188 protein-coding genes, 5 tRNA genes, 1 other RNA gene and 1 pseudogene (2 of these 195 cut by a window edge) are annotated in these 230,686 nt (G+C 50.3%); 113 read left to right on the forward strand and 82 right to left on the reverse strand.

Going from position 1 to position 230,686, the window contains the following annotated elements:
• Nucleotides 1–1,652, reverse strand: the 5' portion of a protein-coding gene (locus BUB27_RS08785) for a DNA gyrase/topoisomerase IV subunit A (RefSeq protein WP_143183437.1). Its footprint begins 343 nt before the window's first position; 1,652 of the gene's 1,995 nt are visible here — the first part of the coding sequence; its start codon is at nucleotides 1,650–1,652; its stop codon lies off the left edge, out of view.
• 131 nt (nucleotides 1,653–1,783) lie between these two features.
• Between BUB27_RS08785 and BUB27_RS08790 the strand changes: the two genes are divergently transcribed.
• Nucleotides 1,784–2,992, forward strand: a complete 1,209-nt coding sequence (locus BUB27_RS08790; RefSeq protein ID WP_143183438.1) for an AI-2E family transporter — start codon at nucleotides 1,784–1,786, stop codon at nucleotides 2,990–2,992.
• On the opposite strand, the gene BUB27_RS08795 is transcribed toward BUB27_RS08790, so the two are convergent.
• The 5 genes from BUB27_RS08795 to rnpB all read right to left on the reverse strand — a co-directional run bounded on the left by BUB27_RS08795 (nucleotide 2,979) and on the right by rnpB (nucleotide 6,857).
• A complete protein-coding gene (locus BUB27_RS08795; RefSeq protein WP_143183439.1) occupies nucleotides 2,979–3,659 on the reverse strand; it encodes a phytanoyl-CoA dioxygenase family protein in 681 nt (226 codons plus the stop codon). The genes BUB27_RS08790 and BUB27_RS08795 overlap by 14 nt on opposite strands.
• Nucleotides 3,660–3,666: 7 nt before the next feature.
• Nucleotides 3,667–4,593, reverse strand: coding sequence for a bifunctional riboflavin kinase/FAD synthetase (locus BUB27_RS08800; RefSeq protein ID WP_143183440.1), 927 nt, complete (start codon nucleotides 4,591–4,593; stop codon nucleotides 3,667–3,669).
• A 12-nt stretch (nucleotides 4,594–4,605) separates the two neighbouring features.
• Nucleotides 4,606–5,328: a tRNA pseudouridine(55) synthase TruB gene (gene truB / locus BUB27_RS08805; RefSeq protein ID WP_143183441.1), complete on the reverse strand. Its 723-nt coding sequence runs from the start codon at nucleotides 5,326–5,328 to the stop codon at nucleotides 4,606–4,608.
• A 45-nt stretch (nucleotides 5,329–5,373) separates the two neighbouring features.
• Nucleotides 5,374–6,297 (reverse strand): DHH family phosphoesterase, encoded by a 924-nt coding sequence (locus BUB27_RS08810; RefSeq protein ID WP_159434883.1) that lies wholly within the window; start codon nucleotides 6,295–6,297, stop codon nucleotides 5,374–5,376.
• Nucleotides 6,298–6,458: 161 nt separating this feature from the next.
• An RNA gene (rnpB, locus tag BUB27_RS08815) (RNase P RNA component class A) lies at nucleotides 6,459–6,857 on the reverse strand.
• A gap of 257 nt (nucleotides 6,858–7,114) precedes the next feature.
• Between rnpB and BUB27_RS08820 the strand changes: the two genes are divergently transcribed.
• Complete coding sequence (locus tag BUB27_RS08820) at nucleotides 7,115–8,485, forward strand: DEAD/DEAH box helicase (protein ID WP_143183443.1); 1,371 nt, start codon at nucleotides 7,115–7,117, stop codon at nucleotides 8,483–8,485.
• Between the two features lie 31 nt (nucleotides 8,486–8,516).
• Here the strand turns inward: BUB27_RS08820 and BUB27_RS08825 are convergent, their stop codons facing one another.
• A complete protein-coding gene (locus tag BUB27_RS08825) occupies nucleotides 8,517–9,095 on the reverse strand; it encodes a hypothetical protein (protein ID WP_143183444.1) in 579 nt (192 codons plus the stop codon).
• A 148-nt stretch (nucleotides 9,096–9,243) separates the two neighbouring features.
• On the opposite strand from BUB27_RS08825, the gene BUB27_RS08830 reads away from it, so the two are divergent.
• Nucleotides 9,244–9,918 carry a 2OG-Fe(II) oxygenase gene (locus BUB27_RS08830; protein WP_143183445.1) on the forward strand — a complete coding sequence of 225 codons (675 nt, stop codon included), beginning with the start codon at nucleotides 9,244–9,246 and terminating at the stop codon, nucleotides 9,916–9,918.
• A gap of 49 nt (nucleotides 9,919–9,967) precedes the next feature.
• The gene (locus tag BUB27_RS08835) at nucleotides 9,968–11,011 is read left to right on the forward strand and encodes an Lnb N-terminal periplasmic domain-containing protein (protein ID WP_143183446.1); all 1,044 of its coding nucleotides are present in this window, start codon (nucleotides 9,968–9,970) and stop codon (nucleotides 11,009–11,011) included.
• On the opposite strand, the gene BUB27_RS08840 is transcribed toward BUB27_RS08835, so the two are convergent.
• On the reverse strand, nucleotides 10,987–11,580 hold the full coding sequence (locus BUB27_RS08840; RefSeq protein ID WP_143183447.1) for a GNAT family N-acetyltransferase: 594 nt from the start codon (nucleotides 11,578–11,580) through the stop codon (nucleotides 10,987–10,989). The genes BUB27_RS08835 and BUB27_RS08840 overlap by 25 nt on opposite strands.
• A gap of 219 nt (nucleotides 11,581–11,799) precedes the next feature.
• Here BUB27_RS08840 and BUB27_RS08845 point away from each other — a divergent pair, with 219 nt between their 5' ends.
• The 6 genes from BUB27_RS08845 to BUB27_RS19035 all read left to right on the forward strand — a co-directional run bounded on the left by BUB27_RS08845 (nucleotide 11,800) and on the right by BUB27_RS19035 (nucleotide 19,810).
• The gene (locus tag BUB27_RS08845; protein ID WP_143183448.1) at nucleotides 11,800–12,954 is read left to right on the forward strand and encodes a TlpA family protein disulfide reductase; all 1,155 of its coding nucleotides are present in this window, start codon (nucleotides 11,800–11,802) and stop codon (nucleotides 12,952–12,954) included.
• Nucleotides 12,955–13,131: 177 nt separating this feature from the next.
• Entirely contained in the window at nucleotides 13,132–13,428 is a 297-nt protein-coding gene (locus BUB27_RS08850; protein ID WP_143183449.1) for a hypothetical protein, read from the forward strand.
• A 220-nt stretch (nucleotides 13,429–13,648) separates the two neighbouring features.
• Entirely contained in the window at nucleotides 13,649–14,953 is a 1,305-nt protein-coding gene (locus BUB27_RS08855; RefSeq protein WP_143183450.1) for a TolC family protein, read from the forward strand.
• Nucleotides 14,954–14,972: 19 nt separating this feature from the next.
• Complete coding sequence (locus tag BUB27_RS08860) at nucleotides 14,973–16,079, forward strand: efflux RND transporter periplasmic adaptor subunit (RefSeq protein ID WP_143183451.1); 1,107 nt, start codon at nucleotides 14,973–14,975, stop codon at nucleotides 16,077–16,079.
• 21 nt (nucleotides 16,080–16,100) lie between these two features.
• Entirely contained in the window at nucleotides 16,101–19,226 is a 3,126-nt protein-coding gene (locus BUB27_RS08865) for an efflux RND transporter permease subunit (RefSeq protein WP_143183452.1), read from the forward strand.
• 20 nt (nucleotides 19,227–19,246) lie between these two features.
• Nucleotides 19,247–19,810, forward strand: a complete 564-nt coding sequence (locus tag BUB27_RS19035) for a hypothetical protein (protein WP_200797093.1) — start codon at nucleotides 19,247–19,249, stop codon at nucleotides 19,808–19,810.
• 48 nt (nucleotides 19,811–19,858) lie between these two features.
• Here the strand turns inward: BUB27_RS19035 and BUB27_RS08875 are convergent, their stop codons facing one another.
• Both BUB27_RS08875 and dinB read right to left on the reverse strand, forming a co-directional pair.
• Nucleotides 19,859–20,362, reverse strand: a complete 504-nt coding sequence (locus BUB27_RS08875) for a ferritin (protein ID WP_143183453.1) — start codon at nucleotides 20,360–20,362, stop codon at nucleotides 19,859–19,861.
• A 46-nt stretch (nucleotides 20,363–20,408) separates the two neighbouring features.
• A complete protein-coding gene (dinB, locus tag BUB27_RS08880; protein WP_143183731.1) occupies nucleotides 20,409–21,446 on the reverse strand; it encodes a DNA polymerase IV in 1,038 nt (345 codons plus the stop codon).
• 65 nt (nucleotides 21,447–21,511) lie between these two features.
• Here dinB and BUB27_RS08885 point away from each other — a divergent pair, with 65 nt between their 5' ends.
• From BUB27_RS08885 to BUB27_RS08895, 3 genes are all read left to right on the forward strand, one after another.
• Nucleotides 21,512–22,153, forward strand: coding sequence for a peptidylprolyl isomerase (locus BUB27_RS08885; protein WP_143183454.1), 642 nt, complete (start codon nucleotides 21,512–21,514; stop codon nucleotides 22,151–22,153).
• Between the two features lie 165 nt (nucleotides 22,154–22,318).
• Nucleotides 22,319–23,047 carry a glycerol-3-phosphate 1-O-acyltransferase PlsY gene (plsY, locus tag BUB27_RS08890; RefSeq protein WP_143183455.1) on the forward strand — a complete coding sequence of 243 codons (729 nt, stop codon included), beginning with the start codon at nucleotides 22,319–22,321 and terminating at the stop codon, nucleotides 23,045–23,047.
• Nucleotides 23,048–23,055: 8 nt separating this feature from the next.
• The gene (locus tag BUB27_RS08895; RefSeq protein ID WP_143183456.1) at nucleotides 23,056–24,069 is read left to right on the forward strand and encodes an NAD(P)H-dependent glycerol-3-phosphate dehydrogenase; all 1,014 of its coding nucleotides are present in this window, start codon (nucleotides 23,056–23,058) and stop codon (nucleotides 24,067–24,069) included.
• Here the strand turns inward: BUB27_RS08895 and BUB27_RS08900 are convergent.
• Nucleotides 24,066–25,031, reverse strand: coding sequence for a hypothetical protein (locus tag BUB27_RS08900; protein WP_143183457.1), 966 nt, complete (start codon nucleotides 25,029–25,031; stop codon nucleotides 24,066–24,068). The genes BUB27_RS08895 and BUB27_RS08900 overlap by 4 nt on opposite strands.
• Before the next feature lie 24 nt (nucleotides 25,032–25,055).
• Nucleotides 25,056–25,313 carry a hypothetical protein gene (locus BUB27_RS08905; protein WP_143183458.1) on the reverse strand — a complete coding sequence of 86 codons (258 nt, stop codon included), beginning with the start codon at nucleotides 25,311–25,313 and terminating at the stop codon, nucleotides 25,056–25,058.
• Between the two features lie 104 nt (nucleotides 25,314–25,417).
• Here BUB27_RS08905 and BUB27_RS08910 point away from each other — a divergent pair, with 104 nt between their 5' ends.
• Nucleotides 25,418–26,419: a beta-ketoacyl-ACP synthase III gene (locus BUB27_RS08910; RefSeq protein ID WP_143183459.1), complete on the forward strand. Its 1,002-nt coding sequence runs from the start codon at nucleotides 25,418–25,420 to the stop codon at nucleotides 26,417–26,419.
• A gap of 105 nt (nucleotides 26,420–26,524) precedes the next feature.
• Nucleotides 26,525–27,349, forward strand: a complete 825-nt coding sequence (locus BUB27_RS08915) for a hypothetical protein (RefSeq protein WP_143183460.1) — start codon at nucleotides 26,525–26,527, stop codon at nucleotides 27,347–27,349.
• Nucleotides 27,350–27,352: 3 nt separating this feature from the next.
• Here BUB27_RS08915 and BUB27_RS08920 read toward each other — a convergent pair whose 3' ends face one another.
• The 12 genes from BUB27_RS08920 to BUB27_RS08975 all read right to left on the reverse strand — a co-directional run bounded on the left by BUB27_RS08920 (nucleotide 27,353) and on the right by BUB27_RS08975 (nucleotide 38,837).
• Nucleotides 27,353–28,624, reverse strand: a complete 1,272-nt coding sequence (locus tag BUB27_RS08920; protein WP_143183461.1) for a valine--pyruvate transaminase — start codon at nucleotides 28,622–28,624, stop codon at nucleotides 27,353–27,355.
• An 84-nt stretch (nucleotides 28,625–28,708) separates the two neighbouring features.
• Entirely contained in the window at nucleotides 28,709–30,064 is a 1,356-nt protein-coding gene (locus tag BUB27_RS08925; protein ID WP_143183462.1) for a tetratricopeptide repeat protein, read from the reverse strand.
• Nucleotides 30,061–30,759 carry a hypothetical protein gene (locus BUB27_RS08930; RefSeq protein ID WP_143183463.1) on the reverse strand — a complete coding sequence of 233 codons (699 nt, stop codon included), beginning with the start codon at nucleotides 30,757–30,759 and terminating at the stop codon, nucleotides 30,061–30,063. The genes BUB27_RS08925 and BUB27_RS08930 overlap by 4 nt, the downstream gene beginning before the upstream one ends.
• A 6-nt stretch (nucleotides 30,760–30,765) precedes the next feature.
• Nucleotides 30,766–31,173, reverse strand: a complete 408-nt coding sequence (locus BUB27_RS08935; RefSeq protein WP_143183464.1) for an ExbD/TolR family protein — start codon at nucleotides 31,171–31,173, stop codon at nucleotides 30,766–30,768.
• The gene (locus BUB27_RS08940) at nucleotides 31,170–31,724 is read right to left on the reverse strand and encodes a MotA/TolQ/ExbB proton channel family protein (protein ID WP_143183465.1); all 555 of its coding nucleotides are present in this window, start codon (nucleotides 31,722–31,724) and stop codon (nucleotides 31,170–31,172) included. The genes BUB27_RS08935 and BUB27_RS08940 overlap by 4 nt, the downstream gene beginning before the upstream one ends.
• A 7-nt stretch (nucleotides 31,725–31,731) precedes the next feature.
• A complete protein-coding gene (locus BUB27_RS08945; protein WP_143183466.1) occupies nucleotides 31,732–33,081 on the reverse strand; it encodes a MotA/TolQ/ExbB proton channel family protein in 1,350 nt (449 codons plus the stop codon).
• Nucleotides 33,078–33,836 carry a DUF3450 family protein gene (locus BUB27_RS08950; protein ID WP_159434884.1) on the reverse strand — a complete coding sequence of 253 codons (759 nt, stop codon included), beginning with the start codon at nucleotides 33,834–33,836 and terminating at the stop codon, nucleotides 33,078–33,080. The genes BUB27_RS08945 and BUB27_RS08950 overlap by 4 nt, the downstream gene beginning before the upstream one ends.
• A gap of 193 nt (nucleotides 33,837–34,029) precedes the next feature.
• Nucleotides 34,030–34,944, reverse strand: a complete 915-nt coding sequence (locus BUB27_RS08955) for a metal ABC transporter permease (protein WP_200797095.1) — start codon at nucleotides 34,942–34,944, stop codon at nucleotides 34,030–34,032.
• On the reverse strand, nucleotides 34,941–36,275 hold the full coding sequence (locus BUB27_RS08960) for a metal ABC transporter permease (RefSeq protein ID WP_143183733.1): 1,335 nt from the start codon (nucleotides 36,273–36,275) through the stop codon (nucleotides 34,941–34,943). The genes BUB27_RS08955 and BUB27_RS08960 overlap by 4 nt, the downstream gene beginning before the upstream one ends.
• Nucleotides 36,275–37,063, reverse strand: a complete 789-nt coding sequence (locus BUB27_RS08965) for a metal ABC transporter ATP-binding protein (RefSeq protein WP_143183468.1) — start codon at nucleotides 37,061–37,063, stop codon at nucleotides 36,275–36,277. The genes BUB27_RS08960 and BUB27_RS08965 overlap by 1 nt, the downstream gene beginning before the upstream one ends.
• A gap of 5 nt (nucleotides 37,064–37,068) precedes the next feature.
• Nucleotides 37,069–37,857: a transporter gene (locus tag BUB27_RS08970; protein ID WP_143183469.1), complete on the reverse strand. Its 789-nt coding sequence runs from the start codon at nucleotides 37,855–37,857 to the stop codon at nucleotides 37,069–37,071.
• A 26-nt stretch (nucleotides 37,858–37,883) separates the two neighbouring features.
• Nucleotides 37,884–38,837, reverse strand: a complete 954-nt coding sequence (locus tag BUB27_RS08975; RefSeq protein ID WP_143183470.1) for a metal ABC transporter solute-binding protein, Zn/Mn family — start codon at nucleotides 38,835–38,837, stop codon at nucleotides 37,884–37,886.
• Nucleotides 38,838–38,994: 157 nt separating this feature from the next.
• Here BUB27_RS08975 and BUB27_RS08980 point away from each other — a divergent pair, with 157 nt between their 5' ends.
• The 4 genes from BUB27_RS08980 (at nucleotide 38,995) to BUB27_RS08995 (ending at nucleotide 44,074) form a co-directional block, all read left to right on the forward strand.
• Nucleotides 38,995–40,194, forward strand: coding sequence for a bifunctional 3,4-dihydroxy-2-butanone-4-phosphate synthase/GTP cyclohydrolase II (locus tag BUB27_RS08980; RefSeq protein WP_143183471.1), 1,200 nt, complete (start codon nucleotides 38,995–38,997; stop codon nucleotides 40,192–40,194).
• A gap of 17 nt (nucleotides 40,195–40,211) precedes the next feature.
• Nucleotides 40,212–41,459 carry a M28 family peptidase gene (locus BUB27_RS08985; protein WP_234991720.1) on the forward strand — a complete coding sequence of 416 codons (1,248 nt, stop codon included), beginning with the start codon at nucleotides 40,212–40,214 and terminating at the stop codon, nucleotides 41,457–41,459.
• 194 nt (nucleotides 41,460–41,653) lie between these two features.
• The gene (locus BUB27_RS08990) at nucleotides 41,654–42,454 is read left to right on the forward strand and encodes a PEP-CTERM sorting domain-containing protein (RefSeq protein ID WP_143183472.1); all 801 of its coding nucleotides are present in this window, start codon (nucleotides 41,654–41,656) and stop codon (nucleotides 42,452–42,454) included.
• Nucleotides 42,455–42,634: 180 nt separating this feature from the next.
• Complete coding sequence (locus BUB27_RS08995; protein WP_159434885.1) at nucleotides 42,635–44,074, forward strand: MFS transporter; 1,440 nt, start codon at nucleotides 42,635–42,637, stop codon at nucleotides 44,072–44,074.
• A 24-nt stretch (nucleotides 44,075–44,098) separates the two neighbouring features.
• Here BUB27_RS08995 and BUB27_RS09000 read toward each other — a convergent pair whose 3' ends face one another.
• A complete protein-coding gene (locus tag BUB27_RS09000; RefSeq protein ID WP_143183474.1) occupies nucleotides 44,099–45,274 on the reverse strand; it encodes an AraC family transcriptional regulator in 1,176 nt (391 codons plus the stop codon).
• Nucleotides 45,275–45,454: 180 nt separating this feature from the next.
• On the opposite strand from BUB27_RS09000, the gene BUB27_RS09005 reads away from it, so the two are divergent.
• From BUB27_RS09005 to BUB27_RS09050, 10 genes are all read left to right on the forward strand, one after another.
• Nucleotides 45,455–47,761 carry a GH39 family glycosyl hydrolase gene (locus BUB27_RS09005; protein ID WP_143183475.1) on the forward strand — a complete coding sequence of 769 codons (2,307 nt, stop codon included), beginning with the start codon at nucleotides 45,455–45,457 and terminating at the stop codon, nucleotides 47,759–47,761.
• Nucleotides 47,762–47,765: 4 nt separating this feature from the next.
• Nucleotides 47,766–49,214: a sulfatase gene (locus BUB27_RS09010; protein ID WP_143183476.1), complete on the forward strand. Its 1,449-nt coding sequence runs from the start codon at nucleotides 47,766–47,768 to the stop codon at nucleotides 49,212–49,214.
• 11 nt (nucleotides 49,215–49,225) lie between these two features.
• Nucleotides 49,226–50,770, forward strand: coding sequence for a sulfatase (locus tag BUB27_RS09015; RefSeq protein ID WP_143183477.1), 1,545 nt, complete (start codon nucleotides 49,226–49,228; stop codon nucleotides 50,768–50,770).
• 20 nt (nucleotides 50,771–50,790) lie between these two features.
• Nucleotides 50,791–52,338 (forward strand): sulfatase, encoded by a 1,548-nt coding sequence (locus BUB27_RS09020; protein ID WP_143183478.1) that lies wholly within the window; start codon nucleotides 50,791–50,793, stop codon nucleotides 52,336–52,338.
• Between the two features lie 145 nt (nucleotides 52,339–52,483).
• On the forward strand, nucleotides 52,484–54,091 hold the full coding sequence (locus BUB27_RS09025) for a sulfatase family protein (protein WP_143183479.1): 1,608 nt from the start codon (nucleotides 52,484–52,486) through the stop codon (nucleotides 54,089–54,091).
• Nucleotides 54,092–54,143: 52 nt separating this feature from the next.
• On the forward strand, nucleotides 54,144–56,573 hold the full coding sequence (locus tag BUB27_RS09030) for a glycoside hydrolase family 94 protein (protein WP_143183480.1): 2,430 nt from the start codon (nucleotides 54,144–54,146) through the stop codon (nucleotides 56,571–56,573).
• Nucleotides 56,574–56,856: 283 nt separating this feature from the next.
• Nucleotides 56,857–59,295 (forward strand): glycoside hydrolase family 94 protein, encoded by a 2,439-nt coding sequence (locus BUB27_RS09035; protein ID WP_143183481.1) that lies wholly within the window; start codon nucleotides 56,857–56,859, stop codon nucleotides 59,293–59,295.
• Nucleotides 59,296–59,610: 315 nt separating this feature from the next.
• Nucleotides 59,611–63,249 carry a PilW family protein gene (locus tag BUB27_RS09040; protein WP_143183482.1) on the forward strand — a complete coding sequence of 1,213 codons (3,639 nt, stop codon included), beginning with the start codon at nucleotides 59,611–59,613 and terminating at the stop codon, nucleotides 63,247–63,249.
• A gap of 33 nt (nucleotides 63,250–63,282) precedes the next feature.
• Nucleotides 63,283–64,203: a hypothetical protein gene (locus BUB27_RS09045; protein WP_143183483.1), complete on the forward strand. Its 921-nt coding sequence runs from the start codon at nucleotides 63,283–63,285 to the stop codon at nucleotides 64,201–64,203.
• A 72-nt stretch (nucleotides 64,204–64,275) separates the two neighbouring features.
• A complete protein-coding gene (locus BUB27_RS09050) occupies nucleotides 64,276–64,848 on the forward strand; it encodes a carbohydrate binding domain-containing protein (RefSeq protein ID WP_159434886.1) in 573 nt (190 codons plus the stop codon).
• Between the two features lie 6 nt (nucleotides 64,849–64,854).
• Here the strand turns inward: BUB27_RS09050 and BUB27_RS09055 are convergent, their stop codons facing one another.
• The 5 genes from BUB27_RS09055 to BUB27_RS09075 form a co-directional block, all read right to left on the reverse strand.
• Nucleotides 64,855–65,658, reverse strand: coding sequence for a TIGR03943 family putative permease subunit (locus BUB27_RS09055; protein WP_143183485.1), 804 nt, complete (start codon nucleotides 65,656–65,658; stop codon nucleotides 64,855–64,857).
• Nucleotides 65,655–66,761, reverse strand: a complete 1,107-nt coding sequence (locus BUB27_RS09060; RefSeq protein WP_143183486.1) for a permease — start codon at nucleotides 66,759–66,761, stop codon at nucleotides 65,655–65,657. Before BUB27_RS09060 ends, BUB27_RS09055 begins: the two co-directional genes overlap by 4 nt.
• A gap of 56 nt (nucleotides 66,762–66,817) precedes the next feature.
• Nucleotides 66,818–67,759 (reverse strand): FAD:protein FMN transferase, encoded by a 942-nt coding sequence (locus BUB27_RS09065; RefSeq protein WP_159434887.1) that lies wholly within the window; start codon nucleotides 67,757–67,759, stop codon nucleotides 66,818–66,820.
• A gap of 74 nt (nucleotides 67,760–67,833) precedes the next feature.
• On the reverse strand, nucleotides 67,834–69,120 hold the full coding sequence (locus BUB27_RS09070) for a formylglycine-generating enzyme family protein (protein WP_200797096.1): 1,287 nt from the start codon (nucleotides 69,118–69,120) through the stop codon (nucleotides 67,834–67,836).
• Between the two features lie 88 nt (nucleotides 69,121–69,208).
• Nucleotides 69,209–70,459 (reverse strand): formylglycine-generating enzyme family protein, encoded by a 1,251-nt coding sequence (locus BUB27_RS09075; protein ID WP_159434888.1) that lies wholly within the window; start codon nucleotides 70,457–70,459, stop codon nucleotides 69,209–69,211.
• A gap of 295 nt (nucleotides 70,460–70,754) precedes the next feature.
• On the opposite strand from BUB27_RS09075, the gene BUB27_RS09080 reads away from it, so the two are divergent.
• Entirely contained in the window at nucleotides 70,755–71,888 is a 1,134-nt protein-coding gene (locus BUB27_RS09080) for a hypothetical protein (RefSeq protein ID WP_143183489.1), read from the forward strand.
• A gap of 7 nt (nucleotides 71,889–71,895) precedes the next feature.
• On the opposite strand, the gene BUB27_RS09085 is transcribed toward BUB27_RS09080, so the two are convergent.
• Nucleotides 71,896–72,756: a phosphoenolpyruvate hydrolase family protein gene (locus BUB27_RS09085; RefSeq protein WP_143183490.1), complete on the reverse strand. Its 861-nt coding sequence runs from the start codon at nucleotides 72,754–72,756 to the stop codon at nucleotides 71,896–71,898.
• Nucleotides 72,757–72,892: 136 nt separating this feature from the next.
• On the opposite strand from BUB27_RS09085, the gene BUB27_RS09090 reads away from it, so the two are divergent.
• Both BUB27_RS09090 and BUB27_RS09095 read left to right on the forward strand, forming a co-directional pair.
• Nucleotides 72,893–73,801, forward strand: coding sequence for a helix-turn-helix transcriptional regulator (locus BUB27_RS09090; protein WP_143183491.1), 909 nt, complete (start codon nucleotides 72,893–72,895; stop codon nucleotides 73,799–73,801).
• A gap of 102 nt (nucleotides 73,802–73,903) precedes the next feature.
• A complete protein-coding gene (locus BUB27_RS09095; RefSeq protein ID WP_143183492.1) occupies nucleotides 73,904–77,506 on the forward strand; it encodes a PVC-type heme-binding CxxCH protein in 3,603 nt (1,200 codons plus the stop codon).
• Here the strand turns inward: BUB27_RS09095 and xseA are convergent, their stop codons facing one another.
• Complete coding sequence (gene xseA / locus BUB27_RS09100; protein ID WP_143183493.1) at nucleotides 77,507–78,847, reverse strand: exodeoxyribonuclease VII large subunit; 1,341 nt, start codon at nucleotides 78,845–78,847, stop codon at nucleotides 77,507–77,509.
• Nucleotides 78,848–78,884: 37 nt separating this feature from the next.
• Nucleotides 78,885–79,811 (reverse strand): LysR family transcriptional regulator, encoded by a 927-nt coding sequence (locus BUB27_RS09105; RefSeq protein ID WP_143183494.1) that lies wholly within the window; start codon nucleotides 79,809–79,811, stop codon nucleotides 78,885–78,887.
• Nucleotides 79,812–79,911: 100 nt separating this feature from the next.
• Between BUB27_RS09105 and metE the strand changes: the two genes are divergently transcribed.
• From metE to BUB27_RS09125, 4 genes are all read left to right on the forward strand, one after another.
• Nucleotides 79,912–82,212 (forward strand): 5-methyltetrahydropteroyltriglutamate--homocysteine S-methyltransferase, encoded by a 2,301-nt coding sequence (gene metE / locus BUB27_RS09110; protein WP_143183736.1) that lies wholly within the window; start codon nucleotides 79,912–79,914, stop codon nucleotides 82,210–82,212.
• A gap of 107 nt (nucleotides 82,213–82,319) precedes the next feature.
• A complete protein-coding gene (locus tag BUB27_RS09115; RefSeq protein WP_143183737.1) occupies nucleotides 82,320–83,330 on the forward strand; it encodes a zinc-binding alcohol dehydrogenase family protein in 1,011 nt (336 codons plus the stop codon).
• Between the two features lie 166 nt (nucleotides 83,331–83,496).
• Nucleotides 83,497–85,089, forward strand: a complete 1,593-nt coding sequence (locus BUB27_RS09120) for a glycine--tRNA ligase (protein ID WP_143183495.1) — start codon at nucleotides 83,497–83,499, stop codon at nucleotides 85,087–85,089.
• Between the two features lie 148 nt (nucleotides 85,090–85,237).
• Nucleotides 85,238–87,070: a sulfatase family protein gene (locus BUB27_RS09125; protein ID WP_143183496.1), complete on the forward strand. Its 1,833-nt coding sequence runs from the start codon at nucleotides 85,238–85,240 to the stop codon at nucleotides 87,068–87,070.
• Nucleotides 87,071–87,153: 83 nt separating this feature from the next.
• On the opposite strand, the gene BUB27_RS09130 is transcribed toward BUB27_RS09125, so the two are convergent.
• Together BUB27_RS09130 and BUB27_RS09135 are read right to left on the reverse strand one after the other, a co-directional pair.
• On the reverse strand, nucleotides 87,154–88,935 hold the full coding sequence (locus BUB27_RS09130; RefSeq protein ID WP_143183497.1) for a M24 family metallopeptidase: 1,782 nt from the start codon (nucleotides 88,933–88,935) through the stop codon (nucleotides 87,154–87,156).
• Between the two features lie 87 nt (nucleotides 88,936–89,022).
• Nucleotides 89,023–90,321 carry a DUF2254 domain-containing protein gene (locus BUB27_RS09135; protein WP_143183498.1) on the reverse strand — a complete coding sequence of 433 codons (1,299 nt, stop codon included), beginning with the start codon at nucleotides 90,319–90,321 and terminating at the stop codon, nucleotides 89,023–89,025.
• Between the two features lie 123 nt (nucleotides 90,322–90,444).
• On the opposite strand from BUB27_RS09135, the gene BUB27_RS09140 reads away from it, so the two are divergent.
• Nucleotides 90,445–92,640 carry a bifunctional alpha,alpha-trehalose-phosphate synthase (UDP-forming)/trehalose-phosphatase gene (locus BUB27_RS09140; protein WP_143183499.1) on the forward strand — a complete coding sequence of 732 codons (2,196 nt, stop codon included), beginning with the start codon at nucleotides 90,445–90,447 and terminating at the stop codon, nucleotides 92,638–92,640.
• Between the two features lie 27 nt (nucleotides 92,641–92,667).
• Nucleotides 92,668–94,512, forward strand: a complete 1,845-nt coding sequence (locus BUB27_RS09145) for a glycoside hydrolase family 15 protein (RefSeq protein WP_143183500.1) — start codon at nucleotides 92,668–92,670, stop codon at nucleotides 94,510–94,512.
• A 58-nt stretch (nucleotides 94,513–94,570) separates the two neighbouring features.
• Here BUB27_RS09145 and gnd read toward each other — a convergent pair whose 3' ends face one another.
• On the reverse strand, nucleotides 94,571–96,004 hold the full coding sequence (gene gnd, locus BUB27_RS09150; protein WP_143183501.1) for a decarboxylating NADP(+)-dependent phosphogluconate dehydrogenase: 1,434 nt from the start codon (nucleotides 96,002–96,004) through the stop codon (nucleotides 94,571–94,573).
• A 159-nt stretch (nucleotides 96,005–96,163) separates the two neighbouring features.
• Between gnd and pgsA the strand changes: the two genes are divergently transcribed.
• Nucleotides 96,164–96,748 (forward strand): CDP-diacylglycerol--glycerol-3-phosphate 3-phosphatidyltransferase, encoded by a 585-nt coding sequence (gene pgsA / locus BUB27_RS09155; protein ID WP_143183502.1) that lies wholly within the window; start codon nucleotides 96,164–96,166, stop codon nucleotides 96,746–96,748.
• Between the two features lie 16 nt (nucleotides 96,749–96,764).
• On the forward strand, nucleotides 96,765–97,907 hold the full coding sequence (nagA, locus tag BUB27_RS09160; RefSeq protein WP_143183503.1) for an N-acetylglucosamine-6-phosphate deacetylase: 1,143 nt from the start codon (nucleotides 96,765–96,767) through the stop codon (nucleotides 97,905–97,907).
• A gap of 257 nt (nucleotides 97,908–98,164) precedes the next feature.
• Here nagA and BUB27_RS09165 read toward each other — a convergent pair whose 3' ends face one another.
• The 11 genes from BUB27_RS09165 to nusA form a co-directional block, all read right to left on the reverse strand.
• Nucleotides 98,165–99,025: a PEP-CTERM sorting domain-containing protein gene (locus BUB27_RS09165; RefSeq protein WP_143183504.1), complete on the reverse strand. Its 861-nt coding sequence runs from the start codon at nucleotides 99,023–99,025 to the stop codon at nucleotides 98,165–98,167.
• 20 nt (nucleotides 99,026–99,045) lie between these two features.
• On the reverse strand, nucleotides 99,046–100,605 hold the full coding sequence (locus BUB27_RS09170) for a LamG-like jellyroll fold domain-containing protein (RefSeq protein ID WP_143183505.1): 1,560 nt from the start codon (nucleotides 100,603–100,605) through the stop codon (nucleotides 99,046–99,048).
• Nucleotides 100,602–101,138 (reverse strand): sigma-70 family RNA polymerase sigma factor, encoded by a 537-nt coding sequence (locus tag BUB27_RS19275; protein ID WP_143183506.1) that lies wholly within the window; start codon nucleotides 101,136–101,138, stop codon nucleotides 100,602–100,604. Before BUB27_RS19275 ends, BUB27_RS09170 begins: the two co-directional genes overlap by 4 nt.
• A gap of 177 nt (nucleotides 101,139–101,315) precedes the next feature.
• Nucleotides 101,316–101,390: transfer RNA gene (locus tag BUB27_RS09180), tRNA-Asn, on the reverse strand.
• Between the two features lie 102 nt (nucleotides 101,391–101,492).
• On the reverse strand, nucleotides 101,493–101,879 hold the full coding sequence (gene acpS / locus BUB27_RS09185; RefSeq protein WP_143183507.1) for a holo-ACP synthase: 387 nt from the start codon (nucleotides 101,877–101,879) through the stop codon (nucleotides 101,493–101,495).
• Nucleotides 101,880–101,884: 5 nt separating this feature from the next.
• Nucleotides 101,885–102,631, reverse strand: coding sequence for a pyridoxine 5'-phosphate synthase (locus BUB27_RS09190; RefSeq protein ID WP_143183508.1), 747 nt, complete (start codon nucleotides 102,629–102,631; stop codon nucleotides 101,885–101,887).
• Between the two features lie 33 nt (nucleotides 102,632–102,664).
• Nucleotides 102,665–103,288, reverse strand: coding sequence for a phosphatase PAP2 family protein (locus BUB27_RS09195; protein ID WP_143183509.1), 624 nt, complete (start codon nucleotides 103,286–103,288; stop codon nucleotides 102,665–102,667).
• A 14-nt stretch (nucleotides 103,289–103,302) separates the two neighbouring features.
• Nucleotides 103,303–103,824 (reverse strand): DUF3592 domain-containing protein, encoded by a 522-nt coding sequence (locus BUB27_RS09200; RefSeq protein WP_143183510.1) that lies wholly within the window; start codon nucleotides 103,822–103,824, stop codon nucleotides 103,303–103,305.
• 50 nt (nucleotides 103,825–103,874) lie between these two features.
• Entirely contained in the window at nucleotides 103,875–104,237 is a 363-nt protein-coding gene (rbfA, locus tag BUB27_RS09205; protein ID WP_143183511.1) for a 30S ribosome-binding factor RbfA, read from the reverse strand.
• Nucleotides 104,238–104,323: 86 nt separating this feature from the next.
• Complete coding sequence (infB, locus tag BUB27_RS09210; protein ID WP_143183512.1) at nucleotides 104,324–106,447, reverse strand: translation initiation factor IF-2; 2,124 nt, start codon at nucleotides 106,445–106,447, stop codon at nucleotides 104,324–104,326.
• Nucleotides 106,448–106,520: 73 nt separating this feature from the next.
• A complete protein-coding gene (gene nusA / locus BUB27_RS09215) occupies nucleotides 106,521–107,789 on the reverse strand; it encodes a transcription termination factor NusA (protein ID WP_143183513.1) in 1,269 nt (422 codons plus the stop codon).
• A gap of 380 nt (nucleotides 107,790–108,169) precedes the next feature.
• Here nusA and BUB27_RS09220 point away from each other — a divergent pair.
• A tRNA-Lys gene (locus BUB27_RS09220) sits at nucleotides 108,170–108,242 on the forward strand.
• Nucleotides 108,243–108,348: 106 nt separating this feature from the next.
• Here BUB27_RS09220 and BUB27_RS09225 read toward each other — a convergent pair.
• Complete coding sequence (locus BUB27_RS09225; protein ID WP_143183514.1) at nucleotides 108,349–109,056, reverse strand: hypothetical protein; 708 nt, start codon at nucleotides 109,054–109,056, stop codon at nucleotides 108,349–108,351.
• 335 nt (nucleotides 109,057–109,391) lie between these two features.
• On the opposite strand from BUB27_RS09225, the pseudogene selD reads away from it, so the two are divergent.
• The 4 genes and pseudogenes from selD to BUB27_RS09245 form a co-directional block, all read left to right on the forward strand.
• Nucleotides 109,392–110,375 (forward strand): annotated as a pseudogene (gene selD / locus BUB27_RS09230) (selenide, water dikinase SelD); the annotation flags it as partial.
• Between the two features lie 165 nt (nucleotides 110,376–110,540).
• Entirely contained in the window at nucleotides 110,541–111,668 is a 1,128-nt protein-coding gene (locus BUB27_RS09235; protein ID WP_143183516.1) for a DNA-directed RNA polymerase subunit alpha, read from the forward strand.
• Nucleotides 111,669–111,688: 20 nt separating this feature from the next.
• Entirely contained in the window at nucleotides 111,689–112,087 is a 399-nt protein-coding gene (rplQ, locus tag BUB27_RS09240) for a 50S ribosomal protein L17 (protein ID WP_143183517.1), read from the forward strand.
• 77 nt (nucleotides 112,088–112,164) lie between these two features.
• Complete coding sequence (locus tag BUB27_RS09245; protein ID WP_143183518.1) at nucleotides 112,165–112,656, forward strand: metal-dependent hydrolase; 492 nt, start codon at nucleotides 112,165–112,167, stop codon at nucleotides 112,654–112,656.
• On the opposite strand, the gene BUB27_RS09250 is transcribed toward BUB27_RS09245, so the two are convergent.
• The 5 genes from BUB27_RS09250 to BUB27_RS09270 form a co-directional block, all read right to left on the reverse strand.
• Nucleotides 112,653–113,327 (reverse strand): ubiquinone/menaquinone biosynthesis methyltransferase, encoded by a 675-nt coding sequence (locus BUB27_RS09250; RefSeq protein WP_143183519.1) that lies wholly within the window; start codon nucleotides 113,325–113,327, stop codon nucleotides 112,653–112,655. The genes BUB27_RS09245 and BUB27_RS09250 overlap by 4 nt on opposite strands.
• Nucleotides 113,328–113,333: 6 nt before the next feature.
• Entirely contained in the window at nucleotides 113,334–113,807 is a 474-nt protein-coding gene (locus BUB27_RS09255; RefSeq protein WP_143183520.1) for a GNAT family N-acetyltransferase, read from the reverse strand.
• Between the two features lie 37 nt (nucleotides 113,808–113,844).
• Nucleotides 113,845–114,495, reverse strand: a complete 651-nt coding sequence (bioD, locus tag BUB27_RS09260; RefSeq protein ID WP_143183521.1) for a dethiobiotin synthase — start codon at nucleotides 114,493–114,495, stop codon at nucleotides 113,845–113,847.
• Between the two features lie 136 nt (nucleotides 114,496–114,631).
• Entirely contained in the window at nucleotides 114,632–115,474 is an 843-nt protein-coding gene (gene cdaA / locus BUB27_RS09265; RefSeq protein ID WP_143183522.1) for a diadenylate cyclase CdaA, read from the reverse strand.
• A gap of 166 nt (nucleotides 115,475–115,640) precedes the next feature.
• Nucleotides 115,641–116,249 (reverse strand): OmpH/Skp family outer membrane protein, encoded by a 609-nt coding sequence (locus BUB27_RS09270; RefSeq protein WP_143183523.1) that lies wholly within the window; start codon nucleotides 116,247–116,249, stop codon nucleotides 115,641–115,643.
• 134 nt (nucleotides 116,250–116,383) lie between these two features.
• Between BUB27_RS09270 and panC the strand changes: the two genes are divergently transcribed.
• Together panC and nadB are read left to right on the forward strand one after the other, a co-directional pair.
• Nucleotides 116,384–117,238, forward strand: a complete 855-nt coding sequence (panC, locus tag BUB27_RS09275) for a pantoate--beta-alanine ligase (protein WP_143183524.1) — start codon at nucleotides 116,384–116,386, stop codon at nucleotides 117,236–117,238.
• 18 nt (nucleotides 117,239–117,256) lie between these two features.
• The gene (nadB, locus tag BUB27_RS09280; protein WP_143183525.1) at nucleotides 117,257–118,879 is read left to right on the forward strand and encodes an L-aspartate oxidase; all 1,623 of its coding nucleotides are present in this window, start codon (nucleotides 117,257–117,259) and stop codon (nucleotides 118,877–118,879) included.
• A 6-nt stretch (nucleotides 118,880–118,885) separates the two neighbouring features.
• Here the strand turns inward: nadB and BUB27_RS09285 are convergent, their stop codons facing one another.
• Entirely contained in the window at nucleotides 118,886–120,127 is a 1,242-nt protein-coding gene (locus tag BUB27_RS09285; RefSeq protein ID WP_143183526.1) for a hypothetical protein, read from the reverse strand.
• A gap of 133 nt (nucleotides 120,128–120,260) precedes the next feature.
• Here BUB27_RS09285 and BUB27_RS09290 point away from each other — a divergent pair, with 133 nt between their 5' ends.
• The 12 genes from BUB27_RS09290 (at nucleotide 120,261) to BUB27_RS09345 (ending at nucleotide 132,413) form a co-directional block, all read left to right on the forward strand.
• A complete protein-coding gene (locus tag BUB27_RS09290) occupies nucleotides 120,261–121,517 on the forward strand; it encodes a hydroxymethylglutaryl-CoA reductase (protein ID WP_143183527.1) in 1,257 nt (418 codons plus the stop codon).
• A gap of 87 nt (nucleotides 121,518–121,604) precedes the next feature.
• Nucleotides 121,605–122,534, forward strand: a complete 930-nt coding sequence (locus tag BUB27_RS09295) for a UbiA family prenyltransferase (RefSeq protein ID WP_200797098.1) — start codon at nucleotides 121,605–121,607, stop codon at nucleotides 122,532–122,534.
• Nucleotides 122,531–125,065, forward strand: coding sequence for a PEP/pyruvate-binding domain-containing protein (locus BUB27_RS09300; protein WP_143183528.1), 2,535 nt, complete (start codon nucleotides 122,531–122,533; stop codon nucleotides 125,063–125,065). The genes BUB27_RS09295 and BUB27_RS09300 overlap by 4 nt, the downstream gene beginning before the upstream one ends.
• Before the next feature lie 46 nt (nucleotides 125,066–125,111).
• On the forward strand, nucleotides 125,112–125,534 hold the full coding sequence (locus BUB27_RS09305) for a hypothetical protein (RefSeq protein ID WP_143183529.1): 423 nt from the start codon (nucleotides 125,112–125,114) through the stop codon (nucleotides 125,532–125,534).
• A gap of 128 nt (nucleotides 125,535–125,662) precedes the next feature.
• Entirely contained in the window at nucleotides 125,663–127,084 is a 1,422-nt protein-coding gene (locus tag BUB27_RS09310; RefSeq protein WP_159434891.1) for an efflux RND transporter periplasmic adaptor subunit, read from the forward strand.
• Entirely contained in the window at nucleotides 127,081–127,773 is a 693-nt protein-coding gene (locus tag BUB27_RS09315; RefSeq protein WP_143183531.1) for an ABC transporter ATP-binding protein, read from the forward strand. The genes BUB27_RS09310 and BUB27_RS09315 overlap by 4 nt, the downstream gene beginning before the upstream one ends.
• Nucleotides 127,770–128,906 (forward strand): ABC transporter permease, encoded by a 1,137-nt coding sequence (locus tag BUB27_RS09320; protein WP_143183532.1) that lies wholly within the window; start codon nucleotides 127,770–127,772, stop codon nucleotides 128,904–128,906. Before BUB27_RS09315 ends, BUB27_RS09320 begins: the two co-directional genes overlap by 4 nt.
• A gap of 4 nt (nucleotides 128,907–128,910) precedes the next feature.
• Nucleotides 128,911–130,059 carry an ABC transporter permease gene (locus tag BUB27_RS09325; RefSeq protein WP_143183533.1) on the forward strand — a complete coding sequence of 383 codons (1,149 nt, stop codon included), beginning with the start codon at nucleotides 128,911–128,913 and terminating at the stop codon, nucleotides 130,057–130,059.
• Between the two features lie 14 nt (nucleotides 130,060–130,073).
• A complete protein-coding gene (locus tag BUB27_RS09330) occupies nucleotides 130,074–130,616 on the forward strand; it encodes a hypothetical protein (RefSeq protein WP_143183534.1) in 543 nt (180 codons plus the stop codon).
• A 69-nt stretch (nucleotides 130,617–130,685) separates the two neighbouring features.
• Nucleotides 130,686–131,753, forward strand: coding sequence for a permease (locus tag BUB27_RS09335; protein WP_143183535.1), 1,068 nt, complete (start codon nucleotides 130,686–130,688; stop codon nucleotides 131,751–131,753).
• Between the two features lie 57 nt (nucleotides 131,754–131,810).
• Nucleotides 131,811–132,185 (forward strand): hypothetical protein, encoded by a 375-nt coding sequence (locus tag BUB27_RS09340; protein ID WP_143183536.1) that lies wholly within the window; start codon nucleotides 131,811–131,813, stop codon nucleotides 132,183–132,185.
• A gap of 21 nt (nucleotides 132,186–132,206) precedes the next feature.
• Nucleotides 132,207–132,413, forward strand: a complete 207-nt coding sequence (locus BUB27_RS09345; RefSeq protein WP_143183537.1) for a hypothetical protein — start codon at nucleotides 132,207–132,209, stop codon at nucleotides 132,411–132,413.
• Nucleotides 132,414–132,732: 319 nt separating this feature from the next.
• Here BUB27_RS09345 and BUB27_RS09350 read toward each other — a convergent pair whose 3' ends face one another.
• The 4 genes from BUB27_RS09350 to bioA form a co-directional block, all read right to left on the reverse strand.
• On the reverse strand, nucleotides 132,733–135,015 hold the full coding sequence (locus tag BUB27_RS09350; protein ID WP_143183538.1) for a TonB-dependent receptor: 2,283 nt from the start codon (nucleotides 135,013–135,015) through the stop codon (nucleotides 132,733–132,735).
• 282 nt (nucleotides 135,016–135,297) lie between these two features.
• Nucleotides 135,298–135,681: a hypothetical protein gene (locus BUB27_RS09355; RefSeq protein WP_143183539.1), complete on the reverse strand. Its 384-nt coding sequence runs from the start codon at nucleotides 135,679–135,681 to the stop codon at nucleotides 135,298–135,300.
• A 130-nt stretch (nucleotides 135,682–135,811) separates the two neighbouring features.
• A tRNA-Cys gene (locus tag BUB27_RS09360) sits at nucleotides 135,812–135,888 on the reverse strand.
• Nucleotides 135,889–135,986: 98 nt separating this feature from the next.
• Nucleotides 135,987–137,273, reverse strand: a complete 1,287-nt coding sequence (bioA, locus tag BUB27_RS09365; protein ID WP_234991721.1) for an adenosylmethionine--8-amino-7-oxononanoate transaminase — start codon at nucleotides 137,271–137,273, stop codon at nucleotides 135,987–135,989.
• Between the two features lie 182 nt (nucleotides 137,274–137,455).
• On the opposite strand from bioA, the gene BUB27_RS09370 reads away from it, so the two are divergent.
• The 14 genes from BUB27_RS09370 to BUB27_RS09435 all read left to right on the forward strand — a co-directional run bounded on the left by BUB27_RS09370 (nucleotide 137,456) and on the right by BUB27_RS09435 (nucleotide 160,001).
• Nucleotides 137,456–138,733, forward strand: a complete 1,278-nt coding sequence (locus tag BUB27_RS09370; RefSeq protein ID WP_143183541.1) for a Gfo/Idh/MocA family protein — start codon at nucleotides 137,456–137,458, stop codon at nucleotides 138,731–138,733.
• A 122-nt stretch (nucleotides 138,734–138,855) separates the two neighbouring features.
• On the forward strand, nucleotides 138,856–145,761 hold the full coding sequence (locus BUB27_RS09375) for a hypothetical protein (protein ID WP_143183542.1): 6,906 nt from the start codon (nucleotides 138,856–138,858) through the stop codon (nucleotides 145,759–145,761).
• A gap of 19 nt (nucleotides 145,762–145,780) precedes the next feature.
• Nucleotides 145,781–146,740 carry an ABC transporter ATP-binding protein gene (locus BUB27_RS09380; protein ID WP_143183543.1) on the forward strand — a complete coding sequence of 320 codons (960 nt, stop codon included), beginning with the start codon at nucleotides 145,781–145,783 and terminating at the stop codon, nucleotides 146,738–146,740.
• 23 nt (nucleotides 146,741–146,763) lie between these two features.
• Complete coding sequence (locus tag BUB27_RS09385) at nucleotides 146,764–148,485, forward strand: hypothetical protein (RefSeq protein WP_143183544.1); 1,722 nt, start codon at nucleotides 146,764–146,766, stop codon at nucleotides 148,483–148,485.
• Nucleotides 148,486–148,569: 84 nt separating this feature from the next.
• Nucleotides 148,570–149,010 (forward strand): thioredoxin family protein, encoded by a 441-nt coding sequence (locus BUB27_RS09390; protein ID WP_143183545.1) that lies wholly within the window; start codon nucleotides 148,570–148,572, stop codon nucleotides 149,008–149,010.
• 155 nt (nucleotides 149,011–149,165) lie between these two features.
• Complete coding sequence (dnaB, locus tag BUB27_RS09395; protein ID WP_143183546.1) at nucleotides 149,166–150,605, forward strand: replicative DNA helicase; 1,440 nt, start codon at nucleotides 149,166–149,168, stop codon at nucleotides 150,603–150,605.
• Between the two features lie 294 nt (nucleotides 150,606–150,899).
• Nucleotides 150,900–152,438 (forward strand): RtcB family protein, encoded by a 1,539-nt coding sequence (locus BUB27_RS09400; RefSeq protein WP_143183547.1) that lies wholly within the window; start codon nucleotides 150,900–150,902, stop codon nucleotides 152,436–152,438.
• A 194-nt stretch (nucleotides 152,439–152,632) separates the two neighbouring features.
• Nucleotides 152,633–153,016 (forward strand): Hsp20/alpha crystallin family protein, encoded by a 384-nt coding sequence (locus BUB27_RS09405; RefSeq protein WP_159434892.1) that lies wholly within the window; start codon nucleotides 152,633–152,635, stop codon nucleotides 153,014–153,016.
• A gap of 38 nt (nucleotides 153,017–153,054) precedes the next feature.
• Nucleotides 153,055–153,483 (forward strand): Hsp20/alpha crystallin family protein, encoded by a 429-nt coding sequence (locus BUB27_RS09410; protein WP_143183549.1) that lies wholly within the window; start codon nucleotides 153,055–153,057, stop codon nucleotides 153,481–153,483.
• Between the two features lie 243 nt (nucleotides 153,484–153,726).
• Entirely contained in the window at nucleotides 153,727–154,485 is a 759-nt protein-coding gene (locus BUB27_RS09415) for an Hsp33 family molecular chaperone HslO (protein ID WP_143183550.1), read from the forward strand.
• A 42-nt stretch (nucleotides 154,486–154,527) separates the two neighbouring features.
• On the forward strand, nucleotides 154,528–155,781 hold the full coding sequence (locus tag BUB27_RS09420) for an aspartate aminotransferase family protein (RefSeq protein WP_143183551.1): 1,254 nt from the start codon (nucleotides 154,528–154,530) through the stop codon (nucleotides 155,779–155,781).
• A gap of 254 nt (nucleotides 155,782–156,035) precedes the next feature.
• The gene (locus BUB27_RS09425; protein ID WP_143183552.1) at nucleotides 156,036–158,054 is read left to right on the forward strand and encodes a discoidin domain-containing protein; all 2,019 of its coding nucleotides are present in this window, start codon (nucleotides 156,036–156,038) and stop codon (nucleotides 158,052–158,054) included.
• Between the two features lie 33 nt (nucleotides 158,055–158,087).
• A complete protein-coding gene (locus tag BUB27_RS09430; protein WP_143183553.1) occupies nucleotides 158,088–159,476 on the forward strand; it encodes a discoidin domain-containing protein in 1,389 nt (462 codons plus the stop codon).
• Nucleotides 159,477–159,518: 42 nt separating this feature from the next.
• Nucleotides 159,519–160,001 carry a DUF2059 domain-containing protein gene (locus BUB27_RS09435; RefSeq protein WP_143183554.1) on the forward strand — a complete coding sequence of 161 codons (483 nt, stop codon included), beginning with the start codon at nucleotides 159,519–159,521 and terminating at the stop codon, nucleotides 159,999–160,001.
• A gap of 177 nt (nucleotides 160,002–160,178) precedes the next feature.
• Here the strand turns inward: BUB27_RS09435 and BUB27_RS09440 are convergent, their stop codons facing one another.
• Nucleotides 160,179–162,953, reverse strand: coding sequence for a bifunctional aconitate hydratase 2/2-methylisocitrate dehydratase (locus BUB27_RS09440; protein ID WP_143183555.1), 2,775 nt, complete (start codon nucleotides 162,951–162,953; stop codon nucleotides 160,179–160,181).
• Between the two features lie 177 nt (nucleotides 162,954–163,130).
• Between BUB27_RS09440 and acnA the strand changes: the two genes are divergently transcribed.
• The 3 genes from acnA (at nucleotide 163,131) to BUB27_RS09455 (ending at nucleotide 170,269) form a co-directional block, all read left to right on the forward strand.
• Nucleotides 163,131–166,001 (forward strand): aconitate hydratase, encoded by a 2,871-nt coding sequence (gene acnA, locus BUB27_RS09445; RefSeq protein ID WP_143183556.1) that lies wholly within the window; start codon nucleotides 163,131–163,133, stop codon nucleotides 165,999–166,001.
• 334 nt (nucleotides 166,002–166,335) lie between these two features.
• Nucleotides 166,336–169,458: a sulfatase-like hydrolase/transferase gene (locus BUB27_RS09450; protein WP_143183557.1), complete on the forward strand. Its 3,123-nt coding sequence runs from the start codon at nucleotides 166,336–166,338 to the stop codon at nucleotides 169,456–169,458.
• A 52-nt stretch (nucleotides 169,459–169,510) separates the two neighbouring features.
• Entirely contained in the window at nucleotides 169,511–170,269 is a 759-nt protein-coding gene (locus BUB27_RS09455) for an NYN domain-containing protein (protein WP_143183558.1), read from the forward strand.
• Nucleotides 170,270–170,277: 8 nt separating this feature from the next.
• Here BUB27_RS09455 and BUB27_RS09460 read toward each other — a convergent pair whose 3' ends face one another.
• Nucleotides 170,278–171,297: an ABC transporter permease subunit gene (locus BUB27_RS09460; protein WP_143183559.1), complete on the reverse strand. Its 1,020-nt coding sequence runs from the start codon at nucleotides 171,295–171,297 to the stop codon at nucleotides 170,278–170,280.
• A gap of 18 nt (nucleotides 171,298–171,315) precedes the next feature.
• Complete coding sequence (locus BUB27_RS09465; RefSeq protein WP_143183560.1) at nucleotides 171,316–172,263, reverse strand: ABC transporter ATP-binding protein; 948 nt, start codon at nucleotides 172,261–172,263, stop codon at nucleotides 171,316–171,318.
• A gap of 105 nt (nucleotides 172,264–172,368) precedes the next feature.
• On the opposite strand from BUB27_RS09465, the gene BUB27_RS09470 reads away from it, so the two are divergent.
• Complete coding sequence (locus tag BUB27_RS09470) at nucleotides 172,369–173,160, forward strand: M48 family metallopeptidase (protein ID WP_143183561.1); 792 nt, start codon at nucleotides 172,369–172,371, stop codon at nucleotides 173,158–173,160.
• Between the two features lie 111 nt (nucleotides 173,161–173,271).
• Nucleotides 173,272–173,850, forward strand: a complete 579-nt coding sequence (gene msrA / locus BUB27_RS09475) for a peptide-methionine (S)-S-oxide reductase MsrA (RefSeq protein ID WP_234991722.1) — start codon at nucleotides 173,272–173,274, stop codon at nucleotides 173,848–173,850.
• Nucleotides 173,851–173,910: 60 nt separating this feature from the next.
• On the opposite strand, the gene BUB27_RS09480 is transcribed toward msrA, so the two are convergent.
• Nucleotides 173,911–174,696 (reverse strand): thiazole synthase, encoded by a 786-nt coding sequence (locus BUB27_RS09480; protein WP_143183562.1) that lies wholly within the window; start codon nucleotides 174,694–174,696, stop codon nucleotides 173,911–173,913.
• Nucleotides 174,697–174,972: 276 nt separating this feature from the next.
• Between BUB27_RS09480 and BUB27_RS09485 the strand changes: the two genes are divergently transcribed.
• Both BUB27_RS09485 and BUB27_RS09490 read left to right on the forward strand, forming a co-directional pair.
• Entirely contained in the window at nucleotides 174,973–175,890 is a 918-nt protein-coding gene (locus BUB27_RS09485; protein ID WP_143183563.1) for a lytic transglycosylase, read from the forward strand.
• Nucleotides 175,891–175,996: 106 nt separating this feature from the next.
• Entirely contained in the window at nucleotides 175,997–176,413 is a 417-nt protein-coding gene (locus BUB27_RS09490; RefSeq protein ID WP_143183564.1) for an HIT domain-containing protein, read from the forward strand.
• Nucleotides 176,414–176,468: 55 nt separating this feature from the next.
• Here BUB27_RS09490 and BUB27_RS09495 read toward each other — a convergent pair whose 3' ends face one another.
• Both BUB27_RS09495 and BUB27_RS09500 read right to left on the reverse strand, forming a co-directional pair.
• Nucleotides 176,469–177,803, reverse strand: a complete 1,335-nt coding sequence (locus BUB27_RS09495; RefSeq protein WP_143183565.1) for a dipeptidase — start codon at nucleotides 177,801–177,803, stop codon at nucleotides 176,469–176,471.
• 168 nt (nucleotides 177,804–177,971) lie between these two features.
• A complete protein-coding gene (locus BUB27_RS09500) occupies nucleotides 177,972–178,400 on the reverse strand; it encodes a YlbF/YmcA family competence regulator (protein WP_143183566.1) in 429 nt (142 codons plus the stop codon).
• Nucleotides 178,401–178,598: 198 nt separating this feature from the next.
• On the opposite strand from BUB27_RS09500, the gene nuoD reads away from it, so the two are divergent.
• The 14 genes from nuoD to BUB27_RS09570 are packed head-to-tail and all read left to right on the forward strand — an operon-like array spanning nucleotide 178,599 to nucleotide 192,635.
• Nucleotides 178,599–179,861, forward strand: coding sequence for an NADH dehydrogenase (quinone) subunit D (gene nuoD / locus BUB27_RS09505; RefSeq protein ID WP_143183567.1), 1,263 nt, complete (start codon nucleotides 178,599–178,601; stop codon nucleotides 179,859–179,861).
• Between the two features lie 40 nt (nucleotides 179,862–179,901).
• Nucleotides 179,902–180,477: an NADH-quinone oxidoreductase subunit NuoE family protein gene (locus BUB27_RS09510; protein WP_143183568.1), complete on the forward strand. Its 576-nt coding sequence runs from the start codon at nucleotides 179,902–179,904 to the stop codon at nucleotides 180,475–180,477.
• Between the two features lie 18 nt (nucleotides 180,478–180,495).
• The gene (gene nuoF, locus BUB27_RS09515; RefSeq protein WP_143183569.1) at nucleotides 180,496–181,890 is read left to right on the forward strand and encodes an NADH-quinone oxidoreductase subunit NuoF; all 1,395 of its coding nucleotides are present in this window, start codon (nucleotides 180,496–180,498) and stop codon (nucleotides 181,888–181,890) included.
• 55 nt (nucleotides 181,891–181,945) lie between these two features.
• Nucleotides 181,946–182,302 (forward strand): four helix bundle protein, encoded by a 357-nt coding sequence (locus BUB27_RS09520; RefSeq protein ID WP_143183570.1) that lies wholly within the window; start codon nucleotides 181,946–181,948, stop codon nucleotides 182,300–182,302.
• Between the two features lie 46 nt (nucleotides 182,303–182,348).
• Entirely contained in the window at nucleotides 182,349–184,091 is a 1,743-nt protein-coding gene (locus BUB27_RS09525; protein WP_143183571.1) for an NADH-quinone oxidoreductase subunit G, read from the forward strand.
• A 49-nt stretch (nucleotides 184,092–184,140) separates the two neighbouring features.
• Nucleotides 184,141–185,436, forward strand: a complete 1,296-nt coding sequence (locus BUB27_RS09530; RefSeq protein WP_143183572.1) for a complex I subunit 1/NuoH family protein — start codon at nucleotides 184,141–184,143, stop codon at nucleotides 185,434–185,436.
• 14 nt (nucleotides 185,437–185,450) lie between these two features.
• Entirely contained in the window at nucleotides 185,451–185,825 is a 375-nt protein-coding gene (locus tag BUB27_RS09535) for a four helix bundle protein (protein WP_143183573.1), read from the forward strand.
• A gap of 33 nt (nucleotides 185,826–185,858) precedes the next feature.
• Nucleotides 185,859–186,428 (forward strand): NuoI/complex I 23 kDa subunit family protein, encoded by a 570-nt coding sequence (locus BUB27_RS09540; protein WP_143183574.1) that lies wholly within the window; start codon nucleotides 185,859–185,861, stop codon nucleotides 186,426–186,428.
• A gap of 60 nt (nucleotides 186,429–186,488) precedes the next feature.
• The gene (locus tag BUB27_RS09545) at nucleotides 186,489–186,899 is read left to right on the forward strand and encodes a four helix bundle protein (protein ID WP_143183575.1); all 411 of its coding nucleotides are present in this window, start codon (nucleotides 186,489–186,491) and stop codon (nucleotides 186,897–186,899) included.
• 38 nt (nucleotides 186,900–186,937) lie between these two features.
• Nucleotides 186,938–187,504, forward strand: coding sequence for an NADH-quinone oxidoreductase subunit J family protein (locus BUB27_RS09550; protein WP_143183576.1), 567 nt, complete (start codon nucleotides 186,938–186,940; stop codon nucleotides 187,502–187,504).
• Nucleotides 187,505–187,534: 30 nt separating this feature from the next.
• Nucleotides 187,535–187,858: an NADH-quinone oxidoreductase subunit NuoK gene (gene nuoK, locus BUB27_RS09555; protein ID WP_143183577.1), complete on the forward strand. Its 324-nt coding sequence runs from the start codon at nucleotides 187,535–187,537 to the stop codon at nucleotides 187,856–187,858.
• Between the two features lie 37 nt (nucleotides 187,859–187,895).
• Nucleotides 187,896–189,713 (forward strand): NADH-quinone oxidoreductase subunit L, encoded by a 1,818-nt coding sequence (gene nuoL / locus BUB27_RS09560; RefSeq protein WP_143183578.1) that lies wholly within the window; start codon nucleotides 187,896–187,898, stop codon nucleotides 189,711–189,713.
• A 20-nt stretch (nucleotides 189,714–189,733) separates the two neighbouring features.
• Nucleotides 189,734–191,179 (forward strand): complex I subunit 4 family protein, encoded by a 1,446-nt coding sequence (locus BUB27_RS09565; RefSeq protein WP_143183579.1) that lies wholly within the window; start codon nucleotides 189,734–189,736, stop codon nucleotides 191,177–191,179.
• Between the two features lie 19 nt (nucleotides 191,180–191,198).
• Nucleotides 191,199–192,635, forward strand: a complete 1,437-nt coding sequence (locus BUB27_RS09570; RefSeq protein WP_143183580.1) for an NADH-quinone oxidoreductase subunit N — start codon at nucleotides 191,199–191,201, stop codon at nucleotides 192,633–192,635.
• A gap of 82 nt (nucleotides 192,636–192,717) precedes the next feature.
• On the opposite strand, the gene BUB27_RS09575 is transcribed toward BUB27_RS09570, so the two are convergent.
• Nucleotides 192,718–193,146: a hypothetical protein gene (locus tag BUB27_RS09575; protein WP_143183581.1), complete on the reverse strand. Its 429-nt coding sequence runs from the start codon at nucleotides 193,144–193,146 to the stop codon at nucleotides 192,718–192,720.
• A 198-nt stretch (nucleotides 193,147–193,344) separates the two neighbouring features.
• Between BUB27_RS09575 and BUB27_RS09580 the strand changes: the two genes are divergently transcribed.
• Complete coding sequence (locus tag BUB27_RS09580; protein WP_143183582.1) at nucleotides 193,345–194,028, forward strand: succinate dehydrogenase cytochrome b subunit; 684 nt, start codon at nucleotides 193,345–193,347, stop codon at nucleotides 194,026–194,028.
• A 36-nt stretch (nucleotides 194,029–194,064) separates the two neighbouring features.
• Entirely contained in the window at nucleotides 194,065–196,035 is a 1,971-nt protein-coding gene (locus BUB27_RS09585) for a fumarate reductase/succinate dehydrogenase flavoprotein subunit (RefSeq protein ID WP_143183583.1), read from the forward strand.
• Between the two features lie 75 nt (nucleotides 196,036–196,110).
• Here the strand turns inward: BUB27_RS09585 and BUB27_RS09590 are convergent, their stop codons facing one another.
• From BUB27_RS09590 to BUB27_RS09600, 3 genes are all read right to left on the reverse strand, one after another.
• Nucleotides 196,111–196,965, reverse strand: a complete 855-nt coding sequence (locus tag BUB27_RS09590; protein WP_143183584.1) for a DUF6263 family protein — start codon at nucleotides 196,963–196,965, stop codon at nucleotides 196,111–196,113.
• Nucleotides 196,966–197,095: 130 nt separating this feature from the next.
• Nucleotides 197,096–201,343 carry a S8 family serine peptidase gene (locus BUB27_RS09595; protein WP_159434893.1) on the reverse strand — a complete coding sequence of 1,416 codons (4,248 nt, stop codon included), beginning with the start codon at nucleotides 201,341–201,343 and terminating at the stop codon, nucleotides 197,096–197,098.
• A gap of 326 nt (nucleotides 201,344–201,669) precedes the next feature.
• Entirely contained in the window at nucleotides 201,670–202,599 is a 930-nt protein-coding gene (locus BUB27_RS09600) for a D-alanyl-D-alanine carboxypeptidase family protein (protein ID WP_159434894.1), read from the reverse strand.
• 400 nt (nucleotides 202,600–202,999) lie between these two features.
• On the opposite strand from BUB27_RS09600, the gene BUB27_RS09605 reads away from it, so the two are divergent.
• The 3 genes from BUB27_RS09605 to alr all read left to right on the forward strand — a co-directional run bounded on the left by BUB27_RS09605 (nucleotide 203,000) and on the right by alr (nucleotide 205,751).
• Nucleotides 203,000–203,608: an RNA recognition motif domain-containing protein gene (locus BUB27_RS09605; RefSeq protein ID WP_143183587.1), complete on the forward strand. Its 609-nt coding sequence runs from the start codon at nucleotides 203,000–203,002 to the stop codon at nucleotides 203,606–203,608.
• 112 nt (nucleotides 203,609–203,720) lie between these two features.
• Nucleotides 203,721–204,632, forward strand: coding sequence for a tRNA (adenosine(37)-N6)-dimethylallyltransferase MiaA (gene miaA, locus BUB27_RS09610; protein ID WP_143183588.1), 912 nt, complete (start codon nucleotides 203,721–203,723; stop codon nucleotides 204,630–204,632).
• 33 nt (nucleotides 204,633–204,665) lie between these two features.
• Nucleotides 204,666–205,751: an alanine racemase gene (gene alr, locus BUB27_RS09615; protein ID WP_234991723.1), complete on the forward strand. Its 1,086-nt coding sequence runs from the start codon at nucleotides 204,666–204,668 to the stop codon at nucleotides 205,749–205,751.
• Here the strand turns inward: alr and BUB27_RS09620 are convergent.
• The 3 genes from BUB27_RS09620 to BUB27_RS09630 form a co-directional block, all read right to left on the reverse strand.
• On the reverse strand, nucleotides 205,748–206,428 hold the full coding sequence (locus BUB27_RS09620) for a DUF3109 family protein (RefSeq protein WP_143183589.1): 681 nt from the start codon (nucleotides 206,426–206,428) through the stop codon (nucleotides 205,748–205,750). The two genes, alr and BUB27_RS09620, sit on opposite strands and share 4 nt — an antisense overlap.
• Before the next feature lie 5 nt (nucleotides 206,429–206,433).
• On the reverse strand, nucleotides 206,434–206,922 hold the full coding sequence (locus BUB27_RS09625; protein ID WP_159434895.1) for a rhodanese-like domain-containing protein: 489 nt from the start codon (nucleotides 206,920–206,922) through the stop codon (nucleotides 206,434–206,436).
• Nucleotides 206,923–206,987: 65 nt separating this feature from the next.
• The gene (locus BUB27_RS09630) at nucleotides 206,988–207,641 is read right to left on the reverse strand and encodes a helix-turn-helix transcriptional regulator (protein ID WP_234991724.1); all 654 of its coding nucleotides are present in this window, start codon (nucleotides 207,639–207,641) and stop codon (nucleotides 206,988–206,990) included.
• Nucleotides 207,642–207,743: 102 nt separating this feature from the next.
• On the opposite strand from BUB27_RS09630, the gene BUB27_RS09635 reads away from it, so the two are divergent.
• From BUB27_RS09635 to BUB27_RS09660, 6 genes are all read left to right on the forward strand, one after another.
• Nucleotides 207,744–208,109 carry a HesB/IscA family protein gene (locus BUB27_RS09635; RefSeq protein WP_143183591.1) on the forward strand — a complete coding sequence of 122 codons (366 nt, stop codon included), beginning with the start codon at nucleotides 207,744–207,746 and terminating at the stop codon, nucleotides 208,107–208,109.
• Nucleotides 208,110–208,140: 31 nt separating this feature from the next.
• Nucleotides 208,141–208,917 carry a hypothetical protein gene (locus BUB27_RS09640; RefSeq protein ID WP_143183592.1) on the forward strand — a complete coding sequence of 259 codons (777 nt, stop codon included), beginning with the start codon at nucleotides 208,141–208,143 and terminating at the stop codon, nucleotides 208,915–208,917.
• 7 nt (nucleotides 208,918–208,924) lie between these two features.
• Nucleotides 208,925–209,962: a DUF5685 family protein gene (locus BUB27_RS09645; protein WP_143183593.1), complete on the forward strand. Its 1,038-nt coding sequence runs from the start codon at nucleotides 208,925–208,927 to the stop codon at nucleotides 209,960–209,962.
• A gap of 42 nt (nucleotides 209,963–210,004) precedes the next feature.
• The gene (locus BUB27_RS09650) at nucleotides 210,005–210,763 is read left to right on the forward strand and encodes an exodeoxyribonuclease III (RefSeq protein ID WP_143183594.1); all 759 of its coding nucleotides are present in this window, start codon (nucleotides 210,005–210,007) and stop codon (nucleotides 210,761–210,763) included.
• Between the two features lie 23 nt (nucleotides 210,764–210,786).
• A complete protein-coding gene (locus BUB27_RS09655; RefSeq protein WP_143183595.1) occupies nucleotides 210,787–211,317 on the forward strand; it encodes a hypothetical protein in 531 nt (176 codons plus the stop codon).
• 176 nt (nucleotides 211,318–211,493) lie between these two features.
• Nucleotides 211,494–211,919 (forward strand): hypothetical protein, encoded by a 426-nt coding sequence (locus tag BUB27_RS09660; protein ID WP_143183596.1) that lies wholly within the window; start codon nucleotides 211,494–211,496, stop codon nucleotides 211,917–211,919.
• Nucleotide 211,920: 1 nt separating this feature from the next.
• Here the strand turns inward: BUB27_RS09660 and BUB27_RS09665 are convergent, their stop codons facing one another.
• From BUB27_RS09665 to BUB27_RS09700, 8 genes are all read right to left on the reverse strand, one after another.
• The gene (locus tag BUB27_RS09665; protein WP_143183597.1) at nucleotides 211,921–212,847 is read right to left on the reverse strand and encodes a TIGR01777 family oxidoreductase; all 927 of its coding nucleotides are present in this window, start codon (nucleotides 212,845–212,847) and stop codon (nucleotides 211,921–211,923) included.
• Nucleotides 212,847–213,770, reverse strand: a complete 924-nt coding sequence (locus BUB27_RS09670; protein ID WP_143183598.1) for a wax synthase family protein — start codon at nucleotides 213,768–213,770, stop codon at nucleotides 212,847–212,849. Before BUB27_RS09670 ends, BUB27_RS09665 begins: the two co-directional genes overlap by 1 nt.
• Nucleotides 213,767–214,189, reverse strand: coding sequence for a hypothetical protein (locus BUB27_RS09675; protein ID WP_143183599.1), 423 nt, complete (start codon nucleotides 214,187–214,189; stop codon nucleotides 213,767–213,769). Before BUB27_RS09675 ends, BUB27_RS09670 begins: the two co-directional genes overlap by 4 nt.
• Nucleotides 214,186–214,599, reverse strand: coding sequence for a hypothetical protein (locus tag BUB27_RS09680; RefSeq protein ID WP_143183600.1), 414 nt, complete (start codon nucleotides 214,597–214,599; stop codon nucleotides 214,186–214,188). Before BUB27_RS09680 ends, BUB27_RS09675 begins: the two co-directional genes overlap by 4 nt.
• A complete protein-coding gene (locus BUB27_RS09685) occupies nucleotides 214,596–215,120 on the reverse strand; it encodes an SRPBCC family protein (protein ID WP_143183601.1) in 525 nt (174 codons plus the stop codon). Before BUB27_RS09685 ends, BUB27_RS09680 begins: the two co-directional genes overlap by 4 nt.
• 2 nt (nucleotides 215,121–215,122) lie before the next feature.
• Nucleotides 215,123–215,590 (reverse strand): thiol-disulfide oxidoreductase DCC family protein, encoded by a 468-nt coding sequence (locus BUB27_RS09690; RefSeq protein ID WP_143183602.1) that lies wholly within the window; start codon nucleotides 215,588–215,590, stop codon nucleotides 215,123–215,125.
• A gap of 55 nt (nucleotides 215,591–215,645) precedes the next feature.
• On the reverse strand, nucleotides 215,646–216,029 hold the full coding sequence (locus BUB27_RS09695) for a hypothetical protein (RefSeq protein ID WP_143183603.1): 384 nt from the start codon (nucleotides 216,027–216,029) through the stop codon (nucleotides 215,646–215,648).
• Between the two features lie 219 nt (nucleotides 216,030–216,248).
• Nucleotides 216,249–216,770: a GbsR/MarR family transcriptional regulator gene (locus BUB27_RS09700; RefSeq protein WP_143183604.1), complete on the reverse strand. Its 522-nt coding sequence runs from the start codon at nucleotides 216,768–216,770 to the stop codon at nucleotides 216,249–216,251.
• 178 nt (nucleotides 216,771–216,948) lie between these two features.
• Here BUB27_RS09700 and BUB27_RS09705 point away from each other — a divergent pair, with 178 nt between their 5' ends.
• The 3 genes from BUB27_RS09705 (at nucleotide 216,949) to BUB27_RS09715 (ending at nucleotide 218,324) form a co-directional block, all read left to right on the forward strand.
• A complete protein-coding gene (locus BUB27_RS09705; protein WP_159434896.1) occupies nucleotides 216,949–217,959 on the forward strand; it encodes a class I SAM-dependent methyltransferase in 1,011 nt (336 codons plus the stop codon).
• A gap of 161 nt (nucleotides 217,960–218,120) precedes the next feature.
• A tRNA-Arg gene (locus BUB27_RS09710) sits at nucleotides 218,121–218,197 on the forward strand.
• A gap of 50 nt (nucleotides 218,198–218,247) precedes the next feature.
• A tRNA-Arg gene (locus BUB27_RS09715) sits at nucleotides 218,248–218,324 on the forward strand.
• Nucleotides 218,325–218,382: 58 nt separating this feature from the next.
• Here BUB27_RS09715 and BUB27_RS09720 read toward each other — a convergent pair.
• Nucleotides 218,383–219,345, reverse strand: coding sequence for a histone deacetylase family protein (locus BUB27_RS09720; RefSeq protein ID WP_159434897.1), 963 nt, complete (start codon nucleotides 219,343–219,345; stop codon nucleotides 218,383–218,385).
• A gap of 123 nt (nucleotides 219,346–219,468) precedes the next feature.
• Between BUB27_RS09720 and BUB27_RS09725 the strand changes: the two genes are divergently transcribed.
• The 3 genes from BUB27_RS09725 to xerA are packed head-to-tail and all read left to right on the forward strand — an operon-like array spanning nucleotide 219,469 to nucleotide 221,318.
• A complete protein-coding gene (locus BUB27_RS09725; protein ID WP_143183607.1) occupies nucleotides 219,469–219,981 on the forward strand; it encodes a hypothetical protein in 513 nt (170 codons plus the stop codon).
• A gap of 15 nt (nucleotides 219,982–219,996) precedes the next feature.
• Complete coding sequence (locus BUB27_RS09730) at nucleotides 219,997–220,425, forward strand: Fur family transcriptional regulator (RefSeq protein ID WP_143183608.1); 429 nt, start codon at nucleotides 219,997–219,999, stop codon at nucleotides 220,423–220,425.
• A gap of 5 nt (nucleotides 220,426–220,430) precedes the next feature.
• Nucleotides 220,431–221,318, forward strand: a complete 888-nt coding sequence (xerA, locus tag BUB27_RS09735) for a site-specific tyrosine recombinase/integron integrase (protein WP_143183609.1) — start codon at nucleotides 220,431–220,433, stop codon at nucleotides 221,316–221,318.
• Between the two features lie 10 nt (nucleotides 221,319–221,328).
• On the opposite strand, the gene BUB27_RS19040 is transcribed toward xerA, so the two are convergent.
• Both BUB27_RS19040 and BUB27_RS09745 read right to left on the reverse strand, forming a co-directional pair.
• Entirely contained in the window at nucleotides 221,329–222,399 is a 1,071-nt protein-coding gene (locus tag BUB27_RS19040) for an alpha/beta hydrolase-fold protein (RefSeq protein WP_200797099.1), read from the reverse strand.
• Nucleotides 222,400–222,454: 55 nt separating this feature from the next.
• Entirely contained in the window at nucleotides 222,455–223,822 is a 1,368-nt protein-coding gene (locus BUB27_RS09745; RefSeq protein WP_143183610.1) for a hypothetical protein, read from the reverse strand.
• Between the two features lie 237 nt (nucleotides 223,823–224,059).
• On the opposite strand from BUB27_RS09745, the gene BUB27_RS09750 reads away from it, so the two are divergent.
• Together BUB27_RS09750 and BUB27_RS09755 are read left to right on the forward strand one after the other, a co-directional pair.
• Nucleotides 224,060–229,780: an alpha-2-macroglobulin family protein gene (locus BUB27_RS09750; RefSeq protein ID WP_143183611.1), complete on the forward strand. Its 5,721-nt coding sequence runs from the start codon at nucleotides 224,060–224,062 to the stop codon at nucleotides 229,778–229,780.
• 25 nt (nucleotides 229,781–229,805) lie between these two features.
• Nucleotides 229,806–230,686, forward strand: partial view of a transglycosylase domain-containing protein gene (locus BUB27_RS09755; protein WP_143183612.1) — the 5' end (the start) only. Its footprint extends 1,432 nt past the window's final position; only the first 881 of its 2,313 coding nucleotides appear in the window; its start codon is at nucleotides 229,806–229,808; its stop codon lies beyond the right edge, outside the window.

Genomic DNA, 230,686 nt, shown 5'->3' on the forward strand with positions numbered 1-230,686 from the left:
ATCATTGAGTAAATTTTCTCCTCATCTTTACGGAAGACGGCTATGTGAAGTGGACGCTTACCGACGAAAAACTTCTCGGCAACCTTCATCACCTTCATCACTCCGTCAGAGTTGAAGACCACAACATCGTCAAGTTCCGAGCATTTTTCGACAGCTTCCTCCTTCTTCAGGCCAAAACCAGCAAAACCATTCTTGCGATCTACGTAAAGAGTCTCGTTGGCGATCACAACCTGGGTACGATCAACAACCTCGAACTCCTGCAGAACCGTCTTTCGCTCACGCCCTTTACCGAACTTCTTCTTGAGGTTTTCGAAGTACCTGATGGTGAAGCGAGTCAAGTTACGCAGATTCTTTTCTACTTCTTCAATATTTTCCTCCAAGACTCTGATGGCTTCATCTGCCTTGAAGCTGTCGTATTTGGAAATCCGCTTAATCCTGATTTCGGTAAGACGAACAATGTCATCCTGGGTAACCTCACGCTTGAGCAGTTTCTTGAATGGCTTGAGCCCCTTGTCGATGGCCTCAATGACAGCCTCCCAAGTTTCACACTCCTCGATGTCGCGATAGATGCGATTCTCAATAAAGATCTTCTCCAAGGAGCTGAAATGCCACTTGTCATTGAGCTCACCCAATTTGATCTCAAGCTCCTGCTGTAACAAATCCTTGGTCAGGTAAGCGCTGTGCTTAAGGATGTCATTGACCCCCATGAAGCGTGGTTTACCATCGATAATCACACAGGCATTCGGCGAGATGCTGACACCGCAATCCGTAAAGGCATAGAGGGCATCCCTTGTAATCTCTGGATCCGCACCTGCAGGCAAATGCACCAAGATGTCTGCGTTCGCTGCAGTATTGTCCTCAATCTTGGAGATCTTGATTTTGCCCTTTTCATTAGCCGCGACGATACTGTCCATCAATCCGCCGGTTGTAACACCGAATGGCACCTCGGTAATCCTAAGCAACTTCTTGCTGTCGATGTCCACCTTCGCTCTGACTCGTATCTTCCCACCACGTAGGCCTTCACGATAATCGCTGGCGTCCATGATTCCACCAGTCGGGAAATCTGGATACAGGGAATATGGTTCCTTACGTAGAGCTGAAATGCTCGCATCGATCAGCTCTATGAAGTTATGAGGCAAAATTTTACACGCCAAGCCCACGGCAATCCCCTCGACCCCTTGGGCAAGAAGCAAAGGAAACTTCATGGACAATGCAACCGGCTCTTTATTTCGCCCGTCATAACTCGGCGTCCAGTCCGTAGTCTTTGGGTTAAAGCTGATCTCCTTGGCAAATGGAGTTAGTCGGGCCTCAATATATCGAGGAGCTGCAGCTCGGTCGCCCGTGAGAACGTTACCCCAGTTACCCTGGGTATCGATCAATAAGTCTTTCTGACCTAAGCCCACCATGGCATCCCCAATGGAAGCGTCACCATGCGGATGGTACTTCATGGTATTCCCAACGATGTTCGCAACTTTGTTGTAGCGGCCATCATCCATCTCATCCATGGAGTGCAATATACGGCGCTGCACTGGCTTCAAACCGTCGTCAATATGAGGCACCGCGCGCTCAAGTATTACATAACTCGCGTAATCCAGGAAATAGTCTGAGTACATATCACGCAAACTCACTTCCGGCATTTCTTCCTGACTCATATGATAACTGATCGATTAATTGGTTAACTTAGGTTAAATATCGCTGCCAACCCCCACTGGCGTCAAGGTGATTTCCTAAATCACCTCGCTGCTTGGCAAAGCAGAAAAACAGATCATACTAGCAATTGCAAATGAGTAACGACAACCAGAGCGATTTCATACCTAGTGAGGAAGAGGACGAACACAAGGCTTCGTTACGTGATAGTATTAGAAGGATGACTAACGTGCAGCTTGGCATCTTGTTACTCGCTGGTGCTTACACGCTCTACTTTGTCCGCCCTGTGCTCCTCCCGGTCATACTAGCACTCCTCATAACACTCATTCTCAACCCTATACAAAAGTTTCTACACGAAAAACTTCACATCCTATCTCCAGTAGCCGCGTTAATGATTCTTATGATGGTTACCTCAGGAGTGGGTGCTGCCATCATCTATTTATCCGAGCCTGCTTATGAGTATTCGGAAAAACTCCGTGATGATATCGTAAAACAGAGACTGAAAAACGTCTTTCAGCCGCTCTCAGACATTCAGTCAGGCCTCAACAAGGTTGCCACCGAGGTGGAAAAAATCACCACACCTAAGGAACCTGAGGTAGAAGACGAATTCGCCCCTCCAGAATCTATTGCGCGGCCCGGGATTGAGAAGGAAGTATCTCCACCTCTTGAGACACCTGCTACTGTGCTAGATGACATCAAGGACAATAAGCCTGTGCGCGTAAAAGTCGGCAAAAGTCCGGTGGACGAACTCATCAAAACGGTGAAGTCAGTCGGCTACCACCTTGTCATCACCTTCATCCTTGTGTTTTTCCTGCTGGCCTATGGCGAAAACATGATCAAGCACATCACTGAAGTGGAAGCTACAGCCGCACTGATGGACCAATTGACCACAGAAGTATCGCGCTACATGCTCACAATTACTGTCATTAATTCGCTGCTTGGAGTCATCACGGGACTCGCAATGTGGGCACTGGGCATGCCGAACCCCATACTCTGGGGGGTCATGGCAGGCACTCTGAATTTCATCCCCTACATCGGGGCCATTATTGGTGCTGTGATTGTATTCCTGGTGGCAGCGACCCACTTTGACAATCAGCTCGCTGTAATACTTGTGCCCGCAGTTTACTACATGCTCACGATCATCGAGGGCAACTTTCTCACTCCAGCCATTTTAGGGAAAAGTTTCACGGTGAACCCTATTGTGATCTTTATATGGGTCATGGCTTGGGGCGCTCTATGGGGCATCCCTGGGATGCTTATCGGACTTCCGATCCTCATGGTGGTTAGAATCAGCCTCTCAAAGTTCCCCATGTTCAATCGCTTGGAGAGAATTATTTCCGCTTAATGGCTGACTCATGCCACTCCAGAGCGGCATCTAGAGTGTTAGCTTGGGCATATTCAATGTGAATTATACGCCGCCGGCTTGGCTTCTGCGACTTGTGGGAAGCGTGCAGAATTAATGGGGACATGACTAACAAATCCCCAGCCAAGCATTCACAAACATGCTCTCCTGAATTCACCATTGCAGGAATAAGTGCTGAATTAATCTTACCCTTCAGATGTGAGCCCGGCATTACCCGCAACGCCCCATTCGAGGCAGGCGTATCATCCAAGTGTAGTCGGATAGTTATCATGTTCTGAAGAACTTGATCGGGGGCGTGGACATGTATGACCCCATCTTTCTCTGACCATGGACCGTAGCCGGAGACCTCCTCATACCCCTTCAATGCTATGGTTAAATCTTGATGCCATGCCACTGGCCAATTCATTGCCTTATTCTTATCGAATAAAATACTACGGACCGGCAGCCAGTTTGCACCGAGCAGATCGCGAACCTGATCAGAAAAGGCAAACTCCTCGACGATATCAGATTTTGAGCGCAAGTGCCTGACACAGATCGATGCTTCACTCTCAGACACCTTATCCATTTCAGTGCGAAATTTCTGCACCACATCAGCATCAGCAAATCCTTTGATTATGGCAAAGCCGCGTTCTTGATAGCTGCCCAGCATCTTCTTGTTAAATGATAGACTTCACTTTGTTGACATCATCTTCTATCTGAGCCTTGAGAGCCTCAATAGATTCGAATTTCTTCTCAGGTCTGATATAGTCGAGGAATTCTGCCTCGATCACCTGACCGTAGATATCTTCATCAAATCCAAACACATGAACTTCTAACAGGCGTCTGGCGCCTTCCATTTCAACGGTAGGCCTTCGACCAAGATTGCCTATCGCCTGATAGGACTTGCCATTCACTTCCACCTTGAGTGCCCAAACTCCATCGGGAGGCAACTGCTCGTTGTGAGCAACAACATTGGCAGTAGGGAAACCCAAGCTGCGAGCAAGCTTGCGCCCTTCAATGACAGTACCAACCACAGTGTATTGTCTGCCCAACATATCATGCGCAGCCTGTAGGTTGCCATCACGGATCGCCTGACGAATACGGGTACTACTCACACGCTCGCCGTCCACCATAACAGGAGCCGCGGCATCAACAACAAAGCCCAGTTCTCCACCCCACTCGCGAAGCTTGTGGATATTCCCACTACGGCCACGACCAAACACCCAATCTTCACCTACGGCCACACGCTTGAGTTCATCGGCGTAGTAGGCTAAATCAGCGATGAATTCCTCTGCATTACGGGCAGCAAAGTCCTTATCAAACTTCTGCACACAGACGAAATCTACACCGATGTCCTTGAGTAATTCGATTTTGTGATCAATCGATGCCAAGATACGGCGCGGTGCGCGCTCAGGCGCCAATACACGTATCGGATGTGGCTCAAAGGTGAGCACTCCACTCAATCCACCCTGAGACCTCGCACCCTCCACGGCCAGGCCAATCACCTCCTGGTGCCCAACGTGCACGCCGTCAAAAACACCAAGTGCTAAATGCAGAGGCGCATCCAACTCTGTAAGTTCACGGATGTCCTGAAATACACGCATATGATAGACTTATCACTTACTGAGGATTTCTGCAATCTCCTCCAGCCCAATCAGCTTCTCCATGATCTCCTCGCGCGTGGCCTTCATGAGATCGGATGCCTTGATCGCACGGCTGAGATCGAAATGACCGGAGCGCGTACGCCGTAGAGCAGTTAGGTGAGCACCGCAGCCAAGATATTGTCCAATGTCGTGCGCGTAAGTGCGCACATAGAAACCTTTTGAGCAATGCACGGTGAAGTCCACTTCAGGGAGTTCAATACGTGAAATGCTATAATCACTCACTTTTACAGCACGTGGTTTACGCTCCACGACCTTACCTTTCCTGGCAAGTTTGTAGAGAGGTACCCCGTCCTTTTTGATCGCGCTGACCATCGGAGGAATCTGTTCAAAATCGCCGACGAAATGGTTGAAGGCTGCCTCGACTTCCTCATCAGAGAAAGCTGGCACCTCTTTGGTCTCCTCGATCTCACCCTCTCTGTCCTGTGAATTAGTCGTTTCACCGAATTTCAAGGAGCCCTCATAGACCTTGTCCTCACACATCAGCCTATCTTGAAGCTTTGTTGCCTTTCCGATGACCAACATAAGAACACCCGTAGCCATAGGATCCAGGGTGCCGCAGTGACCAATCTTCTTGAACTTAAGCTGGCGTCTGGTGATCGCCACCAGATCATGCGAAGTCATGTTCGGCTCTTTGTCTACGACAAGAACGCCGCTAGGTGAGAAATCGGTTTCCATAGCTGATGCTTTAAAATAGCGGTTAAACTGTGAACCTCAAGAGGCCTAGCCCTTGGCTTGATCTACTTTCTTTCTGAGCGCTGCGAGAACCTTCTCACGAGCCTCAGACATAGGGCCTTCCATACGAATGCCTGCGGCCAAAGCATGGCCTCCACCATGGAATTCCTTGGCAACCTCACAGACGTTCACCTTAAGATCCTTAGAGCGCATACTTACGCGGACAGTACCGCCCTTAAGCTCTTCAAAGAAGACCGCTACAGTCACCCCTTTGACGGCACGGATAATATCGATGAGTCCCTCGCTATCCTCAGGCTTGAGCTCCAGCTCTTCCTTAACGTGATATTCAAGCTGCCAATCCGCAATCTCTCCGTCATCGGTACGGACGAGCGTGTTGAGCAAATGCCTCAGAAGCTCTACACGGCGGTATGGATTGCTGTCGTATGTCAAAGCATTGATCTTACCCACATCTAGGCCACGGCGTACTAGGTCGGCGGCCATTTCGTAGGTTTCTACCGTGGTGCCACTGTACTGGAAAGACCCGGTATCCGTGGAGACAGCCACGTAGATGGCATCACGTGTTACCGCGCTAAGAGGAAGGTCTTCTTTCGTGATCAAATTGTAGAGAATCTGCCCTGTAGCAGGTGACGTGGAGTCGATATGATTCAGATCTCCGTAGCGAGGGTTAGAAATGTGGTGATCGATATTAATCCAGAGTTTTGCGTTAGAGGCAGCCTTGAGTGCGTTCTCGCCCAAGCGTGGCTTGGTTGCACAATCAACGGCAATCGCCACTTCCACATCCAGCACTTCTCCCTTAGGCTGAACAATACGGTCTGCGTGTGGCAGGAAATCCAGATTCTCAGGAAGTCCGTCCTCATTGACATAATAGACAGTCTTCCCCATTTCCTCCAGAGCATGACCCAGTGCCAACTGAGAGCCGATGGCATCACCATCAGGACGCACGTGGCTCATTATGATAAAGGAGTTATGATCGCGAAAAGCTTGGGAAATTTCTGAGAAGGAGTTGTTTTCCATGGTAAAAAATCGATATTCTTGAGGTTTCAGAACGGAAAGATGCCGATACACGGTCAACAAGCAAGGCCATTCATTGTCTAATCATGAATCTAAAAAAGGCTCATCGCTCTCCTGTAAGCCGGATTCTGTCCATCCCGCGAGCGGGACTGTGTGATCATTTGTCTTCCTGCCGAGACAGGACGCTGCCGGAGCAGTCGTGCGACTATTACCCGGGGATCCTACTCGGGCGGGCGACCCTTCCCCTGTTATGTCTTGCACCATGCGGGGTTTACCGTGCCCCAGCGGTTACCCTCTGGGCGGTGGGCTCTTACCCCACCCTTTCACCCTTACCTGTGATCCGGAGATCCATCGGCGGTCTACTCTCTGCTGCACTTTCCGTCTATCAAGGCTTGAGCCTTGATATCCCCCGTTCTTCACGAGGCGCACTGCCCTCTGGTGTCCGGACTTTCCTCGACTACTGACATTACTGCCGCAGCCGCGATCACCCGGAGAGCGATGAGGGCGCAAGCTACTCCTGTAGAGCCAAGCATCCAAGCTAAAAATGCTCTTCATGACTTTGTGAAGCTTTGGTCCGACCATGGACCGCACGTGAAGAAATTGGAGATTTCCCTATCATTCCTGAAAATCTAGACTAGTCTGCGCCCAGATCGAGCGACCTACACTTTCAAACTGTTCATTGTCTCAGATCAAAGCCGCGCCATTTTCCTGGCCCAATCCGAGGCCCTGCGCGTGCTAAAACACAACAACATTTGAAATGAAATCATTCGACTCGCTCGGCCTCGCCGAACCAATTCTTCGTGCCGTCAAAGAGAAAGGCTACACCACCCCTTCACCGATTCAGGCCAAGGTAATTCCTCCTATTTTAAAAGGGAAAGACGTCCTTGCAGCAGCTCAAACCGGCACCGGTAAGACGGCTGGATTCACACTTCCTTCTCTGCATCTTTTAGCCAAGCGAACCGGCGGACGTCGCCACATCAGAACGCTTGTCCTAACCCCCACAAGAGAACTTGCTGCCCAGGTTCAGGACAACATTGAGGCATACTCCAAACATCTGGACCTCCAGAGCTGTGTGGTATTCGGCGGCGTAGGTATGCGTCCTCAAATTAACCAGCTAAAGCGTGGAGTAGACATCCTCGTAGCCACACCGGGAAGGCTCATTGATCTCTGTGATCAGGGAGTCTGCGACCTCTCCAAAGTGGAAATGCTCGTTCTTGATGAGGCTGACCGCATGCTAGACATGGGCTTCATTCAGCCTATTCGCAAGATCGTCAGCAAAATCCCAAGCAAGCGCCAAAATCTACTCTTCTCCGCCACGTTCTCCAAAGAAATCCGTGCACTTACCAAAGAGTTCCTCAAGAATCCTGTATCCGTAGAAGTCACTCCAGAGAACACTACTGCTCAGACTGTCGACCAGCTCGCCTATCGCTGTGATCAAAAAACAAAGACGGAGCTTACCATCCACTTGATCAAACAAGGTAATTGGGATCAGGTACTTATCTTTACCCGTACAAAACACGGAGCGAACAGACTGAGTGAGAAACTGAATAAAGCGGGAATCACCGCCAGTGCCATCCACGGAAACAAGTCTCAGGGCTCCCGCACCAAATCTCTGGAAGGGTTTAAGAAATCAAAGATTCAAGTGCTCGTAGCCACGGACATCGCCGCACGCGGCATCGATATCGCCCAACTGCCGCATGTGATCAATTTTGAACTGCCAAACGTACCTGCTGATTACGTACACCGCATCGGAAGGACTGGACGAGCAGGCAAAGAAGGACAAGCCGTATCGCTAGTCTGTAATGATGAACGTCCTTTCCTAAGTGGCATCGAGAAATTGATCAGCAAGAAAATCAAACTTCTGACCGAGGAGGGCTTTGAGCCCAATCAGTGGACCGACCGAGCCCCAACAGCCAGCGAAGTACTGAAAGCGGATGCAGCCCGCAAGGCAGAAGCGAGAAAAGCGCGTGGTCCTAGAAAGAGCAACCCGAAGAAACCTCAGGCTAAATCCAAGGCAAAGTCCCAAGAGACATCATCTGGCCAAAAGAGTAGCTTGAATGAAAGCAAGGGCGGTAAAATACGACGCCGCAGACGCAACTACAGAAGTAGAAACCGTCAGTCCGCTTAATTCTCACGCGGCACAGCAGATTAGTCGCTAGTCATTCCTTTAACCGAATGACTAGCCGCCCAGGCTGGACCGAAATAGACTCGATACCGGGCAGGGAGCTTTCTCCAAGCATCTGAGCCAGCAGATTCTTACCTTTCAGTCCTCCGAGCCAGTCATTGGGCAAGGACACGGCCCAGACTGTTACATCGTCCAGCACAAGCTCTGGAGGCACTCCCGCCTCATGCTTCACAATGAAACGAGCTTTCGCTTTCAATCTTCTTCCGCCCACAATAGGCATCCCCTCATCCAGATCACTCTCGACCCGAGCGTGTATGGCATCATCTTCGAGCTCAAACTGCAACTGGTCGCCATAGGGCGTCTTCTGGCTAAGCAGTCCATTCAGTTCACGCTCTGTAAACACAATCTCCTTTGCTCCGGGCTGGTAACTTGATGTTTTTACCGCTTCCACTTTCTCTTCCACCTGCTGGATCTCTTGGTCCGTGAGCTTCACAGGTTCGATGGGTCTATTCACCCACCACCAAGTGACACCGATACTCACGACGAGAAGCAAGAAGAGCACGAGAAAAACTCTCAGACAGGACCGTTTGGAATGCTTGGATGTTTTAGTCATTGTAAGGATCTTTAGAGCTTAGACTGAAAACCCAATCAGAGCAACCAAACCACTTGAATAAGAGGAATTAAAAAATAGCTGCGGCACAACAAATTTTCTTGCCTGCTTTCCCCGCAAAACAGCATATCATGGCACGACTGACAACTCTATGAACGACATACTGCGCCCCGCTATGGGTGATTACTCGTGTCCAGATAAATGGCTCGATCGGATAGCTGAAGGTTTATCCTCGCCAGGCTTTTTACACCTCAAAAACGCCCTTCATCCAGATTTCTTAGAGAGACTGGTGGGCCTATTGGAAGCCAAAGAAGATGCGGACAAGCTGGAACGAGCTGGCGTAGGCAAAGGTGCGGCTCTCGAAGTACGCTCGGAGATCAGGTCAGATTCCATCTTCTGGCTGGAGCCCGAAGACTCGTCAGCAGTCACCAAAGATTGGCTCGAATTCATGGATGAAATCATCTCATTTCTAAGAAGAGCTCTTTTCTTGCCGTTAGAGTCCTATGAAGGACATCTGGCTCGCTATCCTGAAGGGGGCTTCTACAAACCGCACCTGGATCAGCATAGAGTCAGCCCAACTAGGCAGGTCACCCTGATCACCTATCTGAACAAGGATTGGGATGAGGCGAATGGTGGCCAATTGAGGCTCTATACAGACATCGAAAAAGGCATCCACGGACCCTATATCGATATTCTCCCTGAGTATGGTTCCGTAGTCATCTTCCGAAGTGCAGATTTCTGGCATGAAGTACTTCCCGCCAGACAACCACGTCTTAGCTTAACCGGTTGGTTCCGCGGCCGGGAGGACAACCCAGCCTTGGTCTGAAACAGCAATCTTCTTGCCGTTTCAGGGTCCAAGCGGGCATGATGATGGCGTGCCCATACGTCTCCAAGCAATCAGACATCCCTGGCTTGCCAAAGCCTTAAGCTGGCTATGCCTCCTGCTTGGCATCTACGCCTTTGGGGCCATTATCTATGATGGCCCGTTTGCCTCAGCCTCCTTAAGTAACACCCTCCTTTCCCTGTGCTGGGTTACCTGTATATGGTTTATCACCAAACGATACGGGGATAAAATCGCTCCACAATGGATCTCACTAGCCTTCATTGCTGTGGTACTCATACCCTGGTCATTCATTATGCCCTCTAACGACCGAGACTGGGCTCCGGAGTTTAGCAAGACTGGATGGGTAGAGATAGAGGGAGATCAAATCACATTCCATCACTTTCGCAACTTCGACTACGGACTTGATGGAGCCATTACTGAGAAGTGGGAAACACGTGTAGTCCATCTCTCTAAGCTCAGACACATCGACTATTTCCATGATGATTTTGGGGGCAAATTGATGGGCCATCCTATGCTATCTTTCGATTTTGGAGATGAGGGCCGCATCTGCCTGTCCATTGAAACTCGCCGAGAGAAAGATGAGCATTTTACTCCTTTGGGTGGGCTCTACAAAATGTACGAGCTGCAGTATATTTTTGGATCCGAAGAGGACATCATCAGACTTCGCACGAATATTCGTAAAGAGAAGGTCTACCTCTATCGCTTTGACTTCACACCAGAGAAAAACAGAGAAATCTTTTTAGCCTCAGTAAAGACTCAGAACGAGCTACATGAGAATCCACGCTTCTATCACATCCTCAGAGCCAACTGTACAACGAGCCTGCGGAACCAAGCCTCTCCAAAGGATCAGGAAACTCTCAAAGACTGGAGAATGCTCGCCAATGGTCAACTCGATGCCATGGTGAAAGAAAAAGGCTGGATTAAAGGAGATAGCCTAAGTTTTAAAGACCTGAGAAAGCAGGCTCTCATTACGGATGACGCCCAAAAACTGCATGACTCAGATGAGTTTTCAGAGGCTATTCGTGCAGGACGCAAGGGTTTTGAAGATACCTATTCAAATTCACCGCGTAGTTGATCCAGCCAAACAAGTAATTCCTGGCGTTTCTCAGTCTGGATATCCTCTGACTCATCCAGAAGCAGATCTATCTCACAAATCCCCTTCTGCTCTACAGCCCTGCCGCCAAGGTGAACCAACCATTGGATAGCTCGCGCGTTCTCAGGCAACACATTAGCTCTCAGCATATTGATGCCGAGTTTTTCTGCTAATATCCAAAGTACAGCTAACAGCAAAGTACCAATCCCCCTGCTTTGATACTCATCCAGAACGGTGAAGGATATCTCAGCCATCTGTGGATCATCTTCATAGCGCCAGATCGAGGCCGCTCCAAATCCTGGGTTCTCATCATTATCCGGATCAAGTGCGCACCACACCAAATGATTAATCTGATCTGCACGTGTAAGACGATCCAGCATCGAATCACTCAGCTCTAAAAGGTCATTCCAAAATCGAAAATACACCGACTCGACACTCAATTTCTCGAAACCGGCAAGTGCTCGCTCTCGATCGGATGGGCGCACCTCACGAAGCAGCACTTTCTGGCCGTCCTCCAGGCGAACTGTGATCGATTCGGGAATAAAGTGCATCGGTATCTACTCTGAAACCATAGAAACACAGGTTGCATCCAGTTTAAAATGATATGAAACAGCATTTAAATCACCCGCAAATAAGTTATTGCATATCCGATTTCTTCGGTGATTTCTCGCAAAGATATTGCTAGAAAGCCCCTAATAAGGCTATATGTAGCTTCGTTTAAAGAGCTATTGCTCCTCGGCCTCAGCGCCCAAACACCAACTCTTAATTTTATGAAACTAAAGAAAAACGCCACCATCGCCTGTCTCGCCATGGGAATGGCCTCCTTGAACACGCTCGCATACGCTCAAGCCGAAGCACCAGCAGAGGCTCCAGCTGAAGAGGCGGCAGAAGCAAAGCAATCACTCAAAGTTGGTGATAAAGCACCAGCCTTTGAAGGTGTTGAGTGGCTGAAAGGCGGCCCCATTGAAAAGCTAGATGAAAAAGGCAAAGTCTACCTCATCGAGTGCTGGGCTACCTGGTGCGGTCCTTGTATTCAAGTAATCCCTCACGTGAACGACCTCCACAAAAAATATGGCAGTAAAGGCCTTGTGGTCATCGGGGTTGATGTTTTTGAGGAGAGTAGCGATGCCGCAAAAGCATTCGTGGAGAAACAAGGTGATAAAATGTCCTATCCTGTTGCCTATTGGGGCGGAGAAGACGCAGCATTCAGTAAAAACTGGCTCAATGCAGCAGGTGTAGAGGGAATTCCACACAGCTTCATCGTCAAAGACGGCGTTATCCAGTTGATGACCCACCCAGCAGGCATCGACGAAAAACTCATCGAATCACTCTTGGACGGAAGTTTCGATGCAGCCAAATATGCAGCGGAGCAAGAAGCCGAGCAAAAAGCGGAAGAAGAGTTCCGCGCCAAGCTCATGCCTCTCATGCAAGCCGGTGAATGGGACAAAGTGATTGAGTTCGCCAAGACTCTTAAAGAGGACGACACCAGGAAACCTCAGATTATCATTGCAGCTTTGACCAACAAGAAGGATTGGAAGGCTCTGCTTGAATTCCGTAAAGAGACCGCAGCTGAGAAGTATAAAGATTTCACTACTGAGTATGTGGACACAGCAGCCATGCTTCAACTCGAAGCGGGCGAAGGTTCCGAAGAATACGCTAAAACTGCCCTAGAAACCTTTAAAGCGACTCCTGAAGATTCGGATCAACTCAAGCGCACCGAGGACGGTGTTCTCAGATCTCGCCTCCGTTTCCTCGCCGGTGACAAGGAAGCTGCAGTCAAAGAACTGGAGGAACTCAAAGGAGCTCTGGACAAGATCGAAGATGAGAATGCCAAAGCACAATTTGGAAAACTCATCGACAAAGCCCTTGCCAAAATCAAGGACGATAGTTCCTTCCCACCAGTCTACTCCCTTTTCAACGAATAAAGACTCTCTATAAAGTGGCCCTCAACATTGCTTGAGGGCCGCCTTTTAGCATTGAAATAATCCCTCTTGAAGTAATCCTTCATTACACTATTCTCCTTCCAGTGAAATTTCTCGTCGCCATAATTGCCCTCATGGGGCTGATCACACCACTTGCCTCCATGGCTTGTGAGCATGATCATGGCGACAGTTTACATGCGTGCAACAGCTCGCATCAACATCTTCACATATCTGGCCACAGCCACGGGCAGGAGGATGCGATCTCCGGATTCGAAGATCATATTGATCACTGGTCCTCCCATAGACACCAAGACGGATCTCCGTGCAGCTGCTATGACCAAGCTCCTTCAGAGTCACATACGAGTAGCTTGCCAAATCCTCCAGTTAGACTCCCCCTCTTTTCACTTGCTGAAGTCACTCCACTTGTGCGAGTCGACCTCCGAATTCCTCCAGCACAAGCACCTCCTCTTGAGCTGAAGCTTTCCCTTTCCCCCTATTCTGCACGCATTTCCCAAGAGATCTGCGTCTTTCTTCTCTGATTTCCCGCTTGTGGGAAAACCGTGTCCGGACATCACCTCCACATCCTTTGTGGCCCCGTCACTTTTTATGTCCACAGAACGAGCACATCTCAGTGCAGTCTAATTTCAGCATGACCTAACAGGTCGACACACCTTTCAAATCTTCATTTTAAGTCAGTATGAAACCATACATCACCTTATGCCTTGCCTGGATTCCCCTCGCGGTATCTTGTAGCAACCAAAGTGAACCATTCATTACCGCGACAGCAGAGTTCCCTGCGGATTATCTGGGAAAAAGCACTCCTCTAAACACCTCCAAAGAGGTCAGTTTGGCCGAGTTGGCAAACCGCGTTGCCAGTAACAATCCCCAGCTCAGAGCTGCTCGTATGCGGATCAGAGAAGCTCAGGGTCAAGTCGTCCAGTCAGGACGACTCAGCAACCCGGAATTAGGGGTAGGTCTGAACAAATCCATTCCAGGCTCTGAGGGAGGCATGGAAGTCAGCTTTTCACAAAGATTCCCCGTCACAAACCGTTTGGCTCTTGAGAAACGAATCTCAAAGCAGCAGCTAGCTATCGCTGCCGAGGAGGTCAAAACAGCTGAGCGCGACCTCGTCGCCAAAGCGCAGGAAATCGCCGTTGAGATCATACTTCTCAGACAAAAGCGTAGCGAACTCAACAAGCAGGCAAGCCTACTCGAAACGCTGGCAAACTTCATCACTGAGGCTGCCAACCGAGGTGAACTTTCTCCACTAGATGCCAATCAGGCTCAAGTCGAAGCGTCGTCCATCAAATCTAAGATGAACCAGCTTCAGTCTGAAGAAAATATTCTTCTCGGTAAACTAAGAGCCTATATTGGTCTCTCCGCAGGATCGCCCTTAAGTCTCTCCGGATCGTTACCGAGTGCCCGAATTCCATCACAAGCCCTGGCGTTACAAAATCTCTCTGAGTACCGGGCCAAGCAACTTGAAATTGAGCAAGCACAGCAGGCCATCGCCCTAGCAAAAGCCAATCGCTATGAGGACGTTGAGGCGTCTACATTTGCTAGCATCGACAGAGAGGAAGATGCCCCTGAGGGACTCGAAACCGAAGGCGTCATCGGAATCGGTGTCAAAATCCCTCTTCAATTCTACAACAGAAACGAAGGTAATATCGCATCGGCACGAGCACGGGCGGCACGGATCACACTGGAGAAGGATGCCCTAGCACTGGAACTCAAACAAAACGCGGCGAACTTCCGTACTGAGATGAATGGTTGGATTTCTCAAAATGAAAACATCACTTCCAGCCTTATTCCTCTGGCTCAAAAGAACTCAAAGCAACTGGAGACAGCCTATCGAAACGGACAGGCCCCCTTCACCTCATTGCTGAAAGCGAGAAACCAAGAGCTCGATCTTGAAAACACCAAACTTGAGAACCTTGCGGCTTTTCACAAAGCCAGAGTTCGCTACTTCGCCGCCATCGGCAAAACATCATCAACCTTTTAAGTCATTCATTATCTAGACAATGAAAGCTATATTTATCATTTTTGCATTAACGATCTCTTCTCTTGTAGCCGAGGAGAAGAACTTCGTCGGTCTCACCCCTCAGAGTGTCAAAAACCTCGGCATCAAAACAGTAAGGGTTCAAAAGACCGAATTTGAGCGTACCGTTTTCGCGATCGGCCACATCAAACCCATCCCTAACAAACACGCTGTCATCAGCACCCGCTTTCCTGGACGTGTTGTACAAACACCACCGATTGTCGGTGATATTGTAGAGAAAGACCAAGTACTGCTCAAGGTTGAGTCCAGACAACCTGGATCCCCTCCTCCTGTCATCAGCGTGACAGCACCAAGTAACGGAGTGATTTTCAAGAGTCACGTGACACTGGGGCAACCCGTTGAGCCAGCCGAGGAACTCATGGATATCGTAGACCTGAGCCAAGTCTGGGCCGTCGCAAACATCCCTGAATCCCAAATGGCCAATATCAGGATCGGCAGCATTGCCCGCATCCGCGTGACCTCTCTCGGGGATACGGTCTTTAATGGTGAGCTCATTCGTATGGGCACTGAGGCTAACCCTACTGCCGGTACCGTGGAGGCTATCTTCTTGCTGGATAACCCTGACCTCAAACTGCGCCCCAACATGCGTGCCGAATTCTCGGTGATTACCAGTACCCGTAAAGATGTTGTCTCTGTTCCGCGCAAAGCCATCCAGGGCGATGCAGCCTCTCCATTTGTGTTTGTGAAGCACTTCGATATACCTAACGGTTTTGAAAAAGCTCCTGTGGTAATCGGTGAGAAGAATGACCGATTTGTTGAGATCATTAAAGGAGTCACCAGAGTCGATGAGGTCGTCACCGATGGTTCCTACTTCCTCGGCTTTGCTCAAGGTGGCGGAGTTTCACTCAAAGAGGCTCTGGATGCTGCCCACGGGCATGAACACAACGAGGACGGCTCTGAAATGACTGCTGAGCAGAAACGAGCCAAAGAAAAGGAACAGTCTGGAGATGCAGCCGGGATGTCCGGCAATCTATCTTGGAGTTCACCTATTGTCCTCTTCTTGATTGTTTCGAATGCGGTTACTCTGGTTCTTCTAACCATAGTTACCTTCAAGAAGAGCGCGAAGTAAGCATTAACTCTCACTTTCATTATGCTGAATAAACTTATTCGCTTATCTTTGGCTCACCGAGCCCTGGTGATTGCTGCGGCCTTACTGATCATAGGTCTTGGCTTCATGCAGACACGGAAGCTCCCTGTAGAGGTACTACCTGACCTCACTAAGCCTACTGTAACCATCCTCACAGAAGCCCCTGGGCTCGCGCCTGAGGAAGTCGAGCAGCGTATCACTGTACCTCTTGAGCGCGCCCTTATCGGCGTGAATGGTGTGACTCGTGTACGCTCCAAATCAGACGTAGCACTCTCACTGGTTTTCGTGGAGTTCGAATGGGACACGGATATCTACAAGGCTAGGCAGTTTGTCCAAGAGAGGATGCAAACTGTCGAGATGGCTGAAGGGATTACCCCCTACATGACCCCGGTAGCTTCCCTCATGGGAGAAATTATGCTGGTTGGCCTCACCTCGGACAATCCAGATATTTCACCCAGCGATCTCCGCACTTATGCGGACTGGACTGTTAGACGTCAGCTTCAATCGCAGCCGGGCATTGCGGAAGTTTTGTCCATGGGTGGAGGCATCAAACAAATCCAGATTCAACCTGATCCGAACAAACTGCTCAGCCATGGAGTGACTTTCACCGAATTGCGGGAAGCAGCTTCTCAGGCAGCTTCAACTTCTACAGGTGGCTTTGTAAGCTCAGACTCCAAAGAAGTCATGATCAGAAACTTGGCCATGACCACGGACCTGGATCAAATAGGGAAAACAGTGGTCAAGGATATCGATGACAGGCCAGTAACAATAGCCGATGTAGCTGAAGTTAAATGGGGAATCGAACCGATGCGCGGTGATGCCGCGGTAGACGGCAAAGCCGGCGTAATCATGAGTGTCACCAAATCCCCTGGCTTTGACACGATCAAACTCACTGAAAAAGTAGAGGAGATGCTAGAGGAGCTCCAGCGCCAAGCGCCAGAGGGAGTCACGCTGAAACCGCTCTTCAGGCAACAGAGCTTTATTGATCTGGCCATTGATAATCTCAAGGAAGCTATCCGGGATGGAGCCATCATGGTGATCGTGATTCTCTTCCTCTTCCTATTTAATATCAGGACAACCTTGATTACCTTGACGGCCATTCCGCTGTCATTTGCCATCACAGCAATCGTCTTTTCGGCAGCCGAACTCAGTGTCAACTCCATGACCTTGGGAGGCATCGCTGTGGCCATTGGTATTGTGGTGGATGATGCGATCGTTGACGTGGAAAACGTCTTCAGGCGATTGCGTGAGAATGCATCTTCTTTAAACCCCAAGCCACGGCTTGAGGTCATTGCGAATGCGTCCGGAGAAGTTCGAAATTCGATCCTCTACGCCACCTTGTTTATCATCTTGGTTTTCGTGCCACTCCTCAGTCTGAGCGGAGTTGAGGGAAGACTCTTCACTCCGATAGCTATCGCTACCATGGTCAGTATGGGTGCCTCTTTTGTGGTTTCACTTACAGTGATCCCGGTTCTTTGCTCGCTCTTCCTGAGACCAAAGGCCGGCAAAGAGCACAAGGACGGCTTTCTTGTGCACGGCATGAAGTGGTTATTTACCAAAACCTTTCTCTTCCTGTCGCTGCGCACACCCGCACTTGTGGTTGCTGTCGCCCTCATGCTACTGACTGCTGCTGCCCTACTCTATCCTATGCTTGGTAAAGAGTTCTTACCCGAGTTCAAGGAGGAGACCGTCGTGGTCGCGACCGCTGCCACTCCGGGAACCTCGCTGCAGCAGACATCACAGATCTCCCATGCCATTGATAAGGCTTTGCTTGAGTTACCCGATGTCGCCTCTGTGGGTCATCGAGTAGGCCGTGCCGAACGAGGTGATCACGTGGTTCCTGTCTCTACCGTTGAATTTGATATCGAACTCAAAAAGAGCGATCGGCCACGGTCTGAAGTCATCAAGGACATTGCAGAAACTGTGAATGCGAAGAACTTCCCCGGCACCTTCTCCGTAGTCAGCGGCCCCTTAAAAGACCGTATTGGCCACATGCTCTCTGGAGTACCAGCTAAAGTAGCCGTCAAGGTCTATGGCCCGGATCTCGATACCATACGAGAAATCGGCACCAAGATCCAAGAAATCTGCATGCAGATACCAGGCCTCGAAACAGCAAAAGTCGAGCAACAAGCCCCCATCCCCCAGCTCCGTATCGAGGTGGACCGCGATAGAGCCAAAGCCTATGGATTCCGGCCCGACCAAATTAACGACCACCTCTCGGCTCTGTTAGACGGCGAACATGCCGCACTGCTTTACGAAGGAGAGCGCACCATCGATTTGGTAGTTCGACTTCCTGAATCCTGGAGGGAGTCCCCAGACAAACTGGGAGAAATCATGCTGACCAATGATCATGGACAGCGTGTACCATTGAAGGTGATAGCTGACTTACGGTCTGCCAAGGGACCTAACGTAATTGTTAGAGAGAATACTGAGCGACGATTTGTCGTGAGTATCAATCCGTCTGAACGAGATCTGCAAGGCATGATTACCGAACTCGACAAACAAATCGATGAGCAGATTCGAAACAATCCAGAGTACAAAAATAATCGAGTCGAAATCGAAGGTGAGTATCAGGCCCAGCAGGAAGCATCCAAGAGAATCGGCATCGCAGCCGGCGTTGTTCTTCTGATTATTGCACTGCTTCTCTACACTTATTTCGGCACGGCCACCTTTGCCCTCCAAGTGATTTGTGACATCCCATTGGCGCTGATCGGCGGCTTGGTCTTCACCTGGATGACCATCAACAACATCAGCATTGCCACCCTGGTAGGCTTTATCGCTGTAGCTGGTATTGCAGCCAGAAATAGCATCATGCTGATCTCACACTACCTACACCTTATGAAACATGAGGGAGAAGGATTCACTAAGGAGATGATTATCCGAGGAACTCAAGAACGCCTCGTCCCAGTACTCATGACAGCTCTCTCGGCTGGCCTTGCTCTGATCCCACTGGTCACGGCTGGAGAAGACCCCGGCAAAGAAATCCTCCACCCCGTGGCGATCGTGATCACAGGCGGCCTCGTGTCCTCCACCTTCTTAGGCCTAGCGGTCACACCGGCAGTCTTTTACCTGTTTGGTAGAAGAGCCGCTGAAAAATCCATCTCAATCAACGCCCCTGCAGCGGGATAAAATCAAACAACAAAAACAACATGAAAATAAAATACACCGTAACAACACTACTGGCCATCGGTCTACCCCTCCTCAGCTCATGCAACGACAAAAACGCAGAAGCCAAGGGCGGCCATGAAGGTCACGATCATGCTTCACATGAAGGCCACGATCACGGGAGTCATGACGGACACGATCATGGGGATCACGAAGGACACGATCATGGAAGTCACGAAGGACATGATCATGCCGTGGCTGGCCCTAATAATGGGCGCATGATCAAGGAGTCTCAGGCTGAATTCCTGGTTACTGACTCTCGGAACGTCCAGATCACATTCTTCAATGAGTCCAATGAAGCGCAATCACCAGAAGGTAAGACCGTGCTTGTGCTTACAGGTGATCGGAGCAACCCAGTAGAAATGACCTTCAAGGTCAATGGAATTCATTTGGTCTCAGAACAAACAATTCCTGAGGGTAACAACTTCCCGACAGCTGTCGAAATCAACCTCGGTGGCGGAAAGAAATTTGAAGATAAATTTACACTAAATCTCAGTGACTGCCCAACATGCGACAATAAAGAATACGCATGTGAGTGCCATCACTAAACAGTCTAAACATACCGGGTCACTCCAAGTGGCCCGGTATTCCTAGGTCTATTCGGTGATCTCGGCTTTCCTGGCTGCCAGTTTATCGTCTAGATAGAGCAAGCCCGCTGTATCGTCCCCGATTCGTTCAAGCAGAGCGATAATATCTTCAACACTCTTCTCCTCCTCAACCTGCTCATCAATAAACCACTGGAGATGGCTTTTGGTAGCATAGTCGTTTAGTTTTGAGGCTAATTCATAGAGTTTATTGATCGACTCTGTGTTCTTCTGTTCTTGCTTCAATGAAATCTCGAAGGCTTCCAACGGACCACTGAATTCGCATTGTGGGCTCTCAATCGTTTCTAACTTCACCAGCCCCCCTCTATCCTGCAGGTACCTGAGCAACTTCATGCCATGCTCCATTTCTTCGCCATGTTGCATGCGCATCCAGTTCGCGAATCCATCCAGGTTCTTGGCATCAAAATAGATCGCCATACCGAGATAGTTATAAGCTGCAGTAAACTCTTGGTTGATCTGATGATTGAGCGCTTCCTGTAATTCGGCTTTAATCATTCTATAAGCTCAACCCAGCATCCATAATGTCAAGGCGGCAGCTCGCTCAAAAGATCTCCAATTGCTCTTCCCCTTCTTCATCAGCCAGCCTCACCCCCGCTCCAAGAAGTCTCACAGATTTACCACAGCCTCTTTCAAAGCCTTCTGCGAGAAGTTCACGTGCTAGATCCTCATCTATCTCAACTGCAGCTCTCTCCACGGTCGTTCGCGTGAAATCTGCAAACTTCAACTTCACGACGACACTCTTGATTTTACGATCCAGATAGCGCTCTTCGTAGCTTTCCCTAACCTCAACCAACAAGTCACGAAGCACTCTCAGCAAGACCTCGACTTGATTGATATCCTCTGAGAAGGTTGTCTCTTTACTGATCGATTTACGGGATCGATGTGAAGTGACAGCCCGGTGATCAATTCCTCGACATTGCTCATACAACTCTAGTCCCCATCTTGCGAAACGCTTCGCCATCTGGATCTTGTTGAGCTTTTGCATATCAGAGCAGGTTCTAATACCTTGCCGCTCTAACTTTTCCTGCATGCGTTTACCTACCCCCCAGAGTTTGGATACAGGAAGGTCCCTCATGAATCCCTCAACCTCCTCAGGCTGGATCACAAACTGCCCATTAGGTTTGTTCAAATCGCTGGCAATCTTTGCGAGCAATTTATTGGGAGCCACCCCAGCTGAAGCGGTGAGGCCTGTTTCCTCATAGATCTGTCTCCTGATCTCACTAGCGATTGAAGATCCAGAAGTAGACCAATGCGAGACATCTAGGTAAGCTTCATCGAGCGACAAAGGCTCGATCTCATTTGCAAACCTACCAAAGATTGCCCTGATTTGCGCAGAGACTGACTGATAAACATCGAAACGTGTGGGAACGATGATTAGCTGCGGACATAATTCCATGGCCTTGAAGACTGGCATCGCTGAGCGGCACCCATACTCCCGAGCCTCATAACTAGCTGTACAGAGCACTCCTCGACGGCTACTGCCGCCAACAGCTATGGGCTTCCCTCTCAATTCAGGAAAATCGCGCTGTTCGATGGCAGCATAGAAACAATCCATATCAATATGGATAATCTTTCTCATTTCCTGTTCCTCCGTCGCCATCGTTCTCTTGCAAGTAAGCTCATGCTGGGCTAAATGTCCATACGATGAAATTGTTCAGCACTATCTTACTAACCGTGTTCCTGCCATTCGTGACAGCGTGTGGTCAAAGCTCAGAAGAAGCCAAGGCTCCTGAGAAAGACATCCGCATCGTGATGAAGACTAGCAAGGGAGATATCGAAGCGACACTCTATGCTTCCAAGACACCTGTTACCGTAGCCAACTTTTTGAATCTGGCTAAGCGCGGTTACTATGATGGCATTCATTTCCACCGTGTCATTCCTAAGTTCATGATCCAAGGCGGTGACCCTACCGAAACTGGACGTGGTAATCCAGGCTACCGATTTGAAGATGAATTCAATGATGACCTCAAGCACGATGGCCCAGGTGTCTTCTCCATGGCCAACGCTGGTCCAGGCACCAACGGTTCACAGTTCTTCATTACCCATGTTGCTACCCCTCACCTGAACAAAAGACACACTGTCTTTGGCAAGGTGACCAAAGGTCAAGATGTGGTGGACAGCATCGTCGGTAAACTTTCCGGGCCCGGCTGGAAGACTGATGGCAAAGGAGACAAGATCATCTCCATCAAGATTCTCGACTCAACGGACGAACTCTTCAAACTCCAAAAGGAACGTATCGATGACTGGAACAAGGTCCTCGATAAGCGCTACCCTGTGAAGAAGTAAACTTGTACCATAAGACAGATCACTTAGCCCCGGAGTTGTTCGCTTCGGGGCTTTTTCTTTGTCCTGCATGATCTTCAGGAAGACTTAGCATTGCCACATTGCCCTGCTTATCCTAGGCTTCGCCTGTGGAGAAACTGAGCTTTTGCCACCCCACCAAAAACTATCATGACTCTTTGGTTACCAGCGATTATCGCATTTCTACTAGGATCTATCCCCTTCGGGCTACTCATTGCGAAGTCCAAAGGCATCAATATCCGTGAACATGGATCTGGCAACATTGGTGCCACCAATGTCCTCCGTGTTGTCGGCAAAAAATACGGGATTACCTGCTTCTTCCTCGATTTCCTCAAAGGCTTGGTCCCAGCGATGCTAGGAATCACACTAGTTCGTTTTAGCTCTCAAAACAACCCGATGGAGCTGACGTTCCTGAGCGACTGGGCCACTACCTTACCTGATACTGAACAAACCAAAGTTCAAATCATCCAGGTCATCACCGGTCTCTGTGCTGTACTCGGCCACAACTACTCCCCATGGGTTGGCTTCAAAGGAGGCAAAGGCATCGCTACCTCTGCCGGAGTTCTGACTGCCTTCATGCCAGCTGCGCTGATACTACTTATCCCGATTTGGGCCGCGGTATTCTTCACTACCAAGTATGTTTCTCTCGCTAGTATTGTTGCGGCTCTATCACTGCCTATTCTCACGCACTGGGGAGCACGCTTTCATCACGTTAACGGTGACAAAACTCAACCCACCCTCTGGGAAGCTGGCACTTGGAATAAACCTCTCTTTTTCTTCGCCACCTTCATCGCTCTGATGGCAGTGTGGAAACACCGGGCAAACATCAAACGACTTCTTGCGGGTACAGAGAACCGCTTTGGCTCCAAAAAGAACTAACTCAAGGCATGGCATTCGATTCTTCACAAACTGTAGCTGTCCTAGGAGCTGGTTCTTGGGGGTCCGCGTTGGCAATCCTGGTGTCGGAGCATTTCCAAAAAGTCATACTCGTTGGCCGTGATCCTGAGCAAATTGCGGAAATAAACGCATTCCACACCAACAGAAACTATCTACCCAAGATCAAGCTTCCTACGAACATCGAAGCTACCACCGACTATAACGAAGTAGCTGAGGCAGCCTTGATTCTCTCTGTACTCCCTACCTCTGCCACTCGTGAGGGCGCTGAAGCTCTCAAAAAAGTGGGTATCAAGGCGAACGTCCCAGTTGTTTCTTGTGCCAAAGGCATTGAGAGAAACACAGGCCGCAGAATGAGTGAGATCATCGCAGAGCTACTTCCTGAGAACCCAATCGCCGTACTTTCTGGCCCCAACCACGCGGAGGAAGTTTCAGCCAAAATGGCTACCTGCGCGGTAGTGGGATGCTCTGATGAAGAGCTGGCAGCAGACCTCCAGTCTGTCTTTACGGCCAACTATTTCCGTACTTATACCAGTGATGACATCGCCGGCATAGAGTTGGGTGGCGCACTCAAGAACGTCTTTGCCATCGCCGCAGGTATTGTGGCAGGCATCGGTCTGGGTGATAACGCGATTGCAGCACTCGTCACCCGAGGATTGACCGAGATGACTCGCCTTGGAGTAGCCCTAGGAGGTCGCCAAGAAACCTTCTCTGGCCTCTCTGGCATTGGCGACCTGATGGCTACTTGCTACTCACCGCATTCTCGTAACAACCGCGTAGGTAAGGCTCTAGGTAGTGGTGAGACCCTTCAGGAGGCCACTGATCGCCTTGGCATGGTCGCCGAAGGCGTACCTAACACCCTATCCATCTACGAAGCTGCTAGAAAAGCGGGAATCGAGACACCTCTCATCGATGCTGTCTACCAGGTGCTCTACGAGGATAAACCTGCTCAGGAAGCCCTGGTTGAACTCCTGACAAGGGAGCCCAAGCCAGAGCACGTCGATTAATTGCTGCTTTTCATGGCCTTGGGATATTCATCCCACTTGTGCGGCTGCAACTGCTTTTCATGAGCGTTGTTTGCCAAGCGGATATAGCTGGCAACTGAGGTCGTCTTTGTAGTGCCCCTATGGAGATTGGATTTCAGCTCATGCAGCGAGCGACTGCCCAGAGAAACCCACTCCAGCGATTGAAAGCTCTCATTTTGCTTATTCCAGACGGCTTTACCTATCAGCTTTCCACTGTAGCCTGATTGGTTCCACTGACTATTTGCCTCCATCTGAATAGCACCCTCGTAGGTCAAGTAGACCAGATCACCCTCAAGTTTGATCACTTGAACCTGAATGTCTGCCTTCTTGATGTGCTCTTTCCACCACGCTGGACATCCAAACATCAAATGCCCATGCAGTAACAGCCTCTCTGAAACTGTCACACTGAGCGCAGCCCGGGAGCCAAGCGTCAAGGTGGAGGGCAATAGCCCTTTAGCTTCATCGGCCGAAAACCACAACGAGTCCCGCTTACTATATTGAGGATGCCTTGCATCAAACAACTCCATTTCCTTAAAAGGATAATGACGAGCGTAAGTAACCAACTTGACTCCCTTCACATTACGGTTTGCCTCTCTCGCCTTATAGCTGCGATCACGCTCACTTAAGGGCGTATCCTTCAGGCGATTTTCTCTCTTCAGGCCATCGTACTTCACCTTGGCCATTTTCAAATTCTCCAGGCTCTTCACCGGGTCGTAGGTCGGCCACCCTGTGTCAATCTTAGCCAGAAACCTGCCGGATGGCGTAACAGCATAGACTCCTTGATGAATGCGAGCTCCTCCATCTGCTAGCGACTGATGCAAGAAGCGATACTCCCCTTTTGCCTTAGCGGCATCTGACAAGTGGTTATAAGCGACATCGTCGGAGGCTACCCCCACGAAATGATTTGCGATGTATTGAATGAACTCCGGATTATTGAAAAGCAACTGCCTTGTCTTAAATCCGTTCTGTCAGCAATTACCGAGAGGCCCACCAAAATACAGCCATAGCAAGATCGGCTTATCCTCCTTCTGCCCCTTCATTTGACCATCCAGCACGCTATTTTCCCACGGCACACTCAGATAGAGTTGATCGTGCTGGTCACCGACAACATAGGCTTCCACGGACTCCATCTCACTCAGTGTCAGGTCACTAGGTGGAATAGATTGCGCTGACACACTCCTAAGCGCCGTGATCAGGGAGATTAGCAAGAAAAAGAATCCTTTCATGATTAACTAAAATTAAGGAAAAGACCCACCAAAGTTACAAAAGTCGTCACAGAATAGGTCGAAATAGTTGACCCAGCCTTGGCTTGCGTCTATCACCACCTGTGATGAGCCAGCACGCTTCAGAAATTCCAGTCACAATCGCCGGAACAGGCAGCTATGTCCCTGAAAAAATCCTGACCAATGCGGATCTCGAGAAAATCGTGGACACCACGGATGAATGGATCACCTCACGCACTGGCATCAAGGAGAGACATATCGCCGCTGAAGGCGAGAACACCTCAGACTTAGCAACCAAGGCCGCAGAGCGCGCTCTCGAGCAAGCCCAGATGAAAGGCGAAGACTTGGACCTCATCATCGTAGCGACTATCTCACCAGACACCATTACCCCGGCTACCGCTTGCTATGTGCAGCACAACTTAGGTGCCACCAAAGCGGTCGCTTTCGATATTTCTGCCGCCTGCTCAGGTTTCCTTTATGCCATGAAGCTGGCAAAGCGCATGATTTCTGACGGAGCCTTTTCTAATGCCCTCATCATTGGCGCCGAAAAGCTCTCTGCATTTGTAAACTGGGAAGACCGCAATACTTGCGTACTCTTCGGCGATGGCGCGGGTGCAGCCGTTCTCAGAAAATCCGAAGATGGTGAAGGCCGCATCCTGGCTACCGAAATGGGAACCGATGGCGCCCAAACTGGCATCCTGAATATTCCAGGTGGTGGATCAGCCTGCCCGATCACCGTAGATAATGCCTCGGAAAAACTGGCATCTCTCAACATGCAAGGCCGCGAGGTCTTCAAACTGGCAGTCAATGCCATGAAACGTGCTTCCGAAACAGCCATTGAGCGAGCAGGTCTCACTCCTGATGACATCAAACTCGTGATCCCACACCAGGCGAACCTGAGAATCATCGATGCCATTGCCGACCGTCTCACCGTACCAAATGAGAAAGTCTTCGTGAACCTGCATAAATATGGCAACACCTCAGCAGCCGCAGTAGCGATCGCCTTGGATGAAGCCCATCGCGAAGGTAAATTTGAACGAGGAGACAATATCGTTCTGGTCGTGTTTGGAGCCGGACTCACTTGGGCAGCTACTGCCATTCAGTGGTAGGATCAGTCGTTCCACAACGACACTCACTCGAAAAGGCAAACTCACAGGGTTTGCCTTTTTTGTTGGCACATTGCCCAGATCAACTAGATTGAGTATTCCGTGATTATGTTTTTGCGAACTCTACTGTCTGCCGTTTTTTTAAGCACCTTAACAGCTCTCTGTGCTGATGAGGTGATTCGCGTGCCTAACCCGAATGCTGAAGCTATTAATCAAGTCGGCATCAATAAAAAAGGTTGCGGCCCAGTCAGCCAACTGAATTCCTATGCCTTCAGCTCAGAAAAGTGGCGTACTGTCACAGACAAGATTCCAGGAGACACGGAAGGCAAACGCTTTGTCTACTTGGTAAAAAAGCACGGCATGAAGTTCTCTAGACATATGCATGGGCGACTTCGTTGGGACTACAAGTCGGGCATGAGTTCACTTGATCTTCTGGATTACATGAATGATTTCCATGCTCAGGCCAGGCTACCTAAGATTGATCTCGAGACACTATTTATCGAAGACAAAGAATCTCATGAGGATCTTCTTCAGCGCACCCACAAGCACCTTAAGAAGTCACTCAATAAAGGATTTCCTCCAATCATGGACCTAAGACGCTTTGCCAAGATAAGGCAGAAGGCAGGTTATCATTGGCGCAGTGTCTATGGCCACTTTGTCGTGGTTTACGAAATACCAGCGCAGCTCCCACAAAATGCGCAGTCCATGACCATCAAATATATCGATCCATGGGGCGGTAAAATCCGTACAGGAACCCTACGTATACCTTCCGGCGATTTTTTCGCGAACAACAATAATGACCGAGCTGACTACAAACTCAGAAAAACCCCCTGTCTGGAAGCCGATTTTCCCGGCTGCTATGTAGGGCGACAAACCCTCAAGTCCGGAGTGGAAAATGTTCTCATCCTCTCCGCAACTCTGGGTGATTTCTAAGTTCTATGCCTTCTCCACATAGGCTTTCTGCACCTCTTCAGCGATGATACGAATCCCATCTCTGACGGTACCTTCATCCATCGTGTAGGTGACACGAATGCACTCACGCCTGTGTCTCCACTCATCATCACCGAGACCAAAGAAGAAATAGTTCCCTGGCACCACGAGAACGTTACGCGCTTTGAGACGTTCGTAGAGCTCACGTGCTGTGATTGGCATATCCTCGAACCACATCCAGAGGAATAGCGCCCCCTCACTGACATGGTAACGATATGGCAAAGTATCCTCGAAAAACTCGGAAACCCAGCCCTGAGCCTGCTTAGACTTCTCTAGATAGAATGGTCTCACGACCTCATTGCTAAGCTCCAAAATCTTACCACTACGCACGAGTGGCTCCATAATGGCTTGTCCTACATTATTGTTCGCCAAATCTACAATGGCACTCATGGAGGCGATCGCAGAAGCGATTTCCTCAGGGGCGATCACGATACCCGTGCGTGTACCAGGCAAACCAATTTTAGAGAGGCTTAATGTGAGAATCGTATTGTCATCAAACAACGGGTTCGCATCAGCAAAGAAAATATTCGGGAAAGGTGCCCCGTAAGCATTATCAATAATCAATGGTACACCATTTTCTTTGGCGAGCTTGGCCAACTTAGCCATTTCATTGTCAGTAAGCACATTGCCGGAAGGGTTGGTCGGACGAGATACACAAATAGCGGAAATCTCCTCAGTCACCTCCAAGGCATCAAAATCAACTCGATACTTGAACTGATGATCGCCTAGCTTTTCGATTTTAGGCTTATAGGCTTTGAAAAAGTCAGCGCCGACCGATTGATTTGCATAACCAATGTACTCTGGCACCAAGGGAAGAAGGATCTTCTTGCGACGACCATCTTCGAAACGGCCCGCGAGTGCATTAAAGATAAAGAAGAAGGCTGACTGACCACCTGGCGTGATGGCCAAGTTCTTCTCCGTAATGTTCCAGCCGAATTTTTCACGGAACATCTGAGCTACTGAGCTCAAAAATTTTGGATTCCCTCGTGGAGGGTCGTAATTACAGAGCACCTTTTCCATCGCACCTGGCTCGTCCAGGATCTCCTGTAGACGCTCACGCCAGATGGCGTTCATTTCTGGAATACTACCAGGCTGACCGCCTCCAAGCATTTTCGTATCAGGTCCACCCGTCGCTAGAGCGTGCCCGAGGTCATCCATCAATTCCTCAATACCACTACCGCCGCATAACCGTTTTCCGAACAATGAATAGTCTACCATAAATGTACCTTTGTGCGTTGCGGCTCCGCTATACGCCCCTGTGACGAGAAACGCAAAGGAAATTAATAAATTTAACCACTTACGTCAATTGGCAGAGACTAAATTCTCCACGGCTTTAATATACTTGGCTAGATTTGCATTCGTTTCCCCTTCTGCCGCCCTCCTGAGCAGCGGTAGTGCTGGCTCGAAGCGCTTCTGATCCACAAGCATGCGCCCATGGTTCAGGTATGCCCGTTTGGCATATTCAGGAAGTTTGGCAGCACGGTCATACTGAAGCGCTGCCAGCTCATACTTCTTCCGTGACTGATACCAAGTCCCCATCAAGAGGAGAGCTTCACCATCATTAGGATTCATGCGCAGGATCTCATCCAATAAAGTCTTGGCCCTATCCTCCCCTTTTTGAACGGACAATATAGCCGTCATGCGCTTGCTCAAGATCTGCATATCATTTCCTTTCAGCTGCCAGCCCTTGGTCAAGCCCAGCATCATCTCTGCCAGCTCCCAATGCTGTCTGTGTAGGACCTGCTCTGCGGCCTTGAGAAATGCCTGGTAAGATTCCGGCTGAATACGCTTGGAAACTTCCTGATACAACTCTCCTGCCAAACGAAGGTCTCCTTGAGCGACATACATATTGCCAAGGCTAATCAAGCTATTGGCCGGCAAGAGACCCTTCCGTCTGAGCCACTCAAGTCCAGCCATGGAAGCATCCATCTTGCCCATCCGGTATTGGATGTCTGAAAGCAGCAGCTGATAGGCTACATGATCAGGCTTGCTCTCCGTCACTTCCAAAATGAGTTTTTCAGCCTCCTCCATCTGATTGAGTTCACCCAAGCATTGAGCTGCACCCATTTTCCAGTCCACGACATCGGGCTGGGTAAGAAGCGCAGACCTATATGCCTGCAAAGCGGACGCATATTTTTCCTGCTGAAGGTAGCAATAGCCTAACAAGCCCATCGTGGTGCCATCCTGATCCCCTAGAGAAACCGCTTCAAGAATCGGTGGGAGAGCTTTTTCATAGTCATCTGCTCTCACATAGCACAAAGCCAAATTACGGTGCGCTCTTCGAAATGATGGATACTCCTTGAGCGCGGCCTTGAAGCTCTCAATGGCTTCCTCAAGCTTACCTAACTCAAATTGAATATTTCCCACGTTAAACATCAGCGCAGGCGATCCTTTTGTCAGACCACTTGATTGAAGAATTTTTAGAGCATTCTCACGATTGCCCTTCTTCATTTCCTCCTGCACCTTCACCAAGAGGGCACGCTCTTCCCCCGAGAGGCTGGGTTCAATTCTAGCATTGATTCTGTAGGAACCATTGAAAGAACTCACAAATGCCGGATCTTTCCAAAATTCTTTAGAAACAGGCAATGGGTCAACTGCGTGAGCCAGCGTGCCAATCATCAGAAGCAAAGCAGAACTAATAGAGCATTTCAAATTCATGGTTTATTCAATGTTAGAGGTAAATCGAAGCGGGATTTAGTCGGTTTCCCTCCCCTGGTTGGTACTGTGTAACGATATCCAGCAAGCACTCGCTTCAAGGTATCCTCACTAAAATTCTTATTGGAGATGGATCTGACTTTTATGAGACTAACTCGTCCTTTCTCGTCTAACTCCACGTACAAAACGGTTTTGACCTGATTATCCCGGACATTGCGGGGCCAACGAAAGTTGCCTTTTCTGATCTGTCTGGGTATCGCATCCAAATCACTGGGATTATAGTAACTTCTCGCCTGTGGCCGCCCTTTTGGCGCTGAAGGTCTCGGCGGAGTTGGTTTGGCTACAGGCTTTGGGGCGACTTTAGCAACAGGAATCTCAGCTGGAGCGATATCCGAGGAGAACATCTCTACTTCCATCGTAGGGTCAAAGCGCGCTTCAGAATGCGGTATTGCTGGTACATCGAAATCAACCACCGTAGAGAGACTCTCAAACGACGGAGGAGGCGGTGGCGCTAGCTCCTGCTTCACTTCATCTGGTGGATCAACTGGCTCTGGAGGTGCATCCAGTGATATGGGCTCCAATTTGTTGAGCACAAAAACTTCTTCCTCGAGCTTCACCTCCATCAACCGGGTCACGCCCAAAACCACCACTAAGATGGCTGTGACTGCGATACCTACGATGAGAGTTCTGAGCTGCATAAAAGTCTACTTGGCTGTGGCACTGAAGATGGACTTTGCACCACCAATTTGAGCTGCATCCGTTACTTTCATAATGACCCCGTGCTTGGCTTCTTTATCCCCCTGGATCACAACTGGGAGATCTGGATCTTCAACTAGTAAAGAACTCACGATACTGGACACCCCGTCGACCCCGATGTTTCGTCCACCATGATAAACATCCCCATCTGAGGTGACTGCCAGCAGAATGGAGTTCTTTTCCATTTCACTCGCTGTCGCCGCTCTAGGTTTGTTGATCTCAACACCTGGATCATCGACGAACACCGTCGTAACGATAAAGAAAATCAAAAGGATAAAGACGATATCAATCAAAGGAGACATATTGATCTCCGAGCTGGTGTCTGATTCCGAGGTGAAATGTCTGAATCTTCTCATGCCATTTTCTCCTTACTGTAATGGTTCGCCAAGGTTGAATGAAGTTGTCTCTCTAGCAGCTGATGCACAGCCTGCACCTGACTTCTGATGATTGCAAAGATCAAGGCTGCTGGAATGGCAAAGAGCAAACCAGCCTGAGTCGTGATCATGGCTTCTGATATACCTACGGATATTTTCTCGATGGGATCGATGGCAGCTTGCGATGCCAATCCGCTGAATGTCACCAGCATTCCTGACACGGTGCCTAACAGGCCACCTAGCGTACACACCCCAATCATCACACCAATGACAGGCATACGGCGATCTAACCAAGCAAGCTGATCTAGCTCAAACACCGCAAAGTCTCTAACGATCTCACGCCTATTGTCACTGACTACATCAGCAATAGATTCTTGCTTGATCCTTCTTTGCAGCTGAACCAAAACCACCCAAGTGGCGCACAGCATCGCATAGAGCAAGACTCCCACTGCAAGTATCGCCCACAGAACCACTCCACCGTGTTCAAGCACGGCCCAGCATTCCTTCCAGACTTTGTAGAGCGAATCCTGCATCCTTGTATTATCCCTGATTCATCTTACGCAGGCCATTGACCAAAGTAAGACCCAGCTTTTCCGTATTCTGCACCACCCCGTTACTTCTTCTTGATAGCAATGTATGGATAATCAGAGCAGGTATCGCCACGATCAGACCAAACAAGGTAGTGACCAGAGCCTCAGAAATTCCTCCGGCCATTGGCTTCACATCACCAGTACCAGTCACTGTGATCACATTAAACATGCGGATCATACCGGACACGGTGCCTAAAAGACCTAGTAAAGGAGCTGTAGCTGCTGTAACCGCGATAAATGGCAACCAGCTCTGCAACTTGCCCTGCACACCAATGAGCTGCTCGTAAATCACTTCCTCTACGACATCAGCTCCGGCAGACGTATATTGAAGAGCATTTTTAAGCAACTCTCCCGCAGGATGCTTGGCACTAGCAGCAATCTCCTCGGCATCCTCTCTGCGGCCATCACGTAAGGCGGAGAGAATTTCTGATACCCAGCCTTCTCGTGGTGATTTAATCTGCATGAGTTGCAGTAGTTTGATCACACCACAAATGGCGGATAGTAATGCAATGCCCAAGATCGGCATGAGCCAGACTCCCCCCTTTTTCAACAATTGTCCAAACCCGCTCTGGATTTCAGCGATCGCACGCGCCTTGCCACCCGTAACATCAATCGAAAGGTCAACCTCTTTCCCTCCCAGCAAAGCCGCGATAGCTTCTTTATCTCCATCCAACACCTTGACGCTTTTTGCGCCTACATCAGACAGCACAGGCCCGGCAACACTACCATCATTGGCTGCAAACCAGGTAGCCGGTCCAAGGTGCGCAAACTCTCCTGCTAGAACCTGATCTTGTTCAGTGACTGCATTACCCTGCGTTTTAAAGCCTCCCAGCAATTGCTCAAGACGGTCCACTCCTTTACTGAGGGCATCAACTTGGCTATCTAGATCCTGGTCTTGGCCTCGATTGGCAATTTGCTCGAGCACCTGACTGTATTCACCGTTCTCTCCTGGCAACAACTGAGTCCCCATCACCACAGCATGCTGCTTCATCTGAGCACTGAGGTAATTGGCGTCCTGAGTGTAGATCGCATGGTTCTTACGCAAGGCCTTCATATCATTGAGACGGCCTTCTGCACTCATTCGTGCCAGGCGTTGCTGACGTCTCAAGAGAATTAATTCCTGCTCCAGATCTGCTATCTTCTTTCCAAGTAGAGGCTTCTCCTCGGCAATCTTTGCACGCACCTCCCCCAGTTCGGTCAACGACTTCTGCAAATCCGTCTTCAGTTCCTCCTCTGTAGAGGCATGTAGCAAGGTGGATGAGAAGACTCCTACGATGATTGCTCTGGCAATACTCCTCATGGCTTCACCTCCACGGGTAACTTGACCAAACCTGCCTGTGAGGATTTCTTGAATACGCGAATCGTAGTCTTCACCCGGTTATCAATTCCTTCTCGAATACTCCACTGCCATCCATCTGCACCCGGCATCCCAACACCAGCCTTGTCGCCACTGACAAAGTAGGCTCTCCCAAGCCCAAGGTAGAGCACTTGTAACTGCCGCTTCTCCCCATCTTCCAGGGCTTGCATTTCCTCAGAAAAATAGACCGCGCGATTAAATCTGCCCGCCTCTTTCAAAATATTGGCTAAAGCCACCACACCATCCCGCATCTGTGTCTCATCTTCCACTGACTCCAGCGTGTACAGATCCGCAGACAAGAGATCTTTCAGAGGCTTGGGAAATCTAGCAGAGACTTCTAGCATGCGTTTGGAAATGTCTCTCACCTTGAGACCCAGCTTACGCCGATCCGCTCTCATTTGCTTCACTTCTGACTCAAGAGTCGCTTTTTCCTTATCCAGCTCCACATGGCTTTCCCCTGCCTTCTCAACCTCATCCTTGAGAAGTGCCATTTCAGTCTCATACAACTTGATCAAGTCATTGAGCTGCTCTCGCTCGATCTTCCAATCCGCTTTTTCTTCCGTGATCATGCGTTCGGTTTGGACCCATTGTTGAATCAAGGCACGCGCCTCGCTAGGCGTGAGTTTATCTGCACCAGCTTCCTGACCGAGAACACTCCCGGACAAAGCCATGCTGATGGCTATTGTTGTACATAACATAGTTAGAGCTTTCATTTGCATACTTCCAGCAGTTGCCCGGCACTTCAATCCATTCTTCACGGATTCCACTCAAAGGCCATTCAGGCAGGGCATTTCCTAACCTGCGCTCAGCTAACTGCGCTCTCGATACGTACCCTTGGACTATCGATCAAGAACTTTATTGAGAAAGAGTCTCAATAAGAAAATCGCATGGTCAAATATTGACCTTTCTTCGATGCCAAGCCTTGGAGACTACACCATCAGCGGGACCAAAGAGCCAGGCTAAGATAAACAAAGCAAGGCCAGCCACAACCGTGGCCGCACTCTGGCTACCGTTGATCCAAACGTTAATGTAGATACCTGCCACAGAGGCAATCAAGGCGTGAAGCCCAGCCAGCACGAGTAGAAGCTTCATCGAATGCGTGCACAGATAAGCGGTAGCCCCTGGCAGAATAAGCAGAGCAATCACCAGGATGGCTCCCACAGCCTGAAAGGCTGCTACGACCACGACTGACAAAAATCCCATAAGGCAATAGTGCACGATAGCGGGCCTGTATCCAAACGAGGCTGCGAGACCGGAATCAAAAGAGGTCAAAAGAAGTACACGGTAAAAAACAGCCACCAAGAGTAATGTAAGTAGGCACACCACCGTCATGGTCACGATTGGTTCTGGCACAGTATAGCCCAAGACGACAGGTCCATCGTAGTTCAGCACATCACCGATCTGCCCCTCCAAGATGCATTGTGCATCCAGATGGATTTTCTTCAGATAAACATTAAGCATCACGACCCCCAAGGCAAACAGACTGGTAAACGCGATACCGATAGCAGAATCCTGTTTAATCCGTGTCCGTCGGTGGATTTGCTCAATGATCACCGTGACGAGTAGGCCGGCAAAAGCCGCTCCGATCAGCAGCCAGGGTGAGGCCAAATCACCGACAAACATGAAGGCGATAACGATCCCTGGCAGCACGCTATGGCTGATTGCATCGCCTACCAGCGACATCCGCCTCATCACCAGAAACGCACCCAGCTGTGAGCACGGAAGAGCAACAAGGAAGCACATCAGAGCCAACCAGACAGCTCCTATCCCAAAATAGTCCCATGGCATGGTCCAATATTCACTCATCCTCCGTACCCCGTTTCTTGTTTCGTAGTTCTTGAGCCCTCCAGCTGCACATCTCGAGTCACAACAGGAATTGGTTTACCGTGAGGATCGAGCTGAGGAAAATCCAACTCACGCTCAAGCTTCCTGACAGTTTCAGCACCCAGCAAATGCTCTATCACCTCAGCATCATCATGCACGTGATCCTCTTCATAATCGGCCAAATTGGTCAGGTAAAGTTCCCAAAGTCGGTGGTTACGTACGATTTCCGCAGCTCTCCTCCACCCTGTTGGGGTGAGATAAATAGCACTCTTTCCCTCTTCATAGGTCGCCTCTCCAGATTTCACGAGAAGCTTTGCCTGTTTCATGGCATCCTCCAAGGGGCAACGTCTCACTTCAGCAAGCACAGCAATACTAATTCCGCTATCTGAGAATCCCTCGACCTCCAGCTGTTTATAAATGGCTTTAAGGATATTTTCACGTAAAACACGTTGCCTTCCACGTAGGTGGCGAATCAACTTGGACAGGATGCCATGCTTTGGCGCAAAGAAGTACACAAGCCCAAACACAAAGGCTCCAGTTAGTGAGATGACAGGCCCTGGTGCCAAGCCACTCCGCTGAGAAGAAACATACCACCCCACAGTGCAAGCAATGCACCCGAAGATTACCGAGTAGATCATCATCCGCTCCAAACGGTCCGTCAAAAGATAGGCTGTAGCCGCCGGTGTGATCAGCATGGCGGATACGAGTACCACTCCCACAGCCTGCAGGGCAACAACCACAGAAAAGGTCAGCAGACCAAAGAAAATAAAATTGAGGATTTTTACTGGATAGCCAAGCCCAACCGCAAATCCTTCATCAAAGCTGAGCACCTGGAACGGTCTAAGTAAAAGCAGGATCGCGACTGTCACCAAGACGGCCGCAGCAAACATCAACCACAAGTCCGTGGAGTCGATGGTCGAGAGATTGCCAAACAAGAAGCTCTTCACCCCACTCTGCTGCTTGGTGGAATTCCACAGAAGGCCAATACCAAAAAAGGAGGCCAACACGATTCCCAGTGCGGCATCATCCTTCACACGTGTGGTCTGAACGATCGCCCGAACCATCATAACCCCAAGTAGGCCAGCCACCAGTGCACAGCCAAAGATCAGATATAAATTCTTCTCCTCACTCCACATGAAGCCGGCAACAACACCTGGGAAAACCGCATGTGATAGAGCATCCCCCACTAAAGCCACGCGACGAACCACCACGTAACTCCCCAAAAGCCCGCAAGACACCCCCACACAGAGAGCCGCCAGCAAGGCGGCCTGTGCAGCAGTCATCGTAGATGTGGCTAACAGCAATTCGTTCATCAAGGTTTGAGATTGTGTTTCGCCTCGGGATTGCGCGCCGCCTTTTCAGCCATCTCCGAGAGAACGGTCAGACGACCTCCATAGGTCTTATGAAGAAGCTCACTGGTAAATACTTCTTCGGTCGTGCCGCAGGCGACCAATCTCATGTTGAGAAGGATGAGCCTGTCAAAATACTCCTGGGCAGACTGCAGGTCATGATGGACGACCAGCACAGTTTTCCCCCTCTCTCGCATTTCCTGGAGCAGAGTAATGATAGCAGCTTCCGTAGCAGCATCCACACCGGCAAACGGCTCATCCATAAAGTAGAGGTCGCTGTCTTGAGCCAAGGCGCGAGCTAGGAAAACCCGCTGTTGCTGACCACCACTCAAGTTGCCGATCTGACGCTTGGCATATGGCAGCATGCCTACCTTATCCAAAGCCTCGCTTGCGATCAGCTTTTCCTTTTTACCGGCACGGCGGAAAAGACCAAGTTTGCCATACGTTCCCATCAGGGCAACATCCATCACAGTGACCGGGAAGTCCCAGTCTACGCTCTCACGCTGCGGCACGTAGCCGACACGGTGCAAGTTCTCTTTCAGAGGCTTGCCAAAGACCTTCACCCAGCCACCTGAACTGGGCACCACTCCCATGATGGATTTGATAAAGGTGGATTTACCGGCCCCATTGGGACCGATAATCCCTACTAACGAGCCTTCCGGCACTGAAACGTCGATACCGTAAAGGACTGGACGCTTGTGGTACGTCACAGTGAGGTCATGTGTCTCGAGTGCCGGAATGTCGTTCATCATTGGAGTTAGAATTTTACGGTGAAACCGCTAAAGACATTGAAGTCTTGTGCGGCGTCATTCAAGCCTAGTACAGCACCTGCATCCAGCTGGAAAAATTCAGATACAGCATAAGTGATGCCACCACTTGCATAAGCCTCATAGGAATGATCGCCTGCTACACCGAGATACTCGCCGTAGACCCCCCACTTGTCAGTCAGTGAGTAGCCTGCGACGAAGGTATGAGAAAGCTCTACGTCATAGTCTTCATCCTCATCATCCCAGTTGTATCCGAACTCAAGCTGAGCTCCAACACCGAGACGGTCGTTCACTTCGTAAGCGTAAGGAAGAATCAATCCACCTTCCCATTTGTCGTTACTAAGGTCTGTACCAGTTGGCACCTTGATGTATGGGAATAAGGCAAAAGCAGTCTTCCCCCCATCGTTCCCCCAAAGGTTGTACTTGAGGCGAATGGTAAGATCGCTGGCTCCGTCTGTTGTTTCAGTGTCTCCACCTTCCCTGACTCGCTCTTCAGCGTAAGGAGCGAACACAAACTGAATGTCTGCATTGTCAGAGATACCATACTTCAGATTTGTCTCTCCCCAGGTCCAGGCCTCGAAGCCATAATCCTTGGCGTAATCCACCACACTTGTTTCGACCTGCCAGTGACCTTTATCGACTGTGATTGGGCTCTCAGTCGCGTCTGGACGGTCAGCAGCCAGATCTCTGAGAGTCGTGACTCCCGGGTTGATCAGTTCGCTTTCACCGGCAAGCGCCACGCCGCTCACCAACAACATTCCTGTTACTACGTTTTTCATAAAATCTATACTTGCTTGTTCTTCGATTACTTGAGGCCTTCAACGATGGTGTTGATATTGTGTTTCTGCATGCCGATGTAGGTGCCACGGTCATACTTCTCACCATTCACCTCGACTACATCTCCGACTTTTCCCATCGCATCGGAGAAAAGCTCCTCGGCACTAAGTTGGACGCCTGAGCGAGAGGCTACGGTTTCGAGCCCTTTTTGATTCACACTGCTCTCAGGGAAGATCGTCTTCAGTCCTCGCTCTTTGATGAAACTCACGAGGTCATCGACATCCTTTACACTAGATGCGTGGTCCGTGGATACTCCCTGCAAGCCCTTCACTTCGAAATCAAACGCTGAGCCAAAGTAGAAGAAGGCATCATGGCTCGTTACCAAAACTCTCTGGTTCTCCGGAATTTCGCTCACTCGAGCCTTAGCCCAGGCTTTAAGGTCCAAGAGCTCTTTCTGATACGCTTCACCACGCTTCTTGAACTCTTCTGCATGTTCGGGAAGGTGCTTGCTCAGACCCTCTACGACTACAGGTACAGTCTCGGCCCAGAGCTCAGGATCGCCCCAAACATGTGGATCCGCATAGCCCATATAATCATCCTGAGGCTTGATTAGGGAATCTTTGCTAATACCATCGGTAACCGCGTACACATTTCCTTTTTCAGCACGACGCTCAAGCCCTTCTTGCACGTGACCTTCAAGATGCAGACCTGAATAGAAGATGACATCAGCCGAGTTCATCGCAGCAACATCTTTAGCAGTCTGTTCGTAACTGTGAGGATCCACACCCTCTTTCATCATGCCGTAGACCTCTACTTTGTCTCCACCTATGATCTTTACCATATCAGTCACCATGGTAGACGTAGCCACTACCTTTGCCTTACCTGACTCTTGCCAGACGGCATTGCTACCCTCTTTCGAGCAGCTTACTAAGCCCATTGCCGCTGCGACAAGGGAGCCAATCAGTTTGTATCGTTTCTTCATATGCGCTGGATTTAGCCAAGACTAATTTTATCGTCAACACCTAATTTAGCTTAGGCTAATTTTATTATCCACGCAATAGAGAGACACATGATAATTGTCACTGAGCGAACTTGACACTTGAATCTATCCGCATCCCCTCCAAGTTCTGCTTAAGAACATGAGTGCGCTGGAATTTCATCCAATCGAAGAAATCATCGCTGACATAGCAGATGGTAAAATAGTCATCGTAGCTGACGATCCTGACCGAGAAAACGAAGCTGACCTGATCTGTGCCGGATCATTGGCCACCAAGGACACGATCGCCTTTATGGCGACTCATGGACGTGGCTTGATCTGTGCCCCTATTACTGAGCAGCAGGCTGAGCATCTGGATCTCCCCCAGATGAGTCGCCGCAATACCGAGGCTCTCAGGACAGCCTTCACAGTTTCTGTGGATGCAGCCCATGGTATCACCACAGGCATCTCAGCAGCTGACCGCGCTCGTGCCGTCCAAATTCTAGCGGATCACAATTCTCAACCAACTGACCTCGTTAAGCCTGGCCACATCTTCCCGCTCCAGGCAGTCAAAGGTGGAGTCCTGCGTCGTGCAGGTCACACAGAGGCCGCAGTGGATCTTGCCCGCTTGGCAGGTCTTCCACCTGCCGGTGTCATCTGTGAGATCATGAATGAAAATGGTGAGATGGCCCGTGTCGGTGATCTCGGCGACTATCAGCAAGAGCATGGCCTGAAAGCCTGCACCATCGCACAACTCATCGCTTACCGCCGTAAATCTGAGAAGCTCGTTACCTGCTCAGAAGTCATCAAGCTCCCTACTGACTTTGGTGAGTTCGACTGCCACTTATATGAAATCGAAACTGACGACTCCCACCATCTGGCACTGGTACGCGGCGACATCGATCCGGAAACACCCACTCTCGTGAGGGTCCACTCGGAGTGCCTAACTGGAGATGTCTTTATGTCGAGACGTTGTGACTGTGGCGGTCAGCTCCATCAGGCTCTTGAGCACATTGCCAACGAAGGAGGAGTCCTGCTCTACCTCAGACAAGAAGGTCGCGGTATTGGTCTCCCTGCCAAAATCCACGCTTATAAGTTACAAGAGCAAGGCTACGACACGATTGAAGCCAATGAGAAGCTCGGCTACGGCGCCGACCTACGCGACTATGGCATGGGTGCCCAAATCCTACACGACTTGGGAGTACGCCAAATCCGACTTCTAACCAACAATCCGAAGAAGATGATCGGTCTGACTGGCTATGGATTGGAAATAGTTGAACAATTACCTATCAAGCAGGACGCTAATCCTGACAACGAGAAGTACCTCCAGACGAAGAAAGACCGTATGGGGCACAAACTCTAAGACTCTACTCATTTATCATGCCTAAAAAAACAGCAGCGAAAAAAGCCAAACCCACAAAGAAGCCTTGGGAAAAGTCCATGCCCAAAGCTCAATTTGAACTCATGCGCGACATCCTCGCCGCTCCTAGCCCAATCGGCCTGGAGTCCGCGATGTCCTATGGAGTGATCAAACCAGAATTTGAAAAGTGGATGCCCAAGTCATGGGCGATTCACCAGTTCAAGGGAAATGCCGGCCTCGTCATCGACACCCACCCAGGTGAAGACGATCGCACTTCCGTGATGATCATCGGCCACGCTGACAAGATCCGCATGCAGGTGCGCAACATCGACAACGATGGCAAGATCTGGATCAATACAGATTCCTTCCTCCCCTGCACACTGGTTGGTCATGAAGTAAAGCTCTTCAGCCAAGATCCCAAGGACCCTTCCAAATACAATATCATTGAAGGTGGAACCATCGAGGCTCTCGGTGCGATCCACTTCTCAGAGCCAGCCCAACGCACTGGCGACAAAGGCTTGAAGCCGGAGATGATGTATCTCGAGCTGCAGATGCACGGCGAAAAACGTAAGGAGCGCATCGAGGAACTTGGCATTCGTGCTGGCGACCCAATCATCCTAGACCGCCCTATCAAGCACGGCTTCTCAGAAGATTCTTTCTACGGTGCTTACCTCGATAACGGTCTGGGTTGCTTCGTGGTCACTGAGATCGCCAAGATTCTCGCTAAATCCAAGCTTAAGAACCTGCGCGTGCTCTACACCATCGCGACTCACGAGGAAATCGGCCGCTTCGGCTCCGCAGCGATTGCTGGCGAGTTCAAGCCAGACATCCTGATTGGTTCCGATGTAAACCACGACTACGACGCAGCTCCAGGCATCGCAGCGAAACGCATGAACAAGATGACCATGGGTGAAGGCTTCACGATCACCAAAGGTTCTGTCACCAGTGATTATGTCAACAGCCTCATCGAGAAAGTCTGCAAGAAAGAAGGCATTCCGTACCAGATGGACTTCGCGGGCCGTGACACAGGTACAGACGCGATGGCTGCCGCACTTGCCGGCTTTGACTCTGCCTCCACTTCGATTGGCTTCCCGATCCGTAACATGCACACCATTTCTGAAACAGGGCACACTAGTGACGTCATTGGAGCTGTCCATGCCATGGTCGCTCTCTTCAGGGAAATGGACAAGATGAACCGCGGCAAAGGTATTACCCGAGACGACCTAAAAAACACCCACCCTCGTCTCGACCAGGCCAAGTCACTGTAAGTATCTGACTAGATTAAACGAATCTACCAAAGCCCAGAGAGCTTATCTCTGGGCTTTTTTTCATTTGGCCGCGTAAATAGGCATCAAGGGCGCTTATAAACATCATTTGTTCAATTTTTGACAGCAGCACTAACTTCCCACCCGAATCAGATTCATAGATAAGGATAGGAGTATTTCATACCCAACCACAAATTATGAAGAAACTCCTTATCACATGTACGACAACATCCATCCTTGCAGCTTCTGCTCATGCCGCAGTCATGCTCGAGCAATGGAACTTTGACGACTCAGCTGGAACCGGGCTAGCCAATGTCTCCAACACAGGATCTGTAGGAACCGCGTGGAATTTCAACCTTGCCGGCCAGCCTGGCGAAGGAGCTACAGACGGCACAGGTAACCTTGTTCTCGGAGCCAATACCGATGCAGGTAGTTCTACTATTTCATCTGACTACACTCGCAAAGCTACATTCTCCAGCAGCGTCACAACAGGAGCCTATACTTTTGAATATAGCCTCTCTAACTGGGACCTCAATGACACAGCAGGAGCCGACGCTATTGCCGGGCAAGAAGGGTTCACTCTTAAGATCGATGATGGTGCTGGCAACCAGATTAACCTGATCACAGCCTTAACAGGAGCTGACAACAATGTAAGAGTACGCCACGCTACGAACGGAACAGTTAGTGGCACTGCCGCCCAGAGCACTATTGGTCTCTCAGGCAGCACTTTGGTTGTACGAGTTGAAGGAAACCTCGATGATGGTACTTTCACTACTTCATATGACACAGGCAGTGGTTTCAACACACTCATTGCTGACGGCACAGGCCTCAACAGCATTGGTGAAATCATTCTATCCATTGAAGGAGACCAAGGTGGATGGTCTAGCACGGACAGCATGTCTGTAGACTACATCCAGCTTGAAGCGATCCCAGAGCCCTCCTCCACCGCTCTCATCGGCCTGGCTGGTCTTGGATTTATCCTGCGTCGCCGCCGCTAAGCTTTCGCTCATACACAATCAATTTGTGTTTCATCAGAAACGGTGGGCGTGATCTGCGTCCACCGTTTTTTACACCCTCAGATCAGAACAAGTGATCTTCTTTTGACGACTTGAAGCATTTGAGGGTAATCTATCACACACTGTATCCCAATTTAGTTAATGTCCTCACCGAATGAAGTCATGGAAGATCCATATGTGGCTACCTCTGAAAAACCACGAACAGATCCCCATTCCGGCAAACTGAGCAAGAAGGAAAAAATTGCCTATGGCGTAGGGTCATCCAATGACGCTTGGGGAAATTGGCTGTTACCTGGTATTGTTTGGCCCGTTTTCAATGCCTACTTGGGAGTCGCCACCCACCTGATCAGTATCGCCCTGATGTTCAACCGTCTGTTCGATGCCATCTCGGATCCTCTGTTTGGCTGGGCCTCAGATAATGCGCGAACCAAATGGGGGCGACGCCGACCATTTATCCTAGTGGGTTCAGTACTCTCAGGCATCGGCATGATGGCCTTTTTCTGGCTTATCCAACCGGACTGGCACGAAAAGGTCTATTTCTGGTACCTCCTGCTGAGTTCCGGAATATTAATCACCTTAGTCAGTTGCTTCAACATGCCCTATCAAAGTCTGGGCGCGGAGATGACTCCCGACTACGAAGAGCGAACGTCAGTCTTCGCATACCGTGGAGGATTTCAGAAGTTAGCAGAGATTGGAAACTTTGGAGCAGCAGCCTTCATCACCCTCTCGATTTTCAATGGTGACATTCTCTGGGGATCAAAAATTTTTGGGACCATCATTGGCACCTTGATGATTCTTTCAGGATGCTCAGTTTTCTTTGGCACCAAGGAGCGTTACTACGCCAACGTGACTCGAAAGCCTTCAAATAAAGTGGGCATCATTGAAGCCTATTCCGGAGCCCTGAAGTGTAAGCCTTTCAGAACACAGCTCGCAATGGCCGTCACCTACGGCACCTGTACCAGCATGATTGGCACACTCGGTTTCTACACCACTGTCTTCTATGTCTGCGGAGGTGACTGGGCTTTAGGGGGTAAATGGAACCTCGCGATGGGCGCTTCCATGGTACTCGTTGGCTTTGCCGGCATCCCCTTTTTCTCAAAGATTGCACACATGGCTGGCAAGCGAAGCGCAATGATTCTCGTCCTCTTTCTCTCTATCATCGCTTACGCATCAACATGGTTCCTCTACAACCCCAACTACCCATATCTGCAACTGATCACGTCAGGCTTCAATGCCTTTACCATGGCTGGCTTCTGGATGCTCTACGGCGCTATCGGTGCTGACGTGATCGACTATGATGAATTAGAAACCGGCAAAAGGCGTGAGGGTGCATTCACGGCCTGCGGATCCTTCTTCATGAAAATTGGTCTCGCCATTGGTATTGGCGCCCCTGGTTTCATCTTGAAGTGGATTGGCTTTGATGAAGCCCTTGGCGGCAATCAAGCTGAGAATACACTCGTGATGATGCGGATATTCTTAGCAGCCATACCGATTGCCGGACTGCTCGTAGCTCTAGTATTCCTGCTTCGCTTCCAACTCACCAAAGCGAAATCAGAAGAAATCCGCACCAAACTTGAAGAAAGGCGCGGATATATCGACTAGCATTTTATCTAACGACTAATCAGTTCAGTCCTTGAACAGAGGTGACCGGTACTCATTACGATATTCCTGAGGAGACATCCCTATCTCCCGTTTAAAGGCATGACTCAGATTGGAGCTGTTACTGTAGCCACATTCTACAGCAATCGCTTCAATCTTGGTATCTGTCTGAGACAGTTGATTCTTAGCGTAGTCCAAACGAATTTTACGTAGGATTGATGCTGGCGAATCTTTTAAATGCCGCTTAAAAGCTTTCTCCAGACCACGCTTGGAGAAGCCCGAATGCTCATACACATCGTCCAGGACGAGTCCATTCTTGAAGTCTCTGCGCATGATAGCCAATGCCTTGGCAACCGCAGGATGCTCAACAGCGAGCATTTCAGTACTACGTCTATCGATGACACCTTTGACTGGTATTGTGAGCACAGGCTCATTCTCATCGATCTCACCATCTAACAGCCTACCTAATTGCTTCGCCGCCATATACCCCAACTCCACCAGATTCGTATCGATTGAAGACAGTGGAACCACCGAGCACTCACAGAGAAAGTCGATATTATCAACCCCCAATACCGCCACCTCATCAGGCACGGAAATGCCCGCATTCACACAAGCCTCGATAGTACTCACTCCCAAGTTGTCTTGACCCGTAAATACACCAATGGGCCGCGGCAACTGTTTAATTTGGTTGGTGATATTATCAATATACAACTTCCAGTCATGGATCACTTCAGCATCAGGTTGCTTGAGTACATGGATGGCATCGTCACTCACTCCAGCCTGCCTCAATGTTTCCAGAAAGGATGATTTACGTATCTGGTTGATGGAGACATCAGCCCACGAAAAGTAGGCGAAATTTTTGTAGCCCCTCTTAAGAAAGTGATTCGCAGCTCTGCGGCCGATTTGATCATTATCCACGACAACTCGAGGGATAGTCTGTGGTATATCTCTCAGCGTGATATCCACCTTGGGCATATCTAATGATAAGATAAAATCCGCTAGAGTATCGCCATAACATGTAATCACTCCATCACCGCTCCAGTTTTCAGGAATCGTTCGATCAGAGAATAGATACGGAGATAAGTGCCAATTGTGCTCCGCACAGTATTGAGCAATGCCTTTGTAAATCCGGCTATCGTACCAATCAAAAGCTACTAGGATTGTACGGTAATTCCCATTAGTGTCCTTGTTTGATGGAGCCATAACTGAAGTCTAATCTGTTATAGTTTAGGCATCAAGAATTTTGGGCGCTTTTTCATGACATAGTTGATAAAAAGCACTAAAGTATACACTACCCAGCCTATTGATGTGAGCTAGACTGAGATGCTATCACAATTTCTCCCCCTACAAACATTACTGGGTTCATAGACAACAGACACACTCATGCCAAAAACTCACAACAGCATTCCATTTCTTACTGCTCTGGTAGCAAGCACTCTATTCTCAACTTTCGCTACAGCTGAAAAGAAGGCTGCCACTATCACCGTCTACCCTGACGAAGTAATTGCCAAGACAGTTCCTAACAGACTATTGGGCACAAATATCGGACTATGGTACACAAACGACCAGCTAGGCGAACTCGCAGTCAACGGCGATTTCAAGAACTGGAAACCTGGCATCATCCGTATACCTGGGGGTTCCTGGTCAGATGAATATTTCTGGAATGGTAATGGCGTACGAACAAGCGATGGCTTTAATCAGCATAAGGCGGGCCCCCAAGGATGGCAGATTGACTTCTCTGAATACAAACCTGGATTTCGGATCAATCACGACAACACGCTACACGACTTCCACGGAAACACGGATGTCCTCTCACTCCATCAGTTTATCCAAAAGCAAGGAACGGATGGTATTGTAACCGTCAATGCTGGTACAGGCTCAGCCAAGCTAGCCGCTGAATGGGTGCGTTGGGCAAATATCACCAATCAGTTTAATGTAAAATACTGGGAGATTGGAAACGAGCTGGAAGGGTCCTGGGAAGCAGGCAACACCCGACCAGATGGCTCTAAGATGGACGCTAAGAAGTATGCACAGATTTACCTGGAGTTCGCCAAAGCCATGAAGGCGGTTGACCCCACCATCAAAATCGGCGGTCCTACTAGCGCAAGTGATTCTATTCCCTACGTCGAAGAGCTACTCAAAACTGCAGGAGAACAAGTCGACTTTATTTCCTTTCACACTTATCCCGTCGACGGACGCACAAAAGAACTTTCTGCCATCATGGACCAAGCGTCCAGATTGTCTGGCGCTGTGGAGAAAACGAGAGCTTGGATTAGAGAGTATCAACCTAAACGCGCCGATGAGATCGAGATAGGTATTACTGAGTGGCACATTCAAGTACACGAAACGGACAACACCTGTAACATCATCAGCGCGCTATGGTCAGCCAAGTTCATAGGCGAGATGTTTGCCAACCGAGTCGATTTCGCAAACCAGTGGGATGTTTTTTCGACCACCGACCACGGTGGCCATGGTCTATTCGATCCAGAAAGCCTCCAGCTCCCGAGAGGCGCCTACTGGGCATTCTGGCTGTGGTCTAACAAGCTAGGGAAACAGCTGGTAAGATCAGAGCTTACTGGATCCAGAGATGTCATTTGCTACGCCACGATGAAGGACGGCAAGCCAGCTCTTCTACTCATCAATCAATCGCGAGAAAACTACGTCCCCACTATCATCCACACCAAAGGAAACAGCTTCGATTCAGCAAGTAGCACAGAAATATCCTATCGAAACTATGTGTGGGATCCATACAAGCAAGCCCCTGTCTGGAGTGTGCGACCTCAGGATAAGAGCGTCGAAGCACAGGGAACTAGTGTATCTCTTACCCTCTCCCCCCTCTCAGCCACTGTCGTAAATCTTGGCACCAGCAGTAACAAGATATCAGCAGCTACTACCTCAGCCACTCCTGACATCCTACTTCCCTCCAATCATCCTTCTGATTTAAATTTGGAGACACTTCTCCTCTTAAAATCAGAAGACTCCCAGCTGCCATTTCTCGGTGAAGAGCAAACAGTTCATATTAACATCCAGGGTCCACTGAAGGCTTCCCAAGCCAAGATCAAAATGGACCAACCAGCTAGCCAAATCACTCTTATCCCGACAGGCCCTGGCGTAGCCAAGATCACACTCACCTGTGGTGAGACCAGCACTACCAAATCAATTTTGATCCAAGACGTCAAAGTAGCGAAAAAGGTTCTCTGGACATACCCTGACAAGGGTCAAGTAGAAGCGATGAAGAGTCACTTCCAATCATTGCACAACCGATCTGAAGCTCGGCGCAATGAAGATGTACTTGAGATCAAGCTAGACCATATCCAGCCACGAAACAAACAGAACTACTTGCTCCAAATCAATCCCCTCAAGGTGGATTTTAACAAATCAAGCATCGCCGGGGTCACCTCCTGGGTTCAAGTCTCAGACAGTCTCAAAAATGCTCCTCCCGGTGCAACTCTGCAAATCGTGATGCAAAGTGAAACCAATCACTGGATGTTACTCAAAGAGATTCCGCTCAGGGATTTGAGCAACAAAGAAGGTCAGCCCTCAATTATCGAAGCAATCACCAATGACCCGGATATGCTCAAAGCCATGTCCCATGCCTACTCTCTCATCTATTTGGTCAAGTCGCCCGTTAAACTAGAGGGAAGCATCTACATTGATGACCTAGGATTTATCACAAGAAACAACAGCTAATCTAATGCAAATAAAAGCCATACTAACAGTCATCGCTTTATTGATATCTTCTTCGCTTCAAGGCAAGGAGAAGCCCAACATACTATTCATTCTTGCCGATGACCTCGGCTATATGGATCTCTCTTGTACCGGCAGCCAAGTCTACGAAACGCCTAACATTGACCAGCTAGTCAAAGACGGCATGATTTTCAATAACGCGTACGCATCGCATCCGCGCTGTGTACCTTCCCGTTATTCCATCTTCAGCGGCAGAATTCCAGGCCATGACGGTGTACCGGGGTTTGAGGATCGCAAAGCATCCAAACACACGCTTCCCTTCTCGCGTGTAACCTGGGGGGAATTGCTCAAAGGTGCCGGCTACTCCACTGGTTACATAGGCAAATGGCACTTGGGTAAGAAAGGCGGTGAACCAGACAAACAAGGTTTTACCGATAGCCGCATTGCCAATTCTGCTGGCGCACCTCCATCCTACTTCTACCCTTTCCACGAAAGCCGAACCCCAGGTCACGGTAAGGAGAAGTTTCTCCATGTTCAAGGGACCAAAGATGAGTACCTCACCGACAGGCTTACTGAGGAAGCTCTGGATTTCATCGAGAAAAACCAAGAGCAGCCATTTGCCCTCGTTCTAGCCCACTATGCTGTTCATACGCCTCTAGAAGCGCCAGAACCTACTGTTCAGAAATACAGCAAGAAGATCGCCAAAATGGGCCTGGAAGTCACTGAAGGCAGAAATGACAAGGACTTCGTCACTGTCGGTAACGGCTCCTCAAAGACCGTCCAGAATAACCCTACCTACGCAGCCATGATTGAGCATATGGATAGAGGAGTTGGCAAAATCAGGGCCAGACTCGATGAACTCGGTATTGCTGACAACACCGTAATCGTCTTCACCTCAGATCACGGCGGCCTATCAACACGTTCGAAAGATAACAAACGCCCGATTGCCACCACGAATCTCCCCTACCGTTGCGGGAAAGGTTGGCTTTATGAAGGGGGTGTACGTGTCCCTCACATTGTCGTGTGGCCCGGCAAGGTGAAACCAAGCTCCAAATCCAACCAGCAAACGCTTGGTGCAGACCATTATCAGTCTATCCTCGATATTGCGGGCATCACCAAACCTAAAGATGTTGATATTGACGGCGGTTCCTATGTTCCCGCCCTACTCGGTAAGGATGAGCAACGCAGCCCACTCTTTTTCCACTCTCCACTAGGTAGACCTACACAGACAGGAGATCATGCTGCATCGGCTCTAATCGTCGGCGATTGGAAAATTTTTCAAGTTCACGAAACTGGACAAACCGAGCTCTATAACCTGAAAGAAGACCCAGGTGAAAAGAATGACCTCTCACATTCTAACAAAGATAAATTTCAGCAGATGGCTGTGGAACTGAGCAAATACAAGAAGCAATACAAGACAAAGCAGCGCTACGGAAAAGAAAGCTCAAAAAACTAACAATCAAAACCATGATCAAAAAATTCCTTAAACTATCATCCATAAGTCTTCTCATCGCATCTCCCGCCCTGGCTGCAGATCGCCCGAACATTCTGTTCATTGCTGTGGATGACCTTAAACCGCTCCTCAGCTGCTACGGTGACCCTATCGCAAAAACTCCCAACTTTGATCGTCTAGCAGAGCGTAGTATCGTTTTCACAAACAGTCACTGCAATCAGGCTGTCTGTGGACCCTCTCGCGCTAGCTTATTGACTGGCCTGAGACCAGATCGAACCAAAGTACACGACCTCAAAACGAAAACTCGCGAGGTCACCCCTTGGGTCGTCACCCTACCGGAACAACTGAAGAATAATGGCTACACGACCGCTGGTGTGGGTAAAATTTATGACCCTAGATCTGTCGACAAAAAATCCGATGCACCATCCTGGTCGCGCCCATTCATTTTACACAATCTGAAATACAACAGTGATTTTCCAGAACCTGTACTCGGTACCTATCAAGGTAAACAGCAACACGAAGCTCTGGAAAAAATCGAAGCCAGCGGCACCAAGGGCTATGGCCCCACCAGAAAAAAGCTAGAAGCCCAAGAACTACACCGCGTCACTGAAGCTGAAGATGTGGCAGACGATGCCTACTCAGATGGCGCGATTGCTCGCCATGGAGTCGAGCTCATTCGCGAGTTATCAGGCAAGGACAAGCCATTCTTTGTCGCGGTCGGCTTCAAGAAACCACACCTTCCTTTCATTGCCCCTAAGAAATACTGGGATCTCTATGAGCGTGAATCTCTACCTTTGGCTGAATTCCAGAAGAAAGCCTCCGATTCACCAGAGTACGCCTACCATGACTCGAACGAATTACGCAGCTACGCTGGAATTCCTGCGGAGGGAGACATTCCTGAAGACCTTCAGCGCGAGCTGATCCACGGATACTACGCCTGCGTGTCGTACATCGACACACAGCTCGGTTTACTTTTGGATGAACTCGATAAGCAATCATTGACTGACAAGACTGTGATTGTTCTCTGGGGAGATCACGGCTGGCATCTAGGCGATCACGGGATTTGGTGTAAACATACCAATTATGAGCAAGCCACACGTTCTCCACTATTCATTTCGGTCCCATCAATAAAAACTAAGGGAACGAACGCTTCCCCCGTTGAGTTCATCGATATTTACCCGACACTCTGCGAACTATCATCCACGCCAGCACCGGCGAACTTAGACGGAAGGTCTTTGGTGCCTGTGCTTGAAGGGAAAGAAAAAGCTATCCGGGACTATGCCGTGAGTCAGTTTGGACGGGGTAAGCGAATGGGCTATGGACTGCGCGGTACCCGATATCGTTATGTTGTGTGGTGTAAGATGAATCAAGGCGGCACACCTGTAGATAGTATCAACAGCAAGGTAGATGAGGAACTTTACGACTACCAAACGGATCCTCTGGAAACCAAGAACCTCGCTGCAGATCCAGCGCAAGCTGAAGTCCTGAAGAAATTCCGAGACTATACCAACGAATTCCTCAGTGAACAACAGAAGCGCATCTCACAAGAGCCAAAGTAACCAGAACCCTGAAGCAGAGTATGCTCAAAACAATTTACAAAACTTTGTCGCTGGTGGTAGCAGCTACCATGTCTGCTACAGCTGCGGACAAGCCGAATATTCTATTCATCTGTGTTGATGACTTGAAACCGACGCTCGGCAGCTATGGTGACAAGTATGCGATTACACCGAATATTGATAAACTAGCCGCTCAGGGTGTCGTCTTCACCAATGCCCATGCGAATCAGGCAGTCTGTGGTCCATCCCGCTGCTCCGTCTTTTCGTCACTGAGGCCCGACCGCACCAAAGTTCACGACCTCAAGACTGACTTCTTAGCAGTCTCTCCATGGGTAATCACTTTGCCTGAGCATCTCAAAAAGCATGGCTACTCTACCGCGGGTTCAGGTAAACTATTCCATGGAGGAAAATCTGATGGAGCCCTGGAGAAACGTGCCTGGGATCTCACAACAGCTACAGACAGCCTTCCCTATGCTGAAGGTTTCAGCCCACCTGCACTTCATTACCAAGGACCTGCTCAGCAGGAACTTTTCAAGAACCTGCGTGAGAAAAACAAACAAACTCTCCGCTATGGACAAATGGTGAAAGCACTAAAGTCTAACCAACTGAATCCATCTACTGAGTGCTTGGATATTCCGGATGCAGCCTATGCTGACGGTGCTCTCGCTCTAGAGACTCTGAAATACATTGATACGTTAAGTAAAAATGAGGCTCCCTTCTTCGTAGCAGTGGGTTTCAAGAAGCCACACCTTCCCTTCGCCGCTCCTAAAAAATACTGGGACATGTACAAACGCGAAGAAGTCCCGATGCCTAAGTACACCAAGGCTCCGGGTGGAGCACCAGCTTATGCCCTTAGCAGCTGGGGGGAACTAAGAAACTACGCTGATATTCCAGCAGAGGGCGACCTAGCTGAGACTAAGCAGCGCGAACTCGTCCATGGCTATTACGCATGCACATCCTATACTGATGCCCAGATCGGAGTTTTGTTAGATGGACTACAAGCAAGAGGTTTGAAAAAAAATACCATCATTGTTCTGTGGGGAGACCATGGATGGCATCTTGGAGACCACGGAATCTGGTGCAAACACACCAACTACGAACAGGCGACACGCACACCACTCATCTTCAGTGGCCCTGGCGTAACATCCGGACACCGGACAGATTCCCCTACGGAACTTATCGACATCTTTCCTACCCTGTGCGGCCTTGCGGGTGTCGAGATGATAGCCAACACAGACGGAATCGACCTCAGCCCCATACTACAGGGCCAAGAGAAAGACTTGAGAGATGTGGCTATCAGCAGTTACCCACGTTGGAAAGGCATGGGCTATACCATGCGAGACAAGCGCTATCGCTATACAGTATGGGTAGATAACAAAGAGCCCATGATACCATTCGCAACGCTACGCGATGTGATGGATGAAGAACTGTACGATTACGATACAGATCCACTTGAAACCAAGAATTTAGCCAAGGCCCCCTCTCAAGCTGAGCGGATGGAAACATTCCGTAAGCGCATGGATCAGCACCTTAGGGAGCAAGCACGGAAAATCGCAGCTCAGTCAAACTAGACAGTAAACACACACGGACAGGGCTACTCACACTGTGCGCATATGCACAACATGAATATGAGTAATAGCATTCGTTAATCCTTCTAATCACGGGCAGGAATTCCAATGCTAAAGACTCACACTCTATCACAACCCAACTTTGAATATGTTCAGACGACTTTATCTCATCTTAGCGGTCACCTTTCTGGGGCTGCCTATGATAGCTCAGGCGGAAGAGCCTGAAAAAAAGCGACCTAATATCCTCTTCCTGATCACTGATGACCAATTCAAACATCACATGAACTGGATGCCTGAAGGCAAAGGAAAAAACCTCACCCCGCACACGGATGCCCTAGCGGCCCAAGCAACCATCCTCGATCAACAATACGTCACATCGCCTGTTTGCACACCGAGTCGCTTCTCCTCCCTGACAGGCCTCTACCCGAGCCGCAGCAAGGCTGAGGCCTTTCTTAGCAGGCAAAATGAACTTGGTGGACAGACCTCCGTGGAGTGGAACACCTTCATCACTGAGGGAATGCCAACTCTGCCTAAACTACTTCAAAAGTCAGGATACCGCACTGGCATCGTCGGCAAGAATCATGTGGTTGAGGTAAAAGGCATGGAAAAGCCTAAGTGGCTTGCCAAGGCTGATGACCCAGAAATGCTGGCAGTACTCAAGCGTAACAACGAAAAACAAATCAAAGCCATTCATGAGGCTGGTTTCGACTATGGTGCCAGTCTTTATTACGACAACCCGGACTTCATCGGCGTCAAAGCTCTCGCCTCGCACAATTTAGACTGGATCGCCAAAGGTGCTCTCGACTTTTTAGACTCGGAAGATGATCGACCATTTTTCCTCTATTGTGCTGTCACGATTCCACATGGTCCAGGCGAAGAATCACGCTCTTGGAATGCCGATCCCAGAATCACTGCCGAGGGCATGCTCGACAAGCCGTTGAATGTAATGCCGGCACGCGAAACGATCCCAGCTAGACTCAGAGAAGCGGGAATCAAAGACAACTCCAGAGCAAACCTGCTTTGGCTCGATGACATGGTGGGTACACTTGTCAAGAAGCTGGAGCAAACTGGAGAGCTCGAAAACACTGTCATTCTGTATTTCAACGACCATGGTCAGAAGGCCAAAGGAACGATCTACCAAGGCGGAGTACATTCAGAAGCGTTCATCTCACGACCAGGTGGATTCCCTGTAGGCTCACGCACCAAAGTTAAAGTATCGAACATCGACTTCGCACCGACTTTGCTCGACATTGCTGGGGCCGATTATGCTGATGTCGATTTTGACGGTGTCTCCTTCCTCCCGCTCCTAGAGAATAAAACTACAGATGTTCATGATGCACTGTTCTTCGAACTAGGTTTTGTTAGAGGGATTATTAAAGGTGACTACAAGTATATTGCCCTCCGCTACCCTGCCAGCATTGAAAACATGCCATTGGCGAAGAGAAAGCGCATCCTTGAGCGCTTCAATAACAACCAAAAGCGCAGGGAAAGGCCGGTCTACACGACTGACCCTACTACCCCATTCTCCCATGTTCAGACGATCCCTGGCGGAGGAGATGCCGAGCACATGTCCATCGATAAGTACCCAGCATTCCATGACAAAGACCAACTTTACAATCTGGCCAATGATCCCAATGAGCAAAAGAACCTAGCCAAGGATCCTGAACATGCTGCCAAGCTTGCAGAAATGAAGCAGCTCCTCTCCGACCACTTGAAAAAGATGCCAGGGTCCTTTGGCGAATTTACCGCCGAATAAGCCCTGCTACTTCCAGCCCCCCACTCACCTCACAGACTACTGGACTACGTTTATGAAATACGGATATTTCGACGACTCGCAACGCGAGTACGTCATCACGCGCCCTGACACACCTAAACCATGGATCAACTATCTCGGTGTTGATTCCTTCTTCGGTATCATTTCTAACACTGGCGGTGGTTACTGCTTCTACAGAGATGCCAAGCTAAGAAGACTCACCCGCTACCGATACAATAACATTCCTCTCGATTCTAACGGTAGGTACTTTTATATCAAGGATCAAGCTAGTGGAGAATACTGGTCAGCCACCTGGCAGCCTGTCCGTAAGGAGCTTGATAAATATGAATGCCGCCATGGCCTTGGGTATACTAAAATCGCTGCCAGCTACTCCTCCATAGAGACTGAAGTGCTCTACACAGTTCCTAAGGGAGAAACACTAGAACTACATCAGGTCAAGATCACGAATAGTGGTAACACTGTACGCCAACTATCACTGTTTTCATTTGTAGAATTCTGCCTTTGGGACGCCTCAGAGGATGACCGGAACTTCCAGCGAAATCTCAATATTGGTGAAGTCGAAGTAGAGGGTTCAACCATCTATCACAAGACAGAATACAGAGAGCGACGTAATCACTACGCCTACTATCATGTCAATGAGGCTGCTACAGCCTACACGACTGACCGTTTCGCATTCACCGGCACCTATGGATCTCTTGAGAAACCAGAAGCCGTTGAAACGGGTGAACTCGACAAGCAGATTGCATCAGGCTGGTCCCCAGTGGCATCCCATCAGATTGATGTCACCCTGGAGCCGGGTGAATCCAAAACCCTCGTATTTGTCCTTGGATACGCTGAGAATGAGCCAGAAAAGAAATGGCAATCACCGGGCATCATCAACAAAGAGGTCGCCCACAGCTCTATCAAACGCTTCAGCACCCCTGAATCTGTGGAGCAAGCCATGGCCGAAATCCAGAGCGAGTGGAACAAGCTACTGGCCCCATACCTCATCAAATCAGGCGATGAACGATTGGACCGTATGGTAAACATCTGGAACCCATACCAATGCATGGTTACCTTCAACATGTCGCGCTCCGCTTCCTACTACGAATCCGGAGTAGGCCGAGGCATGGGCTTTCGCGATTCCAATCAAGATCTGTTGGGATTTGTGCATCAAGTCCCAGAGCGTGCTCGCGAACGAATCATCGATATCGCCTCCACCCAGCTCTTAGACGGAGGAGCCTACCATCAATACCAACCGCTTACCAAAAGAGGCAATGCGGATATCGGAGGTAACTTCAATGATGATCCACTCTGGCTAATCCTCGGAGTTGGCGGCTACATCAGAGAAACAGGAGATATTGAGATCCTTGATGAAAAGGTCGACTTTGAAAATGAATCCTCTCTAGCAGCTCCACTACTCGACCACCTAGACAGATCCTTCACATTCACCCTGAATAATCTCGGCCCTCATGGCTTACCTCTGATTGGTCGTGCAGACTGGAATGACTGTCTCAACCTGAACTGTTTCTCGTCAGAACCTGGCGAGTCATTCCAGACGACAGCTAATCAGGAAGGTCGCACTGCGGAATCACTTATGATTGCTGGTCTCTTTGTCTATGCGGCCAAGGAATATGCAGAAATCCTCAGAACACTAGGCAAGGAAGACAAAGCTGAGTCCGTAGATGCTGCAGCAGCCAAAATGGTAGAGACGATCGACGTACACGGCCGTGAGCCTGAATGGTTCCTTCGTGCGTATGATTATTTCGGTAACAAGGTGGGAAGTCCTGAGTGCGAAGATGGAAAGATCTACATCGAGTCACAAGGTTGGTGCGTGATGGCCGGTTGCGGACATCAGGACGGGTTTGCTAGAAAAGCCTTGGACGCCACGGAGAAACATCTGGGTACAGCTCACGGACTAGTACTTCAACATCCACCCTATGCTGACTACCACCTGAACCTTGGAGAAGTTTCCTCCTACCCTCCTGGCTACAAAGAGAACGGAGGCATCTTCTGCCACAACAACCCATGGATCATGATTGCTGAAGCCATGCTTGGTAATGGAGAGAAGGCCTACGATTACTACAAACGTATTGCCCCTGCATTCCGCGAGGATGTCAGCGAAGTACACGGCCAGGAACCTTACGTCTATGCTCAAATGATTGCTGGTAAAGCCGCCGCGCGTCACGGTGAAGCAAAGAATTCTTGGCTCACTGGAACTGCAGCCTGGAACTATGTTGCAATCACACAGCATATTCTGGGTATCCGTCCTGGTTACGAGGGGCTGATCATTGATCCTAGTCTGCCAGCCGACATGGGCAAGGTGCAAATCGAGCGTGTCTTCAGAGGATGCACCTACAAGATTACCCTTCAACCTGCTGCTAGTGGAGCCTCACCGAGTATTATAGTAGATGGCGAGGTCACACATTCTAACGTGATTACCCCTCAACCGGAAAAAACTCTCTCCGTACTGGCGACCTACTAACAGCTACCAAACAAAGTTCATTACCTGAGTGCGTAATGCGTGAGCATATACCCTCATCCTGACAATTCGGGATGAGGGTATAATTTACCCCTGGTTTGCATAATCTGCACGACCACAAAACCATAGAAACCTCTATCTAGGACACTTATAAAATATAACAAATGGGCGCATTCAGACACACAAACACTGAACAATCACACCCTCACCTACTTGATCAGTCATACAAAGCTCCGCAAAGTAGTCGGAGATCATCACTATTCTATCACGATCAGACTACTTGCATATGAAACAACAATACGGATATTTTAGCAACGATACGCGAGAGTACGTCATCACGTCTCCGACCACACCAGTCAAGTGGACGAACTACCTCGGCACCATTGATTTTGGAGGTTTGATTGATAACACTGGAGGTGCACTACTCTGCGCTGGTGACCCCAGTCTGAACAGGATTTCCAAATACATCCCGCAGCTACCTGATACGGATTTCAAAGGCACCACGCTCTATCTACGAGTCAAGTCAACAACAGGCTATGAAGTGTATTCTCCGTTCTTTGTTCCATGCTTGAACAAGATGGAAAAGTTCGAATGCCGCGTGGGACTTTCCTATCAAAAATTTGTCACTCAAGTGGCAGGTATTGAAGTAAAAGCCACCATCTTCGTCCCCACGAATTCCTGCCTGGAAGTACGTGATATCACCGTGACTAATCACAGGAATGAAGCTGTCGAAGTGGACCTAATTCCAGTCATTGAATACAGCCACTTTGAAGCGCTTAAGCAGTTTACCAATGCTGACTGGGTACCTCAGACAATGACCAGCGAGGCCATCAAAGAAGACAATGGCCTGCTTACATTGCTCCAGTACGCCTTCATGCGTCGTGATAGCAAAGTCAACTTTTTCACCTCAAACAAACCGGTTAGCTCGTTTGAATCTGACCGGAAGAACTTCCTTGGTTGTGACGGTCTTGGTACGTGGGCTAATCCAAAGGCGCTGCAAGAGGACGAGCTATCAAACTACGAAGCTCTCCGCGGTGACAACATCGGAGCGCTTCTCATCAAATTAGGCAAACTTGATCCTGAAGCATCTGAGCGGGCTGTCATTCTCACTGGACAGGCTCTTAGAGAAGAATACGCAGACTGTGTTAGAGAATTCAGATCATTGGATCGCGTACACCGTGCTTTCAAAGAACAGGCTCAATACTGGGACAAGTATTTGAGCAATTATCAATGCACAACTCCGGACCCAGAGTTTGACGCAATGGTGAACGTGCACAACCCGCGTCAATGTCAGACGACCTTCAACTGGTCACGTTACCTTTCTCTGTACCAGCTTGGTCTTGGAGCTAGAGGACTTGGGTTCAGAGACAGTTCGCAGGACATCATGGGCGTTCTCGCCAGTATTCCTCACGAAGCCAAGAACTTGCTCCGCAAACTTCTCTATACGCAGAGAGAGGACGGTTCGGCAATGCACCAGTTCTATCCTGCCAGCATGGAAGCCAATGAAGGCGATTCACGCGAAGAGGGCCATAAGACCACTTATGGTGATGACCACCTCTGGGCTGTACTCTCCGTGTGTGCTTACTTGAGAGAGACTGGTGACTATGCATTCCTCGACGAGGAAATCACTTACTATGACAAGAAGCTTCCGGTAGAAATGAGATCCAAAGGCTCTGTCATGGACCACCTAACAAGAGCTCTGGAATATACAAAGAACAACGTCGGTCAGCACGGCATCCCTCTCCTTGGATTTGCTGACTGGAACGACACTGTGAACTTACCAGGTGATGCGGAAAGCCTCATGGTAGCTTCTCTTTATGGGGCTGGTCTACTGGAGTTTATCGAACTGCAAAAGCATCTTGGAAACTTCGATCTTGTTGAGAAGTATCAGCAGGACCACGAAGATATAAAAACTGTGGTCAATGAGCAAGGATGGGACGGTGAATGGTATCGCCGATACTATACTGAAGATGGTGAACCAATCGGTTCCAAACAGAACTCTCATGGCAAGATCTACACCAATGCTCAATCTTGGCCTGTTATTGCTGGCTTCTGTACCAGAGAACGCGCACATATCGCTCTCGACTCTGTAGAAGAACATCTCAATACCAAGTATGGCATCAAACTGAGTACCCCGGGTTATGATGGCTTTGATCCAAAACTAGGCGGTGTTTCCACCTATCCTCCAGGAGCTAAGGAAAATGGCGGTATTTTCCTCCATTCCAACCCATGGGTCATGATTGCGAACACGAAAATTGGCAACGGTGATCGTGCGTACAAGTATTTCTGCCAGATTAATCCAGCCACGAAGAACGAGGACATTGATGGCTATCAAGTTGAGCCGTACTGTTTTGCTCAGAACATCCTAGGCGATGAGCACCCTCAGTTCGGGCTCGGCAGGAATAGCTGGCTGTCAGGCACCTCGTCCTGGACCTATCAAGCAGCCACTCAATACATCTTGGGAGTTCGACCTACTCATCATGGACTTGAGGTTAACCCATGCCTCCCATCAACATGGGACAAGTGCCAAGTCACACGCCATTTCCGCGGGGCAACTTATCATATCAGCATCCATAACTGCAAAAAAGATGACTCATCCAAGCAAACCATCCTTGTTGATGGTACTAAACTAGAGGGTAGCATCCTACCTTTTGCCAAAGCTGGTACTGAAGTCACAGTCCAAGTATACCTCGGCCAAGCGGTCGCTGAGGCGCTTCCAGCCTAAGTCCTACAAGACAAGTCCTCTTTGTACAAACTGAAGCCAAGTACTGTTGGCTTCAGTTTTTTTGTTTCTATAAATGACTATACAATGTGCATGCAATTTTTTGTACGCAAATTCACAAATCAACCACGCGAACTAACACCTAAGCAATGTTGCTTAGATGCATGGCACATGCGTTTATAGTAAGTGGCATTCATCATTAAGATGAATTGCTGGGAAATCGGGAGTTAGCTCAAGAATCACTATGTGAGCGCTCTTACAGATGTCTTAGCAGTAGCCATGCCAACTCTGCATTCTCACCTAAACACCATAAAATCCATGAAGCGAGACAGCTACTACTCCACTGGGCGCAACCTCTCTACACCTGAAAAAGGTTTCGCACTCGTCTCTTCCATTATGATCATGACACTCCTCTTGATAGTGTCACTTGGTGTCATTTCACTCTCAGGGCTTGAAAGCAGAAGTTCTAATCAGGATGCAGATCTAGCACGGGCAAGATCCAATGCCCGTCTGGCACTCATGACTGCTCTGGGACAATTACAGGAGTTCGTAGGCCCAGACCAGCGCACCACAGCTAGCGCTGCCATACTTGACCAGAATCCATGGACGGAGGTAGCCGAAGGAGTCAATAATCCACACTACATCGGTGTATGGAGAACGGATGGCTTGAAAGAAGATGAGCCCAATACAGGCATTATTAGAGAAAATGAAGGTATACTTACTGATGTTCGCGTAGAGGAAAATACCAAACCTGAGGAGCAATGCCTCGCTTGGCTTGTTAGTGGTAAAATTGAAAATCCAGAGGAGGAAATCCCTGGAGATGAAAATAAAGATTACCTCGTAATAGCTCGCGATAAAAATGAGGCGAGCGGTTTGAATGATGTCAAAGTGCCGCTCGTTAATATCGATACCGATAAAAACAAACAAGGCACCTATGCATTCTGGGTTTCAGACGAGAATACCAAAGCCAAGATAAACTTAGATAAGATCTATGAAGAGAAAAACCCAAACTTATCCAATCCAGGTGACGGAGGTTACACCAGACTGTATACTCCAACGGATTTCAACCTTCAGGATTTGTGGGAAAACTATGGAGACTTGTCTCAGGACAATATCGATAAAATAGTCAGCACGAAGACTATTGAGCTCGCTCTCTCTGAAGATCAAGACGCGCCCAGCACCTATCATGACATCACGTCCTACTCGTATTCACTCCTTGTAAACCAGGTTGATGGAGGTTTGCAGCAAGACCTCACAGCTTATCTTGAAAACGGCAACCAACCAGCCTTAGGCGCCAGAAAGGAAGCCATCTCTGGTCTTGAACCCATTATTAATGATATCGCCTACAGGGACAAAGTTTCGCCTAGATTTTCAGCTTTAAAATCCTGGTATGACTTGTCTGACGAAGTATCTGGTTCACTCGGTAATCGCTCCATCGATGTACAGCTTCCTGAACTAGTCAGTAGCCGTCCGCGTCTAGGAGGCGTGAGGGAGCAACAAATCACCCCAGTGATGACTGAGGCGATGGTGTACATGAGACATACTTTCAACAACCGCAAGCCGGTGACCCTCTTCTACCCCAGAGTTGTTTTATGGAATCCCTACAATGTGAAACTGAAGGCCAAAGGTTACTACGTCTATTTTCATTTCGATAAAGATATCCAAATGAAGATCCGCTACCCTGACCCGAGCTCTCCCAATTCCATCAAAACTTCCACAGCAAGGCTTAACTATAACTTTAGTTACAATAGAAACAGAAGGCCTGTTTTCTACTTGGAGCCGACAGAATTGGAACCAGGTGAGGCTCTTGTGTTCACAGCCGAGCCTTCTGGATCAATGGTTGCAGGTAAGGCCATGCCTATGCAACTCGACAACAACTTCAAAGGTAACATCTTATCGGCATCAGCTGACCCTGCCGACAAGTTCTGTTTCATGGCTGAGATGCAGCTCGACGGCCAATGGGGAAGAGCCCTCCCTAACAACGTCAGCATGAATAAGGTCAGCTACAGTTACCCTCAGGAAATTTGGTGGCACGGCAGTAATGAGACCCAATCGGCCTTACTTTATTTGGACGATGGAGGTGGCAGCCCTAAAGTGACTGATTTTGCTTCGAGTAGATACCCCGAAGTTTCAGCGATGCGCTTTGATAATTTCAGTAGGGGGAACAATGGGCGATGGGGTCCAGTCTATACACCGCCTACCCAGTACACAGATATCAGTAATGCCGTGCAAGCTGGACCTGAAACTCTGGTACACTTGGGTGGTCGTCTTCGCTGGATGAACGAGGACTTTTCCAATAGATCCTTCGGTGAAGCCCTGAATGAACCTTGGTATGCAGCTCCTCTCGCGCACTCTAACGTGAGATCACCTAACCACTTCCGCTGGCTACGTGACAACATGATGGGACAACGGTATACTCAAGTCAGCACGGGAACCAGCGGTGCAAGAGCTCACCTTTACAGCTATGGAATTCTGTCCCAGACACGTCAGGCTCCTGACTGGATAGACTCCCAAGTCATGCCGTCTCTAGCGCCGAACGGAAACTATCGCACGGCAGTATTTCAGTCAGCTGACACAGCCAATGCCTTCAGTACTTATCCCTTGTTTGAGCTACCGCACAAAGAAATCCCAATCGTTTCGCTAGCGAGCTTATCTCATGCTCAAGTTTCGAGATATTGGTGGCAACCCACCTACCCCATCGGCAACTCATTAGCTCCAGTCAATATCCCCATTGATAAAAACGCTCTCACAGCTGCTGAGGAGGAATCAGAAAAGCAGACAACACTCTCCACCCTAATCAATAACAGCAATAACTACTTCACGCAGTTAAATGAATCTTCAGGTAATGTTCTAACAACCGACCTCTCCTATGAGTTAAACCATTCACTGTGGGATCGCTTCTTCCTTTCTGGACTCCCCTACTCTCAAGGTTCAGGAGGATGGAGTGGGGACAAATGGCCGGAAGATAAGCCACTACCGAACCCACGCATGACCTTCAACCCAGATAACCCTGAGAGTGGGACGTTTGCTGAGACAGCTGACTTCAATAGGTCTGCATCAAGCTTACTGATTGATGGTGGATTCAACGTGAATTCCCTGAGTGTAAAAGCTTGGAAAGCACTTCTGATGTCCTTCCGAGACATTGAGATGCCTCAGCGTAATGGAGATAAATACGAAACAGATTACGTCTTCAGCCGTTTGTATGTGCCAGCTGATGGAGGCCCAAGTAATAGTGTCAGATTATTCAACAATGCCTACCAAAAGAGTGAACTTTGGAACGGCTATCGTGCATTGACCGACGACCAGATCACTAAATTAGCTGAGAACATTGTGCGCGAAAACAAACGTCGCGGTCCATATCTTTCTCTCGCAGATTTCGTAAACCGTCGACTTAGTTCACAAAGTAACGATATGAAAATCGCACGTTCTGGTGCAATTCAAACTGCCATCGATCACTCACCAATCAACGTACGTCTCGATAACAAGTTTAACCAGGAATACAACTTACCATCTGATGACACCGCAGCCAATGATTACGAGTATGGTGCTGAGTATTGGGGCGGCCCTACGAGGACTCCAAAGCCACAGTCCTACACCGCTTTTGTAACCAATAGACAAGGTCCACAAGAAAGCTCAGCAGTGACAGCCACCAGATCTGAGGCTACAGGTGCTCCAGGGTATCTCATGGCATCTGATGTACTTCAACAAATAGGATCCGTCATACGAGCACGCTCTGACACCTTCGTCATTCGCGCATATGGCGATGCCCGCGACTCCTCAGGACGGATCCTCAGCAAGGCCTATTGCGAAGCTGTGGTCCAGAGAACGACCATTCCCGTTAACCCTGATGAAGCTACTGATGGTCTAGATCCATTACCGCCTCAAAGTGGTAGAAAAGATTTTGGAAGGAAGTTTAAAATCGTATCCTTCCGCTGGCTACCCAATGAAGAGATTTAAGCTCACACGGTTAAAGCATTCAATTTCAAGACCATGAATATTATTTTAAAGCTCATTGCGTTAGGCTGCTTCACTTCTAGTGTGTTAGCTGCCCCCACTTCTGCAGACAGTGTTCAGCCGGAGGAGAAACCCAGGACTCTAAAACTGCAGATAGCAACGGTAGGCCCTGTCAAACTAGCCAGATTCGGCAATGTCAGGAAAAAGCCTGAAAGACCAGAGGCTAAAGCCCCTGTCGCAGCAGGTGAAGGTACGACTCAAGCCAATGCTCAGACCAAAGAAGGCCAAGAGATTAATAACGCAAAAGCGGCCGGAGGAAAAACTGAGTTTCAGGTGCTCACAGATCCATCGGATGAAATCCCGCCGAACAGAGTTTTTGTCAAAACTATGGAAGGTAAGTATGAGCAGATTGTATGTGCATACAATTCGGTGTCTCCACCTATCGAGGTTCCCTATACCAGTGATATGCTCAACCTCTATACGATGCTTCCTCCTGCTCCAGGTGACAGTGAACCAAAATACAAGCGCATGACCAGCATCCCACTACCCGAGGGAGACCGTCATCTTCTACTCACGATCACTAAGCCTCTCAAGATCAAGAAATGGATTGATCCAATAGTCTCTGCTCATGATCTCACCAACACGAAGAATGGCAGTTTGATTGTGATTAACACGAGCGACGACCAAATCATCGGCTGCAAGATCGACGACACAAAGAAGGCTTTAGCTAAAGTAAGGGGACGTATCACCCACGAACCAAACGGGAAGAAAGTAGCTCATGTTATGATGGTAAGTCAGCGTTCATTAAGAGACGAGGACACCAAAGAACTACTACCATTTATAGACGGATATTTCCGTATCAAACCTGATAGCAAGGTACTCTTTTTGGTCTACTCTGTGACTCCGAAGGAATCCAGAAAGGGAGCTAAGTACATCCGCACTACCATCGACTCTTAATACCCAGCACGACTCATGAAGCTAAATACAATCAAACAATCCCTATTGTGCGTTGCTATCAGTTCAATTTCTATGACTGTCCTGAATGGCAAAGAAATTGTTCAGAACGGTGATTTCAAGAGCAAGAGACTCGAGCACTGGCAAGTTGGTGTTACCAAGAAATATGGGCAAGAACTGGAGAGTAAAGTGAAAGGCAATGCCATTCACTTTGAGAACATAAAGGAGACATCCCCCAAGTATGTCACCCTCTCCCAGTACATCGATCTGGAGGAAAACACAGAATACACCGTCAGCTTTGATGCAAAAGTTGGCGACAAAATGACGGGCAAAGTCACCATGGCTGTCGGGCGTCCTGGCTTTGCATGCCCTCTCCAAGACAAGTCAAATTACAACCACCTCAAGCCACGCATGCTCAAGGAACTCGGCCCTGAATGGAAGCATTTCGAATTCACCTTTAAAACCATCTACAAGACGGATAACAGTGAGGTATTCGAGAAAGGTTTCAAGATGAGCAAAGCGAAGGAAAAATGGAGAACCTACGAGAAGGATCCAGGCATTGCCCCAACACAGATCATCTTCAACCTCGGTGGCATGGGTGGCAACTTCAGTCTTAAATCTGTGAAGATAGAGAAGGTCAGCAAATAAACTCGTTTACTTGTACATTTGCTCCTCAAAGGGCGGTTCGATTTCCTCGATCCGCCTTACTTTTAGGACTGGATAGACGACGCCATCCAAGCGTTCATAGTACATCTCTCCCCCTACTTTGACCCAACTATTTTTTTCAATCTGAGGAAGCTCTCCATCAAATTCGATAGAGATTGGGATCGCTTTCATGTCTGCTGCACAGCAAGTCATAAACATCCGATATAGGCGCATACGCTTGCCACTCTCGTTGCGATTAGGTTCGTCTCTGAGAATCGCCTCAGTTTCAAAGTTTAGCCCTGTGAACACGCGCTCCAGGTCCGGATCGCCTGCTGAGTAGAATAACTCCAGCAAGTTCATCTGGTAGAAGCCATCGGCTGACTTGTCCCGAGTATCATCCAGAGTCTCTCTAGTGAACGGAGGAAGATCAGCAAGATAGCGCATGGATGCAGGATCTACATCCATTGCAGACTTCTTGTCAGTGATACGTTCATCGATCTTGTGCTCAGTCCAGTTAAGGGACGCCAAAATGGGCACCAAGAGAATCAACAAGGCCACGATCGGGTTGAGATCCGTTTCCTCATGATCATGACCGCAGTCACCACCATGGCCGCAGGATGTTTCCTTGCGGCACATCAGCAAATTGAATGCCCCTAGTACACAACAGGCCAAGCCCCCAACCAAAACGGTGAAATGAAACTTGGGATCCAGATACTTCCCTAGATTGGGTCCCACATAGAAATAAAGCATCACTGCCCCCCAGAGAATCACACAGAGGGAGAAGAATATCCGCTGTAAAACCTTCCAACTCATCGGCTACCTCCTTCACTCAAGATAGATGCTTCCAGGCTACGACACCACTCAAATAGGCCATCCCATTGTGCCCAAAGCAGACATATCGCTCCGACTATGATAAACAAGGAGATTGCAAACACCGCCAAGAACTTCTTCCTCATCACGGTCTGGTAAAGGAAGAGCAGTTTTACATCCAGCATGGGGCCAAAGACCATGAAAGCCATTTTTGAGGCATAACTGAATTTACCCAGAGAAGCTGCCAAAAACGCATCAGATGTACTGCACACGCTGAGTACGAATGCTAGCACCATGAGTAGTCCCGTGCCTTTGACTGGATCTCCGGCAAAGCTATCAATCTGCTTACTGTAGTCTACCTGCATGATGTTAAACATCGAGGTAAGACAGACACCAATGGTGAAATAGACAGCCACGTCTACGAAGTCCTTCATACCACTTCGCATGGCTGCAACTATGCGGTGCTTATCAGCATGATCGTGGTGGTCGTGGCCACAGTTTTCATGATGGTCGTGACTACATTTGTCATGGGCATGATCAGAACCACAGCATGCATGCTCAGAGTGGTCGTGATGATGGTGGTTATGCCCGCCACAACACTCAGAAGATTCACCATGAGAATCTTCCTTGGAAGCTTTGGAGACCGTCTTGAGTAATGATTTTTTGAGGATCTTCTCAATCGGCACGAACATCACGATCACGCCCACCAAGACAGCAATCAGGTAACCCATGCCAATACGAGAGAGCGTCATGTAGAGAGCCTGCTGATCACTGAATGCACTCCAGGTACTCAGAATAGTCACAGGATTTACAATGGGAGCTGCAAGCATATAGGTAAACGCACAGGACACGGGAAGTCCCTTGGCGACCAAGCGGCGAATCACCGGCACCACGGCACACTCACAAACCGGTAATATTACCCCCAAGAGTCCACATACCAAAACCGCAGGAAGTCTTTTCTTCGGCAGTAATTTCTCAAGCATTCCTGATGGCATATAGACATCAATGAAGCCACTGATGAGTGTCCCTAAGAGAATGAAGGGAGCTCCCTCCATCAAGAGACTGAGGAAATAATAAGCGAAAGTACTATGTGAAAAGCTCTCCATTATAATCGGATCCTTAGTTTTCTAGACTCAATAGTCTGAAGCGTCAATCCAACCCATCAATTATCGGCATTGGATGATTTTATAAGTTGGTTTTGCCCATTTTCATCTTCAAGGACAATCCAAGCCTTGATTCCAGCCTCTTTGACCAGCTTCTCCATGATATCCGGCCGAACACACAGAGCTGTGGCCAATGCATCACTCCAGGTCGTCTTGTCTGCGATCACCGTCGCAGAGATTCGTCTCTCAAGCCCCAGACCTGTAGCAGCATCCACGATGTGTGAGTAGCGCTTCCCCTCAATCTCGATCCATTGATGAATATCCCCTGAGGTCGAAATCCCTTTATCAACGAGTAACAACTGCTGAGGCACGAGCTTGTTTTCAGCATCCAGAGTTTTCAGGCTTACCGCCCAGCCCTCTTTACCACTTGGAGCCTTGCCCAGGCAGAGATCACCGCCTGCGGCCACACTAGCCTTCTTAATGCCGCGCTGCTGAAGCAGAGATAGGATGCTGTCCGCCGTATACCCCTTGGCAATTCCTCCAAGATCAATCCTCATGTTGGGTAGGAGTTTTGTGATGGTGGACTCTTCAGAGTTCAGGACTAGTTGATTCCAGCCAGTAGCCGCCTTGGCTTTGGCTATAGCTTCAAGCTTTGGCAAGGTATGATCTCTACGTGATTTTCTCCAGTTCCATGTGTGCCAGCCTACGGTAGGGTCATAAGCCCCCTCGGTAAGCTTTGAAATGGTCAATGCTTCCGCCAAAACATCCTTCAGAATCGGGCTCAAAATGAACGGTTGATTCTCCGGCCAGTGATTCAGCTTCATCAACTCACTGGTGGCATCATAGTCGGAACAAGCAGAGTTAATCTTCTTACCTAGCTCCACAGCAGCCCGGACATCCTCCTCGTCCAAGCCTTCACCACGCACTAAAAAACGCGTCCCCATCAGAGGGAACGCGTATTCTTTGATAGACTCATCCTCACTCGCTGAGGAGGACGTCATGGAAGACAGAAACGTAATGACTAAGAAACCAAGATACGGTAGCAGACGATACATCCTGAGCTTCCAGTTCTTGATTATTGACCCAGGTCTTCCTGGTTGAACTTCTGGATGCCTGCATCCGTATTCCAGTAACGGTGCATCATTTCAGCACTCGGAGTCTTCATCGGACGGATGATACGGAAACCAACGTGCTGGGCATCGGTGTGATACCAGATACTCTTGGGAACCTGTGGGTCTTGGTACTTGAGCTCCTTATCGGATTGCTCACGTGAAGCTGAGCGAAGCTTGTCCACAGCTGTATTCCAGTTACCACCACGGAATACACGTGGATAACGTGTGGTCGGAACTACCCATGGTTCTACCGCTCCGTCTTCTATCTGCTTGTAGGCATCAGCAGTGTACTGATCGAGAGTCCACTCAGAGACGTTACCAACCATATCGTAGAGACCAAAGGCATTCGGCCTCTTGAGTTTGACTTTTTGGTAAGTAAAATCGCTGTTATCTTCAAACCAGGCATACTCGTCGGCCTTAGAGGCATCGTCACCCCAGAAGTACTTGGTAGTGCTGCCCGCCCTGCACGCATACTCCCACTCGGCTTCTGTAGGGAGGCGGTAGAAATGACCTGTCTGGGCACTCAGCCATTGGCAGAATTTATTAGCAGCATGGTTTGTCATCTCCATGGCTGGATACTCATCATCAGGAGAGAATGTGCCATTAACAAACATGTCCATGTACTGAGGTGTAGGCTGGGCCACGAGGTCAGCCAATTCGGTATCTGGCTCTACCTCCTTAAGGGTACCATCCTTCTTACGAGCATCTCCATTCTCATAGTAGGCACGATAAACAGCCCATGGAATTTCAATCTCACAAACCCACATAGGCTCGACTTGAATCTTACGCTGAGGGCCCTCATCGGGATCCCTACCTTCTTCACCTTCTGGTGAACCAATGGTGAACTCACCACCCGGGACGGCAACCATGGTGATTTTTGCATCGCCAGCTTTAGGTACGGAGAGTTCGTAGGTCTTCATCTCAGCCTCGCTGGCAGGATCCGCAGTTTTTGCGATCAGAGCGTGGATTTTCTTGGTGAGGTCCAGTCTGTCTTCATTCAGCATTTCACCAGTCAATTCAGGAGCTTTAGCACTAGCCCCCCCCACCTCAGCTGAAACCTTGTCCGTAGCGTCCTCACCATTGCCTTGTGGAGCTTCAGTTTTTTTATCCTTTGCTTGCTCGTTGGCTGTGACTCCACCGAAGAGTTCCTTTCCTTGCTCAGTAAGCTTATATTGGGAATGTTCCTCACCGCAGCCTGTAAGAAGGACTGCAAGCGCTGTTCCACTAGCTAGTTTACTCGTAAATTTCATGTGTAATTAATATATGCGGAATGTGTGAATGGTCAATTTAGCTGTCAGTACTGCTCCTGCAACAGCAATCTGTCATCACTTTTCCTCATTACTGTGTAGGCCAATCCTCATTATTCATCTTATCCGTCCATTCGTCAGTATTCCAAAGTTTGTGCATCGTATTCAGATCCGGCGTTTTCATTGGCCTGACAACTCTAAAGCCAACATGCTGACCATGAGTAAAATACCAGACACTTTTGGGATTTTGAGGATCCAGCCATTTGAGCTCCTCGGTACTGGAGAATTGTCTCGAAGATGAACGTATTTCAGAGAGTTTACTTTTCCAGCTGCCACCACGGAAGACCCTAGGATATCTGGTTTCTGGCTCTACCCAGTTGAATCCTGTCGTAACCGGCGTCCTGTAAGCATCAGGCTTGTATTGATCGAGAGTCCATTCGGCAACATTTCCCAGCATGTCATAAAGACCAAAGGCATTCGGCTTCTTCAGCTTCACTTTTTGATATGTGAAATCTGCATTATCCTCATACCACGCATACTCTGCTACTTGTGCGGGGTCATCGCCCCATGGATAAGCAGTCGTACTGCCAGCTCGGCAGGCATACTCCCATTCGGCCTCTGTGGGTAAACGATAGTAATGCCCCGTCTGAGCACTCAGCCATTGGCAGAATTTATTGGCAGCATGATTAGTCATGTTCATGGCCGGATATTCATCCTCGCTCGAAAAGCTTCCGCTGACGAACATATCTTTTACTTGAGGAGTGGGTTGACTGATCAGTGAGGTCAATGGTGTATCAGGCTCAATCTCTTTGAGAGTGCCATCGTCCTTACGGGCTTCACCATTCGTGTAATACGAGCGATAGACAGCCCAAGGGATTTCAATTTCGCAAACCCACATCGGCTCAATGGACAAGTTTCTTTGTGGCCCCTCATCCTCTTTTCTACCTTTTTCCCCCTCAGGTGAGCCCATGGTAAACTCGCCACCAGGTATGGCGACCATTTTCAAAGTATAGCCATTCGCGAGAGGCACAGCCTCTTCATAGGTCTTCATCTCAGATTCCGACTTGGGATCAGGATTCCTGATGATGAGATCATAAACCTGCTTAGTAATATCCAAGCGATGTTTAGCTCGTAGGTTCGCAGGCATATTCTCTTGCGGAGGTACAGCTTCACCATCGACATTAGTGACCTGATATTTCTCTAAACCAAAAAGAAGTCTCCCCTCTTTGTTAAGCGTGTAACTATCCAGAGAATCATTACATGCCACGTCAAGAATTGGAAACAACAGTAAGCTAAAAAATTTGAAGGCAATGCGCATATTTCCCACAATACCTTCCATCATTCGTATTCTTTTCATTACCTTCGAATACCTACAGAAGAAGAAAGCTGACCACTAGATTCTGACAAAAGCTGACACACAGCACGTATGTATACTTGTCCAAAGCGAGTCTTCGCTGATATTCAGACTTAACCGAGTCTTCCTCTGAATCAGAATAATGCACCTCTATCTCCAAAGATTATTTTTACTCATAGCTGTCTCCCATAGTGCTTTATATGGTCAGCCCAATTATGAGCTACAACCGAGCAACTATAGCAAGGCCCAAGAATCCAATACCATCAGCCGGCTGCAAGCTGCAATGGATGAGCAACGAAGAACCTTGCCAGGTAGTAGCCCAAAAGAGCTTCTCAAGTCTCTTCTGGATGAATTGGGCATTCCCACCTCATCACAGACGCTGGTATTTTCCAAAACAAGTTTGCAGCGTGACCTGATTACCCCAAAGAACCCTCGGGCTATCTACTTTAACAGGGATTTTTATGTAGGTTATGTACCTGGTGGTCTGATTGAAGTAGTCGCCTGTGATGATCCCACGGGGATGATGTTTTACAGTCTCAACCCGAACGAAGCGCCCGAACAAAGAAAATTCGTACGCTCCAGCGAATGTCTGCTGTGTCACGCAAACTCCAGAACCAAGGAGATCCCTGGTCTACTGGTGCGTTCCGTCTACCCCGATAAAGAAGGCCAGCCCATTCTCTCTTGGGGAGACCATCTCACTACACCATCGAGCCCGGTCTCCGAGCGCTGGGGTGGATGGTATGTCACTGGGAAACACGGCTCAGCCAAGCACCTCGGCAACAAATGGGTCAAAGAAGGAAACCGATTTAACAACTCTCATGGAAGCAATCTAGAAGACCTAACAGAATACATCAAAACAGACAACTATTTGGCACCTGGAAGTGACATCACTGCGCTGATGGTCATGGAGCATCAAATCGAATTTCACAATACATGCTACGCTGCAAAGACAAATTTCGAGCGACAAGTGTATCTGCACAAGGCTCTGTACGATGGTAAGGTTGACTACACTAGTGAAGCCCTCTCCAAAGCGATTCACTCCTACGCAGAGGGTATACTCAAGGTTATGTTATTCGCAGATGAGGCTCTAGTTCCTGTCGATGGAATCCAAGGCTCAAAAGAGTTCGAGAGAGATTTCATCGCAGCTGGTATGGAGTATGATGGTCACAGCTTACGCGAACTCAGAATGCAACGGCGCATGTTCAAGTACCGTTGCAGCTATATGATTTTTAGTAAAAGTTTCGAGTATCTCCCCACACCAATCAAACAAAAGGTGCTTGAGGATCTACATACGATTCTCACTTCTGATAATAATCGCCCAAGCTTACCCGAACTCAGCTCACGAGAAAAGCAACGTGCCCATGCCATTCTGCTGAACCACCATGAAGCATATAAAAAAGTCGCTACGTCCAGGTAATGACCTGCTACTCAATTGGGATAGACTTAAAATCTTTGGTTAGATTCATGATCGATTCCTCTACCCCGAGTCTCTCGATGCTCGATGCCCCTACGAATCCCACAGTATCTGTGTGCTGATTGATATAGGCTGCATCCTCAGGAGTACAAATAGGGCCGCCATGTGATAAAAAGATGATGTCTTCCCGGACGTTCTTTGCGGCATCAATAATATCCTGAGTCCTCTTCGCGGCATCTTCCATCGAGCATACGGCATTGGTCACTCCGATTGACCCGCCAACGGTGGTGCCTACGTGAGCAATGATGGAATCTGCACCAGCTTTCGCCATCGCGGAAGCCTGTTCAGGGGTCGTCACGTAAACCGAAGTAAACAAATCCATCTTGCGAGCCAAGGCCACCATCTCGACTTCTTTTTCCACACCCATTCCCGTTTCTTCCAAAACTCGACCGAAATGACCGTCCACTAGAGTATGCGTAGGAAAATTGTTCACTCCCGAAAAGCCCATTTCCTTCACCTTGAGAAGCCAATGCCACATTCTACGCCTAGGGTCCGTGGCGTTAACCCCACAAAGAACCGGGATTTCTTCCACGACTGGAAGCACTTCATATTCGCCAATCTCCATGGCTATCGCATTCGCATCTCCATAGGACATCATGCCAGCTGTGGAACCGTGCCCAGCCATACGAAAACGACCCGAGTTATAAATAATCAGAAAGTCCGCTCCACCTTTTTCGATAAACTTGGCACTGATCCCCGTACCAGCACCCGCGGCAATGATCGATTGGCCTGATGTTAAAGTAGCTTGAAGTCGCTCGATGACTTCCTCTCTCGTGTAGGGGTTCCCCTTTCCTGTCCATGGATTCGGCATAGTGACTTGTAATTGGTATCTTAAGTAACGATCTACAGCTGGATTTCACGTATCTCCAGAGAAATGCCCTCATTTGTGCCCACCTCTACCATTTAAAGATCCACATTGGCTCAACTCCTGTGCTAGAGTTTTAATAATGAATCCCTCTAATCAAAAGGAATGCAGCCTCTCGGAAACACACATTTTCGGCCAAGATACCACCCTTCAGTGCGTTCGTGCACATGACCATGACTCCAGAGACTGGATCATCCAACAACCTGTGTGCAATGCTCTGCAGCAGTTCCAAATGGAGCATGCCGGTATTATGCATGCCAGATCTCCATACGAGGTTGTTAGAATGCGACAAAAGGGAGCTTTCTTTATGGTTACTACGCAAGGCCGTGGCCGTATTCTAACCGATAAAGGGTGGCACCTTACTTCGCCCGGTGAAGCGTGCCTGCTGCCAGCCTACACCACAAATGCCTTTCACTGTATCGAGGGAATACCATGGGACTTTTGCTGGGTACGCTATGAACATCCGGAGGGCCAAATCCCACTGATTAATTCTACCCAGCCAGTTGTAGCCCCTTTTGAAAGCGATCAATTCTTTTCGGCCATGCAGGGTATGCTGACTGAGGCCACCACCCGCAATCGTTTCGCGATTACCCAACAATGGGTTCGCTTGATTCATATCTATGTCAGCGAGTTCATTGCTCCCTACCGTAGTGATGACCGTCTATGGAGGCTATGGAGCGCAGTTGAAGATCGCTTGGACAAAGATTGGGACTTACCACTGATGGCGAAAGAAGCCTGCATGAGTGGCGAGCACTTGAGACGCTTGTGCCACTCCCAACATGGGCGTAGCCCTATACAGCAATTACGCTGGTTACGCATGCAGAGAGCAGCAGCCTTGTTAGTAACATCAGATCATAAAATCGAATCAATCGCTTACGATGTAGGCTACAAAAACCCGATCGTCTTCAGCACGGCTTTTAAGAGAGAATTCGGTGTCCAGCCCTCTACATTCAGGGCGGATCAGGCAGGGATCAGACGCACACTCGGCTAGAACCCATATTCCATCAGAAAGATCCCCAACTAACTCACACCAATCCACATCTGCTTGCAGCTGAGAAAGAATGAGAGAGTTTGAGTCTGTATTCAGCAACACATGAACTTCACTACTCCATCACTCCATAAATTGATACGCATTGGCTTTTACAGTTTCTGCACTCTGCTCTTCTCGGTTCTCTTTACGCTATCCGTACACAGTCAATCAGCAGGCAAAGATCTTGAAGCCAATGAGGGTGGTAAGAGGGCCACCAAAAGACTGGAGGTTCTCTTCTTAGGACCAGTCCCAAGTGGACACCATCCAGTTACACGCTTTCAAATTATTCGCAAAGCACTTGGCCCCAAAGGCATCAACTTCACCTATACGGAAGATCTCAATGCACTTAACCAAAAGAACCTAGCCCTTTATGATGCTCTTCTCATTTACGGGAACAACGACTTTCTCGCCAAGGAACAAGAGTTAGCCCTATTAGATTATTCTAAAAATGGTGGTGGCTGTGTCTTCCTTCACTCAGCATGCGGCTGTTTTCCAAACTCTGACGCCTACATCAAACTACTTGGAGCCCAGTTTAAATCCCATGGAAGAGGCGTCTTCGAACCCAGGATCGTCGATCATGATCATGAGGTCATGAAGGGCTTCGAGAGTTACAAGGTATGGGACGAAAGCTATGTTCATCAGAAGATCAATCCGGACAAGCATGTCTTGATGAAGCGCGAGGACGAACCGTGGACCTGGGTCAGAACCAATGGCAAAGGTCGGATATTTTACACGGCAAGCGGTCATGACGAACGCTGCTGGAATCACGAAGGTTACCAGGACTTAGTCTATCGCGGTATTGTATGGGCTGTAGGCGAAGAAAAAAGCAAAGCTTTCAAAGCTGTCAGTCTGCCAAAGCTAGAATACCAAAAGACTGAAGTCAGCATCATCCATGCGAAGAGCTGGGGCGAACCACTTGACCGTAAAGTCCCCCACACTCATCTTCAAAAAGCACTCAGTGTCACTGAATCCATGCAGTTAACCCAGGTTCCCGCAGACATGGATCTCCAACTATTTGCCAGCGAGCCAGACATCATCAACCCGATTGCTATCAATTGGGATGAAAAAGGACGGATGTGGGTTGTTGAAGCCTATGATTACCCGAATAGCTTTATCTCTAACAAACCTGGAAAGGACCGTATTCGTATCGCCGAGGATACAGACGGAGACGGACAAGCCGACAAGTTCTCTACCTTTGCAGAAGGTTTGTCCATCGCCACTTCAGTACTGCCCATCAAAGGTGGATGCATTACAACGGATCTCGACGAAATGGTCGCATTGACCGATACCAATGGAGACGGCAAAGCAGACAAACGCAGAGTCATCTTCAAAGGCATCCAGCTCTGGGACACGCACGCCTGTGTATCCAACTTGCGCTACGGCCTCAATGGCTGGATCTATGCCACCTGCGGTTATTCCGGCATGAAAACAAAGGTCGGAGGCAAAGACATCCATTTCAGACAAGGAGTCTTCCGCTTCAAGGAGGACGGCTCAGATTTCGAGTTCCTGCAGGGAACGACAAACAATACTTGGGGGCTTTCTATGACTGCAGAAGGTGAGCTTGTGGGTTCTACCGCCAACAACAACCCATCCTTCTATGTCGATGTCCCGAATCGATTTTACAATAATCTAAAGCAGCCCAGAACACCGCGTGCTGACAGTCAAAACAGAATCTACCCTATCACCTTCGATTTCCTCCAAGTTGACGTCAAAAACGGCTTCACAGCCGCAGCTGGTCACACCATTTACAATGGGAGCCTGTTCCCAGAGAGTTGGAAAAACAAACGCGCACTCATTTGTGAACCGACTGGTAAACTCGTGTCATCCCCTCAATTTGAGCGCCACGGCGCGGGATTTAAGATTTCAAACACCTACCAGAATATTTACGCATCCGCTGATTCTTGGTCAGCACCAGTAGCGGCAGAAGTAGGCCCAGACGGCGCCGTGTATATCGCGGACTGGTACAATGCCATCGTGCAGCACAACGTCTATGGAGATGAACAAACGAAAGGTAAAGGCAACGCCTATCTCACTCCAGAAAGAGACCGTAGTCATGGCCGCATCTACCGAATCTCTCCAATAAGCTCAAAGCCTATCGCCACTCCCTCACTTCAGACAAAGAAGCAATGTGTCGAAGCTTTGAATCACCCAGACTTCTTCTGGAGAGTAACAGCTCAACGACTTCTGTTAGGCGGAGATTTCAGCGAGGTAAAGAATCTGCTCATTGCGAAGCTCCGCAATGATGACCAAGCCTGCTTACACAGCATCCACATTTTAGGGCAACGACTATCTGAAAATGAAATCGAACAAATTCTCTCGCCTTGTCTTCGTTATGAAACACCAGGAATCAAGTCCGCGGTGCTCACCTATTTACCGAAAACCCTCGCTACCTCACTAAAGCTGATCCAAGATCTGTCTGAGTATACAGCGCCAGAAAAGAAAGCCGCACTTCTCTACCTCGCCAGCGTTCCAAAATCAGATGACATCCTCAAGCAACTGAAGCCTTTGAAATCGGAACTATTATCTGACCCCACACTCAAGCAGGCCGTACTCGTCACCTTCGTGGCCCATGGGGAATCCGCTCATAAAGCAACCGTAGTTAAGAAAAAACTCCCCCCGTCTGCCAGCGCCATGCGTGGAGCCAAAGTCTATGAGAAAGCTACCTGTATCGCTTGCCATCAACCCAATGGTGATGGCGTGCCGGGTGCCTTTCCTCCGCTCAACGGCTCCGAATGGCTCTCCAGAAATCACGAGGACAGTATCAAGGTCGTACTCAAAGGTCTCAATGGTCCAATCAAAGTAAAAGGCAAGGAGTTCAATGGTGGAATGCCAGCTCAAGAATCCCTGAGCGATCAAGAAATCGCCGATGTTCTCAGCTATGTGCGCAATAGCTGGGACAACCAGCTCGGAGATATTGCGGTCAGTGAAGTCACCCGCATTCGCAAGGAGCTGGCAGGACGTAAAGATCCATTCACCGCTAAAGACTTCTCGGGTAGTGCGCAAAAAGCGAAGCACTCCTATGAGTTGGACCAAAGTCTCCAAGACCAAATCGGCAAGAAAGACGCCAAGCGTATTGGTTCAGCAGCAGGCCAAGCCGACAACCTTTCGACCAACAAGGGAGAGAAGACGACAGAGATCAAACATGATTCCTATCTTGATCTTCCTAACAATCTAATCAGCGACTTGGCCAAGTCAGCTGTACTAGGCTCTCTATCCGTAGAAATAGAACTCACTGTCAAAGAGAATAAACCTTGGGCCGAGGCATGGAGCTTCGGAACAAGTGATCATGGTGAGGATAAATCCAATGGAGCCTCCAAGTCGGATTACATCACTCTGATCCCGATGAATGCACAGAACAAACGAGTTCGACTCGCTGCCCGTGGTAAAGGTAAAGAGCTCTTTATCGATGGTAAGTCGCCACTGACTCCAGGAAAAAAACACCGAGTGATTGCCACCTTTACCGCAAGTGAAATGAGCCTGTACGTTGATCAAGCACTCGTAGGTACAAGCCCATTACCGGATGGGCTCGACCTCACAAAATTCACAAACAACAACAACTGGATTGGCAGATCACAGTTCAATGACCCGATGTTCTCGGGCGCTATCCATTCCCTGAAGCTCTATGATACTTGCCTGAGCCCCCAACAGATTGAGAGTAGAAAGTAGTTACTCTTTTATAACTGACTCCTTGGTGCCATCCCCAAGTCGGGTCACGATGACATCCCCCTCTTTCATCTTGGAAATACTTTTGATGATCTTACCGTCTTTGTCCGTGGTTACAGAAAACCCGCGGGCAAAGGCACTCTCTGGCCCAAGTGTCCTGAGGAGGTCCGCCTTTCTTTGCAGCTTATCAGACATGCGCTGTAGGGTAGATTGCAGTACATTCTCCAGAGCTGACTTTTTGCTCTGTAGATATTCCTCACGGCGTTCGATTACTCTCTCGGGATGCACATTGGCATGCCTGAGCCTCACCTCGCGGACACGTAATTCCTGCTCACTCACTTGATCCTCCACGGCGAGTTCCAAATCTCTGCCCAGCTGAGCCACACGCTGCATGGGCTCCAGTAAGAGTCTATCTACTGAACGAGACAAGGCCCCGCGACGCATAGAAGCGATGGTCGTATCAAAATGTCTGATCTCACTTTCAACCCTACGGTTCATCAGCGTAGATAAGTTACTCAGTCTATCCCTGAGTTCGTCACCATCGGGAACCACAATTTCTGCAGCAGCACTTGGTGTTGGCGCGCGCATATCCGCTAAAAAATCAGCAATCGTAAAATCAATCTCATGTCCCACCGCGCTGACAATCGGCAAACTACAAGCAGCAATGGCACGAGCTACGACCTCTTCATTGAAATTCCACAGGTCCTCAAGCGATCCGCCACCACGCCCCACAATGAGCACATCCACCTGAGGCAAACCGTTTTCCTCCCATTCGCTCCATTCATCAATCGCCTTGGCAATCCCCATCTCGGCCCCTTTACCCTGCACCTGGACTGGATAAAGGACAGGTTGAACCCACGGCGCTCTACGCTCTAACACATGCAGCATATCCTGCAGTGCTGCTCCTGTACCAGAAGTAATGAGCCCTACTCTCATGGGGAAAGGTGGCAGAGACTTCTTCTTATCCTGATCAAACAGTCCCTCGGCATCAAGCTTGCGCTTCAAGGCTTCGAACTTTGCCTGCAGTTCCCCCTCGCCTGCATTTTCCACAGAGCGCACAATCAACTGTACGCTGCCCCTGGCTTCGTAGACCGACACCTCACCAAACAACTTCACCTGCATGCCGTTTTCTGGCTGAACTTTGGACTTCACGGCATTGCCTCGGAACATCACACAGCTCATCTGGGCATTTTCATCCTTCAGAGTGAAGTAGATGTGGCCGCTCGCCTGTCTGCGTAAGTTTGAGACTTCACCTTCCACCCATACCTCACCAAGCTCGATCTCCAGAAGATTACGCATCTTCCGAACGAGCCTGGTCACTGTCAAAGTCTTCTCATCAGCCATTGACTGAGTCTGTAGCCACCTCGTCAGAAGCTCAATTTCAATTATCCAGAATCTTTACGTCGGAGAACATGCCTCCCATAGTCACCTTCATCATGCGCATGAAATCCTGCATATAGGCCTGATGAGAGCTCTCACGGCGAATTGCCGCGTAGAGTTCACTTAGTAATCCGTTCTTGGTGATCTTGCGTTCACAGATATAACCCTCGTCCAGATACTTGGCCACTGCCCAGCGTGGTAGGACAGATACCCCTCGTTTGCTGGCCACTAACTGCAGAATTGCGACGGTCAGTTCAGTACGTCTGGTGTCTCTTGGCTGTACACCTCCTGGGCGCAGTACCTTACGGTAAACATCCATACGTTCCTCCGGAATAGGATAGGTTATCAAGGTCTCCATCTCAAAATCACGCGCCGTCAGATACTCCTTTTTCGCCAAGGGATGATCGTTAGCCAGCAAGCAAGGCATTTCAAACTGGAACAAGGGATAAAAGTCGGTCTCCTTGCGGCGGGACTTCTGTGAAATGATTACCAAATCCGCCCTCCCCTCATCGAGCAGACCGCCCGGATCAGCATGGAATCCTGAGATCAGATCCATCTCCACCTCGGGCCACGCCCTGCGAAACATATCCATGGCCGGCATAAGCCAGTCGAAACATGAATGACATTCCACCGCGATGCGTAATTGTCCGGCCACACCTTGCTGAATCTTGCTCAAGTCCCGTTCGGCATCTGTCACGAGTCTTCTGACGTCGTAAGACAGTCCTAACAAGCGCTCTCCTAATCGCGTCCATTGGATCGGTGAGGTTTTACGGATGAATAGTTCTCCCCCATACTCCTCTTCCAGAGCTTTTACCTGATGCGACAAAGCACTCTGGCTGAGACACAAGCGCTCTGACGCCCGAGTCACACTTCCCGTTTCCGCAATAGCCATGAGGGTATCAAAATGACGAATCTCCAAGATGCTCATGAATGCAAGCTATCCAGCCCCATCATTATTTCAACTAATAATGTCACCGCATAACTTTCATTATACTCATGTTGATCCATCCCCCATCATCATGGCCGTTATGAAATCACTCACCACACATATCGGCGGTTACCCAAGGATCGGTGCCCAGCGAGAACTCAAATGGGCATTGGAGAAATACTGGTCCTCCAAGATTACCCGCGATGAACTTGAGCAAACAGCTTCCGAGCTACGTCAACGTCACTGGCAGGAGCAGCAAGGTGCCGGACTAAGCTTCGTCACCACCAATGACTTTTCCTTCTATGACCAGGTGCTAGATACAGCTTGCGTCTTTGGAATCGTGCCTGAAAGATTCGGCCTCTCAAATACCGCGGTCTCACTAGACGACTACTTCAGTTTAGCTAGAGGCAACAAAGACCATGCCGCACTTGCTCTCACAAAATGGTTCAATACCAATTACCACTACCTGGTACCAGAGATCTCTGAAAAAATAGACTTCACGCTCAATCCGGATCACATCCTGATTCCAATAAGAGAGGCGATCGAACTAGGCCACAATCCCAAGCCAGTTCTCATTGGACCAGTCACACTACTGAGCCTATCCAGACCAGCCCGTGGAAGCCAGATCAACCCGTTGAGCCGACTACCGGAGCTGTTGCCTCACTATGCAAAATTGCTCCAAGAGATCAAAGCTGAGGGTGTGGAATGGATTCAAATCGATGAACCAATTCTCAGCTGTGACCTCTCACCAGAGCAACACAAGGCTCTAGCTTCTGCTTACGACTATCTGAGCAACACGGGGACACGTCCAAACATTCTCCTCGCTAGCTATTACGGCAAAATCGCGAACAACCTGAACCGCACTCTCACTTTACCAGTGGAGGGATTCCACATTGATGCGGTATCAGCCCCAGAGGATATTTGCACTGCTGCCCGCTATCTGCCTGAAGGCAAGGTTCTCTCTATCGGAATCGTGGATGCACAGAACATCTGGATCAATGATCTCAATCAGAGCCGAGCTACGATAGAACAAGTAGCCTCACGCGTGCCCAAAGAACTAATCTGGATTGGAACCTCATGCTCGCTACAGCATGTTCCCCATCAGCTTGATTCTGAGAACCATCTTGATGCTAACATCCTCAATTGGCTGGCCTTCGCAAAAGAGAAACTCAATGAAGTATCCCTACTTTCACGGCTTTTCAATGATGATCATGAGGAATCAAGGTTTGCTCACAATGCAACGCTCATCGAGAGCAGAAAGACAGCGGCCGGCTCCTATGTAGATTCAGTCCGTCAGCGAGTGTCCACAGAACTGCCAAAAATCACTCTAAAGCGTACTGCCTTCGAGACACGTCAGAAGTCACAGCGCGAACAGCTTAAGCTCCCCTTACTCCCCACCACCACGATTGGCTCCTTCCCGCAGACTTCTGAAATCCGCCAAGCGCGAGCTAAGTTCCGAAAAGGTGGATTATCACACGCTCAGTATCAAAGCTTCCTCCAACAAAAGACCAAGGAATGTATCGAACATCAAGAAAAGCTCGGGCTGGATGTCCTCGTCCATGGCGAATTTGAGCGTAATGATATGGTCGAGTACTTTGCGGAAGGTTTGGAGGGCTTTGCGGTCACTGAGTTTGGCTGGGTACAATCCTATGGATCACGCTGCACCAAGCCACCTATTATCTGGGGTGATGTTCATCGCCCCAAAGCAATTACCTTGGATTGGATCAGATATGCGCAATCCCTGACCAACAAGCCAGTCAAAGGCATGTTGACGGGCACCACAACGATCCTGCAATGGTCTTTCATCCGCACGGATATACCTCGCATTGAAGTGTCTCAGCAGATTGCACTCGCACTCAGGGATGAAGTTCTTGATCTGGAAGCCTCTGGTACTAAGATCATCCAACTTGATGAAGCCGCCCTCCGTGAAGGACTTCCGCTCAGGAAAGACGAACAAGCAGCCTACTTGGAGGAATCATGCCATTCATTCCTGATTTCAACATCGGGAGTGGAAGACTCGACACAGATCCACACGCATATGTGTTACTCGCAGTTTGATGCGATTTTTGACACCATCATCGATCTTGATGCGGATGTCATCTCCATCGAAACGACGAGGAACCGCATGGCTCTACTCGACGTCTTCCAACAGAAAAACTATCCGAACGAGATTGGTCCAGGAGTCTGGGACATCCACTCACCTCGTGTGCCTTCTGTAGAAGAAATCTCCGACCTCATTCAGAGAGCCCTCCAGCATATCCCGGCGGAGCGTTTGTGGATCAATCCGGACTGCGGACTGAAAACAAGAGCCTGGCCTGAGACGATAGCCTCTTTGAAACATCTCGTTCAAGCCACCCTCTCCGCACGAGCTAACTTAAGCGAAAAATTTGTGTCTCACTAGAGACACATCAAAGCTGGCACGTCTTTTCGGGGGGAGAGGCGTGCCAGTCATTTTGTGCTGCACAGAGTATTTGCAATCATGAGGCAATGCGCCGACTATGCAGCATGATGAGAGCCATCCAATTTTCACCGTCTCCTAACACAGAGCTCCCCTATTGCGCAGATTTCATTGAGCTCCCCAGACCTCAAGCATCTGGTTATGACATTCTCGTCTCTATCGAGGCGGTGGCTATGAATCCGGTAGATACCAAAGTGAGGCCTAGCGGAACCGATGAGGCAAAGACCCTCGGTTACGATGCGGCTGGGGCCGTCATAGAAACCGGAGAATTAGTAGACTCTCTATCAGTCGGCGACAAAGTCTACTATGCAGGCGACGTTACCCGCCCAGGTTCAAATGCGGAACTTCAGCTCATCGATTCCCGGATCGTGGCCAAACGACCTGAATCACTAAGTGCAGCAGAGGCTGCTGCACTTCCTTTGACTGCCTTGACGGCCTGGGAGTCTCTATACGAGCGGATGGGAATCGATCCCGATGGCAATCAAGCCGGCAAGAGCATATTCATTATCGGAGGTGCTGGCGGAGTCGGCTCCATCGCTATCCAGCTAGCCAAACTAGCAGGGCTAACGGTCATAACTACGTCATCTAGACAAGAGTCATCCGATTGGTGCCAAGAAATGGGGGCCGATCACATCATCAATCACCGCGAAGACATCCAGTCACAACTCAGCGAATTGGGCTTCCCTGCCGTCAACTACGTAGCCAATTACTTCGATACTGACGCTTACTGGGAACTCACTGGGGAAATTATCGCCCCGCAGGGACATATTGCGCTTATCGTGGAGCCATCAGGGCCGCTCTACATAGGAGACCCCCTGAAAAGGAAATCTGCCAGCATTCACTGGGAATTCATGTTCACCCGTTCCATGTTCACGACTGAGGACATCCAAAAGCAGCAGCAAATTCTTAGTAAAGTAGCGAAACTGGTCGATACGGGAAAAATCCGCACCACCCTGAATCAAGTACTCTCCCCGATTTCACCAGAAAACCTGATGAAGGCGCATCAGTTGCAGGAGTCCTCATCCAGCATCGGAAAAACAGCCCTTCAGGACTGGCAATGAAAGACATCTGACAGGATAGCGTCAGTTTCGGAAAAACTAGCTCTGTCAACATAGGGACATTACTCAACATACACTTGCCCAAGCCCAACAGCACTGCTTACATCCCCTCGTCCATTTGAGGCAGGAGCCTCGATCTATATTTATCCACCTAAAACAGAAAATCGTCATGGCCGACAAAGAAAACACCGACCCGCAAAAGATGGAGAAAATCGTCTCTCTCTGTAAGAGCAAAGGCTTTATTTACCAATCAGGTGAACTCTATGGCGGTTTGAACGGTTGCTGGGATTACGGTCCGCTTGGTACCGAACTCAAGCGAAACCTCAAAGAATACTGGTGGCGCAAGAACGTGCAAGAGCGCGACGACATTTTGGGCATGGATGGATCCATTCTCACTCACCAGGCTGTCCTTACAGCTTCAGGTCACGTCGGTGGCTTCTCCGATCCTATGTGCGATTGCTTGCTCTCCAAAGCTCGCCTCCGTGCCGACCAGATCGATCCTCAGTCTGGTACAGCCTATCATTACACAGGTGCCAGCCACGAGGAATCCGGCTGGTCTGTCGAGCGCCCCTTCTCTGTACTCCTTACGGATCCAAACCAGGATGAGAACAAGGCCCGCAAGACAGCCAAGGAATATTATTCCCAGTTCCTTTCCGACAAACAGATTTCACCAAAAAAATTGAGCCTGCAGGGCGAAACTTCTTCAGAGGAAAAAGACACTACCCGCTACAATCCGGCAAACGGCTCTCTCTTGACCGAGCCACGTGAATTCAACCTCATGTTCCAGACCAAGATGGGTGCCTCTTCCGATGACAGCGATCCGAATGCCGTTGCCTACCTTCGTCCGGAAACAGCACAAACCATTTTCGTGCAGTACAAGAACGTGCTCGATTCATCACGAGTCAAGCTGCCGTTCGGTATCGCCCAGATCGGTAAAGCTTTCCGTAACGAGATCAACCCTCGTAACTTTACTTTCCGTTCCCGTGAGTTCGAGCAAATGGAGATCGAGTACTTTTGTCATCCAGACGACGGTCTTCGCCTCACTGACGAATGGCTGGAGAAGCGCCTCTGCTTCTACGAGGAAATCGGTATTCCACGCGAGAAACTTCACATTCTCGATGTTCCAGACGGTGAGCGTGCGTTCTACTCAGAGAAGACTTACGACATCGAGTACGAATTCCCATTCGGCATTCAAGAATTAGAAGGTGTCGCCTACCGTACCAACTACGACCTCGGTGTTCATCAGGAGCATTCCAAGAAAACTCTCGAGTACTTCGACGAGGAAACCAAGGAACGTTTCGTACCTCACGTCGTCGAACCATCCGCAGGCTGCGACCGTACAGCCCTCGCTCTCATCTGCGAGGCCTACGATGTAGAAGACCTCACCAAGGATGGCGGCAAGAAGGACGAGCGTACTGTCATGCGCTTCAAGCCATGCATCGCTCCAATCAAGGCAGCCATTCTTCCTCTGCTGAAGAACAAGCCGGAACTTGTAGAAAAGGCCAAGGAAGTGAAAAACCTTCTTCAGCCTTTCATGAATGTATTCTACGACGAAGCTGCAGCTATCGGGCGCCGCTACCGCCGTCAGGATGAGATCGGTACTCCATTCTGTATAGCCATCGACTTCCAGACCCTCGGTGAAGCAGATGAAGACGGCAACGACCTGACTGACACCGTAACGATTCGTCACCGTGATTCCATGGAGCAAGAGCGCATCGCCATCAAGGACCTCCTCCCATGGCTACTTGAGCGCATTCGCTAATTCGCCATCATACATTGAAAGCTAATTCCAGGCTCCTCAGACACTGAGGAGCCTTTTTTTATGAGAATCTCTGACAAGATCTGTTAATGCGGCCCGTTTTTTGATCATATATGGAGTAAGATTACCCCATTTACATCGCGCATTTACCATGAAGCTCACTACTCAAATCTTAGCAGCACTGGCTCTCACCAGTTTGTTTTCACTGGCTGCCGACAGACCCAACTTCCTCTGGATTGTTTCTGAAGACAATTCCAAGCACCACACCAAGCACTTCGATCCGACAGGAGTCGCCATGCCCAACCTGGAGCAACTCGCCAAGGAAGGAGTCACCTTTGATAACGCGTGCTCCAATGGAGCAGTCTGCTCAGTAGCCCGTTCCACCCTAGTGACCGGCTGTTACGCTCCCAAACTGGGTGCTCAATTCCACCGCAGGCAGAAGCTCGTCCCGATGCCAGATGGGCTCAAGGCATTCCCGGCCTATCTCAATGAAGCAGGCTACTACACAGCAAACAAAACCAAGACCGACTACAACCTCCAGGTAGATATGAAGGAAACTTGGAACGGCAAGGACGGATGGAAAGGCAGAGCCGAAGGCCAGCCGTTTTTCCTTCAGCAGAACTTCGCTGGTACACACGAAGGTAGCAGCCACTTCCCGCTGAATGCGATGAAGAAAAAGCCTCTCCAGGACCTCATCTCAAACATCACCCTACCCCCACATCACCCTGACACCACACTATTCCGTTACAGCTATGCTTCGTATCAAGATAGATTACGTAAGTTTGACGAGCAACTTGGCAATCTGATCAACAAGCTCAAGAAAGATGGACTCTATGAAGACACGATCATCTTTTATTTCGGCGACCACGGAGGTGTCCTTCCACGAAGCAAGGGCTATGCATACGAGACTGGTCTTGCAGCACCACTGGTTGTTAGAGTCCCTGAAAAATGGCAACATCTGATCCCCTTTAAACCAGGAACCCGTACAGATGCCATTGTTAATTTTTACGACTTTGGTCCATCAATCATTCATGCCGCAGGCATCCCGCTCAGCGATCAATTCGATGGCAAGCCCTTCCTAGGTAAAGACATCAGCGCCGAAGAACTGAGTAAACGTGTAGCCTACGGTTATGCGGACCGTTTCGATGAAAAGTACGATCTCGTCCGCACTTACCGCAAAGGTGACCTGAAATACATGCGCAATTTCCAACCATTCAATCCAGATGCGCTCCACAATTTCTACCGTTACAAGCAGCTCGCTTATCTAGAACTTAGAGAGCTTCACAAAGCAGGTAAGCTGAATGCCCAGCAGGAGTTATTCTTCTCTAGAAAGCCAGCCGAAGCTCTGTACGACCTGAAGAATGACCCTTACGAACTCAACAACCTTGCAGGTGATCCCAAATACCAGGAGACGCTGAAAGAAATGAGATCCACCCTAACAGAGCACCTCAAGGAGATGAACGATCTGAGTTTCTACCCAGAAAGCGAACTCATCAATAAGGCCTTTGGTAACCCTACCGCTTTTGGTAAAAAACACAGCAAAGAGATCGCCGCTCTGATCGACTTAGCCAATCTGGAAGTTGTCAATTTCGATGAAGCAAAGTCAAAGATTGAGTCAGCACTGATCTCAGAAGATGTTTGGACACGCTACTGGGCTTGCATCGTTGCTACGAGTTTCTACGAGAAATCCAAACCGCTGGAAGTAACGCTTAGCACGATTGCTGATTCAGACGCAAACATCTTGGTTCGAGTCAGAGCAGCTGAAGCACTAGCCCACCTCGGCAACTCAAAAGCCAAAGATGTCATGGAAAAAGCGATTTATGCCAGCACTGACCCTGTAGAGCTCAACCTCATTCTGAACTCAGCCGCCATGCTCTATGAGCTTGATCCAACGACCTACACCTTTGACATCGATAAGAGCAAGTTGAAGACCAACTCAAGTCTGGTGAAGGAACGCATCATCTATCTCAACAAGCGCGACTAAGACTTTATAGACATCACTAATGTAAAACGCCCCAGTCATTGACCGGGGCGTTTTTGTTTTATCCTAGAAAAGTTTGCTCCCTGTTATTTACCCACAGGTCTGCACTCATGCTTAAGCCAGCTCACCTCGTCCTCATTGAGGAGCGGTGATAGCTTCTCGACCACTTGGGCATTGTAGTCATTCAGCCATTCAATATGGCAGTCATCCATATAAGCGGTATCTACGAGATCCACATTGATCGGGCAGAAGGTAAGGTTCTCGAATTTGAAGAACTTGCCGAATGGAGTATCCGCACTCTTTACCGTGTGCACCATGTTCTCGATACGGATGCCATACTCGCCTGAGCGGTAGATGCCAGGCTCAATGGTAGAGAGCATGCCTTCATACATGCGCTCGGTAGTGAGACCTGAGAAATTCTGGGGGCCTTCGTGCACTTCCAGACCATAGCCTACGCCGTGTCCAGTACCATGTCTGTAGAGACGGTGGTGCTGCCACATCGGGCGGCGACAGATGCCATCAAGTTGAGCACAAGTTGCATCCTCTGGGAATTCAGCAGTGATCAGTTCGATCAAGCACTTCAGGACGAGAGTGTAGTCTATCTTCTGTTCCTGAGTGGGCGTACCCATTGGAATCACACGAGTGGTATCACTGGTGCCATTTTCAAAGTTACCACCACTATCGATGAGGAAAATACCATCCAGGGTCACCTCTACGTCTGAATTTTCGTCTACGCTGTAGTGATTGAGAGCCCCATGAGCTTTATAGCCCATGATGCTGTCAAAGCTCACATGACGGAATCCAGAGATCGCTTGGCGACATTCCAGCAATTTCTTGCTGGCGGATAGTTCAGTCACCTTACGGCCTGCTTGCAACTCGCTATACATCCAGAAGTAGAAGCGCACCATGGCAGCTCCATCCTCGATCATGACCTTGCGGGTATTCTCCATCTCCACCTCGTTCTTGACCCCTTTCAGATCGGTAGCGAGAGCGCGTTCCTTAATAAGGAAACAATGAGAACCAGCCTTATAGAGATTGTGGTTGGTATAGCGTGGCACCATTAGCAGACGAGTGTCTTTATCCAGCTCTTCCAAGACTGAAGCAACCTCCCCATAGCCCCGTATAGTGAAGCCTGCCGCAGTAAATTTTCTCTTAGCCTCATCACTGAGCTTTCCTTCATCTATAAAGAAAATCGCCTCGTCAGCAGAGACCAACGTATAGCAATACGGAGTCGGGTGGTTCTCCATATCTGTGCCACGGAAGTTCAGAAGCCAGTTGGACTCATCCGTTCTACCAAGGAGATAAACCTGAACGCCTTTTTTCTGCATGAGCGCACGAAGATCTTTGAGTTTCTCTTCGGTGCTCTGGCCAGTGAGTTCTTCTGCGACCAAATCCAATTTTCCACATGGCTCAGCAGGACGATCTGTCCAAATCTCGTCAACAGGATCTAGCTCTGTATTGGCCGAAATATCAGCTACTTTCAGAGAGCTAACCCAGCTTGAAGCATCCGCTTCGGAAATATCATTTCCAGAGAAGCTCACGACATCTCCAGCCTTCAGCTCAGACTTCAACCAATCAATGATACTGTCCACCCCTGGATCACTAGCTCTAAACAATTTAATTTCAGAACCAGCTAAAGCCTCTTCCGCAGCCTCGTAGTAACGGCTATCAGTCCACAAGCCGGCCTTCTCTGCAGTAACGACTACCGTTCCATTTGAGCCTTTGAGTCCACTCAACCACTGCCTGCTGAGCCAGCGCGGAGCCTGATACTCGTTATTGTGCGGATCAGCATTCGGTATGATTGCCGCATTCACACTGTTTTTTTCCATCCATGCCCTGAGGGACGCAAGCTTCTCTGCTGTAGTCATACCCTCAGCCTGTAAAGCATTGCTAGTTATGACGCCATCGCAAATTCATTTTGTGCTCGTTCTAGAGCCATTATCACAAATTCAGCATCATTCTGAGGCTTGTTCGAATACCGAATAGCGTTCCATGAAATCCTGCAGGTCTTTCTCATTGGTGTAAGACTTCTGGACGTCCTCTCTGAGAAGTTCAGCATGGCGCCTCAATTCAGCTTGATACGCTGCCATTGTATCTACCTCTTTGAGACGAGCCAAGATATCGATCAGGCTCAAACTGACCGACTCCACTCCCCTAGCATTCTGCCTAATCTGGTGAAATGCAGCATCAAGTAATCCTGCATAGGTATAAGTCTTGGTCGCGACCCTCAGCACCCCGTTCTTGTCGTGCAACAATCCACCTGGTAACCCACGCTCCACAATCTTCGTGATCACACCGCCCAGTTTATTGATACAGTTGATCGCCGTAAATGGATCATTCACTCCCGGTGACAAGGCTCTTACGGCTATCTCAACCAATTGATCGATCACAAACTCTACATCTTGGTCATCCGTCCTTTCCGGACCTTGCATAATTTCACGTCGAACGAGATCTCTACCAGCATCGAACTGACTAGATTCACACCAAATCACGCCGAGCTTTTCACCCGGCAGCAAGTAATCACCAGGTTTGAAATCGATTTTCACCATAGCCTCATTTTCAGAGGCCCAATCCAAAATATCCTCTAGTCCAATGGCCTGAATGTAGCCACCATCCTCACTCCTCACCTCTCTGAATTCGCCTGGCACCTCGCCCATCACCCCTGCGGACAAAGCATCCCTACGACTCTCTGGCAGTGCGCTCAGAGGGAAGAGTATATTGATCGTCTCATTCAATCTATCCGTAACATCCTGAATGATTCTAGGAGCTTGGATAAAGGTGAACACATGATGAACGAAGGCTATCAAGAGCCCAAAACTCAACACCCCAAAAACTCCACCTGTGGTTACTGACAGTTGAGGGGTCCACCCCGAGTCTCCTCCCCTAACAGTAGCTGCAACCATCAAGCAGTAGATAAAGGTGCCTATGTAGCCACCCAAAACCCACTTTGTCTGAGGGTGACGCATGAAATTCCTTATCAAGCGAGGTCCGAACTGGCTGGAGGCTGAAGACAAAACAACCATGGTGATCGAAAATACAACACCTGCTACCGTAATAGCAGACGCGGCTACCGTCGTTAATATAGCTCTCGCACCAGCAGGATCAGTCAGCTCCCACCCCAGCTCATGGTAGTAGTAAACATCCACTCGCTGCATCACATAGCCCAGTAGCAGTGCAACAAGAACCATCAGTGAAGGCACAAACCAAAAGCTATGCCTCAGCTGATTGATGAAGTGGGCAATCTTTACGTACATAGTGGCAGGCTAACACACTTTATTATCAGATTCAGCCCCCAACTAATTGATTTTTACTTAGAAACATTTGCTCTCTCAAAAAGATTTCTTTGAAAAATCTCAAAAAGTACTCATGCTAAGATCATGTGTATGCTTACGCTCGTCTCTAACAGACTACCAGTCCGTATCAAAGAAAATGGAGAAGCTGAACGTACCACCGGAGGGCTAGCCTCAGCCTTGGCTGGTGCCGACTTGGACGGCGACTATACCTGGATAGGCTGGAGTGGCGGCAGCAAGGAGGACATTTCCGACCTCAAGAATTACGAAAGCACCTTACAAAAAGTTGGAGTAAGTCCGGTTTTACTCAGTCAGGAAGATATCGATGGCTATTATGAAGGCTATGCCAATTCCACCCTCTGGCCTCTCCTGCACTACATGACTGGTAGAGCCCGGTTCAACACAGACTGGATGCCTGTCTACCGCAGAGTCAACCAGACGTTTGCCGAAACCATTGCCAAACACAGCTCCAAGAACGGTCAGGTCTGGATTCATGACTACCACCTCTTCTTACTCCCCAAAATGCTCCGTAAGCTCAGGCCAGATCTCAAGATCGGTTTCTTTTTGCATACCCCCTTCCCTTCCAGCGAAATTTTCAGAGCCCTGCCAGAACGTGATGAAATTCTCTCAGGTCTCTTGGGCTGTGATTTGATAGGCTTTCACACTTTTGGCTACCTGCGCCACTTTCGTTCCTCCCTGCTGAGAATCCTGGGACTTGAGGGAGACGCCGAGAGTTTATGGCAGGGAAACCGCGAGGTCCGTTTTGGCGTGTACCCGATTGGCCACAACCGTGCTGGCTTTCACACGGCCATGAAGAGCAAACAGTACGAGGAGGCTCTCGACTTGCACAACCAACACCTCAATGGCGGCAAACTCATCCTCAGTGTCGAACGCCTGGACTACACCAAAGGTGTTCCCCAAAAACTAGCAGCGATCAGGCACTACCTGAAGAACAACCCCGAGATGCGCTCCAAGGTGAATTTCGTGATCATAGCCGTACCCTCACGCAAAGGTGTCCATGAATACGATGTTCTGACTGAAAAGGTTCAGCGTGAAGTCGGAGCAATCAACGGCGAGTTCGGCGAGGTCGGTCATTCACCGATTCAATTCCTGCATCGGGGATTTCCCATGGAGGAACTTGCCGCACTCTATGCCCTGGCTGACGTCTGCCTTGTGACCCCAATCGTCGACGGGATGAATCTCGTAGCCAAGGAATACATCGACTGTAAGCGAGCCAAGTATGGAGCACGCCCGGGGGCGCTTATATTAAGCGAATTTGCCGGTGCAGCCCAAGAGATGTCTCATGCTGTCTTGGTCAATCCACACAACACGGTGGGTGTCGCCGAAGCGATGGAGCATGCTCTCGCCATGTCTGATGATGAGATGTGCTCCCGTGTACGAGCCATGCAGGACCGCCTGGAGCGTAACGACGCAGGAGCTTGGGCTAAACGTTTTCTGGGAGACCTAGCCACTGATCCCAGAGAGGAGACAAACGGAATCGCTGCGGCCAACCTCAAGGGTGTAAGAATGGATATTCTTGAACACATCAATGCTGGCAAGAAAGCCGCCATATTCATGGACTATGATGGCACTCTGAGAGAATTCACCGATCGACCTCAAGATGCTATTCCTGACGAGGCGCTATGTTCCTTACTCGATCAGTTGGGCAATCATCCAAACTTGGAAATAGCCATTATCAGTGGACGCCCGTTGGAGTTCCTCGAACAACATCTAGGACACCTGAATGTCAGTCTAGTCGCTGAGCACGGCTATCGATGGAAGCTCGTTGACCAGGGGGAATGGCAAATGGTCGACTCCCGGGTCGACACTTCCTGGAAAGAAGTTGTACTACCCCATCTGGAAGCTGCAGTAACCTTGACCCCGGGTTCCGAAATCGAAAACAAAAAGTCATCAATCGTGTGGCACTACCGGCAAGCCGATCCAGAATTTGGCTTATGGAGAGCCAAGGGACTCCTCTCAGAGCTCACCTCGATCACCGCCAGCCTTCCGGTCAGTGTGCATCACGGTCAAAAGATCGTAGAAATTGCCAGCCAGTTCGTCAATAAAGGCGCTGCAGTGGATCACCTATTAGAACATTGGAAACCTGAAGTCGCGCTCGCTTGTGGAGACGACCAGACTGATGAAACTATGTTTTCCCTCCATCCGAAGGAGATTGATCACTTCCACACGATCAAAGTGGGTACTGGGGCTACACGGGCAGAGCACCGCACCGACATCAAAGGCCTGAGAAAATTGCTAGAAAATTTATCCAAAAGCCTCTAACATAGATAATCCCACCTCTTTTTTACTATGGATCTATCCTCTGACTACCACCATGGCATCATCGGCAATGGGCGCACATGTGCCATTATTGATGCCGACTCATCAATCGTCTTTTCCTGCATGCCTGATTTCGACTCAGGCACCATCTTTGCCAAGATGCTGGATGAGAAAAAAGGCGGTCACTTCACCATTCGTATGCAGTCAGGCAAAATAGTCTCTCAAGAATATGAGAAAAACACGGGGATTCTTAAGACTGTTTTCAAAGGAAAATCTGGATCGTTCGAACTGATTGATTTCATGCCTCGCTATTCCTGGGACGGCCGTTCCGGGACCAAGAAAGAAGTATCGGCAGATATCGTGCGTGTGCTCAAGCCGTTGAGCGGAAATCCCGAAATCATCGTCGACTATAATCCACAACTTGAATATGCCCGCTTCAACACGAAATCCTTCAAGTTCGGGCGTAATCGAATCAAAACTACTACCGGAGGCACCTGTCCCAGTGGCAAAACCATTTATGAGTCTTGTTACCTCTATTCCAGCATTGCCTCTGACAAGATCCTCAAGAAAGAGGCTTTTAAGCTAACAGAGCAGAAATTCCTACTTCTCAGTTATCATGACAAAGTCATCTCTCCTGATGAAGAACGCGTGGAACTCATGCTACAGCGAACCCGCTCCTACTGGTTACTTTGGTCTGCACGAACTCACCGCTGCGATCAATATAGTGAGGAAATCCTTCGCAGTGCCATTACCCTGAAAATGCTTCAATTCTCCCCAACGGGAGCCGTGGTAGCCGCGGCCACCACCTCGCTACCTGAAACCATCGGGGAAGAGAGAAATTGGGATTACCGTTTCTGCTGGATTCGAGACGGTTCCATGACCGTCGACGTACTCAATCGCATCGGGCATCCGTCCATGGCCGGAAGCTTCATCCACTGGGTCATGGAGACCGTTCCCACGAAAGACGATGCACTGCAGATTATGTATGGTATCCGAGGTGAGAAAACCCTGACGGAGGAAGCACTCGGCCACCTCGAAGGCTATCAAGGCTCGTCCCCCGTAAGAATAGGTAATGCTGCTTATCACCAACAACAGCATGATATCTACGGCATTCTCATGGATCTCATCTACAAGGAGCTCATTCAACATGACTTGGGAGATAGGCATCCGGCCCCCGAAACTTTGGATCAGCTGTGGACCCGGGTACGCTCTATCGTCAAAACAGTTGGTGAGTTCTGGAAAGATCCGGATCGTGGCATATGGGAAATTCGAGGAGAGGCTAAACACTTCGTCTTCTCCAAAGTGCTCTGTTGGGTTGCTGTCGACCGTGCGATCAAGATTGGCAACATGCTCAAGAAGTATGACTGGGCGAAGCAACATGAGGCGCTGCGTGATGAAATCCATAACGATATCTGCACCAAGGGCTGGAGTAAGAAAAAGAAAGCCTTTACCCAGGTATACGGCAGTGACGACCTGGACTCAGCAAACCTCCTGATGGCGGACTACGGCTTCATTGATCCAATGGACAAGCGCTTTATATCCACGGTGGAGCAGAGTGAAAAAGAACTTTGCCGCGGCGGCCTGATGTATCGCTACAAGAACCAGGATGACTTCGGCGAACCCTCCAGCGCCTTTACCGTCTGCTCATTCTGGATGGTCAAGGCACTCGCCCGCACAGGAAAACGCGCCCAGGCCCAGCGAAGATTCCGCCAGTTGCTGAAATTTGCCAACCCGAAAGGACTCTACGGTGAGGATCTGGATTTTAAAACCAAACGGCATCTGGGCAACTTCCCTCAAGCTTACTCTCACCTGGCTCTGATTGATTGCGCCCTCGAGCTCTCCGAAGACTGCCACGACTACTTAATTGAAGAATAAAAACGGGGTGAAGCTTAACGCTCCACCCCGCTGTAAACGTTCGTCAGATTAACCTCAATTACTTGATGAGATCTGGCCAGTCTTCTGTGTGGAAGAACTCGCCTTCTGGCTTATCGATACGCTCGTAAGTGTGTGCACCGAAGAAGTCACGTTGCGCCTGAAGAAGGTTCGCAGGAAGACGCTCTGCACGATAAGCATCATAGTAGCTCAGGGAACCACCGAAAGATGGTACTGGGATACCGTTGAGTGCAGCGATGGAGACCACTTCACGCCAGTCTTGCTGACCCTTGTTCAGGATTTCAGTGAAGAATGGAGCAAGCATGAGGTTCACGAGGTTTGGATTCTCTTCGTATGCCTCGGTGATGCGGTTGAGGAAGCGAGCACGGATAATGCAGCCACCACGCCAGATACGAGCGATCGCACCAAGGTCGAGGCTCCAGCCCTTGTCCTTGCCAACCTTGGCAATGAGGTCAAGACCCTGAGCGTAGGAAACGATCTTAGAAGCGTAGAGCGCGTTGCGCACCTTCTTCACGAGATCTTCCTTGCTGAGACCCTTGAGCTCGAAGCTCCAGTTGTTTGGACCTTCGAAGATCTGGGAAGCAGCCTTACGCTGGTCGCGCATGGAGGAGATGATACGTGCCTCTACAGAACCTGCAATGGTGGAGAATGGAACAGCCTGCTCAACGGAGCCCATCACGGTCCAGCGGCCTGTACCCTTCTGGCCAGCCTTGTCGACGATGAGGTCTACAATGTCTTTGCCTGTCTCAGGATCCTTCTGCTTGAAGATGTTTGCTGTGATCTCGATGAGGAAGGACTCAAGGTCACCCTCATTCCACTCAGCAAAGATGTCTGCGAGTTCCTCGTTGGAGAAGCCAGCAGCTTTGAAAATGTTGTAGGCTTCGCAGATAAGCTGCATGTCACCGTACTCGATACCATTGTGAACCATCTTTACGAAGTGACCTGCGCCACCTTCTCCGATGTGAGTCACACAAGGAACACCGTCTACCTTGGCAGAGATGCTCTCAAAAATAGGCTTCATCACTTCCCAAGTGGAAGTTGGGCCGCCTGGCATGATGGATGGGCCCTTAAGGGCGCCTTCTTCACCACCGGATACACCAGCACCGATGAAGCGAAGCCCCTTCTCGGAGAGCCACGCGTCACGACGCTCTGTGTCGGTCCAAAGGCTGTTACCACCGTCGATCACGATGTCACCTTCTTCGAGGTATGGAAGGAGTGATTCGATCACCTTGTCCACTGGACCACCAGCTTGCACCATGATCATCACCTTACGTGGGCGCTCAAGGCTTTGTACAAATTCTTCCAGTGTCTCACAACCTACGAGCTTCTTGCCTGGATTGTCGGCAATGAACTTCTCCATGGTGGAGGTGGTACGGTTGTAGACAGATACTGTGAATCCTCTGCTCTCAACGTTGAGAACGAGGTTTTGTCCCATGACTGCAAGGCCGATCAGGCCGAAATCGCTTTTACTCATAATTTTTTACCTTTTGGTCGGTGAAAATTGCCGCGGCATTATTCTCACATCGGCATGTTAAGCAACCCGAACCTGAAATTATGCCATGATTTGCGTCAAAAAACTTATTTTTAAAACATACTTCCACGCCGCATGCCAATATGCAAAGTATCTCCAAGCGTGAATTTACCGAACTCCATCACCCTATTCCGACTCATCCTGACAGCCATTTTCATTGCCGTGGCCTCCTTTGATGCGCCTTGGGCATACACCGTTGCCCTCGTGAGTTTCATTATCGCCGCCATCTCCGATTGGCTCGACGGCTATTTGGCACGAAAGATGAACTTGGTCACAGCCCTTGGCAAGCTTCTCGACCCACTGGCCGACAAGGTCTTGGTAGCGGCTGGTTTCGTTTACCTTTCCAAAATGAATTTCTGCCCGGTCTGGGTGACCTGCCTCATTATTGCCCGTGAGTTCATGGTGACAGGCCTACGCCAGATTGCGGTGGAGAAAGGCGTGGTCATTGCGGCGGACCGTCTCGGCAAATGGAAGACCACCTTCCAACTGGTTTTCATTATAGGCACCCTGACCCATCTTGCCTTTAAGACACTGAATCCTGAAAATCCGCTTGTCTATTTCTTCCAGTTCCTTTCCAGTCCCGCCACTTATGTGATCCCTGCTACCCTCTGGATAGCTGTGGCTCTGACACTCATTTCCGGCTATAATTACATCTACAAGAATCGTAGCCTTCTGAAAAACAACTAAATCAACTCTGCCACGTATGAGCACTCTCATCAAAAATACACACATCATCTCCCCGGAGGTCGAAATCGAGAACGGCGCCATTCTTATCGAGAACGGAGTCATCAAGGCTGTATTCAAAGCAGGCGATTCACTGCCTGACGCCGATACCGTTTATGATGCTGAAGGTAATTATTCCTTCCCAGGCTTCATCGATATCCACGCTCACGGTGCAGATACCAAAGACGTGTGTGATAACGACGTAGAGAGCATCCGCCACATCGCCAAGAAGAAGCTTGAGGAAGGTGTCACTACCTGGCTCCCAACTACCCTCACCCAGCCACAGGCCAAGCTCCTTGAGATCGCTGGCAAGTGCGCTGAGTACATGGCTAAGCAAGAGTTCGCCAAGACTCCAGGTCTTCACGTTGAGGGTCCATTCATCAATGTTTCCAAGGCAGGAGCTCAGAACCCTGAGTTCGTCCGCAAGCCCAACCTCGACGAGCTACTCGAAATCCATGAGATCGCCCCGGCTCGCCTCTTCTCCATCGCACCTTGCGTAGAGAACGCCTGTGAAGTGATCGCTGGCGCCAAGGCCAAAGGCATCCATTCTTCTGCAGCCCACACGGAAGCCACCTACGCTCAGGTCATGGACGCTAAGGACGCTGGTCTAACCCACCTCACCCACTACGGCAATGCTATGACTGGCCTTCACCACCGTGAAATCGGCATGGTCGGCGCCGGACTGATCGATGATGATCTGAAGATCGAACTCATCTGTGACGGCATCCACCTTGCCCCGGACTTCCTCAAGACAATCTTCAAGCTCAAGCCAATCGAGCAGCTCATCATGATCACCGACTCCATGGCTGGTTCCTGGATCGAAAACGGCGAGTGCCAGCTCGGCGGTCTCGACGTGATCGTAGAGAACAACGTGGCACGCCTCAAGGAAGGTGGTGCTCTAGCAGGCTCCGCTCTTCGCTACGATCAAGGTGTAGGCCTCGTCGCTGACCTCATCGATCTCCCACTGACAGAGATCGTCAAGGCCACTTCTTGGAACCAGGCTCAGTCTCTCGGACTTGAGAACCACGGCAAGATCGAGCCAGGCTTCACTGGTGACATCGCCATCCTCGACAAGAGCTTCCACTCCGTCGCCACCTTCGTCGACGGTGAGCAGCGTTTCTAAGAGCCTATTAGGCCATAGACAAATTTACACAAAAACCTCAGGGCGACCGTCCTGAGGTTTTTTTATTTTAATTATGCACCAACAATGCCCTCACAGAAGTTTCGCCAATTCACCCAGAGCTACTAATTCATACTAACAGTAGCTATAAACAAAGAACCGCCTTCTATTAATAAAGAAGACGGTCCTGAAAACATACCGATACTATGTATATAGATAAATGAATACCGCAGTAGTATCCCTTAAAACTCGGGGTTTATTTAAGCCCTACGTCTTCTCAAGAGCAGACCTAGAGCACAAATAGAGACCAAAGCGCTTGTGCTTGGCTCAGGAATTGCAGAAGTAACAATGACAGTTCCTCCATTGTTGATGAAATTGAGTCCGAGCGCATCCAGATCAGTTCCTGTGTAGGTTCCGACAGCGATACTATTACCATCAGCAACAAGTGAACCCGATCCGAAAGTCAGCACCTGGTCGACAATCAGTTCTGAGGTCCCGTTGATGTTCAGAGTTCCGCCGAATATCACGTCCGAATCAAAGTCTAACACCATACTATCATTCACATTCATGATACCAGTGTATCCAGCTGTTTGAGTGAATGCCACGGCACGGCTAGCGCCGTCACTACCAGTCTCGTAGTGGATGTCCAGACCACCACTACCACTCAATACCGAGTCGATAGTGAGTCGAACACCTGAGTTCGCCATGTCTATCACTGAACTAGAGTTCACTATGAATCTTGTCGCCTCTAGGGTAGCAGAACTGGAACTGTTCGCTCCTAATGAAAGACGGCCGCCATTAAGAATGAAATCACCATTAACAGTCGCAGTGGTATTATTGCTGTTCTTCATCAATGCTCGTGTCCCTGTGACTACCTCAAGACTATCGCCACCGAATGTGGAAGATGCACCGCTTGCTGAAATTCGGAATCTGTCAGTTCCACCCAAAGCACTAACATAATGATTGCCGGAACTTGGAGCACCTTCTGGGCTTCCCCACATAGCTGCATTCCAGTCGATATTATCTACCGTTTGTGTGATGACTGCGCCATTCACCTGGCTTACACCTACCATCACGATGAGACTAGCTAGTGTCAGAGGGTTGTATTTTATGTTTTTCATTTTGTGTGTTTTTTTCAGATTTATTTATAAATCATCGCATTTTTGTTCATCAATGAGCGCACATCTCCTTCTGATATCGCCCCTTGAAATATGTATAATTCATCGATCGAAAACATCGTGTCACTGACATCACCGATACCGGACTCTGTAGCGTGAGAAAGCCCTGCACCGATAACCAAGGGCGCAATTGGGTAAGTATCTATTGGAGCGAGCCCATTATCGGCTAGTTTCGATGTGTTCTGCATCTTGACCCTGACCCGCTCGCCATCGACATACATTCTAACATTCGGGTTCTTTGTATCTATATCGCCGCCCTCATAGACAGCGGCTATATGATGCCATTTGCCATCATTTACCTTTGACTCCTTAGCATAGTACCTAAGCCCGCCGAAACTGAATGCAGGACATATGCCATATCTACCTGTAGCGCTTAATGCTAAGGTACATTTTAGATTCGCTTTTTCGTTAAATTTAAGCTGCGTCCCCCACCCACAAATGCTGATCTTCTTTTGATGATTTTCAAGGACCTTGACCCAACACACAATGCTGCGAGGCTCCGATCCCCGGATACCTTTCCAGTTAGTTTCTAGAAAGCCGGCATCACGTCCTACCTCGAGGCTGGAACCATAAACACCAGTTCTGAATTCCCCATCTGCATCACCTCCCGAAGTCACTCTAGCTTCTATATCCTGTGCATTGGGGATGTTACCAGCTACGCCCAGGTTCTTATCAAATGACCATTTGTAATGCGGTAGTGACTGAGGCATTTCATCAGGGTATTCCCCCTCAGAAAGCGGCCTCGAATCAAGTTTACCAACACTGGTGATCACTAAAGCTTCACCTGCGTGGATCTGCTTTACCTCTCTGGACCCCCTCTTGCTAGTAACCTGGACCTCACCAGTAAAGACATGTACCTCATCAAAATCATCAGGGTCGGAATACACACCAAACCCAGTACCTAGATCCAAGGCGGTAACCTCCTCCGTATCGACAGAGAACCCTTTGACGCCTGCTGGTACAGTAAATCGAGCCCGGCCACGATTCAGATAGACGATATTATCATCGCGCAATGTAAGATCAATCGGCGCATAGGCTATCGATTTTACACCTGAAGCAAACTGCATCTCCACCACCCCCTGCTTGAGGACGAGTCTTGACCCCTTTTTCAGAACCGCACTGCCACTGTCAGCTTCATCTCCATCATGGCTCACCTCATATACCGCTCCAGGGGAGACATTAAAATTCGCTACCAGCCCACGGTCATCATTCACTCTGTCGATAAACCACAGGATTCCGGAGCCTAGGATAGCAAACAAAACAGCGATGCTCGCAGCAACGGATAAGGCTTTGAATCTTTGCCTCTTCACCAGTCGGTCTATTGGTATCACACGACTACCTACGGATGTCTCTACCATATCATAATGCAACTCCAGTACATTATGAAGACGCACATGTTGAAGATAAGAGTCTCTCACAGCCTGATCGCTCGCCAACACACCTTCCAGTGCCGCTAGCTCATCGGCCCTCAAGTCACTATCAAACATACGCTGCACCAATACCTCAATTTCCCGCTCAGTCATTGTGCACCTCCGTTCACCATTTTTGACTCAATGCATTGTCTGAGAACATTGCGTATTCTGTACAGAGAAACGCGAACAGAAGCTGCAGTCCTACCGACACTATCCGCATAACTTTCCAAGCCCTGATGGGAATCATACCTGTGCTTCACCAAATCTTTATCGCTATCAGTCAGGCGACCCAAGCAATCCTTCAGAGCATCAAGCCTGTGATCCTCCGATTCCCCCGAACCTGCCAACTCTTCAGAAAAGGAATCTAACAACTCTAGACTCAGGAACTTTTTTCCCTCCTTTTCGAGCCTTCTACGCCAGTTAAAAACCTCATACCTGGCAACAGAGAATGCCCAAGCTTTAAAATTGGTACCTGACTTATAAGATCCTCGCTTCTCCCACAGGACCAGGTTCACATCCTGAAGCACATCCGAAACATTCGATGAACCAGGCATCAACGAGACAATATAAGCCCTAATCAAGACTTGGTATCTCGTAAGCAGAGAAATGAATTCTCCAGTATTATCTGTTGAAGATGACCTCATTATTTTACTTCTACTTCTTATACGTTGAGCACTCCCGGAACGTTATTTTGAAAATTAAGAAATAAATGGGACGCCACATATTGCCCTGAGACATCAAGCATCATCCAAGGAGGTCTTGAACGTTCAGTCGACACAACAAAGGAAAGGCCTCAACCCTGGATTGGATTGAGGCCTTATTGGCTCCGGCACTTGGATTCGAACCAAGGACCTAGTGATTAACAGTCACCCGCTCTACCGCTGAGCTATGCCGGATTTTCTTGTTGTCTCTGAGTGGCTAACCCCTCGCGACGGGCGGGAACATGCTCAGATTTCCGGATAATGGCAAGGAAAAAAGGGTATAAAAATGCATCTTTTTTACGGCGCCGTCATCACCACAGCATTCGCCGCTGCGTAATGCTTTGCATGCGTGAGACTTATTTTAATAACAGTGATATTATGCTTTTCCGAAAAAGTTTTGCCGGCACCGCTCAAAACGATGCCAGGCTCACCACTAGCGGCACGAATAATTTCCATATCGAGCCAACTTAGCTCTTTTCCGATGCCTGTACCGAATGCTTTTGCCACGGCTTCCTTCACTGCGAAGCGTGCCGCGTAGTGCAAATACGGTCTTTTTTGGGATTCGCAGTAGGCCCGCTCCCCCTCCGTGAAGATACGATGGGTGAACTTGTCTCCGAATTCATCGATCGAGGAGGCAATTCTCTCCACCTCCACGACATCGATACCAATTCCAAAAAGGTGCATATGGATTAGCCGCGGTATTGGTTCATCAGTTCACGCATTTCCGCCACAGCCTGCTTAAGACCTACGCGCACTGAACGAGCAATGATGGAGTGTCCGATATTGAATTCCACAAGGTGCGGAACATCGTAGAGATCCTTGATATTGTCGTAGTTGATCCCGTGACCAGCATTCACCTGAAGGCCCAATTCATGGCCTTTGATGGAGGCTAGTTTGAGGCGCTCGATCTCAGGCAGTCTATCCTCACCAAATGCATTGGCAAAGCAACCTGTGTGAAGCTCGATCATTTCCGCACCGATTTTAGCGGAAGCCTCAACTTGATCCACCTCGGGATCGATGAACATGCTGATTTTAATGCCAGCAGCCTGAAGCTCCTGAACGGTGAGTTTGAGTTCATCGAATAGGCCGGCGACATCAAGCCCCCCCTCCGTGGTTACTTCTTCCCTAGTCTCAGGAACGAGACAGACATACTCAGGCTTAAGCTTGAGAGCGATGTCGATCATCTCACGGGTATTTCCCATTTCAAAATTGAGTGGCAGGTCACAGACGTCACGTACCGCATAGGCATCGGCCTCCTGCATGTGTCTACGGTCTCCCCTTACGTGAATAGTAATCGAGTCCGCACCGCCAGCTTTGGCATCCTCAGCAGCATCTACTGGGCTAGGTTCAGCGTTCGGGGAATCTGGCAACAAGGCGTAACGCGCCTGACGAAGTGTCGCCACGTGGTCAATATTAACTCCAAGAAGTAAGCTCATTTCCAGAACTTATGCCCTAGCACTTGCTGAGTGTCAAAACCCACCACAGAAATTCTGCCTGCCTTTCCAACACCCAACAATACCCCAGACCACGACAGCCAGTATTGTTCCACTGATCAGATCCCAAGCGTAGTGCTGGCGAAGTGCGATGGTGGACCAGAATATGGCCAACACCCAGAGCCATGTCAGCACTTTCACCACTACCGGATAACGTTTCGAAGCACTGATCGCGATGCCCGCAATGATGGATAAAGAGGCGTGTAATGAAGGGAATGCATTCCTGGGACGATCCAGAAATGCCAGCCACTCATAGACTACGGGCGTATCCATACCCTCTAAAACATCTCTGGATACACCGCTTGGGAAGAACAAGAAAACCATGTGGGAAACCAAGGTTACCCAACCAATGGTCAGCAGATAGCGCAGATAGACTGGCCTTTCTACACCGAGACCCGTCCAGCCCAGCAAGGGATACAAAGAGAGATAAACCCAGACTGAGTAAAAATTGACTGCAATGGCTTGATCAAAAGCCGTCGGCTGGACCCAGATGACCTCACGAATCGTGACCTGCTGGAGTAAGGCATATGGGGCAATGATCCAAATGACCAACAAAGCTCCCGAATACACTCTTCGTAATATGGTGTACCGAGTCTCCATCACTAGTCTTTCTATCAGGATTTTGGTGAGAGCTTAAGTAAATTTTTCAAAGCACCAAAGATCATGCCCAGTCCCCCTACGACAAAGAGCATCGGGAACCACGCGCTATAGCCCGCTGCTTTACTATCGTGATCCAAGATAGCTTCATCAGGCTTCTGTGGATTCACGTAACACTCTTGTTTGGTATCAAGGGGATATTCATCGATAAGCGCCTGCACGTTTTCCTTGTCCCCTGTCCACTTCTGGCCCCGAGGCTTGTACTTTTCCCCGATGTAATCCTTACCCTCAAACTCATAGGTATAGGCAACTGCCCACTGAAACTCGATGCCTAGACTGTCCACAGACCTCTCCACGGCCTCTGAACGGATCACATAACAAGGTGCTTTACTCCAATGTCTGGTGTCACTGGCATGCTGGAAACTACGTACCATCAGCCAGGTGAACAAGCCTCCGATCAGAACCAAAAAAAGACCAATGCACATCAAATAGATAGCACCAGCCTTGTTTTTACCTTTCGCTTTTTGAGTTGCGGCCATCCCGTGAGCTCCGTGGTCGTAACTTGCTAGAAAGAAAAGCCTAAGAGGAGTTAATCCTCTTCGTCCACCTCAGGTGCCGTAGGAAGCTTATCCACCTCCTCAAGGAGATTGATAACATCCACACCTCTCTGGGCAGAGCTGTCTTCACGGAATGTGAGTACTGGCGTGCAGCGCAGAGTGACCCGCTTCGCTACACGAGACTGAATGGGGCCCTTGCTGGCATTCAATTTATCAAGAACCGGCTGAGCTGATCCGCCCAACACACTCACGAAGACTTTCCCCTCTCTCAGGTCATCAGTGATCTCAACATCACTAATGGTAACTAACACATTTTTAAATTCGAAATCACGCTGCACCACGGTGCTGATTTCTCGTTTCATCAATTCGTTGATTCGATCTAGACGCTGAGACATAATGTTCGTTCAGTTTAAGACTAAAAATGCTGTGACGGCAGATGATACTACCAGTCACAGCATTTGCAAAATGGTTGTGACTACAATTAGAGAGTCTGTTCGATTTTCTCGAGGTTGTAGCACTCGATGATGTCGCCTTCTTCGTAATCGTTGAAGTCGCCGAGACGGATACCACACTCGATACCTGTCTTGACCTCCTGCACTTCATCCTGGAAGCGGCGGAGAGTAGACATCTTGCCATCGAATACTGGTGTACCATCGCGAAGTACGCGGGCGTGCGCCTTGCGGGTAACCTTACCGTCTTTGATAAGACAGCCGGCAGCCTTGCCTTTGTTCACCTTGAAGACCTGCTTCACTTCAGCGTGACCAATGATGGTCTCACGAAGTTCTGGTTCAAGGAGACCAAGCATTGCATCCTTAACGGTATCAATCAGTTCATAGACGATGGAGTAGAGCTTAATCTCTACACCTTCACGCTTGGCAGCCTGAACCGCCTTACCTTCTACCTTGGTATTGAAGCCGATTACGGTGGCATCAGCAGAGCTGGCAAGAAGGATGTCTGATTCTGTAATAGCCCCTGCAGCTGCGTGGATGAACTTCGCCTCGACCTTGTCGGACTCGATTTCATCAATCGCGCCTGTGATGGCGCCAACAGAGCCCTGAACATCAGTCTTAAGAATCAACTGTAGCTTAGCCTTCTGCTCACCACCTTTAGCGAGAGCCAGGATATCCTCCATACGGCTCTTTGCTGGAGTAGCAAGACGTTGCTGGCGACGCTCAGATTGACGCTCATCAGAGAGCTTTTTAGCTGCGCGCTCGTTCTCCATTTCAACGAGTTCATCACCAACGTTTGGCAATTCACTGAAGCCTAGAATTTCAACTGGCATACCAGGGCCCGCCTCTTTAATGCGCTTACCCTTGTCATCCAGCATGGATTTGATCTTGCCTGAGAATGGTCCGCAAATGAATGCCGTTCCATTCTTCAGTGTGCCTGTCTGTACAATCACAGACGCAGTAGGACCTTTGCCTGCTTGGATGCTGGCCTCGATGATGGACGCACGTGCGTTCGCTTTCGGGTTAGCACGAAGCTCAAGAACTTCAGCCTGAAGACCCATCAATTCGATAAGCTCATCCATACCTTGACCTGTATGCGCGGAAACCTCCACACATTCAGTGTCGCCACCAAACTCAGTTGGTGTCAGGTCGTGCTCCATGAGCTGGGTCTTAGCCCTCATCGGATCAGCCCCTTCACGGTCACACTTGTTGATTGCTACGATAATGGTCTTACCTGCAGCCTTGGCGTGATTGATAGCCTCCACTGTCTGCGGCATGATGCCATCATCAGCAGCAACTACCAGAACGACGATGTCGGTAATATCCGCACCACGCGCACGCATCTGTGAGAAGATGGCGTGGCCTGGAGTATCCAGGAAAGTAATAGGACGGCCTTCATTGTCAGTCACACTGTAGGCGCCGATGTGCTGGGTAATCCCCCCAGCCTCACCTTTGGCTACGCGAGCCTCACGGATGTAGTCCAGTAGAGAGGTCTTACCATGGTCAACGTGACCCATGAAAGTGATAATCGGAGCACGAAGCTCGAGCTTATCCTCCGGAGTATCTTCCTCAGGCTCTGGCTCTTCGAATACTTCTTCCACCTTGTGAACACCAGCACCCTTCTCACGCTTTTCACGCTCAAAGGAGAATCCGTGGGTTTCACAAAGTTTCTCGGCCACTTCAGGCTCGATGGCCTGATGTGGAGCCACGAAAACTTCGAGTTTGATGAGGTCTGCCATCAATTGGAAGGCCTTGAGTCCCATCAGTTCGGCCAGTTCACTGACGACGATTGGCGGTTTGAGGAAGATAACCTTGTCACTGCTGGGTTCAGCCTTTTGCTCTGCAGCTTTGGTTGGCTTCTTCTCTGCACTTGGCTTCGGCGTAGCAAATTCAGGATCGTCCTTGGATTCGCTCAGCTTGGAAATACTTGGCAACAGCTCTTTGGCAGAAGCTTTTCCCTTTTTAATTTGGGAAGTCTTCTTCTTTCCGTCTTCTTGGAAAATATCTAACGCCTCAGCCTTCTTATCGCTGAGCGTTTTATTTTTAGCCGCTTCATCGCGCTGCCTTTCGCGACGGGATTTCTTCTTGGAAGAACCGTCGTCGAGCAGGTCGAGAACCTCTTTTTTCTTTTTATTGCTGTCTTTCTGATCAGCCATTGAGCTGTATAGTCTTATGTTTATTTTACCGAAAACGATGTGTGTTATTTAGGCAAATCGTTTTCTCTTTGGTTTAGGCATTAGCGTCTTGCTTAGCCTGAACCTTGTTCAGAATATCTTGGGCTTCCTCATCAGATACGCCCACTGCCTGAGCAATGTATTCCGCTGGCATTTGAAGGATCATCTCGGCATTGATACCGCCGGCACGGAAAAGCTTGTCGGCAGTTTCTTCGTCGAGGCCGACTTCATCAGCCAATGAGTGAGAAGCATCGGAAATCTTGGCTTCAAACTGCTCGTGCTTGCTCTCATCCTTGCGGACCTGGACATCCCAACCGAGGAGACGTGAGGTAAGACGGGCATTCTGACCTCGGCGACCAATGGCCTTGCTCAGTTCTTCTTCATCCACAGTGACGTGGACCACCTTGTTCTCTTCGTCAAGAGTGACGGAACGAAGGTTTGCTGGCTTGAGGGCATCATGCACAAACTTGGACGGATCATCGCTCCAGCGGATAATATCCACCTTCTCATTATTAAGTTCACGTACAATGTTCTTCACTCGTGCTCCACGGAGACCTACACAGGCACCGACAGGATCCACGTTTTCATCAGCACTCCAGACAGCGACCTTGGTACGGTACCCGGCTTCACGTGCAATACCGCGGATTTCCACAGTACGGTCGGAGATTTCACTGACTTCAGCCTCGAAGAGACGGCGAACGAAGTTTGGATGGCTACGGGAGAGAATGATCTCAGGTCCGCGCTGGTCGTTTTCCACAGCTACTACGTAGGCGCGGATACGATCACCGATATTGTATTCCTCGGTCACTACACGCTCACGAGAAGACATCTTGCCCTCGAACTTACCAAGATCGATCCAGACATCGCTCTTTTCGAAGCGACGTACGGTACCACTGACGATATCGCCAGCACGATCCTTGAATTCCTCGTAAATCATTTCCTTCTCAGCCTGACGCAAACGCTGCATCATTGTCTGCTTGGCTGTCTGCACGGCGATACGTCCGAAGTTTTTCGGAGTCACGTTGAACTCGATGGTTTCACCTGGCTCGATCTCTGCCTTGCTCTTTCTGGCTAGAGAAAGTGGAACTTCGTTCCATTTATCCCTGTACTCTTCGTCTTCCACTACAGTGAGAGTAGCGTAGATTGTCGTATCAGCCTTCTTAGTGTCCACAGACGCACGAAGCACCTCGATCTTATCAGCACCAGCTACCATCTTTCGGTAGGCGGAGAGAAAGGCATACTGGAGCGCGGCAACCACCTTGTCTCGGTCGATGCCCTTTTCTTTCTCGTAATAGTCAATGAGTGCGACGATGTCGTTTGTCATAGGTCTGAAAATCTCTGAAAATGTTACTATGTAATCGACTCATCCAGATACACAAAAGAGTGGGTCAAAAAACCCACCCCTTCCTTGCGGCCAGAGTTGTCTTGCGGACTCATTAACACAATCCAGCAGCTATGCAAGTACAATCTCCCCTTGCTCAGCCACTTCTAGACCCGTTTCGTCGTCGCTTCATAGTAACCAAAACAAATAAACCCCTCCTGAAAATTAAGACTTATTTACAAAGAATTGGATTTCAGTCGACTAGACAACTCACAAGATTACACCCGGAGAAAAAGATGAAAAAATCTCAAAAAGTTTCTTGCGTTCACCCCAAATTCGACCTACCTCTCTGCCCGCCGCGAGGCACCTAATCACCAACGAATGCGCAGATAGCTCAGTTGGTAGAGCAGTTGGCTTTTAACCAATTGGTCCTGGGTTCGAGTCCCAGTCTGCGTACTTCCCCTAATCAAAGAAACCTGCAAGACTTCAGTCATGCAGGTTTTTTGTTTCCTCCCACCAAAAACTTGATGGGACATCAAGCCACCGTCCGCCAGCGACCATTCTATACCGAAGCTTCAGCTTCCTCACTTACCGGGTCGTCAGACTCATACTCAACAACCTCACCTTTAAAGTTCTCAAGGATCTTACTGAAAAGCTTCTCCGCTGGTTCACCATCCTCTTTTTTGAACTGACCATAGATCATGCCATCCACCTTGGTCTTTTTAGATCCACCAGCATCGTCATAATAGATAACAGCGACCCCCTTGGTATCCCACTTGCGCTTATCAATACGCTTCATGGCTGTGAATGGAATCTCCTTACCACCCGGAGCGAAATACGCCTCATCAGTCACACGCATTGTACGCGAAAGCGTCCTGAGGAAGAAAAAGAGGACCACAACAAAGAGAGCAACACTTCCATAGGAGAAATAGAACTGCTCATTGACCGTATCCAAATCATAAGGCTCCTCCTTAGGCTCAGCATCCCACTCCATACGCTTGGTATAATCACGCCACAATTCCTTTGGACCAGAACTGGCGCCACCATCTTTCAACTTCTCGTAGCCCTGGATCAACTCCTCCGGCCACTCCATACCCAATGCCGTATCTGGCACAGGACATAGCTCACCTTTAGCTGATTTGGCAACAACCCCGCTCTCACCCTGCTCGAAAGGAACTTCTTCACCCTTGGCAAATTCTGCCCAGGATTCAGCGGTATACTCCCCTTCAGAAGCCATTTGAGGAGCCTGCTCCGTGAACAGCCTGTTCATGAAAAAATGCAGATTCTTCTCTTTATAACCTGTCGTTCCATCTTGATAGAACAAGACAGCGAAAACAGCCAACATGGCTAGTATGAGAATCGCTCGAATTTTAATCCAGCTGGAGGCCTTACACACTATCTCTTTCGTCTCAATTTCCGACATCTTACCAATTTGGGTTTACTAGTAGCTGCTTAAAACTACTCAAACCAGCCACACAGAAAAAAAGCAATCAATATCGCTCGCAACTTTTAACTATCATAATAAACTAAGCTCTGATGAGCCGCGAAGACATTAAAAGACTCACCACCATGGCATCCTGCGGTGGATGAGCCTCCAAACTAGATCCAGCGTCACTCTCGCAGGTTCTGCGTGGATTGCCGCAATATCCAGACCCGAACTTACTCGTAGGCTCATCTACAGCCGACGATGCAGGCGTCTATCGCCTGAATGACGAAACCTCTCTAGTTCAGACCCTAGATTTCTTCACCCCCATCGTGGACGACCCCTACCTGTTCGGCCGAATCGCAGCCACCAACTCCCTATCAGACGTATACGCCATGGGTGGACGCCCCATCACCGCCATGGCCATCGCCGGCATGCCGGATGATCTACTCAGCAATGAAGACATTGCAGAGGTCTTTCGCGGAGGAGCTGACATGGTGGCAGAAGCACAGTGCTCACTGGTAGGCGGCCACACCATCAAAAATCCGCAACCCATCTACGGACTCTCGGTGACAGGCCTCGTACACACGGAGAACTTCCTAGCCAATGCCCACTGCAAACCTGGTGATACCCTCATACTCACCAAGCCACTCGGCACAGGAATCATCAGCACAGCCGTCAAGAGAGGCATCTGCCCAGACGAACTACAGGAACTCGCCATTCAGGCCATGACAACACTTAACCGATCGGGAGCCACCCTTGCCGACAAGAAGCTGGTCAACGGCTGCACTGACATCACCGGTTTCGGCTTCCTGGGCCACCTGGCAGAAATGATGAAGGGCTCCAATACCAGCGCTGAAATCGACACCAACTCAGTCCCAGCCCTATCCCCACTGGTCATGAAGTTCATCGAAGAGGATTGCGTGCCGGGTGGCAGCAAGAAAAACCTCCTCAATATTGCTCCCTCGGTAAACTTCGGGGACAACATCTCAGAAGCCGTCAAACTCCTCATGGCTGACGCCCAGACATCTGGCGGCCTACTGCTCTCCGTCCCTCCTGAAAATGAGGCCGAGACTCTAGATATTTTGGCTAATTCTGAGGCTCTCTGCGTCAGTATCGTAGGCCAAGTCACCAATAAACAAGCGCATGATATCTTCTGCAGCTAGCGGATGTCACCGATTTTGCTGGAATTTACTGTTGCAATCTGCCTTTCTTTCCCCTTAATTCCCCGCCCCGCGAGTCCGTCAATCGGTCGTAGGTCCTCTATGCCTTGTATTTTCAATGCAAGGCAGTCACTCGCTAGAGGGAAACCCGACTAATTCTAAGACACCATGTCAGAAGAAACGACAAATACAGAAGAAACAGTAGAAGATAAGAAGGCTGTGATGCTCGATCGCTTTGAGCTCCCAAACCGCCTTGTTAAGAACGAAGATACGGAAACAGATACCTTTGCCCAGTTCGTCGCCGAGCCATTCGAGCGTGGATTTGGTCACACCATTGGTAACTCACTCCGCCGCGTTCTCCTTTCCTCACTTGAAGGCGCAGCTATCACATCCGTGCGTATCGCCGGTTGTCAGCACGAATTCTCCAGCCTTCCAGGCGTAGTTGAGGACGTTACAGACATCATCCTCAACCTCAAGAAGGTTAAGTTCAAGCACTACGACAAAGAGCCACGTGTTCTCACTCTCAAAGTTGAGAAGGAAGGCGTTGTTACCGCTGGTGACATCCAGGACGACAACATCTACGAAGTAGTCAACAAGGATCAGGTAATCTGTACTCTCGACCGCAAGACCAAGTTTGATTGCGAATTCGAAGTTAAGGTAGGCCGTGGATTCAACACTGGTGACGAGAACAAGCGCCCAGACATGCCGATCGGCGTGATCGCGATTGACTCCATCTTCTCACCTGTAACTCGCGTCAAGTACGCTGTTGGTCAGACTCGTGTGGGTCAGATGACTGACTTCGACAAGCTCGAGCTCGACATCTGGACAGACGGACGCACCTCCCCAGCAGACGCACTTCTTCAGGCTTCCGCAATCCTTCGCCACCACCTCGACGTATTCGTCAACTACGACGACGATGCCGTTGAATTCGAGTCTGCACCTGCAGAACAGAGCGAAGAGAACGCAGCACTTAAGAAGCTTCTCAACATGAGCGTGAACGAGATCGAACTCTCAGTTCGTGCCGCTAACTGCCTCAACAACGCGAACATCACCACCGTTGGTCAGCTCGCGATGAAGACAGAAGCAGAGATGCTTAAGTACCGTAACTTCGGTAAGAAATCTCTTAACGAGATCAAAGACAAGCTCACTGAGCTCGGCCTCAGCCTCGGCATGTCTCTTGATCCATCCCTCCTCACCGGACCAGTGCCTACCGTTAAGGCTCCACGTCTCGGTATCGAGGAAGAAGCACCGGTGGGTCTTGCTGACCTTATCGCGCAAAACCTCAACGACGAATAATCTAGAAAGGATACATTACGATGAGACATCGAAACAAGACCGTAAAATTGCAGCGTGACGCAGCACACCGCCGTTCACTCCTTGCCAACCTTACTTGCAGCCTTATCGAGCACGGTAAGATCCGCACAACACTTGCCAAAGCCAAAGCTCTCCGCCCTGTTGCTGAGAAAATGGTAACACTTGGTAAGCGCGGTGACCTCCACGCTCGCCGTCAGGCAGTTGCATTCCTTCGTCAGAAAGACGTTGTGAAGACTCTCTTTGAAGAGATCGCTCCAGCTGCTGCTGACCGCCAGGGTGGTTACTGCCGTATCACCAAGCTTGGTGCTCGCCAGTCCGACTCTGCTCCTATGGCAATCATCGAGTGGGTTGACACTCCAGCTGCTGCCGCTGTTTCCAGCGAAGAAGCTGCTGATGCATAATTAACCACTGGTTAACTTTAAATTCTCTCAAGCGCGTCCTTTTCAGGGCGCGCTTTTTTGTGTCTCTTACACGTCGGATGAACACTCTCACTCACGCCCTACTCCCAGCCATCGTTGCAGGTTTATGCAATAAAAGCTATGCGGCTCCAGTGAAGAGAAAGAAGCTATTCACCGGTAGAGAAATCCTTTTAATCGCTTTATTGGGTGCTGCCCCAGACATCCTCAACCCGCACATCACGCTCGCGGCACGCTACACGAGTTGGTCTCACAGCATCGCAGTACTCCTCCCACTTTCTATGCTATTGGTCCTATGCTCAGGCTTGTTTAGAAAGCTACGCCCCAGACTGATCCCGTGGCTACTAGGAGCCTATGCACTACACCTTGCCTGCGACGCTATCACCGGGGGCATCGCATGGGCTTACCCATTCAGCAGCCACATCATCGGGAAAACTTACATCAGCTTTATCTACTGGATCCCTATCGACTTAACCCTCAGTATCGTAGCTTACTTTCTATTCCGAGCACTCCCTAACTATATGGAAAGTAGAGAGCGCCATGTAAAACACTAGGCTTTCGTAGCCGTATAGATGGAGGCAATACCTCCACTGAGTGGCTCACAGTGCGCTTCTAGAAAACCCTGACCCTCTATCAGCTTGCACATCTCATCTCCACTTGGAAATGAGCCAATCGAACCTGCCAAATAACTGTAAGCCCCTTCTTCACTAGTCAGCAACCCTGCAATCTTTGGCAAAACATTGTTCAAGTAGAACTCATAGGGCTTGCGCAGCAGGCCGCCTGGAAGAGAAAAATCAAGCACCAGCAGATGACCACCAGGCTTGATAACGCGGCACATTTCCTGCAGTGCACCCGGATAACTGGACATGTTTCGCAATCCAAAGGCAACTGTTAACACATCACACTCATTGCCCCCGAATGGCATATTCATGGCATCCACGACCATCGTCTGAGCCACTCCACGCTTGGCTGCATGAGCCAGCATCTCAGGACAGAAATCAGAGCCTACCACTTCCGCATCAGGACACACACGCTGCAGCTCAAGAGCCAGATCACCTGTACCTGTAGCTACATCAAGAATTTTCTCCGGTGCCCATTCGATCACAATCTGCCCCACTCTCTTTCTCCAGAGAATGTCTGTGCCCATACTAAGCACGTGATTCGTCACTACGTAGCGATCAGCGATCTTGCTGAAAGCGTTTTTTACAAAATCAGGATCCTGCATCTATTTTTATCCAGGTAAAATGTCTCTGTAGATTCCCGGGTCACTGTTAGGTATTTCAGTAGCCCCACAAACTTTTTCATAGAACTCACGCGGCCCCACACCACCGATGACGCCATAGACATAACCACTTTCACGCAGGGCCTCCATGCACATAAACAACAAGGCCTTGCCAATCCCTGTCCCTCTGGCCGCTTCACCAACTCCTGTTGGACCATAGAAGCCTTTTGCTGTCGTCTCTATGCAGGCAAACCCCAGAATCTCCTTATCCTTGGTGGCGATAAAACAAGCCACAGGCTGACGTGAGAACGCAATTTTCACCTCACTCACCCATTTAGGCGAGAAATGCCGGCCAACCCATTCGGCTACAATGTGCCTCTCATAAGCACGAGCTCTGCGGAGAGTAATCCCCTGTTGCTCGACTTTCTCGTATATCTCACGAGAATCAGGCAACTCGTATAGGTTCACCAACATGTCTATCATGACCTCTTATGTAGAGAAGTTCAGCGGTATTGCCAATTTATAAACCTAAAAGATCCATGAACGGCCAGCTCTCGATTTCAGTCTGACCTCGAATCACGTCTGTAATCACCTCAACGCCGCACATGTCTTCTACAATACCTTTGTTCGTGATGGTCGCGGTATCCAGTTCATCAATAAGATTGTTAAACACCAAGCCCGCAGGCTCGATACCACGGGACCTCATCGCCTCAACAGTGAGCAGAGTATGATTCAGCGCACCAAGTTTGTTTCCCACCACGATGATCACAGGATGGCCAATCTCCTTGGCCATCTCAGCCACGGAAAACTCCATACCATGAATCGGAACCAGCCAACCCCCTACACCCTCGGTGATCACTACCTCGTGCTTGTCCGCAAGAGCCTTGTGGCCAGCTGAAATAACCTCTTTATCAATCGGGCTGTTCTCAAACATGGCGGCCACATGCGGCGCAGCCGGCGTTTTTAACCAGATAGGGTTAGCCTGATCAGCTGTAAGCACCTCACCACTAGCGTCCACCATCTCCAGCGCATCATTGCGATCACCACAACAAATCGGCTTGTAGCCCACAGCATCAACACGCTCCTGTCTGAGAGCCCTGATAATCAGTGAGCTAACGTAGGTTTTTCCTGCGTCCGTATCTGTCCCGGTGATAAATAGTCCCTTGCTCATAGTGCAGCCCTGCCATGCCTCATCGTGGGCTTATTTGCAAGCCCAGTTGGCAAAGATACTCCCAAGCGGAGACACTCCCTACTTGTTCTTCTGCTCAATAGCAGAAGGACCACTGTTGAAATCAACATCGTTGAGCTCAACTTTTATCAGAAACCAGATCGCTATCGCTAGGATCAATGCTGTGATCTTCGCTATCCAGTGTTTCTTGAACATCTTCATCATCTTGACTTTCCTCCGGTAAGAATATCGCCTCAAGCATTTCACGGAACTCCTCTTCAGACAAATTCCTCTCGAGATCGCCATTAATGGCTACAGAAATCGCCCCAGTCTCCTCACTGACAACTACGGCTACAGCATCAGTTTCTTCGGTCAGACCAACAGCCGCCCTGTGCCTCAACCCCAATGTGCGGTCATTCATCTCTTTTTGACTCACTGGGAATACACAACCAGCCGCAGCCATACGCCCCTGGGACAAAATCATTCCGCCATCATGCAAGGCAGTTTTCGGGAAAAACACTGTCAGAGCAAGCTCTGGCGAAAACTCTGCATCTAGAATCACGCCGGTATCCTGGTGCTCTTTGAGACTAATCTCACGCTCCAAGGCGAAGAGCGCGCCGATCCTCTTCTTGGAAAGCTGAATGACGGCCGAAGCAAATACGCCGGTGAACTCCAGCCGCTGAGTTTTAGAGAATGAAAACAGACGGCTACTACCTAGCTTGGCCAATGCCGTCCTAAGCTCAGGCTGGAAGATAATCACCAAGGCAAAGGCAATCCAGAGTGTAGAGTGGATCAAAATCCAGCCGATCACTCTCAATTCCAGAATGAAAGCAAGCGAGGTAACAACCGCGAGAATCATGATGATACCCACCAAAATGCGGGCTCCTCGCGTGGCCCGGAAAGCACGATAGATTTGGTAGATTCCCACCCAGAGAATGAGAATCTCTATCCCGTCTTTCCAGTGATTGAGAATAAAGTCCATAATGGATTAATCCGGCTCCTCAGATGATTTAAAGGCATCTGACTCCCATTATCTAACGATAAGATTACTGAATTGAAAAGACTTATCTCAAGCTTACCTGTAAGCATAAAAAACGCCTTCTCCAGATTACAGGAGAAGGCGTCATTAAATCTGGGAAAGAACTCAATTATTCACCAGCCTTGTCACCTTCTGCAGGCTTAGCTGGAGCATTCTTGTTGAGTGTCTCAAGGAGCTGAGCAGTGATGTCGAACTTGTCTTTAACGAAGACGAAAGTTTCTACCTGGTTGGCACTGCGTGCAGACTTATCAAGAACGAGGTCGAAATCATTCTCACGGGCGTGAGCTTCTACTTTCTCTCTGATCTCACCGAGAATGGAGCGCATTTCAGCAACAATGTTCTCATTGAGAGCCTTATTGCGTCGAGCAAGCCACTGGCGGCGCTCGTTGTCGGCAGCATTACCTTCGCTGACTCGCATCTGAATTTCACGCTCAAGCTCAACACGCTTCTTGTCGCTGACTGTAGGATCCTGCTTCTGCTTGCTGAGGTTCTCGATCTTGGCCTGAAGATCTCTGATCTTCTTGAGACGCTCGCCGTTCTCTTGCTGAATGCGCGCTTGGTCCACCTTTACCTTTTCTTGAGTTGTTTGGGTTAAGTGGTACTCGTTGAAAAGCTTCTGCATGTCCACAGTTGCAATTTTAAGATTCTGAGCTGCCGCTGAACCGATGCTAATGGCGAAAGCCGCTACGATGCAGATGGATTTGAGGATGTTTTTCATAAGAATTTTCTCTGTCTATATTGAGATCAACGAATCCAAGTTGCATAGAATTCCCTAGCTCGTCAACGACCATCCCTTATCTTTTTTACTTTATAGTTTGGGCATTCGAGAGCATTCTCGCGGGACCATCTCTTATGAAAAGAGCCTGCACCATTGAGGAACTCCACGATTCTCTGCCACTTACAGAGCATAAAACCGTTCTCGTACCCACCATGGGAGCCCTGCATGAGGGCCATTTCAGCTTGATACGCAAAGCACGCGAGATCGCCGGCCCGCATGGCCGTGTTGCGGTATCCATCTTTGTGAACCCCATTCAGTTTGATCGTGAAAGCGACTTAGCATCCTACCCTTGTACCCTGGATAAAGACTTGGAAGCTTGTCAGAAACTCGGAGTCGATATTGTTTTCACACCAGAAGCCGAATCCGTCTATCACCCGGATAGATCTATCACCATCCATGAGACCTCTCTATCCAAACTCCTCTGTGGAGCTACCCGAGAAGGTCACTTCGATGGTGTCTGCACCGTCGTGGCCAAGCTTTTCAATCTCTTTCGCCCCACCGATGCGGTCTTTGGCAAGAAAGACTATCAACAGCTAGCAATCATTCATCGATTGGTGCGCGATCTCAATATTCCCGTCACGATCCATGGAGCTGAGACAGTCAGAGAAGAAGATGGACTAGCACTCTCCTCTCGCAATGTACGCCTCACCCAGTTGAACCGAGAGCAGGCACCGATTATACGCGAAGCACTTGTTGCAGCGCGCAATGCGGTGGATGCCGGAGAGAAAAGTGCCGATGTCGTGAAGAGCATCGCACTCAATACGATAAACGCGGTGAGCACTATTCCACGCATTGACTATTTGGAATGTGTCGATGCCGAGACTTTGGAGGCAGTCGAGTCTATCGACAAACTCACCCTGCTAGCGACGGCTGTCTTCTTCGGCGATGTCAGACTTATCGACAATATCGAGCTTGAGCCTCAAGGCTAACAATACCAGTATCCCTACATGACTTCAGACTTCCTCGTCATTGGTACAGGCATTGCCGGTCTCAGCTTTGCCCTGAAAGCGGCGAAACACGGCAGTGTCACGGTCATTACCAAAGGCCAACTCATTGAATCCAACACGGCGTGGGCTCAGGGAGGAATCTCTGCCGTGCTAGAGCCTTCACTGCGGGAAGATGGAGACACCTTTGAAAAGCACATCGCTGACACCCTGGACGCCGGTGCCGGCCTTTGCAAAGAGGACGTGGTCAGAACCATAGTAGAAGAAGGAACTGAGACCATTCACGACCTTGTGAACCACGGCGTTCACTTTGATCACGACGACCAAGAGCCGTCTCAGTTTGCTTTGGGCAAAGAAGGTGGACACACCAAGCGTCGAGTACTTCACTCCAAAGACACTACTGGCTACGCGATTGTTTCCGCACTCATTGAGCAAGCCAAAGAGGATCCTAATATCACCCTTCTAGAGGAGCATTTTGCCATCGACCTCATCACAACGGGCAAGCTTGGCGTGGTCACTGAAGACAGAGTGTTAGGAGCATACGTCTTGGATGAAGCATCAGGCGACGTTCACATTTTCCGCTCAGACCGTATCGTGCTAGCCACTGGGGGCTGTGGTAAAGTTTACCTTTACACCACCAACCCAGACAGCGCCACAGGCGACGGTGTAGCCATGGCTTGGCGCGCTGGAGCGACCATCTCCAACATGGAGTTTGTACAGTTCCATCCAACTTGCTTTTACAACCCCGCCGCGACTGGAGCCAAAGCTCGCTCATTCCTAGTCTCAGAAGCGGTTCGTGGTGAAGGCGCAAAACTCATCAATGACAAGGGAGAAGATTTCACTTTGGAACATGACCCACGTGGCTCGCTCGCTCCACGTGATATTGTCGCCCGTGCCATCGACCATGAGATCAAGAAAACCGGTGCTAACTGCGTGTATCTAGATGTCACCCATAAGCCTAAGGGCTTCATGCAGGAGCGCTTTCCTCACATTTATAACACGCTCAAGGGATTTGGCCTCGATTGCGAGAAAGATCCCATCCCTGTTGTTCCTGCTGCCCACTATCAGTGCGGAGGCGTGGTAACCGATGTCAATGGCCGCACCACTATCCGCGGTTTGTACGCGATCGGCGAGGTGGCTTGTACAGGTCTTCACGGAGCCAACCGATTGGCCTCCAACTCACTTCTGGAAGGCAATGCGGTAGCACGCCGGGCCGTTGACGCCATGATCAAGAGCTATCCACTGGAAAAAGAAGCTCCACAACCTCCAAGCATCCCAAAATGGGAACATGGAGACACCACTCCTCCTCACGAACAAGTTCTCATTTCTCACAACTGGGATGAGATCCGGCGTCTGATGTGGAACTACGTTTCCATCGTACGTACAGACAACCGTCTGCAGCGAGCCTCACGCCGCCTACGTAACCTGCGTAAGGAAGTCCGCGAGTTCTACTGGGGACACCGGGTCAACTCAGACATCCTCGAATTGCGCAACCTGGTAACCGTGAGTGCGCTTGTTGTCGACTGTGCTATCAGACGCAAAGAATCCCGGGGCATCCACTACACTTTGGATTACCCCGAGAGAGATGATCATTACCTCCACGACACGGAGCTCAGGAGGTTTTAATCTTCCTTACTTTTTAGTGACTTTCTTTAAAGCCTGCACCCTCTCGGTGTAGGCTTCGTAGTATCTGCCGGAATAATGTGGCAACTGCTTCTTCTCTTCCGCCGCGGCGTGCTGAGCCAGAAGTTGCTTCTCAAAGCTAGGCCTCAGTACTTCGCTGCGCCCCACGATCACCCTCACTTTCTTCTCCGGCTCAGGGCTCACCTTCATGGGAAGAATTCTTTCCACCTCGTTCTCCGGCAGCACCCAGAACACCCGTAGTCCATCATGGCCAAAATAGCTATTCCACCAGGTCTTCACCATGCCGTCCGCCTCATGTTGATTGAGCCCCTGAGCCATGAGACCATCTCTCATTTCCCGGTAGATAATCTGGTTAGACTCAGGTGAGAGGTCCATTTCAGTCCAGCCATTACTCTGGCTGATCTCTGTGTGGCTATTCATCTCAAGCCCCTCTGCGAAGACTTTGTAGCGTACTTTTCCAGCAACTCGTTCATACGCCAGTGCAAAGGGGATATTTTGACTCCCTTTGAAGTCCATAGACAAGGTCTCCGCCGAATCCACTGAGAGCGTCAAAGGCAGTGTGAAATTACCAAGCCCTCGATAAAACAGGTACTGCTCATAGACTTCGCCTACCTTGACGATATTCGAGTGAGGTACCTGAGGATAGATCCAGTTCGGTGTCTCTCCCGTACGGAAATACTTGGAGCTGTCCACCTCATTACGCGGAATAATCTCAGTATCCCAATGAATGAAACCCTTGTACTCCTCCTCAAAATCCCAAGCTTTGTATCCGCCCATAGGAAAAGCCATGGGAGCACTAGGATTGATTGCGGGAAACGCCACAGGAGCGACCTTGCCTCTTTCCTCTGGACGAAGTTTCACCATCTTAGGAGGCGTATCTCCTGATGTTCGTGGAGGAAACCATTGACTGACCGTCCCTCCATTGAAGCCAACGTGAACAGAGACCTTCTCACGTTTGTCCCCGTAAAAATAGATTACAGGAGTTTCCATTTTCACCCTGACATTCCTCACCGGCCTCATCAAGCCCTTGAAAGCGCGAGGATTTAGATTCTGATGCCCTCCCACAAAATAGGGAAGGTATTCCTCCTCCACCTGGAGCCCTGCTAGCATGACCCCATCACTTCCACTGACTGTGGTGAAAGTCCCCCACTCATGTAGTTCATGTGCTTGTGACTGACCCGCGATGGCGGTGAAGCAAACCGACAACATACACTTCGATATCGTTTTCATAACCCTGACATGATGACATTAAACCCTGAATGCGTGCTAGTTCGATCTGCCCAGTTTACCGACTCTTTACATTTCAGTCGTGGCTAAATTACAGACTCGATCTCCACCGATTTACACTCTAACTTCATTCGGTATGTCTGGAAAACGATCGCTCACGAATATCCACCTTGAAAAACTGTTTTCTAACAATTCCGTGGAGAGCTTGGACAAACAGCTCGAACCCAAGTTTGAACCGAAGCCAATCCCATTTCTCCCTCTGGCCAAAGTAAACGCCCACAGAACCGAGAAGCTGTGGAAACAAATCGGTCAAGAAGCGAGCCCCGACCTATTGGACACCTGGACTGCCGAGAAGCTGGAAAGTTTTCAGGGCAACATTGAGAACTGTATTGGATCCACCAAAATCCCCTTGGGCATCGCCGGGCCCTTGCGGGTAAACGGTCTGTTTGCCCAAGGCGACTACCCCATACCTCTGGCCACTTCAGAAGCCGCGCTCGTAGCGAGTTATCATCGCGGTTGCACCTTGCTTTCCTTATCCGGTGGAGCTACAGCCATGATGCTCTATCAGGCCGTCAACCGGGCTCCGGCCTATGCCTTTGAGTCCATGCGAGGCGCTGGACTCTTCGTCGCCTGGGCCATGGAGCACTTCGAAACTTTCCAGCAAATCGCCTCCACAACCACCAGTCACGGCAAACTCGTCGACGTGGGCACTACACTGGAGGGTAACCATGTCTATCTGAACTTTGAGTTCACCACTGGTGATGCTTCCGGCCAGAACATGGTAACCATCGCCACCCAAGCCATTTGCGATTACATTCAGGCACATTCCCCTGTAGCACCGCTTCAATGCTATGTAGAGGGCAATCTCTCCGGAGACAAGAAAGCCAGTGCCCAAGCCTACACTTCGGTTAGAGGACGCAAAGTGACCGCGGAAGCCATCATTCCTGCGGAAATCCTCCAGAAAGTCGTCCATGCGACTCCGCGTCAAATGATTGATTACTGGCGCATGTCGGCGATTGGCGGAGTGCTCAGCGGAACGATCGGTGTACAAGGCCACTTCGCCAACGGTCTCGCGGCTCTCTACATAGCCACCGGGCAAGACGCCGCCTGCGTGGCGGAATCCGCCACAGGGATCACACGCTTCGAGCAGGCGGATGATGGCGCCCTCTACGCCAGTGTTACCCTACCCAATATCATGCTCGGCACCGTCGGCGGAGGTACTGGCCTTCCCTCACAAAAGGCAGCTCTTGAGCTGATGGGCTTATATGGAACAGATAAAAGCAATGCCTTATCCGAAGTTACCGCTTCTCTCGTTCTGGCAGGTGAGCTTTCAATCATCGCAGCACTGGCCACCGGAGATTTCACCAGAGCCCACAACAAACTCGCCCGCTAAACATCGTTCAAATCGATACTCCACAAAAACGAAGTGATTTCCCTGATGTTCATTCCTTAGTTAAGCTCCGGCAAAATCATCACCAACGTGACAACAGTACCTCCAGAAAAACCTGGCTTCCTGAGGAAGTGGTCCATCTATCAAAAGGAACGTTTCCCGGTCCTGCAGCATGGGCTCCTTATAATCGCCTTCTCGTCCTCAGCGGTAGCCTACTCAGCTATGCTGTGCAAAGACCCCACTCCTGCTTGGCAGGCTTTTCTGGTAGCCTTCATCACCTGCTTCATCTTTTTCCTACAACTCAGGATTGCCGATGAATTCAAGGATATCGAGGAAGATACTAGATACCGGCCATACCGCCCAGTGCCTCGAGGTTTAATCTCTCTGAGGGAGCTTGGCTGGCTGTTTGCCCTGGGAGCCAGCATCCAGCTAGGCCTGGCCTTGCTCTACTTTCCGCCTCTCGTATTCGTACTTCTGATAGGCTGGGTTTACTTGTCATTGATGAGTGTCGAGTTCTTCGCACGCGACTGGTTGAAAGCCCGCCCTATCACCTACTTGTGGACTCACATGCTCATCATGCCCATTGTAGATTTCTATGCTACCGCCTGCCATTGGTATCCATCGGGCAACAAGCCTTACCTGGGCCTGGCCTTCTTTCTAGCGGCGAGTTTCTTCAACGGAATCGTCATCGAGATCGGGCGTAAACTCCGCCAGCCAATAGATGAGGAAGCTGGAGTCCCGACCTATTCCAAGCTTTGGGGCAAGAAAGCAGCCTGCCTTGTCTGGCTTGGCTCACTGACATGCACCTTGTTATTCGCGATACTGGCAGCAAATCTCATCAATTGGATTCTCCCGCTTGCCATCAGCCTAGGTATTCTGCTATTGGTGTCCTTGGTTGCCTCAGTGCGCTTCAACCGCTCAGACCGCAGCGGTAAAGTGTTCGAGACAATCTCAGGACTCTGGACCCTAGCCCTATACCTCAATTTAGGACTCCTCCCCTTTTGGTCATTACAACCATGATCATTACACAACAAAACGCAAAGGCTCATCTTGGGCGCCTGGGAGGAAAAGCAGCTTCTCTCGCTGAACTGGCAGAGACAGACATTCTCATTCCGGACTGGTTCGCTGTCACCACTGACTATCAACCGGATTTCGATGCTGCCCTGCCTCAAGCCATCGGTGAACTGGATGCCGACTTCTTTGCGGTTAGATCCTCCGCCGCGTGCGAGGATGGCAAAGCTCACTCATTTGCCGGGCAGTTTGAATCCTATCTCTATGTCCCCATTGAGAAGGTGCCTCAGCGGATCAAAGATGTTCAAAGTTCCCACCAGTCTGAGCACCTTAAAAGCTATCAGGAGAACCAGAACAGCGAAAAAGCCACCGCCCCTACGGCTCTGGTGCAGATCATGCTGACACCTGATGTGAGTGGCGTTGCTTTCAGTGTGGATCCGGTTACTGGGAATAGACAAAGAGCAGTGGTGTCCGCCCTCTGGGGAACTGGCAGCGCTCTCGTCTCCGGTGACGCTGATGCTGACCAATGGAAGGTAGACCCTGATGATATCATCATCGAATCCAAGATTGCCCACAAAAGCATCCTCCACATTCCCTCCCCATCCTCTTCGACAGGATACACCACAATAGAGGTCCCCAGCGACCAACAGGACATCCCCTGCCTGAGCGAAGCGCAAATCAGAGATGTGGCTGAGCTGGCCCGTAAATGTGCTGCTCATTTCGGTTGCCCTCAGGACATCGAATGGGCGTACAGCAAAGGCAAACTCTACCTTCTTCAGAGCAGACCTATCACTACGCTTAATCTTCTCCCTGACCCCACAGACCCTCTGACTATTTGGGATAACAGTAACATCGCAGAATCCTATTCAGGCATCACAAGCCCTCTCACTTTCAGCTTTGCCAAGCGCATCTACGAACACGTTTACCGGGAGTTCTGTGGATTACTCAATGTACCCAAGCGTAAGATCAGAGACAATGACGACGTCTTTCCTCAGATGCTTGGACACATCAATGGAAGGGTCTATTACAACTTGATCAGCTGGTACCGTGTACTAGCCATGTTACCGGGCTTCAAAATCAACCGCTCATTCATGGAGCAGATGATGGGCGTGAAAGAGCCTATGCCCGAGGAAATCGTCGAGAGAATCGCCAGCGCTAACAAAACCAACCGCCTTCGAGACGGGGTCGATCTAGCTGGCACAATGATGGGGCTGGGCTTGAGACACTTCGGTCTCAAGAGGCAGATTAACAAATTCTACAAGCGCCTCAATTCAGCTCTCGACATTGACTCCAAGTCTCTCACAAGTATGAGCTTGAGCGAACTTAGTGAGCACTACCGCACCTTAGAGAACCAGCTGCTCAAGCATTGGGATGCCCCGCTCGTAAACGATTTCTTCGCTATGATCTACTATGGCGTCCTGCGCAAGAAATGCGAAAAGTGGCTCGATGATGCCTCTCTACAGAACGAACTCTTGCTAGATTCTGGGGATATTATCAGCGCAGAGCCACCACGACGCATTACTGAGATGGCTCAGTTGGCTAAGAAAGACAAGGACGTCTGCCGACTCCTGGCAAACCCTGAGCACTCGGCCAGAGAGAAGCTCAAGGCCATGGAGAAGATGCCAGCTTTGCACGAAATGTACGAGCAGTACGTGAAAGATTTTGGAGACCGCTGCCTGGAAGAGCTCAAGCTCGAATCACCAACTGTCGAGGACAGCCCCAACTCATTGCTCAACTCCATCGGCATGCTAGCCATGAATCCCTCTCGTCATACGCCACCGGTGACCAGAGGCCCGAGCAAGATTGAGCAACTCTCTTGGCTCAAGAAAGTCCGCTTCAACTGGATACTCAAGCAAACCCGTAACCGTGTACGCGACCGGGAAAACTTGCGCTTCGAGCGCACCCGCCTATTCGGCAGAGTGCGCAAGATCATGGTGGAAATCGGCAAGCGTCTCCACGCAGACTACCTCATCGATCAACCCGAGGATGTTTTCCTGCTCAAACTTGACGACATCCTTGGTGTCACGGACGGCAGCACTGACGCCCATTCCCTGAGAGATATTGTCGAGGCCAGACGCTCCTCACTGGAGAAAGCCATCGCTGGCCCTGTTCCACCGGATCGCTTTGAAACGCGCGGACCTGCTCATCGATACAGGGAATTCAAAACGACTCTCAAGGAACCCGATCTCAGCGCTACGGATCTGGAAGGCACCCCTGCCTGCCCAGGCAGCGTGAAAGGCAGGGTAAGAGTGGTTACCAATCCCCGGAATGCCACCTTGTTGCCCGGGGAGATTCTCGTCGCCCAACAGACGGATCCAGGCTGGGTCGTCTTGTTCCCACCAGCGGCAGGTTTATTGGTAGAGAGAGGCAGTTTGCTCTCCCATTCAGCCATTGTTGCCAGAGAGCTCAATCTTCCCTGTATCGTCTCCATTCCCCATGTCACCAAAGTCCTGAAGACAGGAGACATGGTAGAAATGAACGGACGAACCGGAGCCATTCGCATCATCAAAATGGAGGAAACGCTCAAGAAAGAGGAATAATTCACTCTTTGACCTCCTCTTACTTTTTAGTTAACGTAACTCGCAGATGACTCGCAAACTGGCATCACTAAGCTTCATTCTCGTCCTGATCTCCATCATGGCGCTGAAGCACCCTGCCTTTGCGTATTGCCTCTGCGAGCACAAGATTATCACGCTCCATGAGTGCAGCAATATGGCGAAGGCCAGTTCGGAGGAGCCTCCAAGCTGCCCTCATTGCGCTGCGAAAGAGCGTCAGGAAAAAGCCAAGGAGAACTGCACACTGGAGATCTCCTTTGATGCTGGAGACTTCTTCTGGCAGGACGGTACAGATACCCCCCATCCACCAAGTGCAGCAGATGCCCCTCCATTGGTTTATATTGATCTGAAACTTCCTCGACCAAGCGGAAGTGATCACGGTGTCTTGGCGCGTCAGAACGCACCACCACCTCGCCCGCCATTGCGAGCTTATACCGGTATTTACCGGCTTTGATTTCTAGAAAGTAATTGTCCCGCAATTTGCTGCGGAACAGGCTCGCGCCTCATTTGGCACGGGCGTTCATGTTAACTTTAGTCTTCAGAACTAATGTTTTCTTCCATTTTAAAGTTACTTTCACACTTATGTCATTAGACACCTTAAAAAAGGACACCAGTCACCATAGTGATTCGCCCAAGCGTAGCTATGCCTGGATGCTCCCACTATGCCTACTCATTGGCTTCCTACTCGTTATCCTGATACTCTTTGGTAAGACCTTCCTTCCAGCCACTGAGGTGCAAACAGCACCCGTGATCACACTGAGGCAGGCGCAAGATGCACAATCCTCCAACCAGCCTGTAACCACTGGATCCACCAAGGGTGAACTGCTCTTTCAAGCCACCGGCTGGATAGAGCCAGATCCCTACACTACCTATGTTCCTACCCTGACCAATGGTATCGTAGACAAAGTACTCGTGCTCGAGGGTGAGTCCGTCAAAAAGGGCCAGCTATTAGCTACTTTAATCCAAGAAGACGCCGAACTCGACCTCAAACAGGCTGAGAAGAAGGTAACAGCCATGCAGGCACGTATTCACGCTCACTGTGCCGCCAAAGACATCATCGATGAAGAAATTGTCGCCGCTCAGCAAAAAGCGGCAGCTCTAGCGGAAGAGCTCAAGAGCCTGAATGATCGCTACGACCGATTGACCAGACTCACTTCTGGTGCCATTCCCGAGCAGGACAAGATCCAGGCCAAGTTCCTGGTCACACGCCAACAGGCTCTCATAAAAGAAGCCAAGGCTGAAGTCCCACAACTAAAGGCTAAGCTAGTACAGATCGATCTTGAGAGAGAAACCATGGAGCGCAACTTGGAGGAAGCTGGCATTGAGAAAGATCGCGCCCAGCTGGCATTTGACCGCACCAAGATCCACTCCCCAATGGATGGCATCGTTCTAAGGCTCCATGCGGCACCGGGTAAAAAGCGCTACATCAACATGGATGATCCCCATTCAGCAGAAATAGTCGAACTCTATGATCCAAACATGCTGCAAGCACGTATCGATGTGCCGCTGACAGAAGCCGCCGCGCTTTCCGTCGGTCAGGCGGTAACCCTGACGAGCGAACTGCTCCCGGACAAGGAATTCTCCGGAGTGGTCACACGAATCACAGGTGAAGCGGATATTCAGCGCAATACACTTCAAGCCAAAGTTTCGATAAACAATCCGGACCCAAGGTTACGTCCAGGCATGCTGGTACGTGGTAAATTCTTCTCAAGCGGCCAGCAAAGCACAGTGGCCAGTGACTCAAGACCCTCAGGGAGATTGGCTCTCTATGTTCCCGAGGCAGCACTTTTTGAGATGAGTGGGAACTCAGCCAAGGTCTGGGTGGCAAGTGAGAGTGACACTGTAGAAATGCGTGATCTCACCCTGACTCAAGTGACCAGGGAAAACCACAGACAAGTCACTGAAGGGCTTCGCTCAGGGGAACAGGTTATCCTACCTCCTTTCGATAACATCACTCCAGGAGACCGCATCATCCCCACTCCAACCAAACTCTCTAGCAAATGATCTCCATAAACAACCTCACCAAATCATTCACCAAAGGTAAAGTGACCATCACCCCCCTGAAGGAGCTTTCCCTCAATGTCGAGACGGGTGAATTCCTCGCCCTGATGGGGCCATCAGGCTCTGGAAAGACCACCTTGCTGAACATGATCGCGGGAATTGATTCACCCAGCTCTGGTTCGCTAGAGGTCTCAGGCAGAGACATAGCCAAACTATCGCGTTCAGCCCTGACCAAGTGGCGATCCGAGCATGTGGGCTATATTTTCCAGCTCTATCATTTGGTCCCTGTACTGACTGCCTTTGAAAATATCGAACTCCCTCTCCTTCTCACGAAGATGAGCAAAGCCGAGCGCAAAGAGAAAGTCCTCGCCGCGCTGGAGCTCGTTGGTTTACAGGACAGAGCGAATCACCGCCCTACCGAGCTATCCGGAGGACAGGAACAACGTGTCGCGATCGCCCGCGCCATAGTGCATGACCCCGACTTGCTGGTAGCTGACGAGCCGACCGGAGATCTTGATCGCGAATCAGCTGACTCGATCCTCGGACTCCTTCGCGCTCTAGCAGCGGATCATAGTAAGACCATCATCATGGTAACCCATGATCCGAAGGCTGCTGCAGCGGCTCACCGCACTCTTCATCTCGAAAAAGGCCAACTGGTCGATGAGCCTGAACCAATCGAAAAAGTCCGATGAAGTTTTTTCTATTAGCACTGAAGAACGTTACCCGGCATCGGATCAGGTCTCTCCTCACCGTGCTCGGGGTAGCAGCTGGTATGTTTCTTTTCACCTCGGTTGAAACCATGCAGTTCTCGCTGGCTCAAGCCACGGAAGAAACCGCGGATGACACCACGCTGGTCGTCTATCGCGAGAACCGTTTCTGCCCGTCCACATCACGTTTACCTGAGCACTACCTTCCTGTCATTGAGAGAATTGAGGGCGTCACCAGTGTCATCCCTATCCAGATCGCCGTCAATAACTGCGGTGCCTCTTTGGATGTGATCACCTTCCGTGGCATCCCTCCAGAACGACTGAAAAAGTATAACCCGGAACTCCAGATCATCTCAGGATCCTATGATAATTTCCTGAAGCGATCCGATGCAGCGCTGGTAGGCGAGCAATTCGCCAAACGACGAGGCCTTTCCCCCGGACAGAACTTCGAAGCCGTCGGTGTCAATGTCTACGTGGCTGGCATCATCAGCTCTCAATCACCGCAGGATAACAACGTGGCCTACGTCCACTTACCCTTCCTCCAGCAAGCCTCAAAGATCGGCCTGGGTATCGTCACGCAATTCAATGTCAAAGTGAGCTCTGCCAGCAAGCTGGATGCAATCGCCAAACAAATCGATGACACCTTTAGCTCCGATCAGCAACCGACTAACACTCGTCCAGAAAAAGCCTTCTTTGCTGATACCGCCAAGCAAATGATCCAGCTCATCGGCTTCACTCGCTGGCTTGGTCTGGGAGCCGTACTCGCCGTACTCCTTCTCGTCGCCAATGCTGTGCTTCTCATTGTGCGTGGCAGAGTCAAAGAGACGGCCATTTTACAAACCATTGGCTACTCACGTTTCGCCATAGCCCAAGTTGTTTCCTATGAAGGCATCTTGCTCGGCTTAATCGGCGGTTTGATTGGAGTCCTCGGCTCAGTGGCCTTCTTCTACTTACAGGCATTCACACTTGGCAATGAAGGTCTCACTCTCGCCATCACGCCGGACCTAGCTGTTACCTTGAAAGGTCTGATCGTAGCTTTGCTTCTTAGTCTCGTAGCCTCCATCTACCCAGCCTGGAAAGCCACTTCCAAACCTTTAGCCGAGAGCCTCAAACACTAACATCATGCTTCCATTCACTTACGCACTTAGAAACCTCTTCAGGGACCCTTCCCGTCTGGCCCAGACTGTAGGAGGTGCTGCATTGGTGGTTTTGCTGATGGTGTCTGCGGCAGCGCTAAACCACGGCATGACTCAGGTACTCTCAGCCTCAGGATCTCCCAATAATGTAATCATCATGGGTGCTGGCTCAGAGGAATCCATCGAACGCTCGGAAGTCCATCTGGAGGCAGAAGCTGCGGCAGCCACCGGCATTGACAATACAGCGACTATTCTTGGAACACCTGCCGTCTCCGGTGAGATCACCTACCAAGCTCCCATCAGGACAGAATCAGGGAAAGAGGAACCCGCCCTGCTGCGTGGAGTGCTTCCCAAAGCCCTGCTCGTCCACACGACAGTAAGACTGCTCGAAGGCACCTTTCCAAATTCCGGAGAAGTCATGGTGGGGAAACTTGCACACAGGAAGCTTGGCATTCCGGAGAACGAAATTGCCGTTGGCAAGACCCTCTATTTTGGCAACGTTGCCCATAAGATCAGTGGGATCTTTTCAGCCCCAGGCACCGTGCTGGAATCTGAAATCTGGTTCGATCGCAATGACCTCTCCACCCTAACGCAGCGTGATACCCTATCCGCGATTTACGCACGATTGGACAGCCCGGAGGACTTCGACAATGCTCATGTATTCACACTCCTCAGAAACGACTTAGAGCTCTCAGCTCTGCGCGAGGATGACTACTATTCGAAACTCGAAAGCTTCTACGCCCCTATTAAGATCATGATCTGGCTAACTGTTTCCTTGGTTGCAGCCGGAGCTATCTTTGGAGGTTTGAATACACTCTATGCGGCTTTCGGCTCTCGTACACGCGAAATGGCCACACTCCAGTCCATTGGCTATACGCGCAAAGCTCTGTTAGTTTCACTCCTACAGGAATCTTTGTTAGCCACCATGACGGGCACCTTGATCGCCCTGCTCATCGCTTCACTATTTCTCGAAGGGATCACCGTGCCATTTTCAGTAGGTACGTTTACCCTAACGCTTTCCCCCTCTGTCCTCATCACGGGCTTAACGACTGGGCTTTTGCTCGGCACACTGGGAGCGCTTCCCCCAGCGATACGAACCCTTGCCCCCAAACTCAACAAAGCACTAAGATCTTAAACAACAGATAAACCATGAAGAAAACAATAACAGCAAGCATCACTGGACTCAGCCTTCTTTTCCTCGCCAGCTGTGGCGACAAGCCCGCTGAACAGAACTCAGCTCAAAGCGAACAACCGCAAGCCTCACCTCTGGAAAATATCGTGCTGAAAGACGAGCCTACAACCGCCATCTCTATCGCTGAAGCAAAGCAAAAGCCAACCCCAGGCAAAGAGGTGACCATTAAAGCTAAGGTCATCGGACGCTCCGCTCCCATCGTAGACGGGCTTGCGGTCATACTCGTCGGAGATCCAGAGAAGCTGACCTCATGTGATCTCATGCCTGACGACCACTGCACCACTCCATGGGATGTATGCTGCGATGATCCTGATGAAATCAAAAACCATACTGCAACCATTCAAGTACTCGATAAAGACGGCAAGCTGGTCAAGAATAGCCTCAGAGGTATCGGTGGTCTCAAAGAGCTGAGCTACCTCACCATTTCTGGGGTTATCGACGAGAAATCCAGTAAGGATAATCTCGTGATCAACGCCTCAGGCATCTACATCAAGCCATAGTCACTTACTCAACAGGCCTTCCGCAACGCTTGCGGAAGGCTTACCCAAACCACACCTCACTCATCTACCATGTCCTGCTGCTCAAAGCCAAAGAAGGAGGAAAAGCCCAGCTGCTGCTCATCCGGTGGCAAGAAGAAGATTGACTGGATCTTCTGGATTTCCTTGGCCGTCATCGTGATCGCCTACCCGCTTCACTTCTTCATGCATGGCAAGATGGAGACAAAGCTCGGCATCTTCACCCACGGCGTCTTTGAACTGATCAACCAGATGTGGTGGGGGGTACTCTTTGGAATCGCTGCACTCGGCTTTATCGGCAAAGTCCCGCGTGAGCTCATCCAGAATTTTCTAGGACAAGGCGGCACGCTGCGCGGCATAGCCAGAGCCTGTGGTGCAGGCCTTCTGCTAGACCTCTGTAATCATGGCATCCTAATGGTCGGAGCCAAGCTCTACGAGCGAGGAGCCTCATTGGGGCAGGTCTTCGCCTTTCTCATTGCCAGCCCCTGGAACTCACTCTCACTGACCCTGATCCTCTGGTCCTTGGTCGGCCTAAAATGGACCCTTCTATTCATTCTTGGCTCAGCGGTAATTGCGATCATTGCAGGCTATCTAACGGATAAGATCATTAGCAATTCATCCTTACCCAAGAACCCTAACACCCTGCCCCACGATCCAGATTTCAAACTCAGAAAAGAGATCAAAGAACGATGGAAGCAGACCAAATTCACCAAGCAGTTTTTCTTCTCCGCACTCAAAGACGGCGTACTTGAATCCAAGATGATCATTCGCTGGCTTTTCCTAGGTACAATCATGGCCGCGGGCCTTCGCGCCTTTATCCAGCCGGAAACATTTTCCGATTGGTTCGGCCCCTCTGTACTCGGATTAGTCTTCACCCTCATTGGCGCCACTGTCATCGAGGTGTGCTCTGAAGGCTCCTTACCGATCGGCACCGACCTACTCAACCGCGCAGGCGCACCTGGTAACGCCTTTGCCTTTCTGATGGCTGGAGCCTCCACCGACTACACCGAAATCATGGTGCTGCGTGAAACCACCAAGTCCCTCAAGCTTACATTCTTGCTACCCATACTTACACTTCCCCAGATCATTCTCATCGCCCTGATGATGAATGCTATCCAATAAAAGACTGAACCTTTTCAGCTACCAGACGATTCTTTGAAATGATATAGACACTTCCCTATGAAGTGTTCATCTATCATCCCCATCGTCGTATCATTGCTTACACCTGCTCTGCTTGGCCAAGTCGCGGAGGTCGAACTGGATGTTTCCACACCTGCAATTTCCAAATCTATCCGAGGCTCCATCTATCCCCTGATCTGGCAGGCCACGATTGACAAAGAAAACATCACCATCCCCCTATCCGAAGTCTCAGCCTACGGCGTGCAGGAATACGCGGTGGGCACCACCACCTATGTGCGGGAACTTACCATTACTCTCAAGTCCAGGAGCGTGATTCGCGCCTACTACCTCACCAACAGGCTCAAGGATGAGTTTGACCAGAGCAGGACAGTCGAAATCCTCACGCGGGCTCACAAGCGTCTCAGTGGCCAATAGGTCAATCCCGTCTACAAGATCATGCCGGAGACTACCCACAAGCAGGTACTCGAGTACCGAGTCGAAAACAAAGCTTCTGTGGACACCCTTTACCAAAGTCTACACAAGACCTACATAAAGTACCTCATCAAAGACCTCGTCCCCAGCCAGCGCCAAGATGCCATCGCCTCTATCAAGATCGAAACTGGCAAGGAAGATGAAGAAGTAGAACTAGAAGGAGCCGAGTAAGTGATTACCCCTGTAGGCTCAGGCTGTCTGAGCCTTAGTCCAAGTACCTATGAGAACAAAATTTCTGTTCCTAGCTGACCATTAAACCCTGTTCTACTCAGCCATGTATCAACCTACATAAAATGCAGCAGCCAATCGGTTCACTTCAATGGTAGGTTCACTCTCTTGTCTGACTGTACTCGCCCCCCACTGTGACCGCAGAGACAAACTCTCCAATCCCCAACCTCTTCCTGCGCACCTCAGTTCTGCAGAATTAAAGTCACCTGACAATAAGGCGAATGGATCCCTGGAGCCATTCGCCTCATCCTAACAAATTCTTCTAATAGCGCCACTCCGCGCCGATTGAGAACGTGCGTTGGCGCTCGGGGCGATTGGTATAAGCTATTTCGTCGAAGAGGTTATCGATGCGGGCGTTCAGAGAGATTCCGCTGTCGAACCTGTATTGTGCGCTGAGGTCAAAGATCAGCCTCTCACCGACTGCCTGATAGGTGTTCTTCGTGTCGGCATTATCGATACGTTCGAAGATGTGGCTCTGGTAGCGTCCGCCTATGGCAGTTTCGAGATTTTCGCTCCAGCGATAGCGCAAGCTAGCGTTAGCACGCCACTTGGGCACACCGGGGTATTCGTTGCCCTCGACAGTCGGGTTTGTGTCATAGCGCTCGATCTCGCTATGCATCCAGCCTGCACCAAATGAAGCCTCAAGCCTAGGGATGAGGAAGTCACGGCGGAGCACGAAGGCTTCGAGTCCGTAAGTTTTGACTTCGTCAATGTTGTTGTACGAAGGTGGCTGGCGCGGAGGTGGCGGCAATCCTGGACCGGATGGACCGGAAGGATCGACAAACTGCTGGAGTATGGCGTCCTCCGTCGTGTTCTGGAAGAAGGTCAGACGGACGCGGCCTTTCTCTAGATTGCGTATCCAGGAGAGCTCGATGCTATCGCTGACTTCAGGCTGCAAGTCAGGGTTGCTGAGAATGAGCGTGCCGTCCACGTCTTCTTCCAGGCGATAAAGCTCCTGCACGAGCGGGAAGCGGTAAGTATGGGCCAGGTTGAGACTGAGGCGGTCCTCCGAATTAATCTCATACTCCAGCGTAAACTTCGGGGAGAGGCCAGTTTCCTCGCGATCCTCGTAACGGTCGCGTTCGATCGAAGTAACCGGGGGGCCAGGAGGTAGGCTAGTTACCGTATAGTCAGCGAAGCCATCGCTACTGACCCAGCGCTCAGCACGAAGTCCGGCGATCGCTTTCCAGTTGTCCGCAATTTGCCATCCGAGTGTAGCAAACAAAGCGTGGACGTCGGTTTGCCCACCAGTACGCTGGTCGAAGCTGCCGTCACCGTTGAGGTTGAGGTTTTCAAGCACGCCCCGTGTCCATTCGTAGCCGACATAGCCATCGAGAGTTTCGTGGCCGAAGATCTCTGACTTGGAGAAAGTCGCTTTACCGTTAAGCCAATAGGCATCAGGTGTTTCAGTGATCCGATTGGCGTTTTCATTGACGCTTTCGAGAATCTGAAAGGCACTTAAGGTGAGGTCGTATGTCCAGTCACGGGGAAGATCTCCACTAAGGCCGAGGCCATTGAGCCACTCCGACTCGCGGCGGGTTTCACTGCCGGCTAGACCTGGGTTGATACGGAAAGGGCGCCCCTCGAATACGGCGTTTCCTGAGTTCACAGGCTGGCCGGTGTTAGCATGAGTAAGGTAACTTTCCGGATCATCAGCCACAGACTTGCGCTCTGAGTAGCGGCTCGTCCAGCGCAGTGTGGCGGTTTCAAAATAGTGCTCCAGATCAAGCGCCACTGTCCCCACGGTGGTTTGGCGAGTTCCCTGAGAACCATAGACAAGGCGTTCTTCGCCCTCGGGGTTTTTGTCTAGATAAGCGCCGGTTACCGGAGTCGGCGGACCTCCCGGTTCTGGACCAAAATTCGTAGTGGTGAAAAAGCGCTGAGGGTTACCCTCCTCCTCGAGGTAGCTGCCTGAGATACCAAATCCCCAGTCACCTATCCGCTCACTAACACGGAAATTGGTACGGTAGCCCTCGTACACATCGTCGGTTCCGTAGAGGTCGAAATCATGCCAGAAGTAGCGAATGCCAGCCTCTACCGCCCTCTGGTCGACCGGGAGAGTGCGGTAGTGAATGACACCTGCCGAGGCGTAACCACCGTAGGCTGCGGAAAAAGGACCATACTGTAATTCCACAGAATCAATTGTCTGTGGATCTACGAGATTGAGACGGGGCGCCCCCGCCGCACCCGCCCTAAGTGGGTTGGAGATAGGAAAGCCGTCGACCAGTACCCAGAGCCTACCGTTGGCCAGTGCGCTTTGATCGCGCACTGCGATAAGCGACTCGTCCGAGCCGATAGCCGGCTTGTTCACATTGACATTGGGGAAGTAGCGCAGCAGATCAGCCGCATCAGTCGGCTCCCATACCGCGAAATCATCGCGGTAGAGCTCAGGCCTGGTGCCTGGCGCATCCACTGGATTTGAATTGGCCGTGATGACGGACTCTTCCAATTGGTAGATCGGATCTTTGGGTAGATCTTCATCTGCATGGAGCCCACCTGTTACAGCAAGCAGAGGTAAAAGTTTGAGGTGTAGGGTCTGTTTCATCAGTGATGTCTTCACAAGATTTGAGGCATAGGGAGTACCCCTCGTTATGGGTTATTTCGTCAAGTGCATTCGTTCTTGGCATCTCCTAACAAAAAGCTTCCAACCCCGTCATACACTACGATTAAAATGAAAGAATGTTCCACCGAACCACCTCATCTATTTATGATCACAATGTGGAAACACAAATAAAACTTGTCTCAAATCACCCGATATCAATGTTGTGATAACAGTCGATATCAATTCGGATTTTAACTGCTTAATTTTACGTGAAATGTGGCACTATTAATACTCGGCCCGATACACGATATATATTCTGTCTTTCAGCTCCTTAGCTTTGTACCCGGGCATCTCTGGTAAATTCTTTCCCTCAAACAGTATCAAATACCTATTTCCATTGTGGACGAAGCTTACAGCATCAGGATCTTCAATGGAGCCGACCAGCTTTTGAAAAAATGTTTTTCCATTAAGTTGTGCACACTCTGAAAACATATCTGTCGTAAACATATAGTCACCGGGCCCCATTATCGGATTATCATCCACCAGATTATCATTGATAGGTATGGATATACTATCCACACACTCCAGCCAGCAGTCTGCATCCAGGGAGTCAGGATTACGACTACATGCACATAGCAACAAGGCAGATACAAACAATAACAGTTTCATGATTTCAATTAGCCATCCAATATTTTGGGCATTGGATTCGGTTCAGGTGTCACGGTGTTGTGTCACAATTAGAGTTTCTGAACCCTTTATTTACAAGGAACCCCTATTTAATCAAGGTTTTCGGGGTAATTGGAGGCGGAGGCGGGATTCGAACCCGCGAATGTCGGTTTTGCAAACCGATGCCTTAGACCACTTGGCCACTCCGCCTTGGATGTTTTGGCTCCACCGTTTGGTGGTGCGGGGAGTTCCTACCCGCTCTCTCGCTGGCTGTCAACAGAACAAAGCGAGAAATTCCTCAACTTTGCCTATTTTTCTCCCAGTTCATCAGTGATTGCGGCCTCTATCGCCTTGAGCATCAACTTGATTTCATCCTCATTGATGGCCAAGGGTGGCATGACAACAATCGTGTCCAAAATCGCTCTGGTGAGGAGTCCGTGCTTTCTGGCGGCGACACAGACCTTTTCCCCCACTCGTTCAGCAGGCTCAAATGGTAAACCGTCCTGCTGGCGCAGCTCGATGCCGGCCACCAAGCCGCATTGGCGGACATCCCACACCCAGGCGCTGCCTTGCTTCAGCTCCTGCAAGGCCTCCTGCAGCAGGCTGATCTTAGGCTGCAGGATCTCGAGGGTTCTTTCCTGCTCGAACACTTCCAGGCTGGCCAAGGCCGCCGCACAGCCAAGCTGACTCGCCGTGTAGCTGTGACCATAATAGAATGCGCGCTCTGCACCTCCGAGGAAGCCTTCATAGATCGATTCCCGAACCATCGTGGCAGCCATCGGGAGATAACCTCCGGTCAGCCCCTTAGCCAGGCAGAGGAAATCGGGCACCACGCCGTCGTGCTGGCAGGCGAACATTTTCCCAGTCCGCCCAAAGCCAGTCATGACCTCATCCAGGATGAGGAAAATCCCCTGCTCTTCTGTAAAATCTCTGAGTTCACGCAGCATACTCTCGGGCCAGACATGGATCTGATTCACCCCCTGCACCATGGGCTCAATGACCACACCCGCGACTCTCTCCAGCCCCTCGAGGGCTTTCAATTCTTCCACACTAGTGACGAATCTGACGGGGAAACCGAACTTGCGAAATCGCGAGAAAAAGGCATCCACCCCACCCAGGCTGGCAGCCCCCATGGTATCTCCATGATAGCAATTGATGAAGGCCACGAATTCGGTGCGTTCTTCTTCCTGGTTCTGCAGCCGGTACTGGATCGCCATTTTGAGAGCGCACTCGATGGCGGTGGAGCCGTCATCGCTGAAGAAGGTCCGTTTGAGCTCGGTCCCTTCAAAAAAGCCTGCCAGCTTGCGGGCTAGCTCTCCCGCCTTAGGATGGGCAAAGCCAAGGTAGGACGTATGAGCCACCTGATCAAGCTGCTGCTTGATCGCAGTATTAATCGCCGGATGGTTGTGGCCATGGACATTGGTCCAGATAGAAGCATTTCCATCAATGTAGCGATTCCCCTCAGTATCTTCTAACCATACCCCCTCACCTCTGACCAACATGAGAGGTTCATGCTCGGCAGCAGTCCATTCGGATTGCCGGGTAAATGGGTGCCAACAAAACTCCTTGTCGTCACTGATAGCCTGCCTGCTCATCTCATCCATACAATGCAGGCATAAATCACTCACCTGCGATCATCAACACCAATACGTCCCAACTGGTATAGCTATTGGGCTATTCAAATTTCACTAAATTCTCCACTAATTTACGTATTTTGACGATTAAGTTGAAATATTTACCATTTTGATTCAGTTTAATGACCATTACCAAAAACATCATGGAAGAAACACGCAGAAACTTCATTAAAAAGACTGGTACGGTGGCCGCATTGAGCGCTCTCCCTGTAGCCTCCTACGCGCAGTCCTCCGCAAAATCTGAAATCAAAGTCGCACTGATCGGCTGTGGTGGCCGTGGTACTGGCGCTGCCTCTCAAACCCTGAATGTAGAAGGCACAAAACTTGTCGCGATCGCAGACGCCTTCGGCGATAACCTCAAGACCTGCCTTGACCGCCTCAAAAACCAATACAAAGAGAAGGTCGACATTCCTAAAGAGCGTCAATTTGTTGGATTCGATGCCTATAAGGGTGCGATTGATGCAGCGGACGTTGTTATCCTAACAACACCTCCAGGCTTCCGCCCTATCCACTTCGATTACGCAGTCGCCAAAGGTAAGCACGTCTTCATGGAGAAGCCAGTGGCTACCGATGCAGCTGGCGTACGCTCCGTTCTTGAGAATGCCAAGAAAGCGGACGAGAAAAATCTTAAAGTCGTTGTCGGTCTCCAGCGTCACTACGATGAGCGCTACATCGAGACAGTGAAGCGCGTCCACGGTGGCGAGATCGGTGACATTGTATCCGCCCAGTGCTACTGGAACTCCGCCGGTGTTTGGGTACGCCCACGCACTGACAAGATGACTGAAATGGAATACCAGATGCGTAACTGGTACTACTTCAACTGGCTCTGCGGTGACCACATCGTAGAACAGCACGTTCACAACATCGATGTCATCAACTGGTTCATGGGTGACCAGTATCCTGAAGTTGCTCAGGGCATGGGTGGTCGTCAGGTGCGCGTGGGCAAGGATTTCGGTGAGATTTTCGACCACCACTTCGTAGAGTTCACCTACGGTAATGGTGCAATCATGAACTCCCAATGCCGCCACACCAGAGGCGCTATGAACCGTGTAACTGAATACGTGGCAGGTACCAAAGGTAGTGCTGGCCCAGGTATCATTCGCGACCACAAGGGTAAGGTTCTCTGGCGCTACAAAGGCCGCCCAGCCAACCCATACCAAGTCGAGCACAATGAGCTCTACCGCCACATCCGTGAGGACAAGCCACTGAACAATGCCTACTACGGTGCCAAGTCTACCATGACAGGTATCATGGGCCGCATGGCCACCTACTGTGGCAAAGAGCTCAAGTGGGACGAAGCTCTCAACTCCGAAATCAGCATCATCCCGAAAGAGTTCACCTGGGAATCCGATCCAGGACCTAAGCCTGGTCCAGACGGGGTCTACCCATGTGCGATTCCTGGTAAAACCAAGGTCATCTAACACCCTTTTCCAAACTGATTTAGTAAGTGCACCCGATCACCGGGTGCACTTTTTTGTTTCTTGTGTTACCTTTTGCAGCTTTGTCCTAGACGCCCACTAGGTTTCTGCGCAGTGTACCCTGCATGAAAGTTCATGCTGTCGTCATCGCTTTTTGTCTGTCTGCCTCCCTCAAGCTTGCTGCAGATCCCGCAAATCCTGTCGAGGAACGCTGGGTCTTGGCCGATGACAAATCAACTGTCCTGAAAACCCTGACACCCGGCACAGATGACTACTTCTTCTATCATGCACTCTATCAGCAGCATCAGGGAAACCGTGAAGCTTACTTGAAGCATATCCATGCATGGGAGGAAAAACTCAAGAAGAACAAAGAATCAACACCAGAACGTCTACGTCAGCTTGAGAACCGGCAGGCCCTGCTTAACTTTGAGTCAAACAATGAGTCTCTTAAGAGAGAAGGGCAACGACATCTGACAAACTATCTCGACCTCACTCTCCATCACGACAAACCTCTCTCAAGAGAAGAAATCCAACTCCCCAGCAGTGTTGATGCGGATAAAATCAGCGCCGAAGCCTTTGAGAAAAACCTAGTTGGACATCTTCCATCTCAGCGGCTGAGACAAATGACAACAACCAAACTCCGCGCCATGGTGGTCAGCGAGCGGGCTTGGGACCAAGAGACCAGAAAGACACTACTAGGCAAGGTCAAGCGCGCCGATATTCCTGGCATGGAAACACTCTTGCAGGCCAATTTTTCAGACGAACGCAATGGATTGAAGTTCGAGGATGTCGCCTGCCATAGGAATCTGACAGCACCCCAGCTGGATGCTCTCTCGAAGCAATTCCCGCAGCTACTACAGAACAAAACCTTCTTGAAGATACGCCTTGAGCGACTCAGAGGGACACCCAGCCAAGAGCTGGATATGCGACGCAATCCTGAAAAGCTGATCGTATGGCTGGAAAAGGTGGATGAGTTCACCCAGACTCTCCCACCACACTTCAACACGCTGAAAGCAGAGACTCTGCACCACCTCTTGCGCTGCAAAGCAGATGCTGATGAGTATCCGCTAGATCTTTTCGTCCGCTACCTGACTCTTCCACGGCCACCAGCTTCGATCTGGCGCCCAAGCACCAAAGTGCACGAACATGTGGTCAAGTTCCCCTCCGGTCTACTTGCAAACGACTGCCTTCCTTCTGTCCATAATGAGTCAGCCCTGCTGGAAAAGTACTTGGATCAGCTACTGACCGATAAAGTCTCACAAGACCGCATTGCTCCCTATTTTGAAAGCGACTACTTCCGCAAGCGCACAGCGATGGCTCGTATCCAAGCAGGCATGGTCTACGACAAGGATGCAATCTCACCTAAGGAATACGTGGCTCTTAGAGATGAGGCTTCTCTCAGGATAGCCTCCTCTTCAAAAAACCATTTTCTCGCAGAGGATCAGGTATCGCTCAATCTTGATCTCAAGAATGTCGACCAGCTCACCGTTTCGATTTACCAGTTAGATTCACTAAATTACGCACTCAAGAATCATAAGACGATTGATCTCTCTCTTGATCTCGGAGGACTCTCCCCCAACATTTCACGTAAGATTGATTTCGATCAAGACCCCTTGCTCAAGCACCGTCACACCCTTGCGCTTCCTGAACTGAAAGGTGTCGGTAGTTGGATTGTCAAATTACAGGGCAACAGTCAGAGTGCCACCGCTCTGATACTCAAAGGTGAAATGCACAGCTCGGTCAGAGATACTGGCTCAGGCCAAGAAATCTTCGTAACTGATTTTCAGGGGCAGGCTTTGGAGAATATTGAAGTCCACGTTGACTCCAAAAAATACACCACGGACGCCAACGGGATCGTCGTGCTTCCATACGCTACTTACAGCAAAAGGTCTCAGGTGATTCTCCACCAACCGAACAAAGAGACTGGTACTGGCCGTACACGCCTAGTCACAGTCTATCGAAAATCTGCACGCCAGGAGCTTCAGCTCTCCTCCATCGCCCATCCCGAACAATGGCTCAGTGGTCAAACTGCCAAAATTTACCTACGTCCATCGTTCTTAATCAATAACAAGCTCGCTGACCTCAACTACTTGAGCGACACTCGCATTACTCTGGAAGGAATCCTAGAGGATGAAAGTAAGATCCGGCTAACGAAAATCGAAAACCCCTCACTCTCTGCCTACGACTATCTGCCAGTACAGTTTCATGTTCCAGAAAACCTGAACCGCATTGATATCCTGATGGAGGCCGTCATCAAGCCCCCACACCTCCCTACTGAAACCCCCGTCAATGCGAAGCTCCAGTTAGTAACTCTCTCCAGCACAGACACCCAAAAGATTGCCCATGGCTACTTCCAAAAGACCCCAAATGGCTGGACCCTGTCTATCCTAGGGCTCAATGGCGAGCCGTTTCCCGGCCATGACCTCACCCTGAGTTTCAAGCACAAGCATTACACGAGACAACTAGAACTCGGCCTCCGGACCGATAAGAGTGGCGTGATTCAACTCGGTTCCATGGAAGGCATTGAGTCTGTCTCACTCGAGAACAACTCCACTCATGCTTCCTGTAAGCTTAACCTTTCCTCCACCAAATACATCTCGGCCAAACAGCAATATACGTCTGGCAAAGACATCGAACTCCTGCTTGCTTCCCCACCATCACTCTCTGCGCTTTCCTACAGCCTAACATCAATCGACAACCAAAAGGCTAGCTACTTTGCAAACCTCGCTCTGGCTGGCGAAAAACTCCTTATCAAGAAACTTCCCAAGGGTGAATACCGACTTCAAGTCGAGGGCTTCGAACCACTCTCATTCCATGTCGTAGCGGCTACGCGCCAAGGAGCTTGGGCCACCCATCAGGGCAGCTCTTATGAAATCGACACCTCCAGCTATCCTGTGATCGCTGATCCAAAGCTGAATAGGGAGCAGGTTGAAATCCAGGTTGCTAACTACAGCAAGGACGCCCGCGTTCACCTCGTGGCATCACGGTTTAGCGACAACTCGGCAGCCATGCGCCCCAACCTGCCAGCTTCTGCGGACATGGACATCGTACGCTTTGGTTTCTACCCCTCTACTTGGAACAATGGCGGCACTCTTTCCTCCGAACAGCAGTACATCATCACCCGCCGTAATGCTCCCCGTAGACTGGGCAATATGCTTCCCAAGCCAACCTGGCACCTACAACCATGGGAATCTAACAAAATCAGTGAATTCAACGAATACTACGAAGATGCGGAAGACGGTAACGATTCCGGACGTGGAAGCGCCAGTTTCGGGAGGAAAGGGAAAGGCAAGTCCGCTGGTTCCCTGAACCCTCTTAGCTCGGACAGTCCGTTGACATTCCTAGCGCACCCTGCAGTCGTTCTCTGCAACCTGAAGCCTAACGAGCAAGGCAAGTTATCCATCAACCTCAAACGTTTCCGCCATCACAGCAGACTCGATATTATCGTGACTGATGGTGTGAACTCCACTAGCCGTCAGATAGCATTACCTGCGTCTCTTATGGAAACAAGAGATCAGCGCCTTCTGAAAACTCTGGATACAGCCAAGCACTTCAAATCAAGGCAAACCAGAGCCGTGCTCAAGCCGGGAGAAAAGGTGGAGATTGAAAATATTTTGCATGCCAAATGGAAAGCTTACTCCTCGCTTTCTAACGTTTGGTCTTACTTCCATACACACGCAAATAGCCAGGAGTTCCGTGAGACGATTAATCTCCTCACCCCGGCTCTCCACTGGCCTAAGCTAGAACAGCAAGAGAGACTGGCTCTATTAGAGACAGCCGGAGGCTTCGAGCTTCACCTCTTTATCAAAAAACGTGATCCCGAGTGGTTCGAAAAGCATGTAAGACCCATGCTCACCAATAAGCGACGCAAAGCCTTCATCGACCACTACCTGCTTGACCACGACCTCGCGCCTTATCTTGAATTGGCAAAATACCAGAACCTCAATGTCATTGAGAAAGCGCTCTTAGCCCATAAGTTGCCAGGCAAGAACAAAGAGATCCTGGAGCACCTTGAGATGCTTCACTGGCGATCCAATCCTTCCCCCGAGGTGCATACCGAGTTGTTCACCTCACTCCTGCGCCAGGAAATGATGGAGAATGCCCAGATTGCCGTCCATACTAAAACAGGAGGCTCTCTGAAGCTGCGTAAGAAGCTGAGCCAAATTACGATACCCGTAGTAGATTTTAATAACGTCTCTGTCGAGGAGGCGTTGGATTTCATTCGCTTGCGATCACGTGAACTGGACAAAAGCTCATTCGATGGAACTGATGTTGGCTTAAACATTACTGTTAGAAAACCAACTATCGTTGGAGGAGATTACGGCGACACAGGTGGCTTTGGAGACACAAGCAGTCCTGGCAGTAAAAAAATCGACAATCTTCAGCTCCGCAACGTCCCGATGCAGGTCCTACTCGATCAGATCTGCAAAAAAACCGGACTTCGCTATCGCATTGAAGACCACGGAGTCGTCCTGCTCCCCGCCACCGATTCGGACGATGCGGAAATTTTCACGAGAAGCATTCAAGTTCCTCCAGATTTCATGACCTTGATGGGTGACGGTGGAGGTACCGAGGATTCATTTGATGGTTCATCTGATCCTTTTTCTTCACCATCTGACGCTGGTGGCATTGGCCTCCGAGCGACTCCGCCAGCAAAAGAGCTTCTCGAGAAATCCGGCATCACTTTCCCGGAAGGCGCCACAGCCACGTTCGACAAGCGCACAGGCATGCTGACCATTCGGAATACGGCGACCAATCTTGATCTAGTCGACGCCCTCACCCAGTCATTACGGGAAAGTCCAGCGAGTTCTAAGACAACACGCACATACAAGCGGACATCAGCCTCCCCCTCTAACACTCCACCTGCACCACAACAGGCTGGGGGCTCTGACTCTGATGACCCTTTTTCTACCGCTGGAGGAAGCATCCAAAATACTCTCCGTGAGAGATTCTCAGTCACACCAGCTACACCCTTATATGATCCACAGACCTTGCCTAATGAGACCAAGGCCTATCTGGAAGCAAACTACCTACGCCGCAGCCAAACTAGTGCTCGATTGAATGTACCAATCAATCGCTTCTGGCTAGATCTGGCAGCCTGGGATGGCAAGTCCCCTTTCCTTTCGCCACACTTTGCTGAATGCCGTTATAATGTTCACGAAGCCCTGATCGCCCTGGCATTCCTCGATCTCGATTTCGAGGGACAAGACATCGACTCGGCTATTGAACAAAATACACTCTCTGTGACAGCGAAACAGCCTACCCTGCTTTACTACCAAGACACCATCGCTGTAGAGAAAACAAACAAGGACAACTCCCTGTTAGGCTCCTTACGCTATTTCCTCAAAGGTGATGAATTTACCGTTACCAAAGAGGGCAAGAAAAAGGAAAACAGTATTCAGGATGACCAATTCCACAGCCGCGCTATCTACAATGCTGATCTGATTATCACCAATCCGACAGGTCTAGAGCGCGAAGTGGAAATCCTGCGCCAAATTCCTGCTGGAGCCATCAGAATCGACTCCAATGAATCTCTGGAATCCACGAAGACACTGATTCCACCTCACGGTAGCCACCGCCAAGTGATTAGCTTCTACTTCCCAGCGGCTGGTGAATACACACACTACACACCAGAGATTTATGAAGATCATCAACTCGCTATTGGCCTGCCAGCCAAGTCACTCAAAGTAAGCGCTTCCCCTAAGCCGGAAGTGACCGATTCATGGTACCACATCGCAACCAATGGATCTGATCAAGAACTACTCACCGCTCTGCGCACCAGACAATTCCAGCCAAATGATTTTGATGATCTGGGTTGGAGGCTAGCCGACCGCGACCTCTACCTTAAAGTTGTCGAGATCCTCAGAACCCGCAAGTTAAGCGCTCCTGCAGTGGAGCAGTTTGCCTTCCGCCATTACGATTCAGAGACAGTATCCACTTATCTGGCTAAACCTGATCACTTTTCGAATCAATTTGGGTCCTACTTTGACACCCAATTAGCAAACATCTCGCCATACACAAACAGACGCTTCGAGGACACCGAATGGAGACCTCTGGTAAAAACCCGCAGCTACCAACTGAGGGACAACCTCCCGATTAGCCAGATCCCGGTATGGGATGATTATCTGGATCTTCTCAGTCACCTGATTTGGATGCCGGCACTGGGCAACGAAGAGAAACTCACTATGGTCTATCACCTCTTCAGTCATGAACGAGATGCGGAAGCCCTCCAGCTTCTCAATACCTGTGAGCGCTCCCAGACTGAGGCAAAGATGCAATGGGACTACCTCAAGGCATACGCTCTATTCTCGGAAGCTAAACCAGAAGAAGCCGTCTCTCTAGCCAAACAATGGATGAACAAGTCCACTCCACAGTGGGATCAGCGCTTCCAGTCCATCCTGGATCAGATAGAGGAAATCAAATCCGCTTCTCTGATGGAGTCCGATTGGGGGCAGACTGAAGAGAGCCAAGACCAGCAATGGTCCGCCCAGATCACGCCAGATCACCAACTCGTCATCAATCATGATGGACTGGAGCAGCTCATACTGAAAGTCTATCCGATTGATTTAGAGTTTCTGTTTACCGCGACGCCCTTCCTTGAGGGGCAAAATCAAGTCCATACCGCTGTATTGCCTGCCAAGACCATGGTGATCCTATTGGATAATAAGGAAAAGATCTCTAGCTCTGCACTTCCTGAGGAATTCAAGACTGGAAACAAGCTTCTAGTATTAGAGGGCGCAGGTTCTAGCTGGGTGCAGACACTGCAGTCCTCCACCCTCGTCGTCACTCCAAATAAAGGACGCGGACTACTTCAGGCATCAGCCAATGGAAAACCGCTGGCAAAAACCTACATTAAAATCTATGCTGAAACCAATGATGGCGAAGTGGTCTTTTTCAAAGACGGCCACACCGATCTGCGAGGCATGTTCGACTACCGCTCCCACAACGAATATGCACCAGCTGATATCCGTAAGTTCGCCATCTATGCAGACCATGAACTACACGGAGCCAGAACCATTGAAATCAAGTAACAACACTCCCGACTCCTGAATGGAAACCGCTACACAATACGCAGTCTGCATCAGCGACCTCCGCATCGACTATGGTTCACATGTGGCGGTGAAGGACATGAACCTGGATATTCCCCAGGGAGTCATCTATGGACTCGTGGGTCCTAACGGCGCAGGAAAGACCTCCACTTTCAAGGCACTCACCTCCCTGCTAGAACCTACCAACGGCCATATCTCGATCAATGGGCACGACATCGTAAAGAAAAGGCGCCACGCGCAGACAAGCATTGGCTATATGCCGGACCTCGCTCCTGTAGCCTCTGATCTGCGTGTCTGGGAATTTCTGGACCTCTTTGCCGCCTGCCACGGGCTGGAGGGCAAAGCCAAGAAAAACAGAGTCAACGAATGCCTCTCCTTGGTTGAGCTTGCGGATAAGCGGAATGACAACTGCAAATCTCTTTCGCGAGGCATGATGCAGCGCCTCGTCTTGGCTAAAACCATGCTACACCGCCCATCTCTGCTGATCTTGGATGAACCAGCCAGCGGCATGGATGTACGCTCCCGGGTTTCACTCAGACGCATTTTACGGCAGGTCTCCGATGAAGGTGCCACCGTGATGGTCAGCTCGCACATCCTTCCCGAGCTATCAGAAATGTGCGACATGATTGGCATCCTGCATCATGGACAACTGTTGGAGACGGGCACGGTAGACGAGGTCATGCACAGAATGACCAGCCTACTCCCCCATATTCATCTCACGCTGGCGCGCCCCGCCAGCTCACACTGGGAGTCCTGGCTGAAAACCAAGCCCAAAGTCAAAGATGTCCACGTCCACAGTTCACTCTCTACATCCTTTGTGTATGAGGGTGATAATACAGAGCTTTCAAACCTGCTCATGGAGGCAATGCAATCTGATCATCCGATATGCCGAGTCACTGAGAAGCGCCATAGTCTGGAACAAATCCTGATGGAACTTGAGGAAGAGGAGTACTCCCGATAAATTATTTTACTCGTATCACAGCAATGCCCGAAGACTCACTTTCCTCACTGCCCCAGTTCTGGCAAATCTGGAAGAATCCCATCTTTACCCGTTATCGCCGCTCCAAGCTGCGCATCTCCGCACTCATCACTGGCGCTTTACTGTATGGCGGTCTCTCTGTGTTTATTCTCCTCGTCAGCATTGGCATTACTTCTGAACATTTACAAACCAAGTTTGAGGACGCGGCCATCTACCCCTTCATAGCGCTCATCTTCCTCCAGATCATGATCATGAACTTTGGAGGCACAGGCGCGGTCGCTGCGGGTATGGCCCGGGAATCCATTGATGATGTTCTGACCTACCAACGACTCACCCCACTCAGCCCACTGACCAAAGTAATCGGCTACCTAACAGGCCTTCCGATCAGACAATATTACCACACTCTCACCACGGTACCGGTCACCATAGCGCTGATTTTCATGGGCGGCATCGAGATGAAAATCTGGCTCCCTATCTACACGGTGCTCTTCACCTCCACCATTATGTTCCACCTGTTGGCCATGTCGGTGGGTTTCATCATGGGAAAAAAATTCTCGGCCTTGATCTCTCAGGGCTTGGTTGCTCTGCTGTATCTGGCGTTCCCTCAGTTATCCAAATTCGGCTTCGTCGTCTTTGAATACCTCACCATGCGCCCCACTCTTTTCATTAGCCTACAGGGTGAAATCCCCATCAACTATGGGCGTAGTGAAACAGCGATGTTCTTCAATTGGGAGATTAGCCACACTTGGTACAGCATCGCCGTACAGACCTTGCTCAGTCTCGTTTTCCTCTCCATTCTACTACGTAGATGGCGTCAAGAAAGCGCCCATCTCTTAAGCAAGGCGCAGTCCGTATTGATGTGTGCCGTAGCCCACACCATCATACTTGGAGGTATCTGGGCAAACACGAGCAACGGAGCCATTTTTGATGTCGACTTCAATCAGGCTCGCCCTGAATCTAAGAGATTCCCTACACCACCGCCGCCAGAGCAAAAGCAAGGCATCCCTCCCGAACTTCTCACACAAAACCCCAAAGCGGTGATCGTGGAAGAAGTAATCGAACAAAACCCCCAATACGTTGCCTCCACGATTATTGGTGTCTATGGCCTGATCTCACTGGCTCTCGCCGTGCTTCTTCAGTACCTCTACACTCCAGACAAATTTACGTATTTTGCGGGTATCCGCCAGCGCCTCAAAGATGGCCGCAGCAGCTTTGCTCTTTTCCCTGACTCCGCCTCAGCCATCCCGACGACTCTCGTCATCACGGTCATGAGTATCTATGCCTGGCTTCTCTATAGTCGCCATTTGCTTAATACGGCTGAAATCCAGCAGTATCTTGATGGCCGATCCTGGCAGTCACTGGAGACCCTGATCATCCTGACTCTCTCCGCCCCTTTACTAGGCCACGGATTCGCTATGGAGCAATGGGGTAAGAAGCTCATCGGCACAATGGCTCTCTTCATCTGGGTCATTCCACTTGCTATTGCTCTTCTCGGAACAGCATGGAACTTGAATCAGGATATCTTTGGGCTGCTCTATGGCTTCTCCCCACTAGCCATGGTTTTCGCTCCGGCTTTTGGATTAACCCACTTGGATTACCTCATGGACAGGCCTTTCATCGTAGGCTCCCTGATTGGGACCACCTTGTATTTCGCCTTATCAGTTATCGCTTTGACGATGATTATCAAGCGCCACAAGCTCTTCCTGGTAACCCAAAAAAGAGGCTAAAGTTCAAACACTTAATCATCATCTCTTTCCTCAAAAACTGACTTCAATGAAATAAATCTTCCTGTGTGGGCTCTTAACATTCACATGAACATCATCAAGAAACTCAGTATCACTCTATTCGCTCTTCTCGCCTTCAGTGGAATCTCCCTAGCCGGCGATGGATGGATGACCAATATCGAACAAGCTCTTGCCAAGGCCAAGACGAGCAAAAAACCAGTCATGGTAGAGTTCACAGGCTCGGATTGGTGCCCACCATGCATCCGCATGCACAAGCAAGTATTCTCCAAGGACGAATTCCTCAAGAAGGCATCTAAAGGCTTCATTCTCGTAAAAATCGATATTCCAAATGGTAACAAAGATCTCCGCGCCAAAAATGAACCAGTTCTTCAGAAGCACAAAGTACGTGGAGTCCCAACCGTGATCGTCTTCAGCCCTGAAGGCACCGAACTCGATCGCTTTACGGCATCCAGCTATCCGGACGTCAAAAGCTTCCTTGCCAAGCTCAAAGAGAGCCTGAAGTCCTAGGACTGCTCCAAAAAGCACACTCAAGCCTTTAGAGGTCACTCCGCTACAGAGTGACCTTTTTTAGGCACGTATTTCCATGGACTTATTCACAAAATCACGCATTCCGCATCTTGGATTTGACCGTTAGGCTAGGCCTATTCCAGTATAAAAATCTCATGTCGACCGACACAGCACCCGCCAAGAAAAAGAACGGCCCGGAACTCCAGAAATCCTCCTACCAAAGCGATGAGGAAAAGATCGCCCAGCGCTCTCTTCCAAACGCCACAGGTCCGGAGAAGTCCCTGCTATCATCCATGCTGCAGGACCCTGCCGAGTACGTCATGCGTTCTGAAGAAATGGGTCTGACACCGGAACATTTCTACCACCCTTCCCACCAGGCCCTTTACAAGGTCATCCGTGATCTCTCGAACATCGGCACCAAGATCGAACTCGTCTCTCTGACCCAGACTCTCATGGATCGCGGCATCCTTGAGAACATTGGTGGTCCCTCTGCCCTCACGGAGATCTACACCTACTCGCCGACGGCGGCTCACTTTGATCACCACCTCGGGATCGTCAAAGACAAGTTCATCCTGCGAAATATCATCAACTCCTGCACCGAGGCGATTACCCGCTCCTACGAGGACCAGGAAGAAGTTGCCGGCCTGCTTGACGAGGTGGAACAGCGCATCTTCGCCATTCGTGAAGGTGCGGACATCGAACAGGCACCAACCGTTAAAGAGGACGTCAAAAAGGTCATTGAGAACTTCGAGAAATATCTCGCGGGTGGTGGCCAGCCAATGGGTATCAAGACTGGCTACTCCCAGCTAGACTCCATGTCCAACGGACTGAAGGCTGGTGAAATGTTCATTATCGCCGCCCGTCCTTCCATGGGTAAGACCTCCTTCGTGATGAACCTGGTGGAGCACATCTGCTTGGATCAAAAGCTTCCCTCTATGGTGTTCTCATGCGAGATGACCTCTGAGCAGATCGTTCAGCGTCTTCTTTTCGCACGCGCCAAATACGCTATTTCCAACCTGCGTAACGGTTTCACTCCAACGAAGGCTGATTTGGTCCGCATCAAGAATGCTGCTCAGGAAATCGCCGAATCCAAGCTCTTCATCGATGACACCGCGGGTATCTCCATCTCGGAGCTGCGAGCCAAAGCTCGACGCAAAAAGAAGGAAGAAGACATCCAGTGTATCGCGATTGACTACCTTCAGCTGATGAAGTCTACCTCCAAGCAGGCTCAGGGTTCACGTGAACGTGAGATTGCGGAAATTTCCGCGGGCCTCAAGGCCTTGGCTAAGGAGCTTGCCATTCCGGTTCTCGTTCTTGCCCAGCTTAACCGTGGTCCAGAAAACCGTGGTGGTTCCCCACGTATGTCTGACCTTCGTGAATCCGGTTCCATTGAGCAGGACGCCGATATGATTGGCCTGCTCTTCCGTACCGCCTACTACGCCGAGGATCAGGAGCAACGTGACGAGCAAGACGGCATCGCCGAACTCAACCTGGCCAAGAACCGTAACGGTCCTACCGGCTCCATCCCTCTCACCTTCATCAAGGAACTCATGCGCTTCGAAACCCGCGCCTTTGATGACAGCGTTCCTGAGTAAATTACATCTCTCCCGATGCCCCGTGAATTTAAAACTTCATGGGGCATTTTTGTTAGGTAATCATTTTTCTTGTCAAAGTCCCTAACTGCATGCATTCAAGAGTCATGTTCAAAACAATACAGCGCCTTCGACGTACTGCGCGTGCACATCGCACGGGCCGCTAAGCTGTATTTGAGTTTTTAAAGCTACTCTACTTCGCCGCCCTGCTGATGTTCACGCAGGGCTTTTTTTTGCCCACCCCGTTCTCTTGGAGAGAACACACGATCTAACAGATCACCTCTTTTAAAGATTTATATGATTACCAAACAAACACTCATCAATGCCGGTTGGGCGGACACAGCAGAACTCGATTCCGTTCACCAGCATGCTCTGGATCTGATCAACGAAAAGCAGATCACAGACGAAAAATACCTGCTAAAACTCCTGAAGAAGAAATTCCCGGATACTCATGGTGCTCTTACCATGAGAAGCTCCCCTGCGCCTCTCGCGATAGCCGTGGAGGCGGATTCCAAGGAGGCTGAGAAGAATTTGGCCAAAGCCATTTCCCAAATGACCGAGCTGCTCAAGTGTCCGGTCGTGAAAGCCGGTGCCCTCATGCCTGATGCATGCCCGTCAGGAAACGAAGCTGCTAGCTTTCCCGTGGGAGGAGCCATCGCTGTGGAGAACGCAATCATTCCGGCTGCGCATTCTTCGGATATCTGTTGTTCCCTGCATGCCAGCTTCTTCCATAGTTCTTTACCAGTACAAGAACTGATGGACCACCTCAGTCGGTCCACAAGGTTTGGTCCAGGTGGACGGGCTCCTCAGGACATGGTGTATCATCCTGTCTTGGATGAAGCGGTCTGGAACAATCCTTTCCTCAGAAGGCTTCAGGACAAGGCTGCCGTTCACATTGCAGATCAAGGAGATGGCAACCATTTTGCCTTTCTTGGTGAAATGAAATGCACACCCGAGTTGCTTTCGACACTTCAAGAGAATGGTCAGAGTAAACTGGCTGATAACCTCTCCAAGTATGAATCTATGAAAGTACTCGTGACTCATCATGGCTCCAGAAGCCTCGGAGCCACTGTATATACCCGAGGTCTGGAAGCTGCGGTGAAACACACAAGAAAGTTCGCGAAAGGCATCCCAGAAGAAGCCGCGTGGGTCTCCATGAATACGAGAGAGGGTCAAGAGTATTGGGATGCCCTCCAGTATCTATCAAGATGGACCAAGGCGAATCACGAGACCATTCATCACCTGTTTCTGAAAAGTATCAGTTCTGAGCTGATCGACTCTGTAGGTAATGAGCACAACTTCGTGTGGCGGGAAGATGATCTCTACCTCCATGGTAAAGGAGCCACCCCAGCTTGGTCCAGTAGTGATGAGCATCCCCTGCTCGGACTTATTCCCATGAGTATGTCCTCACCCATTTTGCTGACCTTGGGAGCCAATAATCAGGATTATCTATCCTTCTCACCTCACGGTGCTGGCAGAAACCTCTCTAGAAGAGGCCTACTGCGTAGGTATGAGAGGAAAAGGCAAGGCGTCGATACGGAGAGAATGAAAGCGGACATAGCATCAGCCACCCACAGCATCGATGCCCGGTGGTACCTCGGCTTGCCCGATATCACAGAGACACCCCTCGCCTACAAAGATCCGGCCCAGATCAAAGCCATGATGAGCAAGTATGGTCTGGCTAACGTCATTGCCGAAATCACGCCCCTGGGATCGATCATGGCTGGACGTTCACCAAAATTCGAAAAGGAACTCACCCCGAAACAGCTACGCCAAATGCAACATCGTGCCGACCGACGCAAAGCCCGACAACGCAACTGGCAGGACGAGATGTGACATTATTACACGTCATAATGTCGCAGCGACCCATATTTGTCACACCTAGAAGCTAGGTGTCATTTTTGATTCATTCTAATTTTCCTTATAAACAAGGGATTTTGAGAGCAAAACCGCAACCTTCCACTATTGGCATTCAAGCTGCATCTATGTTTTCAGAATCAGAACATTCTAAATACGAAATCAATAAAACCATGAGAACAGTATCACCATTCGATCAAAGCTTTTTCAATAGCATCAACAGCATCCTCAATGATGCCTTCGGAGAATTCAACCTGACTCCTGTGCAGGAAGATTACCAGATATTCTCCACTCCAGAGGGGTGGAGTATCCGCACCGATCTTCCAGGCTTCGAGAAGTCCGAGCTCTCCCTCCATTTCGAGGACAACGCGCTCCACCTCAGGGCGGAGAAAGCTCCAGAAGCTGAGAGCAAGCGCCCGGCTGTGGAGCATCGATTTGCCCTGGGCGAGGAAGTCGACACTCAGGGAATCTCCGCGAAGTTAGAAAACGGAGTTCTGGAAATCACCTTGCCACGTAAAGAAGCCGAGAACCTCAGCAAGCAAATCGAAATCCTTTAATACCAACTAACTATCAAACTTAAACTTTAAGAAAAATCATGAGCAACGAAGAGATCACCAACAAGCAAGAGTCCGTGGATACTGCATGCAGCAACACTCAGTGCTGTGAGCTTGAAAAAAGCCACCAGTCAGTACCGAGCATCACTCAACGCGCTCAGTTCCATATCAACGAGAATGAAACGGGACTGGCCCTTGAAGTGGATCTCCCCGGGGCCTCCAAGGAATCCGTGAAGATCACCTCTGAGAACAACCAGCTCAGTATCACTGCTGAGAGGAATCCATCCTACCCTGAGGACTGGCAGCTTCTTAACGACAGTGCTAGGGCTACCCAGTACAGACTGAAGCTCAATCTCAGTGACAAACTGAATCTCGCTGCCACCAAGGCAACCTTCCAAAATGGAGTCCTCCTTATGGAGATTCCCCGACGAGAAGAAACCTTGCCGCGCGAAATCGACATCCTGAACTAATATCACTTTTTCATAGTAGGTGTGATGGGGGCCGGGTGTAAGGGTTTTCGCCCGGCCAGATTTCCCACATTCTCTCACGAGGATGTGGGAAACTTTTCTTTACCCGACCGCAGAGACACACCACTTTATCCCCGCACCGGAAACACAGGATCTTCCCTACTGCAAAGAAAAGTTCTGTTCATTCCGCCTCAAACGCGCCACACACCCGCTCAACAAGCACTCATCCTAGACCATTACAAACCAATGGAAGCTGTAGAAGAATTTACCAAAATCGAATCCATTTTCGTACGCCACCGCAATGCGCTGCTGGTGCGTGGTCAGTTTACCCCAATTTTTACCGACTATTACCTGCACCTGATGGATCTGAAGCTACGTCACAAGGAAGACCTTGATCAAAAGCTCAAGGACCTCTTGGCTCTGCTGACCCTGCATATGACTGCTCGCCCATGGGCAGAGACCATTGCTTGGACGGTCAATCTGCGTGCTCCTCGCGTAAATTTCTTTGTCACCGGTGGCTCAACCCAGGAGAACATCACAGGCAACCTCTTCACCGAAAACATCAAGGAAGCCGACAGAAACATTCTCTATTCCCAGACCATCGTCCCTAGCTCAGAAGGCCGCAAATCCACTGTCGAGCTGGATAGCAATGACCCGTTCGAGTGGCTAGAAACCTACTACACTCAGAGTGAGCAGCGACCAGCCCGCGCATTCCAGCTTAAGGATGAAAACTACGCCATTATCGCAGCACAACCTGATTGTGATTACGAATGGCTGGAATCCCTCAATGCCGAAGATGTGGAAAAAATAATGGAAACCGAGGAAACCAAAGTACTGGAGACTCGCAAGTTCCGCTTCTTCTGCGGTTGTAGTGTAGAGAAAATCCTCCCAGCATTAGCCGCCTATAAAAACAACAAAGAAGCCCTCTTCCACGGAGATCCGGCTATCGAGGTAAGCTGCCCACGTTGTGCAGCCAAATACATCGTTACCCCAGACATGCTTTAAACTATCACCCCACTCCCTCGGTCTAGCAGGGAGATACAAAAAATGAAACAGATTGCTGAAACATTCGCACAATACGTTCTACCAACCTACGGTAGATTTCCACTGATTCCAGAAAAGGGCAAAGGCTCCTATCTCTGGGACTCTGAAGGAAATAAATATCTCGATTTCTGCACTGGCATCGCCGTGTGCTCCATCGGCCATTGCCACCCACGCCAGGTGGAAGCCATCCAGAAGCAGGCTGCCAACTTACTTCACTGCTCTAACCTCTATCAGATTCCGCAGCAGGCGGAACTGGCTAAAGTTATTGTTGAGGATTTCGTCAAACTTCCCGGGAAGATCTTCTTCTCCAATTCAGGCGCTGAATCCAATGAGGGGCTAATCAAGCTTGCACGCAGATTTGGCAATGCTTTCCCCGCTGAGGATGGCAGCCCAAGACATGAGATCATCACCTTTGGAAAATCATTCCACGGTAGAACAATGGCTACACTGACAGCTACAGGTCAGGAGGCCATTCAAGAAAACTTCTTCCCTCTCGTTCCAGGAGCCAAATACGCGATCTACAACGATCTTGAGTCTGTAGAGAAAGCCATTACGCCACACACGGCGGCCATCATGCTGGAACCGATTCAAGGTGAAGGCGGCATCTTTGCAGCCACCCCGGAATTCCTGAGAGGTCTCAAAACATTGTGCGACAAACATAATCTCCTCCTATTCTTCGATGAGATTCAAGCTGGCTTTGGAAGAACAGGAGAGACCATGGCGTGGCGCTCCATAGCACCAGAGATTGAGCCAGACGGCATCTCCTGGGCAAAAGGCCTCGGTGGCGGCTTCCCAATCGGCGCTTTCTGGTCATCCGATCGCAAGGTCACCGGTTCTGACGTCAGTATCTCTTCTCTGCTCGGTCCTAAATCACACGGCACTACCTACGGCGGCAACCCTCTGGCCAGCACCGCAGCACTTGCCGTACTCAACGAGATCAAGGATGCTGAACTCTGTAAGAATGCTACACAGCGTGAGGCTCAGATCCGCACAGAGGTAGCTGGCTGGGTCATGCCATGCCTCAAAGAACTCAGAGGCAAAGGCCTCATGCTGGGCTTTGGCCTGCATGCAGACCAGATGAACATCCCTGAAGGATCCACCGCAGCACTCCACATAGTCAATACTCTCATGAGTAAAGGAATTCTGACTGTACCCGCTGGTGCCGAAACAGTACGCTGGCTACCTCCGCTCAATGTCAGCGAAGACGAAGTCTTCGAAGCCCTTCAGACCATGAAGGAAGTTCTCCAAAACGCCTAATCATCTATGTGCCAGCCATCGCTGGCACATTTTTTTACCTCTGACTAGCCACCTAGTCCGGTGATATGCGTATTCAATCTTTTGAATGACAAGCCCTCATATACTCAGTCGATGCGAAACTAGCCTTTTCTCTAGGATCATGAACCACTTGCGACTGGACACCAATTGACAGCTCAAGGTGCGCATGACGAAATTTGACCAGCTGTAATATTTTTTGCAATAGCATCGTACAGGATTTGTACTAATCTTACACCATGCTTCGCACACTGCTCTCCATTGCCTTGCTCTCATTTGGCACACAAAGCCTTCTCGCGGTCCCCACACCGGAACAACTTCTTAGGAATCAGACTCACAGCTATATCAATGAGTCCAAGCTTCCTGAGTCCGCGGAATCCAAGGAATTCGCCACCCTCCTGTCCAAAACACCAGAATGGCAACGTGAACTCTGTGACTCGGGCCCGGTAGAAGACGCAGCCAAGACAGTCCAAGTATTGTTCGACATTTGGAAAACAGACAAAGAGCTGGTCAAACGCCCTATCGACCGTGCCATGGCCACAGCTTGCGCGCTCGAAGGCGGCCATTTCGACTGGAATAGCGAGGCCATGCTCGAGCGCTATGAATATTTCCGAGACAAGTGGAATCTAGGTCTGCTCAATATCATGTACAAAGACCTGACGGTGTTTGAACGCCGCTATCTGGCACATGGAGTTCAGCACCGGCACCTCAACGGTTTGGAATCCATGGAGTACCAAAATACCGAGGTATGTCTTCCCGCTGAGCGCTATACCGGTGCCTGCTGGTATGCACGGTGGATTTTACTCAATCCTTTCGGCGACACCATTCACGGCCCACTCTATTACCAACCCTACCGAAACAGCTGGACCAATGCTGCGGAAATGATTCGCAACATCGGTGGCGTCTGCGGCTCTCTCTCCAATTTTGGCGCTGCTGCAGCGATCGCCAATGGCGTTCCAGCGATCACCATGGGTGAACCTGGACACTGTGCCTACACGGTAATGATCAAGCATAACCAATGGCAGCCAGCTTACTCCCTCTCTTGGAAACGCGGTATCCACCGCCCATTTTACGGTCAATCCTCATGGGGCTGGCATGTGCTTACCAACAGAGCCATGGCAGACACGAAGGATGTTTACGCTTCAGCGGACATCAGACGCTTGGCGATGGACTACGGCAAGAAAAAGCTCACTGGCAAAGCACTGGAAACGATCGCCATTGCACGCCGCAAGTATCCTCTCGATTGGCAGAACTGGCAAACTTCTGCAGAGCTAATGAATGAACTCAACGGACCTACCAGCCAATGGCAGGAGCTTCATCAAGACACCCTGCAATTACTCGCCAGCACTTCACCCGAAGCCGCTTGGACCTTGCTCGACAAGTATGTCTATAAACACGTTCTCCCTGAAGGTAAGGACAAGGCGGACGACCGAGAAAGAATTCTCCTCGCCTACCAAAAGTCCATCTCTGGCTGGGGCGTCGCCCGCTGGGAATACGACCGCGCACTCAGCAAGCAAATCAAGCTACTCGCTGGAGACAAAAACCTGGAAGACCAATTTGCGGTTTCCTGCTTTGGGGCACACGTCAAAGAAAACACCCTGACCCCAGTCATTCTAGAACACCAGCTTTCCCGCATCGGTAAGGACGACGACCGACGCTCACAATTTATCGCCTCGATTGGCAAAGGACTCAGCAAGGGCAAAGGTGATGACTTCAACAATGTCATCGATACTCTTGCCAAAAAGATCCTTCCGGATGCGGCTAAAAATGGCGACAAGTCCACGTTCCAGTTCATCGGCTCCCTTACCAAGAAGGTTTTCAAGCCAACAGAAATTTCACCTGAGAAATTCCCTGGCGTCCTGCTTTCATCTGGCGGCACCTTTACCATTGATGAGCCAGGCAATCGCTGGGACAACCCAGCAAGACACTGGGGTGTTATCGAGGAACATGGTGGCGATTTCCACACTGGAAGTAAGAATCCTCATGCCACCATACAACTTGGCAACTACGGTCTCCTCTCTGGGGTTACTATCGTCACCCGAGGTGGCCACATTGGCCGCCTGAATGGAGCCATCTTAGAGACATCCCTGGATGGCAAGGAATGGACAACCGTGTATACCTTCTCGAATGTGAAACGCGTTAATCGCATTCCTTTGGCTGACAAAAAAATCGAGGCGGGATACGTCAGAATCAGTCACCCCAACAAGCAGCATCTTCACTTTGAAAAATTCCACGTCTACGGAAAGAAGATCAACTAAGCTCTCTTTCAATCACACAAACCATACTCTCCCATGCGGACTTTACTCATTTATCTGCTAGGCATCACCAGTCTATTCGCAGCCCCAACGCGTTCAAATTCCTTTCCGGAAGCTTTGAGCACAGCAAAATCCACCAAGACTCCGGTGGCCGTTTTGCTGTATGCAAGCAGCTGGCATTTGGCCAGCAAGCGCTTTCACGACCAACTCTGGCAAGCTGAGCCTTTTACCAAGGAGCTAAGGTCTTCAGTCATCTTGACCCAAATTGATGTCCCTCAGCTATTAGATAAAGAAGAGGCGAAAAAGTTTTCTGCATCCAACAAAGGCTGGAACCAGAAAGCCATCAAATCCTATCCAGCAATCCAGCTCTACTCTCCTGACGGCTTTCTCCTGAAAACCTATCAAGGAAGAGAACTCCGGGTACTCACATCCCCCCTCGCGCTGGCTGCCCACATTGATAAAGTTGTCGCTGAATCGATGACCAGAGACTCCCTCCTCGCTCAAATCAAAAAGGCTCGCGAGACGAAAAACTCTGAGAAGGAAGCCGCTTTGTTAGCCAAGAGAGCAGGACTTACCATCAATCAGGAAGCAAAGATGGTAGAACAACTCCTGAATGCGGACCCCAAGGATCAATCCGGCTGGCAAGCTCGCCTTTCATTCAAAGGATGGGACTTCGTTCGCCACATCTCTGATCTCATTTCCAAGGAGGAGACGGACAAGGCCATGCGTGAGGTAGACAGCATGCTGAAATCCGATGCCTATACATTAGAACAAAGAGTACTCATCCTCGGAGCTAAAGGGCGCATCCTCGTGGCGCAGAACAAACTGGAGGAGGCTTGGTCCTATTTCAATAAAGCCTATGAAACCGCGCCAGATAGCGCCGAGGCCATTGCCATGCTCGACTATGGACGCCATCAAGCAGGCATCCCGTTACGTCTGGCATTCCCTGATGGCTCACCGTTCAATGACAATTACTATGGCAACAATCTAACCAAGGACAATGCCACCTACACCACTTCATCTTCAGAGGGAAACACCTCCGATCACGACACGCTCTTTTCTGGCCGTTATGCCAAGCAAGGCTTTGCCTTCCACACCAAGAAAGAAGCACGTCCCCATATCGTCATCGACTTGAAACACAAGGCCTCCATCAATGCCATCCATATTGTCAACAGACACCGACGCCTTCACGAACGTGCAGCTAGCCTAGCTGTCTGGATTTCTGATGATTCTACTAACTGGTCAAAAGTCTGGTCAGCAGATGGCGCCAAGGCAGAATGGAATATTATTCTCAATAAAGAGGGCTCGAAAGCACCAACAGGCAAGTTCCTGAAGATCGGACTAGATAGTGACCAGCCCGAACACTTGCACCTGCAAGCTGTAGACGTATTGGGTGAATTCCTCAAATCGACTAACATTCCATAGAATCCTCTTTTCAAGGAAGCATGCTGAGTTCAGTTTCTCAGCATGCGATTCATAACATCTCTGCTCGTCCTCTCGTTCACACTCAGCAATCTTGCTCATGCCGAGGACAAAGCTCCCCCATCTGCTGCAGAAGAGCTGGTTAACTTGATCGATTTGGAGGGCACTATGAGGGATTCCACCTCAACAGCATTCAAGCCCTACCTCGACCAACTCAAGCAGCAGGGATATGCAGAAGAAACTGTCAAAAAGATCGAAGTAGCCTCTCAGAACTATTTCGACCAAATTGCGACTGATCCAGGCCTCCATAGAGAAATCGTAGGACTCTACAGCAAAAACTTCACCGAAGCAGAGCTGCGCGAACTGATCCATTTTTACCAGACTCCACTGGGACAGAAGACCTTGAAATGCCTTCCCTTGCTGATGCAGGACAGCATGAACCTCGGGCAAAAGTATGCGTTAAAGTATGCGGAGAACTACAAGGCAGAGGTGCAAAAAATCATGGAGGCCGATAAAGAGGCAAAGTAAACAAGCCCACCATCCCCCCACTTAGCGAGCTCAACAGCAGTGCTCGCTGTAAACAAATCTACATAAGGGGACATTGTAACACACCCCTCTGAGTACACAGACTTTCTACAAAAAAAAGGGTATCCCATGTGGATACCCTTTGAAATTTGTGAGCTAGACTACTCTTCGAAGGAGCATCTATGCGCTGAGTTCTGCAATAGGCGGGGCAAATGTTGTCAGCTTGATACCTGTAACAGCGGCCTGGTATTCCTCCATATTAGGAATTCTACCAAGGATGGCTGAGAGCACGACCACAGGAGTGGAAGCAAGGAGTGATTCACCCTTCTTACGATCAGAATCTGCCACCACACGACCTTGGAAGAGACGTGTAGATGTCGCCATGACGGTGTCACCTTTCTCTGCCTTCTCCTGGTTACCCATGCAGAGGTTACAGCCCGGACGCTCAAGATACATCATGTTCTCGTACTCTGTACGAGCTGTGCTCTTTGGAGCGTTGTCGTCGAATTCGAAACCAGAGTACTTCTGCAGAATATCCCAGTCACCCTCGGCCTTAAGCTCATCGATGATGTTGTATGTAGGTGCGGCAACTACCAGAGGTGCATTGAACTTCACCTCACCCTGCTGCGCTTCCAGATTCTTGAGCATCTGAGCCACGATCTTAAGGTCACCTTTGTGGACCATGCAGGAACCCACGAAGCCGAGATCCACAGTTTTCTCACCACCATAGAAGTCGAGCTGTCTGATGGTATCGTGAGTGTAACGCTTAGAAACGTCCTCATTGTTTACATCCGGATCAGCAATCATTGGCTGAACGATCTTATCAAGATCTACAACAAACTCAGCTGAATACTTGGCGTTCGTATCAGGAGTCAGCGCAGGCTTCTCACCAGACTTGATCTCTGCGATGCGCTTGTCTGCTCTACCGATCAGACCCTGGAGAACCTTGGCGTCGTTGTCCATGCCCTTGTCGATCATGATCTGGATGCGGCTCTTAGCAATCTCAAGTGACTCGATCAGAGTCTCGTCCTGGGAAATGCAGATAGAGGCTTTTGCCTTCATCTCAGCAGTCCAGTCTGTGAATGTGAAGGCCTGGTCAGCGAGGAGAGTACCGATGTGCACCTCAATGATTCTGCCCTGGAATACGTTCTCACCACCAAACTGCTGAAGCATTTGTGCCTGAGTAGCGTGAACGACATCACGGAAGTCCATGTGATCCTGCATAGTTCCCTTAAAGGTCACCTTCACGGATTCTGGGATCGGCATTGTCGCCTCACCTGTAGCAAGTGCCAAGGCAACCGTACCAGAGTCAGCACCAAATGCTACACCCTTGGACATTCTTGTGTGGGAGTCACCACCGATAATGATTGCCCAGTCATCCACTGTCAGGTCGTTGAGAACCTTGTGAATCACGTCAGTCATGGCATGATACTCGCCTTTAGGGTCACGTGCTGTGATCAGACCGAAGTTGTGCATGAAGCTCATCAACCTTGGAATGTTCGCCTGAGCTTTCTTGTCCCATACAGAGGCAGTGTGGCAGCCGGACTGGTAGGCACCGTCTACGGTAGGAGAAATGACTGTCGCAGCCATCGCTTCCAACTCCTGAGAGGTCATCAGACCTGTGGTGTCCTGTGAGCCTACGATGTTCACTTTGACACGAACGTCTGAGCCTGCGTGCAGCACCATGCCTTCAGGAGCACCTACTACATTTCTGTTGAAAATTTTCTCAACAGCTGTGAGGCCCTGGCCTTCGTGAGAGATTTCTTTGGAAGGAGCGTATACTGGTGCTGCTTCTACACCAAGGATGCTTGCCGCCAGTGACTGGAGCTTCTTACCGAAGACAACTGCGTAGGAACCACCTGCTCTGATAAACTCAACCTTCTGAGGTGTGAGAGCTGAGGAAATGTCCACCAACTCCTTATTGCCTTCACCATAGAGCTTCTTGTCCGTGGTGTTGATAGTCAGAATTGTGCCTGTATCCACGGAATAGGCCTGCTCGAGAACTGGCTCACCATTCTCGTCGACCACTACTTTACCGTCTGCATCGACCTTCTTGACCCAGTTTTTCAGGTCAATCCCGATACCACCAGTAACACCAACGGTTGTCAGGAAGATTGGAGAAATGCCGTTCGTACCGGCAACAACTGGAGAAATGTTCACGAATGGCACGTACGGGCTAGCCTGCATACCTGCCCAGAGAGCTACGTTATTGATACCAGACATTCTGGAAGAACCTACGCCCATGGTACCCTTCTCAGCGATCAGCATGACGCGCTTGTCTGGGTGAGCGGCCTGAAGCTCGGAGATTTCCTCCTGAGCCTGCTCAGAGATGAAGCACTTACCGTGCAGCTCACGGTCTGAGCGTGAGTGAGCTTCGCCACCTGGAGAAAGCAAATCGGTAGAAATGTCACCTTCACCTGCGATGTAGGTCACTACCTTGATTTCTTCGGGTACCGCTGGAAGCTTTGTGTAAAACTCAGCGCTCGCGTAGCTCTCAAGAATCTCCTTGGCGATTGGATTGCCAGCTTTGAAGGCTGCTTCCAGTCTATCGGTGTCCGCATCATAAAGGAAAACCTGAGTCTTCAGAACTTCAGCAGCCTGCTTGGCGGTTGCCTCGTCATCAGCCAGTGCCAAGTCGAGAAGCACCTCGATAGATGGGCCACCCTTCATGTGAGACAGAAGCTCAAAGGCAAATTCTGGAGTAATCTCCTCCACAACTGATTCACCGAGAATGATCTCCTTCAGGAAAGCCGCTTTCACGCCTGCCGCGCTGGTCGTACCCGGCAGCACATTGTAGATCAAAAACTTAAGAGAGTCACTTCTGTGCTCATTGTTCAGATCTTTGATCTGCTCGATGATTTCCGCCAGCAGCTCACCGCTGTCAATAGGCTTAGGGTGGAGCCCCTCGCTCTTTCTTTCTTCGATCTCCTTGATGTAATCCGTGTAAAATTTCATGGTTTGCGTGCGCGCAGTCTCCACTTCATATTTCATATTTCAAGAACATTTCCATGCTATGACCCACCCGACTGAAACAATTTAAATGGATGTTTGTTTCTGCCGCTTTTCTGGGTAAAGTTAGATTAATCAGCACAAACGTAACTTAGACTAAATAAAAAGAACGTAATTAAGACTATGGCATTAGATACTATCAGAACTTTCCAAACCGGCTCAGGCCAAGAAGGCAAGTACAACTCCCTCCCTGCTCTCCAAGAGCAAGGCTTCGACAAGATCAGCCGCCTACCAGTCTCCATCCGAATCGTGCTGGAGTCCCTACTCCGCAACTGCGATGGCCGAAAAGTCACCGAAGAGGACGTAAAGAATCTGGCCAACTGGAATGCTGCGGCCCCAGGAAATTACGAAGTACCATTCACGGTAGCCCGTGTCGTCCTCCAGGACTTTACCGGAGTACCACTGGTTGTAGACCTCGCAGCCATGCGTAATGCAGCTGCAGAGACTGGTGCAGACCCTGCTGTCGTCGAGCCACTCGTCCCAGTCGATCTCGTGATTGACCACTCTGTTCAGGTGGACTTTGCTGGTTCCCAGCAAGCGCTCAATCGCAACCTTCAGATCGAGTTCATCCGCAACAAGGAGCGTTACGAATTCCTCAAATGGGGTCAGCAAGCTTTTGATACTTTCAGCGTAGTACCTCCGGGCATCGGTATTGTTCACCAGGTCAACCTTGAGTACCTAGCCAAAGGTGTTCTGGAGAAAGAAGGCACTTACTACTTCGACTCCCTCGTGGGCACAGACTCCCACACCACCATGATCAACGGCCTAGGAGTCGTCGGTTGGGGTGTTGGCGGCATTGAGGCTGAAGCGGCCATGCTCGGCCAGCCTGTCACCTTCCTCGTACCTGAAGTAGTTGGAGTGTACCTCCACGGTGAACTCGCTGAGGGAGTGACTGCGACAGACCTCACGCTCCGTATTACCGAGATCCTTCGAGCCCACGGCGTGGTAGGCAAGTTCGTCGAGTTCTACGGTCCAGGTGCGAAGGCGCTCTCCCTTCCCGACCGCGCAACCATCGCCAACATGGCTCCCGAATACGGCGCTACCATGGGATTCTTCCCTGTTGACGAGGAGTCCGTTTCCTATCTCCGCGGCACAGGTCGCTCCAAGGAGATCTGTGAAACTGTCGAAAATTATTTCAAGGCTCAGGAAATGTGGGGCATTCCTGAAAAAGGCGAAATCGATTACACAGACGATCTCGAACTAGACCTCGCATCCGTGGTGCCTGCTGTATCTGGACCTAAGCGGCCGCAAGACCGTATCGACGTGCCAGACCTCGGCAACAAGTTTAACGAGCTCTTCACCGCGTCCACAGCCGATGGCGGTTTCGGCCGCACTGAGGACACACGTAACATCAGCGTAGACATCCACATGCCGGAGCCGGCAGGTGTCGCTATTGGCTCCCTTCTCGACGACTTCACCCCAGGAGCTGAGATGGACAAAGCTGAAATGACCACCAACCGCCCTACACCCGATGCTGTAGACGCAGCTGAAGCCTTTGATCCAATTGATACCCAACTCAAGCACGGCTCCGTGCTCATCGCGGCAATCACCTCTTGCACCAACACCTCCAATCCAAGTGTGATGCTTGCCTCTGGTCTGGTTGCCAAGAAAGCCAATGCCCTTGGTCTGACTGTGCCACCTTACGTAAAGACATCCCTCGGCCCGGGATCCCGTGTGGTGACTGACTATCTAAATAAGACAGGCCTGCAGACTGAACTCGACCAACTCGGCTTCCAGACCGTCGGCTATGGCTGTACCACCTGTATCGGCAACTCCGGCCCACTTCACCCGGCTATCGAGGGCGCGATTAAGGAAGGAGATCTCGTATGCGCATCCGTACTCTCAGGTAACCGCAACTTTGAAGCACGAGTCCACGGCTCCATCCGTGCGAACTTCCTCATGTCCCCTCCACTCGTGGTAGCCTACGCACTTGCTGGCCGCGTCGACCTCGACCTCGCACATGACCCAATCAGCACCGACAAGAACGGCAATCTCGTTTACCTCAAGGACATCTGGCCAACCATCGACGAACTCAAGGAAGTCATCGACTCGGCTCTCGTTCCAGAGGTCTTCAATACCCTCTACAGTAACCTCGACACCGCCAACCAGAACTGGGTCGACATCGTCTCTGATACTGGTGACATCTACTCATGGGACGATAAATCAACTTACATCCAAAACCCGCCGTTCTTCGAAGGCTTCTCCCGGACTCCAGCCACAGAAGGTAAAGACATCACCGATGCTCGCCCTCTCGGAATCTTCGGCGACTCAGTAACCACAGATCACATTTCTCCAGCTGGCGCAATCGTACCCACATCTCCAGCCGGCCAATACCTCCTTGAGAATGGAGTGGAGAAAGCCAGCTTCAACTCCTTCGGTTCACGTCGAGGCAACGACCGCGTGATGACCCGTGGCACATTCGCCAACGTCCGCATCAAGAACACCATGTGCGAAGGCACCGAAGGCGGATACACCCAGTACTATGGACCGCAGGAAGTACCAGCTCCAGACAAGGAAATCGCACCAGTCAACGGCGGTAAACCCGCCTTCATCTACGATGCGGCACAGGCCTACGCGAAGGATGGCACCGACCTCATCGTGATCGGCGGTGAAGACTACGGTATGGGTTCCTCACGTGACTGGGCAGCCAAGGGCACTCGTCTACTCGGAGTATCAGCCGTCATCACCAAATCCTTCGAGCGTATCCACCGCTCCAACCTCATCGGCATGGGCGTGCTGCCACTCAACTTCAAGGACAAGTCCGACTACGACAAGGTGGCAAACCTCTCTGACGCTACATTCAGCATCATCGGTCTTACTGGTGAACTGAAAGCATCCCAGAATGCGACGCTCGTGGTAAGCAAAGCTGACGGCTCCAGCTTCGAGGTACCCCTCATCGTGCGCCTCGATACCCCCGCGGAGATCGACTACTACCTCAGCGGAGGCATTTTGCCTTATGTCCTCAACCAGATTCTCGACAACGCCGAGGCCTAATTCTACCATATAGACTACTCATCAAAGCGGTTGCCGTTCACACGGCAGCCGCTTTTTCATACCCACCTAGTTCAGGCCTCTTAAACATCAGAAAGTCACAAGCACTCGCCAAACTCAGACAACAGCTTGTGATTATGAGCCCATATTTAGCCAACATATAGCCCAGACATTAATCTATCGCGTTGATTTACCGCGATATCGCGCAAAAAATCAATTTTACGATGCGCCACATCAGATTCCAGCGTAATACAACCAAGCGTTTATACGTTAACAAATGAGCTCAGAAGATCCTTTAAAATGAGACTTCTCCTCACGGACACACATTGGATTAATTATGTTGAAACTCCTCACTCACCTACTACTCACAGCCACTACCCTCCTTCCTGTTCTCAGCAGCGCTGATGAAACGCCCCAACCTAATATCGTATACATTTACGCTGACGACCTTGGCTGGGGGTACATTGGAGCGAACGGCCAAACTCAAGTAAAGACCCCCAACCTAAATGCCCTAGCCGATTCTGGCGTCAATTTTACACGAGGCTATGGATGCACTGTTTGCTCCCCTGCACGCTCATCTCAACAAACCGGCTTTCATCAAGGCCACACCTGGACCGATCGTAATGACCCAGATTCCTCCAAAGCCATTCGTAGTGATGACACCACCATCGGTGACGCGCTCAAGTCTGTAGGCTACCGTACAGCCTATTTCGGGAAATGGGGCTATGGGGCTGATTCAGCCCAAAATGATCCAGCTATCAACAACCCACAAACACTGCCGATCAATCACGGATACGACATAGTTCTCGCCGAGCTTCACCACGTCCGAGCTCACACATTCTTTCAGCCTACGCTATGGCGCTCGAATACAGACGATGAGACGCCGACGACAGCACTCGTCCCTAACACCATTCCGAACGACGCTACTTTACCCACTTACCCAGCCTACCAGAATGACCCAGGCTATCCTAGTACGGCCTACTGTGATGATTCCTACGCTTTCGCAGCACTTGATTTCGTCAGATCAGAAGCACAGGACACCAGCAAACCCTTCTTCTGCCTGCTAGCCTTCCAGATTCCTCACACGCCACTAGGAAACATTACCTCACTTCCAAAATGGTTCGATGAATACAATGATGTAGCTGGCTCTGACTCATGGCCCCAAGACTCCAAAGAGTTTGCAGCTATGGTAACCAGAATGGACGCCCATATCGGCAACCTGCTCGCCGCACTGGAAGATCCGAACAACGATGGAGACAAATCTGACTCCGTCCTCGACAATACTCTCATTGTGTTTGCATCTGACAATGGAGGTCAAAGTAGTGGTGAAGCATCCAGCCCCCTCTCCTTCTTCTCAGGAAACTCTAACTTAAGAGGTGCCAAGGGCAACATTTACGAAGGCGCTATCCGCGTGCCCATGCTGATGAAATGGAAAGGCAAGCTTGCTGCTGGCAGCACCTCTTCTCAAGTGGTCGACGTGACCGACATGCTTCCCACCTTCTGCGAACTCGCTGGGGCTGATATCCCAGTTGGCCTGGACGGAGTGTCTCTGGCTCCCACCATCACTGGGGAAGGACACCAAAGAACGCGTGACTTCATTATTCACGAAGCAGGAAGCAAAGCTTCCATCATCCGTGGAAACTACAAGCTTGTTAAGGACGGCGGCTATGCCCTCTACAACCTAGACAGCGACCCATCGGAAAGCACAGATATCTCAGCTTCTAACACGGACCTGGTCAATGAACTGACCACTCTCCTTCTCGGAGAACGCGTCACTGAGCCTGACAACTTTGCAAATACTTACCACACATGGACTGGCGCCGACGAAGCCAGCACCTCAAACGCCAGCAACTGGTCTGACTACGACTACTCTAACAACGGAACTTCATACCTAAGCGACTCCGGTTCCCCTCAAGCATCTTGGAGCACCAAGATGGAGAACACGAACGCCTCTGACAATACGGCAGTGGCTGATGCCAACATCGAGACCCTAGGCATAGAGATCGAAGGCGACTCCCACCTACAAATACTGAATCTATCCAGCCACACCTTGACTGGACGCAACGAAATCCGCATCGGAGCCAAAGGCAAGGTCAGCATGGAAAACGGTACACTCGATTCCCTCCGCTGGGTTGACCTCCAGAACAAAGGTGAAATCGAGGGAAGCGGCACAATCAATGCCACATTCTATCATTCTGGCACTTACACCAATACGCCCACAACTGAAACGACCATCCCCGGCAACGGGGTGGAACTCATTCAAAATGGAGGATTCGAATCTGGTGCCGATACCGGCGGTGGAGACTACTCCTACACCACACTGGAAAACTGGACCACTGATGGATCAAGCCCAAACAACGATGGCGCCAAGCCTAACAACGCCAAAACAGGAACGTATCGGGGCCTCATTGAGGGAAATACCTCAAATTCAAACCTAGTTCAAAATACAGGTACATCCCTGCTATCCGGTGACGTTTTCACAATCAGTTTCTGGCACAGAGGATTCAGTGGTTGGTCCACCGGAGAAGAAGCCAAAGTAAGTTTGTATTATCTGGATAACAGCAACAATCCCGTAGAAATCTTCGGTAACACCTTTGCTCTCACCAACGGAACTTGGGTTGAGGCCAGCTATACTACGACTGCTCTGTCAGACAGTAATGCTGTAGGTAAAAACCTCTACATAAGCTTAAGCCCCGCCAATGGTGCATCAGGCTTTGCCTCCTTTGATGACGTTTCTCTAAGCAGACAAGGCGAAGAGGTCACGGTCCCGTCAGCCAGAAAGCTCGTCGTGACCTCCAATTATCGCGCCTCAGAGACAGCTTCCACCGTTTTGAGCGTGGCTGGAAAGACCACTGCCGCTGTGGATTACACCCAAATTCAGGTAGCAGGCTCAGCAGCGCTCGATGGAAGCCTCTCATTGGATATCGATCCATCTTTCACACCATCCACTGGTGATACATTTACGGTTCTCACAGCCGGTTTAATTACTGGTAAATACGCACACGCAGATGACATTATCAATGTAGGCGATCATTTCTTCAAGATCACTTACAATGCTCAAAATGTAGTCCTAGAAAAAATCGCCGCAACTGCAAATGGCACCCCTCACAGCTGGCTGGACGACAATGGTCTGAATTCAGGTGATTACGACGCGGCCGACTTAGAGGATAGTGACAATGATGGACAACCTAACTGGAAAGAGTTCATCTCAGGAACAGACCCTAACTCACCAAGCTCAGTCATCGGCACTATCATCCAGCCTGAGGTAGGAGCCGATGGACTCACTCTCTCATGGGATTTTAAACCAAACAGACTGTACTATGTGGAGACTTCAACCGACTTGACCAACTACATCACTCTGGACGGACCTTTTTCAGGTGAACCTTCTACCTACGTCTACAGCATCCCTAACGACTTAGATGGCTCTCGCTTCTATCGCATCAGAGTCGCCAGACGCTAAGCCCGGAGAAAGATCATAGACATCACCCGATTTCTCCATAATGTATGGGGTGATGTCTAATGCTACCAATCCTAACAACAAACATCTCTGTGTTCTCATTGATGCCGATAACACGCCATCTTCCATTATCGCCCCACTCCTGAAGGAAATCGCCAAATACGGCACGGCCAACGTGAGAAGAATCTACGGTGACTGGACGAGCAACCAGCTGGGCAAATGGAAGGACACCCTTCTGGATCACTCTATCCAGCCAAAACAGCAATTCTCCTACACCACAGGCAAGAACGCCACAGACATCGCAATGATCATCGATGCGATGGATCTGATGTACACCAACCGGTTTGATGGTTTCTGCCTCGTATCCAGCGATTCCGATTTCACCCCTCTTGCGGCCCGAATCCGTGAGCAAGCCATCACTGTTTACGGCTTTGGTCAGAAGAAAACTCCAAAGGCATTCGTTGAGGCATGTGATAAGTTTGTTTATCTCGAACTTCTAGATCCCCAACCTCAGATCGCCCCTACCAAATCATCACTTTCCTCCGACAAACAGCTTTTGTCCTATCTCAGAACGGCTATCGAAGCCACCAGTGATGACTCCGGCTGGGCACATCTAGGCGGCATTGGAAGCAACATCAGTAAACAGGCGCCGGACTTTGACTCCCGCTCCTATGGCTTCACCAAGCTAAGCGACTTAGTAAAAAATCACAGTTCTCTGGAAGTAAAATCATCGGGTAAAAACATCCTTGTCCGCATCAAACCAACCAAGAAAAAAGCGGCAAAGAAAACAGCTAAAAAGGCAGCCAAGAAGTAGCCCCACCCTCAATAATCCCTCCGAGAAAACTTCCAAAGGGCCAGTCCAAGTATGAGCACTTCGAAACCAGCTGATGTTAAGTAGAAGTATGACAAGCTATGCCTTGTCCTAGTTCGCTTCTCTATACGCGGCTGCTTGACCTCGATAGAGCCATTCTCCATCGAGGTATTCAGATCAATGTGATCAAGATAAGAATTGGATTGTCTAAGCTTTACCAGAGAATTTAGAGAGATCGTCACTTCCCTAACCTTGGGAAGCGGAATCATCAATTTATCCAATGCCTCATAAGTGGACCTAAAGAAGGATCCCTCCTCTGTATCGTCTACTTTATGGAAGCCACCACTGGTCCAGTCGGGAGCTATTTTCTCCGCAGGCATCGCGACGCCGAACTTGTAGCTAAGATCCTCGGAAATCTGGACCCCCCAAATGCACGCCCAGAAGCAGATCCCTACCAACAAGGCGATCATGCTAGAACGACTAATAATCCCCACCAACACCTGCACACAGTGAATCAAGCTATAGGCAAAGGTAATCACTGGTATTACCCAAAAGATTGACCAGTTAAAATAATTCAACCGGAATGCCAGCGCAGCAAAAATCAACACTGAGAAGATTGTCATCTGGATTAGCACAAAAAGCAGACAGCCAATATACTTGGTGATGAAGAGCTTCGTACGTGAGACTGGCTTGGAAAGACTCACCTCCACTGCCCCTTCACGGGTAAACTCAGGAAACACTGAGACAGTACTAATTAAAGCCAGCAAGATCGATCCGCTACCCACCCAAAACCTGTTAATATAATTTCGGAACAGCTCCACGTAAAACCATTCCCCCTCAGGCGTATTGCTATTCACATAGTCACTGTCCTGCTGAAAGAGCCCAAAACCAATGGAATATCCACTTTCATTCAATCCAATCGATAAATAAATCAGGCCAATCAGCCCCGAAATAGTCAAAGAGATCCAAAACAATTTGTGAGCCATCAGCATCCTGATGGAATCTAGCAATATGGTATAAATCTGACGCATGAATCGTAGTCGAATGGATTACTTGTTCGCTCCCACATAGCCACCTGGGCCAACACCTTCCACAGCCGCCATGAAGAGATCCTCCAGCGACTGCCTTGTCTGCCTCAGTTCTTCGATCACAATACCACGCAGACGCAAGGCATCGATCACATGCTGAATGTCACTCGCATCCCCCACTCTCGCCTCTATCAGCCCTTCACCAATAGTCAGGGATTCCTCCTGCTCCAGATCTTCAAGCAAGTCTGATGGGATCTGTCCATGGTATCTCATCGAATACTTGACATCTTCATTCATGAGGGCGTCCAAATTGCCCTGCTTGATTACCTCCCCTTGACTCAGAATCGCCACACTGTCGCACACCATCTCCAATTCACCCAACATGTGGCTGTTGATAAAAACGGTCCTCCCCTGATCCTTCAACTCCTTGAGAACATTACGCATCTCACGTCGACCTTGAGGATCCACCCCATCAGTCGGCTCATCGAGAAACACAATCTCAGGATCATTCACCAGAGATTGCGCCAGCCCGATTCGCTGCTTCATCCCCTTGGAATAGGTCTCCATCTTACGATCTGCCCACGCGCACATCCCTACGAACTCCAGCAATTCACCCTCGCGTTTCTTGGCAAATTTCCTAGGCACATCACACAGACCTGCTGAGTAAGCGATCACCTGACGCCCTGTCAAATACTCTGGAAAACGCGCATGCTCAGGCAGATAGCCTACTTTTTTCAGTGTCGGCTTATGCCCCACTGGGTGTCCTAACAGCACCCCCTTGCACCGGGTTGGCTTGATGATTGTCAGTAAAATCTTCAGCAAGGTACTCTTCCCTGCGCCATTTGGACCGAGCAAACCAAAGATCTGTCCCTTAGGCACTTTCAGATTAATGCCCCGCAAAGCCTCTACTTTTCCTTTGTAGCGCTTCCGGACATCACAGATATCAATGGCACAGGGTTGATCGTTCACATTTCCAAACTAACTCATAAAATCTGCACTCAACCAGAAAATTTTCACGTCATTCCCCGTATTCTCTATTGGACAAAAAATAACCCTGATCACATTGATTGAATTATGAAATACTGGCTGGCCTCTATTTCCCTGACTACTATCACTCTTCTCAGCTCCTGCGTGCCCACTTCCCCAGCTATGGATCAGCATGGACATGTTCACGTTGAACAATCCAGCTCCAGCCTCAGGGCCCGGGGGCTGAAGGAGTTTGAGGATATCAAGCGGGTAAAACGCATCTCGTTGGATCCTAAACTCAACCAACAGGTTCAGCGTGTCGCAGCACGCCTCAAACCAGTCATCCCTTTACAGAATGCTGCTTGGGAGTTTGTTATCTTCGTAGACGATGAACCCAATGCCTTTGCCCTTCCTGGAGGAAAAGTTGGTATTCACACCGGACTCTTTAAAATTACTCAGAACGATGCAGGACTTGCTGCGGTGTTAGGCCACGAGATTTCCCATGTCACCTCAAATCACGCAGGCAAACGCCAGCGCCAGACCCTTGGACTCGCAGCAGGAGGCTTACTCCTGGATCAAATGCTGAAAGGGCAAGGAAGCTCGGATGAAGACCGTGTTCGTGCCGCTGCCTTGTATGGGGCAGGCGCTACGGTTGGAGTGGCACTCCCGCACTCACGCCGTCACGAGCTTGAAGCAGACCGTATCGGTGCTATCTTCATGGCAAGAGCGGGTTACGACCCCAAGGAAGCAGTTGCCATGTGGGAACGATTTGCAGCCTATAACAAGAAAAAAGGCAGCCGCACTCCGGAATTCCTACGCACCCACCCATTGGATGACACCCGCATCAATGCACTAAAAGCTTTCATGCCACAGGCTTTGCAGGAATATCGTAACCACTAGACACCTCATACAGCTAGAAACCTCTGACTTGCCATGATGAAATTAAAAGACATATTCACGCTCTGCTCGCTCAGCGTAGCAGCCCTCTTTTTCTCAACCTGTAAACCAGCCATGTCGGAAGAACAAAAGAAACCAGCAAAGATGCCCGAAGTCCCTGAGGGATTCGAACAGATCACACTTGGTGCCGGGTGCTTCTGGTGTGTTGAGGCCGTCTACAACCGTATCGATGGCGTGAAGTCCGCTGTATCTGGATACATGGGCGGAAAGACCAAGAACCCTACCTATGAAGAGATCTGCACAGGATCTACTGGTCACGCCGAAGTAGTACACGTCACCTACGACCCCAAGAAAATTTCCACGGAAGAGATTCTCGCATGGTTCTGGCAACTGCACGACCCGACCACCCTGAATCGACAGGGAAATGATGTAGGCACCCAGTACCGCTCAGCCATCTACTACTACAGCGACAAGCAAAAAGACGTTGCAGAAAAGTCCCTCAAGGAAGCTCAGAAAAACTTCAAGGACAAGATCGTTACAGAAATCACGAAAGCTTCTGAACTGTACCCTGCTGAGGTCTATCACCAAGACTACTACAGGCTGAACAAGAACAGCAATGGGTACTGCCGACTAGTCATTGCCCCCAAGATGAAAAAACTCAAGCTCGAGGACAAAGAAAAGGTGGCTGAATAAGCCACCCTTCCTTGAAAACTTTATCCAGCAGCGTCACACCTAGTGGCGCTGCTTTTTTATTTAGGCGTTTAGAAATCCAGTCAATGGACTGGTGGCACTGGAGCCGTCAATAACTTCTGGCAACCCCATCTCATAAGCCGATCTACCAGCCTTTACAGCCATCTTGAAGGCTTGCCCCATACGCACCGGATTACTGGCGATAGCGATGGCAGTATTGACCAACACAGCATCAGCCCCCAGCTCCATCGCCTCAGCGGCATGACTAGGAGCACCGAGGCCAGCATCCACCACCACCGGCACTGTAGCCTGCTCCACGATGATACGTACTTGGTCACGTGTCACCACCCCCTTGTTAGAACCGATGGGAGCTCCCAAGGGCATCACCGCCGCAACCCCCACCTCTTGCAAGCGCTTGGCAAGCACAGGGTCAGCATTGATATAAGGAAGCACCGTGAAACCTTCTTTCACAAGAACTTCTGACGCCTTAAGTGTCTCGATTGGGTCTGGAAGCAAGTAGGTCGGGTCTGGATGGATCTCCAGTTTCACCCACTTGGGTAGTCCGGCAGCGGCAGCTAGTCGCGCTAACCGAACAGCCTCTTCGGCATTCATCGCCCCACTTGTGTTGGGCAGTAGCAAATACTTCTCAGCATCGATGTATTCCAAAATATTGGCATAGGGGTCACTCCCCCCTGATAGATCGGCACGCCGCAATGCCACAGTCACGATCTCGCTCCCAGTAGCATCCAGAGCATCCCTCATCACCTCATTCGAGGAGAACTTACCAGTACCCACCATCAGGCGGGATTCAAATTGGCGATCTGCAATGACCAAAGGCTGATTCTTCATAGCGGCGCTACGCTAGTACCCATCTTCCCTGCTGCCAATGGTCAATTCGATCAGCGGGCTATTTATCTGCACTTCCTCCCCCAAAAATTTTAAAAAAATTTTTGGATTATACCTCATTCTTGACCTAATATCGACCTTGCTCGGGGCTCCTCACCCAAAACATCCCTCATCGTTCATTCACTAGGGCTTATGTGAAGGGATTTCTACGCCATTTTATTAAGTATAATTGAATTTAAACCTTTACAAAATATTATTTTTGTAAACAATTAATCCGTTATGAAAACTATTGCCCTAGTCACAGCATCACTCGTCGCTCCGCTGAGCTCCCTGGCTCCAGCACAGAGCGCCGACACTCTCCGTGCGAAATGCGCGGAGCAGGAACGTCAAATCAAAGAGCTAGAGAAGGAGATCGATTCCCTTCACGCTCTACTCGCCAAGTCCGGCGACAAACCAACAATCACCTCCAAACAAGGAGCAACCAACACGTCCTACACTACTTACAAAGTTCAGAAGGGCGATACAATGAGCAGCATCGCACGCAAGAATGGCGTCAGCCTCGCTGACATGCTTGCCGCGAACAGCAGCATCAATGCGAACCGATTGTCCATCGGCCAGGAACTTAAACTTCCAGGCAAAGTGCCTGCGGAGACCATCTCCAAGGCCGAGCCAGTCATGGAGCCAAGCATCCCTAACACGGTGACCAACTACACCGTTAAAAGTGGTGACACGCTCTACAGCATTGCTCGCACTCACGGCACTACAGTAGCCGCGATTGCAGCCTGTAACGACAAGCTCAACGCCAGAAGCCTCCGTGTTGGCCAACGCATCAGCCTCCCAAGCAACAATGATAGCTCAGCTAAATCTACTCCACAACCAGCTGTGGCGAAGAAAGCTCCAGCACCAAAGCCTGCACCAGCAGCAAAGAAAGAAGCACCTGCTCCCAAGCCCGCTCCAGCAGTAGCCAAGAAGCAGCCCGCTCCACAGAAAAAAGAGTCTGTGCAGCAAGTAAGCCATACTCCTCAGCAAATGAAGATCCGCACCGTCACTGTCGATCAGCAGATGACATACGGACAGTTCGCATCCATGCACGGCGTGAGCATTGACCAAGTCAACGAACTGAACAATCTCACCCTAACAAAAAGCACAGTATTGGCCCAAGGCTCAGAACTCTACATCCCTGGTGCAAGTCACTAATCCCCTTATCGTTCAGAACAATTTCTAGGACATAACGACGAAAGGGCAGAACGCCCAGAGAACTTATTCTCTGGGCGTTCTTCATTGTTAGAGTTAATGTACTCGCATGGCCTTCACACTTCACCCACGATTGGAAAAAGGATGTTTTGATTTCGGCAAACTCGATAATTGCCGAGTCCTCCTTAAGAACAATGCCACCTTCCCATGGTTCATCATTGTTCCAGAAGTTGATGACTCCATTACTGAGCTCCACAAGTTAGAGGCTCACGATTTTGCTGCAGTGAGTTTCGTGGTACGGCAAATGTCCGCATTCGTGGACGCCTATTTCCACCCGGACAAAATCAATGTCGCCAGCATAGGCAACCAAGTTAGCCAGCTCCACATCCACATCGTCGCCCGCTTCGAGAGCGACCCAGCCTGGCCCGGTGTCGTATGGGCCTCCGATGCAAAGAAACCATACGAGCCAGAGCAAGCAGCTCGCATCAATGCCGCCTATAACGGCGTATTTGACCAGAAAGACTAAAAAAGGGCGCCTCAGTTGAGACACCCTTCATGATAGGCCTCAGCAATGACTGTGCTTAGCCTTTCGCCAACTCTTCCAGCAGGTAGCCATTAAGCTTAATGCCCGCCTCGAAGTTTTCGACCCAGAAGTTTTCGTTAGGCGCGTGAATCTGGCAATCAGGTAGCGCAAGCCCCAGCAATAGACTGTCAGCGCCCAGGATATCCTGCATATCTTTGATAATAGGAATACTACCTCCCTCACGGATGAGCACGGGCTGCTTGCCAAACGCTTTCTCCAGAGCTCTTTGAGCCGCCTTGCCGTCCTCGGAGTGAGGATCACTGTAGTATGGCTTACCGTCGTGGCCAACCACGACCTCAACTTTAACACCCTTTGGCGCATGCTTTTCGAAATGAGCCTTCACCTTCTTCTGGATATCCGCCGGATCTTGATCAGGCACCAAACGGAAGGAAAACTTAGCCATCGCCTTTGCCGGCAAGACAGTCTTAGACCCTTCACCCTGGTAACCACCGCCGACACCATTCACCTCGGCAGTTGGACGCGCCCATAAACGCTCCGCAGAAGAATACCCCGGCTCCCCGAAGGCTTCAGGAGCCCCAGTGATACGGAGCACATCCTCATCACTGACACCCGGAATTTGAGCCCACATCTCACGCTCCCAATTTTCAAGAGGCTTCACATCGTCATAGAAACCATCAACAGCAATCTTGCCATTTTCATCGTGCAGACTCGCCACCAATCTAGCGACAGCAGTTGCTGGATTCGCCACTGCACCACCAAAGACGCCAGAATGCAGATCACCCTTAGGACCAGTAACCAGCACCTCACAACAGGCAATACCACGAAGTCCATAGCCCATGGTTGGCACACCTTTGGCCACCATACCTGTATCTGAGACCGCAATCACATCACACTTCAACTCATCCTTGTGAGCTTGCAGGAACGGCACAAGATTTGGACTACCAATTTCCTCTTCTCCTTCAAACAAGAAGATCAAGTTCACAGGCAACTCCCCCTTCTCCTGAAGGGTCTTCTCCACACCTAGCAAATGAGCCATGAGCTGCCCTTTATTGTCCGTAGCACCACGAGCCCAGATACGATCATCCTTAATAACCGGCTCAAATGGCGGCGTATCCCACAGCTCCACCGGATCCACAGGCTGTACGTCATAGTGACCATAAATCAGCACCGTCTTCCGGCCCTCCCGATGATCGTTTCGCGCGATCACGATAGGATGCTTCGGCGTCTCGTGCAGCTCAACACCGAGCCCCATTCCAGTCAACTTCTGGACCAGCCAGTCGGCGCAGGCACGGACATCACCAGCATGCTCGCTGGCGGTTGAAATGCTCGGAAATCTTAGCAAAGTGAATAAATCTTCCAAATGAGAATCCATAGCCCATGTAATGCACCCCACTAAGGAAAAGCTCAAGCGAAATGGAGCAACAATCTAAACATAGCCCCACAAAAGGCACGTTTATTGACCTGCACCCAATCTCAACCAACAAAAAAGACGCACCGTAAACCAGTGCGCCTCTTCGTTGTAAATTTTCTGGAATGCGGACTAGCAACCGCAGCCGCCGCCACCACCACCGCCACAGCAACCACCGTTAGCTGCAACAAAGTCCTCTTCATCAGGCACACGACCAAGCTCCAGAGTGAGACCGACGTACTTACCGATAGCCATCTGAAGTGTCTGAAGCTCACGCTGAGCTTCCATGAAGTTAGTAACCACCTCATTCTTGAGAAGCTCTTCACGCGCTTCTTCGAATGCAGAGATATCGGCCTCAGAAAGCTCTACTCCAGAGCGTTGCTTGTGGTTCAACTCTTCGCCGCGCTCATGCACAGACTGATACTGAAGACGAGCTTCGTCGTTACCGAGGAACTTTTCTACACTTTCCTGAAGTGTCTTGAACTCGGATTCTTCTACGATGGAGGAGCAAAGATCCTTGGTCTTTGCCATGATGGTGGAATCGTCTGCAATCAAACTCATGCCCGTCGTTAACCCCGGATTTCCACTTTGGCAATAGGCGTTTTCGACAATGCCCTCATTTCCCCCGTTTTATCCACCAAGCCTTCTAAATTAGCTTGATTCATCACTGTAATGAAACGCTTGTGAAATTTTTCACAATCAGGCTTGTTACCTCGTGTCTTTTTTTGTTTTCTGCTGAAGTCGCAAACGATTTTATCAATGACTGACTCCAAAACCACAGCATACGAGGCTCCCGACAATGCAACAAAAACAGCGGCTGCCGTAGCCGACTACCACGCGGAGGCCGACGATATGATGGGAGAAAAGATGGTCCTAAATATGGGCCCCTCTCATCCAGCTACTCACGGAGTACTCCGTCTCATCCTAGAACTGGACGGTGAAATCATCACCAAAGCGACTCCTGATGTAGGCTTCCTGCACCGCGGCGATGAAAAGATCGCGGAGAACATGACCTACAACCAGTTCGTTCCCTACACAGACCGCCTCGACTACCTGGCACCACTGGCGAACAACGTCGCCTATGCTTGCGCCGTCGAAAAACTCATGGGCTGGGAACTCCCACCACGTGGCCAAGCCGTCCGTGTATTGGCTTGTGAACTTGCCCGAATTTCAGCCCACATGCTTGGAGTCGGGGTATGTGCCATGGACGTGGGCGCAATGACCGTTTTCCTCTACACCTTCAACGAGCGCGAGAAGATCTACAACCTCTGCGAACAACTGACCGGTGCCCGCTTCACCACTTCATACACCCGTATTGGTGGTCAACTCCGAGATCTACCTGAAGGCTTCGAAGGGAGAGTTCGCACCTTCCTTGATGAATGTGACGAGCAGATCAATGAAATCGCCACCCTTCTGGATAAGAACAAGATCTTCATGAATCGCATGTGCGATGTAGGAGTCATCTCCAAGGAGGACGCCATCAGCTACGGCATCACTGGACCGAACCTCCGTGCCTCCGGCGTTGAACGTGACCTACGCAAGGACTCCCCTTACCTCGGCTACGAGAAATACGATTTCGATGTACCAGTAGCTGAAGAAGGCGACTGCTACGCACGCTACCAGATCCGCATGGAAGAGATGCGCCAGTCCATCCGTATCATCCGCCAGGTGCTCGACAACCTTCCAGAAGGTCCAGTCAACATCATCGATCCGAAGAGCGTCCTTCCAAACAAGGAAAAGGTCCTCATGTCCATGGAGGAGCTCATTCACCACTTTATCGTCACGACTCAGGGTATCGATGCCCCTGAGGGCGAAGTCTATTTTGGTCATGAAAACCCGAAAGGCGAACTCGGGTTCTATATTCACTCCAAAGGTGGAGGCGTGCCGCACCGCCTCAAGATCCGCAGCCCCTCCTTCGTCAACCTTTCTATCTGCTCGGAGCTACTTAAAGGCACCATGGTTTCAGACGTTCCCGCCATCCTGGGATCGCTGGACTTTGTGATGGGTGAATGTGACCGCTAATCATCACGTATTTTTCAAGATTTTAGAGACAAACGATCTTATGTCCCAAGACATTACGCTAGAACAAGCCGTCGCCCACGTCCCCTCTCCTGGGGACCAGCACTTCAAGCCATTCGAGGCGAGTGCTGAAATCGAAGCACTGGCCGACGAACGCATCTCTCACTACCCAGTCAGCAAGCTCTCCGCAGTGCTGCCCCTGCTTCACATCGTACAGCATCACTTTGGCTACATTTCCAAAGAAGCAATCAGCTGGGTGGCAAACAAACTGGAGATCGAGCCGATCAAAGTTCTCTCAGTGGTTACTTTCTACCCAGGATTCCGCCAGGTAGCTCCGGGCAAGTTCCACTACCGTGTCTGCCGCACACTTTCCTGCGCCATGGCTGGCTCCTATGAGCTGATGGACAAGATCTGTGAAATCACCGGAATCGACCGATCAACCTTGTCTCACGACAACCCGATTGCTGTGTCCCCATGCGGCAACTACTCAGTGGAATTCGCTGAGTGCCTCGCCTCCTGTGGTTCTGCTCCTGTCTGCCTCGTCAACGACGATTTCCACGAGAACATTTCACCAGACGACGCCAAGTCCTTCGTCGAGAAAACTTCCGCCCAAAGCTAACACTGACCTTACGCACCAATGTCAGAAATCAAATATCTTCCAGGCAAAGAGCCTCATCCTGCTGAGCACCGCTTGATCTTCAAAAATATCGATCGCGAAGGCTGGGATACCTCTATCGAGACCTACATGGCAGACGGCGGCTACGACCAGCTTAAGAAAGCGGTCGAAATGGAACCTTCCGCCATCACTGATGAAGTTAAGAAATCTGGTCTCCGCGGACGTGGTGGCGCAGGCTTCCCGACGGGTGTCAAGTGGGGCTTCATCCCACCTAACAACACCAAGCCTGTCTACCTGATCTGCAACTGCGACGAATCCGAGCCTGGCACCTTCAAGGACCGCTACATCGTCCACCAAGATCCACACCAGCTCATCGAAGGCATGGTCATTTCCGCTTTTGCGGTGGGCGCCCATACCGCCTTCATTTATATGCGTGAGGAATTCCCCGCTGCCGCCATTATCATGGAGAAGGCGATCGAGGAAGCACGCGCGAAAGGTTTTGTCGGCAAAAACATTCTCGGTACCGGGTTCGATCTCGAAATCTGGGTACACCGTGGTGCGGCAGCCTACATCTGCGGCGAGGAAACCGGCCTGATCGAGTCTCTCGAAGGCAAGCGCCCATACCCACGCATCAAGCCCCCCTATTTCCCGGCAGCTCTCGGCCTCTACATGGCTCCTACCATCGTGAACAACGTCGAGTCCCTCTGCCACGTAAAGCACATCCTCGAGATGGGCGGCGACGAATACGCTAAGCTCGGTGTCGAACGAAACACTGGCACTCGTATTCTTTGCGTCTCTGGTGACGTGAAAAAGCCCGGTTACTACGAAGTACAGGTCGGCAAGATCACCATGGGTGAACTGCTCAATGACATCTGTGGAGGTCCCAAGGACGGCAGAAAGTTCAAGGCCGTCATTCCCGGTGGTTCCTCATCCAAAATTCTCCGTTGTGACGAGACATTTAAACTAGGCCGTGGCGATGATGCCAAGGAGATCTCCTTCTGGGATATCCAGATGGATTTCGACACTCTAGCAGCCTGCGGCTCTATGGCGGGCTCTGGCGGCGTGATCGTTCTCGACGATTCGCGTAAAATGTCTTGGGTGCTCAACAACATCAACCACTTCTACGCTCACGAGTCTTGCGGCCAGTGTACTCCATGCCGTGAGGGTAACGGCTGGATGAAGAAAATTTCTGACCGACTCGTCACAGGCAAGGCAAATCCAGAAGACATCAAGACTCTGGAAGAAGTCGCCTATCAGATCGACGGCAAGACCGTCTGCGCCTTCGGTGAAGCTTCCTCATGGCCTGTCGAGGCCATCATCGCCAAGTTCCGCGACGAGCTTCTCGAAGACACCTCCGAAGACAATCACTACCTCTCCAAAGAACAGCTCCAAAGGGAATTATATCTGAAGAAATAACAACCTACACATCAGCACTAACCGTAGCAAGTAGCAGGTAGGAAGTAGCTAAACAATGGAAGCCGCAAAGACATACAGAGACCTCAAAGTTTGGGAACGAGCACACGCATTCGTTCTTGAAGTCTATGCGCTCACAAAATTCTTCCCTGAAGACGAAAAGTACGGGCTCACCTCTCAATTACGTAGAGCGGCAATCTCAGTCCCCTCAAACATTGCTGAAGGATTTAGCCGATGGAATAACGAGGACAAACTAAGATTTTATAACATTGCTGAAGCCTCTCTAGCCGAAGCTGACTATCAGTTGCTTTTAGCTAAAGATTTGAAGTATGCAGATCCAGTCATTGCTCATAATCTCGCAGAAGAGACCAAACGGCTACTAACCAATTTCATCAAATCAATACGCCAGTATTGATAGCTACCAGCTACTCCCTACTAGCTACACTCATTACAAACCAACGATGTCCGACACACCAACAACGCAGCTCCCTAAAGACCTCGCCGCCGAGAAAGGCATGGTCAACGTCCAGATTGACGGTCACTGGATCCAGGTACCGAGAGGCACCCGCATGATCGAGGCCTGCAAAATGGCTGAAAAGGAAGTCCCGCACTACTGCTACCATCCGAAGCTTTCCTCTCCGGGTAACTGCCGTATGTGTTTGGTTCAGATGGGCATGCCACCACGTCTTGCTCCAGGCCAAGAGCCTGAGTATGATGAGAAAGGCTATCAGGAAATTGGCTGGATGCCGCGCCCGGTAATCGCATGCGCGAATACGGTTGCTGAAAACATGGGTATCCGTACCCAGGGTGAGCTCGTGGAGAAGACACGTGAAGGAGTGATGGAGTTCCTCCTCATCAACCACCCGCTCGACTGCCCGATCTGCGATCAGGCCGGCGAATGCACCCTTCAGGAGTTCTCCGTCGAGCACGGCCGCGGCCAGTCCCGCTTCCTCGAAGACAAGGTCAAAAAGCCAAAGAACGTAGACATCGGCCCGCGTATCAATCTCGATGACGAGCGCTGCATCATGTGTTCACGCTGTATCCGTTTCATGGATGAAGTTGCTGACGACGCAGTTCTCGGTTTCACCGACCGAGGCACTCACACCACCCTTTCCTGCCACCCGGATCGCAAGCTTGATTCCAACTACGGCATGAACACGATCGACCTCTGCCCGGTGGGAGCTCTTACTTCCAAAGACTTCCGCTTCCAGATGCGCGTCTGGTTCCTCAAGGAGACCAAGTCTATCGACGTCAACTGTGCTACTGGCTGTAACACCACAATCTGGACGCGCGGTAACGAAATTTACCGAGTCACTCCACGTCTCAACAACGACGTCAATTCTGAGTGGATGCCAGACTCTCACCGCCTCTCCTTCCATGAGGTACAAGGTGACAACCGCCTCACTGATCCAATGATCAAGGTCGGCCACAGCCATGAACCTACTGACTGGGATTCCGCCCTAGAGGCAGCTGTCGATGCACTCAAGCAATTCGAGGCTTCCGAAGTCGCCGTCATTGCTTCCGCCCGCCAGACCAACGAGGAACTCTTTCTTTCCAAGACTCTCGCGGACGTGATCGGCACAACAGCTATCGCTACCGTGCCACGAACAGGTGAAGCCGATGGTAAACTTATCTCTTCTGATCGCAACCCGAACACCAACGGAGCCAAGCTCATCCTCGGCGAAAATGCCGTCAACAATCTTGGCTCTATCAAATCTGGTCTCGCAGACGGCACGATCAAAGCTCTCATCGTTCTCAATGAGGACCTCTTTGAGGCCGCTGGATTCAGCCATGAAGACTTGGGTAAGGCTGAGCTCATTATCTCTTCCCATATCATCGCAAACCCAACTGCACACGCCAGCCACATCGTACTCCCTAGCTCCAGCTTTGCAGAGAAGCGGGGCAGCATGATCAACGTTACTGGACGTCTCCAGCGTCTAAACCAAGCGGTTCAAGCTCCTGGCAATGCCCGTGACGACTGGGAAATCATCCGCGATCTCATTCTCGCCTACACAGGTGAGAAGAATGACCTCTACATGCTTGAGGACGTCATCAAGATCATCGCTCAGGCTGTTCCTGCATTTGAAGGCATCACTCTTTCCAAGATTGGTGACCAAGGTACTCAGCTCATCGAGACAGGAGAAAGCATTCCACTTCTCGAACGCGAGAAGGAGCGTGTCGCCAACCGCGAAATCGTCGGCTAATCCATTTTATCCATCTAATTAATCCTCTCCGGTCAACTATATCGCCACCATGGACATCGACCTAACATTCATCCTCATCACACTGGCAAAAATCATTGGTTTCACCTTTGTGCTGACTCTTCCTATCATCGCCTACTCCGTGTACGCCGAGCGCCGCTTCTCAGCGGTAATCCAGGACCGCGTAGGCCCAAACCGCACAGGTATTCCGCTTACCTTGTTCGGCTTCAAAAAGGACATCCCGCTGCAAGGTTTGCTCCAGCCACTGGCTGACGGTCTCAAGTTCATCCTCAAGGAAGACTTCGTACCGGCACACGTGAACAAGTTCTTCTTCTGGATTGCTCCAGCACTTACCATGGTGCCAGCACTCCTCACACTCGGAGTCATCCCATTCGGTTCGGAACTTTTCGGTGAAAAGCTGGTCATTGCTGACCTCTCCGTAGGTCCACTCTTCATCTTCGCGATCGCTTCCCTCTCCGTATACGGAATTACCTTTGCCGGATGGGCTTCCAACAATAAATACTCCTTCTTTGGTGGTGTTCGTTCCTGTGCGCAGATGATTTCCTACGAGATCGCCCTCGGCCTTTCCATCATCCCTGTGCTCATGATCTTCGGTGAGCTCAACCTGACCAAAATCGTTGAGTGGCAGGCTAACAACGGCTGGCTCCTGCTCCCCTTTACTTGGGAAAATGGTGCTTTCCAATTCGGCCTCTACGAATTTGGCGGAGCCTTCGGCGCCTTCCTGCTGATCCCACTTGTGATCTCCTTCTTCATCTTCACCATCTCCATCTTCGCGGAGACCAACCGCATGCCTTTCGACCTTCCTGAATGCGAAACCGAGCTCGTTGGTGGTTACCACACTGAGTACTCCTCCATGAAGTTCGCTCTCTTCTTCCTCGGTGAATACGCCGCGATGATTGTAGGTTCCGCCCTCATTGTCACCCTCTTCTTCGGAGGCTGGTCACTCGGTTTCGGTCTCGATGAACTCCTCAAGAATCCAGATGGTTCTTGGGTTGACTATGCTGGTCTCATCCACCTCGGCGCCTTCCTTACCAAAGTGGTCGCCTTCATCCTGTTCTTCATTCTTGTTCGCTGGACTGTCCCACGTTTCCGCTACGACCAGCTCATGAAGCTGGGCTGGGTCGTCTTTTTTGAACTCGCCCTCATCAATATCCTCGTCGCAGCCCTCATCATCGCAGCACCTAGCATGCTTGAGCGTGGTGAAGGTGTGGCCGTAGCAGCCCTTGCCGCCGGAATTGTGATCTTCTCCGTAGTCATGGTCATGATCGCAAAGAGCCTCGATAAGAAGACAGAATCACGAATTAAGAATCAAGAACTAGCAAACTAGAATCCAAGCGCATAATGAGCACCAAGATTCATTCATATGAAGATCTTGTAGCGTGGCAAAAGGCTCATGCTCTGGTGCTTAGAATCTACCAAACAACGAACACATTTCCAAAAGAAGAACTCTTCGGACTAACCTCCCAACTCAGACGCGCCGCAGTTTCAATTCCCTCCAATATTGTCGAAGGATTTGGACGCTGGGGCAGCAATGAAAAGAAACGCTTCTACAACATCGCTCAAGCTTCTCTGAAAGAAGCTCATTACCAACTCAGACTCGCAGAAGACCTCAATTATGCAGATACAACAGACACAAGATTACTCGCGAATGAAGTCGAACGCCTTATCGGCGGACTAATCAAAGGTGTCCCGCATACAGAGAAAAGCTCTTCTTGATTCTCAATTCCTGATTCCCAATTCTAAATTATAATGGCCGAAGTAAAAAAACTGAAGCGACCTGAGCTCGACGCCGGTGAGAAAATCTATCTCATCGCCCTCGCCAAAGGTGCCCTCGTCACACTGAAGCACGCGTTCAAATCCATGATTGGTAAGTCACGCGGTGCCGATAGCCTCAAATCATCCGGCTTGGGTATCACCATGCAGTACCCTGAGCAGAAATGGGATGACCAGCTGCCAGAGCACTACCGGGGCGCCCCTGCCCTCGTTACTGACGAGCAAGACCGCGAACGCTGTGTTTCCTGCCAGCTCTGTGAATTCATCTGCCCACCTAAGGCCATCAAGATCATTCCTGGTGAGATTCCAGCCGATGACGAGTGGTCCAAAGTCGAGAAGCGTCCTAAGGAGTTCGATATCGACATGATCCGCTGCATCTACTGCGGCATGTGTGAAGAGGTCTGCCCTGAGCAAGCCATCTTCCTCCGCAAAGACTACGCCATCACCGGGACATCCCGTGAAGATATGGTTCACAACAAAGAGAAGCTGTACGAAATCGGCGGCAAGCGTGTCGGCCTCGTCAACAAGTGGAATGAACTAAAATAGTTAACAGTTATCGGTTAAAAGTTATTAGAGATTTTGCAGCACTGGTGTGCTGATCTAAATATGGAAACACAGATTACATCATTTGAAGATTTGGAAGCCTACAAAGCATGTAGGGAGTTCCGCATTTTTGCATGTACTGTGATTGCAAAATCTCTCAACCAGCAAAAAGAATTTGAATTAGCTAAGCAGTTAAAAGATTCCGCTAGATCCACAACAGCGAACATTGCCGAAGGCTACGGAAGGTTTCATCACCTCGATAATGCCAAGTTTTGTTCAAACGCTCGTGGCTCTCTCTATGAAGCTCTCGAACACATCATCACAGCTAGCGACGAAGGATTTACTACAGAACAAAATCTATCTACCTCCAGAGAATACTTTGAAAAGTCAGTTAAACTATTAAACGGCTACATCAATTACCTCTACCGTTCCGCTAACAAATCAAAAAATCAATCAGCTCCCCAGAGCTGCTAATTAACCAATTAACACCTAACCAATCACTCTTAACTATCGTGCCTACACCACTTTTCTACATCTTCGCACTGATCATGCTTGCGGGCGGTATCTGCGTAGTAGCGCTGAAGAACCCGGTTTCCAGTGCACTCGCGATGATTACCTCCTTCATCGGTCTCGCTGCTCTGTTTGTTGGACTGAATGCCTACTTTGTCGGTGTTCTTCAAGTCCTCGTCTATGCAGGTGCCATCATGGTCCTCTTCCTCTTCATCATCATGCTTCTTGATATCAAGAAGGAAGAAGGCAAGACCCGCAGACTATCCTTCATCTCTGCAGGCATCATGGTACCTCTTCTGTTAGTCCTCCAGCTCATTGCCGTCCTCCAGACAAGCAACCTTGGCGACTTCACACCTATCACCAAGGAATCCATGGCGATCAGCGCCCAGAGCCTTCCTGAAGGAACTGCCAAAGCTAGCTTGGAAAGCGGTGATCTCCCCGATGTAAACCTGATCGGCCAGAAACTCTTCACTGACTACAACTTCCCCCTCCAAGTTGTGGGCGTACTCTTGCTTGTCGCCACCGTGGGCTGTGTGGCTCTCTCCAAGAAACTCAAATCCAAAGGCTAGACACAAGCAACCTGAACCTTTTCCTATCCAATGACTGCTAGTCTCACAGAATACCTTTTCATGTCCGGCCTCCTCTTCGCCATTGGTTTGGCAGGAGTCATCATCCGTCGGAACATCATTGTCATCTTCATGTGCCTGGAGCTCATGCTCGCTGCGGCATCCCTCACCTTGGTCGCCTTCTCCAGAGCGAATCTCGGTGCAGATGGACTGCCTGACTATGACGGACAGATGCTTGTCTTCTTCATCATCACCGTGGCTGCAGCTGAAGTTGCTGTAGGTCTCGCCATCATCGTCGCGCTCTATCGCGCTAGACAGACAGTCTCCACGGACGACCTCACCAGCCTCAAAGGATAACCCATTTTCTAATCACTAGCTCTATAAGTTTCATCCCATGCAAGCTTGGATCTTACTCTTCCTACCTCTCGTTAGTGCCATCATCATCCACTTTCTGCTCAGACAGAAATTGGCGACGATCGCTGCCGTGCTCGGCACTGTAGCTACAGGCATTGGCCTAGCCCTCTCCTTCCTGCTACTTGGCAGCACGGATACTCCAGCCCCAATCCACTGGATATCTGTTGGCGACTTCCATATCGATATCGGCCTGAAGCTCGACCAGCTCTCCACCGGCATGATGATCGTGGTGACCGGCATTGGTTTCCTCGTCCACCTCTTCTCCCTCGGCTACATGAAGGATGACGATGCGAAGGCACGCTACTTCGGCAACCTCTCCCTCTTCATGTTCTCCATGACGGGTATTGTCCTCGCGAACAACTTCATCATGATGTTCATCTTCTGGGAGCTCGTTGGTCTATCTTCCTACCTGCTCATCGGTCACTGGTACAAGAAGGACACGGCTGCCGACGCGGCCAAGAAAGCCTTCCTCTCCAACCGTGTGGGTGACTTCGGCTTCATCATCGGTATCCTCATGCTCTGGGGCCTCACCGCCACCTTTACCTTTGCTGAGATGGGTGAAGCAGGCCTCACTCAGGCGACTCCATTCTTCGGCGCAGCCGTTCTTCTCATCTTCTGCGGTGCGATCGGCAAGTCCGCCCAGCTTCCACTCCATGTCTGGCTTCCAGACGCCATGGAAGGTCCGACCCCTGTTTCCGCCCTCATCCACGCGGCGACCATGGTGGCTGCCGGTGTCTACATGATGGCCCGCCTCTTCCTTTCCGTCGGCGTTGACGTAGTGCCTCTTTGCTCTGCTAGCACCATCGCTTGGATCGGTGGCCTCACCTCACTTTTTGCCGCCCTCATGGCGACTCAGCAGGACGACATCAAAAAGATCCTCGCCTACTCCACCCTCTCCCAGCTTGGTTACATGGTGATGGCCGTGGGCCTCATTGCACCAGAGGCTAGCATGTTCCACCTCTACACCCACGCTTGGTTCAAGGCACTTCTCTTCCTGGGTTCCGGTGCCGTCATCTATGCCTGCCACCACGAGCAGGACATCTGGAAAATGGGCGGACTGTTCAAAAAGATGCCTATTACAGCGATCACGTTCCTCATTGGTACAGCTGCTCTTACCGCAGTTCCATTCACATCAGGTTTCTACTCAAAAGAAGGCATCCTTCACGCAGCCCACCATCAGCCACTCTTCTGGGTAGCTGCATTTGTTGCTATGCTAACCACCTTCTACATGTTCCGTCTGTTCTTCGTTGCCTTCCTTGGCAAAGCTCGAGGACATGGTGCAGAAGAAGCTAAAGAAGTATCACCACTCATGTCGTTACCGCTGCTTGTTTTGGCAGTCATGGCTCTTGCTTCTCCTTTCCTCAGCCAGTTCTTCCCATGGGACGAAACAGCCAGCGGAAAGCCGATTCCATTCCACGCGAAGCCTGCAATGAACGACATTCTTTGGACCTCCATCGGAGCCTTCACCATCGGTCTGGTTCTCGCCTTCATCTTCTACTTCGGCAAAGACCGTGATCCACTTAAGGGCAATGCCATCATGAAGGTCTTCCGCAATAAGTTCTACGTGGATGAATTCTACGGCGGTCTCGTCAAATACGTGCAGGACATCGGTGCAGCCATCGTGGACTTCTTCGACCAATTTGTGATCAATGGACTGATTGTTGGTGGTCTCACCCGCACAGCCCAAGGTCTTGGCGGCATCTTCCGCCGCACCATGCAGTCCGGTAACCTGCAGAACTACGCTTACCTACTTGGCGGCGGAATCATCCTCGTCATCTACCTCACCGTTTTCATCTAATTTTTCCCAACTGAAAGACAATGATGCTACTCGCACTCATCCTCATCCCCATCCTCGCAGCAGTCGCTATCTTTTTTGGAGCGCCGGCACGCCTGACGACTCTCGGCGCGGCGGCTGTGAATCTGGTCACTTCCATTGCTGCTGTTCTCTGCCAGTCCTGTGCTAGCGGTTTCAGCCTACAAGTCCTCGAAAATCCTTCGATCCACCTGAGCTTGGGCATTGACGGGATCAGCAGCATTCTCTTGCTGCTCTCCACCATCGTCACTCTGGCGGCAGCTCTCAGTGGCACTTGCCCAGAAGGTAAGGAAAAACTCTGGTTCGGCAGCATCCTGCTCATCGCGGCCGGGGCGATCGGCGCCTTCGTCTCTACCGACCTGTTCTTCTTCTATGCCTTCCACGAGCTGGCACTCATCCCAACCTTCCTCATGATCGGCATCCTCGGTCGTGGCGACCGCAAGGAAGCCGCCTGGAAAGCTACCGTCTATCTCGCCTTCGGCTCCATCGTCCTACTCGCTGGCATCCTTCTAGCCGCTGGACAAGTTGGCAGCTTCGCCTTTGAAGACCTTAAAGCCATCGCAGATGTAGACACCCAGAAAAACGTCGCCATCCTGCTCATCATCGGCTTCGGCACACTGGTTTCCCTCTTCCCGTTCCACTCTTGGGCGGCACCAGCTTATGCATCCGCACCAGCTCCGGTAGCGATGCTTCACTCCGGTGTTCTCAAGAAATTCGGTCTCTACGGTCTCCTTCGCGTTGGTCTCGCTGTCGCTCCAGAAGGCATGCAGCACTGGCTGAACCTTCTTCTCGTGCTCCTACTCTGCAACATCATCTGGGTAGGTCTGGTAACCATCAACCAGAAACGCCTCGACCTCATGCTGGGTAACTCCTCCGTGATGCACATGGGCTACATCTTCCTCGCTATCGCTGCACTCATTGCTTCTGATGGAAAAATCCAGAATGCCGACGGTTCCTACACCCTCGCCGCATCCGCTGCAACACTGCTGATGTTTGCACACGGTATCTCCATCGCCCTCTCCTTCGCGCTTGCTGATCGTATCGAGGCCAAAACCAAGACACTGGAAATCAACCAACTCGGCGGTCTTGCCAAGACAGCTCCGCGCCTCGCCTTCCTCTTCGGTCTCGCAGGCATGGCCTCCATCGGCCTTCCGGGTCTCGCAAACTTCGCGGGTGAAGTCATGGTCTTCTTCTCCGGCTTTGAGGGCTGGAACCAAACCAAAGATCTCGGCCCTGTTCAGATCGCTACCATCATCGCCATCTGGGGTGTTGTGATCTCCGCTGTCTACATGCTCCGCGCCTTCCGTCACACCTTCCAAGGCGACACACTGCGCAGCACCGAGCACGCTACTGACCTCTCACTGGCAGAGAAAGCTCCGGCTATTCTTCTCGCCGCTGTCCTGCTGGTGGTGGGCTTCTACCCGAACATTCTTCTCAACCTTCTCAAATAATCTCTTCTGATTCTTTATTATGCACTTACTTGAGTTCTTTGTTGCTGGCTTTGGTCTCGCCCTCTTGATGTGGGAGGCTTTTGCTTCGCCAAAAAACAAATCCATCCTGGCTCTCGCTGGCGCTGGAGGTCTGACCGTGGCTCTTATCGTTTTGATCTGGTCCACTTGCTGCCCGTGTACATCCTGTGAAGTCCCACAATGGATGAGCCGCTTCTACGGAATTGGAGAATACACAGTCTTCTTCAAAGGCTTTGCCCTCGTTTCCACCATCATCGTACTCCTCATGAGCTACGACTTCCGCAAGATCCTGAACCGCTACACCTGCCCGGACGCTACGGAAAACAACACTGGTGAATTCTACTGCCTCCCTGTTTTCGCCTGCGCAGGCCTGATGTGGATGGCTTCCGCGACTGACCTCGTCTCCATCTTCGTAGCTCTCGAGCTTGTCACCATCACCTTCTACGTAATGGTCGCCTACATGCGCCGTAACGTTGGTTCCCTCGAAGCGGGTGTAAAATACCTCATCCTCGGAGCCCTCTCTACAGGCTTCCTTGTCTACGGTATCGCCTGGCTTTATGGGGCTACAAAGACTACTGATCTTGCAGCAATTGCTGCTGGCCCAATCACCAGTTCTCCTGCTCTTCTCTACGGTCTTGCCCTCATCATCATCTCCCTTGGCTTCAAGGTCGGTGCAGCTCCAATGCAACTCTGGATCCCGGACGTTTATCAAGGTGCGCCAACTCCGATTACCTCCTTCCTCTCAGTAGCCTCCAAAGCTGCCGGTTTCGGTGTCGCCATCACCATCCTCAAGCCATTCCTAATGGCTGAAGCTACCCAGCCAGCTGTCGCGACCATTCTCGTGCTCATGGCTGCTGCTACCCTGATCTACGGTAACTTTGCCGCCCTTGCCCAGACCAACTTCAAGCGACTGCTCGCCTACTCATCCATTGCCCACGCTGGATTCATCCTACTTGGCATGGCCACTCAGTCCTTCGACTCAGTTCTCTTCTATCTGGCAACTTACCTCATCATGACCTTCGCCGGCTTCTTCGTTCTCGGTCTGATCCGTAACAACGACGACTCCGACGAAATCGATGCCTTCAATGGTCTAGGAAAGCGCAACCCTACCCTCGCTCTAGCCGTAACGATCATCATGGCTTCCATGGCAGGCGTGCCCCTGACAGCTGGCTTCCTTGGTAAGTTCTTCATCTTCGGTGCTGCTGTGAACAATCTGGATATCGTGAGCTGGCCAGTGCTCGTCGTGGCCTTTGCCGCTGCAGCCTCTGGCTTCTACTACTACTTCAAGGTGATTCGTGCCGTCTACTGGTTCGCCCCTGAGAAGAGCGAGCCATTGCAAATCAGCCTGATTGCCAAGCTTGCCCTGATCCTGTTCACCACCGCGATCATTGTCTTCGGAATCTACCCGCAGCCAATCATGTCCATCGTTGGCGGGTAAGCTACCCTCTACTTTTCAAAGCAAAAGCCCCACTTGATCACTCAAGCGGGGCTTTTTGTTTTAGATGCTATGAAACTTGAAATTAGTCTTCTTCCTCTTCTCGCTTCGCTGCGAGACGCTCTTCAGGACTATCCTTCCACATCAGCAACGCTTTAAAGACATCACCGATCCCTCTAGTTTGGTGCATGGAGCGTTCGATCTCCACCTCGGCTTCCTGGTACTCGCTAGTATTCTCCATAGAGAGCTCGATTTCACGCAGTCTCTCTTTCACCGCTTCGTCTCCAGCGATGAGTCGCATTTTGGCAAGCTTCGCATAGCGTCTGAGTTCATCAATCATGCTGCGTAGCTCATCCCACTCAGCACGCTGATCCTGAGTCAGGCCACTTTCGAATTTGGCCATCCCAGCATCGAGATTTTCATCTAAATCGATCAATTGCTGGACGCGTAAATCTGGGGATTTGGAAAGTTCCGCGTCCATCTCATCATAAATCTCTCTGAATAATGCTTTCATCACCCTAAAACCTAACACCTTTCTCCTGATCATCCAACCAAAAGTGGAGGCTCAGGGGCATATTTCGGCATATTTCGGCATAATTCATCATATTTCGGAAATAGGTTCATAAAGACTCCATTTTTTCAAAGGCACTACTTGAAATTGTCACCGTTTCCCCCTATCTAGCCGGAAGTTCACGACACCGAAAAACTAATAATGAGCAATTCTTCCTGTTCCCTGTGCCAATTCTGGTCCTCCTCAATTGGTAAAAAGATCGTAGTAGCCCTCACGGGTATCGTTCTCGTCGGCTTCCTTGCAGGCCACTTGGCTGGTAACCTTCTCGTCTATGTAGGCGCAGAAGACTTCAATGAATACGCTGAATTCTTGCATGGTATGGCTCACGGAGCAGGTATCTGGATTGCACGCATCGTACTCCTCACTTGCTTTGTTCTCCACATCGTAGCCACCATCCAGCTCACCACAGCGAACCGCGCGGCACGTGAAAACCGCTACCAGTGCGAAGGCACCATGACCGCTTCCCGCTCATCACGCCTGATGATCTGGTCTGGTCTCACCATCCTTGCATTCGTGATCTTCCACATCCTCCACTACACAGTGCGTGTAGATGCTGAGCTTGCAGCTCTGGCAAACGAAGGGAACCCTTACGGCATGCTTGTCCTCGGATTCAAAAATCCTCTCGTTAGCATCTTCTACATCATCGCCATCAGCCTGCTTTGCAGCCACCTTTCTCACGGCGTTGCTTCCATCTTCCAGACCTTGGGTCTTCGCTCAAGAAAAAGCGCTGGCCTCATCGACGGCTTGGCCAAGGCCTACACTGCTGTCATCTGGATCGGCTTCATTTCCATTCCTATCGCCGTACTTGCAGGTTTCGTGAAGTAATCATCTAGTACTTAACTATCAAAACTTTCCAAGACTATGTCACTCGACTCCAAAGTTCCACAGGGCCCGCTTGAACAGAAATGGTCCAGCCACAAGATGAACTCCAAGCTCATCAACCCGGCAAACAAGCGTAAGTACACTGTTATCGTGGTAGGTTCCGGCCTTGCTGGCGGCGCAGCTGCAGCCACCATGTCTGAGCTCGGCTACAAGGTAAAGTGCTTCTGCTACCAAGACTCCCCACGTCGCGCACACTCCATCGCGGCTCAGGGTGGTATCAACGCAGCTAAGAACTACCAGAATGACGGCGACTCCGTTTTCCGTCTTTTCTACGACACCATCAAAGGCGGTGACTTCCGCTCCCGTGAGGCAAACGTTTATCGTCTCGCTGAGGTGTCCACCAACATCATCGACCAGGCTACTGCCCAAGGTGTTCCTTTCGCTCGTGAATACGGCGGTCTCCTCGACAACCGTTCCTTCGGCGGCGCTCAGGTTTCCCGTACTTTCTACGCTCGTGGCCAGACTGGTCAGCAGCTTCTCATCGGTTGCTACCAGGCACTTGAGAAAGAGATCAGCAAAGGAGGTGTCACCATGTACCCACGTACCGAGATGCTTGACCTCGTCAAGGTAGACGGTCACGCCAAGGGCATCGTGGTTCGTGACCTCACCACTGGTGAAATCACAACCCACGCTGCTGACGCGGTCTGTATCGCTTCCGGCGGTTACGGCAACGTATTCTTCCTCTCCACCAATGCGATGGGCTGTAACGTCATGGCCGCATACAAGGCTCACAAGAAAGGCGCCTACTTCGCAAACCCATGCTACACTCAGATCCACCCTACCTGTATCCCAGTGAGTGGTGACTACCAGTCCAAGCTGACTCTCATGTCTGAGTCCCTGCGAAACGACGGTCGTATCTGGGTTCCTAAGAGCAAGGAAGACGCCAAAGCAATCCGTGAAGGCCGCAAGACACCTCTCGATATCAAAGAAGAAGACCGCGACTACTATCTGGAGCGTAAGTACCCATCATTCGGTAACCTTTGCCCACGAGACATTGCCTCCCGTGCAGCCAAGGAAGCCTGTGATGACGAACGCGGCGTAGCGCCTACTGGTCTCGGTGTTTACCTTGACTTCAAAGACGCGATCAACCGTCTCGGCGAAGACACTATCCGTGCACGCTACGGTAACCTCTTCCAGATGTATGAAAAGATCACTGGTGAGAACCCATACAAGACTCCAATGCAGATTTTCCCAGCGGTTCACTACACCATGGGTGGTCTCTGGGTTGACTACAACCTGATGTCTAACCTCCAGGGGCTCCACGTACTCGGTGAGGCCAACTTCTCCGACCACGGCGCGAACCGCCTCGGCGCCTCCGCTCTCATGCAGGGTCTTGCCGACGGTTACTTCGTGATCCCATCCACCATCGCTGTCTATCTCGCTGGTCAGAAGCCAGGTGCCGTCACCACAGATGCTCCTGAGTTCAAGGAAGCTGAAGCAGCCGCGAAGGAGCACATCAACAAGCTCATGAATATCAAGGGCAAGCGTAGTGTGGATTCCTTCCACCGTGAACTTGGTAACATCATGTGGGACTACTGTGGCATGGAGCGCACCAAGGAAGGCCTTGAGTATGCTCTCAAGCGCATCCCTGAAGTCCGTGAGGAATTCTGGAAAGACGTCCGCATTCCTGGCGACGCCGATGAGCTCAATGCTGAACTCGAAAAAGCTGGCCGTCTCGCCGACTACTTCGAATTCGCCGAACTCATGTGTTACGATGCCCTTAACCGTGAAGAATCCTGCGGTGGCCACTTCCGTGGTGAGCACCAGTTCACCGAAGCTGATCCAGAAGTTCAGGACGGCCGCACTCAGGCTGGCGAAGCCAAGCGCCACGACGACCAGTTCAGCTACGTTGCTGCCTGGGAATACCAAGGTGAAGGCGTACAGCCTAAGCTTCACAAGGAAGAGCTCGTATTCGAGTTCGTCACTCCTTCCATCCGAAGCTACAAGTAATCTTCGATTTCATCAAAAAAGCCTGCTGGAGTTATCCAGCAGGCTTTTTTTGTAGAGTTGTAGGAAGACCAGTACTTACTTGGCTTTCTCCGTACCCGTCAACTTCATGCTAGTCATGGTCTTGGCCTCCATTTTCATACCACCAGCTTCAGCGGTGGTCATGCTGAAATCCAAGTTCATATCCATCTTGGTAATTTGACCCAGCTCAGTATCAAATTCGTACTGACCGTCGATCTTCTTGGCCTCAATCTTCATCATGGCTCCCGCCTGGCCCACTTCGCCATTCATCGCTCCAGAGAAGGACACTTTGGCAGTTTTTCCAGTGATTGAGTCGAGCTTCATATCGAAGCTGATTTTCATTTCGCCGGCTTGCTTGCCCATTGGCATGTCCATCTTGGTCTTCCAAGTCTCACCTACTTTGACTTCCTTGTTAGGCAGCATCTGAGAGGACTGCTTGGCCATTTGCTCAATGGACTCTTTAGAAATACCTGTAGCTTCGTTCACCTTGAGCTTATCCAGCCCTTCCATAGACAGTAGTTTTCCGCTCTTGTCGTAAATAGCGGTCACCTCGGATTCCAAAATCGGCTTCATTGCACCATCCAGCATCGCATTGCCCCCCCCTTTTTCAGAGTCGTACTCCATCATGGCGTTGCCGCCCATCATCATGGTCATTTTGAGGCGGGTGTATTCCGTCTTCACAGCAACGCCCTTCGGATGCTCCGCCGCGGTATTCTTCATATTCATGAGCATGCTGTTGGTCATGGCCATCTGATTACCACCCATAGGCATCGTCATGTTCATGTCTTGGGTGGTGCTGTACTTGTAGACTGTACCAGGAACCCACTTGAGTGAGAGATTAGCCGATTGCGCATAGGCCCCAACATTCATAGCCAAGGCACCGACAATACCGAGAAGTGCTTTATATTTCATAGTATAGGTAATTTTTTAAGTTAGCTGGCAGAATCACGCTGGATTCATCAGAGACTATTCTCCTCACGCACTCCACCGGTTACAACAATCAAACATGTTAGCGTCATAAAATCAAACTTTCTCAGGAATTTCATGGGCTTACCTCCGTGGCCCTGAGTCGGATAAATTTCGTATCCTGATCCATGGGTATCTCTACCCCTTCTTCAGTAACAACGAATCCTGATGCGTACCAGTTCACCAAATCGTTAGACCATTCCCCTTCCACATAAACCAGTTCCTCGTTTTGGCGGTCGAACTTCAGTTTGATTTTCCCATCCACAAATTCATGGATCACGGGATTATCTGGGCTATTAGGATCGGTCGCCAATGCCAGCTCTAGCAGATTAGGCAAGCCATCCAAATCCGGGTCCAACTCGGCTGAAATGTTCTGGTCAGGAACTCCTGAGTCAAAGGCATACTGCTCAACGGAGCTTAGCCCTTCACGAAACAGAAACTCCATATCCCGATCACTGAATGACAAGGGGTAGATCCGGCAATCATCTATTGCTCCCTTGAAATGACGATTGGCGATCGGGTCACATCCTAAGTGACTCACCGCACTCCAATCCGAAACAGCATGAGTCATGGCAGTGCTGGCACTTTGCATACTCGTCCCATCGTGCATGTATATCGTGGCTCCATCCGGTCTGATAACAAGAGCGACAAATACCCAAACTTGGTCGGGCATAATCAACCCAGAAGACCAAGCCTGCTGCCCATCCGATGTATTCCAGCGGTAGCGAAGGTCCATGCTAGGTCCCAATTGTAGTCCGAACAACTGACCTCCCATCCGGTGAAAGATCAATCCGACACCATTGGTTTGATCACCATCACGCTTGAACCATCCAGACAAGGTAAGCTCGTTGCCTACAGCACCTAGCGAGCCAAAAGTAAAACAACCATCTACTCCATCCAAATATCTGGCGTTCCCATGTTTTCCCGCCACCACCGACACCCCTGACAGACTGGGTTCAGCATCAAATCCATTCCCTGAACTATCGATCGCATCATCACTGGCATTCGTTTCATCCAGCAGCCACTTAGCTAGAGGCGTAGGTAGATTGCTAGCGTCTAGTATGACCAACTCCCACGAGCCTATGAAATCAAGTAAAGGGTGAGACTCCACCTGAATCTCCATCATTTCAGTATTCTCCATGAGATCCTCATCGACCGCCTGTACCAAATACGTTTGTTCTGGTTCAAATACAGGAAAGTTCAATACTTCCGGCATTCCCGAAACATCGGCTAGTTCGGCTCCCCCCAAGAACCGTAGAGGGAACTCCATGGGGACTGGTGGCTTTTCTGACAAACTTGCCGTAATAGTGGCCGTAGATCCATCCCCCTCCCGGATACTGTTATCCTGTATATCGAAAGCCAGGACAGGATAGTCATGAGCCTGGTCAAAGTTAGTCTCTGGGAAGGGCCAACCTTCGGGTACCCCCTGTCCATCAGAGAGGCCAATGATGTTATCAGCCGAATTGATATCAAGATAGGTCAGCCGAATGATACCCGTACCATCCGTGAATAACTCCAGTTGGACCGAGTTTCCTACATTGCTACCATACTCAGGAACTCCCTCGTAGGTGACCACGATCTTGGCACCTGGAAACTCCTGATAGTAGATGGCACCTGCTGAGGCCGGGTTCAGATCGTCCCAAAGAACAGCGATGCCTAAGTTGGCAAAGTGTTCGCTGATCGATTCCGTGTAATCATTGGCAGAACTGCCGAAGCGCACCAAGCCATTCGTCCCGATATTAAGACTCGATACACTCTGACCATAGAAGGTCAGTGGCTGTGCCAGGTTGCGTGTCCAGTGACCATCATCTGAATTTCCAAAGTCTGGAGATACATTATGAAGTGCTTCTGAGCCTAACTGCGTATCCACAGGGAAGTCGGTAGCTGGGGCCTTAAAAACGGCGTAGCCTGTTGACGACGGCAGGAATGTCAGCTGGGTGTTTTTCAAATCAAAACCATCCCCTACAGCGAATTGCTCTGAGGGAGGGACCGCTTCATAGATCGTCAGCTGCACTTCACGCTGATAGACGTTTTCAAAAGACGCACTAGTGAAAGTGAGTGTGGCGGTATACGTACCAGGAGACATTTCTAATACTGATGATGTCAGCTCGGCATCGATCACACTCTGACTGCCAGCCGTGGCCGTACCAGCTGTCTGACTCAAATTTAACCAAGATACATCAGAGGATACCGTCCAAGAGCTGTCGCTAGCCGTATTGTTCACTACCCGGAACTGATGCTCTGATGGTGATGGTAGCTGTCCATGAATGCCCCGACTCGACACCTGACTAACAGGGAATACGCCAACAGAAGCCTGGTCTTGCCCTGTAGTGATCAAGGAGAACACCTGAGAGGCTCCAGTAATGGAACCTTTATACGATACGGTTAAGACATACTCTCCTGGTTCAGGATCCGTGATAATGATCTGCTCCACATTATCCAAAGTATTGTCTCCACTGGTCGCAGATGCTTGTGGAGCGTCTTTGTCCAGCACCCAGGGCATCAATGTCTGGCCACTTGGGCTGACCATCCGGATATCCAGATCATTCACCAAGACTGGAGTACTGGAGTCAACGACGCCATTGGCCTCATCCCCTGCGGGATCAGTCCAGCAAATCGTGGCTTTCATGACGCTGGAGTTTTGGTCCCATAACAAGCGGTAACTATGCGATGGGGTACCAGCGCTCACACTATCCACCACCAAGTGCTGGTTGGATGGCTTTTCAAAATCGAGATCGATCAGATCGACAGCCGACTTCACATTCATCAGCCCCCAACCATTAGAATAGTCGGGTCCCACGTTACCCAAGTCATCCGCAGTATGGATGATGAGAGCCTTCAGTGTACTCGCCATCATGAGTTCACCTGCATGATACTCACCATAGCGCTCCTGAATCAGAATGGATCCACCTGCAGCTGAGGGAGAGGACATCGAGGTTCCGGATTTGCTACTGTATCCATTGTCCCGGCTTGAGTCGGTTGAAAAGAGGTCTACCCCATTGGCTACAATATCTGGCTTGATTCGCCCGTCATCGGTTGGCCCCCAGCTGCTGAATGAAGCCATCGTGCCTGCTTCCACTGACCGCTCGCCACTGACCACCGCATCATTCACCGCACCAACCGTCATGATATTCTTGGCGACAGCACTTCCACCAATCGTATCGTACTGAAGGTTCTTCTCTGTATCAGGATGGTTATCGGGGTTATAGCTTGTGGATTGCCAGGATGAACCGTTCCAATAATAGATGGTAGCTCCCTCAGCAGGGCCATCATTCCGGTCATTACCAGCTGACCAGAAAGGCAGATAATAGCCACTCGCGCTGCAGATCTCATCAATAATCACCGGATCACCGATATACTTGCCAAAGTCCGAGTCCTCATCTTTCGAGAAATCCCCAAAGAAATGGTAACCGGTGTTTCCCGAATAACTCCCGTATTCCCACCCCATCAGATAACCATAAGAATGGTTAGACACGGGGAGCATGGAAAGGTCCGAGGGAGTCGCCGCAGACTCTGTAGTCATTTCCGCGAGATCATCATTCCAATCGTGGTTTCTCACCTCTACCTCTACGGCCATACCCTTCGCCTTAGAGTTTACGCCTGACGCGCCGATGGTTCCACTGACATGAGTCTGGTGTGAAGAAAGGTAAGAACCACCACCATCCACTTGAGTGATCCGTCCTCCAAACTCCTGGTGCGATGCTCTCACGCTGGATTCATCCCAAACACCAACTCTCAAACCTAAGCCTGTAAGATCATAGGTCGTACCCGCACCCACGAGATTCGCGGCGTTCGAGATCGCGGCGTTCTCATTATACGTGGTACGATATACTGGTAGCCCGTCTTTAAACCTCAAAAGCTCAAATCCCTTTCCATCGGAGCCTCTCCCAGCCGTTTCAATCCCTAATAGTTTGGCTTGAGCCCAAGCGTGCATTTTTTCAGCACGACTCCATGTTGCCAGTTTCTCTGCATACTCTCTCCGAGATTTTGGATCCCGAAACGCTCCGGCTCGCAGCCCATCCATTTCCAGCCTCAGCCCATCCCGTTCATCCTCCAATTCTTGAACTATCTTACGGAAGTGATCCTCGCCTCGCTCTTTGATGATTCGCTCCCACTCTGCTTCTTTCTCCGCAGTGAGCTTATGGCCACTGAATCCACCGAGCTCTGTATCATCCTGCTTAGCTGGCCATTCTTGCTTGGGTTCGTGAAGAACGGTTTCAGCTTCAGGTAAGCTTGTTTGAATACTGACGAGCTCATGCTGTTGAATTCCCCCTTCCCTGGCACCATTGCCACTGCCACCAGCGGGTGTCCGCTCGCACTGCACAAGGCTAAGTGATATAAAAGACAAGACCGCGCATGCTAGGGGGGAAGAACAAATACGATAGCCACACACGATCCAGCTTTTCTGCCTCGCCTGGTGTTGGGGGGTGGGGGGCATGATACCAGATCACTGTGTATCATCAGGTTACACGTGCCCTAAGTCAACCTCTCCCAACAGGTACTCACTCTATCCCCCCTCTCATAAGGCATCACAAAGAAGCTATTGAAAATTAATTAGTTAAAACCTCTTAACTATAATGACAAAAAAGCACGCAGAAACCTGCGTGCTTTGTCATAGAATAAAGGATTTCGGGCTAAATTTTTAAGAATTTAGGAATTTCCACCGGGCAGGAGTATAAATTCCCTCCTGTCAGCTGTGGCTGGATAGCCGACGGATCTCCAACCGTCATACATTTGCCAGCCTTGGGTAATAAGCCGCTTGCCCTGGCCCTCACGATCCGCACTCCCGAGAATAACCACAACCATTTCAACCGGAGTCACGGTAGCCCCACCGTCTTCATGCTTCTGAACAAAGGGCTGGCGCTCGGCACAGATAGCAATGCACTGCCCCGCTGCTTGACTTGTCCCTGTTTTAATCCCTTTGATTTTCAGCTCACCTCCAAGCATTTTATTGGTATTCTCCACAGTGACCTTGCTCTCTGAAGCAGTAGCAGCTCTGGTCACACTGATCTCGCGAGAAGTCTGTTTTACATAGAAGCCAAAAGCCGTGTCCTTCATGACGTGCATGGAGAGGCGAGCAATATCAGACGCTGTAGAATAAGAATCCCTTGGATTAGCTACAAGCCCATGCGGGGTAGCAAACTTTGTGCGGGTCATGCCCAGCGATTTAGCCAGTTTGTTCATTTCTACGACAAAAGCCCCTACCGGATCCCCTTGTAACTGTCGTTTCATCAACAACTCACGCCCTACGTGATCGGCCAAAGTGAGGGCCGCTTTGTTATCCGATCCCATCAAGGTGGAATAGAGTGCATCGCGGAGAGTCATCTGATCACCAGGTTGCAAGCTCATCGGGTTAGCTCCCCCCACGAGATTGATGGTACTTGGCACCGTGATCATAGTGGACAGGTTTGTATTGGTAGCCTGAGCCCAGTCCAGAACCACCTTGCTTGTGGCGATCTTGGTCAGACTGGCAACAGGACGCTTCACCTCAGAGTTATCAGCCAGCAAAACCTTGCCAGAATGGCGTTCCACCACCACATAACTCTCCTTAGCTAGTATGGGTTGTGAAAATGCGGCCACAGCCGTTACTACCCCCATAAATTTCTTTAGAAAACACATAAAATTGAATCAGACCCTTGGTTGCCAAGAGAATAGCTCGCCTTAGGGAGCAATCAACCAAGAATCTGGCTCTGGTTACAGAATTGACATCTTTTCGAGCCTCAATTTGTCACAATCCACTTGCCTTTTAACGAACACCGCACCAAGTTGGCGCAGCTCGACGCCTTGGAAGAGCTGCTCCCAGGAGCACGACAAGGCACTTACCGGATGCTGCGCGAGGCGGGTTCGGAACGACATATCCCACGAGCAAGTCCCACACTTCCGTTGAAAAATTGCATGCATGCCAGCAACGGGTGGGAATCGGACCCTTACCATCCGGTGAGCCACAAGACCCCGCGCCGAAACGAAATACATGACTACCATGTCAGACACACCAAACAGACAACAGAACCGCGGAGGTGGCAATCGCCGCCCACGCCGTAACAACAACCGTAACCGTAATCGTAACAACAGAAACCGCCCACAGCAGCCACCCAAGCCTCTCAAGCTTACCCTGTGGCAGAAAATCCTTAAAGCTATCGGCCTCTTCGACGAAGAAAAAGCTCGTAAGCAGCAGCAACAAACTCAGAAGAATACCAATAAAGGTACCAAGAGCGCTGCACCAAAGTCCAATACCCGCAACGCCAAGTCCTCAACAGGCGGTAAGCGCAAACCACAGAGAGTCCCGGTTGAATCCGCTCGCCTCTACGTAGGCAACCTCTCTTATGACGCTACTGAATATGACATCGAGGACCTATTCAAAGGCATTGGCACTGTTAAGAAAGTAGAAATCATCTACAACCGTAATACCCACAAATCCAAAGGCTACGGCTTCGTTCAGATGCTCAACACTGAGGAAGCAAAGCGCGCTGTGGACGTATTACACGACCAGCCGTTCATGGGCCGCCAGCTCGTAGTTAACGGCTCCAAGTCCCGTAAGGACAGTGACCCAGCTAAAGAAGCAGACAACTCTGAAGTTTCCGCCTCCTAAGCTCTCCACAAACAACTTATCGAACCCCGGCCCTCATACTGAGAGCCGGGGTTTTCTTTTTACGGCAAGAGGGGCTTGCTTCTCGCCTTTTCAAACACAAGACTATTCAGCGATGCCCGTTTACGTCTGCGGTCCAACAGCCTCTGGCAAATCAGCCCTCGCCATCGAACTCGCCAAACAACTCCATGGCGAGGTCGTCAATGGTGATGCCTACCAAGTCTACCAAGGTCTGGAAACACTTACCGCAGCACCCTCTGCTGAAGAGCTCAGCGAGGTTCCCCATCACCTCTTCTCCGTACTCTCACCAAGCGAGAACTTCGATGCCATGCGCTATCTGGAGTTGGCCAAACCAGTCATCGAAGAAATCGAATCAAGAGGCAAAACCGCCGTCATCGTTGGAGGCTCGGGCATGTACCTCAAGTTCCTTACTCACGGTCCCTCCCCGGTTCCTGCGGGTGATGACTCTCTGCGAGCCGCACTAGAGCAGCGCAGTCAGGAGTCCCTGGTAGAGGAATTTCAGAAACTCGATCCTGAGGGAGCCGCCATCACCAACCTCAAGAACCCCCGCTACGTCATACGAGCCTTGGAGATCTGCCTGCTCTCAGGACGCCCCATGTCTTCTATCAAGAATGAATGGGCTGAGAAATGTGCAGAGAAAGAAAAAGACCTCAAAGGCATCGTTCTCCAGTGGGAGCCCGAAGCTCTGCGCCGGCGCATCGCCAAGCGTACCAAGCTCATGCTCGAGAACGGGGCGATCGAAGAAGTGCGTAGTCATCCCGAGCTATCTGCCACCTGTGAGAAAGCCATCGGCGTCCCCCAGATCCGTTCCTACCTCAATGGTGAGATCGATCTCACCACCTGCGAAGAAAAGATCTTCTTTGCCACCTGTCAGTACGCCAAACGCCAACGCACCTGGTTCAAGAAAGAGCAATGGCTTAGCCCCCGCCCCATGGATGCGAAGCGAGATATAAAGTCGCTTGTTAGTTCTCAATGTTCAGATTGGGATCTTAATAATCCCATTTGACTCCCCGACCAACCCAGCGCATACCTGTTGCACGTGAAGAGCATCCAGTCACCTCCGAGAACTTGGGCGGAAATCAATCTTTCCGCGCTGAAACAGAATCTCAAACTAGCCCGTGAACGCTCAGGGCAGCGGGTGATGGCAGTACTCAAGGCCGGAGCCTATGGACACGGCCTAGAGCAGATCGCCAAAGCTCTGGATAGCGAAGGCCTCCCCTTCTTCGGAGTGGCTAGCGTGATTGAAGCCCGGCGTCTTGCGGCCATAGGAATCCAAACACGCATCTATCTACTTGGCCCCACATTTCCCGACGAACGCGCTGAGGCTGTGTATCACCGCTGGGTGATCTCTATATCAACTAAAGAAGAAGCCGATCACGTCAACACGCTCAATCAAGGAAATGATCCCCTTCCTGTCCACATCACTCTGGACACCGGTATGGGACGCGGTGGATTCCTTCCTGACCAGCTCACCGAAGGCCTGGCACACATCAAGAGTCTGCCAAACCTTACAGTAGAAGGCATTGGATCCCACCTTCCCTCGGCCGATGAAGACAAGACCTTCACCCTGGCACAGTTCAAGACCTTTGAATCCGCCTTTGATCCCAGCGAATTCCAGTACATCCACATCGCCAATTCAGCGGGCTTACTGGACTATCGCTCCAAGATTACGAACATGGTCCGCCCAGGGCTTATGCTCTACGGCATCTCTCCATTGCTAGAGTATCAGGACGAGCTTATGCCAGTGATGACCCTGAAGTCACGAGTCTCCCTCATACGGACTTTACCAAAAGGCCATGGCATTTCTTACGGTCGCGAAACAATTCTCGAGAGAGACACCCGCGTGGCCACGATCGGTGCAGGCTATGGTGATGGCTATCCACGATCACTGTCTAGCAAAGGAACCGAGGTCATCATCAGGGGTAAGCGCTGCAAGCTGCTTGGCCGTGTCACTATGGATCAAATCATGGTCGACGTCACAGACCTTCCCGATTGTGAAACTGGTGATGAAGTAGAACTCTTTGGCCCGGAACTTTTGGTCAGTGAAATTGCTCAGAAGGCTGGCACCATTGCTTGGGAGATTCTAACGGGTATCACTCCGCGTGTTACTCGGATTTACCTCTAACGAGAGAGGTTAAGAAGAATTTCTCCGTGAATATCGCGCCCTGCCAATTTACCCAACGCTCTGATTTCAGCTTCCAAGACTTGATAAGCAGGCATGCCCTCTTTGTCCTCGCGCCCACAGTGTGTGCATGAACCATATCCTGGATAACCCTCCTTCTTCTGGGGGTCATTATCACGGTTAACTAAGGTAACCAAGGGCACTTCCCTCTCATTCATGGGAGGCAAGATAACGATAGGATGAATCCAGCATGTTAGAGGCTTCAGGTACCAGTCCCCAAGTTCATCCTCCATACTCATGCGCTGTAGTCCACAGCGCCCCAAGTCATCCAGAAACACACATCTGGTTTTCTCAAAGTGCTTTGGAAAATCTTTAGCAAGTTCCTCTGGCTTGGCCTCACGCACCATCGTCTTGATCGCTCTACCGTCGCGAGCACTCATCAGTACATCCTGAGGTAAATCCAAGCCATAGCCCTCGAATCGTGGGCGGGCGGCATCCACCAGCTGATAGATGACCCGCGCCTCCTCAAGACCCAGATAAACCCCGTCATAGCAACAAGTCGCCTTGCACCGACTCAACTCACAAGGTTTGATCAACATGGAAAATGCCTCATGGTCCACATCAGCCCTGCGCACCTGATCACCAACAATTCTCGCGGTATCTTTGTAGATGCTGAACATCGCTACTAATCTAGACCCGCTTCTTTCCAGAGCTCCCAACCTTCTTTGAAGACGCTCACATCATAACCTTGCTCCGCAAGCTTAACGGCCATCTCATGGGAGTCGGGGCATTTCACGTTGGCACAATAGATAATGACTGTTTTTCCCTCAGACTTGACCTGCTTCACTCGCTCAAAGAGCTTACCTTTGATCTCAGTAAATTCCTTCAGAGGGAAACTTTCCGCTCCGTCAATGTGACCTAGAGCAAAGAAAATGGAAGGTCGGGTATCAATGAGAACGGCTCTCCCTTGCGTCTTCAATTCGAAAACCTGCTCGATACTAGCTTGAGTGATTTCCCCCTTCTTTACAGGAGCAGAATCCTCCTTCTTTGGTACATCCTGAGATTCCTGCTTAGCTTTCACCGGCACCGCCTCATTCACGGATTCAGTCATCTCAGTCTGATCGACACAACCTACCATCAGGAGGGTAGCCATCAGCAGTCGTTGCGGTTTCATAACTTGCACCATTAGCACTTCAGGGCCTGCATTCCCAACAAAAATGCCTGAATTTTCTGCCGCCTTTAACCAAGAACCGCAATTTCATAGACGACCATTTCGCCGCCCTTCTCCATCTTTTTCACCTTACGCTCAATCTTCGAACCCAGCAAAATTTCCATCATGCGGACCTCTTGCTGAACAGCAGCCGGATATTTCTCAAACAGATCACGCATCGGATGATGGTATTCCTCGATCCGGAAGCCCTCAGCCGGGCTGTAGTGGCAGCGGCTGAAGCAGCCAGCCTTGTCCCTCAAGTCGGCTAGACGAGTCGCCTTTTCCACGAGTGACTTGCCTTTCTTCACCACCGGTGACCAGGCCACTCTGAGCTGCTCATAGTGATGGAACAAAATCTTCTCAGGAGCATTATCTCCGAAAAACTTCTTCACTCCCTCCATCACATTCAGTGAGAGTTCCACCCCCGCCTGAGGAAAAAGAGAATCGCACTTATCAGTGAGTATATAGAGCTTTTCCGGACGTCCTGCACCTTTGCGGGGTACTCTCCAGGTCTTCAAAAAGCCCATTACCTCCAGCTTCATACAGTGCTGTTTCACCCCCATATAACTCATCTCCAGCTCCTTGGACAATTCAGCCACGGTCTTCCCCTGAGACTTCTTTACCGCCTCTAAGATCGCTAATACCTGCGGCTTTGCCAGTGCTCGAAACTCATCTGAAAACATACGGCAAAAAACATCGGCAAATCCCCTGAAAAAGACCACCATAAAAAACTAGCACGCGGCCACTTCCACCTCTAAGTTCCCTGCAACAACCACTGTCTATCCATGATTACTCTCTCAACCGCAGCCGTTAAAGAACTCAAGTCACTCCTCGAGACAAAAAATGCTCCAGCAGGCACCGGCCTTAGACTCGGAGTCCAGAAAGGCGGCTGCGCTGGATTAAGCTATACCATGCAGGTTAGTGAGGCCGAAGAAGGCGACATCACCCTAGAGCAGGAAGGTGTCGTCGTTCATATTTCACCGGATTCCGTCGAATACCTGAAAGGCTGCGTGATCAACTATGAGTATTCTCTCAGTGACTCTGGCTTCAAGATCGTCAACCCAAATGCATCCCGCTCATGCGGCTGCGGCACTTCCTTCGAGGCAAAAGGCGAAGAAGGAACCTACGATCCAGCCAACGAGTGCAAGTAACTTACCATCCATTTTTCACGAACACCGCTGAATGCCTCGCACGAAGAGAGAAGACGAAACACTCGTCGCCCGTATACTGAGAGCCAAACCACCACTCTTCTGGTGGTTTTTGGCCAATACTCTCGCTCTGTGCCTGGCTATACTGAGTTGGGTCCTCTTCCTCAACGTTTTTCAAACCCCGGATAATCCACGCAACTACAAGATACTTGAGTGGCTGGGACGACTGGAACCGATTGAAGCATTTACTGCACTCAATGCCCCTAAGGGAGATGCCTTGAGCCCTCCCACACTCTACAAGAAATACTACAATCTTACGGAGAATGATCGTAAGCTTCTCAACAAGCTCTTGCTGAAGAATTACATTTCCAATTTGGACGATACGACACTCAATACCTACATTCAGGGACAGTACCGCATCTTGCAGACTCGTCCTCTGACAGAACAGGACGTCATCTCCAATGGCATAGCCATTCAAGCTCAAGCCTTGGTAAAACCGGATGACTTCCACCCGGAGACCCCTTACCTCGTATTGATCGAGTTCATCCTGCCAGGCACCTCCAACAGCGCAACAGACCCTTACACGATCTCCAAGGGTGACCTTCTACAAATCAACAAAAACCCGTTTCATGGTTCAGTTCTTCATGTAGAAAGGATCGACCGACCGGGTGACGAGCCTCTGATTTCCCTGACTGTCGTTCCACTGGTCTATGAAACTCCCTTCACCACCCCTTCGGGAGCAAAGTTCAAGATGACTCCACCGGAACACATCAACCTCGAAGCTCGATTCCCAATTTTTAAAGCCAACTAACCTCCACGTGTTCGGATTTACTCAATCACCTGCTGCCTGTTGCCAAAAATCCTCTGCGAGCACCTACCGCAGCCACTTCTGCGGTCTATCCTGCAGGCTGCGCAAAGACTACGGACACAGTGCGCGATTTTTAGTCAACCGAGACTCCTCCTTCCTCTCGATTCTGGGTTCAGCGCTGGCTCCGTATTCAGCTCCGTTGACTACGGTCACCTGCTGCAATCCACTGGCAACTCCCACCCCATTGGCTATTGACAGCTCGGTCCAGCAATTCAGTGCGGCAGTCGCCGTATGCGGCCTAACAGCGAAATGCAGCGACGATGCAGTAGATGAAAATCGTTTTCACCGCATGGCTGCCAGCTCCCTCTTGGCGCTCACGAATAACTGGAAGGACAAAGCCATTGCCACACTGAATACGACAGGATTTCCGACAAAGCAGACGCTCTCCACATTGAGTCGACAAGCTCAAATCGAAGAACCTTCCGCCAGGGTTCAAGCCGTCGCGGAGCCCACAGCACTGGCCTACTCAGATATCTTTAGCCACCTCGGCACCATACTATCTGTGCCGCAGCAGCGTCCCTTAGCCGAACTGGGACATTCACTCGGATCACTGATCTATTACAGAGATGCCGCAGACGACTTGCAAAAGGATCAAAAAAACGGCCGCTACAACCCACTTATCTACAGACCTCTGGATGAGCTTAAAGAAGCAGCCGAACAAGCATTTCTCACCCTGAAGAATGCACTATCTTCTCTACCCCTCAATAGACATCAGCAATTGGTCACGGATATCGTAGCTCGTACTGAAGCCTTTCATGCGGATCTTGTCCCAGCCCCAACGAACTCAGAAGATCAGAAGCAAAAGAAAGACCGGAACTGTCTGAACTATTGCGATTGCTGCGATTGTGATTGCTGTGACTGCATTCCTTGCGGCGCCGGATCCAGCCTGACTTGCTCCAGCATCAGCTGCAGCCCCGCGGAGTCCGGCTCAAGCTGCTGTGACTCGTGCAATTGCTGCGATTCTTGCGATTGCTGCCCCTGCAACTAAACCACCTTCAAACTTTAAAACACTCTAACACGACAATCACCGATGAGACTCATTTCTTGGAACGTTAACGGAATCCGCGCTGTATTGAACAAAGGTTTTGCTGAATGGTTTGCCTCCGAGCAACCGGACATTCTCTGCCTACAGGAGACCAAAGCCCGCCCTGAGCAGGTGGAACTCCCCCTCGAGTTTGCAGGCTACCACCAATACTGGAATGCTGCAGAGAAAGCCGGCTACTCAGGCACCCTCATTCTCACCAAGCACAAGCCTCTCAGTGTCACTAACGGCATCGATATCGAGCATCACGACACGGAAGGCCGAGTCATCACGGCTGAATTCGAAGATTTTTACCTGATCACCGTCTATACGCCAAACGCACAAAACGAACTGCGCAGACTCGACTACCGCATGGAATGGGATGCAGACTTCCTCACCTATTGTAAGGAACTGGAGAAATCTAAGCCGGTCATTTTCTGCGGTGACCTCAATGTGGCCCACACTGAGATCGACCTCGCCCGCCCTAAACAGAACCGCAAGAGTGCGGGTTTCTCGGATCAAGAGCGAGCTGGCTTCGACAACATCGTGAATGCTGGCTTTGTCGATACCTTCCGCCATTTCTATCCAGAAACTACCGATGCCTACACCTGGTGGTCCTATCGTGCCGGAGCAAGAGGCAAGAACGTGGGCTGGAGAATTGATTATTTCTGCACCTCAGAGTCGCTAAAGCCCAAGCTCAAGTCCGCCTCCATTTTGGCGGATGTCATGGGCTCCGACCACTGCCCCGTCACTCTCGAGCTACACTAGTCTTCAATCTATCGAGGGCATTTATGGATTTTAATAGTCTAGAAACTGGCGAAGCATTTGATCGCTGCTGCGATTGCGGATGCGACCTCTCTGATGACTATGTTTCCTACATGGTGCAGAAATCCTATGTGGGAGAGGAATGTATCTTTGAGTACGCCATCTGCAATGATTGCAGGGAAAAGGTCTCGGAAGAATTTTCCGAGAAATCCCGGGAGGCCATGTTCGACTTCTTCCATGACCGCGCCGACATCGATGAGAAAATGATGCGGCTTGGACCAGAGGCCAGCATCGATGAGCACATCCAGACCTGCCTCACCTGCTCTTCTACGAGAGAGGAAGTTAGCTCCTATTCTTATGCTGGACTCTTTCTCGGCACGATCCTCTTGCCTGGCCCCTTCCCCGTGATGATTTGCGGAAAATGCGAAGAAGAGCTCACCGAGTGTCTCTCCCAAGAAACCCGGGACGCGTGGAATCGCTTCCTCGAAGAGAACTTCCCAGGCCCTCCTGCTGACGTGTTAGACAAACCGAGAACAGGCAAGCCCATCCTGCTCTGAATCCACCCAAGCTTATACTCAGAGTTTTTTAATTACAAAAGAGCAGCCATACAGGCTGCTCTTTTTTTGTAGCTACTTCCTACAAAACTGACCGAGAGACATCTTCTTCGGTAGTTCTGAGTCTACAGTCATTATGCAATTTTCAGCACAAACTATACATTATTATTGATCTAGGCATGCCAGAAACGTTTACAGGGTCTGCTCCATCACTCACCGACATGCTCGCTACCGAATCCATCCTGACCATTCCTCTACCATCCTCGCTAGTACAGGAAATCAATTCAGCTTCAGATGCTTGGGCAAGCAGTCTAGGAGACCTGCTCGAATCCGCTCCCAGCCCCATGGTGCCAATCTTGAACCACTACAAGAGATCAAAAAGCACGACCATTCTTCCGGATAAGGTAAGACTCTTGGAGGTCACACGAACAGGTTCTGACACCCTCACACTCGTGATCGAGTTTCAGGAGTACCAGTACCGTGGCCATGTAAGTTTCTTCTATCTAGATCACTATACCCAGAAGCTCAGAGCGAGCATCTCATTCGGCACTTCTGAATTGCAGTTCAAAGTGCTCCACTTTCCCGCCCCACTTCACGACTGCTAGTTCAGTCCTTCCGCCACTTGTTAAACATCTCTCCGAACTCCTCACTGCGAAACTCAAAACCTTCCTCCAGCAGTCTAGTCGGCACCACCCAGCGGCTTTTGAGAATGAGTTCCGTCTCGGTCCTTAGAAAGAAAGCCCCGATCTCTAACATCCATTTGGCAGAAGGAAGACCAAAGCACCTCCCCGCAGCCTTACGCGCCTGCTTCATGAGTTCACGGTTATCAATGGGATTGGGAGCGCTCACGTTGTAGACACCACTGGCTTCCTCATGAAGGCGAAGCCATTCAACGACCCTACAGAAATCCCCGATGTGTATCCAGCTGACCTTCTGCCTGCCGTTACCCATCGTACCGCCGAGCCACTTCTTGCTCAGCTTCACCAGCACATCCCAGACCGTTCCCTTCTCCTCGGCAAAGACGATGGCTGTTCTCATGGCCACTTTCCTCACCGTGCCCGGAACCTCAGCACCAAAGAAGCTTTCCTCCCAGGATTTGGCCACCTCCACAGAAAAACCTGTCCCCAATTCCCCATCAAAATCTCCCTGCGGCCTGTCCTCCGCATGACGATAAATCGTCGCCGTACTAGAGTTCACCCACAGTGCTGGCGGATTGCTGCAGCGGCGAATGGCCTCCCCGAGCACCTGGGTGCTCTGGACGCGAGACTCACGGATGGTCCGCTTGTTCTTCTCTCCGTAGCGGCAGTTCACACTGCGCCCAGCCAGATTGACCAGCAGCTCCGCACCATCCAGCGCCTTCGCCCAATCCCCCAGAGTCATTCCATCCCAAGGATGATAGTCCACTCCAGTGGCCAAACCTTTCTCACTTCGGGCAATGGCAACCACCCGCCAGCCATTGTCCCGGTAAAAGCGGCTCAAGTACCGCCCTATGAATCCGTTTGCTCCGCTGATTACTATCGTTCTCTTTTTCATCACATCGTGTCGTTTGGCAATTTTAGAAACACATCCCGGCTGGGCCAGATCACCTCACGGACAAATTCACCAGGAAACAAGAGTGGTAAGCCCGCAATCAGGAGCACGCCGCAAAGCAAAGCCATCGCCCCACTATTTTTACGCTCCAGACAGGCGGCCATTCCGTGAATCAGGAAAAACAAGGTCGGCAAGCCATAGCCAGCTCCCACAGGAACCGTGATCGCCAGCTCATGCAGCAAACCACTCACAGCAAAGACTGCAAACAAGGCCCATTTCTCTCCCAAGACTGGAACTAGAGGACGCTTCACGACTCTCGCCATCATGTGGCTATAGGCCAAATTCCAGCGCCTACTCCAGAAATCATTAAACCCACTCATTGCCAATGGATTTCGAAACAAAGGCTTCACAGGGATACCCGCAAATTTCCAGAATGTAGTTAGCAGCCTCAAAGCGCCATAATGAAAACCTACGCTCATCGCGATGAATAGCGGCACAAGCGCGTCTACTTGATAGACCGCCATCATCCAGACAGCAAAGACTCCAACGAGTAAACACCCCAGCCCCCAGAGCAAGTCATGCTTCCACCGGATATCCCGTCGCTTACTCGTCCAGGAATTCGGATCCATCCCAAACCAGAGAAACCCGAAGCAGAGCCAACGTGACCACGATAGCACTTTGCCTCCACTTCTTCTCCATTCCGCGTAGACCATCCATTTCATCCCCCCCAGCAGTACGCTACACAGGAGCACCATCCGGAGAAATGCCGCATCACCGAGAGTGAGTAGATGAATGGTTCCATAACATAGCAGAACCAGCAGCCAGTCTAAGCCGCGAGGCGTCTTCCAGCCAAGACTATCCCACACCAACTTGCAGCCTACGATCTGCAAGATCATCAAAGCTAGTAATGTGATTACAACAATCATCCTCTTAAGTTTTCCATCAGTGCCCAGCCGTACACAGCGGTTAGGTAAAAGAACAAGCACACCAACAACACCTCGGCCACCGTATTGAATCGGTTTTCGGGGATACAGCTGCGATCAAAGCAGAAGAATTGGAGCAGAATCCTCACTCCCCACCACAGTGTCATGAGCGTGGTGAGAGCGATCGCCAGTATTCCACCACAAATCAAGGCCTCCGCTGCAAAAACACTGATCAGCCCGAAGAACAAGTGGCAGGCCAGAATATAACAGGCATAGGTCCAGAACAACTGCCTGACCAGCCGGTTGGGATTCCCCATCGCTTCTTTCCAGTTGAGTGCCTTTGGGATGAAAGCACTGGCGGCGACCAACACCAACTCACCAACTCCGGCCAGTTGAATCAGAATGACTAAGTAATCCTTCATAAGAGTACTCCTTTCACGCTAAGGCAAGTAAACACGGCAGCTAAATAGACGAAAGCCGCTAGGAAAATCAGGTTAAAGGCTGGATAACGCCGCTTCAGCTCGCGATTAAAAAAGAAGAGATGCATGAAGACCTTAATCGTCCAGAAGCCTGCCATAAAGATACAGCCTCCGAGAACTGCTCCCTGGGGTAGCCAGAGCTCCTCCGCATAAAGGAAGCAGCCCATCATCATCCCCAGTAGCAGCAGCACTGTGTGAAAGGCGTGAGACCAAAACACATTCTGTACCGAGAGATCGCATGTCGCGAGATTCTCTCGATAACGTAGCATCCGGGGCACGATGAAGTTTGCCACCATCACACAGCCGAGATCGATCCCTGCCAGCCAGATCATCCATATTCCCACCGTATTCATGCCGCTTCCCTTTCCTCGTTAAAGTAGTGTTTCCAGTTCTTGAAGACGTAGAGATGAACCCGCTTGAGCCCAGTTGCCATGAGGCATGCCTTCATGCGTGCGCAGCGACCACGTGCTTTAAGCTTGGTAACCCGGGTCAGGCGCGTACCACCGTTCTCACTTTTTAGCTCAAAGCGCTCCTCCAGACTCTCCACACAGCTCTTCCAAGCGTGGTTCGTTTTCATCATTCTGAACTCAAGCAGTTCTCCAGGCATCCAAGTGGTAATCCGCTGAAGCACTTCACCACGATCAGAAACACAGCGCCGCCCCATGCCAACACCTCCCTCATCATCGGTCAATTCGCAGGCTACCGGCCGGGGCACCCCCAGACAGAAGCACCCGCTTTTTTCCATCCGAGAATCCGTCAACAGAGGCCAAACTTCCTGGCGATTCGCAGGAAGCCAGACACTGGTCTTCACACAGACATCACTGTCCAGCCCCCTGCTTTTACCACCACCGACACACAGTAAAAAATCACACATCACTACTCCTTTTCGTCTTCAAGATGACAGCTGCCATCCTCGCATTCTTCGGCATCCAATTTCTCAATTTCTGCAGCCAATTTTTTGTCGTCTGCACCGAACAGCAGCTTTGAAATTTTGAGGCGATTGGCCGCTATCAAGACACAGATTTTTTGTGCCAGAGGTAACATGACCGGGCTGGCCATTCGCCTAGCGATCCAGCGGTATTTTTGGATCGCCCAGAGACATAGAGCCCAGCTCTCGGCACCACGAAAAACTGCCCCGTCATCCGTCCTGGTGACCATCAACTTGCTCGGTTCATGATCACCAATCTCGGGAAAACGCTCTCTGGCCTCATCGCTATCGTAGGCCAAAAGCACGACTTCTACGGCATGTTCCTGCTCTCGAAACCATCTCATGAAGCGACGACACATACCGCATCCGCCGTCATAATAGACCTCCAATAGCTTGATCTTCTCGTTTATATTCATCCTGTACTTTCAGTCATTTTTGAAAATGAAACCCAAATAAAAACAAGTGCTTGAATTAATAGGCTGCTCCGGGAAGGCGAGGAGGAGTCTGGTTTGTGCGTGCCTTCTTGCGCATTTTATCGAAGTTATACATGTTGAAAAAATGCATCGCACCCAGGACGAGCATCACAAATCCAAGCTTCGTGGCACAGTATTCGATCCCCTCGATGACACCTTGAGGCCGTTCTCCACTCCTCAAAAACAGGAGGACAAATCCAATATTAATGAGGTAAAATCCAACCACCAAGAGATGGTTTACAGCATCGGCACGCTCTTCGCTGCCGTGAAACGCTTCGATAAGAAACACTCTACCATTCTTATGAAGAGTTCGTGCCACCCAAATAGTCAGCGTTATACTCACCAATGTGTAGACGACATAGACTATAATTTGTGCAGTCATAATATTTAATCTAATGTTTGAATTGTTCGATTCATTCACTGTTTGCATCATGGATTGAATCGATTAAGACCCATGATGCACCATTTAGAAATTCTGTTTTAACAATTGCTTCAAAGCCAGATTGGGCCAATTACCCGTCACAAATCCAAGCTTTGTAATACATGTTTTAATTGCGTGTTTATTTATCTTTTGATTTCTTTTTGTGTGGTTTATATATTTCTAGAAACTAAGTAGCTTAGCCGCCAACTTGAGAGCCGGACCATATTTAAGATTACCGATCTTATCACTAACGTTGCTCGCGAAATCTGCGAACTCCTCGAGTTCCTTCATCTGCTTATGAAACTCTTTACCGGCCACGCTATCCTCCGACTTGGTTTTCTCCGCACAATCTTTGAGCAGCGACACTGCTGGATCGATCTCACGACGCTTGCGATTCTTCAGCACGAGGGTGAACATTTTCCACACATCTTTCTCTGCCTCGAAAAACTCTTTCCTCTCCCCCTTCTTCACCACGATGCGCAACAGGCCCCAGGAAACCAACTCTTTAAGATTCGTGTGAGCGTTCCCGCGGCTGATCTGCAACTCCTCCATAACCTCATCTGTACTCATCGCCTCAGGGGCCACCATCAAGAGCGCATGCACCTGGGCCATCGTACGGCTGATTCCCCAGCTTGTTCCCAGCGCTCCCCACTGGGCAATAAACTCCTCCTTCGCTTCCAAGAATGTAGCTTCCTCGTTCATCTGTTTCAGTAATTACTGAAAGTTCGATCATGATGCAAGAATATAATCCTCTAGCTCCTCACTTTATTTGATGGCTTCTAAAAGAAGCAAATTCAACCAATCTCGCCATCAGACTGGAAATCCCCTGCAAACTATGGATGCTCAGTCACACTACCTTCGGACCACAGCAGCAACAGACATGTCGATCACCACTAAAGCCGTCGATTTCTACTTTCAGCAGGAAGAGATTCCTTCCCCCTCAGGCAAGACACTTATCATCCAGGGCGAACCCGGGCCATGGCTCGACCACCTGGAAGACAAGTCACCCACCGTGCTCTGCTACCGTGCCGATCACGACTTGAAATGGAAAAAGCGCAAGCTCACCCCTATCCAGGAAACATCCGAAAAATTCGATCTTATCATCCACTTCGGCACCAAGTTTGCGAACGAAAATCTCTCACATCTTGGCGTCTATTCCCAGCAGCTCAATGAGGGTGGCCGGTGGATTTCAGTCGTCCCAAATCGCATGGGCGCCTCCCGTCTGAGAAAAGACCTTGAGAAACTCTTTCCCGAAGTTGAATCCAGCAGCAAATCGAAATGCCGTATTCTAGACACCAGCTCGGCAGCCGATGCCAAACTAGCCCGCAAATGGGCTTCACTAGCAAAGCCCAAAACAATCACCGGAACCGAGCTGGTCACCATGCCCGGCATCTTCTCCGCAGAGAAGCTGGATACCGGCTCCACCCTGCTGGCTGAGATCCTAAAGAAGGAAAGCTGGTATGGCTCCGGTGCCGACATGGGGGCAGCCTACGGTTACTTGTCCAGTGTTGTGCTTGGCACCCCTCGACAGAAGGTTCGCGAAGTGCTCCTATACGAGCTCGACTACCGCGCCCTGGAATGCGCCAAACAAAATCTCTCTGCTTACGATTGCGCGGACTACCGATGGTGCGACGTCACTGCTGGGATAGCCCATGAAAGGAATTTCGACTGGATCATTATGAACCCACCCTTCCACGAGGCTCAGGACCAATCCTTCGAACTCGGCAAGACCTTCATCCGCGAAGCCGCCCGCAATCTCAAGCCAGGCGGCAGCCTTTACCTCGTGGCCAACCTCCACCTCCCCTACGAAGAACTGATCCGCGATCTCTTCCGCTCCCACCGCCTTTTGGCCGAAGACAAGGGATTTAAATGTATTCACGCCCGAGCCTAGGGAAATATCCGGTGATATAGTCAAGATCCCGAAAAAATAATCATCGCCTTAACATTCACGGAATAAGCGGATTCGGACAATAGGTTGAAAAATTTTCCAGCGTTGTCTTGACAACTACCCTCATTCTGTGGCTTCTTCCGCCCGCACGCGAAAGCGACAACGCGCCCGTAGCTCAATTGGATAGAGCGTCTGACTACGGATCAGAAGGTTTGGGGTTCGACTCCCTACGGGCGTGCCACCCCCCAAGGTGACAGTCACTTTCGCAGGCCAACACAAACACAACAAAAAGCGCCCGTAGCTCAATTGGATAGAGCGTCTGACTACGGATCAGAAGGTTTGGGGTTCGACTCCCTACGGGCGTGCCACTCCTCAAGCAAAAAAGCGAAGGTTTATCTCAGACCTTCGCTTTTTTGTTTTCAGGAATCACATCCACTTCTGCATGATCGCCTTCACCGAGAGATACTGTGCTCTCCAGGCGTCCTTGCTATATCCGCCCGACAAAGTCATCACGTAGGGCACCTGGTGTTTTCGACACGCTTCTACGATCATTTGATCTCTGGACCGAACTCCTTTCACACTCATTGCCCCATTCGCCAATGGATCCCCCAAAAGCGCGTCACAGCCCGCCACGTGAAAGACGATGTCGGGCTTGCTGCTCTGAATGAGCTTAGCCAGATGAGACTGCAGGATTTCTAGATACTCCTGGTCTTTTATCCCCGCCCTTAACTCGACGTCCAAATCCCCCTTCTCTTTCGGCAGTGGGTAAATACCCGCCTCATGCATAGAGAAACAAAATGTAGATTCATCCTGCCACAGACAACGAATCGTCCCGTTACCTTGATGGATGTCGGTATCAATAATCAGCGCCTTCTTAATCTTACCCTCCAGCTGTAACTGGCGAATAGCAATAGGCACATCGGCAATGATACAAAACCCCTCTCCACTATTGGGTTTGGCGTGATGATAGCCTCCCCCTAAATTCACAGCGACACCCTCTTTCAATGCGAGACGAGCGGCCAGCAACGTACCGCCAGAGCATAATATAAACGGGTCAACAACCTTTGATTCCAATAGCATCCTAGGAACCATCTTGATGGCTGGCGCCTCCATATACCTAGCTACCATTCTGGGATCCCTCAAACTATCCAAGTACGCCTCTGTATGGACCAGACCCAACTGGGCCCCATCCAACTTCTCCGGCTTGTGAATACGCTTAGCATCCAGCATTCCGTCGTTCTCGAGAGCTTCATAGATTTTATCGTACTTCCCGATGTCGAATGGATGCAATTTCTCTAGACCGAATAGGCTCAGTTTATAGTCCGGTGAATAGACTACAGGAACTTTGGCTACCTCACTTTGCTGGGATTCAACTTGATGGCTGCACATCGACAAAGTCAGAATTATGGTCGCAACTAACACCCTGATGGTTATCATCTCTCCAGTAACTATTTTTCCCCTTTTGGTTGTTAATTGATTTTTTCAATCTTACCATCGATTAAACTGATATCCATGAAGACCAAACTGCTAATCTACCTCATCCCTATTGGCTGCCTGACTGCCTTTTGCCTCTGGTGGTTCTCTGACAACCAGATTCTCAAGCGCCGTACCAATACAGCCTTGGACTGCCTGGAGCTCCCCGTGGGCACAGGGAGAGCCGAGAGAGTCTTAAAAGCAGACAAAGCTCGAGACCTGATTGCCGAGCATCTGGTAGTTGTCTACCCTCCAGGTAATTCCGTCTTCACTGGTGCACCTGTTTCCTTCAGCGAGCCTGTGACTCTGGCACGGGACAAAGCTGTTGCCGGCCACTCCTACATGACCGAAATGATGGAATTCATGCACGTGGAGTCACGCAACATCAAATCCATTGAAATCGACGGCACTAATGCCACTGTTAAGCTCAGCTTTACGCTGAGAGCCAAGTCCAAGAGAGGGAACGAGCAGAGCAAACAGCTCGATGGATCACTCACCTTCAAGAAAATCAAAAGCAAATGGCTTTTGGCTGGAGCCACCTTTCCAAATTAACTACAGACTCAACCCATGTCCTCTTCCATCCACGACGATCTCATTAAGCGCTGCCGAGAAACCGGCCTGCGCCGTACGAAGGCTCTCGACTGCCTGCTTGAGGTACTACTGGAAAATGACAGCCCCATGACTCTGGCTGATCTCGCCGAGCACCCCACACTAGCTAGCCAGTGTGACCGTGCCACGGTGTTTCGCCTGTTGCAGAGACTTACCGTCAAGGGTATCGTCCGCCGTCTAGGTCTTCATGAGCGCGCCGCATACTTCACCTTGCTACTACCCGGCCGTCATCAGGATTTCCTGATCTGCACCGAGTGTGGCAAGATCGAACCAATCTCCGCCCCCTGTCCTGTCCACCAGCTCGAAAAAGAGATCGCCGAGAATACAGGCTTCAGCAATCTCTATCATGAGTTGGAGTTCTTCGGCACCTGCCCTGCCTGCGCCTGATTCCCATGGAAGAGCTCACCGACTTATTCATCGAATTTCAGCGCGTCGAGAAGTCGGCTTCCCCGCGAACCTTGCGCAATTATTCCCAGGCTCTCGTAGCCTTCGAGCGCTTCTTCAAAGAAGAAGAATTCCCAGGCTGGAAGAATGCCACTCCGGATCACTTCCGCGCCTACCTCTACCAGATGATGCAGCAGGACATGGCGCGCTCCACCATACGCCTGCATTTCTCAGCACTGCGCTCATTCTATAAATTCCTCGTCCACCGCCACGGCTTGGCAAAATCCCCACTCACCGATGTCCAGCTACCCAAGTTAGAGCGCAAGCTACCCGTGGTGCTCAACCAGAAACAGGTCATCGAGCTACTCGAAGCCCCCCTGAATGCCCCCTTGCCCAAGCAAGCCCCACCATGGCTCCCGTTGCGCGATGCCGCTATTCTGGAACTCTTCTACTCCACAGGCATGCGCCTGGCTGAGCTGGCAGCCCTGAACGTCGAGGATATCGGTGATGAAGTCATCCGCGTCGTTGGAAAGGGTTCCAAGGAGCGCATCGTCCCTGTCGGGTCTTACGCCCTAGCAGCGGTTCAAAAGTACCGCTCAGCCGCTGGCCATCATGCCGGCCCTCTGTTTATCTCCAAACTCAAGAAACGCCTCTCTACCAAGTCGATTGGCGATCTACTGAAAAAGTATCTGGCTGATACTTCCATTCCCTTCCACGTGACTCCACACAAGCTGCGCCACTCCTTTGCCACTCACTTGCTGGACAATGGTGCTGACCTACGCTCGGTGCAGGAGCTACTGGGTCACTCATCGCTCTCTACCACCCAGATCTACACTCACGTGAGCAAACAGCGCCTGAGGGAGTCCTATGACAAGGCTCACCCCAGGGCTAAGTGACTCTAGCCACTCAGAGGCCAATCCACTGCAAGGACTCCTCAAGAGGTCCTGCTGCCGGAGGAGCGTGCCCCATATCAGGCACATCCAAAAAACGGTAATTCAGGCGGTTACTCTCCCAGTCCTTACTCGTTTCAAGGATCTTATTGTAATTGTAGTCTTTCTTGCCTGACACCACGATCCATTTCATGTCCTTACGCTCACCACGCTTGAAGTCCTTGATTTCAAAGCCTGGGAAGTGAGATGGCAGATAACTCTGTGCCGCGCTGCTAATTGCCCCTTTGAAAAGCTCAGGATAGAGAGCCGCTGTGGTAAATGCCATGTGACCACCACCTGATGTGCCAGAGACATAGCGTCTTTTAGGATCAATTTTATACTGCTTCTCCACGGTCGCCATCGCATCCAAAGACAAGGTCACTCGATAGGGATGAGGATTGATCTTCTTACGATCCTTGTCCGCATAGTTCCCTACTCCGTAGGCACTGACTGCAATAAGTTTGTACTTGCTCAAAATAGGCTCCCAGTCTTTTCGAATGAGGGCATTCGGCATGGGATTGATGAACAGAAGCAGCCCATAGGCCTCAGTCCCGTCGTAGCTTTCAGGACAATAGATGAGGCATTGGTCTTTTGCCGGATCGCGTCTCAGCCAGTCATCTTCCTTTCCCGTGGAGTCGAAAGCGCCCCCTTCATGCTCCTTGAGCCAGGTCCTGCGTGTACTTTCTTTAAAATAGTCACCAGTATCTTCAAAGAGTCTGTGACTAATAGATACACGGTCTCGCCTACCTAACAAACTAGCCACCTCCTCTTGTCGCTTCTTCTTGTCTTCCTCCAGCTTGGCCTCTTGCTCCTTCAGCCAATCACGGTCTCCCTGAGAAAGCTTCTCCAGAGGATATTGAATCTCTTTCCCCTTCAGCTTCAGGGTCACACTGTCACCAGAGTGAGAAATGTAGTCAGCCTCGATAGTTTTCCCCTCGCTATTCGTCCAGGTACGACCCTCCACCCCGGATGTCGAAAAGGCAAGACAACCAAGCGACAATGCGAACGCGCTGGATAGACCAAATTTTGTCAAAATGCGTTGATACATGACTACGATCCAACAGAACTTCGCTAGACTTGCAAATCTATTCGGCAAGCCCAGCTCACTTCCTCCAGCCCTGCACGCCACGCTCCGGCCAGTTCTTCACCTGCTTACCAATGAACTTCACTTTCATACGGCCATTGCCAGCCCCCTCCAGCTTCACGAGGAATCTTTCAGCTTGAATCGCATCGTCCGCAAGCCCACTCGCGGTCACAGCTATGGCGGCTTGCTCCTTGCCAGCTTCATCCGTGATCATTTGGATGATATCATAATTCACCGTGTAGTTCCCTTCTTGGGCTTGGTTCGGTGGTGCCACCAATTTGAGATCCACCAGATAGTTCGTAATCACTGTATCCAGTTTATCTGTGAGAGGAAACTGGCGTTCAAAGGTGCCACGAACTTCCAGCCATTCTTTCTCATCAAGCGGAGGCGCTGGCTCAAGCAGCCTTCTACTGGCATCGCTTAACTCGAAGGTCATCTTTTCCAAGTCCGATCTTTTTGCATCTCTGAGGGCGCGCCCAAGTACGACAAACTTGCGAGATGCATAGGAGGCGGGCTTCAGCTCGATGTTCTTGGCCCCATCTGCCGCTTTCTTGAAATCTTTCTCTTCCCCACTGACTTCGTAGTATTTCTCCAAGACTTGAACCACGAGACCAGCTTCATCAATATAGAATCGACGCTCTCTCACTTTATCTTCAGTCGCATTGGGTTTCCCTGGGACAAAATTCCAAGTCCCGAGGCTACTTAAAATAAAGCGAGGACGTCCTTTGCTATCATAGATGACATCGTGGGAGAGACCAGAGTGCTCTCCGCCGTAGCTGAATTTCACCCGGCGCACATGGTTCGCAGCATCTCTCCAGCGGGTAAGACTGCCACTCACCGGCTCCCCCCTCAACTCGAACTCAATATTTTCTATCTTGAGCTGCATTTCCATCACCTCGGTGTAAAGATCCTTCACATCCTGCACCGCGTCCCCTCCACCTGTCACCGGTGGCTGAGGAGCCTCAGCTTCGTCCCCAGTATTCAATGGCTGAACCTTCCAGGAAGTCACCTTCTCCGAAATCCGGCTTCCTTCCGGAGCATTGAGTCCGTCATCCGGCAGCAGCTTGCCATCCGGACCTAACATCTGAACATCAGTCTCAAGTACCAACTCCATGGTAAAATCCCCCTGGCTCCCTTTTACACGCACGGGAACAGTATAAGGACCGATCCGGTAAGCACTCAGAGCGCCAAACTGTCGACCAAGACGAGTACCAGCCCCAGCTGGACCTAACTCAAAACTGCTCAGCACCTGATTACCCGAAGCGCCGGAGACATTGAGCAAGGCTAGCAGCTCTTCCTTGGGGACAGACCCTCCAGCCTCAGCTACTCCACTAAACCCTACACACAGGCAGGCCACACTGGTAATAATCGTTTTTCTGACACTCATGATGAAATAAGGTTTCAACTTAGACTCATTACCCTCAGCGTCTATTCAATTCCAGAACAATTGGGAGCATCTTTGTTAATCTTTAGAAAATTTGCCTATTCATTGAATTTTCACAGCTTCGATCTCGACCAAGTAGGAGAATATCCCTATAATACCGCCAATTGTCGTTATTTAAGAGAAAATTGATAACTACCCTTTCCCCTGTGGCGTACCCATTATGAACGTCTGTCAACTGCTATGAAACGTCTTGCTTTTACCCTATCCCTGCTTGCCGCTGCGACTCTGCAGGCCAAGCCCACACTCCACATATCCACCTCGGATATTCGCCCAGAGTCCACCTACAAGCTCGTCTTTGACCGGGCGGTCGTCCCGGAAAGCGTGGTCAACACTACCACGACTAACAGCATCCTTTCTATTAAGCCTGAGATCAAAGGAGAGCTTCGCTGGTCCAGCCAGAACATGGCTCAGTTCATTCCCTCTGAAGCTCCCAAGATGGGAACTGAATACACCTTCTCTATCAACTCCAAGCTTCAACATCTGGACAAGTCCCCCATACCTGACGGAAAGATCCGTTCCCTCGCCTCAGAAGCATTCAAACCAAGCTATCATCGCAAGTCATCGGTCAATAACCGCATGCCTTCTAATTATATCCGCTTCAATGACGACGTAGACCCAGACAAAATCGAGAAGTTCTTCTACTACATTGATGAGGAAGGTCACCGTCTGGACGCGGTAGTGAGACAAGCCACATGGGGAGACCTAGAGAGCACATACTACATTCGCCCGAGTTGGCACCAGCGCTTCATCAACCTCAAGGCAAAGAAGGAAGATCAGCAAGTTGAAGAGAAAACCGAATGGCAACAGAACTCCCCAATTAGCAACGGAGTCATCGTCACCCCCAAAAAGCCACTCCCCATCGGTGAAAAGTGGAACCTCATGGTCAAGAAGGGGCTGCCCAACCTCAGTAAAACAAACAAGACTCCTGAGCAGATTGCCTATTTCATCTGGAGCATCAAACCATTCGAGATCAAAGAAATCTCCCCACTCGTGCGTGCAGATCATCCACGAGAGATCCTCTTCTATTTCAATTCTAATTTAGCCAAGGGTTTGAAGGAAGAGCAATTAAGCCAACTTATTACGGTCACCCCTACCCCGCCGAACCTCAAAATCAGTCTGGATGGTAACAGCTACCTGGTAGCCAGCGGTGACTTCAGTGGCACAAACAACTACACAGTCACTGTCTCCGAGGATCTGGCTGCCGCCAACGGCCTGACTCTGGAGAAATCGACTGCCAAGAAAATCGTCTTCAAGAATGTCGAATCCGGCATCGGCCTCCCAACCTTCAATACCGCCCAGCTTTCCAAAGGTCACCGCACCTACACCGTAGACACGGTAAATATGAAGGAGATCCACGTGAGGATCAAAGCCCTGGAACCTAAGCAACTCATCCGTACTGAGCAAGGATACCGACACTACACAGGTGACGGATACAATTATGATGATATCAGCCCTACCAAACCACTCCCCTTCGAACTCATCAGTGGTGATACCGTCTATGATCAGGTCATCGCTCTGGATAATAAAATCGACACGAGTATACGCATCACCCTCAACTGGGACGAAATACTGCCGGACAAACAGCAGTCCGCCAGCCTTTTTGTCTCTGTCGTGGGTACTCCTAAAGACCAGCTGAGCTCAGAAGAGAGCCGCAAGCGGGAAGCTCAAGCCGTGATCCAACTGACAGACCTAGGTCTGGCTTGGAAAATCGCCGAAGATCACGTCTGGATCTACACCTACTCTCTGGATACAGGGCTGCCTGTCCCCTCTGCCACCGTGTCCATCTACGGTGAAGACGCCAAGCTGCTACAAACGGTGAAGAGCGACAAATCAGGACTCGCCAAACTCCCACGCTCAGAGGCGGACCGCCACCTGATCGCCCATCTTAAGGATGACAGCTTTGCCGTCACCTTCGATAATTCCCTCAGCACTGTCTACATGTGGCGTTTCCCTGTCAATTTCAGCTGGTCTGAAAAGACCTACTGGGAGCGAGACATGATGACCTTTACAGACCGCAACCTCTACCGCCCGGGCGAGAAGGTTCGCTTCAAGGCCATACTCAGGGAGTTCATGGACAACCAGATTCGCCTAACAGAAGACAGCAAAGTACAGGTCCAACTGAGAGATCCTGACAGGAAAGTGCTCTTTGAAAAAGAAATCACACTTAGTAAAAACGGCAGCTTGGACACCGAGTTTGATCTTCCCTCAGAGAAAGTTGGCACCTTCTCCATTCACTGCCAGATAGTCACCAATGAGGACGCAGAGACGGTGGCCGACGCAGATGAAGAAGAGAATGAGCAACAGGCCCGCAGCGTATTCCTCCATCGTTTCTCGGTTCAAGAGTTCCGCAGAAATGCTTTTGAGATCAGCGCCAACCTGCCTGCACCAAAACCCGGTGACACTAACATCCAACTGGATGTGGAGGCAAACTACTACCAGGGAACCCCAGTAGCTGAGGGTGAACTACAATGGCATTTCACCTCTACGCCGACCGGCTTCTACCCAGACAAATTCCGCGACTTCAAGTTCGGCGACCACCGCAAGTACGACCCTTACTACTGGAGCTACTACTTCGGCTATAAAGATGACAGCAGCAACTTCCGAGATTCGGAACACAAAAACGGAAAGCTTACTTTATCAAGTGACGGCTCTGCATCCGTCAGCATGGATATTCCGAAGCTAGAATTCCCATCACCACAGCGGCTCTCCTTCACGAGCTCCATCCGTGATACTCGTGACCAGACACTCTCGGATACTCAGACGGTCGTCCACCACCCTACCGCTATTTATTACGGTATCTCCAGAAGAGACCAGCTCACTCGCGTCAGTGAACCATTTAAATTAAACATCGTCGCAGTAGATCCCGATGGTGAATATTCAAAGACCACTTCTAAGGTCTCGGTACAGATTCAGCGCGAGTACCATGTTACTAACAAGGTAAAGTCGGATGACGGTAGAGTCCGCGTCCACAATGAGACAAAGATCGAGGACATCTCAACCCAAGAGTTTGAAGTCAAGGCCGGTAAGACCAATGCCCTTTCCCTCACAGCAGAGAAACCTGGACGTTACATCTTCACCGTCAAAGGTGCCGATGCTGAAGGCCGTGAGAGCATTTCCGCCAGCCATCTCTATGTCTACGGTTCCAAGGAATATCCATGGGCAACTGAAGAAGGCATGCGCATCAAACTGGTCTCCGAGAAGAAGAACTATCTCCCTGGAGACACAGCGCGCATCCTCGTGATGACACCAATCGAAGGAACAGCCCTTGTTAGCGTGGAGAGAAAAGGTGTTATCCAGACCTTCCGCCGTACACTGAGCATGGACAAGCCAGTGATCGAATTCCCGATCGATGATACGATGGCTCCAAACGCCTACGTTTCAGTCCTGGTGATTCGTGGCGCTGCGGACAGCCCGCACAAATACAAACAAGCAGCACTCAAGCTTGGCTTCTGTGAAATCTCCGTAACTGATCCTAGCAAGAAGCTAAAGATCGCTCTGGAAATCCCCGGAGACTACCACCGTCCTGGCGAGGAAGTCACGGTGACCGGCAAGGTGACTGACCACCGAGGCAGAGCCGTGAGCAACAGTGAAGTCGTCCTTTATGCAGAGGACGAAGGCACCCTCGCGGTCATGGGGTACCATACCCCTTCCCCGCTCAAGCACTTCCATCGTGATAGACCCCTATCCCTACGAACAGGTGTATCTCTTGGAAGCATAGTCTCCGAAAATCCAGAGGACGCCTACTATGGAAACAAAGGATTCACCATTGGTGGCGGCGGGGGCTTCTTCGACGAAACAGCAGGAGAGGACATTAAACCCAGGAACAACTTTGATCCATGCGCCGCCTGGTTCCCAACTGTCATCACCGACTCGAAAGGTCAGTTCAAACTCAGCTTTAACACACCTGACACTCTGACCCGTTATCGAGTCATGGCAACAGCTCTCTCGGGAGCAGACCGTTTCGGCTCCACGAGTACAGATCTTGTGGTAAGTAAAAACATCATGCTTGAACCTAAGCCTCCTCGTTTTGCGAGCGAGGGAGATACGATGACTCAGCGCGTCCTGGTTCAGAATGTATCCAAACTCTCAGGTACCTGGGATGTCTCTCTGACAGCAGACAGCCTCACCAAGGTGATCGGCGCAACCGAAAACACGCTTACCAAATCCGTAACGCTCACCGCTGGTGAACAAGCCACTGTCAGCTTCGATGTCTCCTTCATCAATACAGGGGAAACCCAGTGGACCTGGAAAGCGATCCCGCGTGAACTGGAAGGAACCGAACTTACTTCGGCTACCAGCTCAGAATATAGCGACGCGATGATCAACAAATTCGAGGTCACCTATCCTCGCCCACTTCTGCGTCACGCAAACTTTATCCGCTTTGAAAACGGTAATGAGAACCGAATTAACATGGTGGCTAACGTGAACCCCATCCTCATGAATGGACGTGGTCATGCCGATCTAGAGCTGTCCAACTCTCTCCTTCTCGAAGCTGGCGGAGCAGTAGATTACCTTCTTCGATACCCCTACGGCTGCGTGGAGCAGACCACTTCTTCCCTGATGCCATGGTTTGCAGTCCGTGACCTCAAATCAACGGTTCCTGGCTTTGCCAACACTTCAGAGAAAAAGGTCAAAGAGGCCATCCAGAAAGGAGCCAATCGCCTGCTTTCCATGCAAACGTCATCCGGTGGTCTATCCTACTGGCCCGGTGAAGGAGAAGCCACCGACTGGGCCACCGCCTATGGCGGCATGGCGCTTCTGCTCGCCAAACAGCAAGGTGCCAACGTCCCTGACTCCGCCATTGATGGGATTACCAAATATCTTGCTGAAAGCCTGCGGAAGCCTGCAAAGCCTAACTACAACCAGTGGCATGCCGACACAGAATGCAGAGCCCTCTACGTTCTCGCTCTAGCCGGCAAACCTCAGCAAGCCTTCCAGAACAAATTCTATGACATGAAGGACAAACTCGGGGATAGTTCACGCGCCTTCCTGGCACTCGCCATCCATCATTCAGGAGGAGCCAAGGATCAGGCAATCAGCTTGCTCACCGAACCAGTCAAAGACGACCCGAACAGCTACTGGATGCGCTACCGTGCCAATGTCCCCTCCCAGCTTCTTGCCTGGTCAACTATTGACCCCAAAGGGGAACAGGCTGATCTGAAACTGCAGGAACTTCTGGCCAAGCGCGGCCAACAAGGTCACTGGCATACCACTTGGGTGAACGGCTGGGCTCTTCATGCCATGGCCGCTTATGCTCGATACGTTGAGTCAGAGCGCTCTGACTCTACCATTACCCTGCACCTGGCCTCTGGAACAAAGACGATCCAGCTGAGCAAGAACCAGCCTGTACAAAATTTGAGACTCCCGCTTGAGGAGGTCCAGAATCTAGAGGCGAGTTCCGATCACAAGGCCTTTGCCCGGGTTGTTATCTCCGCGAAGCCTGAGGTTGCTCCTGTTGGCCCAGTTGGTCACAGTGGTCTCGCCATTAAGCGCCGCTATGAACGTGTCACCTCAGACGGGAAAACCTCGCCATTGCTCTATCCAAAGGTAGGCGACCTTGTGCTGGTCACACTGGACATCACCTTTGCCGATGAACTCCAGTACGTCGCCATCGATGATCCGCTGCCAAGTACCTTTGAAATCGTCAACGAAGACTTCGCCTCACAGGCAGCCTTCGTGAAGAGTAAGAAGAACTGGAAAGTAGCACGTACTGAACTACGTGATGACCGCGCTCTATTCTTCCTGAACCGCTCATGGCGTGGCCGCACGGACTCCGTAAGCTATCTAGCCAGAATCACAGCAGAAGGCGAAGTGCACGCTCCACCTGCAAAAGTAGAAGCCATGTACGACCCAAGTAAGTACGCACTCTCTGGAGCACGGACCATCACGACCACCCGATAAGATACCCCCGGCGATGGGATAAATCATGTATGACCACTGCCATATCGCACAAGGCTTGCGACCAGTGGAAGCCAAGAAGAGGCGTGGGAGACAACTCCCTCGCCTGCTTCTTCATGGCTCGGCTATTGGCGCCTTCATTGCACTGATTGGCTGGTACCTGCTCCCCTTTGCCTTTCCCTATAATAAGCCCGCACTCTCTGGCCCTGCCCCCTCTGTCCTGATACTGGATAGAGAAGGAAGACCTCTCCACCACAGCCCTCGGGAGGATTACTACCGGCACCGGCACTCCCTGTTAGAAGGTATCCCGCAAACGCTGATTGAGGCCACTCTGGCAGCAGAGGATAAACGCTTTTATAACCATGGGGGCATTGATGTATTTGCTAATATACGGGCGATCAAAGACTCCCTGACAGCCGGCCATTTTGTCAGCGGAGCCTCCACCATTACTCAGCAAACCGTCAAGCTAACTTCAGGCGTGCCTCCGCGTACCCTCAAAACCAAATTCATAGAAGCCCTAACAGCCCGCCACTTGGAGATGAGTGAAGACAAGGATACGATCCTTGCCGCCTACTTCAACCATCTCGACTACGGAAACCGCACTCAAGGCCCGCAGCAAGCAGCGCTCCACTATTTCAACAAGTCCCTCAATGATCTTTCCTTGGCAGAGTATGCACTTCTGGCAGGACTGCCTCAGGCTCCTTCCCGCCACAACCCCAGAAGAAATCCCAAGAATGCTCTAGAGCGCAGAAATTGGGTGTTAGACCGGATGCAGATCATCTACTCGATTCCTGCCGAGCGCATTGCCAGAGCCAAATCCGAACCTCTCGAACTGATTCCCTACAAAACGCACACCAAAGCCCAGCAACTCTCGCAGCTAGTCCTCCCCCACCGCAAAGAAAAATCTCC

This window comes from Rubritalea squalenifaciens DSM 18772 (genome assembly GCF_900141815.1).
In the GTDB taxonomy this organism is placed as follows: Bacteria; Verrucomicrobiota; Verrucomicrobiia; order Verrucomicrobiales; family Akkermansiaceae; genus Rubritalea; species Rubritalea squalenifaciens.

Excerpts from the sequence above, each read along its gene's own strand:
- BUB27_RS09145 (WP_143183500.1), top strand. The coding sequence starts at position 92,668 with ATGGATCTATCCTCTGACTACCACCATGGCATCATCGGCAATGGGCGC.
- BUB27_RS09030 (WP_143183480.1), top strand. The coding sequence starts at position 54,144 with ATGAAATACGGATATTTCGACGACTCGCAACGCGAGTACGTCATCACG.
- BUB27_RS09635 (WP_143183591.1), top strand. The coding sequence starts at position 207,744 with ATGATTACTCTCTCAACCGCAGCCGTTAAAGAACTCAAGTCACTCCTC.
- BUB27_RS08825 (WP_143183444.1), bottom strand. The coding sequence starts at position 9,095 with ATGACTAAAACATCCAAGCATTCCAAACGGTCCTGTCTGAGAGTTTTT.
- BUB27_RS09725 (WP_143183607.1), top strand. The coding sequence starts at position 219,469 with ATGAAGACCAAACTGCTAATCTACCTCATCCCTATTGGCTGCCTGACT.
- BUB27_RS08850 (WP_143183449.1), top strand. The coding sequence starts at position 13,132 with ATGGCGACAGTTTACATGCGTGCAACAGCTCGCATCAACATCTTCACA.
- nuoL (WP_143183578.1), top strand. The coding sequence starts at position 187,896 with ATGCAAGCTTGGATCTTACTCTTCCTACCTCTCGTTAGTGCCATCATC.
- BUB27_RS09255 (WP_143183520.1), bottom strand. The coding sequence starts at position 113,807 with ATGATAGACATGTTGGTGAACCTATACGAGTTGCCTGATTCTCGTGAG.
- nuoK (WP_143183577.1), top strand. The coding sequence starts at position 187,535 with ATGACTGCTAGTCTCACAGAATACCTTTTCATGTCCGGCCTCCTCTTC.
- BUB27_RS09190 (WP_143183508.1), bottom strand. The coding sequence starts at position 102,631 with ATGAGCTTACTTCTTGGAGTTAATATTGACCACGTGGCGACACTTCGT.
- BUB27_RS09120 (WP_143183495.1), top strand. The coding sequence starts at position 83,497 with ATGGCCGACAAAGAAAACACCGACCCGCAAAAGATGGAGAAAATCGTC.
- BUB27_RS09355 (WP_143183539.1), bottom strand. The coding sequence starts at position 135,681 with ATGAAACTGTTATTGTTTGTATCTGCCTTGTTGCTATGTGCATGTAGT.
- BUB27_RS09305 (WP_143183529.1), top strand. The coding sequence starts at position 125,112 with ATGACTCGCAAACTGGCATCACTAAGCTTCATTCTCGTCCTGATCTCC.
- panC (WP_143183524.1), top strand. The coding sequence starts at position 116,384 with ATGAAAAGAGCCTGCACCATTGAGGAACTCCACGATTCTCTGCCACTT.
- BUB27_RS09585 (WP_143183583.1), top strand. The coding sequence starts at position 194,065 with ATGTCACTCGACTCCAAAGTTCCACAGGGCCCGCTTGAACAGAAATGG.
- nadB (WP_143183525.1), top strand. The coding sequence starts at position 117,257 with ATGACTTCAGACTTCCTCGTCATTGGTACAGGCATTGCCGGTCTCAGC.
- BUB27_RS09195 (WP_143183509.1), bottom strand. The coding sequence starts at position 103,288 with ATGGAGACTCGGTACACCATATTACGAAGAGTGTATTCGGGAGCTTTG.
- BUB27_RS09410 (WP_143183549.1), top strand. The coding sequence starts at position 153,055 with ATGAGCAACGAAGAGATCACCAACAAGCAAGAGTCCGTGGATACTGCA.
- BUB27_RS09670 (WP_143183598.1), bottom strand. The coding sequence starts at position 213,770 with ATGATTGTTGTAATCACATTACTAGCTTTGATGATCTTGCAGATCGTA.
- BUB27_RS09660 (WP_143183596.1), top strand. The coding sequence starts at position 211,494 with ATGCCAGAAACGTTTACAGGGTCTGCTCCATCACTCACCGACATGCTC.
- BUB27_RS08935 (WP_143183464.1), bottom strand. The coding sequence starts at position 31,173 with ATGAGAAGATTCAGACATTTCACCTCGGAATCAGACACCAGCTCGGAG.
- BUB27_RS09400 (WP_143183547.1), top strand. The coding sequence starts at position 150,900 with ATGATTACCAAACAAACACTCATCAATGCCGGTTGGGCGGACACAGCA.
- BUB27_RS09470 (WP_143183561.1), top strand. The coding sequence starts at position 172,369 with ATGAAATACTGGCTGGCCTCTATTTCCCTGACTACTATCACTCTTCTC.
- BUB27_RS08995 (WP_159434885.1), top strand. The coding sequence starts at position 42,635 with ATGGAAGATCCATATGTGGCTACCTCTGAAAAACCACGAACAGATCCC.
- BUB27_RS09415 (WP_143183550.1), top strand. The coding sequence starts at position 153,727 with ATGGAAGCTGTAGAAGAATTTACCAAAATCGAATCCATTTTCGTACGC.
- BUB27_RS09135 (WP_143183498.1), bottom strand. The coding sequence starts at position 90,321 with ATGTACGTAAAGATTGCCCACTTCATCAATCAGCTGAGGCATAGCTTT.
- BUB27_RS08855 (WP_143183450.1), top strand. The coding sequence starts at position 13,649 with ATGAAACCATACATCACCTTATGCCTTGCCTGGATTCCCCTCGCGGTA.
- BUB27_RS09685 (WP_143183601.1), bottom strand. The coding sequence starts at position 215,120 with ATGTGTGATTTTTTACTGTGTGTCGGTGGTGGTAAAAGCAGGGGGCTG.
- BUB27_RS09235 (WP_143183516.1), top strand. The coding sequence starts at position 110,541 with ATGTCAGAAGAAACGACAAATACAGAAGAAACAGTAGAAGATAAGAAG.
- BUB27_RS19035 (WP_200797093.1), top strand. The coding sequence starts at position 19,247 with ATGAAAATAAAATACACCGTAACAACACTACTGGCCATCGGTCTACCC.
- BUB27_RS09380 (WP_143183543.1), top strand. The coding sequence starts at position 145,781 with ATGGAAACCGCTACACAATACGCAGTCTGCATCAGCGACCTCCGCATC.
- BUB27_RS08920 (WP_143183461.1), bottom strand. The coding sequence starts at position 28,624 with ATGGTAGACTATTCATTGTTCGGAAAACGGTTATGCGGCGGTAGTGGT.
- BUB27_RS09530 (WP_143183572.1), top strand. The coding sequence starts at position 184,141 with ATGGACATCGACCTAACATTCATCCTCATCACACTGGCAAAAATCATT.
- BUB27_RS09545 (WP_143183575.1), top strand. The coding sequence starts at position 186,489 with ATGGAAACACAGATTACATCATTTGAAGATTTGGAAGCCTACAAAGCA.
- BUB27_RS09020 (WP_143183478.1), top strand. The coding sequence starts at position 50,791 with ATGCTCAAAACAATTTACAAAACTTTGTCGCTGGTGGTAGCAGCTACC.
- msrA (WP_234991722.1), top strand. The coding sequence starts at position 173,272 with ATGTCGGAAGAACAAAAGAAACCAGCAAAGATGCCCGAAGTCCCTGAG.
- BUB27_RS08910 (WP_143183459.1), top strand. The coding sequence starts at position 25,418 with ATGAGCCAGCACGCTTCAGAAATTCCAGTCACAATCGCCGGAACAGGC.
- BUB27_RS09040 (WP_143183482.1), top strand. The coding sequence starts at position 59,611 with ATGAAGCGAGACAGCTACTACTCCACTGGGCGCAACCTCTCTACACCT.
- BUB27_RS08885 (WP_143183454.1), top strand. The coding sequence starts at position 21,512 with ATGAAATTGTTCAGCACTATCTTACTAACCGTGTTCCTGCCATTCGTG.
- BUB27_RS08865 (WP_143183452.1), top strand. The coding sequence starts at position 16,101 with ATGCTGAATAAACTTATTCGCTTATCTTTGGCTCACCGAGCCCTGGTG.
- BUB27_RS09630 (WP_234991724.1), bottom strand. The coding sequence starts at position 207,641 with ATGTTTTCAGATGAGTTTCGAGCACTGGCAAAGCCGCAGGTATTAGCG.
- acnA (WP_143183556.1), top strand. The coding sequence starts at position 163,131 with ATGGCATTAGATACTATCAGAACTTTCCAAACCGGCTCAGGCCAAGAA.
- nuoF (WP_143183569.1), top strand. The coding sequence starts at position 180,496 with ATGTCAGAAATCAAATATCTTCCAGGCAAAGAGCCTCATCCTGCTGAG.
- BUB27_RS09130 (WP_143183497.1), bottom strand. The coding sequence starts at position 88,935 with ATGACTACAGCAGAGAAGCTTGCGTCCCTCAGGGCATGGATGGAAAAA.
- nusA (WP_143183513.1), bottom strand. The coding sequence starts at position 107,789 with ATGACAAACGACATCGTCGCACTCATTGACTATTACGAGAAAGAAAAG.
- xerA (WP_143183609.1), top strand. The coding sequence starts at position 220,431 with ATGGAAGAGCTCACCGACTTATTCATCGAATTTCAGCGCGTCGAGAAG.
- BUB27_RS09225 (WP_143183514.1), bottom strand. The coding sequence starts at position 109,056 with ATGAACAGGCTGTTCACGGAGCAGGCTCCTCAAATGGCTTCTGAAGGG.
- nagA (WP_143183503.1), top strand. The coding sequence starts at position 96,765 with ATGAGCACTCTCATCAAAAATACACACATCATCTCCCCGGAGGTCGAA.
- BUB27_RS09680 (WP_143183600.1), bottom strand. The coding sequence starts at position 214,599 with ATGAATACGGTGGGAATATGGATGATCTGGCTGGCAGGGATCGATCTC.
- BUB27_RS09520 (WP_143183570.1), top strand. The coding sequence starts at position 181,946 with ATGGAAGCCGCAAAGACATACAGAGACCTCAAAGTTTGGGAACGAGCA.
- BUB27_RS09385 (WP_143183544.1), top strand. The coding sequence starts at position 146,764 with ATGCCCGAAGACTCACTTTCCTCACTGCCCCAGTTCTGGCAAATCTGG.
- BUB27_RS09250 (WP_143183519.1), bottom strand. The coding sequence starts at position 113,327 with ATGCAGGATCCTGATTTTGTAAAAAACGCTTTCAGCAAGATCGCTGAT.
- BUB27_RS09005 (WP_143183475.1), top strand. The coding sequence starts at position 45,455 with ATGCCAAAAACTCACAACAGCATTCCATTTCTTACTGCTCTGGTAGCA.
- BUB27_RS09035 (WP_143183481.1), top strand. The coding sequence starts at position 56,857 with ATGAAACAACAATACGGATATTTTAGCAACGATACGCGAGAGTACGTC.
- BUB27_RS09095 (WP_143183492.1), top strand. The coding sequence starts at position 73,904 with ATGAACTTCACTACTCCATCACTCCATAAATTGATACGCATTGGCTTT.
- BUB27_RS09540 (WP_143183574.1), top strand. The coding sequence starts at position 185,859 with ATGGCCGAAGTAAAAAAACTGAAGCGACCTGAGCTCGACGCCGGTGAG.
- BUB27_RS09045 (WP_143183483.1), top strand. The coding sequence starts at position 63,283 with ATGAATATTATTTTAAAGCTCATTGCGTTAGGCTGCTTCACTTCTAGT.
- BUB27_RS09055 (WP_143183485.1), bottom strand. The coding sequence starts at position 65,658 with ATGAGTTGGAAGGTTTTACAGCGGATATTCTTCTCCCTCTGTGTGATT.
- BUB27_RS09575 (WP_143183581.1), bottom strand. The coding sequence starts at position 193,146 with ATGAAAGCATTATTCAGAGAGATTTATGATGAGATGGACGCGGAACTT.
- BUB27_RS08810 (WP_159434883.1), bottom strand. The coding sequence starts at position 6,297 with ATGAGCCACGTGCGTCCTGATGGTGATGCCATCGGCTCTCAGTTGGCA.
- rplQ (WP_143183517.1), top strand. The coding sequence starts at position 111,689 with ATGAGACATCGAAACAAGACCGTAAAATTGCAGCGTGACGCAGCACAC.
- BUB27_RS09750 (WP_143183611.1), top strand. The coding sequence starts at position 224,060 with ATGAAACGTCTTGCTTTTACCCTATCCCTGCTTGCCGCTGCGACTCTG.
- BUB27_RS09050 (WP_159434886.1), top strand. The coding sequence starts at position 64,276 with ATGACTGTCCTGAATGGCAAAGAAATTGTTCAGAACGGTGATTTCAAG.
- BUB27_RS08985 (WP_234991720.1), top strand. The coding sequence starts at position 40,212 with ATGCCTAAAAAAACAGCAGCGAAAAAAGCCAAACCCACAAAGAAGCCT.
- BUB27_RS09730 (WP_143183608.1), top strand. The coding sequence starts at position 219,997 with ATGTCCTCTTCCATCCACGACGATCTCATTAAGCGCTGCCGAGAAACC.
- BUB27_RS09485 (WP_143183563.1), top strand. The coding sequence starts at position 174,973 with ATGAAAACTATTGCCCTAGTCACAGCATCACTCGTCGCTCCGCTGAGC.
- BUB27_RS09000 (WP_143183474.1), bottom strand. The coding sequence starts at position 45,274 with ATGGCTCCATCAAACAAGGACACTAATGGGAATTACCGTACAATCCTA.
- BUB27_RS09285 (WP_143183526.1), bottom strand. The coding sequence starts at position 120,127 with ATGAAAACGATATCGAAGTGTATGTTGTCGGTTTGCTTCACCGCCATC.
- BUB27_RS09245 (WP_143183518.1), top strand. The coding sequence starts at position 112,165 with ATGAACACTCTCACTCACGCCCTACTCCCAGCCATCGTTGCAGGTTTA.
- BUB27_RS09580 (WP_143183582.1), top strand. The coding sequence starts at position 193,345 with ATGAGCAATTCTTCCTGTTCCCTGTGCCAATTCTGGTCCTCCTCAATT.
- BUB27_RS09065 (WP_159434887.1), bottom strand. The coding sequence starts at position 67,759 with ATGACGTCCTCCTCAGCGAGTGAGGATGAGTCTATCAAAGAATACGCG.
- infB (WP_143183512.1), bottom strand. The coding sequence starts at position 106,447 with ATGGCTGATCAGAAAGACAGCAATAAAAAGAAAAAAGAGGTTCTCGAC.
- BUB27_RS09345 (WP_143183537.1), top strand. The coding sequence starts at position 132,207 with ATGCCGGAGACTACCCACAAGCAGGTACTCGAGTACCGAGTCGAAAAC.
- BUB27_RS09340 (WP_143183536.1), top strand. The coding sequence starts at position 131,811 with ATGAAGTGTTCATCTATCATCCCCATCGTCGTATCATTGCTTACACCT.
- BUB27_RS09535 (WP_143183573.1), top strand. The coding sequence starts at position 185,451 with ATGAGCACCAAGATTCATTCATATGAAGATCTTGTAGCGTGGCAAAAG.
- BUB27_RS19275 (WP_143183506.1), bottom strand. The coding sequence starts at position 101,138 with ATGAGGTCATCTTCAACAGATAATACTGGAGAATTCATTTCTCTGCTT.
- BUB27_RS09665 (WP_143183597.1), bottom strand. The coding sequence starts at position 212,847 with ATGAAAAAGAGAACGATAGTAATCAGCGGAGCAAACGGATTCATAGGG.
- BUB27_RS09140 (WP_143183499.1), top strand. The coding sequence starts at position 90,445 with ATGTGTATGCTTACGCTCGTCTCTAACAGACTACCAGTCCGTATCAAA.
- BUB27_RS09010 (WP_143183476.1), top strand. The coding sequence starts at position 47,766 with ATGCAAATAAAAGCCATACTAACAGTCATCGCTTTATTGATATCTTCT.
- BUB27_RS09080 (WP_143183489.1), top strand. The coding sequence starts at position 70,755 with ATGGATGAGCAACGAAGAACCTTGCCAGGTAGTAGCCCAAAAGAGCTT.
- rbfA (WP_143183511.1), bottom strand. The coding sequence starts at position 104,237 with ATGTCTCAGCGTCTAGATCGAATCAACGAATTGATGAAACGAGAAATC.
- dinB (WP_143183731.1), bottom strand. The coding sequence starts at position 21,446 with ATGAGAAAGATTATCCATATTGATATGGATTGTTTCTATGCTGCCATC.
- BUB27_RS08950 (WP_159434884.1), bottom strand. The coding sequence starts at position 33,836 with ATGTTATGTACAACAATAGCCATCAGCATGGCTTTGTCCGGGAGTGTT.
- BUB27_RS09455 (WP_143183558.1), top strand. The coding sequence starts at position 169,511 with ATGTCTAATGCTACCAATCCTAACAACAAACATCTCTGTGTTCTCATT.
- BUB27_RS09085 (WP_143183490.1), bottom strand. The coding sequence starts at position 72,756 with ATGCCGAATCCATGGACAGGAAAGGGGAACCCCTACACGAGAGAGGAA.
- BUB27_RS09125 (WP_143183496.1), top strand. The coding sequence starts at position 85,238 with ATGAAGCTCACTACTCAAATCTTAGCAGCACTGGCTCTCACCAGTTTG.
- BUB27_RS09655 (WP_143183595.1), top strand. The coding sequence starts at position 210,787 with ATGGATTTTAATAGTCTAGAAACTGGCGAAGCATTTGATCGCTGCTGC.
- BUB27_RS09320 (WP_143183532.1), top strand. The coding sequence starts at position 127,770 with ATGAAGTTTTTTCTATTAGCACTGAAGAACGTTACCCGGCATCGGATC.
- truB (WP_143183441.1), bottom strand. The coding sequence starts at position 5,328 with ATGGAAACCGATTTCTCACCTAGCGGCGTTCTTGTCGTAGACAAAGAG.
- BUB27_RS09495 (WP_143183565.1), bottom strand. The coding sequence starts at position 177,803 with ATGGATTCTCATTTGGAAGATTTATTCACTTTGCTAAGATTTCCGAGC.
- BUB27_RS09350 (WP_143183538.1), bottom strand. The coding sequence starts at position 135,015 with ATGAAACAGACCCTACACCTCAAACTTTTACCTCTGCTTGCTGTAACA.
- BUB27_RS09310 (WP_159434891.1), top strand. The coding sequence starts at position 125,663 with ATGTCATTAGACACCTTAAAAAAGGACACCAGTCACCATAGTGATTCG.
- BUB27_RS19040 (WP_200797099.1), bottom strand. The coding sequence starts at position 222,399 with ATGTATCAACGCATTTTGACAAAATTTGGTCTATCCAGCGCGTTCGCA.
- BUB27_RS09695 (WP_143183603.1), bottom strand. The coding sequence starts at position 216,029 with ATGACTGCACAAATTATAGTCTATGTCGTCTACACATTGGTGAGTATA.
- BUB27_RS09430 (WP_143183553.1), top strand. The coding sequence starts at position 158,088 with ATGCGGACTTTACTCATTTATCTGCTAGGCATCACCAGTCTATTCGCA.
- plsY (WP_143183455.1), top strand. The coding sequence starts at position 22,319 with ATGACTCTTTGGTTACCAGCGATTATCGCATTTCTACTAGGATCTATC.
- bioA (WP_234991721.1), bottom strand. The coding sequence starts at position 137,273 with ATGAGCAGGCAGGCTATCAGTGACGACAAGGAGTTTTGTTGGCACCCA.
- BUB27_RS08940 (WP_143183465.1), bottom strand. The coding sequence starts at position 31,724 with ATGCAGGATTCGCTCTACAAAGTCTGGAAGGAATGCTGGGCCGTGCTT.
- BUB27_RS09165 (WP_143183504.1), bottom strand. The coding sequence starts at position 99,025 with ATGAAAAACATAAAATACAACCCTCTGACACTAGCTAGTCTCATCGTG.
- BUB27_RS09675 (WP_143183599.1), bottom strand. The coding sequence starts at position 214,189 with ATGAAGGATTACTTAGTCATTCTGATTCAACTGGCCGGAGTTGGTGAG.
- BUB27_RS08990 (WP_143183472.1), top strand. The coding sequence starts at position 41,654 with ATGAAGAAACTCCTTATCACATGTACGACAACATCCATCCTTGCAGCT.
- BUB27_RS09700 (WP_143183604.1), bottom strand. The coding sequence starts at position 216,770 with ATGAACGAGGAAGCTACATTCTTGGAAGCGAAGGAGGAGTTTATTGCC.
- BUB27_RS08955 (WP_200797095.1), bottom strand. The coding sequence starts at position 34,944 with ATGAGTGAATATTGGACCATGCCATGGGACTATTTTGGGATAGGAGCT.
- BUB27_RS09075 (WP_159434888.1), bottom strand. The coding sequence starts at position 70,459 with ATGATGGAAGGTATTGTGGGAAATATGCGCATTGCCTTCAAATTTTTT.
- BUB27_RS08945 (WP_143183466.1), bottom strand. The coding sequence starts at position 33,081 with ATGAGGAGTATTGCCAGAGCAATCATCGTAGGAGTCTTCTCATCCACC.
- nuoD (WP_143183567.1), top strand. The coding sequence starts at position 178,599 with ATGACTGACTCCAAAACCACAGCATACGAGGCTCCCGACAATGCAACA.
- BUB27_RS09640 (WP_143183592.1), top strand. The coding sequence starts at position 208,141 with ATGCCTCGCACGAAGAGAGAAGACGAAACACTCGTCGCCCGTATACTG.
- BUB27_RS09025 (WP_143183479.1), top strand. The coding sequence starts at position 52,484 with ATGTTCAGACGACTTTATCTCATCTTAGCGGTCACCTTTCTGGGGCTG.
- BUB27_RS09115 (WP_143183737.1), top strand. The coding sequence starts at position 82,320 with ATGAGAGCCATCCAATTTTCACCGTCTCCTAACACAGAGCTCCCCTAT.
- BUB27_RS08905 (WP_143183458.1), bottom strand. The coding sequence starts at position 25,313 with ATGAAAGGATTCTTTTTCTTGCTAATCTCCCTGATCACGGCGCTTAGG.
- BUB27_RS08895 (WP_143183456.1), top strand. The coding sequence starts at position 23,056 with ATGGCATTCGATTCTTCACAAACTGTAGCTGTCCTAGGAGCTGGTTCT.
- metE (WP_143183736.1), top strand. The coding sequence starts at position 79,912 with ATGAAATCACTCACCACACATATCGGCGGTTACCCAAGGATCGGTGCC.
- acpS (WP_143183507.1), bottom strand. The coding sequence starts at position 101,879 with ATGCACCTTTTTGGAATTGGTATCGATGTCGTGGAGGTGGAGAGAATT.
- BUB27_RS09745 (WP_143183610.1), bottom strand. The coding sequence starts at position 223,822 with ATGAGTGTCAGAAAAACGATTATTACCAGTGTGGCCTGCCTGTGTGTA.
- BUB27_RS09650 (WP_143183594.1), top strand. The coding sequence starts at position 210,005 with ATGAGACTCATTTCTTGGAACGTTAACGGAATCCGCGCTGTATTGAAC.
- BUB27_RS09335 (WP_143183535.1), top strand. The coding sequence starts at position 130,686 with ATGTCCTGCTGCTCAAAGCCAAAGAAGGAGGAAAAGCCCAGCTGCTGC.
- BUB27_RS09200 (WP_143183510.1), bottom strand. The coding sequence starts at position 103,824 with ATGGCCGCAACTCAAAAAGCGAAAGGTAAAAACAAGGCTGGTGCTATC.
- BUB27_RS09330 (WP_143183534.1), top strand. The coding sequence starts at position 130,074 with ATGAAGAAAACAATAACAGCAAGCATCACTGGACTCAGCCTTCTTTTC.
- BUB27_RS08915 (WP_143183460.1), top strand. The coding sequence starts at position 26,525 with ATGTTTTTGCGAACTCTACTGTCTGCCGTTTTTTTAAGCACCTTAACA.
- cdaA (WP_143183522.1), bottom strand. The coding sequence starts at position 115,474 with ATGGACTTTATTCTCAATCACTGGAAAGACGGGATAGAGATTCTCATT.
- BUB27_RS09620 (WP_143183589.1), bottom strand. The coding sequence starts at position 206,428 with ATGTTCAGCATCTACAAAGATACCGCGAGAATTGTTGGTGATCAGGTG.
- BUB27_RS09490 (WP_143183564.1), top strand. The coding sequence starts at position 175,997 with ATGGCCTTCACACTTCACCCACGATTGGAAAAAGGATGTTTTGATTTC.
- BUB27_RS09510 (WP_143183568.1), top strand. The coding sequence starts at position 179,902 with ATGTCCCAAGACATTACGCTAGAACAAGCCGTCGCCCACGTCCCCTCT.
- BUB27_RS09605 (WP_143183587.1), top strand. The coding sequence starts at position 203,000 with ATGTCAGACACACCAAACAGACAACAGAACCGCGGAGGTGGCAATCGC.
- xseA (WP_143183493.1), bottom strand. The coding sequence starts at position 78,847 with ATGGCTGATGAGAAGACTTTGACAGTGACCAGGCTCGTTCGGAAGATG.
- BUB27_RS09370 (WP_143183541.1), top strand. The coding sequence starts at position 137,456 with ATGGAAGAAACACGCAGAAACTTCATTAAAAAGACTGGTACGGTGGCC.
- BUB27_RS09390 (WP_143183545.1), top strand. The coding sequence starts at position 148,570 with ATGAACATCATCAAGAAACTCAGTATCACTCTATTCGCTCTTCTCGCC.
- BUB27_RS09270 (WP_143183523.1), bottom strand. The coding sequence starts at position 116,249 with ATGAAAAACATCCTCAAATCCATCTGCATCGTAGCGGCTTTCGCCATT.
- bioD (WP_143183521.1), bottom strand. The coding sequence starts at position 114,495 with ATGAGCAAGGGACTATTTATCACCGGGACAGATACGGACGCAGGAAAA.
- BUB27_RS09590 (WP_143183584.1), bottom strand. The coding sequence starts at position 196,965 with ATGAAATATAAAGCACTTCTCGGTATTGTCGGTGCCTTGGCTATGAAT.
- BUB27_RS08795 (WP_143183439.1), bottom strand. The coding sequence starts at position 3,659 with ATGCTGGGCAGCTATCAAGAACGCGGCTTTGCCATAATCAAAGGATTT.
- BUB27_RS08790 (WP_143183438.1), top strand. The coding sequence starts at position 1,784 with ATGAGTAACGACAACCAGAGCGATTTCATACCTAGTGAGGAAGAGGAC.
- BUB27_RS09290 (WP_143183527.1), top strand. The coding sequence starts at position 120,261 with ATGTCTGGAAAACGATCGCTCACGAATATCCACCTTGAAAAACTGTTT.
- BUB27_RS08875 (WP_143183453.1), bottom strand. The coding sequence starts at position 20,362 with ATGATTAAAGCCGAATTACAGGAAGCGCTCAATCATCAGATCAACCAA.
- BUB27_RS09325 (WP_143183533.1), top strand. The coding sequence starts at position 128,911 with ATGCTTCCATTCACTTACGCACTTAGAAACCTCTTCAGGGACCCTTCC.
- BUB27_RS08930 (WP_143183463.1), bottom strand. The coding sequence starts at position 30,759 with ATGCAGCTCAGAACTCTCATCGTAGGTATCGCAGTCACAGCCATCTTA.
- BUB27_RS09570 (WP_143183580.1), top strand. The coding sequence starts at position 191,199 with ATGCACTTACTTGAGTTCTTTGTTGCTGGCTTTGGTCTCGCCCTCTTG.
- BUB27_RS09460 (WP_143183559.1), bottom strand. The coding sequence starts at position 171,297 with ATGCGTCAGATTTATACCATATTGCTAGATTCCATCAGGATGCTGATG.
- BUB27_RS09090 (WP_143183491.1), top strand. The coding sequence starts at position 72,893 with ATGAATCCCTCTAATCAAAAGGAATGCAGCCTCTCGGAAACACACATT.
- BUB27_RS09060 (WP_143183486.1), bottom strand. The coding sequence starts at position 66,761 with ATGGAGAGCTTTTCACATAGTACTTTCGCTTATTATTTCCTCAGTCTC.
- dnaB (WP_143183546.1), top strand. The coding sequence starts at position 149,166 with ATGTCGACCGACACAGCACCCGCCAAGAAAAAGAACGGCCCGGAACTC.
- BUB27_RS09625 (WP_159434895.1), bottom strand. The coding sequence starts at position 206,922 with ATGAAACCGCAACGACTGCTGATGGCTACCCTCCTGATGGTAGGTTGT.
- BUB27_RS09720 (WP_159434897.1), bottom strand. The coding sequence starts at position 219,345 with ATGTGCAGCCATCAAGTTGAATCCCAGCAAAGTGAGGTAGCCAAAGTT.
- BUB27_RS09525 (WP_143183571.1), top strand. The coding sequence starts at position 182,349 with ATGTCCGACACACCAACAACGCAGCTCCCTAAAGACCTCGCCGCCGAG.
- BUB27_RS09565 (WP_143183579.1), top strand. The coding sequence starts at position 189,734 with ATGATGCTACTCGCACTCATCCTCATCCCCATCCTCGCAGCAGTCGCT.
- BUB27_RS08820 (WP_143183443.1), top strand. The coding sequence starts at position 7,115 with ATGAAATCATTCGACTCGCTCGGCCTCGCCGAACCAATTCTTCGTGCC.
- BUB27_RS09435 (WP_143183554.1), top strand. The coding sequence starts at position 159,519 with ATGCGATTCATAACATCTCTGCTCGTCCTCTCGTTCACACTCAGCAAT.
- BUB27_RS09105 (WP_143183494.1), bottom strand. The coding sequence starts at position 79,811 with ATGAGCATCTTGGAGATTCGTCATTTTGATACCCTCATGGCTATTGCG.
- BUB27_RS09500 (WP_143183566.1), bottom strand. The coding sequence starts at position 178,400 with ATGAGTTTGATTGCAGACGATTCCACCATCATGGCAAAGACCAAGGAT.
- BUB27_RS08965 (WP_143183468.1), bottom strand. The coding sequence starts at position 37,063 with ATGATGAACGACATTCCGGCACTCGAGACACATGACCTCACTGTGACG.
- BUB27_RS09405 (WP_159434892.1), top strand. The coding sequence starts at position 152,633 with ATGAGAACAGTATCACCATTCGATCAAAGCTTTTTCAATAGCATCAAC.
- BUB27_RS08975 (WP_143183470.1), bottom strand. The coding sequence starts at position 38,837 with ATGAAGAAACGATACAAACTGATTGGCTCCCTTGTCGCAGCGGCAATG.
- BUB27_RS09300 (WP_143183528.1), top strand. The coding sequence starts at position 122,531 with ATGATCATTACACAACAAAACGCAAAGGCTCATCTTGGGCGCCTGGGA.
- BUB27_RS08960 (WP_143183733.1), bottom strand. The coding sequence starts at position 36,275 with ATGAACGAATTGCTGTTAGCCACATCTACGATGACTGCTGCACAGGCC.
- BUB27_RS09425 (WP_143183552.1), top strand. The coding sequence starts at position 156,036 with ATGCTTCGCACACTGCTCTCCATTGCCTTGCTCTCATTTGGCACACAA.
- BUB27_RS08800 (WP_143183440.1), bottom strand. The coding sequence starts at position 4,593 with ATGCGTGTATTTCAGGACATCCGTGAACTTACAGAGTTGGATGCGCCT.
- BUB27_RS09070 (WP_200797096.1), bottom strand. The coding sequence starts at position 69,120 with ATGAAATTTACGAGTAAACTAGCTAGTGGAACAGCGCTTGCAGTCCTT.
- BUB27_RS08925 (WP_143183462.1), bottom strand. The coding sequence starts at position 30,064 with ATGAATTTGAAATGCTCTATTAGTTCTGCTTTGCTTCTGATGATTGGC.
- BUB27_RS09480 (WP_143183562.1), bottom strand. The coding sequence starts at position 174,696 with ATGAAGAATCAGCCTTTGGTCATTGCAGATCGCCAATTTGAATCCCGC.
- BUB27_RS09440 (WP_143183555.1), bottom strand. The coding sequence starts at position 162,953 with ATGAAATTTTACACGGATTACATCAAGGAGATCGAAGAAAGAAAGAGC.
- BUB27_RS09170 (WP_143183505.1), bottom strand. The coding sequence starts at position 100,605 with ATGACTGAGCGGGAAATTGAGGTATTGGTGCAGCGTATGTTTGATAGT.
- BUB27_RS08980 (WP_143183471.1), top strand. The coding sequence starts at position 38,995 with ATGAGTGCGCTGGAATTTCATCCAATCGAAGAAATCATCGCTGACATA.
- miaA (WP_143183588.1), top strand. The coding sequence starts at position 203,721 with ATGCCCGTTTACGTCTGCGGTCCAACAGCCTCTGGCAAATCAGCCCTC.
- BUB27_RS09375 (WP_143183542.1), top strand. The coding sequence starts at position 138,856 with ATGAAAGTTCATGCTGTCGTCATCGCTTTTTGTCTGTCTGCCTCCCTC.
- BUB27_RS08860 (WP_143183451.1), top strand. The coding sequence starts at position 14,973 with ATGAAAGCTATATTTATCATTTTTGCATTAACGATCTCTTCTCTTGTA.
- BUB27_RS09690 (WP_143183602.1), bottom strand. The coding sequence starts at position 215,590 with ATGAATATAAACGAGAAGATCAAGCTATTGGAGGTCTATTATGACGGC.
- BUB27_RS08970 (WP_143183469.1), bottom strand. The coding sequence starts at position 37,857 with ATGAAAAACGTAGTAACAGGAATGTTGTTGGTGAGCGGCGTGGCGCTT.
- BUB27_RS09450 (WP_143183557.1), top strand. The coding sequence starts at position 166,336 with ATGTTGAAACTCCTCACTCACCTACTACTCACAGCCACTACCCTCCTT.
- BUB27_RS08840 (WP_143183447.1), bottom strand. The coding sequence starts at position 11,580 with ATGCACTTTATTCCCGAATCGATCACAGTTCGCCTGGAGGACGGCCAG.
- BUB27_RS08845 (WP_143183448.1), top strand. The coding sequence starts at position 11,800 with ATGAAACTAAAGAAAAACGCCACCATCGCCTGTCTCGCCATGGGAATG.
- BUB27_RS09015 (WP_143183477.1), top strand. The coding sequence starts at position 49,226 with ATGATCAAAAAATTCCTTAAACTATCATCCATAAGTCTTCTCATCGCA.
- BUB27_RS09315 (WP_143183531.1), top strand. The coding sequence starts at position 127,081 with ATGATCTCCATAAACAACCTCACCAAATCATTCACCAAAGGTAAAGTG.
- BUB27_RS09420 (WP_143183551.1), top strand. The coding sequence starts at position 154,528 with ATGAAACAGATTGCTGAAACATTCGCACAATACGTTCTACCAACCTAC.
- gnd (WP_143183501.1), bottom strand. The coding sequence starts at position 96,004 with ATGAGTAAAAGCGATTTCGGCCTGATCGGCCTTGCAGTCATGGGACAA.
- BUB27_RS09705 (WP_159434896.1), top strand. The coding sequence starts at position 216,949 with ATGTCGATCACCACTAAAGCCGTCGATTTCTACTTTCAGCAGGAAGAG.
- BUB27_RS08830 (WP_143183445.1), top strand. The coding sequence starts at position 9,244 with ATGAACGACATACTGCGCCCCGCTATGGGTGATTACTCGTGTCCAGAT.